General features: G+C 37.7%; 187 protein-coding genes, 2 pseudogenes and 1 riboswitch (2 of these 190 running past the window's edge). Of the genes and pseudogenes, 25 read left to right on the plus strand and 164 right to left on the minus strand.

All coding sequences use genetic code 11. The features are described from left to right. The 12 genes from R6U77_RS01540 to hag form a co-directional block, all read right to left on the minus strand. Positions 1-67: the 5' portion of a nucleotidyltransferase family protein gene (locus tag R6U77_RS01540; RefSeq protein WP_319837149.1), read on the minus strand. 974 nt of this gene lie to the left of the window's left edge; 67 of the gene's 1,041 nt are visible here — the first part of the coding sequence; it begins with the start codon at positions 65-67; its stop codon lies off the left edge, out of view. 493 nt (positions 68-560) lie between these two features. Beyond that, positions 561-1,715: an N-acetyl sugar amidotransferase gene (locus tag R6U77_RS01545; RefSeq protein WP_319837150.1), complete on the minus strand. Its 1,155-nt coding sequence runs from the start codon at positions 1,713-1,715 to the stop codon at positions 561-563. Between the two features lie 162 nt (positions 1,716-1,877). Then, the gene (locus R6U77_RS01550) at positions 1,878-2,501 is read right to left on the minus strand and encodes an acetyltransferase (RefSeq protein WP_319837151.1); all 624 of its coding nucleotides are present in this window, start codon (positions 2,499-2,501) and stop codon (positions 1,878-1,880) included. Next, a complete protein-coding gene (neuB, locus tag R6U77_RS01555; RefSeq protein ID WP_319837152.1) occupies positions 2,494-3,570 on the minus strand; it encodes an N-acetylneuraminate synthase in 1,077 nt (358 codons plus the stop codon). The genes R6U77_RS01550 and neuB overlap by 8 nt, the downstream gene beginning before the upstream one ends. After that, positions 3,567-4,694 (minus strand): UDP-N-acetylglucosamine 2-epimerase, encoded by a 1,128-nt coding sequence (gene neuC, locus R6U77_RS01560; protein ID WP_319837153.1) that lies wholly within the window; start codon positions 4,692-4,694, stop codon positions 3,567-3,569. Before neuC ends, neuB begins: the two co-directional genes overlap by 4 nt. Before the next feature lie 3 nt (positions 4,695-4,697). Further along, positions 4,698-5,852 carry a LegC family aminotransferase gene (locus R6U77_RS01565; protein ID WP_319837154.1) on the minus strand — a complete coding sequence of 385 codons (1,155 nt, stop codon included), beginning with the start codon at positions 5,850-5,852 and terminating at the stop codon, positions 4,698-4,700. Continuing rightward, on the minus strand, positions 5,849-6,850 hold the full coding sequence (locus R6U77_RS01570; protein ID WP_319837155.1) for an NAD-dependent 4,6-dehydratase LegB: 1,002 nt from the start codon (positions 6,848-6,850) through the stop codon (positions 5,849-5,851). The genes R6U77_RS01565 and R6U77_RS01570 overlap by 4 nt, the downstream gene beginning before the upstream one ends. A gap of 3 nt (positions 6,851-6,853) precedes the next feature. Beyond that, positions 6,854-8,092, minus strand: a complete 1,239-nt coding sequence (locus R6U77_RS01575) for a motility associated factor glycosyltransferase family protein (RefSeq protein ID WP_319837156.1) — start codon at positions 8,090-8,092, stop codon at positions 6,854-6,856. Positions 8,093-8,106: 14 nt separating this feature from the next. Further along, positions 8,107-8,457: a hypothetical protein gene (locus tag R6U77_RS01580; protein WP_319837157.1), complete on the minus strand. Its 351-nt coding sequence runs from the start codon at positions 8,455-8,457 to the stop codon at positions 8,107-8,109. After that, on the minus strand, positions 8,454-10,175 hold the full coding sequence (locus tag R6U77_RS01585; RefSeq protein ID WP_319837158.1) for a motility associated factor glycosyltransferase family protein: 1,722 nt from the start codon (positions 10,173-10,175) through the stop codon (positions 8,454-8,456). The genes R6U77_RS01580 and R6U77_RS01585 overlap by 4 nt, the downstream gene beginning before the upstream one ends. Before the next feature lie 100 nt (positions 10,176-10,275). Beyond that, positions 10,276-11,088 carry a flagellin N-terminal helical domain-containing protein gene (locus tag R6U77_RS01590; RefSeq protein WP_319837159.1) on the minus strand — a complete coding sequence of 271 codons (813 nt, stop codon included), beginning with the start codon at positions 11,086-11,088 and terminating at the stop codon, positions 10,276-10,278. A 75-nt stretch (positions 11,089-11,163) separates the two neighbouring features. Further along, positions 11,164-11,976, minus strand: a complete 813-nt coding sequence (gene hag, locus R6U77_RS01595) for a flagellin Hag (RefSeq protein WP_319837160.1) — start codon at positions 11,974-11,976, stop codon at positions 11,164-11,166. A 906-nt stretch (positions 11,977-12,882) separates the two neighbouring features. Between hag and R6U77_RS19820 the strand changes: the two are divergent. Further along, positions 12,883-13,403, plus strand: a pseudogene (locus tag R6U77_RS19820) (ISL3 family transposase). A gap of 177 nt (positions 13,404-13,580) precedes the next feature. On the opposite strand, the gene csrA reads toward R6U77_RS19820, so the two are convergent. From csrA to R6U77_RS01665, 14 genes are all read right to left on the minus strand, one after another. Further along, on the minus strand, positions 13,581-13,802 hold the full coding sequence (csrA, locus tag R6U77_RS01600; RefSeq protein WP_319837161.1) for a carbon storage regulator CsrA: 222 nt from the start codon (positions 13,800-13,802) through the stop codon (positions 13,581-13,583). Further along, positions 13,803-14,246 carry a flagellar assembly protein FliW gene (fliW, locus tag R6U77_RS01605; protein ID WP_319837162.1) on the minus strand — a complete coding sequence of 148 codons (444 nt, stop codon included), beginning with the start codon at positions 14,244-14,246 and terminating at the stop codon, positions 13,803-13,805. 17 nt (positions 14,247-14,263) lie between these two features. After that, entirely contained in the window at positions 14,264-14,830 is a 567-nt protein-coding gene (locus tag R6U77_RS01610; RefSeq protein WP_319837163.1) for a DUF6470 family protein, read from the minus strand. A gap of 57 nt (positions 14,831-14,887) precedes the next feature. Continuing rightward, entirely contained in the window at positions 14,888-15,808 is a 921-nt protein-coding gene (flgL, locus tag R6U77_RS01615; RefSeq protein ID WP_319837164.1) for a flagellar hook-associated protein FlgL, read from the minus strand. 39 nt (positions 15,809-15,847) lie between these two features. Then, positions 15,848-17,428, minus strand: coding sequence for a flagellar hook-associated protein FlgK (gene flgK, locus R6U77_RS01620; RefSeq protein ID WP_319837165.1), 1,581 nt, complete (start codon positions 17,426-17,428; stop codon positions 15,848-15,850). Between the two features lie 56 nt (positions 17,429-17,484). Then, entirely contained in the window at positions 17,485-17,979 is a 495-nt protein-coding gene (locus tag R6U77_RS01625; protein WP_293926872.1) for a flagellar protein FlgN, read from the minus strand. Positions 17,980-18,006: 27 nt separating this feature from the next. Further along, positions 18,007-18,267, minus strand: coding sequence for a flagellar biosynthesis anti-sigma factor FlgM (gene flgM, locus R6U77_RS01630; protein ID WP_293926875.1), 261 nt, complete (start codon positions 18,265-18,267; stop codon positions 18,007-18,009). Between the two features lie 193 nt (positions 18,268-18,460). Continuing rightward, on the minus strand, positions 18,461-18,874 hold the full coding sequence (locus tag R6U77_RS01635; RefSeq protein WP_319837166.1) for a TIGR03826 family flagellar region protein: 414 nt from the start codon (positions 18,872-18,874) through the stop codon (positions 18,461-18,463). A 64-nt stretch (positions 18,875-18,938) separates the two neighbouring features. After that, positions 18,939-19,535 carry a ComF family protein gene (locus tag R6U77_RS01640; protein WP_319837167.1) on the minus strand — a complete coding sequence of 199 codons (597 nt, stop codon included), beginning with the start codon at positions 19,533-19,535 and terminating at the stop codon, positions 18,939-18,941. Then, positions 19,501-20,910, minus strand: a complete 1,410-nt coding sequence (locus R6U77_RS01645) for an ATP-dependent helicase ComFA (protein WP_319837168.1) — start codon at positions 20,908-20,910, stop codon at positions 19,501-19,503. The genes R6U77_RS01640 and R6U77_RS01645 overlap by 35 nt, the downstream gene beginning before the upstream one ends. 146 nt (positions 20,911-21,056) lie before the next feature. Beyond that, a complete protein-coding gene (locus tag R6U77_RS01650) occupies positions 21,057-21,899 on the minus strand; it encodes a DegV family protein (RefSeq protein ID WP_319837169.1) in 843 nt (280 codons plus the stop codon). 194 nt (positions 21,900-22,093) lie between these two features. Next, positions 22,094-22,615 carry a DUF4440 domain-containing protein gene (locus R6U77_RS01655; protein ID WP_319837170.1) on the minus strand — a complete coding sequence of 174 codons (522 nt, stop codon included), beginning with the start codon at positions 22,613-22,615 and terminating at the stop codon, positions 22,094-22,096. Between the two features lie 358 nt (positions 22,616-22,973). After that, positions 22,974-23,648, minus strand: coding sequence for a response regulator transcription factor (locus R6U77_RS01660; protein ID WP_293926892.1), 675 nt, complete (start codon positions 23,646-23,648; stop codon positions 22,974-22,976). Positions 23,649-23,679: 31 nt separating this feature from the next. Further along, positions 23,680-24,834: a sensor histidine kinase gene (locus tag R6U77_RS01665; protein WP_319837171.1), complete on the minus strand. Its 1,155-nt coding sequence runs from the start codon at positions 24,832-24,834 to the stop codon at positions 23,680-23,682. Positions 24,835-25,139: 305 nt separating this feature from the next. Between R6U77_RS01665 and R6U77_RS01670 the strand changes: the two genes are divergently transcribed. After that, positions 25,140-25,775, plus strand: coding sequence for a YigZ family protein (locus R6U77_RS01670; protein ID WP_319837172.1), 636 nt, complete (start codon positions 25,140-25,142; stop codon positions 25,773-25,775). A 199-nt stretch (positions 25,776-25,974) separates the two neighbouring features. Next, a complete protein-coding gene (locus tag R6U77_RS01675; RefSeq protein WP_319837173.1) occupies positions 25,975-27,051 on the plus strand; it encodes an LCP family protein in 1,077 nt (358 codons plus the stop codon). 200 nt (positions 27,052-27,251) lie between these two features. Here R6U77_RS01675 and R6U77_RS01680 read toward each other — a convergent pair whose 3' ends face one another. Then, on the minus strand, positions 27,252-28,295 hold the full coding sequence (locus tag R6U77_RS01680) for a glycosyltransferase family 4 protein (RefSeq protein ID WP_293926900.1): 1,044 nt from the start codon (positions 28,293-28,295) through the stop codon (positions 27,252-27,254). Between the two features lie 286 nt (positions 28,296-28,581). On the opposite strand from R6U77_RS01680, the gene secA2 reads away from it, so the two are divergent. Beyond that, a complete protein-coding gene (secA2, locus tag R6U77_RS01685; protein WP_319837174.1) occupies positions 28,582-30,951 on the plus strand; it encodes an accessory Sec system translocase SecA2 in 2,370 nt (789 codons plus the stop codon). Between the two features lies 1 nt (position 30,952). Continuing rightward, entirely contained in the window at positions 30,953-31,861 is a 909-nt protein-coding gene (locus tag R6U77_RS01690) for an accessory Sec system S-layer assembly protein (protein WP_293926906.1), read from the plus strand. Between the two features lie 207 nt (positions 31,862-32,068). Here R6U77_RS01690 and R6U77_RS01695 read toward each other — a convergent pair whose 3' ends face one another. Continuing rightward, the gene (locus R6U77_RS01695) at positions 32,069-32,554 is read right to left on the minus strand and encodes a C40 family peptidase (protein ID WP_293926912.1); all 486 of its coding nucleotides are present in this window, start codon (positions 32,552-32,554) and stop codon (positions 32,069-32,071) included. A gap of 376 nt (positions 32,555-32,930) precedes the next feature. Next, positions 32,931-33,773: a LysM peptidoglycan-binding domain-containing protein gene (locus tag R6U77_RS01700; RefSeq protein ID WP_319837175.1), complete on the minus strand. Its 843-nt coding sequence runs from the start codon at positions 33,771-33,773 to the stop codon at positions 32,931-32,933. A gap of 237 nt (positions 33,774-34,010) precedes the next feature. Here R6U77_RS01700 and brnQ point away from each other — a divergent pair, with 237 nt between their 5' ends. After that, positions 34,011-35,333, plus strand: a complete 1,323-nt coding sequence (gene brnQ / locus R6U77_RS01705) for a branched-chain amino acid transport system II carrier protein (RefSeq protein WP_319837176.1) — start codon at positions 34,011-34,013, stop codon at positions 35,331-35,333. Positions 35,334-35,357: 24 nt separating this feature from the next. Next, a complete protein-coding gene (locus R6U77_RS01710) occupies positions 35,358-36,680 on the plus strand; it encodes a S41 family peptidase (protein ID WP_319837177.1) in 1,323 nt (440 codons plus the stop codon). A 180-nt stretch (positions 36,681-36,860) separates the two neighbouring features. Here R6U77_RS01710 and murJ read toward each other — a convergent pair whose 3' ends face one another. The 9 genes from murJ to R6U77_RS01755 form a co-directional block, all read right to left on the minus strand. Continuing rightward, positions 36,861-38,366: a murein biosynthesis integral membrane protein MurJ gene (gene murJ / locus R6U77_RS01715; protein WP_319837178.1), complete on the minus strand. Its 1,506-nt coding sequence runs from the start codon at positions 38,364-38,366 to the stop codon at positions 36,861-36,863. A gap of 133 nt (positions 38,367-38,499) precedes the next feature. Continuing rightward, positions 38,500-39,567: a glycosyltransferase gene (locus R6U77_RS01720; RefSeq protein ID WP_319837179.1), complete on the minus strand. Its 1,068-nt coding sequence runs from the start codon at positions 39,565-39,567 to the stop codon at positions 38,500-38,502. Then, positions 39,564-40,706 carry a polysaccharide pyruvyl transferase family protein gene (locus R6U77_RS01725; protein ID WP_293926930.1) on the minus strand — a complete coding sequence of 381 codons (1,143 nt, stop codon included), beginning with the start codon at positions 40,704-40,706 and terminating at the stop codon, positions 39,564-39,566. Before R6U77_RS01725 ends, R6U77_RS01720 begins: the two co-directional genes overlap by 4 nt. 171 nt (positions 40,707-40,877) lie before the next feature. After that, a complete protein-coding gene (locus R6U77_RS01730; RefSeq protein WP_319837180.1) occupies positions 40,878-42,983 on the minus strand; it encodes a methyl-accepting chemotaxis protein in 2,106 nt (701 codons plus the stop codon). 352 nt (positions 42,984-43,335) lie between these two features. Continuing rightward, the gene (locus R6U77_RS01735; RefSeq protein ID WP_319837181.1) at positions 43,336-46,086 is read right to left on the minus strand and encodes an S-layer homology domain-containing protein; all 2,751 of its coding nucleotides are present in this window, start codon (positions 46,084-46,086) and stop codon (positions 43,336-43,338) included. A gap of 198 nt (positions 46,087-46,284) precedes the next feature. Continuing rightward, entirely contained in the window at positions 46,285-47,763 is a 1,479-nt protein-coding gene (locus tag R6U77_RS01740; RefSeq protein ID WP_319837182.1) for an O-antigen ligase family protein, read from the minus strand. Between the two features lie 411 nt (positions 47,764-48,174). Further along, positions 48,175-49,074 carry a transglutaminase family protein gene (locus R6U77_RS01745; RefSeq protein WP_319837183.1) on the minus strand — a complete coding sequence of 300 codons (900 nt, stop codon included), beginning with the start codon at positions 49,072-49,074 and terminating at the stop codon, positions 48,175-48,177. A 25-nt stretch (positions 49,075-49,099) separates the two neighbouring features. Continuing rightward, positions 49,100-50,047 (minus strand): alpha-E domain-containing protein, encoded by a 948-nt coding sequence (locus R6U77_RS01750; RefSeq protein ID WP_319837184.1) that lies wholly within the window; start codon positions 50,045-50,047, stop codon positions 49,100-49,102. Next, complete coding sequence (locus R6U77_RS01755) at positions 50,040-51,491, minus strand: circularly permuted type 2 ATP-grasp protein (protein WP_319837185.1); 1,452 nt, start codon at positions 51,489-51,491, stop codon at positions 50,040-50,042. Before R6U77_RS01755 ends, R6U77_RS01750 begins: the two co-directional genes overlap by 8 nt. Before the next feature lie 187 nt (positions 51,492-51,678). On the opposite strand from R6U77_RS01755, the gene R6U77_RS01760 reads away from it, so the two are divergent. Continuing rightward, positions 51,679-53,682 (plus strand): S-layer homology domain-containing protein, encoded by a 2,004-nt coding sequence (locus R6U77_RS01760; protein WP_319837186.1) that lies wholly within the window; start codon positions 51,679-51,681, stop codon positions 53,680-53,682. Between the two features lie 714 nt (positions 53,683-54,396). Here R6U77_RS01760 and R6U77_RS01765 read toward each other — a convergent pair. The 14 genes from R6U77_RS01765 to R6U77_RS01830 form a co-directional block, all read right to left on the minus strand. Further along, on the minus strand, positions 54,397-56,385 hold the full coding sequence (locus R6U77_RS01765) for an N-acetylmuramoyl-L-alanine amidase (protein WP_319837187.1): 1,989 nt from the start codon (positions 56,383-56,385) through the stop codon (positions 54,397-54,399). Between the two features lie 229 nt (positions 56,386-56,614). Then, complete coding sequence (locus R6U77_RS01770; protein WP_319837188.1) at positions 56,615-57,532, minus strand: C40 family peptidase; 918 nt, start codon at positions 57,530-57,532, stop codon at positions 56,615-56,617. Between the two features lie 253 nt (positions 57,533-57,785). Next, complete coding sequence (locus tag R6U77_RS01775) at positions 57,786-58,835, minus strand: CAP and S-layer homology domain-containing protein (RefSeq protein WP_319837189.1); 1,050 nt, start codon at positions 58,833-58,835, stop codon at positions 57,786-57,788. Between the two features lie 101 nt (positions 58,836-58,936). Then, complete coding sequence (locus R6U77_RS01780) at positions 58,937-62,953, minus strand: hypothetical protein (protein ID WP_319837190.1); 4,017 nt, start codon at positions 62,951-62,953, stop codon at positions 58,937-58,939. A 290-nt stretch (positions 62,954-63,243) separates the two neighbouring features. Continuing rightward, positions 63,244-65,340, minus strand: coding sequence for an S-layer homology domain-containing protein (locus R6U77_RS01785; protein ID WP_319837191.1), 2,097 nt, complete (start codon positions 65,338-65,340; stop codon positions 63,244-63,246). Continuing rightward, positions 65,340-65,654: a hypothetical protein gene (locus R6U77_RS01790; protein ID WP_319837192.1), complete on the minus strand. Its 315-nt coding sequence runs from the start codon at positions 65,652-65,654 to the stop codon at positions 65,340-65,342. Before R6U77_RS01790 ends, R6U77_RS01785 begins: the two co-directional genes overlap by 1 nt. Before the next feature lie 194 nt (positions 65,655-65,848). Continuing rightward, positions 65,849-68,662, minus strand: coding sequence for an S-layer homology domain-containing protein (locus R6U77_RS01795; RefSeq protein ID WP_319837193.1), 2,814 nt, complete (start codon positions 68,660-68,662; stop codon positions 65,849-65,851). A 1,161-nt stretch (positions 68,663-69,823) separates the two neighbouring features. Continuing rightward, the gene (locus tag R6U77_RS01800) at positions 69,824-70,762 is read right to left on the minus strand and encodes a nuclease-related domain-containing protein (protein WP_319837194.1); all 939 of its coding nucleotides are present in this window, start codon (positions 70,760-70,762) and stop codon (positions 69,824-69,826) included. Positions 70,763-71,026: 264 nt separating this feature from the next. Then, the gene (locus R6U77_RS01805; protein WP_319837195.1) at positions 71,027-75,334 is read right to left on the minus strand and encodes a S8 family serine peptidase; all 4,308 of its coding nucleotides are present in this window, start codon (positions 75,332-75,334) and stop codon (positions 71,027-71,029) included. A gap of 242 nt (positions 75,335-75,576) precedes the next feature. Then, on the minus strand, positions 75,577-79,329 hold the full coding sequence (locus R6U77_RS01810) for an S-layer homology domain-containing protein (RefSeq protein ID WP_319837196.1): 3,753 nt from the start codon (positions 79,327-79,329) through the stop codon (positions 75,577-75,579). A 251-nt stretch (positions 79,330-79,580) separates the two neighbouring features. Next, entirely contained in the window at positions 79,581-83,933 is a 4,353-nt protein-coding gene (locus R6U77_RS01815) for a S8 family serine peptidase (RefSeq protein ID WP_319837197.1), read from the minus strand. Positions 83,934-84,248: 315 nt separating this feature from the next. Beyond that, on the minus strand, positions 84,249-88,595 hold the full coding sequence (locus R6U77_RS01820) for an endonuclease (protein WP_319837198.1): 4,347 nt from the start codon (positions 88,593-88,595) through the stop codon (positions 84,249-84,251). Positions 88,596-88,992: 397 nt separating this feature from the next. After that, positions 88,993-89,973, minus strand: a complete 981-nt coding sequence (locus tag R6U77_RS01825) for a hypothetical protein (protein ID WP_319837199.1) — start codon at positions 89,971-89,973, stop codon at positions 88,993-88,995. Between the two features lie 64 nt (positions 89,974-90,037). Next, the gene (locus tag R6U77_RS01830; protein WP_319837200.1) at positions 90,038-90,949 is read right to left on the minus strand and encodes a hypothetical protein; all 912 of its coding nucleotides are present in this window, start codon (positions 90,947-90,949) and stop codon (positions 90,038-90,040) included. Between the two features lie 303 nt (positions 90,950-91,252). Between R6U77_RS01830 and R6U77_RS01835 the strand changes: the two genes are divergently transcribed. Then, positions 91,253-92,098, plus strand: coding sequence for a helix-turn-helix domain-containing protein (locus R6U77_RS01835; RefSeq protein WP_319837201.1), 846 nt, complete (start codon positions 91,253-91,255; stop codon positions 92,096-92,098). Between the two features lie 126 nt (positions 92,099-92,224). On the opposite strand, the gene R6U77_RS01840 is transcribed toward R6U77_RS01835, so the two are convergent. The 32 genes and pseudogenes from R6U77_RS01840 to R6U77_RS19825 all read right to left on the minus strand — a co-directional run bounded on the left by R6U77_RS01840 (position 92,225) and on the right by R6U77_RS19825 (position 131,243). Next, the gene (locus tag R6U77_RS01840) at positions 92,225-93,901 is read right to left on the minus strand and encodes a phospho-sugar mutase (protein ID WP_406601091.1); all 1,677 of its coding nucleotides are present in this window, start codon (positions 93,899-93,901) and stop codon (positions 92,225-92,227) included. A 26-nt stretch (positions 93,902-93,927) separates the two neighbouring features. Beyond that, positions 93,928-95,217: a glucose-6-phosphate isomerase gene (locus R6U77_RS01845; RefSeq protein ID WP_319837203.1), complete on the minus strand. Its 1,290-nt coding sequence runs from the start codon at positions 95,215-95,217 to the stop codon at positions 93,928-93,930. Positions 95,218-95,355: 138 nt separating this feature from the next. Beyond that, a complete protein-coding gene (gene galE, locus R6U77_RS01850; RefSeq protein WP_319837204.1) occupies positions 95,356-96,324 on the minus strand; it encodes a UDP-glucose 4-epimerase GalE in 969 nt (322 codons plus the stop codon). Between the two features lie 2 nt (positions 96,325-96,326). Beyond that, entirely contained in the window at positions 96,327-97,205 is an 879-nt protein-coding gene (gene galU / locus R6U77_RS01855) for a UTP--glucose-1-phosphate uridylyltransferase GalU (protein ID WP_319837205.1), read from the minus strand. Between the two features lie 23 nt (positions 97,206-97,228). Next, positions 97,229-98,620 (minus strand): undecaprenyl-phosphate glucose phosphotransferase, encoded by a 1,392-nt coding sequence (locus R6U77_RS01860; protein WP_319837206.1) that lies wholly within the window; start codon positions 98,618-98,620, stop codon positions 97,229-97,231. Between the two features lie 23 nt (positions 98,621-98,643). Then, positions 98,644-99,513: a glycosyltransferase family 2 protein gene (locus R6U77_RS01865; protein ID WP_319837207.1), complete on the minus strand. Its 870-nt coding sequence runs from the start codon at positions 99,511-99,513 to the stop codon at positions 98,644-98,646. Between the two features lie 6 nt (positions 99,514-99,519). Then, positions 99,520-100,491, minus strand: coding sequence for a glycosyltransferase family 2 protein (locus R6U77_RS01870; RefSeq protein WP_406601071.1), 972 nt, complete (start codon positions 100,489-100,491; stop codon positions 99,520-99,522). 55 nt (positions 100,492-100,546) lie between these two features. Then, entirely contained in the window at positions 100,547-101,395 is an 849-nt protein-coding gene (rfbD, locus tag R6U77_RS01875) for a dTDP-4-dehydrorhamnose reductase (RefSeq protein ID WP_319837209.1), read from the minus strand. Continuing rightward, the gene (gene rfbB / locus R6U77_RS01880; RefSeq protein ID WP_319837210.1) at positions 101,395-102,405 is read right to left on the minus strand and encodes a dTDP-glucose 4,6-dehydratase; all 1,011 of its coding nucleotides are present in this window, start codon (positions 102,403-102,405) and stop codon (positions 101,395-101,397) included. The genes rfbD and rfbB overlap by 1 nt, the downstream gene beginning before the upstream one ends. Positions 102,406-102,410: 5 nt before the next feature. Then, positions 102,411-102,974: a dTDP-4-dehydrorhamnose 3,5-epimerase gene (rfbC, locus tag R6U77_RS01885; protein WP_319837211.1), complete on the minus strand. Its 564-nt coding sequence runs from the start codon at positions 102,972-102,974 to the stop codon at positions 102,411-102,413. Between the two features lie 13 nt (positions 102,975-102,987). Further along, entirely contained in the window at positions 102,988-103,860 is an 873-nt protein-coding gene (gene rfbA / locus R6U77_RS01890; RefSeq protein ID WP_319837212.1) for a glucose-1-phosphate thymidylyltransferase RfbA, read from the minus strand. 12 nt (positions 103,861-103,872) lie between these two features. Then, positions 103,873-104,241 carry a GtrA family protein gene (locus R6U77_RS01895; RefSeq protein ID WP_319837213.1) on the minus strand — a complete coding sequence of 123 codons (369 nt, stop codon included), beginning with the start codon at positions 104,239-104,241 and terminating at the stop codon, positions 103,873-103,875. Beyond that, a complete protein-coding gene (locus R6U77_RS01900) occupies positions 104,234-105,163 on the minus strand; it encodes a glycosyltransferase family 2 protein (RefSeq protein ID WP_319837214.1) in 930 nt (309 codons plus the stop codon). The genes R6U77_RS01895 and R6U77_RS01900 overlap by 8 nt, the downstream gene beginning before the upstream one ends. Continuing rightward, positions 105,156-106,244, minus strand: coding sequence for a DegT/DnrJ/EryC1/StrS family aminotransferase (locus R6U77_RS01905; protein ID WP_319837215.1), 1,089 nt, complete (start codon positions 106,242-106,244; stop codon positions 105,156-105,158). Before R6U77_RS01905 ends, R6U77_RS01900 begins: the two co-directional genes overlap by 8 nt. Positions 106,245-106,254: 10 nt before the next feature. Then, the gene (locus R6U77_RS01910) at positions 106,255-106,821 is read right to left on the minus strand and encodes an acyltransferase (RefSeq protein ID WP_319837216.1); all 567 of its coding nucleotides are present in this window, start codon (positions 106,819-106,821) and stop codon (positions 106,255-106,257) included. A gap of 1 nt (position 106,822) precedes the next feature. Beyond that, entirely contained in the window at positions 106,823-107,239 is a 417-nt protein-coding gene (locus R6U77_RS01915; protein WP_319837217.1) for a sugar 3,4-ketoisomerase, read from the minus strand. Between the two features lie 53 nt (positions 107,240-107,292). Further along, positions 107,293-108,633: a hypothetical protein gene (locus R6U77_RS01920; RefSeq protein ID WP_319837218.1), complete on the minus strand. Its 1,341-nt coding sequence runs from the start codon at positions 108,631-108,633 to the stop codon at positions 107,293-107,295. Positions 108,634-108,761: 128 nt separating this feature from the next. Beyond that, complete coding sequence (locus R6U77_RS01925) at positions 108,762-110,294, minus strand: glucosyltransferase domain-containing protein (protein ID WP_319837219.1); 1,533 nt, start codon at positions 110,292-110,294, stop codon at positions 108,762-108,764. Between the two features lie 41 nt (positions 110,295-110,335). Then, a complete protein-coding gene (locus R6U77_RS01930) occupies positions 110,336-112,573 on the minus strand; it encodes a hypothetical protein (RefSeq protein WP_319837220.1) in 2,238 nt (745 codons plus the stop codon). Between the two features lie 50 nt (positions 112,574-112,623). Further along, complete coding sequence (locus tag R6U77_RS01935; protein ID WP_319837221.1) at positions 112,624-114,345, minus strand: glycosyltransferase family 2 protein; 1,722 nt, start codon at positions 114,343-114,345, stop codon at positions 112,624-112,626. A 21-nt stretch (positions 114,346-114,366) separates the two neighbouring features. Next, positions 114,367-117,591, minus strand: a complete 3,225-nt coding sequence (locus tag R6U77_RS01940) for a glycosyltransferase (RefSeq protein ID WP_319837222.1) — start codon at positions 117,589-117,591, stop codon at positions 114,367-114,369. A gap of 11 nt (positions 117,592-117,602) precedes the next feature. After that, the gene (locus R6U77_RS01945; protein WP_319837223.1) at positions 117,603-118,511 is read right to left on the minus strand and encodes a class I SAM-dependent methyltransferase; all 909 of its coding nucleotides are present in this window, start codon (positions 118,509-118,511) and stop codon (positions 117,603-117,605) included. A 9-nt stretch (positions 118,512-118,520) separates the two neighbouring features. Then, entirely contained in the window at positions 118,521-119,792 is a 1,272-nt protein-coding gene (locus R6U77_RS01950; protein ID WP_319837224.1) for an ABC transporter ATP-binding protein, read from the minus strand. Continuing rightward, a complete protein-coding gene (locus R6U77_RS01955; protein ID WP_319837225.1) occupies positions 119,782-120,594 on the minus strand; it encodes an ABC transporter permease in 813 nt (270 codons plus the stop codon). The genes R6U77_RS01950 and R6U77_RS01955 overlap by 11 nt, the downstream gene beginning before the upstream one ends. Before the next feature lie 80 nt (positions 120,595-120,674). After that, positions 120,675-122,222 (minus strand): O-antigen ligase family protein, encoded by a 1,548-nt coding sequence (locus R6U77_RS01960; RefSeq protein ID WP_319837226.1) that lies wholly within the window; start codon positions 122,220-122,222, stop codon positions 120,675-120,677. Positions 122,223-122,236: 14 nt separating this feature from the next. Further along, positions 122,237-122,734, minus strand: coding sequence for a tetratricopeptide repeat protein (locus tag R6U77_RS01965; RefSeq protein WP_319837227.1), 498 nt, complete (start codon positions 122,732-122,734; stop codon positions 122,237-122,239). A gap of 261 nt (positions 122,735-122,995) precedes the next feature. Beyond that, on the minus strand, positions 122,996-125,494 hold the full coding sequence (locus tag R6U77_RS01970; RefSeq protein ID WP_319837228.1) for an S-layer homology domain-containing protein: 2,499 nt from the start codon (positions 125,492-125,494) through the stop codon (positions 122,996-122,998). Between the two features lie 651 nt (positions 125,495-126,145). Beyond that, positions 126,146-126,865: a WecB/TagA/CpsF family glycosyltransferase gene (locus tag R6U77_RS01975; RefSeq protein WP_319837229.1), complete on the minus strand. Its 720-nt coding sequence runs from the start codon at positions 126,863-126,865 to the stop codon at positions 126,146-126,148. A 52-nt stretch (positions 126,866-126,917) separates the two neighbouring features. Continuing rightward, the gene (locus tag R6U77_RS01980) at positions 126,918-128,186 is read right to left on the minus strand and encodes a nucleotide sugar dehydrogenase (protein ID WP_319837230.1); all 1,269 of its coding nucleotides are present in this window, start codon (positions 128,184-128,186) and stop codon (positions 126,918-126,920) included. 298 nt (positions 128,187-128,484) lie between these two features. Continuing rightward, positions 128,485-129,315, minus strand: coding sequence for a flagellin N-terminal helical domain-containing protein (locus R6U77_RS01985; protein WP_319838332.1), 831 nt, complete (start codon positions 129,313-129,315; stop codon positions 128,485-128,487). A 290-nt stretch (positions 129,316-129,605) separates the two neighbouring features. Continuing rightward, positions 129,606-130,067 carry a transcriptional regulator gene (locus R6U77_RS01990; RefSeq protein ID WP_293921551.1) on the minus strand — a complete coding sequence of 154 codons (462 nt, stop codon included), beginning with the start codon at positions 130,065-130,067 and terminating at the stop codon, positions 129,606-129,608. Positions 130,068-130,136: 69 nt separating this feature from the next. After that, positions 130,137-131,243 (minus strand): annotated as a pseudogene (locus tag R6U77_RS19825) (Rpn family recombination-promoting nuclease/putative transposase). Positions 131,244-131,352: 109 nt separating this feature from the next. On the opposite strand from R6U77_RS19825, the gene R6U77_RS02005 reads away from it, so the two are divergent. After that, entirely contained in the window at positions 131,353-132,918 is a 1,566-nt protein-coding gene (locus tag R6U77_RS02005; protein ID WP_319837233.1) for a hypothetical protein, read from the plus strand. Positions 132,919-132,929: 11 nt separating this feature from the next. Continuing rightward, positions 132,930-135,680 carry a DEAD/DEAH box helicase gene (locus R6U77_RS02010; protein WP_319837234.1) on the plus strand — a complete coding sequence of 917 codons (2,751 nt, stop codon included), beginning with the start codon at positions 132,930-132,932 and terminating at the stop codon, positions 135,678-135,680. A gap of 191 nt (positions 135,681-135,871) precedes the next feature. Here the strand turns inward: R6U77_RS02010 and R6U77_RS02015 are convergent, their stop codons facing one another. Next, positions 135,872-136,291 (minus strand): single-stranded DNA-binding protein, encoded by a 420-nt coding sequence (locus R6U77_RS02015; protein WP_319837235.1) that lies wholly within the window; start codon positions 136,289-136,291, stop codon positions 135,872-135,874. Positions 136,292-136,573: 282 nt separating this feature from the next. Between R6U77_RS02015 and R6U77_RS02020 the strand changes: the two genes are divergently transcribed. Continuing rightward, positions 136,574-137,002, plus strand: coding sequence for a YwpF family protein (locus R6U77_RS02020; protein WP_293921542.1), 429 nt, complete (start codon positions 136,574-136,576; stop codon positions 137,000-137,002). Between the two features lie 1,024 nt (positions 137,003-138,026). Here R6U77_RS02020 and R6U77_RS02025 read toward each other — a convergent pair. From R6U77_RS02025 to R6U77_RS02225, 41 genes are all read right to left on the minus strand, one after another. Then, on the minus strand, positions 138,027-138,383 hold the full coding sequence (locus tag R6U77_RS02025; RefSeq protein ID WP_293921541.1) for a hypothetical protein: 357 nt from the start codon (positions 138,381-138,383) through the stop codon (positions 138,027-138,029). Positions 138,384-138,480: 97 nt separating this feature from the next. Then, entirely contained in the window at positions 138,481-138,864 is a 384-nt protein-coding gene (locus R6U77_RS02030) for a hypothetical protein (RefSeq protein WP_293921540.1), read from the minus strand. Positions 138,865-139,007: 143 nt separating this feature from the next. Continuing rightward, entirely contained in the window at positions 139,008-139,445 is a 438-nt protein-coding gene (gene fabZ, locus R6U77_RS02035; protein WP_319837236.1) for a 3-hydroxyacyl-ACP dehydratase FabZ, read from the minus strand. 91 nt (positions 139,446-139,536) lie between these two features. Beyond that, entirely contained in the window at positions 139,537-139,815 is a 279-nt protein-coding gene (locus R6U77_RS02040) for a DNA-directed RNA polymerase subunit beta (protein WP_319837237.1), read from the minus strand. A gap of 18 nt (positions 139,816-139,833) precedes the next feature. Then, complete coding sequence (locus R6U77_RS02045; protein ID WP_319837238.1) at positions 139,834-140,670, minus strand: flagellar hook-basal body protein; 837 nt, start codon at positions 140,668-140,670, stop codon at positions 139,834-139,836. 15 nt (positions 140,671-140,685) lie between these two features. After that, complete coding sequence (locus R6U77_RS02050) at positions 140,686-141,525, minus strand: flagellar hook-basal body protein (RefSeq protein WP_293921536.1); 840 nt, start codon at positions 141,523-141,525, stop codon at positions 140,686-140,688. Between the two features lie 69 nt (positions 141,526-141,594). Next, positions 141,595-142,596, minus strand: a complete 1,002-nt coding sequence (gene mreB, locus R6U77_RS02055; protein ID WP_293921535.1) for a rod shape-determining protein — start codon at positions 142,594-142,596, stop codon at positions 141,595-141,597. Positions 142,597-142,897: 301 nt separating this feature from the next. Beyond that, positions 142,898-143,164 (minus strand): sporulation transcriptional regulator SpoIIID, encoded by a 267-nt coding sequence (locus tag R6U77_RS02060; protein ID WP_293921534.1) that lies wholly within the window; start codon positions 143,162-143,164, stop codon positions 142,898-142,900. A gap of 91 nt (positions 143,165-143,255) precedes the next feature. Further along, positions 143,256-143,921 carry a M23 family metallopeptidase gene (locus R6U77_RS02065; RefSeq protein WP_293921533.1) on the minus strand — a complete coding sequence of 222 codons (666 nt, stop codon included), beginning with the start codon at positions 143,919-143,921 and terminating at the stop codon, positions 143,256-143,258. A gap of 56 nt (positions 143,922-143,977) precedes the next feature. Continuing rightward, entirely contained in the window at positions 143,978-144,862 is an 885-nt protein-coding gene (gene spoIID, locus R6U77_RS02070) for a stage II sporulation protein D (RefSeq protein WP_319837239.1), read from the minus strand. Between the two features lie 95 nt (positions 144,863-144,957). After that, positions 144,958-146,268 carry a UDP-N-acetylglucosamine 1-carboxyvinyltransferase gene (gene murA, locus R6U77_RS02075; RefSeq protein ID WP_319837240.1) on the minus strand — a complete coding sequence of 437 codons (1,311 nt, stop codon included), beginning with the start codon at positions 146,266-146,268 and terminating at the stop codon, positions 144,958-144,960. A gap of 400 nt (positions 146,269-146,668) precedes the next feature. After that, on the minus strand, positions 146,669-146,911 hold the full coding sequence (locus R6U77_RS02080) for a DUF1146 family protein (protein ID WP_319837241.1): 243 nt from the start codon (positions 146,909-146,911) through the stop codon (positions 146,669-146,671). Positions 146,912-147,053: 142 nt separating this feature from the next. Then, positions 147,054-147,461 carry a F0F1 ATP synthase subunit epsilon gene (locus tag R6U77_RS02085; RefSeq protein ID WP_293921528.1) on the minus strand — a complete coding sequence of 136 codons (408 nt, stop codon included), beginning with the start codon at positions 147,459-147,461 and terminating at the stop codon, positions 147,054-147,056. Positions 147,462-147,486: 25 nt separating this feature from the next. Beyond that, a complete protein-coding gene (gene atpD, locus R6U77_RS02090) occupies positions 147,487-148,902 on the minus strand; it encodes a F0F1 ATP synthase subunit beta (RefSeq protein WP_293921527.1) in 1,416 nt (471 codons plus the stop codon). Positions 148,903-148,952: 50 nt separating this feature from the next. Continuing rightward, on the minus strand, positions 148,953-149,810 hold the full coding sequence (gene atpG, locus R6U77_RS02095; protein WP_319837242.1) for an ATP synthase F1 subunit gamma: 858 nt from the start codon (positions 149,808-149,810) through the stop codon (positions 148,953-148,955). 100 nt (positions 149,811-149,910) lie between these two features. Continuing rightward, the gene (gene atpA / locus R6U77_RS02100) at positions 149,911-151,419 is read right to left on the minus strand and encodes a F0F1 ATP synthase subunit alpha (protein WP_293921525.1); all 1,509 of its coding nucleotides are present in this window, start codon (positions 151,417-151,419) and stop codon (positions 149,911-149,913) included. A gap of 28 nt (positions 151,420-151,447) precedes the next feature. Continuing rightward, complete coding sequence (locus R6U77_RS02105; RefSeq protein ID WP_293921524.1) at positions 151,448-151,978, minus strand: F0F1 ATP synthase subunit delta; 531 nt, start codon at positions 151,976-151,978, stop codon at positions 151,448-151,450. Continuing rightward, entirely contained in the window at positions 151,975-152,493 is a 519-nt protein-coding gene (gene atpF / locus R6U77_RS02110; protein ID WP_293921523.1) for a F0F1 ATP synthase subunit B, read from the minus strand. The genes R6U77_RS02105 and atpF overlap by 4 nt, the downstream gene beginning before the upstream one ends. 179 nt (positions 152,494-152,672) lie before the next feature. Next, entirely contained in the window at positions 152,673-152,897 is a 225-nt protein-coding gene (gene atpE / locus R6U77_RS02115) for a F0F1 ATP synthase subunit C (protein WP_042470896.1), read from the minus strand. 73 nt (positions 152,898-152,970) lie between these two features. Further along, on the minus strand, positions 152,971-153,699 hold the full coding sequence (gene atpB, locus R6U77_RS02120; RefSeq protein ID WP_293921519.1) for a F0F1 ATP synthase subunit A: 729 nt from the start codon (positions 153,697-153,699) through the stop codon (positions 152,971-152,973). Between the two features lie 24 nt (positions 153,700-153,723). Beyond that, complete coding sequence (locus tag R6U77_RS02125) at positions 153,724-154,095, minus strand: ATP synthase subunit I (protein ID WP_293921518.1); 372 nt, start codon at positions 154,093-154,095, stop codon at positions 153,724-153,726. Positions 154,096-154,529: 434 nt separating this feature from the next. Next, on the minus strand, positions 154,530-155,642 hold the full coding sequence (gene wecB / locus R6U77_RS02130; RefSeq protein WP_319837243.1) for a non-hydrolyzing UDP-N-acetylglucosamine 2-epimerase: 1,113 nt from the start codon (positions 155,640-155,642) through the stop codon (positions 154,530-154,532). A 71-nt stretch (positions 155,643-155,713) separates the two neighbouring features. Further along, on the minus strand, positions 155,714-156,343 hold the full coding sequence (upp, locus tag R6U77_RS02135; RefSeq protein ID WP_293921514.1) for a uracil phosphoribosyltransferase: 630 nt from the start codon (positions 156,341-156,343) through the stop codon (positions 155,714-155,716). Positions 156,344-156,570: 227 nt separating this feature from the next. Next, a complete protein-coding gene (gene glyA / locus R6U77_RS02140) occupies positions 156,571-157,812 on the minus strand; it encodes a serine hydroxymethyltransferase (protein ID WP_293921512.1) in 1,242 nt (413 codons plus the stop codon). Positions 157,813-157,835: 23 nt separating this feature from the next. Beyond that, positions 157,836-158,381 carry a TIGR01440 family protein gene (locus tag R6U77_RS02145; protein ID WP_319837244.1) on the minus strand — a complete coding sequence of 182 codons (546 nt, stop codon included), beginning with the start codon at positions 158,379-158,381 and terminating at the stop codon, positions 157,836-157,838. A gap of 3 nt (positions 158,382-158,384) precedes the next feature. Beyond that, positions 158,385-158,822, minus strand: coding sequence for a ribose 5-phosphate isomerase B (rpiB, locus tag R6U77_RS02150; RefSeq protein ID WP_293921508.1), 438 nt, complete (start codon positions 158,820-158,822; stop codon positions 158,385-158,387). 346 nt (positions 158,823-159,168) lie between these two features. Further along, the gene (locus R6U77_RS02155; protein ID WP_293921506.1) at positions 159,169-160,467 is read right to left on the minus strand and encodes a methyl-accepting chemotaxis protein; all 1,299 of its coding nucleotides are present in this window, start codon (positions 160,465-160,467) and stop codon (positions 159,169-159,171) included. Then, the gene (locus R6U77_RS02160; RefSeq protein WP_319837245.1) at positions 160,460-160,912 is read right to left on the minus strand and encodes a low molecular weight protein arginine phosphatase; all 453 of its coding nucleotides are present in this window, start codon (positions 160,910-160,912) and stop codon (positions 160,460-160,462) included. The genes R6U77_RS02155 and R6U77_RS02160 overlap by 8 nt, the downstream gene beginning before the upstream one ends. A 25-nt stretch (positions 160,913-160,937) precedes the next feature. Continuing rightward, positions 160,938-161,432, minus strand: a complete 495-nt coding sequence (locus R6U77_RS02165; protein ID WP_293921503.1) for a manganese efflux pump — start codon at positions 161,430-161,432, stop codon at positions 160,938-160,940. Positions 161,433-161,566: 134 nt separating this feature from the next. Then, the gene (locus R6U77_RS02170) at positions 161,567-162,613 is read right to left on the minus strand and encodes an L-threonylcarbamoyladenylate synthase (protein ID WP_319837246.1); all 1,047 of its coding nucleotides are present in this window, start codon (positions 162,611-162,613) and stop codon (positions 161,567-161,569) included. Between the two features lie 102 nt (positions 162,614-162,715). Next, positions 162,716-163,264, minus strand: a complete 549-nt coding sequence (locus R6U77_RS02175) for a stage II sporulation protein R (protein WP_319837247.1) — start codon at positions 163,262-163,264, stop codon at positions 162,716-162,718. A 44-nt stretch (positions 163,265-163,308) separates the two neighbouring features. Further along, positions 163,309-164,172 carry a peptide chain release factor N(5)-glutamine methyltransferase gene (gene prmC / locus R6U77_RS02180; RefSeq protein ID WP_319837248.1) on the minus strand — a complete coding sequence of 288 codons (864 nt, stop codon included), beginning with the start codon at positions 164,170-164,172 and terminating at the stop codon, positions 163,309-163,311. Further along, complete coding sequence (gene prfA / locus R6U77_RS02185) at positions 164,159-165,235, minus strand: peptide chain release factor 1 (RefSeq protein WP_293921497.1); 1,077 nt, start codon at positions 165,233-165,235, stop codon at positions 164,159-164,161. The genes prmC and prfA overlap by 14 nt, the downstream gene beginning before the upstream one ends. Before the next feature lie 230 nt (positions 165,236-165,465). Beyond that, on the minus strand, positions 165,466-166,038 hold the full coding sequence (locus tag R6U77_RS02190; RefSeq protein WP_293921495.1) for a thymidine kinase: 573 nt from the start codon (positions 166,036-166,038) through the stop codon (positions 165,466-165,468). A gap of 78 nt (positions 166,039-166,116) precedes the next feature. Beyond that, positions 166,117-166,320, minus strand: coding sequence for a 50S ribosomal protein L31 (rpmE, locus tag R6U77_RS02195; protein WP_042470850.1), 204 nt, complete (start codon positions 166,318-166,320; stop codon positions 166,117-166,119). A gap of 148 nt (positions 166,321-166,468) precedes the next feature. Next, positions 166,469-167,515, minus strand: coding sequence for an NAD(P)/FAD-dependent oxidoreductase (locus R6U77_RS02200; RefSeq protein WP_319837249.1), 1,047 nt, complete (start codon positions 167,513-167,515; stop codon positions 166,469-166,471). Between the two features lie 27 nt (positions 167,516-167,542). Then, positions 167,543-168,577: a FecCD family ABC transporter permease gene (locus R6U77_RS02205; RefSeq protein ID WP_319837250.1), complete on the minus strand. Its 1,035-nt coding sequence runs from the start codon at positions 168,575-168,577 to the stop codon at positions 167,543-167,545. Beyond that, entirely contained in the window at positions 168,574-169,620 is a 1,047-nt protein-coding gene (locus tag R6U77_RS02210) for a FecCD family ABC transporter permease (protein ID WP_319837251.1), read from the minus strand. The genes R6U77_RS02205 and R6U77_RS02210 overlap by 4 nt, the downstream gene beginning before the upstream one ends. A gap of 49 nt (positions 169,621-169,669) precedes the next feature. Continuing rightward, on the minus strand, positions 169,670-170,461 hold the full coding sequence (locus R6U77_RS02215; RefSeq protein WP_319837252.1) for an ABC transporter ATP-binding protein: 792 nt from the start codon (positions 170,459-170,461) through the stop codon (positions 169,670-169,672). 87 nt (positions 170,462-170,548) lie between these two features. Beyond that, on the minus strand, positions 170,549-172,273 hold the full coding sequence (locus tag R6U77_RS02220) for an ABC transporter ATP-binding protein (protein WP_319837253.1): 1,725 nt from the start codon (positions 172,271-172,273) through the stop codon (positions 170,549-170,551). Positions 172,274-172,417: 144 nt separating this feature from the next. Beyond that, positions 172,418-174,298, minus strand: a complete 1,881-nt coding sequence (locus R6U77_RS02225) for an AraC family transcriptional regulator (protein WP_319837254.1) — start codon at positions 174,296-174,298, stop codon at positions 172,418-172,420. A gap of 122 nt (positions 174,299-174,420) precedes the next feature. Between R6U77_RS02225 and R6U77_RS02230 the strand changes: the two genes are divergently transcribed. From R6U77_RS02230 to R6U77_RS02240, 3 genes are read left to right on the plus strand one after another with little or no spacing between them, the layout of a single operon-like run. Then, positions 174,421-175,581, plus strand: coding sequence for an AraC family transcriptional regulator (locus tag R6U77_RS02230; protein WP_319837255.1), 1,161 nt, complete (start codon positions 174,421-174,423; stop codon positions 175,579-175,581). Between the two features lie 44 nt (positions 175,582-175,625). Beyond that, positions 175,626-176,573, plus strand: a complete 948-nt coding sequence (locus R6U77_RS02235) for an ABC transporter substrate-binding protein (RefSeq protein ID WP_319837256.1) — start codon at positions 175,626-175,628, stop codon at positions 176,571-176,573. After that, the gene (locus R6U77_RS02240) at positions 176,570-177,370 is read left to right on the plus strand and encodes an alpha/beta hydrolase (protein ID WP_319837257.1); all 801 of its coding nucleotides are present in this window, start codon (positions 176,570-176,572) and stop codon (positions 177,368-177,370) included. Before R6U77_RS02235 ends, R6U77_RS02240 begins: the two co-directional genes overlap by 4 nt. A 198-nt stretch (positions 177,371-177,568) precedes the next feature. Here R6U77_RS02240 and rho read toward each other — a convergent pair whose 3' ends face one another. The 8 genes from rho to R6U77_RS02280 form a co-directional block, all read right to left on the minus strand. Then, the gene (rho, locus tag R6U77_RS02245; RefSeq protein WP_293921481.1) at positions 177,569-178,852 is read right to left on the minus strand and encodes a transcription termination factor Rho; all 1,284 of its coding nucleotides are present in this window, start codon (positions 178,850-178,852) and stop codon (positions 177,569-177,571) included. Positions 178,853-178,974: 122 nt separating this feature from the next. Continuing rightward, entirely contained in the window at positions 178,975-179,931 is a 957-nt protein-coding gene (gene glpX / locus R6U77_RS02250; protein WP_293921479.1) for a class II fructose-bisphosphatase, read from the minus strand. 53 nt (positions 179,932-179,984) lie between these two features. Beyond that, positions 179,985-181,256 carry a UDP-N-acetylglucosamine 1-carboxyvinyltransferase gene (locus R6U77_RS02255; protein WP_293921477.1) on the minus strand — a complete coding sequence of 424 codons (1,272 nt, stop codon included), beginning with the start codon at positions 181,254-181,256 and terminating at the stop codon, positions 179,985-179,987. A gap of 29 nt (positions 181,257-181,285) precedes the next feature. Beyond that, entirely contained in the window at positions 181,286-181,936 is a 651-nt protein-coding gene (gene fsa, locus R6U77_RS02260; protein ID WP_319837258.1) for a fructose-6-phosphate aldolase, read from the minus strand. Positions 181,937-182,093: 157 nt separating this feature from the next. Then, a complete protein-coding gene (locus R6U77_RS02265; protein ID WP_319837259.1) occupies positions 182,094-182,948 on the minus strand; it encodes a class II fructose-bisphosphate aldolase in 855 nt (284 codons plus the stop codon). A 162-nt stretch (positions 182,949-183,110) separates the two neighbouring features. Continuing rightward, positions 183,111-183,488 carry a response regulator gene (locus R6U77_RS02270; protein ID WP_319837260.1) on the minus strand — a complete coding sequence of 126 codons (378 nt, stop codon included), beginning with the start codon at positions 183,486-183,488 and terminating at the stop codon, positions 183,111-183,113. Between the two features lie 261 nt (positions 183,489-183,749). Then, a complete protein-coding gene (locus R6U77_RS02275; protein WP_319837261.1) occupies positions 183,750-183,914 on the minus strand; it encodes a hypothetical protein in 165 nt (54 codons plus the stop codon). Between the two features lie 89 nt (positions 183,915-184,003). Then, entirely contained in the window at positions 184,004-184,855 is an 852-nt protein-coding gene (locus tag R6U77_RS02280) for a helix-turn-helix domain-containing protein (protein WP_319837262.1), read from the minus strand. Between the two features lie 86 nt (positions 184,856-184,941). Here R6U77_RS02280 and R6U77_RS02285 point away from each other — a divergent pair, with 86 nt between their 5' ends. Further along, entirely contained in the window at positions 184,942-185,502 is a 561-nt protein-coding gene (locus R6U77_RS02285; protein ID WP_293921463.1) for a DUF2529 family protein, read from the plus strand. 46 nt (positions 185,503-185,548) lie between these two features. Here R6U77_RS02285 and R6U77_RS02290 read toward each other — a convergent pair whose 3' ends face one another. The 18 genes from R6U77_RS02290 to R6U77_RS02375 all read right to left on the minus strand — a co-directional run bounded on the left by R6U77_RS02290 (position 185,549) and on the right by R6U77_RS02375 (position 208,078). Then, positions 185,549-187,147, minus strand: a complete 1,599-nt coding sequence (locus R6U77_RS02290; protein WP_319837263.1) for a CTP synthase — start codon at positions 187,145-187,147, stop codon at positions 185,549-185,551. Between the two features lie 225 nt (positions 187,148-187,372). Beyond that, positions 187,373-187,921: a DNA-directed RNA polymerase subunit delta gene (gene rpoE, locus R6U77_RS02295; RefSeq protein ID WP_293921459.1), complete on the minus strand. Its 549-nt coding sequence runs from the start codon at positions 187,919-187,921 to the stop codon at positions 187,373-187,375. A gap of 82 nt (positions 187,922-188,003) precedes the next feature. Continuing rightward, positions 188,004-188,162 carry a hypothetical protein gene (locus R6U77_RS02300; protein WP_293921457.1) on the minus strand — a complete coding sequence of 53 codons (159 nt, stop codon included), beginning with the start codon at positions 188,160-188,162 and terminating at the stop codon, positions 188,004-188,006. A 149-nt stretch (positions 188,163-188,311) separates the two neighbouring features. Beyond that, on the minus strand, positions 188,312-191,551 hold the full coding sequence (icmF, locus tag R6U77_RS02305; protein ID WP_319837264.1) for a fused isobutyryl-CoA mutase/GTPase IcmF: 3,240 nt from the start codon (positions 191,549-191,551) through the stop codon (positions 188,312-188,314). An 87-nt stretch (positions 191,552-191,638) separates the two neighbouring features. Continuing rightward, a complete protein-coding gene (locus R6U77_RS02310; protein WP_319837265.1) occupies positions 191,639-192,274 on the minus strand; it encodes a TetR/AcrR family transcriptional regulator in 636 nt (211 codons plus the stop codon). 3 nt (positions 192,275-192,277) lie between these two features. Further along, positions 192,278-193,414 carry an acyl-CoA dehydrogenase gene (locus R6U77_RS02315; protein WP_293921452.1) on the minus strand — a complete coding sequence of 379 codons (1,137 nt, stop codon included), beginning with the start codon at positions 193,412-193,414 and terminating at the stop codon, positions 192,278-192,280. Between the two features lie 13 nt (positions 193,415-193,427). Beyond that, on the minus strand, positions 193,428-194,564 hold the full coding sequence (locus R6U77_RS02320) for an acyl-CoA dehydrogenase (protein WP_293921450.1): 1,137 nt from the start codon (positions 194,562-194,564) through the stop codon (positions 193,428-193,430). Positions 194,565-194,576: 12 nt separating this feature from the next. Then, positions 194,577-195,425, minus strand: a complete 849-nt coding sequence (locus R6U77_RS02325) for a 3-hydroxybutyryl-CoA dehydrogenase (protein ID WP_293921448.1) — start codon at positions 195,423-195,425, stop codon at positions 194,577-194,579. Then, positions 195,422-196,618 carry an acetyl-CoA C-acetyltransferase gene (locus tag R6U77_RS02330; protein ID WP_319837266.1) on the minus strand — a complete coding sequence of 399 codons (1,197 nt, stop codon included), beginning with the start codon at positions 196,616-196,618 and terminating at the stop codon, positions 195,422-195,424. The genes R6U77_RS02325 and R6U77_RS02330 overlap by 4 nt, the downstream gene beginning before the upstream one ends. Before the next feature lie 231 nt (positions 196,619-196,849). Continuing rightward, on the minus strand, positions 196,850-199,108 hold the full coding sequence (locus R6U77_RS02335; RefSeq protein ID WP_319837267.1) for a (Fe-S)-binding protein: 2,259 nt from the start codon (positions 199,106-199,108) through the stop codon (positions 196,850-196,852). A gap of 363 nt (positions 199,109-199,471) precedes the next feature. Then, the gene (locus R6U77_RS02340; RefSeq protein WP_319837268.1) at positions 199,472-200,032 is read right to left on the minus strand and encodes a cob(I)yrinic acid a,c-diamide adenosyltransferase; all 561 of its coding nucleotides are present in this window, start codon (positions 200,030-200,032) and stop codon (positions 199,472-199,474) included. Between the two features lie 5 nt (positions 200,033-200,037). Next, a complete protein-coding gene (locus R6U77_RS02345; protein ID WP_319837269.1) occupies positions 200,038-201,492 on the minus strand; it encodes an adenosylcobinamide amidohydrolase in 1,455 nt (484 codons plus the stop codon). Beyond that, entirely contained in the window at positions 201,492-202,472 is a 981-nt protein-coding gene (locus R6U77_RS02350) for a FecCD family ABC transporter permease (RefSeq protein WP_406601092.1), read from the minus strand. Before R6U77_RS02350 ends, R6U77_RS02345 begins: the two co-directional genes overlap by 1 nt. Positions 202,473-202,533: 61 nt before the next feature. Beyond that, positions 202,534-203,475 (minus strand): ABC transporter substrate-binding protein, encoded by a 942-nt coding sequence (locus tag R6U77_RS02355; RefSeq protein WP_319837270.1) that lies wholly within the window; start codon positions 203,473-203,475, stop codon positions 202,534-202,536. A 182-nt stretch (positions 203,476-203,657) separates the two neighbouring features. Continuing rightward, a riboswitch (cobalamin riboswitch) is annotated at positions 203,658-203,840 on the minus strand. Positions 203,841-203,950: 110 nt separating this feature from the next. Next, entirely contained in the window at positions 203,951-205,105 is a 1,155-nt protein-coding gene (locus R6U77_RS02360; protein WP_319837271.1) for an acyl-CoA dehydrogenase family protein, read from the minus strand. Between the two features lie 194 nt (positions 205,106-205,299). Next, positions 205,300-206,967 carry an arginine--tRNA ligase gene (gene argS / locus R6U77_RS02365; RefSeq protein ID WP_319837272.1) on the minus strand — a complete coding sequence of 556 codons (1,668 nt, stop codon included), beginning with the start codon at positions 206,965-206,967 and terminating at the stop codon, positions 205,300-205,302. Next, positions 206,967-207,401 (minus strand): YwiB family protein, encoded by a 435-nt coding sequence (locus R6U77_RS02370; protein WP_293921432.1) that lies wholly within the window; start codon positions 207,399-207,401, stop codon positions 206,967-206,969. Before R6U77_RS02370 ends, argS begins: the two co-directional genes overlap by 1 nt. Positions 207,402-207,526: 125 nt before the next feature. Further along, a complete protein-coding gene (locus tag R6U77_RS02375) occupies positions 207,527-208,078 on the minus strand; it encodes a cupin domain-containing protein (protein ID WP_319837273.1) in 552 nt (183 codons plus the stop codon). A 212-nt stretch (positions 208,079-208,290) separates the two neighbouring features. Between R6U77_RS02375 and R6U77_RS02380 the strand changes: the two genes are divergently transcribed. After that, positions 208,291-208,680, plus strand: coding sequence for a topoisomerase (locus R6U77_RS02380; RefSeq protein WP_319837274.1), 390 nt, complete (start codon positions 208,291-208,293; stop codon positions 208,678-208,680). 114 nt (positions 208,681-208,794) lie between these two features. On the opposite strand, the gene speB is transcribed toward R6U77_RS02380, so the two are convergent. After that, positions 208,795-209,667, minus strand: a complete 873-nt coding sequence (gene speB, locus R6U77_RS02385; protein ID WP_319837275.1) for an agmatinase — start codon at positions 209,665-209,667, stop codon at positions 208,795-208,797. A 261-nt stretch (positions 209,668-209,928) separates the two neighbouring features. Between speB and R6U77_RS02390 the strand changes: the two genes are divergently transcribed. After that, complete coding sequence (locus tag R6U77_RS02390; protein WP_319837276.1) at positions 209,929-211,980, plus strand: transglycosylase domain-containing protein; 2,052 nt, start codon at positions 209,929-209,931, stop codon at positions 211,978-211,980. A gap of 436 nt (positions 211,981-212,416) precedes the next feature. Here the strand turns inward: R6U77_RS02390 and R6U77_RS02395 are convergent, their stop codons facing one another. Continuing rightward, the gene (locus R6U77_RS02395) at positions 212,417-212,929 is read right to left on the minus strand and encodes a YwhD family protein (RefSeq protein WP_319837277.1); all 513 of its coding nucleotides are present in this window, start codon (positions 212,927-212,929) and stop codon (positions 212,417-212,419) included. 63 nt (positions 212,930-212,992) lie between these two features. On the opposite strand from R6U77_RS02395, the gene R6U77_RS02400 reads away from it, so the two are divergent. Continuing rightward, complete coding sequence (locus R6U77_RS02400) at positions 212,993-213,181, plus strand: 2-hydroxymuconate tautomerase (protein WP_319838333.1); 189 nt, start codon at positions 212,993-212,995, stop codon at positions 213,179-213,181. A 53-nt stretch (positions 213,182-213,234) separates the two neighbouring features. After that, entirely contained in the window at positions 213,235-213,912 is a 678-nt protein-coding gene (locus R6U77_RS02405) for a class A sortase (RefSeq protein WP_319837278.1), read from the plus strand. A 37-nt stretch (positions 213,913-213,949) separates the two neighbouring features. On the opposite strand, the gene R6U77_RS02410 is transcribed toward R6U77_RS02405, so the two are convergent. From R6U77_RS02410 to R6U77_RS02425, 4 genes are all read right to left on the minus strand, one after another. Continuing rightward, positions 213,950-219,664, minus strand: coding sequence for a collagen binding domain-containing protein (locus R6U77_RS02410; protein ID WP_319837279.1), 5,715 nt, complete (start codon positions 219,662-219,664; stop codon positions 213,950-213,952). Positions 219,665-220,287: 623 nt separating this feature from the next. Further along, positions 220,288-221,586: an HD domain-containing protein gene (locus R6U77_RS02415; RefSeq protein ID WP_319837280.1), complete on the minus strand. Its 1,299-nt coding sequence runs from the start codon at positions 221,584-221,586 to the stop codon at positions 220,288-220,290. 162 nt (positions 221,587-221,748) lie between these two features. After that, positions 221,749-222,765 carry an Rpn family recombination-promoting nuclease/putative transposase gene (locus R6U77_RS02420; RefSeq protein ID WP_319837281.1) on the minus strand — a complete coding sequence of 339 codons (1,017 nt, stop codon included), beginning with the start codon at positions 222,763-222,765 and terminating at the stop codon, positions 221,749-221,751. Between the two features lie 118 nt (positions 222,766-222,883). Beyond that, positions 222,884-223,108, minus strand: a complete 225-nt coding sequence (locus R6U77_RS02425) for a YuzB family protein (protein ID WP_293921409.1) — start codon at positions 223,106-223,108, stop codon at positions 222,884-222,886. A 197-nt stretch (positions 223,109-223,305) separates the two neighbouring features. Here R6U77_RS02425 and R6U77_RS02430 point away from each other — a divergent pair, with 197 nt between their 5' ends. After that, positions 223,306-223,935, plus strand: coding sequence for an RsfA family transcriptional regulator (locus R6U77_RS02430; RefSeq protein ID WP_319837282.1), 630 nt, complete (start codon positions 223,306-223,308; stop codon positions 223,933-223,935). Positions 223,936-224,030: 95 nt separating this feature from the next. Here the strand turns inward: R6U77_RS02430 and R6U77_RS02435 are convergent, their stop codons facing one another. Then, positions 224,031-224,846, minus strand: a complete 816-nt coding sequence (locus tag R6U77_RS02435) for a lipoate--protein ligase family protein (protein ID WP_319837283.1) — start codon at positions 224,844-224,846, stop codon at positions 224,031-224,033. Positions 224,847-225,005: 159 nt separating this feature from the next. On the opposite strand from R6U77_RS02435, the gene hemQ reads away from it, so the two are divergent. The 3 genes from hemQ to gerQ all read left to right on the plus strand — a co-directional run bounded on the left by hemQ (position 225,006) and on the right by gerQ (position 226,854). Continuing rightward, entirely contained in the window at positions 225,006-225,755 is a 750-nt protein-coding gene (gene hemQ, locus R6U77_RS02440) for a hydrogen peroxide-dependent heme synthase (RefSeq protein ID WP_319837284.1), read from the plus strand. Between the two features lie 359 nt (positions 225,756-226,114). Further along, entirely contained in the window at positions 226,115-226,534 is a 420-nt protein-coding gene (locus tag R6U77_RS02445) for a cell wall hydrolase (RefSeq protein ID WP_293921617.1), read from the plus strand. 41 nt (positions 226,535-226,575) lie between these two features. After that, positions 226,576-226,854, plus strand: coding sequence for a spore coat protein GerQ (gene gerQ, locus R6U77_RS02450; protein ID WP_319838334.1), 279 nt, complete (start codon positions 226,576-226,578; stop codon positions 226,852-226,854). A gap of 76 nt (positions 226,855-226,930) precedes the next feature. On the opposite strand, the gene R6U77_RS02455 is transcribed toward gerQ, so the two are convergent. The 5 genes from R6U77_RS02455 to R6U77_RS02475 all read right to left on the minus strand — a co-directional run bounded on the left by R6U77_RS02455 (position 226,931) and on the right by R6U77_RS02475 (position 230,477). After that, positions 226,931-228,616: a methyl-accepting chemotaxis protein gene (locus R6U77_RS02455; protein WP_319837285.1), complete on the minus strand. Its 1,686-nt coding sequence runs from the start codon at positions 228,614-228,616 to the stop codon at positions 226,931-226,933. 173 nt (positions 228,617-228,789) lie between these two features. Further along, positions 228,790-229,167: a DUF423 domain-containing protein gene (locus tag R6U77_RS02460; RefSeq protein ID WP_319837286.1), complete on the minus strand. Its 378-nt coding sequence runs from the start codon at positions 229,165-229,167 to the stop codon at positions 228,790-228,792. An 18-nt stretch (positions 229,168-229,185) separates the two neighbouring features. Next, on the minus strand, positions 229,186-229,443 hold the full coding sequence (locus R6U77_RS02465; protein ID WP_319837287.1) for a YwdI family protein: 258 nt from the start codon (positions 229,441-229,443) through the stop codon (positions 229,186-229,188). Beyond that, on the minus strand, positions 229,443-229,613 hold the full coding sequence (locus tag R6U77_RS02470; RefSeq protein ID WP_319837288.1) for a uracil-DNA glycosylase: 171 nt from the start codon (positions 229,611-229,613) through the stop codon (positions 229,443-229,445). Before R6U77_RS02470 ends, R6U77_RS02465 begins: the two co-directional genes overlap by 1 nt. Positions 229,614-229,796: 183 nt before the next feature. Beyond that, positions 229,797-230,477 carry a uracil-DNA glycosylase gene (locus R6U77_RS02475; protein ID WP_319837289.1) on the minus strand — a complete coding sequence of 227 codons (681 nt, stop codon included), beginning with the start codon at positions 230,475-230,477 and terminating at the stop codon, positions 229,797-229,799. 176 nt (positions 230,478-230,653) lie between these two features. On the opposite strand from R6U77_RS02475, the gene thiD reads away from it, so the two are divergent. Next, on the plus strand, positions 230,654-230,686 hold the beginning of the coding sequence (gene thiD / locus R6U77_RS02480; RefSeq protein ID WP_319837290.1) for a bifunctional hydroxymethylpyrimidine kinase/phosphomethylpyrimidine kinase. The gene runs 798 nt beyond the window's last position; only the first 33 of its 831 coding nucleotides appear in the window; it begins with the start codon at positions 230,654-230,656; its stop codon lies beyond the right edge, outside the window.

Here is a 230,686-nt window from a genome sequence, read left to right on the forward strand (position 1 = left end):
CAATAATTTTCATTGTTTCTAATAATGTAGCATTTTCTTTAACTAGACACTCTACCCAATTTTCCATGTATCTCACTTCCATCTTTAATAATATAAAGTGAACCTTCAATCAGTAGGAACCTCTTCTTCACTGATTGTTACATTTCACTAGTCAGACGTTTAAAGGTAGTTTCGTCCTCGCTTAATTCAACTAAAGATTTGCAGTAGGTATTTTTATCTGTCATTTCATTTTCACTACAAATAAATTACTACTTGCCAATGTAAACCTGACTTTTATGTATTTTAGAAACTTTAGTGTACTCATAAAAATTAATTAGTACATACCATGACTACAATTATATTCCGGGTAGTGTTTGTTCGAATAGTGACATCTGTACTTTATCTAAATTTAGCGGGCAGCTTTTTCTCGTTGCCCGCTTTATATAGTAGGAAAATAAGTGAATTCTCACCATTTCTGAGAACAATACAATTCTTATCCTATTTCCGATGTGGAATTCTTCCCCAAAGTGTTACATTGTAGAAATAGGATAAAACATGAATATACATGTATAAATATTATTTTATTTATTAATATGTTTTTTCAATATCCATTTTCCATCAACTTTATCCCATATATGTTCAGATCTCCAGCTATCAATTGCCTCCCAAAACTGTTCTTCTGTAATATCACAATACTCTAAGAATTCTTTGTAATATTTTTCTGGGAACTCCCCATCATATTTTTTAACTAAATCAATTCCTTCTTCTCTAGTTAATTTACCTTCTCGTATTTCATGAGCACTATCTGAAGTTGTTCTGCCAATTCCAAATTTAATATAAGATAGATAGTAATGGAACCCATCAATCTTATCATCTAAACTTGCATATTTAGAATACGTTCCCTCTGACCTTTCCTCCGCAGAGGAAAATCCTGTATTCTCTTTACTATAGTGATAATTTGCTTGTGGATCCCAAAACTTATAATAACCAAAGAAGTGTATCTCTGTTTTATTTTTTACGATATCTTCATATTTTGGTGCTTTATATGGGAAAATATCTGCTTCTGAAACACCATGATTCATCCAAAACTCTGGTGGTAACCCTGAAAAATAATGTTCATCATGATCTGCAATTTCACGAGTTGGCTTGAAGGCATTTTTCATACTTCCGCCATATTCAACTTCACCATTTTCACCATACATTATTAATGAGACATTATTTTGTACAGCCACTTTTAATGGAAAATTTGTTTGTCCATAAATAAATGGCTGGAAAGGATCCCCTAAATGCAAAAATGCTAGCTTAGTCATTAATCTATGAACCTTTCCATTTGGTCTTCCTAACACATTATCAAACCCGGAATCTACAAATTTATCCAAATTTATCCTACCTAGTTCTGTTGGAAGATGTGGTGCCCAGGTCACCGTTAATGGATTCATTCCATATTTATATTTCAATTGGTGGGCTACAAAAGAGCCATCTTTTCCACCACTACAGGGAACTATTACATCATAAGAACCATCATTTTTTCGATGCTTATCTAGTAATTCAACTAATTCCTTTTCTCTTAAATCCCAATCTATTTTACTTCTTTTATATTCAGTGAAATTACAGGCACTACATACTCCATTTTCATCAAATGTAATTCGAGGTCTTTGATTAGATATTGTACATTTCTTACAAAAAATCACTTCATCAGGTAAATTGTATAATTCAATTAAATTTTTCTTTTCCATCATTACACCTCGTAAAATTAATATTTTTTACTAACACCTAATATTTTATCGATTTTTTTAACAAATAGATATTAGCATTGTGCGTTTATTACGTTTAAAATTAAAATATCTTTAATAACTGCAATTTTTGCATCTAATTTATATTAAAATCAATATATCAAATTACACTTCCCTTGCAGGTACTCCCAATGCTGTCACCCCATCAGAAACGTTTTTCACCACCACCGATCCCGCACCTATTAAACAATTTGCTCCAATTGTTATACTTTGTATAATGGTTACACCTACTCCTATGTGCGTTCCTTTTTTCACATGAACTGAGCCAGATAGCTTTGTTCCTGGTGCTATATGTACATGTTGCTCAATGTGACAGTCATGATCTATTAATGCACCAGTGTTTATAATAGTATTATCGGCAATTTTTGTATTTGTTTGAATAATAGCTCCAGCCATTATTTGCATACCATATCCTAACTTTACGGAAGGTGCAATAATAGCTGTAGGATGTATTACAGATTTAAAAACATAGCCTTTCTCATGAAAATAATCGAATTTCTTTGCCCGCAATGGTGTTGGTTGTACCATTCCTATCCCTAAAACTAACTCAACATCTGTTATTGGGTAACTTAATATTATTTCATCATTCCCTAAGTAAGGAATTGTAAATTGATTTTCTTCTACTGTCGGTGCAGTAAATCCTATTATTTCCTCTTTTTGGGCTAATAAAATTTCTGTTAATACAGAAGCATGTCCACCGTTTCCAATGATTATGACTGCTTTACTCATCTATTAATTCATCCTCATCATATGGTTTTGAAGCCATTTTCCCAATATAAGACCAGTATTTTGAGGGTGAAATACCACTACCAGGTCTCTTTACAGTCATATTGTTGACTGTAAAGACTTCACCTATGTTAATTGGCTTTTTTGCCACTAAGCTTTTTCTTACAGGAATAAGATTTTGAAGTTCCGTTGTAGTTGGCTGTTTTATACCATCACCTAATGCCTGCTCAACTTCTCGAATCCCCTCAATCATCTGCTTTAATTCCTCAGGATTTAATGAAGCTATATGATCTGGACCCTCTAATGTTTTATCCAAAGTGAAATGTTTTTCTATAACCATTGCACCCATGCTAACAGCAGCAAGTGGTATATGGATGCCTTTAGAGTGATCTGATAAACCTACTGCTAATTGAAAGACACGCTTTATTTCATTCATTGCATTTAAATTAATTGAAGTAGGTGGTGTTGGGTATTGCGTTGTGCAATGAAGCAGTGTCACGTATTGTTGTAACACGTTTTTTGCTTGCTCTGTCTTATAAAATTGCTGCACAAACTCTACTGTTACTACTTCAGAAGGCTTTGCTAAACCATAAGCGATAAATGCCAATGCATCATGAATTTCTTCAATTGTTGCCATACCAGTTGATAAAATAATAGGTTTGCGTCTTGTTGCCATATAGTGAATAAATGGTGCATTCGTTAATTCCCCAGAGGGGATTTTTACAATTTCTACTCCTAGCTTGTTTAGCAAAAAATCGACACTTTCGAAGTCAAAAGGTGTCGATAAAAATTCGATATTCTCTGCTTGGCAAAAAGCTTGTAGGTTTTCAAATTCCTCATAGCTTAGCTCTAATTTTTTTAGCATCTCAAATTGGGACGTAGCCTCACCTAAATTTTTCACTTGATAGTCTGCTTGCTTTGCTTGTTTGGTTACTAAATTTTCTGCTTTAAATGTTTGAAACTTTACCGCGTCTGCTCCAGCCTCTTTCGCAACCTTTACAAGCTCTTTAGCCATTTCTAATGAACCATTATGGTTCACTCCTGCTTCTGCAATGATATAAGTTTTATTCATAAATCGTAAAACTCCTTTTTTATTGAGAATGATGGTAATTCCTTTAAAACAGCTATAATTTTTTCTGATACATGACCATCACCAAAAATTTGGTCATATTCGCTATTAAACTTTCGTGCTTTCTCAATAGTACAATAAATCTCTTCTGTTTGAAGCGGTGTAGTGAAAACTGAGTTGGGCTGTTCTCGTCCCTTCTGCCTATTACCACAATTGACTGTCGGTGTTGCTAAATAAGGTACTTCGATTAATCCACTTGATGAATTACCTATCACTGCTTCAGCATACTTCACTGCACTTAAATACCTAAGTTGCCCTAATGAATCAAATAATTTGGCATTATGATGGGTTAGTGTGAACTCATGAATCGCCTCATTAATCCTGCGCCCACCGTTGTCTGCATTAGATTTTGTAAAAAGCAAATTAACATTCAGATAATTCTCTAATGCTTTAAGTAATTTGAAAATACCGTCTATTTCACCAGTTGTTTCAGGGTGATAAGTAATTAAAAACATCGGTAACCCTTTATCTAGTTGCAACTGCTCAAATAATTCACTCTTTTTCAGCAGTTGTAAATTTATAATATTCTCTATACCGATTGCTCCTACATTAAACACACGCTTTGGCGATTCTCCAAGCTGAATCACCCGTTTACGATGCGATTCTGTACTCGTAAAATGCCAAGTAGCCATTTTGGTAACCGCATGTCGGATTGCATCATCATATGCACCAAAAGTACATTCACCACCATGAAGATGTGCAATTGGAATTTGCAGAATTAAAGCAGATTGAGCAACAGCTAGCATTTCATAACGATCCCCTAAAATAATTATTAAATCAGGCTGCAAACGAGTAAGAGCATCTGCAAAGCCAATCGTAGCTAACCCCATTGACTTTACTACACCTGTATCCGTATCAGCTGATAGTAGCATTTCTACTCTCTCATTAATTGTGAATCCATCAAGCTCAATTTGTTTGTAAGTATCTCCAAATTCAGGTGATAAATGCGTTCCCGTCACAAGTAATTGTAAATGAAATGCAGAATCTTGTTGGAGCTTTTTTATTAAAGGAAATAGCAGACCATATTCTGCTCGAGTCCCAGTCACAACACAAATCTTTCTTTTCATTTTCTATACCTCATTCGTAGGTGTACTTGGAATATTAATCACGTTTTGTTTTAATTGCTCTGTTATTGACAGATCCATCTTTGGACATTGCTTAAACATTTCAAGTTCATGTAAAGGCATCCAAATAGGTCTACTCATTACACCTTGCTCATTCAAAAAACTCAGTATTTTATCACGATTATATTGCTCATCTAACAAAATTACTTGGAGCCAATAATTACTTTTTGTATCAATAGGCTCTTTAAATAATCGTATCCCTTCAATATCTGTTACTAAATTTTCGTAGAATCGCGTTAAGTCTCGCTTATGCTCAATAAATTGCTCCAGTTTTTCGAGCTGAGCACACCCTAAAGCAGCATTAATGTTTGGCATGCGATAATTATAACCGATTTCATCATGTACAAACTCCCAGCGATGAGAAACCTTCGCAGTTGTCGTTAAATGCTTAGCATAATTAGCAAGCTCCTCGTCATCTGTTAAAATTGCACCACCACCACCTGTAGTAATAATTTTATTGCCATTAAAGCTCATGGCACTCACTTTACCAAATGTTCCAGTATGCTTTCCTTTATAATAACTACCTAAAGACTCTGCTGCATCTTCCACAAGAACAAGCTTATATTTCTCACATAAAGCAACAAGCTCATCTAACATACATGGATGACCAAATGTATGCATTGGTACAAGTGCTTTAATTCGACGATTTGTTTGCTTATTATATAATTCTCCTTGTCGCAATTCTGCAATTCCATTAAGATACTGTTCTAGCTTAAATGGGTCCACCCCCAATGTATCTTCATTTATATCAATAAAATGAGGGACAGCCTGTAAATAGGATACTGCATTAGCTGTTGCTATAAATGTCAAAGAGGGTATTAATACTTCATCATTGTTCTCTACACCAACAATTTTCAAAGCAATATGCAGAGCAGCAGTGCCGTTCACTACTGCTATGGCACGCTTCACACCAACGAATTTCGCCAAATCCTCCTCAAATCGTGTAACATAGGAACCAACTGAAGATACCCAGCCTGTTTCCACGCAATCCGTTACATATTCCACTTCTTTTTCATTAAATGTCGGTTCATGTAGTGCTATGAAAGCTTTTTTATATAATTGTTTAATGCTTAACGTAAATTCCATCCATTGTTTATTCATATATTATAAACATCCACCTTATATTGGGATAGATTTTTATCATTTGTAAACCATTCAATCGTCTCTTCTAAACCTTTACGGAAACCTTCTTTTCCTCCGTACTGTGGCTCCCAACCAAGAAGTTCCTTTGCTTTTTTATTTTCTGCCCAGAGACGTTCAACTTCACTTTTTTCAGGTCGTAAACGTTGTTCTTCTGTTTCAATTGTTAAATGAACACCCATAATATCCGCAATCATTTCTGCTGTTTCACCAATTGATACTTCATAGTTAGAGCCAATATTGATGACTTCACCAATAGATTTCTCTGAATTCATTACAGAAATAAAGCCTTGTACAGTATCTTTCACATAATTAAAATCACGTGTTGGGCTAATAGCACCTAGCTTAATCGTTGTTTGCCCGCTTGCTAACTGACTAATAATCGTTGGAATAACTGCACGCGCTGACTGACGTGGACCATAGGTGTTGAATGGGCGTATAATGGATACTGGTGTATCGAAAGAACGATAAAATGATAAAGCCATTTGGTCAGCACCAATTTTGGATGCTGAATACGGTGATTGCCCTTGTAATGGATGTTCTTCATCAATCGGTACATATAATGCTGTACCATATACCTCACTTGTTGATGTGTGTACTACTTTTTCTATATCCAACTCTTTCGCGGCTTGTACAATATTTAATGTACCTGTCAGATTCGTATCAACATAAGTAGCAGGTGAATGATATGAGTAAGGTATTGCAATAAGTGCGGCTAAATTTAATACATATGTGCAGCCTTTCATCGCTTCCTTTACACCATATGGGTCACGAATATCACCAGCGAATACGTCTAACTGTGATTTAATTTCTGACGTAGATTGGTCAAGCCAGCCCCATGAATTAAATGAATTATAATAAACAAAAGCCCGTACATCATAACCTTGATGTACTAATTGTTCTGTTAAATGAGAGCCGATGAAACCATCAGCCCCTGTAACTAACACTTTTCCTTTCAAAAGCTATTTCACCTCTTTTAATGCACTTTTAAAATCATTTTCCAGTGCTATTGAATCATACATTGCATATATTTCATCATTGCTAATATACGGTATATTAGCAATTTTGGTCCCATGCCATGCTGTGTTATAGATATTCACATTAGACTGCATTGCCTCTCTCTCAAACCATCTTCTAAAAATATTCCAATCAGCTCTTGTGTTTATTAGTTCTCCGCTATTTGCTAATATTTTATTATATTTATTTTGAATAGTAATAGCAGTATTTGAAGGGGAAAATTTAGAATGAGTGTCATTATCTTTAAATCCTAAATCTTGGCCAAATAATAATATCGTTGAGAATTTCATATACTTAAGCAATGATAGCCCTACTGTCGATACAGAACCACCTACTTCAAATAAATCTAAGTCATTTTGCTTTGCATATGTTTCTGACAATGTATAACCCCTTTGTAACAAGATGCACTTTTTGCCTTTATAACTTTCTATCAAATCACTATTGGTAGTTGAAAGATAAAACAACAAGCCATCATACTCAGTATCCTCTATTTGCTCTATAATAAGCTGTGTTGCATCCGAAAGTACAATAGCATCTGGCTTAATTTGTCTTGCCAACAATGGTTTCAACGCTGCACCTACACAAAGAATAAAAAACTTATCTTTAATTTTTTCTAAAGTTGCAATAGTTTCATCAAGCGACGGCCCTGCTGAGATTAAACATGCGAATTTACTTTGAAATCTGCTTTTAAAATAGGTAGATTGGATGTTATCACGTACTATATTTTGTCTAAAATTTTTCTCCATTAGAAATGAAGAAAACTGATAGCTCATTTGCCTTTCCTTTATATCTTCCAAAAAATCATATAATGGATGTGAAACACCTATAGCTTTCATCCAAGATAAAGGAATAATAACTTGATAATTGCTCAATATCTTATTATTAATCATATTCGTTCTAACAATTTCAACATTTGGCAAATTAATTATCTTATTGTCTATAGCATATTTTCCAAATATAGTTAACTCTTGCTCAGCTAGCGGTAAAACAATAATTTTTTTGTTTCCTGCAAGCTTTAATAATTCTGCTAAATGATAACCTAATCCTAATCCTACTAATAAGAATCCGCTTGCATCCTTATCAAATTCATTTTGTATGAACATTTCCGCATCACTCATAGGTCTATATTTACTATAAACATTAATACTGTTTAATATAAGTGTATATTCTCCATTTTTAGCCAAATCCACCTTGTAGTTCACTGTATATTACTTACCTTATTCAACATACACTCTTCAAAAAAAGGCGCAATTTCATATTCAAACATATCTGCAACTAGTATATAGTCCTGCATTTCAAGCCCTGTATTTATCTCTATTAAAAACTCCTGTATCTTTTCTATAGATAACTCTACATTCACTTGATTTTTTTTAAGTAAGCCCTTAACATCTATTAACCATATAACTCCTTCTGAAAATGCTTTAATACCAGAAAGTGCTTCTGTGATATTATCAGTTCGTAAACAATTTGCAATATAGAATGCACCTGAAGGGATTTTTTCCACGTATTGATTATAACTTTCTATCGTTTCACTTAATAAATTATTCATATATTTTCTTTCCTTTCCATTTGCGCTTTAGCCATCTCTAATATTTCTTCAATATAAGCCTCAGTTTGGTGTATAACATATAGTAACCCTGTATAAATTGCTAAATTTTGTTTATATACTCTCTCATATGCTTCTAGCTTTGTTTCATTTTCACTAGGCATAAAATTCCTCATTACATCTATAATAAGTGGATCGGCAATTCTTTCTAAAATAACCTTTTCAAAATTCCTTTTAAGTTTTTTATCAACTTTTTCCAAAGTATTTAAGTTTTTAGGAGAAAATGCAGCAGTCTTTTTGGTAGATTCTACTTCTTTTATTGCAATTTTAATGTCTGCCTTCATTTCTTTATACATTCGTAATTCTTTTCCCATAACGTTAATAAGCATTGATAAACCTATCAGATTGTTTTTATTGATTATGATATTTTTTTCGCTTTTATCTAAGGTGCGACTATTATTTAAGCAAAATTCATCAAACGGGATTTGATTCATCCCACTAATTTTCACTCCACCCTCAGTACAATTATAAATTTCATTGTTAGAGATTCGTGCTCTTATAAAAGCTTCGAAGCTTTCCTTCATAGGTAGATACTCGTACGTTGTGAATACTTTTTCTCCATAATAACCTTCTGTTTCTATAAACTCACGTTTATTCAGTACATCTTCTTTTATAATTTGAAGATTTTTGTTGTTTTTAGCATAAAACTCATTATTTGTATAAGCCAAATCTTGCCCTATAAAAGCAATTGGTCCGCTGGTTATCAGAGTAGCAATATGTAAAGCGAAATTGGCAACAGAACCTCCACCAAAAATAATTGGAATTTCTGTTGAAAACTTATTTTTAATATATTTTTGTAGCCTTTCTTCTTTCATAGGAACAAATGCTACCCGTTCTCCCTTAAAATTTTCTTGAATTTTATAATAACTACCAACAGAATAAATTAATTTAGCCGATTTTATGTGTAAATCTTTAAAGTGTACATAATTTTCATCAGAACCATCAATTGTCACTATAAAATCTGGTTCTATATCTGCGGCTAGTAATGAATTGATAGTGGAGCCTGCTGCAATAATGATACATTTAGATGAGAATGCTTTTAATTTCGGCAATTGTTTCGTTAAAGAGGGACCACCAGAAGCTATAACAATTGGTAATGTATATGCATTCTGTAATGCTTTTAAGGAAGCATCTTCACTCATAAACAATAAATTTTTGATATAATTTTCTTGCCAAAAGTTACTAAATAGCCTGATTGTATTTTCATTAACAATATTTGTATTTTGGATATCTTTAATAATTTTCAATAATACCAAATATTCACTTTGTAATATTTTATCATAGTTTGGAGAGCAGATTACTTTAATTTTTCGCTCATAATTCTCCAATGTAGCTAATAAATATTTTTTTATTTCCAATTCATCTATCGAATTTATAACAATAAATTCTGCTGAATCGACAGTAGGATTATCTAAAATATCAAATAATGGGTCAATAATTATCAATTTTTCTTTTCCATCAAGCAATTTAATCAGCTCATTCGCTATATAGCCTAATCCATATCCAAAGAGAATATGCACATATCCTTGATTTATTTCTCGTTCAGCAAACATTTTTGCTTCTTGTAATGGATTATACTTACTATGTAGTAAATATCCATCTACCATAACCGTATCAATATTTGCTTTAGCTTGTATATATTCTATTTTATATTCTGACAAGTATCTCACCTCCATTTCTATATCGGTAAATAATAAAGAAAATAAAGAATCCATTCAAATATTGAATGGATTCTTTTTAAAAATTTTATTGTGCAAATTATTATTGTAATAATTGAAGTACGCCTTGTGGCTGTTGGTTAGCTTGCGCAAGCATTGATTGTGCAGCTTGCATTAGGATGTTGTTCTTCGTGAAGCCCATCATCTCTTTTGCCATGTCTGTATCACGAATACGTGATTCTGCTGCTGTTAAGTTTTCTGATGTTGCACCTAAGTTGTTGATTGTGTGCTCTAATCGGTTTTGTACAGCACCTAATTTTGAACGCGCATCTGATACTTTTGTAATTGCATTATTGATTGTTGTAATTGCACTATTTGCAGAACCTTGTGTTGTAATTGCAACAGTATCAACACTTAGTGCAGTTGCTCCCATATCAGCAATTGATAAGGTAATAGATTGACTTGCATTCGCACCAATGTGGAATACTTTACTATCAAAAGAACCATTCAATAATTTTTGAGTATTGAACTCTGTGTCTGTTGAAATACGTGTAATTTCTGAAACTAATGCATCAACCTCTTTTTGTAAATCACCACGGTCCGATGATACGTTTGTATCGTTCGCAGATTGCACTGCTAACTCACGCATACGTTGTAAAATCGCATGTGTTTCGTTTAATGCACCCTCAGCTGTTTGGATTAAAGAAATTGAATCTTGCGCATTTTTCGTTGCCATATCAAGACCACGAATTTGTCCACGCATTTTTTCAGAAATTGCTAAACCTGCTGCGTCATCGCCTGCTCGGTTAATTTTGTAACCTGAAGATAATTTCTCAAGGTTTTTAGAAGCTTGAGTATTGTTAAATGTCAAGTTACGGTGTGTGTTTAATGCTGAAATGTTGTGTTGAATTCTCATGATAGAATTCCTCCTTGAATTTTTATGATTTGTATAATCCACTTCCATGTGGATTAGTTTGGATTCACTACTCTATTATTGTAATAATTGAAGTACGCCTTGTGGCTGTTGGTTAGCTTGCGCAAGCATTGATTGTGCAGCTTGCATTAGGATGTTGTTCTTCGTGAAGCCCATCATCTCTTTTGCCATGTCTGTATCACGAATACGTGATTCTGCTGCTGTTAAGTTTTCTGATGTTGCACCTAAGTTGTTGATTGTGTGCTCTAATCGGTTTTGTACAGCACCTAATTTTGAACGCGCATCTGATACTGTAGTAATTGCAGTATTAATAGTTGTAATTGCTGTGTTTGCATTAGTTTGTGTTGAGATTGAAACACCAGATACACTTAATGCACCTGCTGACATACTTGCAATAGAAAGAGAAATTGATTGGCTAGCGTTAGCGCCGATATGGAATACTTTACCATTGAAAGAACCGTCTAATAATTTTTGAGTATTGAACTCTGTATCTGATGCAATACGCGTGATTTCTGAAACTAATGCATCAACCTCTTTTTGTAAATCACCACGGTCCGATGATACGTTTGTATCGTTCGCAGATTGCACTGCTAACTCACGCATACGTTGTAAAATCGCATGTGTTTCGTTTAATGCACCCTCAGCTGTTTGGATTAAAGAAATTGAATCTTGCGCATTTTTCGTTGCCATATCAAGACCACGAATTTGTCCACGCATTTTTTCAGAAATTGCTAAACCTGCTGCGTCATCACCTGCTCGGTTAATTTTGTAACCTGAAGATAATTTCTCAAGGTTTTTAGAAGCTTGAGTATTGTTAAATGTCAAGTTACGGTGTGTGTTTAATGCTGAAATGTTGTGTTGAATTCTCATGATAGAATTCCTCCTTGAATTTTTATGATTTGTATAACCCACATCCGTGTGGGAGAGTTTGGTTTAAGTAGTTTGTACTACCTCTGCCATACAATATATATATCGTAAAAGATTTTAAATGTTTAATAGTTTTTCAGAAATTTTATTATTTTTTTTGGCTCAACGCCAAAATATGTTCTTGCTTAAAAATAAATACAAAAAACACCTGTATCCGCTAAAGTTGAGCGTACCACCAAACAACACAGCGAGGTATACAGATGTACCCTCATTCTTTCAAGGATTTATGGGATTTACCACAATTAAAAATTACTGCAACCGAAAAAATAGACCAACAGATTTTCATCAACATGATGCCAATCGAATTGAAACAAGCATGTCTCGTTTGCAAGTCCAATCAAACGATTCATCGAGGGATTAAGTTATAGACGTACAGTCCGTCACTTTGATACTTTTGGGTGTCGAGTTTATTTAAAGTTGCCTACTATTCGTCTATCTTGTAAAGCGTGCACAGCTTCTTTCGTCTGGCATTGCGCATTTGTAGCACCTAAAAAGCGCTATACAAAGGCATTTGAAGCGACTTGACCAAAACAAGCAATTGGTGCAACCATCACACATACAGCGCGTGTAACAGGAACCCTGCAACAACGGTAGCTCATATCATGAAAACTTGGAAAAAGAAAGAAGCATCACGTGTTCAACAAGCCTGTCAGCACAAGGCCTCTTATTGTCAAAATCTCGTGCTTGTACTTGATGATTTCGCCATTTGCAAGGGGCATACCCACAATACTGGTTTGCACGAAAAAATGGATCATTTTATATATCACTCCATAATTAACCACATTTGAATTAGAGGCATATTTCAGTTAACAGGTGACCCTTTGCGCATTAAAACCGATTACCATCGTAATGGATTTAGCAAAGGCTTATCATACATTCGCTAAAAAGAGGTTTCCAGTAGCAATCCGTATTGCCGATCGGTATCATGTGAATCGATACGTGACAGAAGCACTCCAAGCTGTCCGAAAGTCTGTTCAAAAGAGGCTGAATGCCCTTGCGAAAAAGGCTTTAAAACAATATTTTTGTATTTTAGGAAAACGAAATGACCAGCTATCAATAGAAGAACGGATGATTTTAAAACGACTTTTACAATACGACAAGTTTACAGTTGGAAAGAGGCTTTTATCGACGGGTATGATTGTAGTTCATCGTATAAACAAGCAAAAAAGGCTTTCAACACTGGCTTTCGCAAGGTCGGAGAAATTCTGCACCCTAAAGAGCAAGACTGTTTACAAACCATGCGTAATTGGCAAGATGAAATCTGTAATTACCATCAATTACGTTTCAACAATGCGGCAGTGGAAGGGAAAAATAACCTCATTAAAGCCCTACAACGTCGTCACTTTTTCACGCGTCACCTACAACACTAGAAAGAAACGATTTTACTAGAGTGCAATGTAGAATGGATTGAATACGGCTCTTAGTCAAGCACATGTTTTGGTGAAGAGCCGAATTTTTAAATTTTAATTTCATAAAGCTTACCAGTTATATATTTTCATTAATGAATAGATAGAAGCACACTCGAAAATATTTCAAGTGTGCTTCTATTATTTATTCCGTTTAAGTTTATTCAACAGTTCATTTGAGAATGTTAATGCCTCTCTATTTTGTTCCTGTATTGCTTCAAATACTTCAGCACGGTGAACTTTTACTGCTTTTGGAGCCACAATGCCTATCTTTACTTGATCTCCTTCAACAGCTAGAACCTTCACTTCGATTTGATCACCAATCATAATCGATTCACCTGTTTTTCTCGATAGTACAAGCATTTATTTAGCACTTCCTTCCATCGATCCAATGGGATAACGCAAAGGATAACGCTTACTATCCTGCAAAACAATTTGTTTTCCTAATTTTTTCTTTGTATTAATGATGATTGGGGCTAATAAATTCATTGTTGATTCTGAGAATGTTTCTTTTAATGTAACGATTGTATAAGCAATAACATCCTCTTCTTCTTCAACTTGCAAATCTATTTTTTCTTCTTCGCTAATTTCAAATATATAGTCCTTTTTAAAAGCGAATGGGTACGCAAGCACAAAGCCCAATTGTTGCTGTTCCACTGATTGTAGTACAACTAATGGTAAATCTGCATCTAACGGTAGGAGAACAAATTTATGCACATCTAAAAAACCTGGTAATCCTGTTTCAAATGTTAAAATATTTTGTTCATCAATTTCCACTTGCCCTAAAAATTTTGTTTCAATATTCATTTTGATGCCCTCTCCTTTTAACCAATAACGTCAATATCTACACGTGGTCTTTGTATCATTGTACCCGTTACTTTACCAGGTGTATAGTCGTGAATTGGCTTGTTCACCTTTACGTCAATGTTTGGTTGATTGCGTTGGATATTTACATCTACTGTCGCAGGTTTATATTTTATTTTTACTGAGCCAATTGAAGGTACAAATTTAATATTGTACGGCCCTGGGCGCTTTGGACCTGTATTTTGTACTGCAATTTGTTGAATAACAGCCCCCTCTTGCCCTTTACCTGCACTCAGCATCATCTGTCGTCCTTCACGTACACGCCTTGAAATTCCTTTCATCATTTCTTGATGACCTTCCTGTGCATAACGCTTAATCATCTCACCTGTTGGATAATAGCCTAAATCTCTTCGGGCATCTGATGAATCGATTGATAGCTCACCTTTTCTCGTATGAATTTCTAACGTTGCCGCAGGTTGTGCAATAGATTGCTGTGCTCTAGGTTGCTCAATATGCTGTACAGGCTTATGAATTTGTAAATCTATTTGAATATCTGTTGTTTGAATTTGAATTTGTGGTAATCGCATTTATTTCCCACCTTTCAACAAAAGCGTTTGAACAAATTGTTCAAACGCTTTGTATTTTTATCGCATGAAATCTACTAATGTTTGCTGGATAATTCTTGCACCAACTGACAATGCTGCTTGATGAATTGATTCTTGTGTAACAAGCTCTGTAATTGTTCCAGCATATTCTGTGTCTTCATTCATAGACATTTGCTTTGTTGTTGAGATTTCATGCATATCTAAACGCTGTTCCATTAATTCTACTCGATTTTGGCGCGCACCTACATCTGCACGTTTTTCAAGGACTACATTTTGCGCATTTGCTAAAGTTCCATTGGAGCCCGAAGCTAAATCTCCAAGTAAACCACCTATATACGTACCATTATTATTAACAGAGCCTGTTTCAAGAGCATCTGCTATATCCCCCATTAAATCATCTATATCTCGAAATAACTGTTGACCTGGTGTATTAACATTAATTCGTACTGCTTCGAAAACATCAATTTCAATATCTTCATCAAGCCCTGTTGCACCTATCAATGCCGGATTTTCGACACCATTTTCATACAATGGCATATCTGTGTGTGTACCAGAAAAAACGTATTTATTACCAATTTGTGTATTTGCTATATCCTTTAAGTGATTACGAATTTGTTCAATTTCCTGTTTCATTTTATTGCGATCATCTTCTGTATTCGTGTCATTAGCCGCTTGTACAACAAGCTCTTTCACACGATTCAAAGCTTCTCCAACTTGTCCAAGTGCATCATCTGTCGCATCCAGCCAGCTATTTGCCTCACCAATATTTCTCTTATACTGATCTGTTCGATCAAGTTCTGTACGGTAAGCCATTCCCTTGATTGCAACAACCGGGTCATCAGATGGGCGGTTTACTTTTTTACCAGTGTATAGCTGTTCTTGTAGCTTGCCCATTTTGCCATAGCTTGTATTTAAATTGCGAAGCATATTGCTTGAAAGCATTGATTGTGTAACGCGCATTTTGTTGCTCCTCTCCTTCAGTTACTTATTTGTATTGTTCTATAGACCTACTCGTCCCATACCGTTGATAATTTTGTCTAATGTTTCATCAACGACTGTAATCATACGTGCGTTTGCGTTGTAGGCTTGTTGGAATGTAATCATATTTGTCATTTCTTCATCAAGCGATACAGAGCTTTCAGAAGCACGTTTATTTTCAATTGTTAAACGTAGTGTAGCTGAGTTGAATTCTTGACGAGTTGCCTCTTGTCCAATAACACCTAAATCACCGATTAAGGATTTGAAGAAGCCTTGGAATGTTGCGCCACCTAAGTTATAGCTTGCTGGGTCTGTTTGCATTTTCGCGATAGCTAAAATGTTTTTGTTATTCCCTAATTCTCCTGCTATGTCAGCTGCTGCAACTTCTTCTGGCAGGATACCATCTCGTACACGGATAGTTTCTGCTGTTGTGCCATCGAAGAAATCGAGACCAGCGTTTCCATTCATATCAAAGCCTGCTCGATGTGCTGTATTAAAAGCAGTTACAAATTCTGCTACCAATTGATCAAGCTTCGCTAAATTTTCTGGATATAGCCCCTTTACTTGATTTGTCACAGGGTCTGTATAACCATATGAGTTAATTAAGGATAGTAGCTTCCCTTTTCCCTTTTCAAAAGTGTCATAGCCATATGATGCCCCTGTTGGCAACGTAGCACCCGATAAAAGCTTGTCTGGATCACTTTGTGTAACTGCATCTGCTGGCCAGTCAATACGCATCGCTTCAAATGGGTCAAGTGGCGTATCTCCATTTAGTGGAACTCCACCATTTTTGACTACACTAATTTCTGCTGCATCTCGACCATGTACTAAAATAATTGGTGTAGAACTACCAACTGGTGTGTATGTAACTGTTAAGCTACCTTCTGCTACCGCGCTTGCATTGCCTCCAGAATGAACACGCTCAACTGATACTGGGATATATTCATTTAATTTATCTAATAACACATCACGTGCATCATATAAATCGTTCGTTACATAGCCGCTTGGTTCCACTTCCATGATTTGCTTGTTAATTGCTGCAATTTGTCTTAATAGTGAATTGACTGTACTAACAGATGAATTAATTTCAGAGCCAATATTGCTTTGAACTGTTTTTAATTGTTTATCCGAGTAGTTAAATGCCTCTGCAAGTGCACGGCCTTTAGCAATCATTACTTGACGCGCGGCAGAATCTTTTGGATCTGTTACGACATCCTCCATCGACTTCCAGAAGCTATCGAAGGCTTTATTAATTCCGAACTCTGATGGCTCAGCTAAAATATCTTCCATTTGAGAAATTGCTTTTGTTTGCTCTTCCCAATAGCCAAGCTTATTTGTTTCTTGACGGTATTTAATGTTTGTGAATTCGTCACGTATACGTTGAATTGAGTGTGCTTCAGCTCCCGTACCTAAGTGCCCTGGATATTTAGGTGAGTTTAAACCGGGATGTGGATATCCTGGCATTGCCTGCATGTTGACACGTTGACGTGAGTAACCAAGTGTATTTGCGTTGGAAATATTGTGTCCCGTTGTGTAAAGCGCTGTTTGCTGTAGGAATAGTCCTGATTTACTTGCTTCTAGCCCCATGAATGTTGAACGCATAGTGTTCCTCCTATCAATTCAAGCAAAAACGCTTGTAATAAAATATTACAAGCGTTTTATGCTTGCGAGTCGTAGTATGTTACTTTTCTTTGATTTGCTTGGCCGCGCACTTCGTCACCTGAGTAGTTGAATGAATCGGAGCGCTGTGGTCGGAATGGTTCTAATTGGATATTAATAATTTGTAGCGATTGATAGACCAGTTTTTGGTTTAAATCGTTTCGTGCTTTTAGCTCTGTTAATAATGTTAGCAGACGGTCTCTTGTGGCGATTAGCTGCTGTTTTTCCTCGTCGCTATCGATAGCATCAATTAGCTCTGCTACAGTTGGTGTGTCAGTGTAAGCAATTCCTTTTGCTCGTAGGTAATCCGTTACCATCAACTGACGCTGTTGTTCAAGCGTGTTAATTGCTGCTACATGTGCCTGCTCTGTTTTAATGAGTTCGTCTAGCGCTGCTATATCATTTATTTTTATAATGTCTGTTTTTTTTAGCGCAAGCTCCAATAAGCTTTTGTGCATACGCTCTAGTTTTTCCAGTATTGTTAGCACTGACATATGTTATATGCTCCTTTAGTGCAAATTTTAGAAACGGTAATATTTCAGCATATCCTCGGCCACTTGTCGGGCATTCACTTTATATTCACCAGACTGAATATCGGCTTTTAGCTGCTGTACACGTACTGCGCGTTCTGTATTGTAATCAGCTGTGACTTGCATTTCTTTTGCGGCTGAAGAAATTTCAATTTTGTCTGCAAAAGATGCGCCTTGTTCTGTTTGTTTGACAGGTCGTAGCTGTGGTTTATATGAATTGATTGCTTTTAAATTAATTGGATTGATTTTCATACATCATCCTCCTCTCAAAGTTCTTCTACATTATATTTCGGTAATGTTTAAATATTGTTTAGCCTATAATTGTAATAAAGTGAAAGCTAACAATCGAGTTTTTACGGACAGTTACCACCCGCCTTTTTCCAAGGCTTAACGTGGGATAAAAATAACACAGGCAAAATCGCAGTTGATTTCGCCTGTGTCGTTTTTATTTCTTTTTGTCAGCTAAATATGTGCCTCGCTCAGCTTGGGCAATATTATCTCGGAATTCCTTTGCAGCATCGAATGTACGTAAATCAGATTTTAAGTCATTTTGGCAATTATCACAAAGCTTGCCTGTTGTCGTAAGACGTCCACAATTGTCACACGGATAGCCTAAATTCGGGAATGTTGCTGGATGTAACCGCCCTTTACGCACCCATTTGTATAGTAAATCTTTGCTTACACCTGTTGCTTCCTCAATGCGCTCCACATTGGCTGCGCGGTTTTCACGTTTACGTAAAAAGCGATAGACGATTTGATATAAATCCTCTTCTTTTTGTGCACATTTATGGCACACGTCACGCAAGCCTGTATAATTGAAAAACTCATTGCATTCTGGACAGTTTCTAATCTCCGCCATAATATTTCCCTCCTAAATGCCTCGCTTCATTTCTTTCATTATACAATAAATAATTAATATTTTGTCATCCTTTTATTAAGACAATAGCACTTACACTTTGTGCTCCTGCATCAAGCAGTGCTTTTTTAGCATGCGCAATCGTTGTTCCTGTCGTCAAAATGTCATCTATTAATATATAGTGATTCATCTCTAGCTCCTTATTACAAGTAAAAAGTGGTGCTACTTGCTGGCGTTGTTGTTTGCTTTTTCCTACCTGTGTTTCTATCGTTGTTTTTTCTAATAAATGTTGAAAAGGGATTTCCGCTGCGTGCAGTAATTCATCAATATGTGCAAATGTGCGCTCTTTCTTTTTTAATGGATGCATCGGAATTGGCACAATTGTTTCTTGACGATGGCTTAAACATTCATACAGCTTCTGACGAAAAACCTTCGCTAAAACAATATCTTGTGAAAATTTATACTGGTGGAGAAATTGTTTCATCATATCATTGTACTGATAGAGTGCTATGATGCCATCTTTTTCATAATGAGCTCTTTCAAATTTCTCCTCACATCTTTCGCAAATGACAGGTGGCCAGCTACGTTCAAATAGTGTTTTCCATGTTATCACATGCTGTAGCTCTCGTTCACATAGTAAGCAATTGTGTACTTCCTTGTCCATATGCCACCTCATTTAGTCGTTCAATTTCTGATTTAGCTTCATCCATTTCTAACGAGATTCCGTGATGAAAAAAGACGATATCACTAGTCGGATATTCACGGCTACGCCCAACACGCCCCGCAATTTGAATCAGTGCACTTGCAGTAAAAATGGCACTTTCTGCCCCAACAACTGCTACTTGCAAATTTGCAATTGTAATGCCTCTTTCTAAAATAGTCGTCGTAAGTAAGCCATGGATTTCTCCATTGCGTAGCTGCAACACTTTTTCTTTACGCAGTGGATCCTCTGCATGGACGCCTAAAATATTTTCACAAAACAATGGCAATGCTTGCTCTATCATGTTAATAGTCGGGAAAAAGATAAGAAAGGGCTGTTTTCTAGTGATACATCGCTCTACCCATTGCTGTAGTTTTTTAGGGAGCTTGCCCTTTTGAATTTGCTGTCTGTAGCGAAATAATGTTTGCAAGCGTGGGACAGGTAATGGATGGTTATGATAGCGCTTTGGGATAAAGGAGTACCCTTGTCGCTGTTTTAAAAGCTGCGGTGAAGGTGTTGCTGTCACATAAACAATTGGAGCGTCTGCTTTTTTTGCCTTTAAGACAGCTTTTTGCAATGACTGATCAAATGTATATGGAAAGGCATCTGCCTCATCTACTAGCATGACATCAAAGGCTTCGTGAAAACGGTAGAGCTGATGTGTTGTTGCAATAATGAGCTGTGCATAGCCTTGTTGTGCTGGGGCATCTCCATATAGTTCATGGATTGTTGTCGATGGTAGTACTTTTCGTAGTCTTGGAGCTAATTCTAATACTACGTCTGTGCGTGGTGTGGCGATACAGACACGTAAATTTTGTTGTAGCGCCTCGTATATAGGAAGAAAAAGAATTTCTGTTTTTCCAGATCCGCAAACTGCATGCAGGAGATGCGAACGTTTTTGTGCAACGCTTTCGATAAGCTGCTCGGATGCCTTTGCCTGCAATTCTGTCAGTGTGCTTGTCCAATGAAGTTGATGCTTTTTGATATTGCGTTTGTGAGATCCATTCCATGTGAAGAGCTGTGTACAACTCGCTACACGCCCCATTGTGATACAGTGGCGACAGTATGTGCAAATTCGCTCACATTTAGCACAATGATAATGAATAAATTTTGCTTGTTCTGTGTTGAGACAACGATTGCAGCGATAATGATTTTTCAGTAGTTTTTTTGTCATTGAAATGGCTTCATGCTTGATAAATAAGCCTCTTTTTATATAGTTATCAATTAAGTCTGGGGAGTAAGGTAAGTCTTCATGACGCATGATACGTCCTTCCATAAAGTTAGCAATTTGAAAATTGAGAAGAAAGCCTTTGTAATGCGCTTTTTTTGTTCTTTTCAATAGATGGATCATCTCCTTTATGGGTTTATTGGCGCTTTTGTAAGTTTTATTGGCGGATTTGTGGATTCTATTGGCGCTTTTACACGTTTTATTGGCGAATGCTAAAAAATGCCCGGAAAAATAGCTTCCAGGCACTCAATTCATCATTATTTTTTCAGCCAGCCTACCGCTAATGCACCTTCACCTAAGTGTGTGCCGATTACTGGACCGAAGTAGCTTAGTTTAAAGCTAACGTTTGGATGCGTTGCCTGTAATTGTTTCATCCATTCAGCTGCTTCTTCCTCACAGTTGCTATGGATAACAGTTGCTTGCAAATCACCATGCTGCTCTATCGCTTGAGCTAATAGCTCTTCAACACGACGTAGCGCTTTTTTGCGCGTGCGAATTTTTTCAAATGGCACGATAACTTTATCAACGAAGTGGAGCACAGGCTTCACTTGAAGCAAGCCACCAATTAATGCTGCAGCAGCTGATAAACGACCACCGCGCTGTAAATGTGCTAAATCATCAACAACAAAATAAGCTCCTAATGTCGGTCTTATGCTTTCTAAATGTGCGATAATTTCTTCTACAGTGGCACCTTGTTCCACCATTTTCGCTGCCTCTAATACGTACATTCCTTGTGGTGAACAAGCAATTTCACTGTCAAAAGCTGTGACATTAATGCCCTCAACCATATTACCAGCCTGTACTGCACCGCTGAATGTGCCACTAATACCGCTTGATAAATGAATGGAAATGACTTCATCATAGTCTTTAGCAAGCTGTTCAAATAGCTCGACAAATTTGCCAACTGGGGGCTGTGTTGTTTTTGGAAAAACTTTAGAGTTTCGCACTTTATCATAAAATTCAGAGGCTGTAATTTCGACCTCTTCCTCATAGACTCCATCTTCTAAATTAACGCTTAGAGGAATCATATGAATATTATAGCGACTGCGTTCCTCTTCTGTTAAATAGGCTGTACTATCCGTTACAATTGCAATTTTCATTAATACTTCCACTCCTCTACTATCATCAATTACGCCTTAGCGCAATTGCGCCCAGATTTTTTCAAGCATGCTTGAAATCTGTGACATCCGCCAGAGGCTTATGTTGATTCAATAAATATGGGGACATTTTACACTGAATCAACATAATTCTACCTTATGTAGCTAAAAAGTGGAACATAAAATTAAACTTTCGCTTATTCATTACCAATATAAAACACGCTTGTTACTTTCCATGCTCCATCTTCATTTACTAGGACGGTAACTTGGCGACCTTTGCTTGAAAGCTCTGTATCCGTTTCATCCTCTATCATATTGATGTCTAAGTTCGCATACACTTGCGCTTCATGATCATCATATTTCACAATCGTAATATCGCTTGCCTGACGATTGATTGTATATGCATCAAAGGCTTTTTGCGCCTCAACTAAATCCTTTTCATAATCAAAGCCTGTGGCATTTTGAGAAAGTGTCGCACTATAGCGCTCCATATCCTCATCATTAAATGATGCAATATATTCATTGAAAACAGCGATAATTTTATCGCGCTCTTCTGCCGGTACATTCGCAGCTTCTTCAATTTTGTCACCCATCATTTCAAAGCCAACCGTACCCTCTTCAATTATTTCAGCCGTTTGTTCTGCGCTTAACGGTTCTTCTTTGTTTCCGCATGCTGCTAATGTTAATACAGCCATTAGCATAATCAACCATTTTTTCATTTCTTCAAAACCTCCTGCGCACATATTGTAGCATATCTTATGCATATCTGCTTATTTGATATTTCGTCTCATATAGACGTACTAGTTCATTGGAGGTTTCATCTTGATTTCAAAATAATTATGGCTTAACATAGTGGCATTCAGTTTTTTGAACTGACAAGGGTGATTTCTATAAAATCTTTGTCGTTTTATTTATAGGATTCTCTGATTTATTTGCGACTTCTCGAATTTATTTGCGCTTTTTCCGATTTATTTGCGGCTTCTCAAATTTTATTTGCATTTTCCCTAATTCAGTCACAAATCTTCCTAAAAAAAATACTAGTTGCTTCATTCAAAACGAAGCAACTAGTTAAAATTTTTAACGTACCTCTACCCAGCCGCTTTTAATGGCTGTCACAACTGCTTGTGTACGGTCGTTTACATTCATTTTTTGCAGAATGCTTGATACGTGGTTTTTTACTGTTTTCTCAGAAATATAAAGCGTTTCGCCGATTGTGCGGTTGCTTTGCCCGTCCGTTAAAAGCTGTAATACTTCACATTCACGTTTTGTTAGTAAATGGAATGGACGGCGAATTTCTGTTTGGTGGAAGTTACCGTTGTTTTCATGCTCAGATAAACGGCGGAATTCTGCAACTAAATTTTTCGTTACCTTCGGGTGTAAGTATGAACCACCGTTTGCTACTACCTTAATTGCCTCCACAATTTCATCTGCATCCATTTCTTTCAGCATATAGCCTAGCGCACCTGATTTTAAAGCATGCGTTACATATGATTCATCATCATGAATCGATAACATAATCACTTTTGCCTCTGGGAATTCCTCAAGTAGCTCGCTTGTCGCCTCTACGCCATTTTTTCCCGGCATATTAATATCCATTAATACAACATCTGGTGCACTTGTGCGGTATAAGTTTACTGCATCTGCGCCATCGTCACCTTCAGCAATTACATCAAAGGTATCCTCAAAATCTAAAATTCGCTTTACACCTTCACGGAAAAGTTGATGGTCATCTATAATTACAATCTTCGTCATAAATATGTCCCCCTAATTCATCGCCTATATACTATATTTCATTAGTCGGAAAAGGTATCTTAAATGTTACAAGTGTGCCTTTTCCCATTTCACTGCGAATATTCATTTCTCCATTTAAAATATCAATACGTTCCTTCATTCCGATAATACCGAATGATTGCTCCTTTATCAGCTCTTGGTCAAAACCTACACCATTATCTTTGACGCTAACGTTGATAGAACGTTTCAGCCATTCTAGCTTTACAGATATTTCCGTACAGCGTCCATGCTTAACTGCATTCGTCGTACATTCTTGTATTAAACGGAATATTGCTACTTCATAATTTGAATCCAATCTTTTTTCTTGATTAAAATTTTGAAAATGAATATAAACACCTTCATTATACTCCATAACCGTTGATAAATACTTTTTCAACGTTGGCACAATACCTAAATCATCCAATGCCATTGGACGTAAATCGTAAATAATACGACGTACCTCTGATAATGCCTCACGCACATTTAATTTTAAATGTGCTATTTCTTGTATAGCAGCGTCCATACCTTTTTCTCGATAAATTCGCTCGATTAAATCGGAGCGCATTAATACATTTGCCATCATTTGTGCAGGACCGTCATGGATTTCACGCGATAAACGCTTGCGCTCCTCTTCCTGTGCCGCTATGATTTTAATGCCAAAATCCTGCTTAATTTTGGCTTGTTCTAGCGCCTGCCCCACATCCTTTAAATCGGATGTCAAATAATTAACTACAACATTTACTTGATTGACAATTTGATCAGCTCGTTTTATCGTATCATAGAGTATTTTCATTCGTCGTTCCAAATCATCACGGCGTTCACGTAATTGTTTTTCTTTTTCTTGAACGAGCAAATATTTAATTTGGAAGCTGTTCGCTGTTTCGTATGCTTCACGCACTTGCTCTTCGGTAAACGTATTGAATGATTTACTCACTACGACAAGACGCTGTTTTGCTTGTTGCGTAGCTTTTTCCAAATAATCTGCTTCATCGATTATAATTGCTATTTCTTCTCGAATAGCAGCTAACTCTTTTTGCATTTCTTCGAAGTTACGTTGACTTTGTTCACTTATAATAAATATATCGTTTTTAGAGCTCATAATTGTTTCAAGCATGCGATTAAAAATAACATCGAGTGAGGCGATATCAAATTTCTCATTTAAAAACACAAAATCTCCCCATTCTCACTAGACATCTATATGTACTGACTCAAACTTTACATATAGTCAATGAACATTGTCAAACAATAACGCTTTACTCGGTTAAATTAGAAATTTCCGCCTTTACATGTAAATAATACTTACATAGTAGCTTTCCGCACTAACTACTATGAAAATTATTTTATACTTAAAGGCATTTTATAGGAAGAGTTAAAAAAATAAATCTTACTTTTTATTTATCGTACTGTTTTATATTTTATTTAAATGCTTACTCAGAAATTTATTATTTTCTAGCACTACAAGGAGGAAAAGGAATGCGCAAAGATTATACAACTGTAAAAGGCTATGGAGAAAGAGAAATGGTCATTTCAAAGTCGCGCTTTATCGCTTATGTTGAGCGCGCTGAAACTGAGCAAGAGGCAATCGATTTTATTGATAAAATAAAAAAAATGCACCCTTCTGCTACGCATAATTGCTCTTGTTATTTAATCGGGGAGCACGATAATATTCAAAAAGCGAATGATGATGGGGAACCAAGTGGTACAGCAGGCGTTCCTATGTTAGAAGTATTAAAAAAACAAGGCTTAAAAGATACGGTTGTTGTTGTCACACGTTATTTCGGTGGAATTAAGCTTGGCGGTGGCGGATTAATTCGCGCCTACGGAAAAGCTACAACAGAAGGCATTGATGCTGCACAAGTTGTAGAGCGCAAATTACACCATTTAATGCGAGTGTCAATTGACTATACATGGCTAGGTAAAGTAGAGAATGAAGTACGCAATTCACATTATACGTTAAAGGAAATCCAATATGCAGATGCCGTTGAAGTATTTGTCCATGTTTTAAAGGATGAGGAAGCTACGTTTATCGAGTGGATAACTGAATTAACAAATGGACAAGCAACGATCGATTGTACTGATAAGGAATTTGTCGAATTTATCCAAGCTTAAACTTTTCCGTTTACTGTTATCTCGTAACATAGTATAATTAATAGTATTGTAAATTCACATATCAATTACGCTTTACTGTAATTGTATCTAGATTTCGCTTCACCGATACTCGTTGAACAAAGTATTTATCTACTAAAAGATAAGCATTTTCTACTGTATCAAAATAGGCAAATGATATATTCCTAATTAGAGGAGAATGATGATGAAACGCTCAAATAAAAAAGAGAAAAAGTCTTCCAAGCTTTCTCTCGCACTTAAAATAACTTTAATTTTAGCCGCCTCTCTCTTAATCTGTGTAACAACATATGGTATGTACTTAACAAAAAAAGTAGAGCATGCAGCTGACCAAGCATACGAGCCAATTGAAAAACGTGGCGAAACTTCGACAAAGCGACCTACAGAAGTGAAGGTTGAGCCGATACAAGATAATGTATCCGTCTTATTTATCGGAATTGACGATAGCGACAAGCGTGGACAAGGGGCAGAAGGCTCGCGTTCAGATGCGCTATTACTCGCTACATTAAATAGAACGACAAAAACAGTAAAGCTTTTAAGCATCCCTCGTGATTCTTATGTTTATATCCCTCATGTTGGCTATAAAGATAAAATTACACATGCGCATGCATTTGGTGGCACACTTGCAACAATTGAAACAGTAGAAGAATTATTTGATATCCCTGTTGATTATTATGTTCGTATGAACTTTAACGCATTTATCGATGTTGTGGATGCACTTGGTGGTATCGAGGCAGAGGTCCCATACGCAATGCTTGAAAAGGATGAATTTGATCGCAATACAGTTAATTTACAGCCTGGTTTACAGCATTTAAATGGGCGCGAAGCTTTAGCTTTAGCTCGTACGCGTAAGCTTGATAGCGATATGGAACGAGGTAAACGCCAGCAAGAAATTTTAAAGGCAATTGCACAGCAAGCTGCTTCTGTATCCTCAATTACAAAATATGATGAGCTGATTGATGCTGTTGGCGCAAACATGAAAACAAATATGACATTTAAAGAAATGAAGGGCTTCTTTAGTTATTTAACACAAGGTGTTCCTCGCATCGACTCAATCACAGTAGAAGGCTATGATGATATGTCGACAGGTATTTATTACTATCAATTAGATGAACAATCTTTAAGCGAAACACAAGAGATTTTAAAAAGCCATCTTGGTTTAACTGAAGCAGGAATTAATGCTTCAAATGGCTCATCATTAGCTGGTAGCGGCTCAGAGCAAACACAATCAGAAACGACAACAACGTCAGGTCAACAATAAAACATAAGGCTGTAAAGCACATTAACGTGCCTTACAGCCTTTTTTATGCCTCTGTCCAGAAGATTGGCTGAATATCTTCATCTAGAAAGGCGAGAGTTTTGATACAAAAAGAGTTACTATAAATCGGCTAACATTTCAGCAAAATATAGAAGGTGTCCAAAAAGCGGTTTAATACACCGCTTTTCGGACACCTTTTTAAATTATTTATTAAAAATACGTACTAAATTCAACAATGGTTTGTAGTTCTTCCCTGCTAATCCGATAATTTCGACAAACAGCTCAATTGCCACTAAAATAACGGTTACTAATAAAATCGCTCCCCATACCGTGGACATTGAGAAAATAACTGCTGCTAGGCCGAACATACTTGCAATACCGTAAATAATTAATACTGTTTGGCGATGCGAGAAGCCCATATCGATTAAGCGATGGTGTAAATGTGATTTGTCTGGATCAGACCACTTTTTCTTCATACGCGCGCGACGTACAATGGCGAAAAATGTATCAGAAATCGGTACACCTAACATAATAACAGGAATAATAAATGAAATTACTGTTACATTTTTAAATCCTAATAGTGAGAAAACAGCAATCATAAAGCCTAAAAATAATGCGCCTGTGTCACCCATAAAAATTTTCGCTGGGTGGAAATTGTAAAATAAAAAACCAATTGTGCTTGCTGCTAAAATAGCTGCCATCACAAGTACAAACATATTTCCCATATTGAAGGCCATTCCTGCAAGCGTAATTAAAGCAATTGTCGAAACACCTGCCGCTAAGCCATCAAGTCCATCAATTAAGTTAATGGCATTCGTAATACCCACAATCCAAATAATTGTAAGAGGAATACTTAAAAAGCCAAAATCTAAAATACCACCGAATGGTAAATTGATGAAATCAATATCAATACCGCCAACAAATACGATAACTGCTGCTGCTGCAATTTGCCCAAGCATTTTAGCTTTGGCAGAGATTTGATACATATCGTCTACAACACCTGTTGCAACAATAATAACTGCCCCTAAAATGATCGCTAGCGTATACTCACTTTCTGGTCTCAGCACAGCTACGCCGATTAAAAAAGCACCAAAAATGGCTAGTCCACCTAATCGTGGCATAATTTTCGCATGCACTTTACGGTAGTTTGGTGCATCGACAGCACCAATTCGAAAGGCTAAACGCTTCACAAGTGGAGTTAGTACAATAGCCGCAATAAATGCGACAATTAAAGACACGTAAATCATGTCTCTCCTCCTTAAATTTAATCGTCATCATTTGTTCAATTGCTCAGTTAATTTTAACTGAAACACGATAAACCACGATAATTATAACACGTTTAACAGACAAAATATAGCTTTTCTCTCTCAAATTACTGTATATTATCTGCAATTTGGTGAAAACTATACCTTTTCCTTCGCTTCGTAGTGATTGTTCATACAGCCATAAGTAGTAATATAGCTGAATTTCTGATAGAATAGTCTAGTGTCTACTAGCTATTTTAAGGAGACAACTTTAAAGGAGCGTAATAAAATGTTCTCAATTTTTAAACGAACGAAAGAGCAAACAAGTGCTCGCGAATTAAAAAGATACTATAAAATTGTAGATCAAATTAATGCACTTGAAGCAACATATGCTGCAATGTCAAATGAAGAACTACAAAGTATGACTTTCAAATTTAAAGAACGCTTAGAAAATGGCGAAGAAATTACAGCAATTATCCCTGACGCATTTGCTGTTGTTCGTGAAGCGTCTAAACGTATTTTAAATATGCGCCACTTCGATGTGCAATTAATCGGTGGCTTAGTATTAACTGAAGGTAATATCGCAGAAATGCCTACAGGTGAAGGGAAAACGTTAGTTGCCTCTCTTCCCTCTTATGTAAGGGCACTAGAAGGAAAAGGCGTGCATGTTATTACAGTCAACGATTATTTAGCAAAGCGCGACTTTGAATTAATCGGACAAATTCACCGCTTCCTTGGTCTAACAGTTGGCTTAAATGTACCGATGATGGAGCAAGGTGCAAAGCAGGATGCCTACAATGCTGATATCACATACGGTGTTGGTACAGAGTTTGGCTTCGACTATTTACGTGATAATATGGCACATTCGATTGCCGCTAAAGTGCAACGTCCATATCATTTCGCAATTATTGATGAAGTGGACTCCGTATTAATTGATGAGGCAAAAACACCTTTAATTATTGCGGGTAAAATGTCTGCAAACGAAGAATTGCACCGTATCGCTGCGATGCTAGCAAAACGCTTTGTGAAAGATGAGGACTATGATTTCGATGATGAGACAAAGGCGACATCTTTAACAGAGCAAGGAATCGAAAAGGTCGAGGCAGCATTCGCTATCGACAACCTTTATGATTTAGAGCATCAAACACTTTACCACTATGTGATTCAAGCAGTGCGTGCACATGTGATGTTTGAGCGCGATGTTGATTACATCGTACGCGACAACAAAATTGAGCTTGTTGACATGTTTACTGGCCGCATTATGGAAGGTCGCACATTATCTGATGGTTTGCATCAAGCAATTGAGGCAAAAGAAGGCGTAGAAGTCACAGAAGAAAATAAAGCGCAGGCACAAATTACAATTCAAAACTATTTCCGTATGTATCCGAAGTTGTCAGGAATGACGGGTACAGCAAAAACACAGGAAAAAGAAATTTTAGAAGTATATGATATGCGTGTCATTCAAATTCCGACAAATCGACCACGTCAACGAGTTGACCAAACGGATATTGTCTTTGAAACAGCTGATGCAAAATATGAATACGTTGCACAGGAAACGTTGCGCCGTCATGAAAAAGGACAGCCTGTTTTAATCGGTACAACTTCTATTTTACAATCTGAAAAAGTATCTCAGTACTTAAAGAAATATAGCCTACCACATCAAGTGTTAAATGCCAAAACAGTGGAACAAGAGGTAGAGCTTATTTCACAGGCTGGTCAAAAAGGACGCATTACCGTTGCAACAAATATGGCGGGGCGCGGAACTGACATCGTTTTAGGTGAAGGTGTCGAGGAGCTTGGCGGACTCTGTGTGATTGGTACAGAAAAGCATGAAAGCCGCCGTGTCGATAATCAATTGCGCGGACGCTCTGGTCGTCAAGGTGACCCAGGTGAAAGCCAATTTATTTTATCTATTGAAGATGATATGTTTAAACGTTTCGCTAAAGAAGACGTGGAAAAATTCCGCAAAAAAATGGTAACAAACGAAATTCAACGTATCGAAAATAAAGACATAATTGAGCTAATCAATCGTACACAGCGCATCGTAGAAGGTGCTCATTTCTCCATGCGTGAATATAACTTAAAGCTGGATGATGTCATCAACGACCAGCGTAAAATTATTTATGATTTACGCAATCGTGTGTTAGCTGGTGAGGATTTACTGTCGATGATTACACGTATGATGTATGAAACAGTCGACTTTGCCGTTCGTGATAATGCGCCAGAGGAAGTTGATCCAATCGAATGGGACTTCGATAAAATGGAGCAAACAGTCAATTCTCTATTATTAACACCTGCTACACTTGACCGTACAGAAACAAAAGTAACAAAAATTTTAGATTCATTGAATACAAATGTATTTGAATTACGTGACTTTATCGAAAGCTTCCAAAGCAATGAGCAAGTGATGAACGTTATACCACAAGTCGTTTTAAGCTATATTGATGCAACATGGGTAAAACATTTAGAGCAAATGACGCATTTAAAAGAAGGTATTGGCTTACGCCACTATCAACAGGAAGACCCAATGCGTATTTATCAACGCGAAGGCTTAGAGCTATTCGGTAAAAATTATCAAGAATTGCGCCGCAGTATTGTAGAAGAGCTTGTAGCATTTATGAAAAACATTTCAGCAATTGAAGAGCAGGAGGAACTATAAAATGGGCTTATTCGATTTTTTTAAAAAAGGCGATAAAGTAGGCGCAGACAGCGCTGTTGATTCAAAAGAATTGTTAACTGATACGAAGCAAACTGGCGAGGACCGAGATGTTGTGACAAAATTATCATTTCATCCACAATGGAATGTACCGTTAGAGCAACAATATATTTTTAATTTCTTAGCAAATGAATTGCAGCCATTAAAGCCAAATCAATTATCACTATCAGCGATCAACATTGAAGAAAATCCACGCAATGGTGCATGGAATGTCAAAGTATTTTTCCGTTCTTCATTGCCAGAGCCAATTGAGCTTGGTGAAATCGAATTGCTTATTTTAGATAAAGATGACAAGCGTCTTGCATCTCAAACATTCCATTTCCAAGACTTAGGTGTGATACCAGCTGAGAGTGCTCGCCCTTGGGTATTTGAATTTGATAAATCGTCAATTGAAGCTGGCGTTGAAGAAGTACCAAAAGAGGATGGCTGGAAAATCGCCTTCAATTTAATTTCTTTACGTGGTCATCAGCTTGACCTAGATGAAACGTGGAAACAACAACTACCACAGGATCAACAAGAGGCTTTAGAAAAAATTGTGAAAGACTTACCGAAGCTTGGCAAAACAGAAGTCAACTTCACAGGCTTACAGGCGAAGCTACAAAATGATAAAAGCTTACATGTATCTATCTTTATTCGTAACGGAAACGACAAAGCGATTAATTTAGAACAACTACCACTTGAAATTATTGACGCACGTGGCAAGCAAGTAGCGAAGGGATCATTCAAGCTAGAGCCTGTATTAACAGTACAACCTAATACAACAAAGCCATGGACATTCATTTTCCCCGCCCAGCTAGTAGATGTTAAAGGCATCGACCTCTCTCGCTGGACAGCGCGTGTACCACAGGAATAATTAATGAAAAGCCTTGAACTGTAACTGTTCAGGGCTTTTTTTCGGATAAAATATTTAAACAACTAGCATTGTATATTTTTAGCATACGCCACATACATTGGATAATGTGTTGTTCAGTAAAGAAAAATAAAAAAAGACCGACACGTGAGCCATTTCTCACGTATCAATCTTTGTTAACTGTGTATTTTAGTATGTATAGAGTACGTATTATTCAAATGAAACATTAGCAACACGTTTAGCACCTACATAACGGCTTCCCCAATACCATTTATCGTTAATATCTGTAACACTTACACCGATATTTGTTTGAGAGTGGATGAACTTGCCGCCACCTAAGTAGATACCTACGTGAGAAATACCGCTTCCTGAAGTATTAAAGAATACTAAATCACCTGGGATTAAGTCATTTTGGCTAACTGCTGTCCCTACACCATACATAGATGATGAAGTGCGAGGTAATGATACACCAAGATCGCTAAATACAGTACGAACATAACCAGAGCAGTCAAATCCTCTTGTTGAAGTACCACCGTATGAATAAGGTACACCTAAATATTTTTGAGCTGTTGATTTAAAATTACTTGAAGTAAAGTCTGCAGCCGCGGCTTTCTCTTCTCCGATTGGTGATAAGAAAATAGCTAATGCCGCTAAAAATGTTAATAATGTATTGCGTAAAATTTTGTTATAACTCATTAATGATAATCCTCCACACAGGCAATAATTTTCTGTTAATTTAACTGTTATTAGAGTATCATGAGTTACCACGCTGTAACATTACAGTTCTGTAACAATACAGTTACACTTACAAAACACTGTATTAAATAACGACTTTCACTTATACCCTATTATATCAACGTTTAAACATCTTTTTCATCAGCATTTCGCATTTTAATGTATCACATTCGAGACATTTCACTCTATTCCTCTTACACTTTTGTAACATTTGTAATATAAACTAGTCAAAATGAACTCATTTGCTATGGTATTTTTAAGGTAATGAGTCTTTTCGTCTATGTCTATATAAAAATAACTGTTCGAAATTTTGGCTTTTCGAACAGTTATCACCTTACTATTCAATTCCATTAAAACGCTTATACCCAACGAGGCGTTCCGCCCAATAGCTATGTGTTACTTTCGATATTTCCACACCTGTTGTACCAGCGTGAATAAATTGATCCTCTCCTATATAAATACCCATATGCGAAATATTAGGTATGTACGTATTTTTGAAAAATACCACATCTCCTGGCATCGGTTGCTCTACAGCTGTCGTATCTTGCAAGTAGTAATCAAGGCTGCTCTTACGTGAAATATTTAAGCCTGCATTGCTGTAAACATATTTCACAAAGCCACTGCAATCAAAGCCTTCTATCGTATTACCCGCAAATACATAAGGTGTGCCAATTAATTCATGTGCAAGCGCTATTACTTGATTATAAACAGCTTGTCCATCTGCTTTCGGTGAAGTAGTAATTACTGGCGCTTCCACAGTTGCTTCCTGTGGCTTCGATGGAGAAACTTTATTTATTTGTAGCTTCTGATTAATATAAATGACATCTGATTGTAGCTTATTTAATTCTTTTAGCTGCGCTACTGTCATATTATTTTTTTGTGCGATTGATGCCAATGTATCGCCTTTTTTCACTGTATGCGTTGCCATTTTTTCGACGACAGCTACTTTATTTGCTTTCACTGCTCCGTCTGTGACAACTAGCTTTTGATTGATAAAGATAGCATCTGCCTTTAAATTGTTCCATTGCTTTAATTGCTCCACTGTTACTTCATGTTCCTTTGCAATTTTTGTCAATGTATCGCCCTTTTGTACGGTATAAGATGCTGCCTCTGCTGCTGGTACTACAAGTGCTGACAATATGAGTGCACTTGCCACCGCAGCCTGCCATTTACTTGCCATTATCAAAACCCCGTCCCTTCTCTATTACTCTAGTTATTTTTATTGTAACGAATCTATTAAGTAATTCACAATAGCCTATTTTCCTCTATCTATAAACTTTTATCATATTGTGATGAATTTTTCTCCGTCAAAAGACATGCTAATTATGAAAGTACTGTAATAACATTTCCAATCCTTAAAAAAAAGTGTATGCTAAGAGTAATATACGTTAGGCACTAGTTTAAGGAGAGAATTACCATGAAGTTTTTTCGTGAAAACCTCGTTGTAGGTTTCATGCTATTCGCATTATTTTTAGGGGCAGGAAATATTATTTTCCCTCCATTATTAGGGCAGCAAGCTGGAGAGCACATTATCATCGCAATGATTGGCTTCTTAATAACAGGCGTTGGATTGCCACTTATCGGTGTTATCACCGTGGCAAAAAGCGGAGGAGATTTGCATGAGCTATCGAGTAAAGTAAACCCGCTTTTCGGGCTTATTTTCACATCTATTATTTATTTATCAATTGGACCATTTTTTGCGATTCCTCGAACAGCAGCTGTCTCCTATGAAATCGGCATTAAAGCACCGTTTTTATCACAGCAAATGGCAGGAAACCCACTTGCTCTATTCATCACAACATTCATATTTTTCGCAATCACGTTATATTTAGCATTTAATCCAACAAAAATAGTAGATCGTGTCGGGAAAATTTTAACACCCGCTCTACTTTTGATTATTTTAGCACTTGCTTTAAAAAGTGTGATTACGCCGCTTGGTCCGATTGGGGAAGCACAAGGACACTATCAAACTTCACCGTTTTTTGAAAGCTTTATCCAAGGCTACTTAACAATGGATGTCCTTGCTGCACTTGTATTTGGCATCGTTATTGTCCAAGCATTAAATGGTCGCGGTTTAACGGATAGAGCGGCACAAATTAAAATCGTTATATTCTCTGGCATCGTCGCAGCGCTTGGCTTAGCATTTGTTTACATCTCACTTGCTTATATTGGTGTGACAAGCACAAGTGTCATCGGCTTCCACAAAGATGGCGGTGTCATCATTGCTGAAGCAACGAAGGCCCTTTTTGGCAAGGCAGGTAGTGTCATTTTAGCTGCAACAATCATTTTAGCTTGCTTAACAACAGCTGTCGGGCTGCTATCAGCGAACGCGTCATTTTTCAACAAGCTATTCCCACGCGTTTCCTATCAAGTTTTTTTAATTGTATTTACATTACTCGGCTTAGGAATTGCTAATTTTGGCTTAGAATCAATTATTTCATACTCATTACCAGTTTTACTTGCTATTTATCCAATTGCCATCGTGCTGATGCTATTAGCATTATTCGCAAATCGCTTTGAGCATAGCTCACTCGTTTACGGATTGCCTTTAGTTGTAACGGCTGCCATTAGTATTTATGATGGTTTAAAGACGATGGGCATTCAAATAAATATGTATGAGAGTATAATAAGTAAGCTTCCATTGTATGAGCAAAGCATCGGTTGGATTATTCCTGCCTGCATCGCAACATTGCTTGGCTTAATGATTTACAGTGTTCAAAAGAAATATCGCAATGCTTAATCTACTTATAAGGGTGTGAAGCGCATGAGAAATTTATTAAAGGCAATGCTTTTTAGCTTCTTTTTATTACTACCAATCACAGCAAATGCAAATACGTTAGATGAAGTGAAGCACATTATTAACAAAGAATATGTTGGCAATATCAATGGTAATTTAAACAAAGCTACAACAATTGAAGAAGTAATGGATATGCTTGATGCATATTCAACTTTCTTCACTGCAAAAGAATTCGAACAATATATTAATTCCATTGAAATGACTTCTGTTGGTATCGGTGTTGTTGTGGAAAAGCATGATAAAGGTATTTTAATTCAAGAAGTGATTAAGGGAGGTAGCGCATATAAAGCTGGTGTGAAAAGTGGGCAAATTATCGTAAGCATCAATGGGCAGTCTACTGTTTCCATGTCGGTTCAAGAAGCGACATCACTGATTATGGGTGAACAAAATACATCCATACGCCTTGGTATACTGAGTAATGGGCAAACAAAAAATATAACGCTTGTGCGTCAGCCATTTAGCATACCGAATATAACAACAAAGCTGCTTTATGGAAATGTAGGCTTTATTCATTTAAGCTCTTTTTCAGAGGATGCAGCACAGCTTGTCAAAAAAGCATTTAATGAGCTAAAATCACAGGGCGCAACGACATTTATTATAGATGTCCAAGATAATGGCGGTGGCTACGTCACAGCTGCCGAGGAATTAATCGGCATGTTCCCAAAGTCGCCCTATGCTTATAAGCTCCAAACGACAGCTGGCACAATGACGTATAATTCCATTTATCAGCCAATCAAATTTCCAAAGGATACGCGTGTACTTGTCAATCGCTTTAGCGCAAGTGCCTCTGAAATGCTCGCTGCAGCATTAGTGGATCAAAAGTCCGCTGTTGTCTATGGTGAAAAAACATATGGTAAAGGCACAATGCAAGGATTTTTCGAGCTTTCCGATGGCAGCTACTTAAAGCTAACAATTGGGAAGTTTTCTGGTCCAACTGGCAGTAAAATTAATGAAGTAGGTGTAAGTCCACATATTGCAACGACTACACCCATTATGACGGCACATTTCGACGCACTTGTTAACAACAAATTCAAAAACTATGAGGCTTTAAAGGCTACAAAAGTAAAGGAAGGCAACTCCTTCACTTTAACTTACAGCAAGGCTGTGACAACAAACAAAGTGGAGCTTATTGCGCTTGGCGACAACACTGTGCCAATTAAAGTAACACAAAAAAACAAGCAGCTCATTATCACACCTACAAAGCCACTTGTTAAAAATACGCAATATATGCTCCTTATCCCGCCAACAGCTAAGGCAAAAGGGCAGTATATGCATATTACAGTCAATTAAAGAGGGCAGTAGAGAAAATCGGTGTTTTCTCTACTGCCTTTCGAATTTATTTGCAAGTTCTCTGATACATTTGCGCTTTTTCCATTTTATTCATGAATCTGTCTAAAAAATACTGATTGTCACATAAATGAGACAATCAGTTAAATTTGATAGCTATGAGATACTTTCTTCAGCTATTTTTTACTTTTTTAATACTTTCTTTTTCACTTTAACGATCATTTGTTGTAGCTCTGAGAAACGCAAGGCTATTAATAATAACGCATAGCCTAACATTGTGACAATAAATGTCACAATCGCATGTGCCCAAATAAAATCAATTTGGATATATGCTGTCACAAGCCATGTAATCGCAATATAGCCAACTGTTAAGCAAACCATTTTCATAAATTGTAGTAGATTGCCATCCACAAGCTTCAGCTTATATTTCCACTGTAGCCATGCAACAAGCAATATGAAGTTTACTGCCGCACTAACAACTGTTCCCCATGCAATTGCATCTGCCCCATATTCCCCAATCATTAGCTGAATCACTGCAATATTTACACCAAACACGGTAATAAAGCTAAAAATAACAGGTGTCATGGAATTGCCTTTAGCATAGTAGAAGCGTGTCACATACATATTCGCTGCAAGGAAAAACATTGTTATACTAAAAATTACAAGCAGCTGTGATGTAATTGCTGTCGATGCCGCATCCCATTTGTCACCACGCTCAAAGACAATACGCACAATCGGCTCCGCTTGGAAATAAAAATAAACGGAAATCGGCATGACTAATATGTAAAGCAGGCGCAATCCACGTAAATATAGTCCTTTAACAGCCGCCATATCTCCCTCGCCTTCTTTTTTACTAAGCAATGGGAAAATAACCGTCGTTACAGCTGTCATTAAAATTGCCTGTGGAAACTGTGACATTTTTGTCGCATAGTTCACCGCAGATACTGCACTTACATCTAACATATTTGTGAAGAAGCGTTGAATTAAAATATACATTTGTGCCGTTGCGCCACCAAGCATAATCGGTAAGGCAACCTTCCAAAGCTCCTTCTGGTCTTCTGTATTAGGTAGCATTGGTCTGAATGACATATGCTCCGCTTTACGCACTCCAAATACGAGGAAAAAGAACATACAGGCTGCTCCAAGCAATGCCCCGACGCCATACCCAATTGGTCCGATAATAAATGATAGCCCGACTGAAATAATTAAAAAGGATAAATTGTAAATGAGCACAGAAAAGCTCGACAAATGGAACTTGCCTTGCACATTTAAAACACCACTTAGCCATGTCGACAATACAAGCATAATTGTTGATGGCATCATCCAATAATAAAGCGACTTCAAGCGTTCATATTCTTCACCTGCTGACACTTGGAAATACCGCTGTAAAATTGGTTCTGTAAAGACGATAAATAATAATGAAATAATTGCAATCGACACGAAAATGGTTGTAAATGTTCGTCTAATATATTCCGTCCGCGCTGCTGTTGTTTTATGATAAATCGAAATAAAGGCGGTCGTAAACGCTCCACCAATAACTAAATATAAAAAGTTTGGGATTGTGTAGGCATTAATAATGCTTGCAGCAAGCTCTGTCGTTCCATACTGCGTACCGATAATGACCTCACGCAAAAAACCAAACAGCCGAGCAAGTATATTAACAACCGCTACTGCTCCGACAATTTTCAAAATGCGGTTCACCCTTCATCAATCCTTATCTTTGGCATGTTTTTTGAATTTATTCTACGTTTTCGTGGGTTTATTCCACGTTTTTTATGATTTATTCCACGTTTTCAGGATTTTATTCCACGTTTTTCGAAGTTTATTCCACGTTCGCGTAAATTTCCTTTAATCGCTTCACAATATTTTGTGCATCATGCGTTATTAGTAGTTCCTGCACTTTTTGCTCGTTAATATCTAAGCCATTTAACGCTTGCTCCATCGCCTGCTGTAATGCAGCAGCATCTTTCGGTGGCACAAGCACACCCGCACCATCTGCTAGCATATACTTCAAGCCCCCGACGCTTGATGCAATGACAGGTGTGCCACAGCTCATCGCCTCCAATGCAACTAGTCCCAGCCCTTCAATATAGGATGGCAGCACAAATACATCTGCAGCTTGAAAATAACGTGCTAGCTCCGCTTGTGGCATCGGCTCAATAAAATGAATATGCTCGCTCTTTACTAAGGCTTTCACCTTTGCCGTAAAGCTTGCATCCTTTGTCGAGCCAATGCAATAAAGCGTAGCTGTGCCCTCTTCCAACTGCTGAAACGCTGTAATCAGCTCTGACACTCCTTTTTCTTCAATAATATTGCCAACAAATAAGAAGTTTGTACGCTCACAATCCACACCAAGCTCTTGTTGCATTTGCTGCTTGTCCCCAAGCTTAAATATATTGCGGTCAATGCCCATGCTCATGACAGAAAGGCGTGTAGGCTCAATGCCATAATCTTGCTGTATTGTTTGTGCTAGCTCCTCACCTACTGCAATGACGTGGTCTGCATGCTGCAATATTTTTGTCGTATAGCCTTGAATGCGGGCGCTTTTCTTCGCCATTTTATTAATATCGCCACCGTGTGCTGTCACAACATAGGGCACATTATAGCGTTTTTTTAAATAATAGCTAAACATGCCACTTGGAAAAACGTAATGTGCATGCGTTAGGCTAATATCACGTTTATTTTTACGAAATGTAGCTAGCACATTCAACGCCCATTTCGCATATTTTTTCAGCACATTTTTTTTACCTGTTGCAGGGTTATCATTTACTGCAAGCAATGTTTCAATGCCAGCCTCATTTAATTGCTGCACTTGATTTTTGACGAAAACACCATAAGCTAAATGCTCCTTTGTTGGGTACATATTGCTAATGATTAACGCTTTTTTCATCGCTTTGCACCTGCCTGTAAAAGCTTCAGACCAAGAGCAGATTTTTCCTTGAAGGCATCATTTGTTGCCTTTGCTAGCGCCTGTGCGCCTGACCAATCTTCCTGCAATTGATTGAATAATGTGCTAAAATAATCATCGCGCTCATGCAATGTATCAATTGCTAATGAATAATCACCCAGCCCTGCCATTTGTAAAAAATCATTGACCTTGACATGGTATGATACGCCAATAATCGGTGTTTTCGTATCCGTTGCTAAAATAAGCGAGTGAAGGCGTGTCCCAATTAACACATCAAATGAAGCTGTTAGCTCTAAAATACGCTGCGGCGGACAGTTTTCGTCAATGATTACAGTACGCTCACCATGCTTCATTAGCTTTTGAATATCCTTCGTTACATCGGCATCCTGTGGATATTTCGTTGCGAAAAATGTAATTTCAGCATTCTGCTCTTTAATGACACGGTCTAAGTTTTTTGCCATACCTGCAATGTAATGATGGTATTTTTCCTCATCCCCTGTTGGCCAGTATGATGCATTATAATATGGAACAGCTGTCACACCAATTTTTTTAGGCGCCTCACTATAATGTTCACGCTCTACCTCTAAGCTAAAGGCAGGGTCTCCAATAATATGAACATCGCTCTTTACACCGATAGATGCCAGCAATGATTTTGACTGTGGGTCACGCACTGAAATATTTTGTGCATGCTTTGCCATATAACGAATAAACCATTTGCCAAGCCCTGTATTCAACGGTCCTGCACCACAGCCATAAACAACATATGGCACGCCTGCATTTTTAGCCATCATCGCATAAGAGCCATAAAGAGGTGCCTCACGTTTATATAAATCCATTAAAATACCGCCACCACCAATGACAACAAAATCCAACGTTTTGACGATTTTCGAGTTTTCGCGATATGTTTTAAAAAACGTTTTTGGTGCGTTACCATTTTTATGATAAAGCGGATAGCTTTGCACATTGTAGCGCTGTGCTGTTTGCTTTGGATTATTGCTAAATACAACAATATTTTCAGTGGCTATTTGAAAGGCCTTTTCAAGCTGGCGAATAATGCTTAATAAAATCGCTTCATCCCCATTATTATCATTTCCGTAGTTACCGACAATTCCTATTTTCACGTGTACATTCATCCTTTTTATTTCAATCTATCTACATATCATGACGCTTTTTTCTTCAATTTGTTCTATCGTTTAGTATAGCATAAATGTCGTTTTGAATTGTGTGGAAATTGTGTGTGTGCCTGGCACCTAAAAAAGTGTTGGGAAAACTTTCATTTTCCCAACACTTTTTTATTTGTTCAATGTAAATCGTTGAATCGCCTCGCGTAGTTCCTTCGTTGTTCTTTCTACATCCATAACTGCTTGAGAAACATTAAATAGCTCATTTTGCTGTGATTGTGCAGTTGCACTTACCTCTTCAGCAGATGCTGCTGTTTGCTCAGAAATAGCTGAAATGCTTTGAATCGCCATTGTTGCTTGGTTTTTATGCTCTAGCATATTTTCAAGCTGCTCCTTTAATTTAGCGATAGCAGTCGTAATTGCTAGTGTGAGCTCGCTATTATTTTTAAATGCTTGCTCTGTGCTTTGAACAGATTCATTTTGCATTTCTAACAATTGTGCATTGGAATCAATCACTTCAACAGTTTGTCTTGAGTTTTCTAAAATGCCTGCAACTGTTTGACGAATAATTTCCGTTTCCTTCTTTGATTGCTCTGCTAGATTGCGTACTTCCTCAGCTACGACAGCAAAGCCTTTGCCGTGCTCTCCTGCCCGTGCAGCCTCAATGCTGGCATTCAATGCAAGTAAGTTCGTTTGCTCTGTAATGCCTTGAATCGATGCGATAATATTATTAATATTTGAAATGTCAGCTGCTAAAGCATGCATTTGCTGCTGAATACGCTTGTTCATTTCATTCGTTTTTGTATTATGCTCACGTAAGCTCACTACTTCATTCATACCATTTGAAATAGTCTCTTGCGTTTGCTGTGACAGCTCGTCCATATTATTAGAAATACCTGATAGCGAATCAATTTCATCTGATAAATCCATCATACGATAGTTCGTTTCTTCTGTATCCTCGGATTGCTTCGATGTCCCTTGAGCAATTTCATCAATTGCTGTTGCTACCTCAACACTAGAGGCAGTAATTTCATTAAATGAATTCATCACATGCTCAGTTGCATTATTTAATGTCTGTGTTGAATTTTGCACCGTTTGAATAATTCCACTTGTTTGCTCAATCATATTGTTATAAGCCATCGTCACGGTACCAATTTCATCGTATTTAATATATTTCGGATCGATTGTTTGTGTTAAATCACCAGATGCAGCCGCCTCAATAGATGCTCGTAAATACTTCAATGGACGAAGCTGCTTATAAATATACCAAATGCTAATTAGTGCCATGACCATAATAATCACGATAGCAGAAATAATTGCTATCATTAATATTTGGTTATACTGTTCTAAAACTACAGACTTTGGCAATATTAATTGCACAGCCCATTTTTCATCAATGCCTTCTAATACCATCGGCTTATAAATTGTATAAGCATCATCCTCAAAGTATTCAGAGTATGTGTATAGACTCGCAGTATCACCATTTACAATTTGTTGCTTAATCGTATCCCATACGACATTGCTATACTCCTCGATATTGCCGCCACTGTCTCCAAAGCTATTTGTCACAAGCTCACCAGCATCTGAAATAATTGCTGCATAGCCGCCTTTTGGTGTCTCCGCTACGATTAATTCATTTAAATATTCGATTGAAATATCAGCAGTTAATGCGCCAAATACATTGCCTCTTGCATCAATTAAAGGTACAGCAATCGTTGTCATAGCTATCGTTTGCCCGTTCACTTCATATGGATATGGCTCAACTAATGTCATGCGCTTTTGCTCTTTTGGTATCCAATACCATGCAGAGGCTACTTTATCATCTAAATCGTTTAGCATTGTCGTTGTGATAGATTGGCCTTCGTTTGCTAAATATGGGATAAAGCGCCCTTGTGAATCGACATAGCGCTGCTCTACCGATGAATCTACTTCAAACGCCCCACGCTCCAGCACAGCTCCAGCACCTATAATATCCACGTTATTTTGTAAATTAGAAGTAACCATCTCTAACACATCATCTGTGTAAAGGTCATTATTATTTTTTAAGTTTTCTATCATTGACTTTGTTGTTGCTAACACTGTATTGGTCTTTTTAAAACGTTCACCCATTTTTAACGTAGCTTGCTCTGCTGTAATTAATGTTAAATTTTCAGCATCGCTCGCATTTTGACCTTTAATAATTATTCCTGTGATTAATAAATAAGTAATAAACAATAAAATAAATACACCTATAATTAAAGAAGATAACTTTAATGGAATACTTTGCTTTCTTTTCATTATGTCCCTCCCTAGATTCATTATAAAAATATATATTATTTTGACTATGTGCTCCTTTCAGTTTATCAAATCTGTGAGATATCCCGCAGAAGCTTAACTTGAATCAGCGGGAAGTTTGGCCCTCCCTCTTAATTAAAGTAGTCTTTTGAACACCTAACAGCCCACCTTATCAAAGTGAGGGATTTCCTCTGAATCAAATTAAAATATACTACTATTATACTAAACATAGTAAGGTAAATTAATGGCTTTTTCAATTGGCTATCAATTATTTTTATTTTTGCATGCTTCAATTAAGCAAGAAAGGCTACCCGCAAAGCAGCAATAGCCTGCTTTGCGAGTAACCTTCAATTTTTTATTTTGTTATTGTTCGATATAGGAACAAGCTAAAATGAACGCGTGACACTTCCACGCCTGGCTTAAATGTATTATCCTCATAGCCTGTTGTAATCTTATTCGATGCCAATGTATGCACATAGTCATAAGACCAATGCTGAGGATTTACATCTTTGAATTTTGTTGCTGTTGTCCCTTTTAAATTATAAGCAACAACTAAAATTTTAGCCATTTGCGCACGTGTTAGCTTGGCATTTGGATCGAATGTAGTTTGACCCGTTCCATTCATTATACCGGCATTGACAATTGCTGCAATTTCCTTATAGTAAGGGTGGCTTGTCGCTACATCTTTAAAGCCGGGATTTGATACCGACTTCGTATCTAAGCCTAATGCACGTGTCAATAACACAGCAGCATGTGCACGTGTTAATGCTTGCTCTGGCTTAAATGAGCCATCACCATAGCCGTTAATTAAGCCGTTTTCCACTAAATATTGAATCTCTTTTTTATAGTTATGCTTCACACTAATATCTGTGAACGGTGCTTCTTCATAGTTTGATGAATAAATCGCTTGTAGCTTATCAAAGTATAATGTACCTGCTTTTTGCTTCGCTACAGTTGGCTGTGCAATATAAATCGATTCTAATGAAATTGGCTTCGGTACATCTTTCGGGATGCTTGCCTCAACGTATTTCCAGCCTGTCCATGTTTGGCCATTTTCCTCTGTGAAGTCAATCGTATGCTTACCACCTGCGATGTCACGAATTTGACCGCGTAGCCATGTGCCATTGCCATCACCATATACCCAGACACCAAGCTTGATTGGCTCTGCTGGTAATTGAATTAATGAATTTAAACGTAAATAAGCTGCTGCTGTTCCTTCTTGGTTACCAGTCATATCGTACGTTAATTTCATTGAATAGCTGCCTTGCTTACCGATTGTTTTTGCGTTTTCTAAAGTCGCCTTCGCTGTTGTTAACGCTGTTTCTACACGCCATTCACCAGACTTCTCAAAGTTTGAAATCGCAAATACTTGTTGGTTAAATGATTGTTTTACATCAATTTCTTGCGTCACTGTTTTTGTGCCAAGCTTCGCATTAATCGTTACTTTGCCAAGCTTACCATTCGATTGGAATAAGCCTGTTGGTGAAATTGTGCCATATGCACTATCAACAGACCACTCGATTTGCGATGGAGAATAAATTAAATTCTCATTGTTTTGTCCTGTTGCTGTCGCTTTTAATTGCAAGGATGCGCCAGGATCAATCGTTGTTGCAGGCGCAGAGATTTTTAAGCTTGTTGGTGCATCTAAAACATTAAATGTCATTGTTTGTGTTGCGCCACCATTTGTTACTGTTACACGCTCACTGCCTGCACTCACACCTGTAAAGCTAAGACCATTTACTGAAACATGACCATTTTGTGCTGTCACCGTAAAATTGCTTGCATTCACTGGTAGTGGATTGTAGTGCTCATCTAACACATATTCAGGTGTTAGCTTAACGCTTGCCCCTACTAATAAAGAGCCTACTTGGTCACGTGTTACCTTCATCGTTGCAGCAGTACCAGTTGTGCCAGTGCTAACTGCCTGTAAAATGCCTGATACGCGACGCTGTGAGCCGCCAGATGGAGCGTTTGCTAATACAACTGTGTTGCTACCATATTTACGAATACCCATCGCTGTCGAACCACCACCATCAAGATTAATGGCACGGTCCACCCCTAGCTGTACTAAATAATTGGCAAACTGCGTTAGCGTCATCCCTTTACTAGAGCCTTGGCGCCCATCTACTGTAATTAAATGAACGGTCTTTTTATCTTTACTAATCGCGACCGCTGTACGTGGTGCTATTTCTTTTGCACGCGAGCTATTCGCATCCATCGTTAAATTGACTTTGCCATCCATGACAAGTAATGGACCACTTGCCATCATAAATTGGGCATCCATCCAACGATCATCAATCGTGAAGGATACAGAAATATCATCGCCCACTTTAATGTCTCGGAATTTATCGCCCCATTTTGAACCGTTAAATGATAAAACGAAGCCGTTACGTGGAATTTTTGCCTTCTTTTCATCGCCATAGCCACGAATTGCAGTTACTTTTCCTGTCATTGTTTGACCAAAGCGAGTAGCACCAATTGTATTGCCTGTTTCCACGATAAACTCCATACCTTTACTACCATTTGGCGTTTGTGAGCTATGATGCTGTGGTGTATAAACGACCGCTTGATCTGTACCACGATTAACGTTTAAGCCGCTTACTTTAATATTTTCACCTTTATAGTTTACAACGATATTGCTATTGTAATAAGCGATTTCACCATTGCCATCTGCTGTAATACCGAATGCAATTGGCTGATTTACATAATTTGAGCTTGATGAAGAAATAACACTCGGTGTAATAATCGCATTATTTTGCGATAATAAATAAAGAGGGTACCCGTCCCCCATATTGAAGAAGTTTGAGTTAATCGCACCAACTACGCGATTTCCTTCCTTAGAATTACGATTTGCTTGATCTGTTGTCGTCATTACCGAGTTAATCGGTGATGGTAAACCGACCGTTAATTTTGTATACGGATTTGATAAATCAACTTGCAAATGATTTACTTTTGACTGCGTATATGTATAATTCGAATATTTCACTCCTTGTGACACAGGATAAGAATCATTTGTCGTTTGGAATGCGTATCCGCTCGTTGCTCCCCCTAATACAATTGAAAACATCAACATTGCACTTAGTAGCCCTAAATATATGCGTTTCATTTTTCTGCTTCAATGAAAATCGAAGCACGTCACTTCCTCTCTTTTTATAAGTTTTCTACTCTATTACATTAACAAATTTTTCAATAATATTCTATTACAAACATATGACAGTATGATGACCAACGTTTTGCTTGCATAAAATAAAAGTAGCTGTCCTCAAAGTGATACACTAGGTCACTTTAAGAACAGCCCCTATTGTTATTCTTCGTCCTCGTTTAACTCAAGCATTGGATATAAATGACGGTTGCTTGCGAAAATGGCAAAGATCATAAAGAAGAACATCGTGTACACTTTCAGCTCCCAAATATTATAGAAGAAGCCACAAACACCTGTTGCAAACCATAGCGCAAACATATACTGTCCGAATGCCGCGCTACGCTCCTTCCAGAACATCCAAACCATTAGCAATAGGAAGCCTGCAAATAATAGCACACCAACTGCTCCTGTTTCAGCAATGACTTGAATGTATTGATTATCTGAATAGAAGTTTTTACCACCATAAATATCTGAACGAATATTATATTTCTCATATATTGGTGAATCATAGCTTAATGTTGCGGAACCACCGAACGTACCGAAGCCTGCTCCAGCAATTGGATAGTCCTTCAACACTTCAAAGCCTTTTTTAATATAGAACACACGACCACTTTCGTTCATTAATGCTAAGTTATCTTCATTAATTGTTTCAGCAAAGCGGTTGCTAATCCCACCGCCGATATCATCGGGAGCAACACTATTCTCTACACCAATGCTTTGTAAATATTGCACACCGAAGTTTGTCGGTAAATAAACAACTATAATTGCTAACACAGTTGTGATGACAATGTTTTTCAGCATTTTCCAATTGCGTGCCAGTAACATAAAGAATATAACAAATGTAATAGAAGCAATCCATGCACCACGCGATAATGTCAGTAATAACATACCCGTAAATGCTACCTGCGATAGGAAGAATACATATTTATATTGTCCATCCTTGTAGACAAAGCGTAAAAAGACAGTCGCACAAATCGCAAAGAACATGACTAATGCCAGCGAGTTTGGATTATTTAATAAACCATAAATACGCACAAAATTTGTCGATGACAATACTTTTTGTGTCCATACTTCAGGCATCCATAGCATACGCATTGATAGCTTTTCCACAATTCCTTGGACAAATAGAATAATTCCTGAGAACAAAGTAATCCATGCTAATTTTACAAAGAAGTTGGCTGGTAATTTACTGCGGCTCAATACATAATACAGTAAATACATAATTAAAAATGTGCGCACTTGGAATACGATAGCACCTAAGCTAACACCATTAATATAGCCAATGATGGCACCTAAAATTAAAAATAGGAAAAATGCTATTTCAAACTTCTTAAAATAGAAAAATGCTTTGAAGTTTTTAATATTCACTAGTAGCAACCGAGCAAGTACAACAAATGTAATTAAATCTCCAATTAATTTCATTCCTGGGTTCAATTCAATAAAGAATGACCTAAAAATAACATATGGGATTAAAATAACTAAGCTTTGAAATGGCTTGAAGAAAGCAAATAACGCAAAAAATACTGCTGTACTAATTAATGCAATTTTGGAAGGGATAATCGTCGCTGCAATTAACACGGCAATTGCCAACGCTATTTCAAGCCACTCCTGCTTCCCAATCTTCACTGATACATCTTTCATTATAGATATGAACCCTCTCTTTCATTTTCTTTCCTGATTAATAAAACGTGCCTTCTATGTATATAGTTGCAATAACTAGCGATTATAATATAAGACGTTTTTAAGTATAATATGGTTACATGTCTATTACAACTGCTGATAGTGTTTTTTGAGGGAATTATCCATTACACCTCGGCGTAATTACGTCCAGATTTTTTTCGAACTTGTTCGCAGTAGAAGTTAACCTGGAACCGTCACATCTGCTGGGGCATTTGGGCCAGCATGATGCTCACAAGGTTGTGGCGCATTTAGACTGAATCAGAGAAGACAAAATATAGCATTCCTCTCACCACCTATAGAGGTGGAATTTTCTGCTGAATCAAGATAAAAGGACTGTCCGAAAAGTATAAACTTTCTCAAACAGCCCCATTTTTATAAATGCTCTATTTTTTTAACGTCTACCTTTACTTCAAGCGTATGTGTACCGCCTTGATAAACACCTTCAACAGGGCTGACATCACGGTAATCACGACCAACTGAAAGAATGACATGGTTATCCAAGACCTCTACATTATTTGTTGGATCTAACCCAATCCAGCCAATGCCAGGCACCATAATCTCTACCCATGCATGTGTTGCTGTATCACCAATCAGATCGTCCCCTTCTCCTACATATAAATAGCCACTAATATAGCGTGCAGGAACGCCACATTGACGTAAAAAGCCTAGCATAATATGCGTATAATCCTGACAAACACCTGCCTTTAGCTCAAATGCCTCTTTTGCTGTTGTACTCACGATTGTTGCTGCTGGATCATAGCGAATAACGCTGTGCAAATAGGTCATAACATGACAGGCAAGCTCTAATGGATTGTCATTTTTGCCATCAATCGCTAGCATAATTTCCTGTACTTGTGCAGGTGTTAATGTCGTGAGCTCTGCTGTTGTTAAAAAAGGCAAATAGTGATTTCTAAAAAGCTGTGAAGTAAAAATGTTGCGCATTTCATTTGAATAGTTAATTTGGTAAATATAAGGCGCTTTTTGCACACTCACTGTAGAAGTAGCTGTAATAATAAGCTCCTTATGCGGTCCAGCAATATAAAAGCTGCCAACATTATTTTGCCAAATATCAATATATTCCTTTATCATCGATTGTGGTGACATATTTAAATCGTATGATAAAACGCGTTGACATTCACCAGATCTCGGCTTTAAACGAATTGTATTTAGCGATTGCTCGACTTCACTATCATAGCGAAAAATATTTGTGTGTGTAATCTGGTATTTCATTGGTTTGCTCCCTTTTGCATCGCTCGCTAGTTGACCTCTCATTTGGAAGAACTTCTACTAAGGCAAGTTAAACAACTAAAATAGGTGGTGTTAAATAATAAGCCTGTGCCATGATTGGACCAAAGTTCGTACAGCTTTGGCGAATATTGTTTACCCACTGCTTCTTCTCTTCAATTGTGAGCGTTGTCGCATCTACATTTGTTAAAGCAATTAGCTCGTCTAACGTACGATACATATTTTCTACATTGTGATTTGTTAATCCTTGCTCTATATCATACACTGTATGTTTAATTTTATGTAGTCCATATGCAACAGAGCGTGAGCATTTCGCATCGCTAATTAAAAAATGCAGAATGCTATCTATCGTTAAAACACTCGAACGATATGCATATTCATCTACTGTATTCGTATAACGAAGGCTTAGACGTAGAGCACGGTCCACCTCTAAATGATCCGCAATTTCTAATAAACGATGTAAAATTAGCGCTGTTTTTTCTGAGCGCTCTAGCCATTTACCGATTTTCAAAAATTGATAGCCGACATCTCGCGTCATTAAGGAATCAATCGCTCCTGTTGACGTTAACGCAGTTTTGCGAATATGTGTTAAAAAATCTGTTGTATTTAATACAGAAATTTCATTTGAATATGCGCCATCTTGAATATCTAAATATAGGCTATTCCATTCCTCCCATAGCTCGTTCGGAATGCGATCACGCGTATGCCGTGCATTTGTCCGTATACTGTTAACCGTTGACATAAGCGAGTTTAAGTTGTTAGCATCATATACTAAATAACGCACCATTTCCTCCAATACACCGACCTTATAATGTGTCTCATATTCCTCAATATATCCACAAATCGTTAATACGGCTCGCCACTCTTTTTCATATGCTGCATCTTTATGACTGAGCTCAAGCATTTGCTCCAGTTGTGAAAATAAAATATGCGCATTTGTTTGCGTACGCTCTGCGTAGCGCCCAATCCAATATAATGAATCTGCTACACGACTAAGCATGTGCATTCCCTCCTTTTACAATCCATGTGTCCTTACCACCGCCGCCTTGCGAGGAATTGACAACTAATGAGCCCTCCTTCAAGGCAACACGTGATAAGCCGCCAGGTAATACATATGTTTCATCACCGCTCATCACAAAAACACGTAAATCAACATGACATGGATAAAAGCGGCCTTCTTGAAATGCTGGTACACGTGATAGCTTAATCGTTGGTTGTGCAATATATTGATGCGGTGCTTCGAGAATTTTTTCACGGAAAACCTGGCGTTCCTCCTCTGTAGCATGCGGTCCAATTAGCATATCGTAGCCACCAGATGCTCCTACATTTTTTACTACGAGCTCATCCAAACGCTCTAGTACCCACGCTCTTGTCTCTTCCTCCTCTAATAAATACGTATGCACATTATTAATGATTGGCTCCTCCTGTAAATAAAAGCGAATCATCTCTGGCACGTATTGATACATCGCCTTATCATCTGCCACACCATTGCCTACAGCATTTAAAATGGCGACATTGCCTTTTTTATAAGCATCTAAAAGATTCGCAACACCAAGCATTGAATCCTCTCTAAAATGCACAGGGTCCAAGAAATCATCATCGATACGACGATAAATAATATCTACACGTTTTAAGCCCAAAATCGTTTTTAAATAGACGGTATCATCTTTAACAACAAGGTCACGTCCCTCAACAAGCGGAATATTTAAGCTTTTCGCTAAAAAGACATGGTCATAATAAGCAGAATTATAAATACCTGCTGTCAAGAGCACTGCATGCACCTCTTGATCGATAGGCAAATTTGCCGGGCGATGTGCTAACAAAGCCTTTCGCATATAAACGAGCTGCCCCTCTAGCTGCTCAATTGAGTAATCACCAAAAAATTCAGGATAAATATTGCGCATCACATAGCGATTTTGGTAAACATAGCTCATGCCAGAAGGGTTGCGTAAATTATCTTCCAACACGCAATAATTGCCATGCTCATCACGAATTAAATCAATGCCTGCCAGAAAAATATGATTTTGTAATGGCACTGTCGTACCGATTACTTGTTTATAGTAATATGGATTATTATCAATTAATGCTTTCGGCACAATACCTGCCCTCACAATTTTCTGCTCATGATAAACATCATGCAAAAAAAGATTCAGTGCCTTCACCCGTTGCTTCATGCCTCTTTCAATCATCTTCCATGTTTCCTCAGGTATGATAATTGGTACAAAATCAAAGGGCATCGTGCGCTCTGTACCTCCTTCTGCTCCATAAACCGTAAAGGTGATTCCTTTTCTTAAAAAGCTAGACTGTGCAGCTTGATGCTTATCTTGAAGCTGTTGCATAGAAAACGCTTGCAATTGCTCATAAAATGTTTGATAGTGCACTTTTGGCTTACTTCCCTCTAGCATCTCATCGTAAAACATACTAGAATCATATAATTTCACCATTCAGATCGCCTCCTAATTAAATCAATAAAGTATAGATATATTCCACATTTTCTTAAAAAAACCTCCTAAATATCTAAATTTTCAGACTATTATTTTTGAGGTTACAATATCATTACAAACCTAGTATCTTCTATTCATCTCTTAAAAATACTGTTAAACTATTATAGATTGAAAGGAGGATCTTTTTATGATCAAAAAAATAACAACCTTTGTCATCACCATAATTTTAATGCTTACGGTGGTCATGCCATCTTCATCTTATGCGAACGATATTCAAGGACATCAGATGGTAAATGAGCTGACACATTGGGCAAATTTAGGTGTCATTCTGCCTGATAGTAAAGGTAACTATCAGCCTAATCGCGCTGTAACACGCGGCGAATTTGCTGCCTATATTACACGTGCTTTTAACTTACCTGCATCGGACAAGTATCAATTTTCAGATTTAAAAGTCGGTGATCCTTTAACATTTGAAATTCAAGCAGCTGCGGGCTCAGGTATTTTAGGGGGCTATCCTGACGGAACATTCCGACCGAATGAAAAAATTACGCGCCAGCATATGGCGGCCATGCTTTATAAAGCTTTACGTTATTTAAATGTTCCAGCACAATCTGCGCCATTAACATTTGCGGATAATAAAAAGATTAGTAAACAATTCCATGAAGCTGTCTCTACGTCTGTTTATTACAATATTATTCGTGGCTCTCATGAGAAAAAAGGCGTGTTCTTTAACCCACAAGGCTCTGCAACAATCGCACATGCTGCAGCATTTTTATATCGTACAAACGTTGTCGCACAGCAATATGCGCAACAAGAGCCAGAAAACAATACACCACAGCCTACGCCACCACCTGTGGAAACGAACAACAACTATTATGTAGGTACAGTTTCTGGTATAACGGTAACAAAGCAGCCAACTGTTTATACTACATATGAACAAGCAGAAGCCGCTTACCAATCAACGAACGGTGTTAATGTACTGTTCCAAGGTAATAAAATCATTAAAATGAACTCAGGTATCGCCTCAGCTGCTGATGTTGCAGCAAATACAGTAACGATTTATGGCAATCAGGATTTCACTAATGCCTTAACATATGTTGTTGAAGGCTCTGAGCTAAAATATTACGGTAGCAACAATAAGTATGCGATTGTACAAGCTGGTGATACAAAAGGCTATGCAAAAATGAATGAAATTACGCTAACACCTACTTCCCTTATTAAAGGGCGCGACTATTACTATGTTGCAAACGGCATGCTTTCTCATAAGCTCTATAACCATATTACACAAGCCTTCATTGGCGAATATGTAATGGGCGAGGCGCCAAGCTTTATGGCAGCAGGCGTTCATTATTATGGAACAGATGGTGTACATTTCTACAATGCGAATAATCAGCTTGTAGGCAAGCATTATCAATATTTCCAATTTGCCTCATTACGCCAACCGACAAATTATACAGCAGAAGAGCTTGATTATATGATTCAAAAAATTCTTGAGGAACGTCGCCCAATAGCATCACGCTATGCTAATATTTTAACGGAATCTCGTTTACTCGGATTAGGTCAATTTTTAAAAACAGTAGAACAAGAGCATCATGTCAATGCATTGTTTATTTTAGCAACAGCTATCCATGAAAGTGATTATGGTATAAGTACCAATGCGCTTCAAAAAAATAATATTTTCGGCATCCGCGTTTTCGATGCTAATGAAGCTGCTGGTTCAACTTATGCATCTGCAAATGACAGCATTCTTGCTTTCATTAATCAATATGTCAATAAAAACTATGCACCTCAAGCAGGTGGCTATGCAAAAGGCGCTGTACCTGGCAATAAAACGACAGGGATGAACGTCCATTACGCATCAGATCCATACTGGGGTAGCAAAATTGCAGGCCATATGTATCGTCTAGACAACCGCTTCGGTCGCAAAGACTTTAAGCAAGGTCGCCTAGCTATGGTGCTAAATAATGGCGAGTCAGTAAACGCACGTATGGAACCGTCCACTTCCTCACCAATCGCTTTCATCTACAAAGCGAAAACAACAGGTGAAACAGGCTTATTCGGTTACCCTGTAGCAATTGTAGAAGAAACAATGGGTAGCGATGGCTACATCTGGTACAAAGTGTACTCAGACAACAACCCACCCGCTGACTTTGCTTGGATTCGCTCAGACTTAGTAAAGCCATTACAATAAGTTAAAAACAGGCTGTCGAGAAAAGATATTATCTTTCCCGTCAGCCTGTTTTTTGATTTATTTGTGGGGCTATTGGCGCTCTTCTCTGATTTATTTGCGCTTTCTCTGATTTATTTGCGTTTTTCCCATTTTATTTGCGACTTCGCCAGATATATTTGCGCTTTTCTCATTTTATTTGCGACTTCTCGGATATATTTGCGCTTTTCCCATTTTATTTGCGGCTTCTCAGATATATTTGCGTTTTTCCCATTTTATTTGCGACTTCTCAGATATATTTGCGCTTTTCCCATTTTATTTGCGACTTCTCGGATATATTTGCGCTTTTCCCATTTTATTTGCGACTTCTCGGATATATTTGTGCTTTTCCCATTTTATTTGCGACTTCTCAGATATATTTGCGCTTTTCTCATTTTATTTGCGACTTCTCGGATATATTTGCGCTTTTCCCATTTTATTTGCGACTTCTCGGATATATTTGCGCTTTTCTCATTTTATTTGCGACTTCTCAGATATATTTGCGCTTTTCCCATTTTATTTGCGATTTCTCTGATATATTTGCGTTTTTCCCATTTTACTTGCAGCTTCTCTGATATATTTGCGCTTTTCTCATTTTATTTGCGACTTCGCCAGATATATTTTCGACTTGCTCAATTTATTGACGTTGCGCCTTCTCAAAAAAAGAAAAGACTACTAGAAATCTAGTAGCCTCTCCGTTTATTTACTATAGTACTCTACAATTCCATCGTAGATTGCTTGAGCGAAAATTTCTGCGTATTTGTCGCTTGTTAGCTTGTTGCGGTCTTCTTCATTTGATAGGAAGCCTAGCTCTACTAATATAGCAGGCACAACAAGACCTTTTACTACATAGTAATCGACACGTTTTACACCACGATTATTCATATTTGCTTGCTTAACAATTTGACTATTGATTGCTGTCGCTAAAGCGAAGTCTTCTTTTTCATTATCATTCGATGTTACACTGTAGTATGTTTCTGTACCTTTAGCAGATGAACTAGCAGAGTTTACATGGATGCTGACGAAGATTTCTCCATAGTTATTTTTCGTGAAATCTACGCGATCCTGTAATGATGGATACGTATCGCCTGTGCGTGTCATTTTTACGATAGCACCACTTGCCTCAAGCTTTTTCTTCACTAAGTTTGATACTTTCAGTGTGATTTCTTTTTCTTGCGCTGCTTTACCGTGTGTTGTGCCAGGATCTTTACCACCATGCCCTGGATCAATCACGATAATGCGACCAGCTATTTTGGAGCCTGTTTGATTAATAAGACGTAAGTAAGTTTTATGCACATAGCCTGTTACACCATTATGTGTAACATTTGCCCAGTTGCCTGAGATGGAATGCACTTCTACAAGTGTCCCACGATTCATTTTCCCTAATGAAGCAGAAGAGCCTGATGCCGATTGACGAATATGCAAGCCATCCACTGTTACGCTACCAATCGTTTTCGTATTCAATGTTGGTGGCGTCTCGGGTTGTATAGGCTGTTCTGGTTCCGGCTCCGGTTCTACAACTACTGGTGGTTGTTCTTCTCCCGAACCATTATCAGAGCCTTCTTGCCCACCGTTGTTATCCTTTGGTGGCTCCACAACAATATCCTTTGTTTGTGAAATACGGACATAGCCTGGAATACCATTTTGCTCTGTTAAATACCAGTTGCCTGTCGTTCCATATACTTTAATTGTTGCGTCATCTGTGAATTTTGCCATTGATTGACTATTCACATCACGCGTTTTATAAAGAGCGACTTCCCCAACTGCCTTCACTTCTTTGTTTACTTTACTTAATGCTTGACCATCTGCTGCTATAAGCTGCGCATAATCTTTATAAACATAAGCATAGCGCCCCTCATAGGCAACTTTAAGCCATCCATTTGCACTCACTTCATACAAATAAAGCGTTGTACCTGTGTTTACTTTACCTAAAACATTTGAATTGTTTGCTGAGCTAGCAGAAGAACGTATATTTAAATTATCTGTCGTTGCACGTACTTGTCCAATTGCATCTTCAGCACTTGGCATCGTAACTCCTTTGACAGGTAAATCTAAACGATATTTTTCGTTTTTAGCACGAGCAATAAATGAGGCGAACTGTGAACGCTTCACAACCTCTGTTGCATTATACTTTGTACCTGTTGTATCACCTTTTGTGATTCCACTATAATAAATTGCTGCAATATATTTATAATAAGCATGTGTTGGCTTAATATCTGTAAATGGCACTGTTAGCTTGCCAAATTCCTCTGCATCTAATTTGAAAGCACTAACAAGTACTTTACTCATTTCATCACGTGTTAGTGGTACGTTTGGGCCAAACTTCCCTTGAGAGTATGCTGAGAAGTAGCCTAATTCGATGGCACGCTCAACATAGCCAGATAGCTCCGTTCCTACTTGAACGTCAGAAAAAGATGATTTTTGAACAACTAGCGGCTTATTTCCTGTAGCCTCTACCACCATTTTCGCAACTTGTCCACGCGTTACTGGTGCGTTTGGCTTAAAGATAGTTTTGCCATTCTCCGTGTATCCTTTAATTACCCCTAAGTCTACTAAGTAATTAATTTCTTCATACGATCCATGTGAAGTAGAAACATCGGCGAATCGCGCATTGGCATATACATTATGTATATTAAACATTGACATTATAACGACAATTAACATCAGGCTGACTTTTTTGAAAGACAATGCCTCTTTTCCTCCCTTCTACTTTACCAAGTTTAATTGTAACAAAAATTTTCCTTTTGCGAAATCTAGTTTTCGACTTTCTTCCATCTTTTTTGTGAAAACCTCGTATCGCTATCTCATTTGACTTAGGAACATCGCAAAAAGTTACAAACTTTATTAGGGCTCCTTCTAAATCATGAAAAAATGAGCCGTCTAACAAATTATCGAAGACGGCCCAGTGTATCCTATTTTATTGCTGCTGTGCTCTGTTAATAAATGCCTCAAGATGTGTTAATGTAACATAATCATTCACAGCAAATGTGCCGTCACCTTTACCAACAGTAATACCTGTTGAAGCCAATGTTGCGATATATTCACTTGACCAGTGTGATGCAGGTACGTCTTTAAAGTGTGGTGCATCGCCTTCTTGCTGTAAATCAAATGCAACAACTAAAATTTTAGCTAGCTGTGCACGCGTGATAGGTGATGCAGGATTAAATTTTCCATGTTCATCTCCAGAGAAAACGCCAATTTTATTCAATGCTGTCGCAGCACCAGCATATTTTGCTGATGGCTTCACATCTGCAAATGGTGAGCTTGTATCAGATGTATCAAGATTTAATGCCTTTGCTAATTGAATGGCTACTTCACCGCGTGAAGCATATACTGAAAAATCAATTTGTGCATTTTTTACTTCTGCTTTTGCTAGTTCAGCAGTTGAAAAGCTTTTGACACGCTTTGCACCGATATAACGACTTGCCCAGTATGATGCATGAATGCTTGTCACGCTCACACCTTGATTCGTTTGTGAATGGATGAATTTTTGATCACCGATGTAAATCCCTACATGTGATACACCTGCGCCAGATGTATTGAAAAATAATAAGTCGCCTGCTTGTAAATTACTTTTGGCAACTGCTTGACCTTGGCCATATTGTGCACCAGATGTACGCGGTAGTGAAATACCTAAATCGCTAAATACTTGGCGTGTAAAGCCTGAGCAATCGAAGCCGCGTGTTGTTGTACCTCCGTATATGTATGGTGTTCCGATATATTTATAAGCCGATGACGTTAACTGATCTACTGATGCTGCTTCTGCCTCATGTGAATTTGCTCCTGCAAAAATCATAAATGCAGCAAATACAGGTAATAAAACTCGTTTCTTCAAAATGTTTTGTTCTCCTCTCAAATTTCCCTTGGCTGTAGGCCCAATTAAAAGACTACCATAGAAAAGCCCGCTATAACTTTTCACTTGTGTAACAGTTTAGAAAATAGCAAAAAAGCGCGAAATGACAGCGTTGAAGCTGTATTTCTGCGCTTTTTATCTAATTTTATCGTAATATACGTGGCAACTCCGTAACTACATTGTAATATTACACACCACTTTTTTACATACCCGCTTTTTATAAAAGCAAAACATTTTATTTACTGGAAAAAAGCTGTACCCAATAATATTGTCCATCTTTTGTATATTTAATGCCAATTCCAATATGTGTATAGCTCGCTTTTAAAATGTTTTCACGATGCTTAGTAGAGGCCATCCATGCATCTGTCACTGCTTGTGCGCTATTAAAGTTTCGAGCAATATTTTCACCAAAGCTTGTATATGAATAGTCAAATAACTCTGCCATATCCCATGGTGCGCCATAACGTGGCGATTGATGCTCAAAATAATTGTGCTGAATCATATCTTGTGCTTTAATAACTGCTAATTGTGTTAATTGCGGATCATATGTTAAAGGCTTCAAGCCATGTTGTTGACGTTGCTGATTTGTCATCGCAATCGCTTCTTTGGCAAAATCACCTTTATCACTTATTGTCGGTATATAGCCTTTGCCAAGATAATCATAGACGACTTCATGACGTGCTACCTTCTGTTGAAAGGCCATTCCCCTTGCTATAAATGCTGCTAAATGAGCACGTGTTACATAGGCTGTTGGCTCAAATTTACTTGCCGTTTTTCCTGTAACAATTTCAATATCTGCTAATGATTCAATATAGTTTTTTGCCCAATAGTTTTTAGGCAAATCTTTAAATGCTGCTTTATTGTACGCATCTGTTGTAATATGAAAGGCAAGCGCAATCATTTTGGCAAGATGTGCTCGCTGAAGTGGCTCATCTGGCTGAAAAAGCTCATTGTTTTGAATAATTCCTAGTTGTGCAAGCTTGCGAATTTCTGCATAGTGCGTATGTGTTGGTGGTACATCAGTTGCTTGTAAAAGAAAATCTTTGGCAGGCGCACCACCTATTGCCCGCGCAATAACTACAGCAGCTTCTTCCCTCGTAACTAACTCGTTTGGTCGAAATGTATTATCTTCAAAGCCTTCCATATATCCCACATCTACTAATTGCATAATGGCAGGTGTCGCCCAATAAGCATTTGGTAAATCTTTAAAATGCACAGCTGCGTATGCAGGTGTTTGCCAAATACACGCAAGTGCTAACATCACGACAATCAATTTTTCTTTCATTAATGACACCCCAATACTAGGAATGAAGCCGTCTGCAAAGACAATTTCGTATAAAGGCTGTCTGAAAAGATATTACCTTTTCAAGACAGCCTCATTCCATTTTATAAACCTAATTCTAATTCATAACGTGTTAAAAATGTATAGTTTGTTACTAACATTTTTTCCTCTGGTGCTAATTTATCATAAGCCTTGCGTGCCGATTTCACTTTCGACTCGAAGCTGCGTACCGTTGGATCAATTTGATCAATCGTATTCATTACTTTTTGTGCATTTTTAATGCTTTTCTCAGCATTTTTTAAAATATCATAGTTATGCACTTGTTTTTTCAATGCAGAAGGTAACGCTTTATATAAATCTAGCGCTTTTTCAACATCTGCAAAATATGTGCTGGAGCTTGAAGATAGTCCTGCGATTGTATTAATAACGTTTTCTACACCTTCGACATTTGTAATTGCTTCTTGTAGTTTGTAGTAATTCGTTACACGCATTTTCTCTTCTGCCGATAGTTTACCATATGCTGTTTGGGCTGCTTGTAAATTTCCGAAATAATATTTATCCGATGGATTTAGCTTTTGAATTAATTCATATACATGAATAATGCTCGCTAAATCTGTGTAATCAGACATATTGGCAACGAATGACTGCTGCTCGCTATTCAATTTTGCTAACGCTTTTTGAATGCTTGTTACTTGCTTTGCCATATCATTGCGTGGGTTCGATAAGCCATCGATTAATTGCATGACAACCTCAACCGGCTTAATATATTTTTCTTCTTCTTTTAAATCATTAATTAAAGTAACACCCTTTTTATTTGCAGAGCTTAATGCATTATAGGCTTCTCGTGCTGCTTTGACATTGGCAACATATTCTTTCGGATTGCTGCCTTTAATTGCACGAATCATCTCATCAACGCGCGCACCACCTTGCACATTCAGCTCCTGCTCTAATAAACGGGCATAATTCGAAATTTGTGCTTGCTGACCAGCTGATAATGCATTGTAAGCAGCACGTGTTTTCGTTACATCTTCAACAAATGTTTTGCTTGATTCTTTAATAAGTGAAATTTGCTCCATCACTTTGAAGATTGGTGCTAATTCTGTCACTAAGCGTTGCTCATTTGTCACAAGTGCACGATCTGCAAAGCTTAATTTCTCATGTGCTTTCAAGGCTGATTTATACTGTGAAATAAATTTTGTTGCATTTGATGGATCAAGTACTGCAATATCTTCCGTTAGCTTTAATACAGGCTTAACCGCTTTTTCACGCGTTGTTAAGTCTTTAATATTGCTTACCATGCGCTGTTCGTCTTTTGATAGTCCATCATACGCTTGACGCGCATCGATTAGCTTTTGGATATAATCTGTCGCTGTTGGTATTGCGGCACGAATTAACGCCTCTACATCTTCAACAGATGCCTTCATTGCGTCACCATCTGTTAGTAAGCTAGCATTGACAACTTTCTTTTGATTATCCTCAGATAGTTCTGCATATTTCTTTTTTGCCTCGTCTAGCTTTGCTAAATAATCCTTGCTTGATGTTTTTAATTCAGCTATCAGTCCGATGACCTGTGCGGATGGAATTACCTCTTTCAGTGCATTTTCATTGTGCACATATTTCTTTTGCTCTGTTGTTAATTTCTCATATGCTTTTTGAGCTGCCGCTACTTTCTTCGCATAGTTTTTCGCATCAGCGAGTGTAGCTGTTGGTAAATCAGTAATCAATTTGATGACTTTGCTTGCTTTTTTATAATCTTTCTCAATTGCCTGGAAATCCTTATAGTTTGTTACAAGATTTTTTTGTTTTACTTTTTTATATTCTATTTTAATATTGTTAATTTTTTCGGCAACCGTAGCATCCTTGAGCAATTTTAATTCTTCAATGTTTTGAACAACATTGCTTGCAATTGAAATGTTGCTATCAGCTAGCGTTAGCTTTGCCTCATAATTTTTATTCAACATAGCAATTAATGGCTTATACTGATCATCTGCAAAGCTTGCCTTGATTACTACATAATCATCCTGTAACGCTTTCACCTTTGCCTCATAGTCGCTATCCTTCGGCTTTAATGCATTAACACCTACCATAAATTGCGCAACTGGATCAAGCTGCTGTAATGCTGTTTGGTTATAAACTGCATCCTTCATTGTGCCTAAGCTATCATAAGCCTTTTGAATAGATTGAATGCGACCAAGCAATGATGTTTTATTATAGTAAGTTGGTAGTGTATCAATCTCTTTCGTAATCTTTAATACAGCAGCATATTTCTTTTCTAAAGCAACTAATGCACTGTAATTATAAACGAGCTTTTTCGCATTAGCTGATGTGGCTGGCTCCACTTTCTCATCATATAGCGCTCTTGCCTCACTTATTTTTACTAATAATGAAGCTGTATCTGCAGTTGTTAGCCCGTCAATTGCTGTTACAATCATTTGTGCTCGCGCAATATCAGTAGCAGCTACTTTCAATTTTTCATCCGCTGTATCCAATGTGTTGTTCAACGCTGTTTGCAGGGTATTGGACAATGTGCTAATGTCAATGCTTTTAGCTGACGTAAAGGCTGCTCTTGCTTCTGTTACCGTTGTTTCATATTGCGTAACTTCCTCTTTTGTTGATTTAGGCAACTTCAATGTAACCACTTTTTCGATAACATCTTTAAATTGCTCAAGCTGTGTTAAAGTTGCAGCATTTGACACATGCTTTTGTTCCTTTTCACTTAACTTTTTATAAGATGCACTCGCTGCATTTAGTTTTGATAAGAAACTAGTGTCTAAAGATGGTTTTAGCACATCGATTGCTTTGACAACTGCTGATGCACTTTTATTATCTTGCTGGAAAGTTTTTAAATCATCGCTAAATCCTGTTGGAACTAACTTTTTCTGATCTGATGTTAGTTTATTGTACGCTTCTGTTGCTGTTTGCAATGTTGTTGGATTATCGATATCCAATTGACGAATTAAATCAATCACATGATCTGCTGCAACGACATCTTTCGTAGCAGTGTCAAGCTTGTTATAATTGAAAACACGTATTTTGTGCTCAGGAGCAATATCATTGTATTCATTATTCAGCTTCTGTAATGTCGTTACACCATTTTCCTCGGTACGATAATCTTCCACTTTTAATTTGTCGATTGCTTCAACTAAATTGTAGACCTTGTCCAACTGTGCAATAACAGCTGGATTCGCCTCAAGTAAATGCTCATATTCTGTGCCAATTACCTTTAAAGCATTTGTTAAATCATTCATTTTCGAACGAAGTGAGCTAACAGAGGTATAATTTGCAGTTAAAATAGTTGTATAAAGCTGATCTGCTTTTCCTACAGCGATTAGTACATCCTCAGCTTTTTTAAATAGTTGAGCTGCCGTTAATTCTGGCCCAATAGAGTAAGCAGCCAGAATTTTTTTCTGGTTATCATTTAGGGCTTTATAGCCAGTTTGGGCCTCTGCAATCACCGTTTTATACGTAGGCTTTGAAAGACTTTGTAAATTAATAATGTGTGTATCAATGAAATCCTGCGCTTGAACAATGTCTTTTTCAAGCGTCTCTAACGTTTTATAGTTTTTTACAACATTGCTTACAATAACGCTATTTTGCGCTTCATTATTATCAACATATTTTAGTTGACCTTTAATTTCAGCATTGGGATTGGCATTAAAAGCTGTTCTAAATTCCTCTTGTATGTCCTCTAAATCCTCTACCGCTTGATCATAATCCACTCTTATCTCCTCTACGGAGGTCATTAGAGTAGGCGATGTCACAGCTAATTGATCAATCGCTAATTTCACGGCATTCAAGTCTTTCACTACCTGTGCATGGGCCTTAACGTAGTCCACCTTCGCCTCAAGTAAAACAGCATCTGCCTCGCCTATAACAGCTCGTTGCTCAGGCGTATAGCTTTCAATGGCGTCACTCGCTTGAGCTATCGCACTGCTACTAGATTCCTCATATAATGTTTTAAATGGGGCTAATAAAATATCTCGCTCTGATACATTCGCTACCACATTAAATGGCACTTGTTCATTTTGCTGAGTGATAGGTGTTTGTTCGTTTGCATTTGCAAGTGTAGCTGGCGCAAGTAACAGGCTCGCTAGTATTCCTACACGCACTTTATTGTTCATTTAGTTCATCCTTTCGTGCATCAATCGACTTACGTTATTTATCGGCAAAATGTGCAGTTTTTGAAGAAAAAAATGGTGATTTTACCGTTGCTTGATAGTTATTCTGCGTTTTCAAGGATTTATTCTTCGTTCCAAAGAAAAAGGAGCCGTCCAGAAAGTGAACTTTCTGGACGGCTCCGCTTTTTTACATAGTCAATTTTTGTTTAAAATTGTGCTCCTGCGGTGGTCACAATCAATTGTCACCATCCTCGTCGCAAAGGGAGCGCCCCTTTGCAACGCCCCCTTCTATTTTATAATGCGTCTGTGTGCAATGGACCTTCTGGTAAATAGTGCAGCATGCCAATTGCTTCAAGACCGTTTTTAATTTTCATTGTGTAGCCTAGCTGATTAGCTGATAAATACCCCGCTTTTGAGGCAATCATTTCCTCAAGAACAGGCAATTTTGACGTATCGATATCTTTCCATAGACGATATGATTGGATTAAATCCTCTAATGTCAAATGCTGATAGTCTGTACCTGCAAACTGACCTTCCTTATTCATACGATACCAAATATCTCCATTCGGACGAATCCATTTATCTTTTTCGATTGCTAATGCCGCTTGAATTGCTGTTGCTGTTTCAAGGTATTTAGCATCACCAAATTCATTATAAGCCATCAATAAAATGTTCATACCACCAAGCAAATGGTTCATCGACGTATGTGTTGTAACATTTTGCTTAAGTGGGAAGTAGTCTGGAATGTAATAGGCATCTTTAGTGACACGAATAACATTATTATTTGTTCTTTGTGAAACGATTAAATCTGCATAATTTTTTAATGGTGTACGATAGTTTGGAATTTCAAATTCCGCACCTGAATTGTAGTAGAACAATGCGATTTGCTCATTAAAGCGCGTATCAATAAATGGTGCATGAATACCATATAGCCCTTTTAAATACGTACTCGTTACTTCCGTTTCCCAATATGTCTTATTGCCTTTAAATTTTTGTAGGCTGACAAAGGAATTTTTCACTAAGTTAGCAAAGTAACGGTCACCTTGCTCTTTAAATAGAACAAGTGCGCGGTCTTCCTTTACTAACAGTAAATTGCGTCCAAAGCCTTGATAGTTTTTCGGCATTGGCTCTGTCGTTGTAGCCATTTTGTTAAATGGACCTTCCGCAGTATACCAATTGTTACGCTTTTTATAGTTCGCAGCCGTTTCCACCATCCAGCTATTCATATTCTCATCGTTGTTAAATAAACGTTCATTTGAATCCATATACCATGTATCTACAATATCCTGACCAGTTGACGCTAGTGTGTAAAATGACAATAAATCTGTTCCTAACCATGTGTATGACAACGCTTCGTACTCTGCACGTAAATCACGCATATAGCTCGTACCGCCATTATCATATTTTTGCGTTAGCTGCTTAGAACGATAGGCTTGTCCTACCATGCGATCACCAGCAAGCTTTTCAGTCGACATAAAACGCATTAGCCCTGTCGGATAGCTTGATGAATCGTAGCCAAACACATCATTGACATTTTTAGAAATCGGGAAACGATCATAGCGGTAAAGGCGGAAATTTGTCACATTCGCTTGCTTTTGGAATAAATCCACACTTACCTTTGCATCGCTTGTGTTTGTTAATGTAGAAAAGACAAATTCATCGCCATTTGTTAGGCGACGCACTGTCACTTTTAGTGTCGCATGTGAGCCAATTTTATATGTGTAAATTGTATCTGTTGCTACACCGAAGTTTTCTGTTTTCGTTCCTGCTAATTTAATCGCTGATTCTGAGCGTACAAATAGCGGTGTATCGCCTTTTGTTACTTGTGCAAAATTCGCCTCTTTGCGGAACAATGTAAATTTTGATTGCTGTGCTGTCTCAATCGTGTAGTCCTTTGGTGTAATTTCATTATTCATCACAAGCGCACGATGAATCATCACCGCAAATGTCACACGGTTAACGACTGCCTGCGGATCATAGCTACCATCCTCACGTCCCGTTGTAATGCCATGCTGTGCTAAAATTTTAACATTTTCTTGATGCTCTGGACTAATTTTATCCCAATCCTTGAATGTAATCGCTTCGCCTGTGTCCTTTAAATGAAAGGCATTTACTAAGGCTGAAGCCATCATTTCACGTGTCAATGGGTCAGCAACTCCGAAAGTGCCATCTTTCTTCCCTTTAAAAATTCCTGCTTTATATGTAGAAAATACACCTGCTGCAAAGCTCGACTTTTGACTTACATCTTTAAAAATCGGCTGATACGGTGCCTCTGGTAACTGTAGCGCACCTTTCAAAAGACTTGTCGATTGCCCAACTGAAATCGTTAAGGCTGGACGAAACTCACCATCTGGATAACCGTTAATTGCGCCAATTTCCACGAGCTGCATTACTTCATTTTCGCCCAAAAGCTGTTTGGTACATCTGCTAATTTTTGAGGAACAGTTACATATTCTGTTTCTGCTGTAGGTTGCTCATTTTTAACGGGCACCACTTCTTCAGCTGGCTGTGCCTCTTCCTCAGTTTGCGCCTCTGTGTCCTCTTGCTTTTCTTCCGTTACTTGTTCAGCTGTTGGTACTTGTTCTTCTACTGTTCCTACAACTGGCTCATTACTTTCCTGCTCCTCTGCTGCATAAATAGCTGCTGGCGTCAGCGATGAGCTAACGAGCAATAGCACAAGTAATGCTGTTAGTAATTTCTTCATGTTGCGATAACTCCTTCTCTGACATGCTTAACTTATTTTTCACCTCAACTTTTTTATTATACATGAATTGCATCATGAAAATTAGAAAAGATGGTGTAGCAAGCTACACCATCTTTTATTTTATATGAAAATCTGCTGAGTTTTTATTACAGTTTGGTTACTTTCTAGTAATAGTAGTTTACAAGGCTAGTGTTTTATTGTAGTACTCCATATGTGTAGCTTTGTGAGCCATTAAAACTAAATTTTGTTGTATTAAAATTAAAAACATTACCTGCTGCATCTGTAATTATGACATTTTGCTTTAATGCAATTGTCACTACGTCATTTTGCTGAATATCATTTTTGAGGCTAATATTCACAACTCGGTTATCACCACTATAAGAAACTTGTTGTACTATATCTACATTATTAACCATAACAGAGAATGGGTTAGGAATTGTTGTTTGTATTGGTTCAGAAACTGTGAAAGAAATTGTTTTCCCTACTTTTAGCCCATTTGCAATATCCTCAGTCGATACCGCAACATTATTCCCAACTACATAGGGCTTATTGTTTTCACGTAATCTTAATGGTGCTGAATAAGCATCTACCATCACATTGCGTCCAGCTGCATATACATTATTAATTGTCACCGTTGTAAAGAATTCGTTTAACTGCGTTGTGTCATTTACTGATAAGCGCAAGTCAACTTGACGATTTGCAATACCACCTTGAGTCGGTAAAGCACTAATAACTTGTGTACCATCTACAATATAGTTTTGATTATTTGTTGCAGATGCAAAATCGATTGGGTGTGAGTAAGTCACACGAATATTTTGATATCTGTTATTCTCATTTGAAGGAACCGATTCCACACGTTCTACAATTACTCTATCCGCAATACTACCTAAATCGCCAGAGCGATCAAATTGAATTTGCTGTGGAGTTGTTGCTACTGGTAGGTTATATTCACTTACGACACCTGATAAATGTATCTGCCCTGCATATTTAGCACCCACAAAATCATAACCAACACCTAATAAATCACGCAATTTTACACGTAACGCTTTATCGTTTGTTGCTACTTTTTTCGGAATTGCTGAAACATTCAATTGCCCTTGTTGATTGTTAGCTTGTGCATACCAACCATTAAATGCAATATTAGCGTTTGGTAATACGTTGATATTGCGATCAAATAAAATTTCTAAATACTCTTCATTATTGTCTTTCACAACCGTTGTTGATACATAGCTTGGTACTGTCGTATCTCGGACAAAGTTATAGTACATGTAGAATGTATTAGACTCACCTGATAAGTCTGTAATATAACGACCAGAAGCATTCGCTACTGTTGCATAGCCATTTAGCTCTTGTGCTGTTTCAATAATATAAGCAACTGGATTTTTCTTATCTTTTTCTACTCCAATTACACCTAAAGTTTGTGAGTTTTGGACTACACTAATGTCTGTACGTGTTAAATCACGAATTTCCTCAGAGAAAATTAGTTTAAATTTGCGTGCACCTACTTGTTCAATATTTAATAATGTTGGTGCTACACCATCACGCACACCAATTGTAGCTGTCGTTTTAACAGTATTTGCTGGTGCTACATTATTTGAAATATCTACTAATGCACCAAATGTAATATTCACAGAAGTACCTGGAGATAAAGCAACGCCATTTACTGTTGCTTTAGTAAAGTCATATGTAACCTCTGTTGCATTTCGCTCTAAAGTACCTGTTACATTGGAAATAACTGAGCCATTTGCTAATGTAAATTGCGTTGTACCTGTTGTATTTGTCACTGGTTCAGTAAACTTCACCTTCACGCGTGTTGCTCCAGCGTTTTCAGCAGAAGCGATTGCTGGTGCTACTTTGTCAGCTGTAAATGTTGGTACTTCATCATATTTAATAAGTGTTAAGCCTTTTTCTGTTTTCACGCCATCCACAACAACATTGTAGCGACCTTCAGTTAACGGTTTTACACCTTTAATTGTAACAGTTAAAGATTTTTTATCCGCGCTTAGCTCACCTTTTAATAAATCAATTTTACCTGGTGTTGCAATGCCTGCTACTTTTACAATTTTGTTGATATCTGCTTCATTTAATACGTTTGCAAGTGCTACTGGTTGGTTAAAGTCAATTTTAACTTGCCCACCATTTGGATTTGTAACTGCCGTTACTTTTAAATCTGGCACTTCGTATTTTACTTTTGCAGCATATTCTACTTCATCGATTTTGAATTTTACATCTGTCTCCACATTTTCAACAAGTGGCGTTGGTAATGTTACTGTATACGTTTTGTCATCAGATAGTGTAACAGAAAGCTTATCAGCTGCTGTTACCTCGATTTTTTTCACTGTTAGTACAGGCTTTGTTTCAATTTGCAGCATATGGTATAGGAAGTAAGCGAATTGACCGCGCTTCGTCATATCTTTCGGGTTAAAGGAAGCACCTTTTACCATATCATAGTAATCTAATACAGCAATATTTGTTTGATGCTCTACTGTCGTTCTATTTAAATCTGAAATTGTGCTTGTGAAGCCTTGTTCCTTCACATGTGCTGCGTAATCAAAGTCATTGATTACATTGAATGCACGCACAAGCACTGTCGCCATTTGGTCGCGACGCATTTCATCACGGTGCATCAGCTGACCAGCGCTACCTTGGAATACCCCTACATCTTTAACAAGCGCAGCATATTGTAATAGCTCATCCTGAGACTTTGCTGTTAAATCTGTAAAGCGCATTTTTGTTTTATAATCAGCTGGAACTTCATGACCTAACGACACTAAATATTTTCCTAAAAGCTTAACAACATCCGAGCGTGTTAATGAATTATTTGGAAGGAATGTGCCATCTGGATATCCATTAATAACGCCCGCATCGACTAATGCTAAAATTTCATTTTGATACATATGACCATTTAAATCTTTAAAGGATGCTGCACTCGCAACAGGAACAATTGCAGAAGCTACTACCGCTACTGCTGCCGTAGAGGCTAACATTTTTTTATATGATTTTTTCATTTACTATTCTTCCTCCTCTAATGCTAAAATCACTATCTACTACTATTTTAACATTTTTTTTGCTGTTTTGGTGCCTAGCTTAGTTTTTACATAAATTTAGACGTAGGTTTTTGGAAGAAGTTACAGTAATTAATTGATTTATTTGTGAGTTTCTCAGTTTATTTGTGGCTTTTCAGGGGTTATTTGCGAGTTTCTCAGTTTATTTGCGACTTCTCGGATTTATTTGCGAGTTTCCCATTTTATTTGCGGCTTCTCGGATTTATTTGCGGGTTTCCCATTTTATTTGCGACTTCTCGGATTTATTTGCGAGTTTCTCATTTTATTTGCGAGTTTCTCGAATTTATTTGCGAGTTTCCCATTTTATTTGCGATTTCTCGGATTTATTTGCGGGTTTCCCATTTTATTTGCGATTTCTCGGATTTATTTGCGAGTTTCTCATTTTATTTGCGACTTCTCAGATTTATTTGCGAGTTTCCCATTTTATTTGCGACTTCTCGGATTTATTTGCGAGTTTCCCATTTTATTTGCGGCTTCTCGGATTTATTTGCGGGTTTCCCATTTTATTTGCGACTTCTCGGATTTATTTGCGAGTTTCTCATTTTATTTGCGACTTCTCAGATTTATTTGCGGGTTCTCTAATTTATTTGTGACTTCTCAGATTTATTTGTGAGTTTCTCATTTTATTTGTGGCTTTTCAGAGGTTATTTGCGAGTTTCCCATTTTATTTGCGGCTTCTCGGATTTATTTGCGGGTTTCCCATTTTATTTGCGGCTTCTCGGATTTATTTGCGGGTTTCCCATTTTATTTGCGGCTTCTCGGATTTATTTGCGAGTTTCCCATTTTATTTGCGGCTTCTCGGATTTATTTGCGAGTTTTCCGTTTTATTTGCGGCTTCTCAGATTTATTTGCGAGTTTCCCATTTTATTTGTGACTTCTCGGATTTATTTGCGAGTTTCCCATTTTATTTGTGACTTCTCGGATTTATTTGCGAGTTTCCCATTTTAATTGCGACTTCTCAGATTTATTTGCGAGTTTCCCATTTTATTTGCGACTTCTCAGATTTATTTGCGAGTTTCCCATTTTATTTGTGACTTCTCAGATTTATTTGCGAGTTTCCCATTTTATTTGTGACTTCTCGGATTTATTTGCGGGTTCTCTAATTTATTTGTGATTTCTCGGATTTATTTGCGAGTTTCTTTTAAAAGAAATAAAATATTTTCTGCCTTTTTTATCTCCCTTGTGTGAAAGGTTTAATTTTTTTAATAGGCGATTTGCTGCATAGATGGAGTTCACCCTCATAAACTTACGAAATTGTATATTTGTAATCCATTCATTAATTAACAGACTATAGTCTTCGATTGCTCGCTGTAGCATTGTGCCATCATCTTTTATTTGGCATTTAGGACATATGAATCGACCATACTGAAATAGCATTTGTGTAGTATAATCACATTGTTTGCAAAGCACACCTGTACGAACTTTGTCTTTATCAATATTTAATTTAGGGTTAGAAATTGTATGCATTTGAAGTAATTCATTTTGAAGTCGTTGAAGTTGCTCTGTTGATAATCGTGCCTTATGCATTGTAAGAAGCTTGCGAATATAAAACTCTAAACCACTACAATGGATAATCGGCTCATTTTGAGGTATTTGACCAATAATTGTTTTGGGATGTGCTAGCACTATTACATAAATGACAGGTAAATCGGGGAATAGTTGCCGTAGAAAACGTTGATGACGACGTACTTGGTCGAGTGGATTTCTGAAGCCTTGAACATTTCCATTTTCAAGAGTTCGAGTGAACTGGTGACATCTCTCATCAAAATCAATGCGTCCTGCAATGTTTTTTATTTCTACTATAAGAATAAATTTTTCGCAAACAAACAACGTATCTATTTGATGTGTATCTGTACTAAAGTCGTGGAGTAAATAAAATTCCTCATCTAACTGCATGTCTTGCCAGCTACGATCTACATATTGTTCTCCTGCCAACCCTTGTTGTATCCTTACCAATTCATCTTTCATTTCAGGAAATCCTCGGCGAATAGCCGCTTGTAATAAATATTCCTTTATAGGTCTTTCACGTGGTAAAATAACCATTTAATCCCTCCTTCTTTTTAAAAATATTCTACTTCACCTATAATAAACAGTAAATAAAAAATTCACTCACTCTAGATTGCCAGCAAACTAATCTCGTAACAACAAGTTATTATATGTCGGCATTTAATTTTAGTTTTCTATGTTCTAATATTTTTTTGAACCCTTTAGTTCAGAAAATCTAAAAAAATGATACTTATAGCTGTTACTTAAAAAATAATAGACAAAGTCGAAAAATCGACTTTGTCTATAGGCAGTTCTCTTAACCTATTGAGCCTCAATCACTTCCAAGAAATTAATAACCATTTTTGCCGTATGTGCGCGTGTCGCAGGGGCAGATGGTTTAAATTTGCCGTTGTCTCCTGTTGCAATGCTTAACTCCTCAAGCATCGCAATCGCCGACACGGTTTCTGCATTATACTTACCTAAATCAGTAAATGATGGCTTACCTTTTGCTACATATTTTTCTCCTGTTGCATACTCATATGCACGGTATAGCATTAATGCTAGCTGTGCACGTGTTACTTCGCCAGATGGATTATATTTACCATCAACACCTTTTGCAATACCTGCCTCGAAGATCGCAGCAATTTCAGCTTGTGTTGCTGGTGCATATTTACCGATATCGCTAAATGGTGCTTTACCACCTGCTGTTAAGCCAAGCGCTCGTGTTAAAATGGAAGCAAATTGTGCGCGTGTAACATTCGCATCTGGCTTCACTTCACCTTTTTCATTGCCTTTCAACAAACCTTTTGCAATCATTTTGTGGATATAGCTTGTTGCCCAATGATCCGCTGGCAGGTCGATTGGCATGAATGGTGTTTGTGGTTCTTCCGGCTCTGTTGTTTCTGGTTTTTCAGGCTCAGGCTTTGCTTCTGGCTTTGTCTCAGGTGTTGTTGTGCCACCGCCTCCACCAGAGCCTCCACCACCACCTGGATTTGGATTACCTGGGTTCGGATTTGGTTTAGACTCTGAAGTTACCGTTACTGGAATAACGACATTGTTATTTCCATAGTTCACAGTAATCGCCGTTGTACCCGCAGCCTTCGCTGTCACTAAGCCTTCTGTTATCTCAACAATTCCCTCATCTGCAACTGTATATGTCGCCTGCTTCGTTACATCAGCAACTGTATTTGATGTAAACGTTGTTGGACGTGTTGGACCATCAGTCATGGCTGACACATGGTTTGATCCATACGGATTATCAAGCGTCACCGGAGCAATAAAGGATAATTTATTTGGAGCCGTTTCCGTTAAATCTACCTCGCTCGAAATATCCCATTCGCTTGCCAATTCTTTTGTTGCCAACTTATCGATTACACTTTGTGATGTGATGATTGAAATTGGTTCGCCATAAACCGTCTGCTCACTTAAATTGCCAGCAGCATCTAAAATAACCATCGTAACAGAATCTGTAGCTTCATTTAACGCCGCTTCTACATTAAATGTAAATGTACCATCCTGCTGTAAAGTAACAAGGTCATCTTCAATAATTTCTCCGTTACGTGTTACCGCATACAATGTAGTTAATTTGCTGTTGACATCATAATTTAAACCGTAAGATGCTAATAGCGCTTTGTAGTCAATATATTTGTCTACTACTTTACCTTCTACGGCAATATTTGCAGTATCCCCAGATGTAATTGTCACCGTATCACCCGACGTTACTGAAGTAGAGGTAATACTTACATCTTGTAATGATGCTTTTGTTGATTTCATAAATACAGGACCAACATAATCAGAAATAACACCTGTCTTTGTTTCAGCTGTAAAATCAATTGTATAAACACCATCAGGAATCGGTACCATCCCACCACCGCTCCAAGGCGTATATCTTCCATTCACAGCTAAACGCCATGAGCCAGCACCTAAAGTTGTGCCTGCATGTAAATAGCCAATATAGCCATCACCAAATTCGCCACCTTCAGGATCTGCTAAATCCCATAGCTCAATATAATTCATCCCTACATCGCCTGTTAATGTAAATGTTAACTCGGCACTATCTTTAATACCATCATCATTAAATGATAAGTCTGTCGCAGAAATTGCCATATTTTCAATTGAAGTTGGTGCTTCCCCACCAAAATCTGCTGCAAAAGGCAATGAAATCATCGTATGCTTGTCAGGTGTTGTCGTTGTTGTTTCAACGGCATTTAGTTGAACCGATTCGCCTACCTTCATATTTAATTCAGCTGGATTCACTGATAACGCCGTTTCTGTCGTTACAGATTGCGTCGGTATAAGATGAATATAGCCGAAAATTTCATCGCCTAATTTTGCTGCTGTATTTTGCGATGCTGTTAATGTCACAGTTAAGTGCTCCTCACCATTTAAAGTAAATGATGATTTATCAACTGTTACTTGTGCATCGCCAAAGTTTTTTAACATATCAACAGCTACCGTATAGTTACTACCTGTACCATTGATATTTTTCACAACAATTTCTTTTGTTACTTGAATATTTTGCGCTTTAATTGGTTGTGGACCAAATGTCACAGCACCTTTTTCATGCTCAACAATTTCACCACTTGCATCACGCTTTGCCGAATCCTGTACATAGGCAAGCGCACTTGGGAATGCTGCCTCATACGCATTGACACGTCCAGCACCTTGATCAAATACATCGTACTTCGCTGTATTTAAAACATCGGCTGTATTCGCTAATGCAACCTTCACATCAAATGGCGTCCAGCTTGGATTTGCTTGTTTAATTAATGCCGCAATTCCTGCAATATGTGGTGTTGCCATTGACGTACCTGTTTTACGATCATATGCCTTTGTTGGATCAATCGCATTTCCTTCAGTAGTGCCAGTTTCATAAGTAGGCACTGTTGACATAATGTTTGTTCCTGGTGCTACGACATCCGGCTTAATATCAAAGTTTGGTGTCGATGGACCACGAGAGCTTGAATCGTTAATCTCATCGCCAATTGATGTCATTTGTCCATATTCATTAAAGCTAATTGTGCCAACAGATGTAGCTAGTGCATTGCGAATAGCTTGTCCATCCGTTACAGACATATCAAATGTCGGAATAAAATCAAAGGAATCGCCTAAAAACGTTTCAGATGGACCTGGTGCATTTGTACCTCCTGAGAAGTTGTGAATAATAGCACCGACTGCACCTGCATTTTTCGCATGCTCGATTTTTTCTACAAAGGCGATATCACCACGCGAAATAAGTGCGATTTTGCCATTCACATTAATGTTTGTATAATCCGTTGCCGCTCCTATTCCTGGTACAGCAACTAATTCAAACTCACCACTTAATTGCTGTGTTAAATTCCCACCAAACGTTGTCGCCATTAAATTCAATTGCTGCGACCATTCAAAATTACCAGCTGATATCGTAGCAACTGCATGATAAGCTGTTTCAGGGTTCGTTGAGTTCCCAACCGCAATACCTAATGGCGCTGTTGAAGGTGTACCCAATGTTCCACGGTTTGGACCCGAATTTCCTGTAGCAATTACTGGAATAACCCCTGCCAATGCTGCATTGTTAATCGCAAATGAGCTCGCATCATTTTCAGAATTTGAGCCACCACCTAAAGATAAGTTAATAACATCTATTTCTTGCTCAACAGCGTATTCAATTGCTGCGATAATACCCGATGTCGCACCGCTTCCATATGCCCCCAATACACGGTAAGCATATAAATCTACTTTTGGCGCAATCCCTTTAATACCATATGGATTTGCCCCGATTGCAGCAATCGTACCTGCTACATGTGTGCCGTGCGAAGTAGCGTAAGAGCTACCACGTGCATTGATAAGTGGCTGATTGGAAGGACGCTCTGCTGGTTTTGTTTCCGTTGCATCATTATCTGCACGCGGTGATTTGTACATGTTTGAATCGTGTACAATAAAGTTTTTCCCGCCTTTATAAATGCCTGCAAACTCGGGATGTGTTGTATCAATCCCTGTATCTAAAACAGCCATTTTAATGCCTTGACCTTCTAAGCCCTTTGCCCATAGCTGTTCAATACCTAAAAACGAATTACTTGTGTTCATATATGCATCCACTTGATTCGTAGCTGAAACTTCTTCATTCGCATATACTTCAGCATCCGGCTCAATAAGTGTAACGCCTTCGATTTCTAGCAATTTTTCTAAATCATCCGCTTTGATTTGTGCTGCAAAGCCATTTAATACAGTATTAAATGTATAGCCTTGCTTAAAGGAGATTTGTTCTCCTGTCATTTCTTTTAGCACTTCTGCTTGCTGTGCTTGTACAGCCTGTTTAATTATTTTTGCGTCTGTTGCGCTAAAGCTTTTTCCTTCTAAATCTCTAATCCCTTTTTCTAGTGCAACAGGCTTCTCAGATAGATGTACGATAACGGCAACTGGGCTGCTACCAGATACATCCTGTAAAGCTGGATGCAGCACTGCTGGTCCATTAGCTATGTTTAGTTGTTCGACTATTGCTGCTTTTGTTAATAGCGTGGCTTCATCATTTGCTGGTTTTGATAAACTAAATTCGCTATCCGCCGATACTTGCAATGGCGAAAGCATGCTGAGGATCATCATCAATGCTACAAAAATAGCAAAAAGTCTAGTAATCCCTTTGTTTTTCAAAAACAATTCCTCCCTCAAATAATTTAATAGGCACCTCATACTACATAAAGCGAACTAATATTTATTAGCTCTCACCCTATCCCAGAGAAACGCTTGTCTACTTCGATAGGATACTTTAACAATATATGCGTGAAAATATCATTCTATGTAAATAATATTGCAAACAAGTTTAAAATATAGTAGAAAAAGAAAAACGTATGGAATCAAGCTTAAATTCTTGATTTCATACGCTTTATCTATTATTAACGGCTTTCAATAACCTCTAAGAAGTTAATCACCATTTTTGCTGTATGTGCACGCGTTGCTGGTGCTGTTGGTTTAAATTTACCATTATCACCTGTCGCAATACCTAATTCTTGAATCATTGCAATCGCTGCACGTGTTTCTTCATTATATTGACCTAAATCGCTGAATGTTGCATCACCTTTTGGTGTATATTTTTCACCTGTTACATGCTCATATGCACGATATAGCATCAATGCAAATTGGGCACGTGTTGTTTCACCTGATGGGTTAAATTGACCGTCTACACCTTTTGCAATACCTGCCTCAAAGATTGCTGCAATTTCAGCCTGTGTTGCTGGCGCATATTTACTTACATCACTAAATGGTGCTTGACCATCTGCCTTTAAGCTTAATGCTCTTGCCAAAATGGATGCAAGCTGGGCACGTGTTACATTAGCATCTGGCTTCACTTCACCTTTTTCATTTCCTTTTAGCAAGCCTTTTTCAATCATTTTTTCAATATAGCCTGCTGCCCAATGATTAGCTGGTACGTCTGTTGGCGTAAATGGTGCTGGTTTTTCTTGCTCCTCAGGCTGTGGAGTTTCAGGCTTCTCTGTTTCTGGTTTTTCTTCAGGCTTTGTTTCAGGTGCTGTCGTTCCACCGCCTGCATTACCGCCACCAGAGTTATTGCCACCACCATTACCTGGGTTACTACCTCCGTTGCCTGGATTGTTACCTCCATCTGGCTTTGGCTCTGTATTAGCAGCCTTCACATCGATTTGCGCTAAAATTGGATCATGGTCACTCGCACGACCTGCCATATCTGTGAAATCTGCATTAATATGAATCGCATCAATTTCTGTAGCTTTCGCTAAATTATTTGATACTAAAATATGGTCAAGCACCTGTGAATTACCTTGGAACACATAAGAATAACGATCTTCCTCTGGTAAATGGTTAATCATATTTGTCATATGACGATTTTCTAAAATTTTCACAGAATCTGCGAATTGGAAATCATTAAAATCTCCTACTGCCACAATATTCGCTTTCGGGTTTTTCGTTTTCACATCATTGATAAAGCCCTCTACAATTGTTGCAATATTTTTACGCTGTACTTCACTTTTGTTCACTACCGGCTGTTTAGAGCCATATAGTGCGTCGTCACCATTTTTTGAATTCCAGTGGTTGACAATAATAATAACTTGCTCACCATTAAAATTAAATTGTGCTGCTAACGGTTTACGGCTGCTTTTGAAAGCATCGTTTTGTGGATCAATACGTCCTGGGTTAACAGTTAAATTGCCATTTTCATAGCCAACTGCTGTTGTTGCATCGCCAGCCGCAATGTCTGATAGCTGTACACGCTCTGGATTATAAAGCACACCAACGCGAATATTTGCTCCTGGTGCACCACCATCAGTGTTGTTGATAGGGTCGATATTGGCATATTTATACTCTACGCCACCAGCTTTTACAATTTCATTAATTAAACGCTCATAGCTTTCATTTGCTGCTGCGTTGCCTTTATCTGTATCGCCATCATTATCTTGTACTTCTGTTACCCCTACAATATCAGGGCTGTTTAAATCCTTCACGAAGGCACGTGCTAATTTTTGTGCTTTGTCATCAGATGTTTTACTCTTATTATTTGAGAAGTTTTCAAGATTGTATGAGCCAACTGTTAATTTAGTTGGATCTTTGACAATATGCGTTTTCTCAAGCTCCACTGAACCTTTCATAAAAGCAGCTTTCATATCATCAAGCGGTGCATAAATTTTATAGTTTTGATAAGAATAACCCACAACCCCTACAATATCTCCTACAAATTTATCGCCTGTTGCTACCTCAAACTTGCGTGCATCACCATTTGGCTCTAAGCGAAATTGAATAATGTCTGGATTTTTATTATCTTTTTGTAAAAGCACACCACCATTTTTTGTATTCGTCGCTTTGCTTTCAAATACGGTTGTCAAGTCACCATTCGCCTGTGGTCCAACAGCTTTCACGTTTGATACTTGTACACGCATGCCTTCTAAGCTTTCCCAGAAATCAATTGCATCCGTTTCTGGATTGAATACTGCTAAGTTATCGCTATCAATAGCACCTGTTGGTAGATTATTTTCATCGATGATAATTGGTGTTGGTAATGGTACATTTTTTTCTACTACAGTAACCTTACCACCTTGATCATCGCGCACACTAATTTGCGTTGTTAATAAGTCTGTTGTTTGACGCTCTGTATAGCCTTCAATTGCATATTCAGATACTTTCCCTGTTACAGAAACTAAATCCCCTACTTCAATTGGCCAATTTGTTTTACCAGCATATAGAACAATACCTTCAGATGTATATGGATTATTATCGATTTCTGCATCTGGTGTTTGGATTGTATAATACTTCGCTCCTGAAACTTCATAACTTGATGTTATAATGCCTTTTACACCTTCTACCATCTGATTATTAAACTTAGTTGTGTGAGCTGCACCTTGAATATCGTGAATGCGTAAAGCCTCAACGATTTTGTAATCTATTGTAATAACATCGCTGTACTCAGGTGATGATATATCGCCTCGCTTTACAACAGCTTTTAATGTTGTATCTTCTGTAATATTAATTGGACTTGCATACGTTGCGCCACCTATTTTAGGATCTACATCATCCAATGTATATAAAATTTCTGCATTTGCAGTTGTTGCTGTTAACTTAACTGTTGTTCCTCCAATAAATGTCCCACCTGCTGGAGTTGCTACTGGTGGTAATAAAACTGTAGGATCTACTGTAACATCCGCAACAGAACGAGGGATAATTTGATAGTCATTATTATATTGCTGAACGATTCCTACAATTGATGCATAATTAACATTCTCTAATAAACTTAATGAATTATTTTCATCACGCACAATAAAAGTATTACTGCCATCTGTTGCGGTGTAGTTACCATTTGCGCCACCACTCAACTTGATGTTTTGTACTTCAACTAGTTGCGACTCATAATCTTCACCTACTTCATTAGCTGCAATCACTTTAGGTGACAAGTTAATTTGCGCTGTATCTTTAGAAACTACTGAGGCTGAATCTAATTGACGTAATCCTAGATAAGTATTTAATTTCCCTGTGATTGTGACCAATTCACCCTCTTGCACATTAAGTGAAGTAGGTCGAACAGAAATGCCCGCTGTCACATCTTGCATAACGATTGTATTTTTTAATTTTGCTGTTACTCTACCTTGAACCGTTACTGTTGCTCCATCTGGTGATGTAAGTGCATTATTAATTGGGACAATTGTTGGTGTATCTGGTGGTGTAACTGTGGCACCAGTGAATGCGATAGCAGTTAATGATTTTATGCCTGCATGTGAACCAAAATACTTCTCTAAGCTACCTGTTAGTACAATTTCCTTACCTAATGCTGACGGATTTTGTAATATACTAAATGTTGGGCGATCACCTGTCGCTAATTGAATATACAGCATTTTTTGGGTATCTGTTTCATTTGGATCTGCTGCAATCGCAACATTTGTATCTTTTACATTTGGACCTGTTGTAATAACGTCCGTTTCCGAATTAACATAACCTACAATATAGCCACGGACAGTTGTATTACTAATTTTCTTCGTCGAATCATAGTTAGCAAGTACCTCTGTAACTGTCAACGCCTGCTGTGTATCCGCTTTCACATTTACCGGCATTGCTGGTGCTACTGCACTAATTACAAGTGCTGAGGCTGCTAACATACTAAATGACTTGCGTAGTTTTCCTCTTTTCATTCCCTTTGTTCTCCTTTTTCTCCCGAATAGTATTCCCCTTTTTATTAATAAAAAGGAAGGATGTCATACTTCCTTCATTGTAGCAAATTTGCTATCTATTAAGATATAAGTTTTTGTAAATTTTGTTTAAAGGCAAAATTAATCATGAGACTTCAAAAGATTTTCTATTACCTATTTTTAAAGAAAATTAAAACGCACAGACATAAGTGAAAAATACTTAATTCTGTGCGCCTTATTTATTTCAGTAACAATTAACGATTTTCAATAACCTCTAAGAAGTTAATCACCATTTTTGATGCATGTGCGCGAGTTGCTGGGTTTGTTGGGTTAAATTTGCCATTGTCTCCTGCTGCAATACCTAACTCTTGAACCATCGCAATTGCTGCTCGCGTTTCTGCATTATAGTTGCCTAAATCCTTAAACGTTGCGTCACCTTTTGGTGCATATTTTTCACCTGTCGCAACTTCATATGCACGGTATAGCATTAATGCAAGCTGTGCACGTGAAATTTCGTTAGATGGCATATACTTACCATCAGTTCCTTTCGCAATACCCGCTTCGAAAATAGCTGCAATTTCAGCTTGTGTTTCTGATGCGTATTTGCTTACATCGCTAAATGGTGCATTGCTATTCGCCGTTAGACCTAGTGCTCGCGCTAAAATGGATGCAAACTGTGCACGTGTTACATTGGCATTTGGCTTTACTTCACCTTTTTCATTTCCTTTTAATAGACCTTTTTCAATCATTTTGCCAATATAGCTTGCTGCCCAGTGATTAGCTGGTAAGTCTGTTGGCACGAATGGTGCTGGTTTCTCCTGCTCTTCTGGCTTCGTTGTTTCTTCCTCAGGCTTTTCAGCTTCTGGCTTTTCTGCTGGTTGAGCCTCAGGTGCTGTTGCTCCACCTCCGCCGCCAGCGCCACCTGATCCACCGCCAGAATTGTTAGCACGTACTGTTACAGGAATTTCAACTGTATTTACCCCGTACTTAACTGTAATTGTTGTTGTGCCTGACGCTTTAGCTTTTACTAAACCTTTTGATATCTCAACAACATTGTTATTTGCAACTGTATATGTTGCTTTTTGAGTTACATCTACAACTTTATCTGATACAAATGTTGTTGGGCGAGCTGGACCATCTGATGATGATGCATTATTTGATTTATATTGTACATATGAATGATTAGTATTAGTTGGTGCATCAAATGATGCTTTTTCTATAATACTTGTTTTCACTACATTGTTCTTCATTATTGAAGTAAGATTTGGGCGTAATGAGGATTGAAGTAGGTCCCTCACATTCTTCACATTATTAAACTCCACATCAATATCATACTCATTATAATTTCCAGCAGCATCTTCTGCTCCCAAAACCAAAACATCTGTTGATGGATTGAACTCTGCTATATCAAAATTGAAAGTACCATCCTCATTTAATTCGATAAGGTCAAGAGCAACAATATCATCGTTGCGTAATACTGCATAGAACGCTATTAGTTTATCCTCTAATTTAATATCTAAACCGAAGGAATTAGCTGTAGCAATTTGCTCAATATAATCGTCAACTACTGTCCCTTCCACTGTAAGACTTGCGCTATCGCCTGTAACGATAGTGCCTGTATCACCACTAGTTACAAAGCTAGAAACACTACCAATATTTAATTCATGCGCTGTCACATTTACATCGAATTCTGTTGGCGTTGATTTAATAAATATTGGACCTACATCCTTAAAGACTTCTCCTGTTTCTGCTAATCCAGTGAAATCAATTGTATAAACGCCATCGGGGATACGTTCTTCCCCAGTTGCTCCATGTGGATAGTAGCCACCTGTAATTGGTAATCTCCATGCGCCTGCTGGAATGGCACCTCCATCTAAGTAACCAATGTAGCCATCTTCATACAGACCACCATCTGGATTACTTAAATCCCATAGCTCAATAATACTATTTTGGACATCTCCAGTTAACTTAAAGAATAATCCAGCATATGGGTCATTATTTTTAATGCCTTCTGCCAAGGATAAATCTTCAATAAGTACTTCTCCTGCTGTATCAGCTAGTAATAGGTATTCAAGTGCCACTGGTGCAACGCCACCTAAATCAGCTGAGAATGGTAATGAGATAACTGAATATGTTCCAGCTGGTACAGTTGTTTTCTCTACAACATTTAATTGAACAGAGCTACCTGCTGTCATGTTTAGAGAAGTTTGATCAACCGTTAATGATACTCCATCTGGGCCAATTGTAGTTGGCGTAATATGAATATAACCAAATAACTCATCACCGAACTTAGCAGCTACATTTTGAGAAGCAGTAAGTTTAACAGTTATGCGCTCTTCTCCATTTAAAGTAAATGATGTTTTATCAACAGTTACTTGAGCATCACCAAGACTTTTCAATGTATCAACAGTTACTAAGTAACTACCGCCTATACCGTTTATATCTTTCACAACAATTTCTTTTGTTACTTCAATATTTTGGTCTTTAATTGGCTGTGGACCGAATGTTACTGAGCCTTTTTCATGTGCTACGATTGCGCCACTAGCATCACGTTTCGCCGTATCTTGTACATACGCAAGTAAGCTTGGGAATGCTGCCTCATATGCATTAACACGTCCAGCACCTTGATCATATACATCATAGTTATCTGTATTTAAAACTGTTGCTGTATTAGCTAATGCAACTTTCACATCAAATGGCGTCCAATTTGGATTAGCTTGTTTAATTAATGCTGCAATTCCAGCAACATGAGGTGTCGCCATTGATGTTCCTGTTTTACGATCATATGCCTTGCTAGTTTCAACTGGTACTCTTTGTTCAACACTCGTTTTATATGTTGGAATTGTTGACATAATATTTGTACCAGGTGCTACTATATCAGGCTTAATATCATAGTTTGGTACAGACGGACCACGTGAGCTTGATTCGTTCATTTCGTCTCCAATAGATGTCATTGAACCATGAATATCAAAGCTTACTGTTCCATCAGTTGTAACTAATGCCTCACGAATAGCTAGTCCATCTGTAACAGACATATCGTATGTTGGAATAAAATCAAAAGAATCTCCTAAAAATGTTCCTGAAGGTCCTGGTGCATTTGTTCCTCCTACAAAATTGTGGATAATAGCACCGACTGCACCATTCTGTTTCGCATATGCCATCTTATCTACAAATGCAATATCCCCACGTGAGATAAGCGCAATTTTACCATCTACATCAACATCTGCTGTATAATCCTCTGCTTTCCCTAGCCCTGGTACTGCAACTAATTCAAATTCCCCTGCTAGTTGTGTTGATAAATTTTTACCAAATGTTGTTGCCATTAAATTTAATTGATCAGACCATTCAAAGTCACCTGCTTTTACAGACACTGTTGAATAATATGCTGCTTCTGGATTTGTTGAGTTACCTACAGCAATACCTAATGGCGCTGTTGAAGGTGTACCCATTGTTCCACGATTTGGACCCGAGTTCCCTGTTGCAACAACTGGGATAACACCGGCTAATGCTGCGTTATTAATTGCAAATGAGCTTGCATCATTTTCAGAGTTAGAGCCACCACCTAATGAAAGGTTAATAACATCCATCTGTTGCTCCACAGCATATTCAATTGCTTTAATAATATCAGTTGTTGAACCACTTCCATATGCTCCCAATACACGATAAGAGTATAAGTCCACTTTTGGCGCAATTCCTTTAATACCATATGGATTATTTCCAAGTGCTGCAATTGTCCCAGCGACATGGGTACCATGAGAAGTCGAGTATTCACTTCCCTTAGCATTTACAAGCGGTTGGTTCGCTGGCTTCTCTAAAGGCTTTGTTTCCGTTGCATCATTCTCAGCGCGTTGGAAATTATAAAGTTTTGGATCATGTGTAACAAAGTTTCTTTCACCTACAACATTTAAATCTGGGTGAGTTTTATCAATCCCTGTATCTAATACCGCAACTTTAATTCCTTGCCCTTCAAATCCTTTATTCCAAAGCTTTTCAATACCTAAAAATGAATTGCTTGTATTCATATATGCGTCAAACTGTTGCTCATCTGGTTGAAGTTTAGATGCTATCATATCTTCTTCGAACGCGTACATTTCAGCATCAGGTTCGATTAATGTAATGCCATCAATCTCTAGTAGCTTCTCTAAATCATCAGCCTTTACTTCTGCCGCAAAGCCATTTAATACAGTATTGTATGTATAGCCTTGCTCAAATGAAATATTTTCTTCAATCATTTCTTCAGCAACTTGCTCTTGCTGTGAAATAACACGTTGTTCTACTTTTTTCGCCTCATTAGCTGTAAAAGATTTCCCAGCTAATTCTTTAATTCCTTTTTCAAGTGCTACAGGTTTTTCTGATAAATGTACAATAACCTTTACACTTTGATTACCAGACACTCCTTGTAAGTCTGGATGTAGTCTAGCTGCACCATTTAATACTTCCAATTGCTCAGCAATCGCTGATTTCGCTTGTAGTGTAGCTGCATCAAATGGTGATTTTAGCTTGCTAAAATCACTGTTCGCCGATGCCTGCATTGGCGAAAGCATGCTGAGAATCATAATGAATGCTATAAAAATAGCAAAAAATCGATTACTCCCCTTGTTTCTCAAAACTATTCCTCCCCTTAATAAGTTACTATCATCCCCATATTGCAAACTACTAGGTTCCTCTTAGTAAAAAGGAACCTAGTAGTTTATATTTCGTCTTAAATTGACAAAATACTTTTACAATATATTCATAAAGATACAATTCTACGAAATAAACGTCAACTAGATTTCTGATAAAATAGATTTTTTAATTAATTCAAACTATTCTTATTTGTTATATGATAGTTCTAAAGGACTAAAATCACCTTTTGATTATCTAAAAAATAACAGCCTTTCTTTGCTATTATTCTCACAAAGAAAGGCTGTTTATTTATATGATTATGATGCTTTTGGTAATGCTTTTTCTGTTTGCCAAATCAATTGTACCCATTGTGGGTTGTCAATGAATGGGTTGCGGTTGCCTTGAATTTCATAGATTTTTTCGTTGCGTGCACGCTCGATTTCATCTACTGGATCTTGTAAATGCCATTGCAATAATACAGACAGCTTACCATGATATGGAGCTGTGCCATTGTTCAATTTTTCATTTAGCTCAAGGTCAACACGATCGCCTTGCTCATAGCGAGTTGCCATGTAAAATAGCATACGGGCTACGTCGCCTTTGACGCGATTTGGTGGCTCAAATGATGTGCTCGTTTTAAAACAGCCATCACAGCCTTTCACACCGCTTCCACCATTATCGAAATCTAAATTGCCACGCGAGCTGTTCACTTGCACATCCGTTGCACGTAAATGATGAATATCTGTTCCCGGCCCTACAGACGTGCCAAAATTACCATGTGATTTTGCCCACACATGCTCACGATTCCAGTTCCCAACATTTCCACCATTTAAGCTTTTAGCGCGCGATTCGCCTGAATATAACAAAATTACATTGTTTGGGTTGTTTGGATCTTCATCTGTTTGCTTTAATGCATCCCATACTTGGTCGTATGTTAGCTTTTTATGATCTGAAATAATTGTGTGTAGAGCTGCTTTTAAAGCAGCTCCCTCCTTGCCATAAGCAGCAGCATAATAGTCATTTTGCTCTGGCTTACTTTCAACAATAGCCGTAAAGCGTGCAGTTGTTGTCAGCTTGCCATCATTTGCTGTTACAGCTACAAGATGCGTACCTTCCGCTAATTGAAGCGTTAGTATGCCATTTTTGATTTCACCTAAAGTTGATGTAAATGTTAATGCATCATTTTCTGCATCTGTAAAATGCTTTGTTACATCAATTGTTACAGCTTCGCCAGCTGTCACTGTTACATTATCAAAAGGCTTTGCTACGATAGGTGCTGTATTTTTCTTGCCTACATAAGAAAACTTAATATTGCTTTCTTTTGCACCGTTTTTATAAACGATTTCTTGAATGTTATCAGCACCACGTACTTCAGATGCTTTCGTGCCCTCGATAATTAGTTGCTTCACTTCCGCACCTTCGAAGTCGATAACCGCATTTTTATGAACGGATGCAAAACGTACAACATTATTTTTTAACGCGTCACCTGTGAATTCACCGTAAGCACCTTTAAACTCGATACCCTCTTTAATAAATGTCGTACCAGTTACTTTCACTGCTACATTTGGACCATTAATTTTTAACTTTTTATCGTTCACATTATGATACGTAAAATGCTTAATTGGTGCATTTGGCTTCGTATCTTTATCTTTGCCTGGCTGCTCAGGCTCTACAGCTGTAGGCTTAATATCTACTTGCACTAAAACTGGGTCATGGTCACTTGCGCGTCCTGCCATATCTGTGAAGTCTGCATTAATATGAATTGCATCAACCTCTGTTTTTGCTGCTAAATTATTCGATACTAAAATATGATCAAGCACTTGAGAATTTCCTTGGAACACATATGTGTAACGGTCGTTCTCAGGTAGCTTATTGATCATATTTGTCATATGACGGCTTTCTAAAATACTCATCGCCTCTGAAAATTGGAAGTCATTAAAATCACCAACAGCTACAATATTAGCATCAGGATTTTTCGTTTTCACATCATGAATAAAGCCTTCTACAATTGTTGCGATTTTTTTGCGCTGTACTTCGCTACCATAATAAGGGGGCTGCTTAGAACCGAATACTGGTGTATCCCCATTTTTCGAATTCCAATGATTAACAACAACGATAACTTGCTCACCATTAAAATCAAATTGTGCCACTAATGGCTTACGACTGCTCTTAAATGCTTCATTTTGTGGGTCAATACGCCCTGGATTTAATGTTAAACTACCATTTTCATAGCCAACTGCTGTCGTTGCATCACCTGCTGGTAAATCAGCTAATGTTACGCGCGCTGGATTGTATAAGAAACCTACACGAATATTCGCATTTGGTGCGCCTCCATCTTCATTGTTGATAGGGTCAATATTGGCATATGCATACTTCACGCCACCAGCTTTAACAATTTCATTAATTAAACGCTCATAGCTTTCATTTGCTGCAGCATCTCCTGCGCTTGCACCATTATTATCTTGCACTTCCGTTACCCCAACGATATCAGGGCTTTGTAAATCTTTAACAAATGCGCGTGCTAGCTTTGCTGCCTTATCTGCAGACGTTTCCTTCGTATTATTAGAGAAGTTTTCTAAGTTATATGAACCAATTGTTAGCTTCTTGTCATCTTTTACAATATGCGTTTGCTCTGGTGTTACTGAACTCTTTACATGAGCATTTTGCATTGCTGCAAGATTCGCATAAATTTTATAGTTTTGATAAGAGTAGCCAACAACGCCAACGATATCGCCTACAAATTTATCACCTGTCGACACTTCAAATTCACGCGCTGCCCCATTTGGCTCTAAACGGAATTGGATGCGATCTGCATTTTGATTATCCTTCTCTAAAAGAATACCGCCATGCTTCGTGTTCGTCGCTTTCCCCTCTAACACTGTTACTAAATCACCATTTGCCTGTGGGCCAACTGCTTTGACATTCGATACTTGTACACGCATACCTTCTAGGCTTTCCCAGAAATCAATTGCATCTGTTTCTGGGTTAAATACTGTTAAATTATCACTATCAATCGCATTCGATGGCAAATTGCTTGCATCAATTACAACTGGTGTTGGTAGTTTAACATTTTTCTGCAATACCGTTACTTTGCCACCTTGGTCGTCCCGCACATTAATTTGTGTCGTTAATAAATCCGTCGTTTGGCGATCTGCATAGCCTTCGATTGCATATTCAGACACTTTCCCTGTTACCGAAACTAAGTCCCCAACTTCGATTGGCCATTTATTGCGACCTGAGTACAATAAAATGCCTTCTGATGTGTGAGGGTCATTGTCCATCAGCTCATCAGGTGTTTGAATTGTGTAATATGTTGAACCAGTCACCTCATAGCTTGATGTCACGATGCCTTCCACACCTTCTACAACTTTATTGTTGTAAGTCGACGTATGGCTCGCACCTTGAATATCGTGAATACGCAGTGCATCAACAATTGTATAATCCATTGTGATAACATCGCTGTACACTTGATCTGCTGTTTTGACAACTGCTTTTAACGTTGTATTTTGGTTAATTTGAATCGGCTCTGCATATGTTGCGCCGCCAACTTTAGGGTCTACACCATCCAAAGTATATAAAATTTCCGCATTCGCTGTCGTCGAAGTTAAAGTCACCGTCGTACCGCCAATAAATGTGCCTCCCGCCGGTGTAGCAACTGGTGGCAACACTAACGAAGAATCAATGACAACATCCGCACTTGAACGTGGAATAATTTGATAGTCATTATCAAATTGCTGTACAATCCCTGCAATTGACGCATACGGATTTTCAGTTAAGCCTAAATCGCCCTTTTCATCGCGCACGATAAATGTATTGCCCTCTGTGTCAGTTGCTTTATAATTTGCCCAGCCAGTACCTTCACTGTCTTTTGTTAATATCACGTTTTGAATTTTTACTAATTGCGATTCATTACGCTCATCAACCTCTGCACCTGCAATGACTTTTGGCTGAGCAGCTTGTCCACTTTCCTTTGTTACAACTGCTGCTTTATCTAGCTGCAATAAGCCGCGATAATCTGCAAGTGTGCCTTTTAATGTGACAACATCCCCTTCAGCCACATTTAGCGAAGTAGGTCGAACAGCAATACCGCCTGTTGCATCCTGTACAGCTAACGTATTTTTCAGCTTAGCCGTAACTGTACCTTTAATTGTCACTTCAGTTCCTGGCGCAGCTGCACGAGCCTCTGCCATTGTCATTGCTTCTGGCTCTGTTGGTAACTCCGGCTCTGTCACGTCACCTGTAAATTGAATTGCACTCGGTGACTTTAACCCCGCCTTTGTAAAGTAGGCTTCTAGATTACCTGTAACATCAATCTGCTTCCCTAGCGCAGCTGGATTCGATTTCAAGCCAAATTCAGAACGATAGCTAGAAGTTAACTGCACGAATAGCATTTTCGAAACATCCGTCTCATTCGGATTATCCGCAATCGCAATATTCGTATCCTCTACACCCGTTGTCACAACGCTCGTCGCTGACTTGACATAGCCAACGATATAACCGCGAACTGTAGCAATACCACTATTATTGGCAATTGCCTCCCCTACAGACAGTGCTTGTCCAGTCTCCGCATGTACTGCCATTGGCATAGCAGGTGCTACTGCACTCACAACAAGCGCCGACGCCGCTAACACATTAAATGAAGTACGCCATTTTCCTTTTTTCATAAAAGGTCCCCTTTTCAATTTAATACTTTCATAGTTTTCTTTATATGTCTGTTTTCTATTAAACAGACGTCTTACTTTTACCATTATAGCAAGCGCTTTCTTAAGTTTTTTTAATTTATTGTAAATTTGAGCGGGTTTTGGGGAAAATCGTTCGGAGGGCCTATGGGGGGTGTTAGTTTTGGAGGGAGTTGTTGAAGGAATGCATGGGAAATAGGGTTTAGACTTAGTAAATCAAGAGTAATGACAATCAAACACTTAACGTCACATTTCTTTTTGTCGAAAGAAATGTGACGTTTAAATTACAGACAATTAATATATTGTTATATGTATCGAAACTCTATGTCTCATCTATCTTTAACAATAAAAGAATTTCTCGAATATCGGGCTTTTCTTGCTATTAAATAACTTCTTCTACTTTTACAGTCCCTAATTTCTCTAAAAATTGAATGATATCTTGTTTTGCAGTTTTTTTGCTTTTATGCGTTTCTAAAAAATATGGACCAATTTCAAGCGGCGCATTAAAGTCAGCCCCATTCTGATGCACAGCTTTATCGCTAATCAAATACCTGATTTTCCCTGTTTTATATGGCACAATATCTTCGAGCTTCACTTCTTGCTCAATCAAATATTCCATTACATTTTTATAAAATTCTCTTACGGTGTTTCCTCCTATAACTTCATTATTTATTTTTATTTGTAATTCATAATCTGGCCTTTTATTTGCTGCCCTAATCTTATCTATCAAATTTTCAAACTTAATAATTTCACTTTGAAAAGCCTCTTTTGTCGCATCATCTGAGGTATTATTATATGCCTCTAACAAAGAATCTACCATCCGTATATAATATTCAAGGAGTAGATCTTGTTTAGCTTTAGAATAGTTTATTTTCAACTCTTCAACATTGTCCATCAAACTTTCCATCTTATTCCCTAATTCACTATTTATTTTTTCATTTTCATTATTTTTTTCTTTCACTTCTTCAATAGATTCTTTAATTTCCTTTCTTAATTCATTATTCATATTTTCAGATTTGCTATAGCTTTCTTTAACCAATTTAATTTGCTCTTCATAATACTTTTTTAATTCTTTATTTTGTTCTTTCGCATCCTTCAAATCATTCATAGCAGCTTGAAGTTTCTGCCTTCTAAAATACTCAATTGACAGAGGTAAAACCCCTGCTACTAATGAAATCAGAATAGTAATTACAATAAGTAATTTATTCCAAGCATTATTATAAAATTGGTCTAAAAGATATAGAAGATCTATCTGCTCTTGTAGATTCAACTCTATATCACCATTTGTTGCTAATGTATGTATAGGTGTACATAGAATAACCAACATTATGATGCCTATAATTAATATAAAATTTTTTTGCATGTTACAATCACCTTCCTGTGAGTTAATTTTAGCTTTTAAATCAAAATAATTAAATTTCCCAAAATCACATTTTATTCAAATCAAAAGAACTCGATTCCTGTTGCTTCTTTTCTTCAATTATTAAATCCAGTATTGATAGAAAATACTTTAAAGTGCGTTTTTCAATGGTAAAGAAGTTTATTGAGAATTTAGCAATAATCCAAATCACTAAAACTATTGCCAATACCATAGCAAACAGTGGGATGTTCTCTATTTTTAAAACAGCATTTACAAAATCCATAATTTTATTGAACTGTTCGTTATTACCAGGGTTTGCTCCCGAAAAATAATTTCCAATACTTTCAATTCTATTATTTAAAATTTTTATTACAAATGGCGTTATCGATAATGTCACAATTGGAAAAAGTAGAACCTTCAGTTTATTAGAGGGATTATTTTTTATTTTGAATTTTAAATGATTTCTTAATAGCTCATAGTAAAATAAATTATCTTCACATAATTCTTGAATTTTATGTTTTACTTTTTTTAGATTTTTTATATCATTAACTTCTGCTAACTCACTAAAATGAGCGAAAAAGAAATCATAGGTTATGCTAGGCTTACTAAGCCATATTGCTAATTCTTTATCATAAATTGCAGGCCGTTTGTACATCATTCTTAGGAGAAAATTATATATGATTGTAACTACAGAGAGTGCAAAAATTATAGATATCGTAATAAAGAAATATATTAAGATTGCCCAGATTAAGTAATTGATTTCTCCAAAAGAAGACATTTTTTCAAGCTTTGTTGGATAAATACGCACTAAAACAGATAATATAATCATCCAAATAAAATATTTAAGCATACTTTTAAAATCTTGACTGATTTTAAATTTTTGAAAACCTCCTACAGAATTTTTACCTATGTAAATTAATGTTTGAACAATAAAGTTGCAAATAAGCATTACGAGTAATAAGACTAGTAAATACTCCATCATATCACCTTCTCACAAAATAAGTTATATTCATGTCAATAAAAGGAGCATTTAATCAATTATATAGCACTATAAGAAAAGAGCGTCCAATGCAAAAGGACGCCTAATTAGTTAGAATATAAATAGCAATTTAATAGAGATGTTTATTTACTTACCCACGCCACTAAACCAAATATGTAAAGTTTCAATAACTACATCTAGCATAAATTTTCACCCCTTCGATATAATTTTCAAATTTCATGATAATATAGAATTAGAAAAAATGTAAAAGTAGTCATAAAAGACTAGAATTGAGGGTTAGAGTTGTTAGGTAAAAATATTAAGGAAATTAGAATGAACAAGGGACTTTCTCAAGAATATGTTATTGAATCATTAATGACTCAAAGTGCTTATTCTAAATTTGAGTTAGGCAAATCAGAAATAAGAGCTTCTGTGCTTATTAATATTTTGTCAAAGTTAGATATGAGTTTAGAAGAATTACTCTATATTACAAATGACTATAAATTCATGGCAAAAGAAGAGCTTGTGCGTAGCTTTTTTGAAATTCCTTCAATTGGTTTAACTAATTTAGAGAAAATACTAAATAAAGTAGAATTATATTTAAATTCACATAGTGATGATACAATTCAAAATATCTATTACCTTTGTAAATCATATATAATACTGATTAAAACGAATGATTTTGAACAAGCTAGCTTATTTGCGTCAAAAATATGGAAAAAACTATCTAAGCGAAACCAATTTTATGTGATTGATTTATATTTTTTAAATGCTATTCTTTTTATGTTTCCGCTAGATGTAATATTTAATTTAAGAGACTTGATGGAAAAGTCAATTGCTCAATATAATGGTCTATTTAAACTACAAAAAATTCAAATTAATATTAACTTGAATATTGCACTTTTATTGATGGAAAAACATCGTTTTGAGGAAGCTTTAAATGAATTGGAAACTATAAGAGATGTTTTGAAAGAGGAAAAAGCCTATGAACAGCTTGGAATTTACTATATAAGAAAAGCCTTATGTTTAAATAAATTAAATCAAGAATGGATTCCTTTAGCTGAAAAAGGGAAGTTATTATTATCTGCAATCGAAGAGTTTGATTTATTAAAAAGAGCTGAGCAAGAAATTGAAAGATGGGGGAATTAGTTTAAAAAATATAAAAGTTGCAACATCGGAAAATATACTATTTAATTTTAAAATAAAAAACACTCTCATTTGACCTAGTAACATGCCTAAGTCAAATGAGAGGTGTCTCTTCTAATCAATATTCCACTATTTCACCAACGCCACAACCGCCCTCTTCACAGCCTCCAACTTCTGCTGTGCTGCTTCCATCGTCTCATCCACAACGCCAATATAAAACTTACATTTCGGTTCTGTGCCTGATGGACGAACAGCAATCCATGTGCCATCAGCCAAAATAAATTTCAAGACATTTTCCTTTGGTAATGTAAGTGACTCTGTCTGACCATCTGCTAACGTTGCTTGTCCTGCTAAATAATCTTCTACACGTTGTACAGCGAATCCCGCAATTTCCATTGGCAGTTGGTCACGTAAGCGTTGTAAAATCGCCTGCATTTCTGCTTGCCCATCTTTACCTTCGAATACTTGTGAAACAAGTGCTTCTTGGTAATAGCCAAATGTTTCATAAAGATGCTCCAGCTGATCTAATAAGGTATGCCCTTGTAGTGCATAGAACGCAGCCATTTCGGCTACTTTCAATGCGACTTGTACCGCATCTTTGTCCCGCACAAAGGTTTCGATTAAATAGCCATAGCTTTCCTCATAACCGAACAGATAGGTGTGCTCACCTGTTGCTTCATAGTGCGCAATCTTCTCCGCAATATATTTAAAGCCTGTCAGTGTATTTTCTGTGACCACGCCAAAGCTCTCTGCAATTTTTGCTCCAAGCTCCGCTGTCACAATCGTCTTGACCATGACACCGTTGTTTGGTAGTGTGTCATTTTGTTGTTTGGTTTCCAATAAATAATATAACAATAATGCGCCAAGTTGATTGCCTGTTAACAGCTCATAGCGCACTCCATTCCATACCGCCACACCTAAGCGATCTGCATCTGGATCTGTCGCTAACAATAGCTCGGCACCCACTTGTTGCCCTTTGGCCATCACCAGTGTAAAGGCTGCTGCCTCCTCTGGGTTAGGATAAGTCACAGTTGGGAATGAACCGTCCTGCACGGCTTGCTCCTCCACAATCGTTACATCTGTAAAGTCAAATGCCCGTAAGCCTTCGCGTACAGGGACTAAGCCTGCACCATGTAACGGTGTATACACAAGCTTCATATCGAGTGCAACTTTACGCGTATCCTTCAATGTTAGTAATTGTTGCAAATAAGCTGCATCAAGCGCCTCTAATAACCATGTAAGCAGTCCTTGTGCTTCCAATGTCTCAAGCTCTACTACATCAATGGAGAAAATATCCTCGATGTCCTGCATATGCTGGATAATGGCATTTGCCCCATCTGGCACAAGCTGCGCTCCATCTTCCCCATATACTTTAAAGCCGTTATATTGTTTCGGATTATGACTCGCTGTAATGACCACACCTGCATAGGCATTCAACTCTCGCACTGTAAACGATAGCTGCGGCGTTGGGCGAGCCTCTTTGTAAACATAAGCACGAATGCCATGTGCCCCTAAAACACGTGCTGTTTCACAGGCGAATTCATAAGAGAAATGACGCGTATCATAGGCAAGCACAACACCACGTGCCTTTGCACTTTCTCCATTCGCTGCTACATAACGCGCCAGTCCCTCTGCTACACGGCGAATTGTATAGAGATTCATACGATTTGTGCCTACACCAAGCACACCACGCATACCACCTGTGCCAAATGAGAGATCTTGATAAAATCGATCCTCTATCGCTTGTTCCTCTCCAGCAATCGCTGTTAATTCTTCCTTTAAATGATCTGGTAAGGACTGCTGCATCCATTGTTCATATCGCTCTTGTACACTCACTCTGTTACCGCCTTTTCTTCTTTCAATAATTCAAGCATTTTACGTTTATATGCCTCTACCCCTGGTTGGTCAAATGGATTGACCTCTAATAAGCAGGCACTCATCGCACAAGCCTTCATAAAGAAATAAATTAAATACCCAAGATGGTACGCATCCAGCTTCGGTAGTTCAATTTGAATAACTGGGACATCGCCCTCTGCATGAGCTAATGCCGTTCCTTGCTTCGAAATCGCATTAATTTCATTAAAGGTGCGATTCGTTAAATAATTTAAGCCATCCTCGTCACGCACATCATATGGTACTGCCATATCCCCTTCAATTTCATGGAAATGGAGCAATGTTTCAAATAAAATACGACGACCATCTTGAATATATTGCCCAATCGCATGTAAATCAGTAGAGAACGTCACCGTTGAAGGATACAGCCCTTTATGGTCCTTCCCTTCACTCTCCCCAAATAGCTGCTTCCACCATTCATGGAATTTGCTTAAGCCTGGCTCAAACGAGGCAAGTAACTCATTTGTATAGCCTTGCTCATACAGCATGTGACGCATCACGGCATACTTATAAGCATCATTAAAGGCTAATTCCGGCTGTGCCAGTTCAGTCGCTGCATGACGTGCGCCATCCATTAGCTCCTGAATATCGATACCAGCAACCGCCACAGGCAATAGACCAACAGCTGTTAACACGGAATAACGCCCACCCACATCATCTGGAATCACAAACTGACGATAGCCCGCTTTATCTGCAATATTCTTTAAAATGCCCTTCTCTTCATCTGTTGTGACAATAATACGCTCTACTGCTTTATCCCCGTAGCGCTCTTCCATATACAAACGCAACACACGGAAAGCTAGAGCTGGCTCCATCGTGCCACCAGACTTTGAAATAACATTGACATAGACCTGTTTGCCATCTAAATAAGCAAGCAACTCCTTGATATAGGCACCGCTCATATTTAATCCAGCATACACTACCTCAATGCCGCCTTTTGGCAAGCCGAAATAAGGTGCTAGTGCCTCTTGAATGGCACGTGCACCTAAAAAGGAGCCTCCGACACCGATTACGACTAAAACATCTGCACATGCTTTGATTTCGCTAGCGACATAGTTAATTGATGTCACTAATTTCTCATAATCATGTAAAGGAGCATCCATCCAACCTGTTGCGTAATGGTTAGGTAGGTTCTCATGAATTTGCTTTACTTGATCTTTATATGTTAATATGTCCTGTTCATCTAGTGAACAATTAAGTAATGTTGTTTGTAGAATTTCCTTTTTCACAATTAAAAATCCTCGTTTCTTCTAAAAAATATAATAGCCTTATTATGACATAGAATAGTTGGAAAAACCATTTATAATACAATTGCTTTATATAAAAGGAAAAAAGTATGTCCTAATTATGTAGAACATACCTTCAAATTAAATTTGCTGTTGATGCCAACTCCAGGCACTTTCAATAATAGCCTGCAAATCAAATCGTGCTTTCCAGCCAAGCTCTCGATATACCTTTTCAGCATTCGCAACAAGTATTGCTGGATCACCTTCTCGTCTATCAACATACTGTATATTTGCTTGCTTCCCAGTAACTTGTTCGCACATTGCAATAACTTCTTTTACTGAATAGCCTCTACTATTTCCTAAATTGTAAATAGCAGAAGTAAGCCTATCATTTAATAAGCTTTCAAGACTTAGTAAATGAGCTTTTACTAAATCCGTTACATGAATATAATCACGAATACATGTACCATCTGGTGTAGGATAATCTGTACCATAAACTGAAATCGCATCTTGCTGTCCTAATAAATGCTGTAAAACAAGTGGAATTAAATGAGTTTCAGGTGAATGACTTTCTCCAATTTCGGCTGTCTCATATGCTCCTGCCGCATTAAAATAACGTAATATAACATATTTTAAACCATAGCTATGAGCAAAATCTTTAATCATTTGTTCTACCATTAGCTTTGAATGTCCATATGGGTTAATAGGTGCAGTAACTGTATGCTCATCTATTAGTTCCACATCTGGTACACCATATGTTGCTGCGGTTGAGGAAAAAATGAATTTATCAACAGGATTCGCCTTCATTAACTTCAACAAATTAAAAGTTGCCACTACGTTATTCTCATAATATTTCATAGGATCTACTACAGATTCACCAACTAAGCTAAATGCTGCAAAATGTAATACAGCTTTAATCTCATATGTATCAAATAGGCGCTGTACTGTGTCAACATCTCCTAAATCGCCCTCAATAAAAATGGCTTTTTGGTCAACTGCCCAACGATGCCCTGTACTTAAATTATCTAGTACAACAACCTCATGTGTTTTCACTAATTCTTTTACAAAGTGGCTACCAATATAGCCAGCTCCACCTACAACTAAAATCATTCTTATTCACCACTCAATTCTTTTGCTTTTTGCAAAATAAAGGCTTTTACACCATCACTTAAGTCTTTGCGGGCCAAAGCAAAATCAATGGTCGTCTCAATAAAACCTAGCTGTTCTCCAACATCATAACGATGTCCTTCGAAAGCATAGGCAAATACTCGTTGTATCTCATTTAATGATTCAATTGCATCTGTTAATTGAATTTCATCATTTTTCCCTTTTTTCTTTTCATTTAAAAAGCGAAAAATCTCAGGGGTGAGTATATAACGACCAATAATTGCATAATTTGATGGTGCTTCCTCTAATGCAGGCTTTTCCATAAACGTTCTCACTTGCATTAATTTGTCATCGGTACTAATAGGATCAATAATTCCATAGCGATGCACGTCCTCAGATGCTACTTCTTGAACACCGATTACACTAGAAAATGTTTTTTCATATTGATCCATTAATTGTTTCAAACAAGGTTCATCACTTTTCACAATATCATCTCCAAGTAACACAGCAAACGGCTCTTCTCCAATAAATTTGCGAGCACACCAAATCGCATGCCCTAAGCCTAGTGCTTCCTTTTGACGAATATAATGAATTTCAACATTGGCTGACTCTTGTACTTTTTCAAGCATATCGAGCTTACCTTTTTCCATTAAATTTGTTTCAAGCTCCCATGCATTGTCAAAATGGTCTTCAATCGCTCGTTTATTTTTACCTGTAACAATGATGATATCTTCAATACCAGAAGCAATTGCTTCTTCTACAATATATTGAATCGTAGGTTTATCTACAATAGGTAGCATTTCCTTTGGCATTGCCTTTGTAGCAGGTAAGAAACGAGTTCCTAAACCAGCCGCTGGGATAATTGCTTTTCGGATTTTTTTCAAACCTCTCACCTTATTCTACTAATTTAATAAGCATTTTTATTTACAAAACCATTCACAATCGTTTTAAAAATAATACGGATATCAAATAGCAACGTCCAGTTCTCAATATACTGAATATCATGTTCAATGCGATCCTCAATAGACGTATCTCCACGCAAACCACAAACTTGGGCCCAGCCTGTAATTCCTGGACGTACATGATGTTTAATCATGTATTTAGGGATCTCCTCTTTAAACTGATCAACAAAGTATGGACGCTCTGGTCTTGGGCCTACAATGCTCATGTCACCTTTTAATACATTAAAAAATTGTGGAAACTCATCCAAGCTTGTTTTGCGAAGGAATGTACCAAATTTCGTTCTTCTCGGATCATTTTCAACAGTCCATTGTGTGTCTGAAGCTACAGTTGGCATATCTTTCATGGATCTAAATTTATACATATTAAAAGTTCTACGATTTAATCCAACACGTTCTTGTTTAAATAAAACTGGACCTGGTGATGTTAATTTTACACCTATTGCAATTGCTATTAACAATGGTGATGTAATAATAATTGCACATAATGAAAACACAATATCGAATAAACGCTTCAACACTCTATTCACGTATTCATCTAATGGAATATCACGCACATTAATAACTGGTAAATCACCAAAGCGCTCAAAGTGAGGCGTCGCTGGTAAAACATCATAAAAATCTGGCACAATCGCTACACGCACACCAGCCTTTTCACATATAGAAATTATCTTATCGTATTTAGAAAATACCGTTAGAGGTAATGCAATTACTACTTCATCAATAATTTTATTTTCTAAAATTGTTGGTAAATCTGCAATTTTCCCTAATATTTTTTGCTTTCCATTCTCTTGCTTATAATCATCTAAAAATCCAACAGCTCGCAATCCATATTCTGGGTGATTCTCGAGGTTCTCAATATATCTCTTTCCAATAGAGCCAGCACCTAATATTAAAACAAATTGTTGGTTAAAGCCCTTTTTACGCATACCTCGCAAAAATTGTTTTACAAAAAAGCGATATGTCACAATAATAAAGAAGCCTGTAAGTAGGTAAAGAAATAAAAACATACGTGAAATATCAACAGTTTTCACAACAAATAAAACACTTAATAATACAAACATGCTATATATTTGTACTTGAATAATTTTTGAAACTTCCTTTGCAAATTTCATCTTCCGTTTTGGAATGTACAGGTGAATTAAAAACCCTATTGCTAAAAAGGAAACAGCATAAATAATATGCCATGTAAAATAATCAGACATTGGTAAATAGGATCCTTGTTCTTCTTGATTCACAACAAATCGTAAATACCATGCCATAATAAACGCCAACTGTAAAAAAAGGAAATCCGTTGTCATATACAGCTGTGTAATAAAGCGTTCCTTTCCTCTTATCACTATAATCACCTATTTTTCATATTTTATCGTCCTTGCTTCAACAGATTTGTGATTGTTGCAAGTGCTAATTTTAATGTAATCCCTATATAGACAACACCATTAACTAAAAAGTTATAGCTTTTAGCAAAATGCTTTTTATGAAATAAATACATCGCCCGATGGAATTCATAAACAATTTTAAAGGGTTTTTTTCTGCTACTTGCTCCCTTATAATGAATAATCGACACAGTTGGATTATATACAATGCGCCAACCGGCCTCCTTTATTCGGTAACACCAGTCAATATCTTCTCCGTACATAAAGAACTCTTCATCTAAAAGCCCTACCTGTTCAAATGCTTCCCTACGAACAATCATAAATGCCCCTACTAAACAATCAATATCATGTATTTCCTGCATATTCATATAGCTTTTATGATAACTATTAAATTTTGGACTATTAGGGTATTTTCGAGACAAGCCTGTCATATAATAAAGAGAAGCATCTGGTGTTGGAAACCCTCTATGACATGCTTTATCCAACGAACCATCTGTCAAATTTACCTCACATCCTGCTGCCCCTACATCAAGATGAGCATCCATAAACTGCACCATCGTATCTAACGTATCACTATGAACAATTGTATCTGAATTGAGTAGCAACACATAACGACCTTTACAAGCTTTAATTGCTTGATTATTGGCCTTAGAGAATCCTACATTTTGCTTATTAGCTATAATAGCTATTTGTTGTGGAAAAGCTTCTTTCAATTGTTCAATAGAATCATCTGACGAAGCATTATCAACTACATAAATTTCATATTGAATATTCAACTTTGCATCAAGAATAGATCGAATACAATCTATCGTCAGCTTTGGTGTATTATAATTAACAATTACAATGCTTAAATCCATTTTATTTTACCATATTCCTTTAAAATACTCATATATTTGTTTAGAGGGTACTTTACTATTCGTTTGTATCCACCTTCTTTTCATTTTTAAAGCTTTATATTCTTTAAAAAATAATTGATACGCACTAATTAGTCTAGGCTCCTTTATTACCATATATAATAAACAAGCTAGCTCATATGTACAAATGATTGGTAAATGTAATAAAAAATATGAAAGTTTATCATTCTTCAAAATGTAAAAATGTCTATTAATATAGGAATGCTTTCTTGTCTTAAGAGAAATATTTTTTCTAGAGTTGTTATCCTTCCAGCCTCTTTCATGCTGCGCAATTGCTTCTGGTACAAAGCAAATTTCCCACCCTGCTAAACGAGCACGCCAGCTAACATCAACATCCTCTTTATAAGCAAAAAAACTCTCATCAAAAAATTGCCCTTCATTAGATATGCTATCAATCATTGCTCTTTTATAAATAGCTGCAGCTCCAGACACACCAAAAACACTCATATCCTTGTCATATTGTCCGTGGTCTATCTCTCCAGCCCCACGGTCTACTGCACGTCGATTTTTATTGATATTAATTCCTGTGCTATCCATAATACGTGACTCCATATCTCGATACAATTTTCCTGTTGCTGCACCAACATTCATCTTTTGTATTATACATTCCATAATACGCTCTACATAGGTTGGTTCCAAAACAACATCTGGATTTAATACTAAAACATAATCTGTATTTGCATAACTTATAGCTTGATTATGTCCACCTACAAAGCCATTATTTACACTATTTTTTATAAAATAAACCTGGGGATATAATGTAACAATTTCTTCAGTATTATCTTTTGAATTATTATCTATCACTATGATTTGTTGAATCGGATAAGTTTGGGCAAAAACCGAATCTAAACAAGTACCTATATCTGCCGCACTGTTATATGTCACGATTTGTACTACTATACTAGTCAAATTACCCCTCAATTCTATATTCTACTTCTCTTTTTATTATAGCTATATAAACAAAAATAACAATCTGCTAGAGATTGTTATTTTTGTTTATATAATCATTCAAAGCATCTTTCCAATGTCTTCTAGCACCAAATCCATTAATTCGCAACGATAAATCTCCTAATACTGAATACGCAGGTCGTTTTGCAGGTCTTGGGAATTGGTCTGAAGTCAATGGATTTACCTTTATATCTTTATTAGCTAATTTAAAAATTTCCTGAGCAAATTCATACCATGAGCATGTCCCACTATTTGTACAATGATAAATACCATACTTTTTAGTTTGTACTAGCTCTATTAAAAATTGTGCTAAATCTACTGTATAGGTTGGGGAACCGACTTGGTCATGAACAACGCCTAGTTCAGATTTTTCTTCAGCTAGTTTGAGCATTGTTTTAACAAAGTTTGGTCCATACTCACCATAAACCCATGCTGTACGCACAATAAAGTATTTAGTATTAAGCGTTTGTGTTAAAAACTCTCCTGCATACTTTGATTGACCATACACACCTAGAGGGTCTACATTCATATATTCAGAATATGGTGTTGTCGCTTGTCCATTAAACACATAGTCTGTGCTAATATAACAAATTTTTGCCCCAACTTTTTCCGCCGCCACAGCTAAATTACGTTGTCCTGTTGCATTTACTTGAAAAGCTAGCTCTTCATTCGTTTCTGCTCCGTCCACATTCGTATAAGCTGCTGCATTAATAATAATATGTGGTTGAATTTCCTCACATATAGCATTTACTTGGTCCATGTTCGTAATATCTAATTCAGTTTTCGTATATGCAAATAACTCATGCTCACTAACAGTTAATTGTTTTACCAATTCTTGCCCCAGTTGTCCATTCGCACCCGTTACCATAATTTTCATTATAGTTTGCCACCATACTGTTCTGTATAATAATTTTGGTAATCACCTGAAATGATGTTTTCCCACCATTCTTTATTATCTAAATACCATTGTACAGTTTCTTTTAACCCTGTTTCAAATGTATATTTCGGCTCCCAGCCTAATTCCTGTTGTAGTTTTGTTGGATCAATCGCATAACGTCGGTCATGTCCTAAACGATCTTCTACATATTTAATTAATGTCTCTGGTTTACCAAGTTGCTTTAAAATTTCCTTTACAACTTCAACATTTGTCTTTTCATTGTGCCCACCAACATTATATACTTCGCCATTTACACCTTTGTGTAAAACTAAATCGATTGCGCTACAATGATCCAGTACATGTAACCAATCACGTACATTTTTTCCATCACCATAAACAGGCAATTGTTTATCATTCAATGCATTAATAATCATTAACGGAATTAATTTTTCTGGGAAATGGAATGGACCATAGTTATTAGAACAGCGTGTGATATTAACTGGTAATCCAAACGTTTCATGATAGGCAAGAACTAATAAATCTGCCCCAGCCTTACTTGCGCTATATGGGCTATTTGGAGCTAATGGTGTTTGTTCAGTGAAGTAACCTTCTTCACCTAATGAACCATATACTTCATCTGTTGATACTTGTAAATATTTTTTCACGTTGTACTTCTTTGCAGCATCTAACAGTACTTGTGTTCCTTGAATATTCGTTTGCACAAAGATTCCTGGGTTCGTAATACTACGATCCACATGTGATTCCGCAGCAAAATTAATAACAGCATCCACCTTATCACCAATCAGCTGGTCCATCATTGCTACATCTGTAACATCAGCTTTAACAAATTGATAATTTGATTTTCCTTCAGATTGTTTTAGATTTTCTAAATTCCCTGCATATGTTAAAGCATCTACATTAACAATTTTGTATGCAGGGTACTTCTCTACCATATAATTAACGAAATTACTACCAATAAAACCAGCGCCACCTGTTACTAGAATTTTCATATTTATCATTCCTTATCTTTGTAAATAAATTGTGTTTCTAAATCCTTTAACTTTGGTTGTTCCTTATCTTTATCAGATAGAATCGGATTAGAAATTGGCCATTCTATATTTAAATCCAAATCATTCCATGCAATGCCGCAATCATGTTTTGGCGAGTAGTAATTATCTACTTTATATAAGAACTCAGTGTTTTCAACTAATGTACAGTAACCGTGCGCAAAGCCTTTTGGTACGAGTAATTGTCTTTTATTATCCTCACTCAAAATAAACCCTTCCCACTGACCATAAGTAGGAGAGCCTTCTCTAATATCAACAATTACGTCATATACTGCTCCTCTTGTCACGCGTACTAACTTCGTTTGGGCAAATGGTTCTAGTTGGTAATGTAAGCCTCTTAGAACCCCACTTTCTTTTGACAGAGCATGATTATCTTGTACAAAATTAAAAGAAAACCCTTGTGCTTCTAAAAATTGAGTATTATAAGTTTCCATAAAGAAGCCGCGATGATCTCCAAATACCTTTGGCTCAAAAATAAAAGCATCCTTTAGTTTTGTTTTAATAATATTCACTATACAGAACCCCTTATAGTTTTTTATTTGCCAATTTAATTAAATATTGACCATAACCATTTTTCTTTAATGGCTCTGCTAACTCTAATAATTGTTCCTTTGAAATATACCCTTTACGGAATGCTATTTCCTCTAAACACGCTACTTTTAAGCTTTGTCGTCTTTCAATTGTTTCAATGAATGCAGATGCCTCTAAAAGTGACTCATGTGTCCCAGTATCAAGCCAAGCAAATCCACGTCCTAATAACTCTACATGCAGATTCCCTGCTTCTAAATAAGCCTTATTCACATCAGTAATTTCAAGCTCTCCACGTGGAGAAGGCTTAATGGATTTTGCAACTTCTACAACGCTATTATCATAGAAATATAAACCTGTTACAGCATAAGTTGATTTAGGATCTTGTGGCTTCTCTTCAATTGAAATAGCTTTCCCATTTTCATCAAATTCAACTACTCCAAAACGTTCAGGATCATTTACATTATAACCAAAAACAGTTGCTCCGTTTTCTCTTGAAGCAGCTCTTTCTAGCATCGAAGTAAATTTATGACCATAGAAAATATTATCCCCTAAAATCAATGCTACTGAATCATTACCAATAAACTCTTCACCAATAATAAATGCTTGTGCTAAACCGTCTGGTGAAGGTTGTACTGCATATTCTAAATGAACCCCTAAATCCTCACCATTGCCTAGTAATTGTTCAAAACGTGGTGTATCTTCTGGTGTTGAAATAATTAAAATTTCCTTGATTCCCGCTAACATTAATACGGATAGTGGATAATATATCATCGGTTTATCATAAATCGGTAACAATTGTTTAGATACCGAGCGCGTTAACGGATATAAGCGTGTGCCACTACCACCAGCTAAAATTATTCCTTTCATAAAAACCCACTCCTAAGCTGATTTATTTTTTAAAATATATTTGGACAAGATATATGTCACTGGTAGTGAAATTATTATAACTAAAATAGGTGCAATAATTTCATTCACAATATTATTTTTTACTAACAAATTAAGAACAATCACATTGATGACATATTGTACTACATACACAATAGGATACTTTATTGCCTTGCTTAAAGTTAATTCAACTTTAAATACGTATTTGCTATTAAGTAAAAAAGAAATAATAATCCCACTCACATAAGAAATAGAATAGGAAATATTATAAGTGGAAAACAAAAGCAATAATAAATAGATACCATATGTAACTACTGTATTAAATCCACCAACAAATAAGAAACGAATGACCTCTTTATTCATATACTTCATCTACAATATAACCAGGTTTTTTACGTGTTTCATCGAGAATACGCCACAAATATTCTCCGATTATTCCCAACATCATCATAATAATACCTTGTAATAGTGTTACTAAAGCTATAATTGTTGTCCATCCTTGTACTACGACATAACCAGCTAAATAAGCTCCTATTGTGAAAAAAGCGTATATAAAACTTAATGCTGCTACGATAAATCCTAACATTGTCATGAAACGAATTGGGGCATACGAAAAACTTACAAATGAATCTACAAATAACTTTATTTTTTTCGAAAGTGTCCAGCGTGACTTTCCATGTTCTCTTTCTTGCCGAACATAAGGAATAAACTCTTGATTATAGCCAAGTGAGAAAATCAAACTCATAATATTTGTATTCTTTTCACTAATCTCAACTAATTCCTTTACTACTTGCTTATCTATTAATACAAAGTCAAATCCACCTTTTGGATATCCCTTGATAGCAAATTTATCCATTAAATAGTAATAAGTATTAGAGAACAATTTTTGAGAGAAACTTTCTTCTCTATCTGACCTTGTAGCCATGACTACTTTTTTGCCATTTTCCCAGCTATTAACCATTTGTACAAATAGCTCTGGTGGATCTTGCAAATCAGCCGAAATAATCCCCACACAATCTCCTGAAACATAATTCAAACCCGCTTGAATAGCTTGCATTGATCCATAATTCTTACTTAATTTTATTACTTTGATTCGATTATCTTTCTGTTTCTCTTCAAGTAGTAACTTTAAAGAGTTATCCTGAGAACCATCATCTACAAAAACAAATTCAAGGTCATAGTTTGGAAATAACTCTTCCAATGACTGTAATTTGGGAATTGTATGTGGAATATTTAATTCGTTAAAATAGATAGGAACTAATATTGAAAAGGTTTTTTTACTCATACTTATTAATAACCTCTACAACCTTTTTAGCTTCTTCCAAAGTCATAACAGGACTAATTGGTATGCTTAATATTTCCTGATGAATTTTCTCAGATACTTCGTAATTTAAATGATTCCACTCTGCATACGCTTTCTGTTTATGTGGGGGAATTGGATAATGTATAATTGTTTGAATTCCACTATCTAATAAATATTTCTGAAGTTTATCTCGATCATTAGTTCGTACTACAAATACATGCCAAACATGCTGGTTATCCACTTCTGCTTTAGGCAATACAATCTTTTCATTTTTTATATTTTCTAAATAGTATTTCGCTATTTCACGTCTGTGATTGTTTTCACCATCTAAAAAATCTAATTTAACAGATAAAATTGCAGCTTGCATCTCATCAAGTCTGCTATTAACACCTTTATAGATGTTTTCATATTTTTTATGTGAGCCATAATTTCTGTGAGCTTTTAGGCTCATATATAGCTCTTCATCATTTGTTGTTATTGCTCCTGCGTCACCTAGTGCACCTAAATTTTTTCCTGGATAAAAACTAAACGCTGCCGCATCACCTAAATTACCAATCTTTTTCCCTTTATAAATTGCACCATGAGCCTGTGCACAATCTTCAATTACCTTTAAATTATACTTTCTAGCAATCTCATTAATTGGCTCCATATCGCAACTTTGCCCGTATAAATGAACAACCATAATCGCTTTTGTTTTATCAGTAATAAGAGCCTCAATATTGAGCGGATCAATATTATATGTGTTTAAATCGGGCTCAACTAAAATTGGTGTAGCTCCATTTGAAGATATAGCCAACATCGAAGCAATATAAGTATTAGAAGGTACTAAAACCTCGTCACCTTCGCCAATTCCATATGCTTTAATGATTAAAGATAATGCATCTAGTCCATTCGCTACACCTACACAATATTTTGTACCACAGTATGTTGCAAACTTGTCTTCAAATTCATTTACAGACTCTCCAAGTATATACCATCCTGATTTTACTACCTTATCAATAGCTTGAGTAATTAAATCATGATGTTGTTCGTTAATTTTCTTTAAATCTAAAAATGGAATCATGGTACCCTCCTTAAATTTTCCGTGACACTTCTCCAGTAGAAGCCTTACTATATTTTTTACCACATTGACATGTGGCTTCATCAGATACAAAATGTAGTTTTTCTGTACATTCACAAATATAATATTTCAATTTTGCAGGATTCCCAAAAACAACAGAATATGCTGGGACATCTTTCGTAACAACAGATCCTGCCCCAACAAGGGAGTATTCACCAACAACTGTACCTGCAATAATTACACTATTAGCGCCTATGCTTGCACCTTCTTTAACTAATGTTTTTAAAAAAGCTTCAGGATACTGCTTACTTCTTGGCATTAAATCATTAGTAAATACAACATTCGGTCCTAAAAAGGCGTTATTTTCAACCTTCACACCATTCCATATATATATTCCAGACTTTATCGTAACATTATCACCAATTTCTACATCATTTTCTATAAAGCAGTGATCACAAACATTACAGTTTGAACCTATTTTAGCCCCCTCCAAGATATGTACAAAAGCCCATATACGTGTATCTTCACCTATATCATTTGTTTCAACGAGAGCATGTGAGTGTTTAAAATAATTTCCCATTTCAGACCTCCTGAACTTTTTGTGAATATACTTCTAAAAATTTATCATAATCTCGAATATAGTCACTGCTATTATATAGCTCTGACGCCAATACTAACAACACACAATCCTCTGAAAAATCATACATCTCATGCCAATCATTAGGTTCTAAAATCAACATTTTATTAGGTGAATCTAGTATAACATCTTCTTTTCTTTTCGTATTATCTAAATATACTTTACAAGAGCCCGATACACTAATCAAAGCTTGCCTAGTTTGGTAATGTCCATGGAAACCTCTTCTTACCCCCTCTTTTGTCCCATAAATATAAAACACTCTCCTGATTTCAAATGGAATGTTTTTCATTTCTTCAATTACTGATAGATTACCTCGTTCATCACCAAGTGTAGATATTTCTGTTATTACACTGTTTCTCACATTAATTCCTCCAAATCTACTATTTATTTATATATTGCAATACTTAATTTTTCTCAGATTTCAGTTTTAAATAAAAACTCAAACCAATTTATTCTACCTGTTTGCAAATCTAAAACAAACGAAATTAAGAACATCACTATCACCAAAGAAATTATCCCAAATAGGCTTCTTTTAGATAACCTACTCTCAGTTGAAAACCATCCGATAAAAGGTAATAATAAGAAGAACATCGGATATCCGAATCGTGATTCTATTGCTGTAGTTGCTATAAATAATGTATAGCAAATTGCAGAAATAAGAAGGCCCATAAATCGGAAATTAATTTCTTTTTTTCTGATTACTTTAAATATTCCCGAAAATATCAATATCCATGTAACATATAAAAAAACTGATCCTACTAACCTACTTATCGGGTAAAAATTATTGATATATGTATCAATATATCCCCAATCTAAAACTCCAAAAATATGTGCTATATACACAAAAATAAAAGCAAAGAAATCCTTGTATATCAGCTCATAAATTCCTATATCTTTTTCCGTCTGAATAGGATTAGTCCAATAAAGTTGTGGTTGTTCATCTGGAATAACAACTGTACCATATTTCAACATTTCCACTGCCCATTTACTTTGACTGTCATATAGATTTTCATGTATTAATGGTGTAAAATTGTTAAATTTCGTTACATTCATATATAACTGTGGTAAAAAAACAAATGTGGATATCATAGCAGCAACTGCATATCCTACAAATACCTGTTTTGTTTTCCCCTCACTATATTTCATAATTTTATATGTTAGTAACATTAACATAATAAGTAAAAAAATAAGAGAGGATGGCCTTATCATAATCGCCGAATAAATCAGAATAAATGTAATGAATTTGTACCTAAATTTTGTACAATCGCAAAATTGAACAATGGTAATTGCCAATACTGAAAAACAAGTAGCTAATATATCTGTTAAGAAAAGTGTAGTTGATTGAATTAAATAAGGATTCAACAACCCAAATCCAGTTATATATAAAAAAGCTTTTTTTTGGTCCTTAACTTTAAAACTTTCAATGGACTTTACAGCCAAGAAAAAGATTGTACATAGATATACCCCATATTGAAAAATACTCATCAATATTTTACTAATAAACACATTCTCGCTTGAGGAAACAACTAAAAAAATTGAAATTATTAATGAATATAAATATGTTCTTAGTCCATTTGCAACTTCAAACAAACCTAAGTTTTGTATATCTTTCGCAAAATTAAAATACCCTACTTCATCATGATAACTAACCTTATTGTTTAAAGACAAGTAATATACAAATATAGTTAATGATAGTACGCTTATCATTATGTATACCAATTGTTCTTTCAAACTCAAAGTTTTTAAAATCTTCACACCAAATCCCCTCTCGGACATTATTCCATAAACCAAATAACCCCAAATTGCATCATTTATTACTTTCAACTCTTGATGAGTTTTGGATTTTAATTCATAAAGCTCTATTGCTCACCTTTATTTATTGACTAATGAGGCAAATTCACATAATACCAAGACCCTGATGGGTTTGATAACTTAACTATAATATAGTTCGGATTTACAATAATACTTCCTTCTACAGGCCAATTAGGTATTTCATCAATCTTTATTCCATTAATACTTTCCTCAATCATTTCTGCAGAAGGTTCTAAAAATTTATATCCCAATATCCGCAAAAAATTATGAATTCTCACATTATTTCCATTATCCCATTCAAAAAATGATGCTCCTAATGTATCAAATTTAATAATTCTTGGATTTAATTGATGACTATATTCCCCAATAAACACTACTGGTTTAGATAAATCTCCCTTTGAATTAGTTAAAATATCTTCCGAAATAGAATTACCAATATTTTCATCCATCTTGTACCTTACGTTATCTCCATAAAAAATCATATTTAAGGATTGAATTTGAACAAATAATAAAAGAAATACTATTATTATAAATATGTGCTTAACCCACACTATTTTTTCTAGTAAATGAATTAAAAAAAACATTACAAAACCAACAAATAAAGGTAAAGCTAATAGAGTTCTATATGGCATCATATTGCCAGTTACTATACATAAAGAAAATGGAAGTATCGGTAAAGTTAAAAATATTATTAATAAAAAACACTTCTCATTGATACTTCGCTGATGAATCAGTATTAATATAAGTATCATAACAATAGTTACTAGTGAGAAAAGTAAAATATTATCTAATATATTTAAATTACAAAACTTTTGATACATTTCTCTATATAAATCACTGATTATTACCTTTAATGGAGCATTTCCCCATCTAATAAAATTATCGACATAACCGCTACTCGGCCAAAAAAATTGAAATAATTTTTCGGTTAGATAAAAAAATGTTAAACCCAAACTGAAAGTAACAATAGCATTGAAGATAAATTTTTTGATATTTTCTTTCTGTTCGAAATATAATAACAAAGACAGACAAATTATTATTCCTAATATAAAAACTGTTATAAATGCTTGATACAAGCATAACGATACTGCCAAAAATGCACTTGCCCAAAATATATTTATTTGCTTGTTTCCAGTAGATTTGATGATATAAAAAATACTGATTGGAACGATTAACATCCCTAAAGCAATTTCTAAATTATAAGTGCTGAAGGAAAAGAAAGATGCATTCACACTTGGTAATGCTAAATACATCCCTATAAAAATAACCATCGATACACTAGACAGTTTATCTAATGCTAGTTTGTTAATTATAAAAACCCAAATTAATGCTGAAATAGCCATAAGTACGGCTGCCAACACTGTAGTTAAATATGGTATATAAGTAGCGTTTAATATAGCCCATTTGATTATACCTATACCTATTCTTCCTTGTACAAACCAGGGAGAATAGTCGTCCCCTCTATAATTGACTTTCTCTTCATCAATCGATAATGTAAAATTAATTATTTCATATCCATAACACAATACTAACAAAAAAATAGTAGGATATATTAAGTTTTTTTGTTTGTAAAAAGAATTAAATTCCCCCAGAAACTTCGCCACTCCTATCTCATCCTCCTATCCAAGCCACAGCATTCATATGTTCATTTTTTCACAAAAGATATATCTAGTAAATAAAAATCCCTAGATTCAATCTCTTCCCCGCCCATTTCCTTTAATTGGTTATAGACTGTAAACACAGGTTCATATCCTTCTATTTTTTCTTTAGGAATTATTACATAATCAATTTCAGCCCATTCCAAATACCTTAAAAATTCATCTTCAGATGAAACGATTTCAGGATTTCCATACCATGCTGAACCTAATCCGCCATTTATGTTTTCAAAGCGACAAGAAAGACGATTCAACACTTGTTCTGAAACATTATTTGTACCAAATCCTACTGCTCTAGCTTTATTAGTTTTAGAAATAATATATGTTTCTATTTCAGTTAATCCAGACTCTTGAAATATTTTTTTATTTCTTATTTCAGTATCTAATTCTTTTTCTACAAGTGAATAATTAACCACATCTGTTCCCCATTGCCAAGACCAATGCGAAACAAATGTTATCATAGTTTGAGTTGGAATAAATAAGGCTAAAGAAAGGTAAATCATGATTTTAACAAAATTTCGCTTCAATCTAGTGAACCCTACATAAAAAATCATAGCTGTGGCAATCAAGGGGATAATGTAATAATTACCATCTCCACCTTTATTAAAGATCGAAGCAGAAACCACTCCTGACACTAACCAAGGTAGAAAAATAATAAATTCAGTTAAAATCAAATTTCTTACTTTTACTTGACGAAAAATTAGCAAACATATAAAAACAATAAACATATAAAATATCAAATTTCCTGTCCATGTGTTTATAATATGAGGGAAATCCTTTGGATCAAATAACAAATTATACCATCTACTTATGTATGTAAATTTTTCATCAGACAAACCAGGTAACTGAGGAATTTGGGTAAATGGATATTTCAATTCAAAGCCTAAATTATGCCACACATCCGATAATAGAGGGAAAAGAGGATAACCCGTCAAACTATAAGTTCTGTAAAATATCCCTCCTAAAACAAATAAACTGCTAAAAAGAATAACCATCTCAAATTTCATAAATTTTAAAACTCTATTCTTTATTACACCAAAAAGCTTTAATGTTTTTTCTTTATCTCTTCCTAAGTGATACAATATCATCAAAATTATCCCCAAGACTAGTAAAGGAGCATATAAAAAACTCGTTATTTTTCCTCCTAATGATAAAATAAGAGGACAAATAATCATAAAGAAGTACTTATAATAAATAGGTTTTCTCAATAAAAGTAAAAAATAATATACACTTAACAACAAGAAAAAGGAAGTAAACAAATCTGTTTTAGCTGTAGAAGCCATATTTGCAATGGTTGGTGTACTAGATATTAAACATGAAAGAAAAAGTGCTTCAAGGTCACTTGTCCCCATTAATTTTGCTAACGAGAAAACTAATATGATTAGCAATAAGAAAATTACAGTATTAGCTGCATAAATAAAACTATAATCCCCAAGTCCACTTATCGGTATAAAAAAAAGCTCCATCAACTTAGGGTAATAATGAACAAACTGCACTAAACCTAAATTATCAAAAAATGAATTAGGACCTATTAACACATACTCTGGTCTCAATCCATACCAGATCGAGTCATAATCTATTGCTCTATTTGATTTAGCAAACTCAACCAAAACTAAACTCAACAGAAAGGAAGTTAAAATTTGTTCCCCACGATTGAATCTTTGCACTGATTGAATTATCTTCCATATTAAAAAGGGTGTTTTCTTCTTTTTTACAAAATACAACAAACTAAAGATCGAAAGAATTGCTGTAAGAATTCTTAAATCATCAAATGTCCCTTTTCCTAGTAAAGAAAGAATTATTGCAAACATACTCCAGAAAGATAATCCTACTGTAAAATAAGCAAGATAATTTGAAATGTTTTTTCCTCTTGATATTCTAAAAATGGAAAGAATACAACCTCCAAAAACGATAATACACTCTATATAAGTATAAGATACGATTGTACTCACTAAAACTTGATTAAATTTCAAATAAAATAATGATAATAAGAATACCAAAAATAAAGATAGTTGTGGTTTAAAAAACCATATAACCAAGGTGAAAACTAGCATTAATATGAGTAATTCTATCCCGCCCTGTATTGACTCAGGTTGTGATAAATGCCACCCATAAACGTCTAGTAAAATGTTCTTTATTACCATAAATTGAAAGAAACAAGCGATCACTATAACAACAAACAAGAGTATAGCTAAATTAATTCTTTTTTGTTGATTAAAAACAAACATTATTCTTGCCTCCTTAGCAATACTCACCAAATGAAATCTTCACAGCCATATCAATATTTTTGCTTAATTTTGAATTTCAAAATCTTACTCACTTCACACTGATTAATTTTAAAATTAGATATTACCTTCTTTTTAAAATTGCTTTGCCTCGAAGGTATATTTATATTATTCGTTGCATATTTTTCACGTATATATTCTGTTTGCTCTATTAGCTCTTGCTTTCTTGTTAAAGCATCCGTTTTTTGAAAAGGAACTTTGTAAATAGATGTGATTTTTTCAATATATAAAAAATCATACTGGGTAGAGAGTTTAAGCCAATAATCCCAATCCTCTAAAACCTCCATAGACTCATCCATTCCACCTAATTTATCATATACCTCTCTCGCAAATAACACAGTTTGAATAGGGAAATAATTTTGTGTTAATAATAATTGTCTATCAAACTTAGAATTAAATTCTATGCTATAATGTATTTCTTCATAGATATACGGGTTCATAGAAACTAACTTTGTCGGTGTCTCAAATGCAATACTATATGCTATTTTGTAACTAGGATTATTTATTAAAGAAGTAACTAATACTTCTATATGGTCTGCATATAATAAATCATCATCATCTAAAAAATTAAAATATTCTCCTGTAGCAAGCGCTAAACCTATATTAGCTAGTTTTGTTCTACCAACCTTTTCAATTGTAGCATGATACTTAATATTCAAATTTTTAAAGCTCTTCTCCACAAGTTTTTTAGATTTTGGAAAACCATCTTCTACAACAATTATTTCGATATTTTGATATGTTTGATTCTTTATTGTAGTCAACGCTTCTCTTAGCATTTCTGGTCTTTGATTCGTTCTTACAATTATAGACACAAGAGGGGTTTCAAGCAGTAGGGAATTATGAAATTCATGACCTAGTCTATGAATTTCATAATTCCAACCACAAAAATTTGCTACCAGATTATTGGGTTTACGTTTAAACATCTTCGAAAAAGATTTTATGAGTATCTGACTCAATTTTAAGTGAAATTTAAAATTTCTATGCTTTATTGCCCATAGTAAGCACATTACATAACCTAAAATAATATCTTTAAAACTTCCATATCTATATCTTAAAAATAAATTACTACCTATTATATTTAATAATTCATTATCTTTGTTAACCTTACTCTTTTCAAAAGTATAGTGGTAGATAATACTTTGGGGAACATAGTGAATTCGATATCCAGCAGCTCTAATTCTCCAACTTAAATCCACATCTTCCCCATACATAAATATTTCTTCATCAAAGCCACCTATCTTTTGAAAGCATTCTCTTCTTACTAATAAAGCAGCTGCGCTACTCCAAGAAACCTCAAGTGTTACGGGATTATAATGCTTTGGATGTTCATAAGGAAATTGACGAGACTCCCAGGCTCCAACTATTCCCTCATCAATCAAAGCTTGGTTTACTATGTTTATTAATGTATCTTGATGTAGCTCTGTATCAATATTTAAAAAGTATATATGTGATTGATTAGTTTTGGAAGCTGCAATATTATTAGCAGCCCCAAATCCGATATTTTTTTCTTGCTTTAAAATCGTGTAGTCTCCAAATTTCTCCTTAAAAATACAACTATTCAATAAATCATATGACTTGTCCTTTGAATTATTATCAACAAATGTTATATGAATTTTCTCTAAAGGATAATGTTGTTTTTTTAAAGAATTCAAAAAATCCCCAATCCATCTTTCAGAATTATAGATTACAACAATTATATCTATAGAAATCTGCATTATATAGTTATCCTTTTTAGTTTATTTAGAAATTTCTTCTTTTATACTATTTTGAAATACTTCTTTGATTTCTTCGTTATTCATTTTTCTGTTATTTAAACCATTTGTAGAGAATATATAATCATCATTAATAATTAATTTATTATCCTCATAAAATTGGGATATCGATTTTAACATTAACTTTGGATGATATCTAAAATTCAAATAATCTTGCTCTTTTTCTTTTCTCTGTTCGTCAAACATAATATGGTGGTGAATTAATAATGAATTAGGTGAATTCACTAAAAGCTTACCTTCTTTACGTAATTTATACGAAATGGCTGCATCTTCATAAACATTTGGATAACCTTCAACTATTGGAAACCACCCTTTAAACAAAGTAGCCCCTACTGGATTCCAATCAGTAATATACCTTTCTAGTGTACTTAAATCATGTACATTTTTATTAATATTATAAAGTTTAAATTCCACTCTTCCATCGCTTATTTCCTCAAATCCACCTGTAAACTGTAATGTCTGGTTCGGAAACATTACTCTACAAGTGACTGAACCAATCTTGTCATTTTCTTCTGCTCTAACAAGTAATTCTTCAATCCAGCCTTCCGTTACCTCAATATCATTATCTAATGAGATATAATAGCTATCTTTTCTTGCATATTTAAGAGCTTCTTTACGTCCTAATGACGGTCCAATATTTTTATCTGCATATATAACTTTTACATTTGGAATTGGCTCAATATACTTTTGAATAAATTCTACACAAGCTGCTGAAGAGCCATTCTCATATAAAATAATTTCATGTGGAATATTTACAGTGTTTTTAATAGATTGTATAGACATTAAGGTTTGATCTTCTTTACCATACGAAACCATGATAAAAGAAATAAATTTATGAAATGTCCCATTTCTTATATCTCTACGCATTTTAGCTTGATCGCTAATTCGAATTGACATTGCATATTGCTTTTCCTTAACAGTTTCTGAAGTTTGCTTATCATGGATTCTGTGTTTATATAAAAATTTAGGAATGTGAACAAAAGCACTGTTTGGATAATGGAACGCTACCCTAAGTACCATATCATAATCTTGCGCTCCATCGTATTCTGAATTAAATATACCAACCTTTTCAAATACATCTCTGCTAATTAATTTAAAATGAGAAGCATACATTCTTACGTCTAAATGATCTTCAAAAATATTATCCTTTGGAAGATGGTCACAACCAAATCTACCAATCTCCTGTGAGTCATCATTTATATGGATTCTATTTGAAAATGAGTATTTAGTATCCATTCTCCAATATTTAACTGATTCTTCTACAGCATTTAACATTAAAATATCATCGCAGTCTAAGAAAGCAATTATATCTCCAGTTGCTTTGGCTAAACAAACATTTTGAGTAGCAGATATCCCCATATTTTTTTCATTTTTATAAATGCGAACAAAATCATAATGTCTAAATTTATTCAAAATTGTTTCAACTTCTGGCATTGGTGAACAATCATCAACAAGAATAACCTCTTTATTTTCATATGTTTGATTGACTGCAGACAGTATACAACTTTCTAAATAGTCTATATTATTATAAACAGGAATAATTATAGAAACCTTTCTTGTTCCTTCTTTTTCTTGCACCACATCTTCTTTTTTTAGCATATCTTTAGAATTGACTGTTTTTAAATATACCTTTTTTGCAATACCTCTTAATGGAGAAGGTAACTTTTTAGCAGAATTGAATGTAAATTTTTTCAAATCTCGATTTACTACTCTCAGTCGATTTTTACCTTTTCTAGCTGTTCTACCAATCATCCTAAGTGACCCTGTCAATTTCCACGATCGTGAGTTTATTATAGATTCTATTTCTTTATTTGCTAGTTGATTTTCAAATTTCATTTTATTAATTTCATTTTTCATAGATAAAATCTCATTTTCTAAATAAGTTACTTTGAGCCTTTTATCTGTCAAACCCTGATTCATTTCTGCAATCTTTTCATTTAACTTGGCTATCTCCTGTTTCAAGAATATCTTCTCATTTTCACTATTTGACACTACTTCCTTCAAGTTTTCTCCGGAAACACCTTGAATAACTTTCAATCTCACTTTTACATATAAATCTTGGTTTATATTTGGGGTGAGATTATCTATATATATAATAGGTTTTTCTCCTAAACTTACTAGTTTCAAAGAATTTGTAGAGGTTAATTTAATTAAATCGCCTGCTATCCTCAAATCTTTATAACCATCTTCAGAAGATATAGTTTTAATTAAATTTCTCTTCTCCTTGATATCATTGTTGGAATAAATCTCTATTTTGTCTAAGTTGATCACTGATTGTTGGTAACACGGTTCTAACCTGAGTGTATTGCTTGATAAATTCTTTAATTTCAAACAATATTCTTCATATTCATTATTTAATGCAATAGGTAGCATGTCATAATTTAGTTCCTCAGAATTATCCTCTACAAAAATATGCATAAAATCAGATGGAAATTGTTCATTATATATGTTATCTATCGTTGCAATATTCTTTAAATAATTGGACTTATACTCTCCGAAATCTTTTCCAACATACTTTAAAAAATTCTTCTCCATCTCCTCATAATAAGGAATATCAGTTACTTCCATTTCCAACACTGCAAATATATCTTCTATCAGAAGTTCATCACCAAAATGACCAAAATATTTTGTCTTAAAGACCAATAATGCCCTATAAATTATATAATTAACAGGTACAGGAAACCTAAATATCCATTCATAATCTATTGTTGTAAATTTTGTATTATTTTCTATCAAAATTATATTATCAAAATTAAAATCAACATTTGCTAAATTTAAAGCTTTATGACCTTCTAGCCTTGAAACATCACCAAATATATTAATAAATTCTGTCGTTTGATAAAATTCACATTGTTCTTCTTTAAAAAATAAAGATTTATACCATTTAAGTTGCTCTATAAATCCATTTTTATTATTATCAAAAAGCTTTTGAGCTAAAACTTCATCGAAGCTATTTCCTATTACAAAAGGAAATACAATTCCTTTATCTTGCATGTCTATTTCAACTGGATTAAAAGAAGTTTTCTTGTATTCTTCATAATTAGCATATATACTTTCTAGATGCCTCTTCGATTTTTCAGAGTAGGCTTCTTTTATTACATATTTTGAATTTCCTTCTTCGTATATTATAGTCTTTAGTTGAAATTCTTCTTTACGATTAACACTATATTTCACACTATTAATTTCCAAAATAATCCTCCTTAATCAATACTAGCAACAACAAGAAAAGAGTTTGAGAAAAAAGAAAAATTATCATTCATGTTTAATGAGTCATATACAACATCTTCATTAAATAACGTAAATCTATTGTTATCATAATTATGGATTAAATCTCTAAGTTCGCCTATTTTAGGTTTTCTTTTATCTGAAAAGATTTGGAAGGGTAATTTATAATCCGGAAATGGATAATAAAAGTCAATATTCCTTATACCACACTCCTCTAGTAGTACTTGTAATTCATACTTAGAGAAAGTACGAACCTTATTTGACTCTCTGTAGCCCTCAATTGAATCGAAAAATTTCCCAGTGTGATCTTCCCTTGCGCCAGCCCAATACTTCAAGCCATATCTATTTTCAATTGCAATAAATAATTTCCCATTAGGTTTTAGAAGGCTTTTTACATATTTCAAAAAGTCTTGAAATGGCTTATCTGAATTTGAAAAAGATGGTGCATATTCTAGGACTCCTATTAATGTTATATAATCAAATTGATATTCAAATTCCATTTCATTAAAGTTACCAACAAATATTTCAATATTTTTTGAATTTTGATGCCGATAAGCATTAATAAGTGAGCGTCTTTTTGATAATTCTACACATGTTACACTATTGACTTTTCTGCTTATTGCTCCAGTAATTGCCCCACAACCTGCTCCAATTTCTAAAGCCCTATAATTATTATCAAATGGATACCATTCAATAATATGCTCTCTATATTTTGATAAATGATAAAGAATTGGCCATCTTGTATCATTTTTTATAATCTCATCAAATGTATTATAATTTTGTACAATCTCTAACAATTCATTTTCTATCTCACCATCACTATATTGGTCTTCGCCAGTATAGTAAGTTAAATTTAATTTTACGTTCCCAATTTGTTCAATCATGTTTTTCACCTATTGTATAGTAGATACTTCAATTTTAGAATTCAAATCAAAGTACCCTACAGTATTTTTGGAAGATATTACTTGAAACGAAATAATATCATATAAGCGATGATATACTACAAACTCTTCATCCTGAAAGCCAGTACACCCCAAGGATAAGAGATAATCTCCTGCTCGAAGGCTCATTTTTTGGCTAAATGAAGCCTCCAATATTATACCTTCTTCTATTGCATCAATTGTAATATTTTCTATCATTGTATTAGTACCAGTAATTTCAGTGCCTTTCAAATCTTTAATTGTAAATGCAAAAATAGGGAAGTCTAACATCTCATTAAATTGGACTCTTATTTTAATTTGACAGTCTTTGTCTTTCTCAATAGTTGAAGTCAATTCACCAAGTTCATCAAAAAGCCCGAAATCAACTATACTTGCTTTACTATTTCCATAGTTTAAATGCTCAGGGTTAATTTGATAAAATTTTTTCCATTTTTGAAGTGAATCTTCCTTTTTAATTTGCTCTTTTGTGATTTTAGGCTTATGTAAATTAACAACAAGCTTTTTAAACAAATCCACGCCTTCTTTTGCATTATGCACACCTAAAGACTCACCATTATTTAATATCAAAACATTATCACAATATTTAATTACGCTACTTAAATCATGTGTTACTAAAAGAATAGTTTTTCCTTGTCTTTTAAATTCTTCAAATTTCTTATAACATTTAACTTGGAAAAACATGTCTCCAACTGCTAGTGCTTCATCCACTATTAAAATGTCTGCATCAACATTGATTGCTACAGCAAAAGCTAAACGAACATACATACCACTCGAATAAGTTTTTACAGGTTGATCAATAAAATCACCAATATCTGCAAATTTTTCGATTTCTGCAAATCTCATTTTCATTTCTTCTTCAGAAACTCCTAGTATAGAACCATTCAAAAAAACATTTTCTCTACCTGTATATTCTGGATTAAATCCACTTCCTAACTCTAAAAGTGCTGCTACTCGTCCATTGATATGAACTTCTCCTTCTGTAGCTGTTAAAGTACTTGCTAATATTTGTAGCAATGTACTCTTCCCTGAACCATTTTGACCCACAATACCAAATGTTTGTCCCTGCTGCACCTCAAAATCAACTTTATTCAAAGCACTAAATTCACGATAATATTTCTTTTGTCCAAATGAAAAAGATTGCTTTAATCGATCTATCGGCTTTTCATATATTTGATATTTTTTTGATAGATTTTTTACACTAATCGAAATAGTATTAGAGGACATCTGCAAAACCCTTCCTTGTTTTTTTAAACCATACATATCCTAGTATGGAAACCATCGCCCCTATAGCTGTAACTGTAATCAATGATTCCCAATGTGGAAACTCTCCCCAAATAATTGCTCCTCTCATATCTTCAACCACATAAGTAATTGGGTTTAAAGAATAGAAAAATTGAAATTCTTCTGGAATTGAAGTTCTAGGGTAGAATATTGGGCTCACAAACATCAATGCGGGAATTACTACTGCAACAATTTGCCCAATATCTCTAATATATACAGCCAGAGAAGCTAAAAACCATGTAATGCCTAATGAAAAAAGTATTAATGGAAAGATAATTATTGGAAATAACAATGCAGTCCAATGAAAAGTCCCCATTAACATCAACATTGCTAACAAAAGTATTAAATAGCTAATAAATGCTTGAAAAAGAGCTGATCCTAAAGTTACAATAGGCAGAATCTCTAAAGGAAATACTACTTTTTTTACATAGTTACTATTAGAAATAATTAGACTGGGTGCTCTAGAAATAACATCAGAAAACACATTAAAAACAAATAATCCTGTAAATAAAAGTAAGGCAAACTCTGCTTTATTTGTTTCCCCTGTTGTTCCCCACCTTGCCTGAAATATAACACTAAATACAAAAGTATATATTGTTAACATCATTAAAGGAGTTATAAATGACCAAACTATCCCTAAATAAGAACCTTTATATCGATTAGAGATCTCTCTTCTTGTAAATTGATTAATTAACGATTTTTGAGCAAATAAGTACTTTATTTCTCCTATTATTGAATTTATCATTTGAAATACTCCTTAATAAATTACCGTATCATCAAGTCTATAAAACAAGAATAGGGAATAATAAAATTCCCAATTCTTATTTAACTTATTTTATTATCTATCTTTTTGACATTCACTAATATCATACCTATAAGTATCATCATAGGCGCAGCTACTCCAGCCAATGTATCATTAAACATCGCTTGACACAAAAATGCCAGTATAGCTACCACTAGTACAGTATCACTATTTCTTCCATCAAATACTTTCTTTAAGCTTTGTATCACTACAAATACTATTAATACAAGAAATGTTGCAAATCCAATAATTCCAGTACCATATAAAACACCTAAATACATATTATGTGGTTTATCCACAATTACTGACTCTGTTTCAAGGTTTGCTCTCGCATCCTCATTATAGTGTGGGAAATTATACATTAACGTATCTAAGCCATAGCCAAAAATAGGACGATCCTTTACTAAATCTAAAATATACGTCCAAATATAAATACGTCCAGATCCAGCGCCTACACCACTCCCTGCTGGAGCAGGAAGTTCAAATGTCGCATCAGCTGCGTATACTCGTTTACTCAAGCTAAACAGTTCGTTATTAAAAGATACCGCTTCTTCTTTATATGGATTATTTGATACAAAGAAACCTACCGACTCATCCCATACCTTTGAATTTTGTTCAGCTAATACATGAATACTTACAGATGCAATGATGATAAATCCTATTACTTGCACTAAAGCTCCCACTCGTTTTTCATTTTTAAAAGCAATCCATAAAATGAAAGGTAGCATCACAACAATTGTTAAGAAACCACTTGTTGATAGTGACATCAGTACAATTAATATTGATATAACAGCCATTACAAAGTTAAGAATCTTAATAGATACCTTTTGATCAATTAGACCTTTTGTTAAAAACATTGCTGCCATAATAGCAAACATACCACTCATATAGTTGCCATGATTTAATGTACCTAACAAATAGGAACCCTCTGAAATGCCAGATCCACTTGGTAGGAACATAGAAACCATTTTTTTAGCCCAGTTATGCTGCAAAAGATCATTATTTGTAAAATTCAATACAACAATTACAAAGTTAATAATAGTAAACGGAATAAAGGCATATGTAATGTATGTCACAGCATTTTTAGGATATTTAATATTTAATGCAATAAATATCAGTGCTACATAACATAACCAACTAATGGCGCCATCTGAACGATTGTATAAACCATTTAGTGCAATATTTATTGTAGGTGAAGTAATTGTAGAAATAACAATAGTTACTACTAATATGCCTAAAACATAGTTTAATTTTGTTTTATAAATTGTTCCTCCCATAAAGAAGATTTTCGATAGTAGTAATACCCCACTGACAATCGTAATCACTAATACAAATAAAGATTTAAAATGAGTAAACAATTCACCTTTTGTACCTGACCCCAATACTCCCACATTAGAAATGAGGGGGCTTGTTACTTGTTCGATATGAGCCATTACAATTAATGGTGCTACTCCAATTATTAAAAGTAATAATCTAAATATCCATTTATCAATATTCATACGTGATTGAATATTTTCTTTTTCATCACTCAATGAATTCTTTTTATTAAGCTCTTCGTAAAACGACGCCATTTGTAATACCTTCCTTATTGCATATTTTCCATTTGTAATAACATTCCTTGAACTTGCTCTTGATACTCAGGGTAATCTTCTGGAGCCCAACCAGCATCTATACAACGTTGTAAAACTATTTTAGCTTCTTCATATTTTTCAGCAGAAAATAGCATTTCTCCAAACTGTAACATGAATATAGGTCGCTCAACATTGTATGGGTTGATATCTAATGCTTTTTGCATAAATACTACTGCTGCGGGAAAATCCCCATTTTGCCCAGCTATTAGTGCAGCTAAGTAGTTGACCATTTCCGAATCAGCTTTTTCAGTAATTAAGTCTGAAATCAATGCTTGTGCATCACTGTAATTACCCTCTTCATATAATTGAATCGCTTGCTGATACAAAATATCTTCAGTGCTAAATACTTCGTCTTGTTTTTTTGCTAAAACATTAGCGACTATTAAACCGCCTACTACAAACATTACAAAACTAGCTAATATGTATTTCCTAGTACTTTCTTTTATATTCATTTTCTCATTCCTCTTACTCTACTTTTAAATAACACTTCTATTATACACTATCTAGGACTATTTTTCTTCTATATTCTAATAGGAACACTTTATTTGTATTTTTAAAATTATTTAACAGTAGTGATTTGATAATCAAATATTTTTGAGTTCACCTATTACTTTATATGTAAATTAATCATATCTTTTATTAACACTTTTAGACATAAAATAAATCAGAGTCTGAGAAAAATCTCAGACTCTGATTTCATACAACTAGTAAAATTAGTTATCTCTTGAAGAAATTTTACCTGTCGCTGGGTCATATTTAAATTTATAAGTTTTACCTTTATAAGAAATGCTGAAGTTTTCGCTACCAGCTGTTAGTTTAGGGTCATTGAAGTATACATATACAACTTTGTTATCTGTAGAATCAGATGCTTTAGTAGCATTAGCAATTTCAGATACTACAACATCATTAGCAGAAACAGCCTCTGTAAATGTTAATGTGATAGAATCAGCAGTTGTTTTAGTTGTATCAGCAATTGAGAAGTAAGAAGTGCTAGCACCTGCTAAGAAAGTTACAGCTTTAGTAACTGACGTTAAACCAGATAAACCAGAATTAGTTGGTGTTGCAGTTACACGCACATTTGTTGCATCACCTTTAACTTTAATTGTAGCTTCAGTACCAGTAGTTGCAATATTTCTTACAAAACTTTGTGTGCTATATGCAGATACTTTACCTAATTCTGTTACACCATCTACATCATAAACTGTTACTTCTGATGCATCAGTTCTTACAGTAAATTGAACTGATGTTGAAGCGTTAGTTACCTCAGCAGCTGAACGTGGTTTACCATTTTGGTCAGATAATTGGTAAGTAAATGTAGCTAACTTAGCTGAACCGAAAGTAGTAACTTCTTTCTTTTCCTCATTTGTAACTTTTAATTCACTTGTGTATTCACCTGCTTTAACAGCACGGAAGTAAGTAATCTCAGAAGTTACTTGAAGATCTTTAGAATCTAGACCTACTTTAGAGCCTGTTTCCAAGAATACGATTGGTGTTGCAAATGAATCAACAACAGATTGAGTTACAGTAAATAGAGCTTTACCGTCTTTATCAGTAGTTAAAACGAAAGTATCATTTGTAGTACGTGGAACTTCTACACCGTCTGCATCGTATACTTTTAATGTGCCAAGATTATTTGTTGTTGCTTCTTCAAATGTAACTTTAACTGGTGAATTCGGAACCACTTTACCCGCTTTAGTTTTTAAAGTAACAACATAATCACGTCCACCGATTTCATCAGTTGGAGCTGCTTTGTGTACTGCAGCAGTTTGTTTCCCTTCAGCAGTAACAGTTAAATCAAATACAGATTCTTTTTCGAACTTAACTGTAGAACCAGTTGCTTGTAATGCTGTTGCATCATATTTAGCGTTTGTTCCTGGATTGTTAACGAATACGATTGGTGTTACTGATGCATCAGAACCAGTTAAAACTAAATTAGCTTTACCTGTAGCATCTAATTTAACAACACCTACTTTATATCCACCAGTAGTGTACTCATAAGCAAAGTTTCCAGTAGAAGCTGTATCACCAGTAGTAGCTAAACCTAAAAATTCAACATCACGAACAGCTTTTTCAGGAGCAACGTTTAAATTCTCTTTGAATGCTACGTAAACTACTTCGTTATCATCACCAGTAATTTGGTAAACTTTTTGCTCACCATTAGCTAAAGTAGTTTCTTTAGTAACATCTGCAATAGTTAATGATGTATTCCAGTATACTTTTGCTGCTGCTTTTGAACCTGGTTTGTTTACAGCGTAAGCATTTACTGTATCAACTTCACCTTGAGAACGAGTGTAAGTATAAGTAGCTACGCCTTCTGCATTTGTTTTAACTGTTTCAGTGATTTGTGGCACGATAGTAGTATCGTTAGCTAATTTCTCATGGAAAATATCGAATTTCACCGCGATGTTTTCAGCAGATTCGCCTTCTTTAACAGTTACTTTTGCAGTTAAAGTTACTTTCTCACCAAATTTACCTTGGATTGAAGTTTCAGCTAATTCGATTTTCTCTGGTACTACTTTTGAACCTTCTACTTCAGCGCCTGAGATTTCAGCGTTGATTGTTTTGTATAAGAAAGTAGCGAATTGACCGCGAGTTGTGTCACCTTTTGGATTGAAGTTAGCAACTGTTGGGTTTGTGATATCGTAGTAATCTAATACAGAGATTGCGGAACGAGCTTCAGCTTTAGCTTGAGCTAAGTCTTTAACGTCGCCTTTGAAATCTTGTTCAGCTACGAATTCTTCTAAGCTAACACCTTTAACAGTGTTAACCATACGTACTAATACGATAGCCATGTTTTCGCGAGTGATTGAATCGCTAGCTAAAAGGTTACCGTTAGAACCTACGAATACGCCTGCTTCTTTAACTACAGAAGCGTATTTTAATAATTCTTCGTTAGAAGCTGTTGTTAAATCGTTGAAAGCTGGGCTAGTTTTCCAGTTTGAAGCTGGAGCATAACCTTCAGTTTCTAAGTATTTACCTAATAATTTAACTACATCAGAACGTGATAAAGTTTTATTAGGTTTGAAAGTGCCATCTGGGTAGCCGTTGATTACGCCAGCATCAACTAATGCGTTGATTGCTTCTTCGTGTGTGTTACCTGAGATGTCGCTTAAGTTTGCTGCTGAAGCAACTGGTACGATTGCTGATGCTACTAAAGTAGCTGTCGCAGCTGTTGCTACGAATTTTTTGTATTTCTTTGGTTGGTTAGCCATTGAAAAATTTCCTCCTCATATTTCAAATAATCTCTTAGTCTCTCACTACAAAAATAGTGTAGATAAACTAACTACACATAAATTCTAGTAGTATACAATTACAATGTCAATCCTTTTTTTAAACAAAAACATTATTGACATGTTTTGCTACATTTAAAAAATATAACAAACCTGTACTTGGAGTGACTTCGAATTTCTTATATTATGACATAAAACTACTTGATAAAACAACATTTTATTCTAAATTATATAAAGCACGTTATAAAAATATAGTAGAAAATCGCTTTTTATAGTATTTTTATGATTAATATTTCACTTTTCTATAGTTTATATCATATAAATACAACGAATAAATAATGTAGTAATTTTGAACTTTTACATTTTTTCTATTTTTAACGTACAGTGGCATTATATTTTTAGTGTTGTTGGATTATGCATTTATTTTTTATTTAATTTATAGACAAAGAAGAAGGTTTAAGCATTTGCTGCTTAAACCTTCTTCTTGGGCTACCAACCGTTTTTTTCCTTGCAGGGAAAATTTTAAACTCTTTATCATAAGAGGAAATCTTACTATGGATACAGTGTAACACTAACATTACAATTTAACAATCTATTATTACAAAGATTACACAATATTTTTTTCGGCAGTGTTTATTTTTTCTTTCTATCCCTTGCTACTTCAAGCAAAAACAGTGGTAGCGAAATTTGTCGTTTTATGCGATGTGGCTCTTTCATTAGACGATAAAACCACTCCATTCCCACCTTTTGGAATGCTTCTGGGGCACGTTTTACATTTCCTGCAAGTACATCGAAGGAGCCGCCTACCCCTTGATAAATTGTCGGGTGAAGCTGATCACGATTAGCATTAATCCAATTTTCCTGCTTTGGTGAGCCCATTGCGACAAATAACAAATCAGGCTTTGCTTCATTAATTTTTGCTACTACCTTGTCATTATCCTTTTCATAACCGTCCTGTGTTCCTGCAATAAGGATGTTTGGGTATAGTTCTTGAAGCTTTTCAGCAGCTTTGTCCGCAACACCTGGCTTACCACCGTATAAGAAAATCGGCTTGCTGCGCTTTGCTGCTTCTTCGCATAGGCGCATCATCATATCGACGCCTGTTACGCGTGATGTAATTTGCCCTTTTTGAATTTTTGAGGCTAGAATGACGCCAATGCCATCCGGGATTTGGAATTCTGCATTATTCAGTAATGTCTTTAATGCAGGGTCTTCCTTTGCCTTAATAATTTTCTCTGGATTAATCGCTACGATTAATGATTTTTTCTTGTGTTCGATTTGTTCAAATACGATAGGTAACAGCTCATCGTAGCTTTCTGTATTGACTTGAATGCCTAGTACGGTTTCTTTCATCATATTTCATCCTTTCTTCTTATTGAAAAAACAGTGTGCTAGGTGCACACTGTTAGTTTTTTGCATCGCCAAGTAAATGGAATTGATAGCCTGCTCGCTCCCAGCTTGTGCGGTCTAAGCAATTTTTCGTATCGAATACGATTTTATTACGTGATGCAAAGGCTTGTGGGTCTAATGCTTTAAATTCTTTATGGTCCGTTAAGCATAATAAAATATCTGCAGCCGCAACAACTTCATCAAAATTTTGCGTCTGTGTCGCATGCTTGTTTTCTTTAATATGTGGGTCAAATGATATAACGTTTAAGCCAAGCTTTTGTAATTCATCAATAACGATTGTTGATGGGCTTTCGCGCATATCGTCTACGTTTCCTTTAAATGCTAAGCCTAGTACGCCGACAGTAGCGCCTGCAATTTTATTTTGATTTAAAATTGTTTGTGTTTTTTGCGCAGTGTAGCTTGGCATGCTGTCATTCGTATTGCGTGCTAAGTGGATGATTTCTGCCTGTCCACCACCGATTTCTACTAAAAACCATGGGTCTACTGCGATACAATGACCACCAACACCTGGTCCTGGGAAATGGACGTTTACACGTGGATGATAGTTCGCAAATTGAATGGCTTCCCAAATGTTTACATCTAGCTTGTCCGCCATTTTTGCCAGCTCGTTGGCAAATGCAATATTCACATCACGGTAGGTATTTTCCATCACTTTCACAAGCTCTGCTGTTGTCGCATCCGTTAAATGGATTGTGCCTCCAACAAATGTTTCATATAGTTCCTTCGTTAGCTCTGCCGATTTTTTGTTGATTCCGCCAACGATGCGATCGTTTTTCACGAGCTCCTCAAAAATACGCCCTGGGATAACGCGTTCTGGTGAGTGTGCAACATAAATTTGTGTGCCGATTTCTAGCCCTGATTTCACTAGCTCTGGTAACATAATATGCTCTACCGTTTTAGGTGGCACTGTTGATTCTAAAATAACTAAATTTCCTTCTTTAATATACGGTACAATTGAAGCTGTTGCTTGACGTACATATTCTAAGTTAGCTGTATTGTCCGGGTTAATTGGTGACGGTACAGCAACGATGAAAACATCTGCCTCCTGTGGCGTTGTTGATGCTGTTAAAAACCCTTCATCTACCGCTTTATTTAGGCGTTCCTGTAGACCATCCTCTTCAATATGTAGTTTCTTTTCCTGAATACTTTTAACAGCAGCAGGATTTAAATCTACTCCGTGTACCTTTACACCATGATTTGCAAACATTACGGCTGTTGGTAAACCGATATATCCTAAGCCAACAACACAAATTGATTTTGTCATGCTCGTTACTTCCTTTCATTTATCAAGAGCGAATGTATATTATAATAAACGCTTTTCTGGCAAAATGGTTCGAAAACCTACTGTTTAACAGTATACAACTTTTTAGCGTATCATGTGAAATAATATTTATGGAAAAATGTCAAAAAAGAAAAAGCTCAGTCTGAAAAGACATTTTGAGACCGAGCCTTTGCGACGAGGACGGTGATTGTCACCGCAGGAGCACACTTTTTAGCGAATATTCGATACAAAAGCAAAGGCTGTTTGAAAAGATGACATCTTTTCAAACAGCCTTCTCCTACTATCTACGTCCAGCATCTAGCAATGTTAGTACAGAATAAGCTTGCTGCATATGCAAGCGCATAATATACTGACTTGCTTGGAGCAAAATATTAGCCTTTACAAAGTTCATCATTTCCTTGGCAATGTCGGCATCGCGAATACGTGACTCAGCAGCCGTTAAGTTTTCTGCCGTATTCATCACATTATTGTAGGCATGCTCCATGCGGTTTTGATAAGCGCCCATACGTGAGCGCTCTTTTGATACCTTATTTAGCGCATCATCAAGCTCTCCAATTGCTTTATCTGCATTTTCACGTGTTAAAATGTCTGAGTTATCAAGACCAAGACTTGTCGAATTCATCCCACCAATATATAAATCAATGGTTTGCCCTGCATTGGCACCTGCCTGTATTTTTATTGGTGTATTTTCGTGGTCGCCGTTTAACAGCTTTTTCGTATTGAATTCCGTTTGTTGTGCAGAACGAGTAATTTCTTCCTTAAGCTGCTGGTACTCCTGATTAATAAGTTCTCTATCTTTATCTGTCAAAGTATCACTTGCTGCTTGCACAGCTAACTCGCGCATTCTTTGAATCATCGCATGTGTTTCATTCAATGTTCCTTCTGCTGTTTGCACAAGTCCAATACCATCTTGAATGTTTTTCCCTGCCATATTTAAGCCGCGAATTTGGGCACGCATTTTTTCAGAAATGGCTAGCCCTGCTGGATCATCCGCTGCGCTATTAATCCGATAACCTGATGAAATGCGTAGTAAAGCTTTATTCGATGCCGCATAATGGCGATTCATATTGTTGAGTATAGAATAACCGAGCGAACTCCATTGACCTAGCATCATTTGTGCGTATCCCTCCCTCACCTCATTTTTTATTTATATCGGCGCTTTTAGTGGGGAGTTTATCCTATTTTATTTGAATTACAGTATATCAGAGATCATAATAAAGTGAACCTTCAATCAGTGGGGGTTTTCCTCATCCCCCACTGATTGGTAGTTTCACCAATCGGGTTTTTACAGGCTGTTTGATCTCCCACTTCAACACCTTGATTTTATCTGTTGTTTTGAAGGGGGGTCTTACAGCCTGTTAATACGGGATAAAAACACCTTTCAAACTTTCCCGAAAGGTGCTACAGCATATCACGTTGCTCTAAATGCCAAACTAAATTGTAAAACATGGCTTCATTGCGCTCTGTTAAGGCATAGTCGATTAGACGCTCAACATTTTTTCCTTCTAGCTCACGAATTATGGAAGAAGTCTCTGGCTCTGCTTCAAATGTATCTCCTACCGTTGTATTCGCTAATTTTTCCTCAATGATTGGCAATAAATAATCATAGACATTTGAAATTAGCAGGAGCTGGTAGAGAGGGATTCGTATAAATCGACTACCATTTTGGAATACGAATACATCTGATACATTTTCAATTTTATACGTTTTTAAATTAACAACCATTTCCTTTCCATCTAAAGGAATAAAATGAAACAGCTCATCCTCCTTTATAATTGAAAGATGCTGATAAGCAAAAACAAGGCATAGCTTTGCCCCAGCCATTTTCGTATACAATGGCTTCATAAACTGGATGCGAATCACCTTCACCCTCCTCAAACCTTTTCGCTTTTATTACAGCTTATTTTCTCCATTAGACAGCGATTTCAAACATTATTTATTGGATGTTTTGAAATCGGATATTTTAGGTTGTTGATGTTGCTTGCGTAACTGTTGAACCTTTTCTAAAGATAAACCTGTCACTTTTGTAATGAATTCATCACTTGCGCCTTCTTTTATCATATTGATAGCTGTCTGTTCTAATCCCTGTTCTATTCCTTCTTTAACTCCTGCTGCATGTGCGTCTTTTTTACCAGCTTCTTCATCCAAAATATATTTCAAACGAGATTCATAGGCGATGCGGGATTCAGGGGTTTGGCTTAACTCCTCCCATGCTCCAAAAGCTTGGCGTAAGTTTTCATCTTTCATAGCTAGCTCCTCCAATTCTTTATATATTTGATCATAGACATGGTGCTTACGAGCATCAATCGTCCCTAACAGCATAAGCCACCTAACAAGAAGGTCATCGAGTGGGGTCACTTTTTCTGTAAACCATGCTTCTAGAAATTTGTTCATTTCAATCAATTACGCCTTGGCGTAATTGCGTCCAGATTTTTTCGAACTTGTTCGAAAAGCTCCTCTTCAAAATCTGTGACATCCGCCGGAGGCTTTATCGTGATTCAGTAGGGGTTTGGACACCCACTGAATCACGATAAAGTGGATTTCTAGTACATCATCTTCCTTCATCATGCGTCCACCTGTGCTGTCTTCACACAAATGATAAATGTTGTGGTAATATGAGCTGTCCTTAATTAATGTATAATTGCAAATATTAATTGTAATAGTTGGATGTAATGTATTATAGCCATCGCCTTTATTGAATGGTGCACAGTATAATCTTGCCCAATAATAGAGTGTACGTTTGAGCATGCTTTCTTTTTGATGTAGCTGCATTTCGATATTTATATAATCCTCGCTTTGTGTTTTGACACCGATGTCTAATATCGATTTTTTATCCTCTTCATACTCCCCACTGAGCTCATTTTTTTTGAAGAAAACTTCCTTTATATTATCGCGTCCTGTTTTTTGCAAAATGGCATTTAAAAAGACAATTGTTATATGTTTATTGCGTTCGCTACCGAATAATTGCTTGAAGGCAAAATCGATTTTGAGATCAAGCAGCTTATTTAATAGCAAGCGGCGTAACAGTTTTTTGTTCATTTATATTCTCCCTTCTATTTTATCACAATTACAATTATGCATTCGGCTTACGTTTACTGCGGTTTCGGGGTATAATGGAAGGAACGACTTTTTTAGGGGAGAGACTATTATGGCTTTATCAATATCTGATGTAGCACGTCGCTATTCGGCGTTTATTCGTCAGCAACTTGAAGAAATGGAGCGCTTGTTGCAGCCATCATCCATAGAGGATGAGGAGCTTGTGCGTCGTGCTGTATTTTCCGTGCGAAATAAATCCGTGCTGTTTGAACGCTTTCTTCCACAAAAGGATGTGCTATTTACTGTTGTTCAAGATGTGCGCCCTGCTGAAGTAACTGTAGATTTTGGACAACAGCTTATTATATGTACATGTCCCCAGCAAAATTGCTGCCGTCATAAGCTCGGCGTTATTTTAGGACTTTATCAATATTTAGGTTCTGTGCAGGAATGGACGAGCAAGTGGCGTGCACAAAAAAATGTTCATTTAAAATCTTTAGCGACAGAGCGAAGTCCCGAGAGCTGGCAGCGCATGGTTGACGAAGTGATGCAGCACTCACTGCATGGTGCAAAGGCAATCGAAAGCTATTCTATTTCTGCCTTATTAACAACTACACATACAAAGCTGCAACGCTATACACCACTTGAACGTGAATGGCAACCACTATTTAAATTATTTATGGAGCTCTCTGTATTGAATAAGCTTTGGATTCATTTAAATCACACTAATTCACCTATTGATAATTATTATTTTGAAGCAGCAATGAATCATCGTTTAGACATCGTGCATACAATTGTTTCTGAGCTAGGCTCAAAATCGCGCTTATTTGCAACAGACCCATTTTACGATGCGATACAGGACCTTGTACGTGAGCTTCTTTTTGAGCGTAGTGGAAGACCACAAATACGCTTTCAATTTTATTTAACGATTTGGACAGAAGTCTTTACTGAAAAAGCTCGCTATGAAAAAGAGTTATTTCTATTAGAGAAGTTGCATACAACAAGTGATTTCCCAATGACTGTTAACAGAACTCTTTTCTACGTTTTATTAAAAGATTGTGAAAAGCTTGATGAGCAACTATCTTATTTAGAGCAATCACAGCTCGCATTTTATTTGCCGATTGCTAAATTAGCATTGAAGCATTATATGGAAGGTCTCCAATTATTATTAAAGGTCATCCTACCATTTTTAGAAAACTTTATTCATACGACTCTTGCGCCACAGCAGCGCCCATTATTTATTAAAGACATTAATGCACTTTATTCCGCTATTGAGCTATCTGAGCAAGAAGCAGTAATACTTTATCAAGCTTTCGGTCGTTATGGCATTCAGCCTTATGCTGATTTTTTATTGCAGAAGGCACGTTATGAGGAGTGGGTAGCTCTTCAACAGTTATATCCTTCTTCTATTAGCCATTTGGAAGCGCGCGGTTTGAAAACTGTTATTCAAGAGGCACCTGCAGCTGTCTTACCGCTTTATCATTATTATGCGTTAGAGGAGCTGCGCCAAAAATCACGCATGAATTATAAGCAGGCGATTCGCATTTGGAAATCAATGAAAAGCGCTGCAAAAAAAGCTGGCAAAATGACCTATTGGACAAATTACATGCAAACGATGCAACAAAAATATAAACGATTGCGCGCATTGCAAGAAGAACTGGATAAAAGCAATCTCATTTAAGGAGTTTTTATATGACTGACATACTGATATCACCTTTTGTAAAGTCACTGCGCTTAAAAATTACAGCTCTTCAAAATGGCTTTTTCTCCATCATGGCATTACATGAGGATGGTTTAATCGTGCCTCCAGAGAGCTGGATAGCACAGCTTTTTTATAAATATGAAGCAAATTTTTATGGGCTTACTGTATCTTTAGACGAACGCGATATTACCTTATCTACAGCTGAGCTATTAGATGTGCTCTCACCTGCTTTTAAACATCCTTTATTGCATATCATTGGCGCAGATGCTAGCTCAAATACTTTGCTGGAAAAATTCCAACAGCTTATTCCTCAGTGGACGAATAGTACGCTTTGGCAAAGCGCTTCCTTTCATGAGCAAATACTACAATTTGCTCATGATGAAGAGCGTATTTTAGCTACTGCTGCTACACAAAAGCTTGTAAGCAATGGCGTACAGCTTGATCAATTAGAGGAGCTTGTACCTTTTTTCATTAATGGCGGTTGGCCATTGCAAACTGAGCACAATGCTGATGGCTTAAAGGTGGCACTACGTTTAAGTGAACCGGATGAAACAAGCCAGCAGTGGCTTTTAGAAACGATTTTAATTACCTCAACAGAAAGGCATTGGACACCCGCTATACGCAAACGTGAACTGGCAATTGAAGAAGCATTGCCTGATAAGTGGAAAGCTGCCGCTGCTGATATCGCTGCTATCCAACAACAAATGGCATCATTACTAACTGTAGATGATATAAATGGTGAAAGCTTTATTTATCATCCGCTCACAGATGAGCAAGTAAAGGGCTTTTTGCGTAATGATATTGCCGTTTTACAGGCGCTCAGCTACGAAATTGTTTTACCTGCTTGGTTAAAGGAGCTGAAGCAATCGAAAATGCGAGTGCAAGTAAGTGCAGGTCAAGCATCTACTCGCTCTGTAGCAAGTCTTGATGATGTGTTAACATTCAAATGGCAATTTTCAATGAATGGTGAAAATATTTCTGCTGAACAGTTCCAAAAGCTTGTCGATGAAAAGCGCGAATTTATGCGAATTGGTACGGAATGGTTCCGCATTGATGCAGCTTGGATGCAAGAAATGCGTGAGCTTATGGATAAGGCGACTAATGAGCAATGGACAGTTAAAGAGTTGTTATTTAGAGAACTACCTGAAACGTTAACTGCACCCGCTGAGGAATTGGATGAAGACGATGCAGAACGTGATGACCCTATACTAGCGTTCCAAATCCAACAATCTTTGCAAAACTATTTACAGCAGCTACAGGAGAAACAAGGCTTACCTACTATTCCTGTACCTAGCCAGCTAGAAGCTGAGCTGCGACCATATCAGCAGCAAGGTTTTGAGTGGCTCGTCTTTATGCGTGAGCAAAAATTCGGGGCTTGCTTAGCAGATGATATGGGGCTAGGAAAAACGATTCAAACGATTAGCTATCTTTTATATACAGTAAATATGCTCAATGTCACAGAGCCTGCGATTATCATTTGCCCGACCTCAGTTTTAGGCAATTGGCAAAAAGAGCTAGCACGCTTTGCACCTTCTTTAAATGTTTATACACATTATGGAGCAAATCGCTTAAAGGATGAAACGCTGCGCGATGAAATCCAGCGTGAGAAGCCTCATATTATCGTATCAACATATGGCACAGTTTCACAGGATGTGGAGTTTTTACAGTATTTCAATTGGTCGAGCATTATTTTAGATGAGGCACAAAATATTAAAAACATGCAAACCATCCAATCACGTGCAATTCGTAAGCTGCGTGGTGAGCATCATATCGCATTAACAGGTACACCTGTGGAAAACCGCTTGTCAGAGCTTTGGGCAATTTTTGATTTTATTCATAAAGGTTATCTCGGTAGCTTTAGCAAGTTTCAAGAGCAGTTTATTTTACCGATTGAACGCGATGATTCCGAGCAGCATAAGGAGCAGCTGCGTGCAAAAATTCAGCCATTTTTACTCCGTCGGACAAAGCGCGATTCAGACTTAATGCTCAATTTACCTGAAAAACAAGAAATGCCAGAATTTTGCCCATTAACTGCTGAGCAAGCTGCCTTATATGAAAGCTATATTGAGGATACGGCAGCACAGCTTGAGCAGTTAACAGGCTTTGAAAAAAGAGGGCGCATTTTAAAAATGCTTAATAAATTAAAGCAGCTATGTAATCACCCTGCACTTTATTTAAAGGAGCCTTTTGATGATGCGGAGACGATGTTAAGCCGTTCTGTGAAGCTAAGACGTATTGTCGATTTAACGGCTGAAATCGTTCATAACGGAGAGCAATGTTTAATTTTCACGCAATATATTGGCATGGGCAATATTTTACAGCATTGCTTTGCTGAGCTGTACGATATTGATGTACCGTTTTTAACAGGTAGCATGCCAAAGCAACAGCGCGATCGCTTAGTAGAGGCATTTCAAGCTGGGGCATTTCCAATTTTTATTTTGTCCTTAAAAGCTGGGGGAACAGGGTTAAATTTAACAGCTGCAAACCATGTATTGCATGCGGATCGCTGGTGGAATCCTGCAGTGGAAAACCAAGCAACAGATCGCGCATATCGAATCGGACAAACACAATTTGTACAGGTCCATAAATTTATAACAATTGGTACAATTGAAGAAAAAATTGATAAAATGCTCACGATAAAATCAGCTTTGTCAGAGGAGCTTATCCAATCAAGTAAATGGATTACTGAGCTGCAAGATGATGAGCTACGCGAGCTTTTTGCGCTTGATTTAGTAAAATAAAACGAAAGCGTCCTATCTTTGCGCCAAAAGATAGGACGCTTTTAGGTTCTCTGTTATTCAGTTGTATTTTTTAATTGTGCTCCTGCGGTTACTCGTCGCAGAAAAGATTATTATGCGATTAAGAGGTAGGTTTTCGCACTCCTTTCTAATTGTTTTAAGATAGAGGTTAGTTAGTTTTGTGGAAGTTCTTTTTACAGATTAGTTGACAGTGTATCTTCAGGTAAAACAAAGTGTTCCATGACGTGCTGCATTTCATCGCTGGACTCCTCAGGTGGATTGTTTGCAGGCACGCTCTGTTTCAGTGCATAAAATCGGACGCTTTCTGCTAAAACATCCATCGCAAAAACACGGTTATTTTCTTTGTTCACATAGGAGCGTGTATGTAAGCGCCCGTTTATCCCAATTAAAGAACCTTTCCCGCAATATTTCGCAATATGTTCTGCTAGCCTTCCCCATGCGACACACAAAACATAATCTGCATCTACACTGCCCTCGCTATTGCGGTAATTGCGATTAATGGCTAATACGAAGCTCGTTTGTACTTTCGTATCAGATAATTGCCTTAGCTGTGGATTTTTTGTTAAACGTCCAACAAGTCCGATTTGATTCATTTATTCACCTCCTTCGTTAGCACTACTATACATGATGATGATTTTATTTGGCAAAATCTGAAAAATCATATTTGCTAACATTTTAGGGGGTTAAATTTTAAATTTCGACATTGCAAAAATTTATTTTGATCTATTTTAGCTTGCTAATACATTGCTCTGACAAGCGATAGCCGCAATATATCGAAAAATTAAGTTTCGCATTTTTTGTATGCTATACTAAAAGTAGATTCATTTCCAGAACAAATATTGAGGCTTTAACTATTATGAAGGGAGGCTGCTCGTTTGAAGACATTTAAACTAATGGCATTTCATTTATTAAATGAAGAGGCTATTCAGCCCATTCACATTATTGATGGCTTGACAATTAACTTAGAGGATAGCCATCAAACTTGGGTGCTTGAGCTGTTTATTCCAAATGAGTACTATTCAATTTTTAAAACGTTAGAGGACAATCAAACTGTATTTGACGCACATGCTGTTATTTCCTTTCCAGATAATGAACCCGCACCATTTTCTTTAATAGTTAGTGCCATTACCGAAATCGGTGATCGCTTATCCGTATTATTAAAAGGCTCGATTAAAGCCCGACGCCAAAAATATGCAGAGCAATTATTGCAGCAGCTATTAGAGGAAGGTTTATCGAATGATGAGCTATTGCAGCGTTTCCAGCATGATATGAAGGAGCGCCCAAAGTTAAATAAACAGCAATAGTCACAATTGACACTTTGATTAATTGAAAGAGTTGTCTGAAAGGCGTGTAGCTAATGCACATTTTTCAGGCAACGATATGCTTTCAGACAAAATAATTTTTTGTTCTAGAAATCGGGGCATTTGTTTGTGATTTCTCGGGTTATTTGCGACTTCTCCGATTTATTGGCGGCTTCCCAGATTTATTTGCGACTTCTCGAATTTATTTGCGACTTCCCAGACTTATTTGCGACTTCTCGGATTTATTTGTGATTTCTCGAATTTATTTGCGACTTCTCGAATTTATTTGCGACTTCCCGGATTTATTTGCGGATTCCACGATTTATTTGCGACTTCTCAAATTTATTGGCGGCTTCTCGGATTTATTTGCGACTTCCCGGATTTATTTGCGGCTTCTCAAACTTATTTGCGACTTCTCAAATTTATTGGCGGCTTCTCGGATTTATTTGTGACTTCTCGAATTTATTTGCGACTTCCCAGATTTATTTGCGGATTCTCCGATTTATTTGTGACTTCTCGAATTTATTTGCGGATTCTCCGATTTATTTGCGACTTCTAGGATTTATTTGCGACTCCCCAGACTTATTTGCGATTTCTCAAATTTATTTGCGACTCCCCAGACTTATTTGCGATTTCTCAAATTTATTTGCGACTTCCCGGATTTATTTGCGGATTCTCCGATTTATTTGTGACTTCTCGAATTTATTTGCGGATTCTCCGATTTATTTGCGACTTCTAGGATTTATTTGCGACTCCCCAGACTTATTTGCGATTTCTCAAATTTATTTGCGACTCCCCAGACTTATTTGCGATTTCTCAAATTTATTTGCGACTTCCCAGATTTATTTGCGGATTCTCCGATTTATTTGTGACTTCTCGGATTTATTTGCGACTTCCCAGACTTATTTGCGATTTCTCAGGTTTATTTGCGACTTCCCACATTTATTTGCGACTTTCCCCGCTTTATTAACTTAATAATACCCATTAGAAAAAACCAAAAGCGCTGTGAAGCACTTTTGGTTTTTCTTTAGCGGTTATCTACATTGTTGCGATCACGCATATCTGCTGGGTCCTCGATAATGTCTTCTTCGTTGACACGACGTTCAATTACGCGGCCATCGTTATCGACACCATCGTTAGGGGCAACGCGATCCACCTCGGCACCATTTCGTTCATCACGTAGGGCTGGAGGCACTGTGCTGTTAGGGGCACTATTGATTTCGTTATTGTAGCGTGGTGTATAGTTATCATCGATAACATCATCCACCCCTCGACGAATTTCCTTTGCTGGGGTATCGTCATTCATCGCATTACGGTCCCCTGCGTTACAGCCAGCTAAAAAAGATGTAGCAAGTAATGCTGCTGCTAAAAAGCCTTTCCACATAAAAATTCCCTCCTTTCCATGGACTCAATATGATCAATACTTGATCATTCATTAGAGTGCCCTGGAACGAAGGGAACTATCCGAACATTTTATAGATCTATTTCAATTTTTCTTTTAACAATTGCTCAACATATGCGGCTTCTGCCTTACAGCCATATTTGTAATTTGTGCCTAATTTTTTTTGCAGTTTTTCAATGGAGTCAATTTGCTTCTTTGTCGGCGCTTCATCTAAAATTTTCGCCATCACTTCATCCACTTTTTTTGCTATTTCATTATGAAATTCTTCACTCACTAATACTTCGTGAGGTACTTTATCAAACCAAGCTGCATTTTCTGTGAAGTATTGTTGCCAGCTTGCCATAAAGTCTTCCATTGAAAATTTATCTTCATCCCAACCAATACTCGCTAAATAAAGCTCAAATGATGTGGAAATTGATCGTGTAATACTTATCTTTACACCTGAAGACAGTTCTTTATACATAAAAATTTAAACCTCCTACGTTTAAAAAGCCAACCCCTCAAAACTCAACTTATATATCTTATAATTTTTTCTTCATAAATGCAAATAGCACTAAAATATGTGAAAAAATTGTCTATACAACCATTGTTACTTAGACAAAGCCATCATTTTGGTTGCTCTGGACCAATTGCAAATAAAATATCCGTTTCACATACTAGCTCGCCATCGACAGTTGCAACAGCGTGTCCTTTACCCATTTGACCGCGTAGCTTGACAAACTCTACTTCCATTTTCAATTGATCACCTGGCACTACTTGACGTTTGAAGCGACAATTATCAACGCCTGTTAAAAAGACAATGCGGCCTTTAAAATCATCTGAGCTTAGCAGCGCTACGCCACCTACTTGTGCGAGAGCCTCAACAATAAGAACGCCTGGCATTACTGGATAGCCCGGAAAATGACCATTAAAGAAATCCTCATTAATCGTTACATTTTTAATGCCTACTGCGCGTTTGCCTACTTCAATTTCTAAAACGCGATCAACTAATAAAAATGGGTAACGATGTGGTAAAATCGCTTGAATTTGTTCTGCATTTAACATAAAAATTCCTCCACTCATGTTCACTATTATGTATATTGTGCTCATTTAGTGAGATGGAGCTGTCTTTTAAGACAACTCCAAACTAGAGCATTTATTCTTTTCCTTCAATAATATCAAATATATGTTGCCAAGTGCTCCATTTTAATGCATCGCTCGGTTCTCCGCTTCCAAGAAAGCCGTAGCCAAACATCACGCCACCTGCTGCTGCACAAAGCAATAAAGCTAAGACAAGTACAATTCGCAACCAAATAGGAATTAAGCGTATTTGTACCCAGCGCGCTCTTCTCGCTCTTTCACTTGGCTCTGTTTCCTCGTTACGTCTGCTTCTCTTTTTAGGAGCTACATCTTGTTCATTGAATTCGTTCGTCATTTCTTATACTCCTCATGCTTATCGAATACCATTAATGAGCCCCAGCATTTGATCTGCAAGTGTTACTGCACGTGAATTAAATTGATATGAGCGCTGTGTCGCAATTAAATCTGTCATTTCTTTTGACATATCTACATTCGACATTTCTAATTTTTGATTGCTCAAGCCAATGTCTCCACGATTTGCTCCTTGTAAATCAGTCAAAATATCCGCTTGTGTATAACCGAGCCCTGCTAAATCTGTAGGTAGACCAATATATGTGCCACTTACATGCTCCATCACCTGAGGCTTTTGTAATTCTGATACAGCTAAATCTACTGCTATTACATCACCATCTGGATATTCTATATTTAAACGACCATTCGGTGATAGCGTAAAGCCTGTTGCGAAATCAGGGAAATAAATCGCCTCACCGTCACTATCTGCTACAGGATGTCCATCGCCATTGACAAGCATCATTTGTCCATTGCCCATCGGTGATACGTAAAAATCACCTTGACGTGTATATACTGTACGCTGCCCGTCACCATCAGGCATTAAAATGTTAAAATATTGGTTTTCTTTCGTAAACGCAAAATCAAGGTCGCGGTCTGTTTGCTGCAATGAGCCTTGCTTTTGATTTGCTTGAATTAATGATACATGTGCCCCAACACCATATCGAATGCCTACAGGTGATTGGCGCAATGTTTTATCTAATTTATCGTTATTATACTGCTGGTAAAGTAGCTCTGAAAATTGTGCATCCTTTGTTTTATAGCCATGCGTATTACTGTTTGCAAGGTTATCGCTAATTGTATCTAGCTTTGTTTGTAGCTGTGTTAATGTATTTGTTGCTGTCACCATTGTACGTAGCATACAATCACCCCTCCGTTACACTTTTCCAATTTCATTTACTGCTTTTTCCATACTGCGATCATATGCCTGTAAAACCTTTTGGTTTGCCTCGAACGCACGATATGCTGTTAATAAATCTGTCATTGAACGTGCTGAATCGACGTTAGATGCTTCTAAATTTTTGTGACTTGTTGTAAAAGTAACGCCTGCTTGTCCGTATGCTGACGGTAATATACCTTCATCAAGCATGCGATATAAGCCGTTATCCTGCTTCATTAAAACATCTGGATTTGCTGAGAACGCCACACCAATTGTTGCAACCTGTGCACCATTTTCATCTATAATTGCACCATTGCTTGTAATCGTTATATTATCATTTGCTAGCTGAATAGGTTGACCTGCTTCAGATAATACATAAAGACCTTGCCCATTCACTAGATTACCTTGTCCATCTAAAGTGAAGTTCCCGTTACGTGTGTAAGCTTCTCCGCCTTCTGGATGCTGTAATCGGAAATAAATTGCTCCTTGATTGCCAGATGCTTCATCGATTGGCAACGTAACATCTACTAATGCTACATCTGTTGGCATACCTGTTTGCAATAATGAGCCTTGTGCATTGTTCGCAATTGTTTCTTGTAAGTATACTCCTGTTGTCAGTGCACCGATTGGCTTCAGCTGCTTTAAAGCTAACCCTTTTTCCGTTGGTATGTTTGTTGCGCCTTTTGCTGAAAGCAACATATCTGGAAATGAGCGAATTGTTGATTGATCTGCTTTGAAGCCTGGCGTATTTGCATTTGCCATATTGTTTGTCAATATTTCTGTGCGGCGTTGCTGTGCAAGCATGCCTGAAGCTACTGTGTAAAAACCTTTAAACATAAAGCATACCTCATTTGCTAGTTATTTTCATTGCGTAAAACATGCTCCCTCTCACTTACGAAGGTCGAATTAGTCTGCTGAAGTTCCTGCCGAACGGTCAATATTATTTAACATAATACCTGTACCGATTGCTACACAATCCATCGGGTTTTCCGCTATAAATACAGGTACTTTTAATTCTTCAATTAACAATTGGTCAATCCCATGTAAAAGCGCGCCTCCGCCCGTTAAAATAACACCGCGATCAATAATATCTGCTGATAGCTCTGGTGGCGTTTTTTCTAATACATTTTTCGCTGATTGTACAATCATTGATACAGATTCATGCAGCGCTCTTTCTATTTCAGACGAATGAATTGTAATTGTTTGCGGCAAACCTGTTACCATATCGCGTCCGCGAATTTCCATTGATTCGTTGCGATTGTTCGGAAATACTGTGCCGATTGTCATTTTGACAGCCTCTGCTGTACGTTCTCCAATTAATAGCTTATATTCCTTTTTTATGTATTGCAAAATATCATTATCAAATACATCGCCTGCTACTTTAATCGATTCGCTTGTTACGATGTCTCCCATTGATAATACAGCAATATCTGTCGTACCACCACCGATGTCAACGACCATGTTGCCGCTTGGTTGGAAAATATCCATACCTGCGCCGATTGCTGCCACTTTTGGCTCTTCTTCTAAATATACTTTTTTGCCACCTGATTTTTCAGCTGCCTCACGAATTGCTTTTTGCTCTACACTTGTAATATTTGTAGGACAGCAAATTAAAATACGTGGCTTCGATAAAAACCCTCGTACATTTAATTTATTAATGAAATGTCGTAGCATTGCCTCTGTCACGTCAAAATCTGCAATTACCCCGTCCTTTAAAGGGCGAATTGCTACAATATTACCTGGCGTTCGTCCAACCATTTGTCTCGCCTCTTCACCGACTGCTAAAACTTTTCCCGTTTTTTTATCCATCGCTACAACAGAAGGCTCATTTAACACAATTCCTTTGCCTTTTACATGGATTAAAACATTTGCCGTCCCTAAATCAATCCCAATATCCTTTGAAAACATTCCTGTAGTTTCTCCTTCCACCACTTCAAGTCTTGACGTACATTTTTAGTTTAAAAGGCTGTGAATATCCGCTTTTTCACAAGTCCTTATTATACATTTAGTTATCTAGATTATTTTATCACAATGAACAATGAATTACACCCTCTTTTATAGTAAGATATTCCCTAAATATGTAATATCAATTACACCTCGGCTAACTCTCATCCAGATTTTTTTGAGCTCGCTTTTAGTAGAAGTTAACCTAAAAATCCGCTGATTCAAGAGAAATAGAGAAAAGCACCTAGATGTACATTCGTATCATCTAGGTGCTTTGTTCGTGTTGCTTCGATTGCCATTTTTTCTTTGTTGCCTCTCCGCCCCGCAAATGCCGGACGGATTTATGATAGGCTAAAACTTTCTTGACTTCCTGTGCAAGTGGCTCATTGATTAGAATAAGCCTTTCCGTTAAATCTTTGTGCACAGTACTTTTAGAATAGCCTGTCATTTTAGCTAAAGTGCGGACTGTTTCTTTAGTTTCGATAAGCAACTCCCCTAGCTGAACACAACGACGCCGAATATGTTCGTGCACGTTCCCTTCCTTTCTACTTAGGATGTAAGAATGTGCCGTAGCTTAGTAGTATGTTTCTTCACCTTATGAGTCGTCCGCACCTATTTAGAACTTAGAATGCAAGCAATTTTCTTGGATTTATTGCTTCACCATTTTCCAACACTTCAAAATGCAAATGAATTCCCGCTGTCGGGTTCCAATCATTTTCAGTTGTTGTCGCTAACGGTTGCCCTTGAACAACCTCATCGCCCTCTTTAACAACGATGTCTGTAACAGAGCTATAGCGCGTTTCTAAACCGTTTGCATGCTCCACTGTAATCATATTACCTGTGAACGCATCCATTTTGACCTTTGTTACGACACCGCTCATTGCAGCAAGCACTTCAAATGGCTCACTGTTAATAGCAAGCGACATGCCAGACGATGTCGAAAATGTTTGCTTAAAGACAAGCAGTGCATTTTCACGCGTTTTTGCATCCGCAGAGAAATCATAGAAATCTTGTAAAATTGTCAATTCCTCTAAGTATGCTTCATCGAATGGATATTTCAAATTTTCTTGCGTTGCATTTGTTTCAATAATCGGTTGTTGCTGCTCTGGAATCTCTTCCTTTGCCACTGTTTCTGTTAGAAGATTCTCTTCCTTTTTCGTAACTAGCACATTGTAACTAAACATAAGTGCAATTATCGCGAGTGCAATACCCGCATAAATAGCTGGCCAAAACCATGGCTTTTGTTGTAAATTTTTCGGAGAAGGTTTTAAATTTTTTTCCTCTCGCATGTTCATCACCTCTGAAGCTAGTGTGAACAATCTACACAATTTTTAAACACGCTTGCTTATTTTTTTGTACAAACATTGCCAATTGTCGTTTGTGGGTAGTAGTGCGTAAGTATTTGTTGTGCTGTAGCATCATTGTTAGCTAATTCATTTGCACCGTATTGACTCATTCCAACTCCGTGCCCATAGCCTTTCGTTGCAATGACAATGTCATTGCCTTCCTCCATCATCATAAAATCGGTTGAACGCAATTGTAAAAGCTCTCTAAATTCACGTCCACTAAAATTTTTTTTACCTTTTACTGTTTGCACACGACCTGAGCTATTTCGCTCAAGCTGTAAATTTAAAAAATCCTCCTGTGTCCAATTTGTTTGCAGCTTGGCATTTAATTCATTTACCGTCATTTTAACTGTTTCGCTGTTTTCTTCAGGTGATGCTACAGATTGTAAATAAGGTATATCCTGTCCACCATAATTTTCTGCTGATTCTGTTACTCCATTTGATGAGGCATGAAACATTGCTGAAATTGGTTCTTCTTTATATAGTATAATTTGTCCTGTTGTCGTTTTTACAGCCTCTGTTATTTTACTTTCGTACTGCGCAAAGGCAGTTAACCACTTTTGCTGCCGCGCTTTTTCATCGATAAATACTTGATGTGCTGTTGTTGGCTTAATTGCTTTTTTTCCGTAGTCTGTATTACGTATTACATATGTGCGTGCGGCAATTGCTTGTGCTTGTAATGCGGCTGGATGAAAGCTAGCGGGCATTTCCGCAGCAACAACACCGATTAAATAGTGCTCTAGCGGTATGCTCTTAGCTACGCCTTCAATGGTAATTAAAATTTCGCATGGCTCCGCTACTGGCTTTGGCTTTTTGTAATAAAGAAGCGGCACAGTAAACAACATACATATCACAATAATGATGAGTAGTAGGTTTTTTTTCATACGCCATCTTATGTAGCTATTGACAATTTTATTTGCAAAAATAAAGGAGCAGTCTGAAAAGATATACTCTTTTCGGACAGCCCCTATTTCTATTATTATGCAGTTACTTGTTCAGCATTGTCTTCTTTGGCAATCTTTACTTCGCCCTCAGTTACACGTTCGATGTTTGCACCTAATGCTGCTAATTTTTCGTGGAATTTTACGTAGCCACGATCTAAATGGTGTAGCGCTGTTACGCGTGTAACACCTTCAGATACTAAGCCTGCTAAAATAAGCGATGCTGCTGCACGTAAATCTGTTGCAGCTACCTCCGCACCTTGTAATGCATTATTGCCTTCAATAAAGACAGAACGCCCCTCAATTTTAGCAATTGCATTCATTCGACGGAATTCCTCAACATGCATGAAGCGATTTTCAAATACCGTTTCAGTAATAATGCTTGTTCCTTCAGCAGATAGCATTAATGCCATCATTTGTGACTGCATATCTGTTGGGAAGCCTGGATGTGGCATTGTTTTAATGTCTACAGCCTTTAATCCACCTGTCGCACGTACACGCAGCCCATTATCCTGCTCTGTAATTTCTACGCCCATTTCACGCATTTTGGCAATCAGCGCTGTCATATGCTCTGGAATGGCATTTTCAATCACAACATCGCCACGTGTAATTGCTGCCGCAACCATAAATGTGCCTGCTTCAATGCGATCTGGAATAACATAATGTGTAATACCTTTTAGCTTCTCTACACCTTCAATGCGAATTGTCGCTGTTCCAGCACCTGTTACACGACCGCCCATCGCATTAATAAAGTTCGCTAAATCGACAATTTCCGGCTCCTTTGCCGCATTTTCGATAATTGTCGTACCTTCTGCTAATGCTGCTGCTGTCATAATATTTTCTGTCGCACCAACGCTTGGGAAATCTAAATAAATTTCAGCACCTTTTAATTTTTCAGCACGTGCCTCTACATAGCCATGTCCAAAAGAAATTTCAGCCCCCATCGCTTCAAAGCCTTTTAAATGCAGTTCAATCGGACGAGAGCCAATTGCACAGCCACCTGGTAAGGCAACACGCGCAAAGCGATTGCGTGCCAGCAACGATCCCATCACTAAAATCGATGCACGCATTTTACTAACAAATTCAAATTGCGCTTCACTTGATAAATCCTGAGACGCATCAATAACAATTTCATTCCCGTCTACATAATATTGTACATCTGCATTTAAGCTTTTTAATACTTCACCAATTGTATATACATCAGCTAATGCTGGAACATCTTTAATAACATTTTTTCCTTCAGAAGCTAATAAAGCTGCTGCTAAAATAGGTAATACAGCGTTCTTTGCGCCTTCAACTTTCACGTTACCTCGTAAAGTCTGACCACCCATAACGATAATTTTCTCCACAATTCGTCCCTCCGAATCTCATTCTCGTAAACTTGCTATTTTATTTAAAAGTTCATTGATATTTTTTATCCAAACACTGCTAATAATACAGCTATAACCCAACTTTATCAAGCATCTAATTCACTATTTTGTGTCGAATTTTGGCTTTATTTTTCATACTATATATTACGCACGGTATGTATAGTTGGTGAATCTGATATTGAATACTTTTCATGCGAGGTCAAGTTGGGCATGTTCTGTATTTCCCATGACATTTCGACACAATATAACGATTGTATACACTGTTCTTTTATACACCAAAATTCGATATGTTAAACATTTTTAGTCGATTACCCAGGAAATATATACTTTGTAGCGAAAAGCAAATAATTGTTCTCCCCTACAACCTATATAATGCATTTTATTGGAAAATATAAACTAAGCTTCTTGACCACTGCGAAAAGTTAATAAAAAAGTTAGAAACTGTCGAACCGATAACGATGCTAAATAAAATGTAAACGAGCTGAATTTGAAATGTTTTGCCTTTTTTAAACAATTGCTCAAAACGAAATGCTTGTAATGCATAGAATGCCACAGCAATGAAGAAAATATGCGAGGCAAGACCGAAAAGTGCCTGTTGACCTATTTCCGTATAAAAGTTCATTTTTACGTACACTCCTTGTATGAAAAAAGTTGTTTTTTTGAAGGTAAACTTTTTGTTTATTGGCAGTTTTGCTCACTTTATTAGCGTTTTCATTTAAAAGAGCTGTTTGAAAAGCTAAGCTTTCCAAACAGCCCCATTTGAATTAGATGTTACCCTCATGAACGTTGATACGATTCAACGCACGTTTTAGCGCTAACTCAGCACGTTTGAAATCAATGTCATCTTTTTTGCCTTCTAAACGACCTTCTGCTCGTTTTAATGCTTCTTTAGCACGAGCAACATCAATTGAAGCTGCATCTTCTGCTGAAGGAGCTAAAATTGATACTTTTTCAGGGCGAATTTCGATGAAGCCGCCGCTAACAGCTACATAATCAGTTGAACCATCTTCTTTTTTTAGCTTTACAGCACCAATTGTAAGAGGCGCAACCATAGGAATATGGCCTGGAAGTACACCCATTTCCCCTGAAACTGTTTTAGCGACTACCATTGTTACTTCAGAATCGTATACTGGGCCGTCGGGAGTGACAATACTGACTGTTACTGTCTTCATATTATTTTCCTCCTCGCCGTTAGAATTAAACCTCTACGCCCATGCCTTTTGCTTTTTCTACTACTTCATCAATGCTACCAACTAAACGGAAAGCATCCTCTGGTAAGTGATCCCATTTACCTTCAAGAATTTCCTTGAATGAGCGAACAGTTTCTTTAACAGGCACGTAAGAACCTTTTTGACCAGTGAATTGCTCCGCTACGTGGAAGTTTTGAGATAAGAAGAATTGAATGCGACGAGCGCGTTCTACTGTTTGCTTATCTTCATCAGATAACTCATCCATACCTAAGATGGCGATGATATCTTGTAACTCACGGTAACGTTGAATTGTACGTTGTACGCCAGTAGCAATTCCATAGTGCTCTTCTCCTACGATTTCTGGTGATAATGCACGAGAAGTTGATGCTAATGGGTCAACCGCTGGATAAATACCCATTTCAGATAATTTACGCTCTAAGTTTGTTGTTGCATCTAAGTGAGCGAAAGTTGTTGCTGGAGCTGGGTCAGTATAGTCATCGGCTGGTACGTAAATCGCTTGAATCGATGTTACAGAACCTTTTGTAGTCGATGTAATACGCTCTTGTAATTTACCCATTTCAGTAGCAAGTGTTGGTTGGTAACCTACCGCAGAAGGCATACGACCTAATAGGGCAGAAACCTCAGAACCTGCTTGTGTGAAACGGAAGATATTGTCGATGAATAAAAGTACGTCTTGACCTTGCTCATCACGGAAATATTCAGCCATTGTTAAACCAGTTAAAGCTACACGCATACGTGCACCAGGTGGCTCGTTCATTTGACCGAATACCATCGCTGTTTGATTAATAACGCCAGAGTCTGTCATTTCGTGGAATAAGTCGTTACCTTCACGTGTACGCTCACCTACACCTGCGAATACAGAAATACCGCTATGTTCTTGTGCGATGTTGTTGATTAGTTCTTGGATTAATACAGTTTTACCTACGCCGGCACCACCGAATAGACCGATTTTACCACCTTTAATATATGGTGCTAATAAGTCTACTACTTTGATACCTGTTTCTAGGATTTCAACTGAAGTAGATAATTCATCGAATTTTGGTGCTTCGCGGTGAATTGAGTCACGACGAGCTGATTCTGGAATTTCTTCACCTAAGTCGATTACTTCACCAAGTACGTTGAATACACGCCCTAGTGTTACTTCACCAACTGGTACTGAGATAGCTTTTCCTGAGTCAGTTACTTCTGCTCCGCGTTGTAAACCGTCAGTAGATGACATCGCAATTGTACGAACAACATCGTCACCTAAGTGGATTGCAACTTCAAGAGCTAAAGTAGTTGGCTCTTCATTTGGACGTTCAATCTTAACAGTTAAGTTGTTATAGATTGCTGGTAAATGGCCGTTTTCGAATTTAACGTCTACTACCGGACCCATTACTTGTAGAACTTGTCCTTTGTTCATGTTGTGTACCCTCCTATCGTATTCTTATACGAAGTCAGTGAAAGTGCAGCCTATTCTAGGGCTGCAGCTCCACCAACGATTTCTGTAATTTCTTGTGTAATAGCTGCTTGACGCGCACGGTTGTATTGCAAAGATAAGTTGTCGATTAAATCAGAAGCATTATCTGTTGCATTACGCATTGCCGTCATACGTGAAGCATGTTCACTTGCTTTTCCGTCTAATAAAGCACCATAAATTAAGCTTTCTGCATATTGTGGAAGTAATACTTCTAGAATTGCTTCACCAGATGGCTCGAATTCATATGCAGCGCTTGTTGTAGTAGTAGCAATATCAGTTAACGGAAGAACCTTTTTCTCCGTTACTACTTGAGAAATAGCACTTTCGAAGTGGTTATAGTACATATAAAGTTCATCATATGCGCCATCAATGAACATACCAACAGCATTACGAGCGATTTCTTTAATATCAGCAAATGTCGGTTGGTCTGGAAGAGCCACAACACTACTAATAACATTGTGATTACGTTTAATAAAGTAATCACGTGCAACACGACCTAATGCAAAAACAACGTATTCGTCTTGAGATTGATGACGCTCGTTAATTGTGCGTTGAACTTGACGTAAAATGCTTGAGTTATAAGCACCTGCCAAACCACGATCAGAACCAATTACTAAGTAAGCTGTTTTCTTCACAGGACGAGCAGTTAACATCGGATGTCCACTGTCTTTTGTACCTGCTGCGATAGCGCCTACTACGTCTTGAATCTTTTCCATATAAGGAACGTATGCTTTAGCGTTTTGCTCTGCACGGCGTAGTTTCGAAGAAGAAACCATTTGCATCGCCTTTGTTATTTTCTGTGTGCTCTTTGTAGAGTTAATACGACCTTTAATTTCGCGTAAGTTTACCACTGGTATTTCACCACCCTCTGTTATTTAATCACAATCCATTATTCTCACAGCATCCGCAAGCAGCTAGCTTGCGGATTTGCAAAGAACGATTTAACTAAGATTATTCTGATTTAGCAAAAGTCTTTTTGAAAGCATTGATTGCTTCAGCAAGATCTGCATCAGCTGGAATATCTTTTGTTGTACGGATATGATCTAATACGCTTGTGTGGTTTGTATCTAACCAGCTTAAGAACTCACCCTCGAAACGAGTGATATCAGCTACTGGAATATCATCTAAGAAGCCACGAGTTAATGCATATAAAATGACAACTTGTTTTTCAACTTTTAACGGTTTGTTTAAGTCTTGTTTTAATACTTCAACAGTACGTTTACCGCGCTCTAATTTAGCTAAAGTTGCTTTATCTAAGTCAGAACCGAACTGAGCGAAAGATTCTAACTCACGGAAAGCAGCTAAGTCAAGACGTAATGTACCAGCTACTTTTTTCATCGCTTTAATTTGTGCTGAACCACCTACACGTGATACAGATAAACCGGCGTTGATTGCTGGACGTACACCTGAGTTGAATAAGTCAGATTGTAAGAAAATTTGACCATCAGTAATCGAAATTACGTTTGTAGGAATGTAAGCTGAGATATCCCCTGCTTGTGTTTCTACGAATGGTAATGCAGTGATTGAACCATTTTGGTAAGTTTCGTTTAATTTTGCAGCACGCTCTAATAAACGGCTGTGTAAGTAGAACACGTCACCAGGGTAAGCTTCACGACCTGGAGGACGACGTAATAATAATGACAGCTCACGGTAAGCAGATGCTTGTTTTGATAGGTCATCATATACTACTAATACGTGTTTACCTTGTAACATGAATTCTTCAGCCATCGATACACCAGCAAATGGTGCTAAGTATAATAATGGTGATGGTTGAGAAGAAGAAGCTGTTACAACGATTGTGTAATCTAAAGCACCGTTTTTACGTAATGTTTCAACTACGCCACGTACTGTAGATTCTTTTTGACCGATTGCAACATAGATACAAATCATGTTTTCACCGTTTTGGTTTAAGATTGTATCGATTGCTACAGATGTTTTACCTGTTTGACGGTCACCGATGATTAACTCACGTTGACCACGGCCGATTGGTACTAATGCGTCAATCGCTTTAATACCAGTTTGTAATGGCTCATGTACTGATTTACGTGCCATTACACCGAAAGCTGGGCTTTCGATTGGACGAGTTTTTGTTGTGTTGATTGGACCTAAGCCATCCACTGGTTGACCTAATGGGTTTACAACACGACCAATTAGTTCTTCACCAACTGGAACGCTCATAATACGACCTGTACGACGAACTTCATCGCCTTCTTTAATGTCAAGGTACTCACCTAGAATAATAATACCAACGTTACCTTCTTCTAAGTTTTGAGCCATACCCATAACACCGTTAGAGAACTCTAAAAGCTCTCCAGCCATGACGTTGTCGAGGCCATGAGCAAGTGCGATACCGTCACCAACGCGGATAACTGTACCTACTTCGCTTACTTGTAATTCAGATTGATAATTTTCAATCTGTTGTTTAATCAGACTGCTGATTTCTTCAGCTTTGATGCCCATGTATGTTCACCTCTCACATTTCTTAAAGTTAAACAACTAATGTACGCTTTAAACCTTCTAGTTTAGAAGCAATTGTGCTGTCATAAATATAGTTGCCAATTTGTACACGAATACCACCAAGAATTGATGGCTCGATAATATTGTTAATTTCTAGTTTGCTTTTCCCTACTAGCTGTGCAAAGGCTACTGAAATCTCTGCACTTTCAGCCTCGGTTAAAGCGCGTGTTGAGTAAACTGTTGCTTTTGCGGCACCGCTCGCTGCAGTTGCAAGAGCTTGGAACTCTTCTGCTACAGCAACGACTTCGCTAATGCGTTGTTTATCAACTAATAATTGAACTGTGTTCACTACTGCTGAATTAGCATTTGCTAAAATTTCAGATAGCATTGCTTTTTTCTTTGCAGAAGAAATTTTAGGTGCTTTTAATAGCTCTAATAAAGCTGGTGTTGCTTCGATTGCGGCTGTTAATTCTTTTAAATCAGCACTTACTTCTACAAGATTTTGATTTTTGCTAGCTAATTGAAACAATGCTTCAGCGTAACGCTTCGCTACTTGACTCATTTCGCTTCGCCTGCCTTCGCAATCGTTTCTTTAATTAATGCGCTATTGTCCGCTTCAGAAATTTCTTTGCCAAGTACTTTAGATGCTGCAAGAACTGATAATGATACAACTTCTTCACGTACTGCTGCAATTGCTTTTTCTTTTTCGTTTTCAATTTCACGCACAGCTGCATCTTTTAAACGAGCTGCTTCTGCACGAGCCGCAGAAATAATTTCTTCACGCTGTGCATCGCCTTGTTTTTTAGCACCTTCTACGATCGCTTGTGCTTCTGTACGAGCTTCTTTTAGAAGGCTTTTTTGTTCTTCTAATAATTGGTGCGTTTCTTTGCGCGCTTTTTCAGCTGCATCGATTTCGCTTGCAACTAATTCTTCACGTTGTTGCATAATGCCCATTAATGGACCCCATGCGAACACTTTAAGAAGAATCATTAAAATAATGAACGTTAATAATGTTGCAATGATATCTCCACCATTAAAACCGCCACCTGCACCTAATACAAGATCATTTAATAACACGATTGGTTCACTCCCTTCAAGAGCTTGTTCAAAATCTATAACACATAAATCTTTAATTTCAAATTCATTGTTGCTTTCTTCACATAGTTGATATGTGAATTTCATGTATTACATAAAAGGAATGGCGAAGTAGTAAGTCTGGTGAACTTTTTCTTCGCCATTGACGTCGTAAGTAGTAATTATTGATTCATTACGATGAATGCTACTACTACACCGATGATTGGAAGGGCCTCAACTAATGCAACCCCGATGAACATTGTTGTTTGAAGAGCACCACGTAATTCTGGTTGACGAGCGATACCTTCTACTGTTTTTGATACGATAAGACCGTTACCGATACCTGCACCTAGTGCACCTAAACCGATTGCGATTGCTGCTGCTAATAAACCAATTGAACCTGTCATTGTTAAATTTCCTCCTTGGAATATGTGTTTTTTTATTGTGGTTCAAATACCGCAAAATTTGCGGAATTTATAATTAATGGTCGTGACTCACTTTGTGTGCCAAATAAACCATCGTTAACATTGTAAAAATGAAAGCTTGGATAAAGCCGATGAAGATCGAGAATCCTTGCCATGCGATAGCTGGAATAACCATTCCGAACCATCCTAAATAGCTTGCCCCTGCGACACCTGCGATTAAGCCAATTAAAATCTCACCTGCGAAAATGTTACCGTAAAGACGTAGACCAAGCGTTAACGTATTGGCAAACTCTTCAATAACTTTCAGCGGGAACATCCACCACATTGGCTTTAAGTACGTGTTCTTCGCATAACCGCCAGAACCATGTGCTTTAATACCGTAGTAGTGCGCTAATAGCGTTACCATAACAGCTAATGTTAATGTTACTGTCGGGTCAGCTGTTGGCGATTTCCACCATAGGTAGTGATCATGGCTAATAGAGAATGGTAAACCTAGTAAGTTCGCTACAGCGATAAACATAATTAATGTAATCCCTAATACGTGGAACTGACCACCTGTTTTCCAGTCCATATTGCTTTTAATGATCCCTTTCACGAAGTCCATAATCCACTCCATGAAGTTTTGCATACCTGTTGGCTTAAGCTTTAGGTTGCGTGTGGAAATAAATGCGATTAAAAATACGATAACCGCCGTAACAATTAACATCAACACAGTTGATTTGTTAAATATTAACGTGAAATCTCCAAATAGCTTTAGATGAAACTCTGGATTTTTATGATCCATTTTTGCATTCACCTCTCTTTCATTTTAGTGATGTTTGACAAGATGTACAATTCGCTCAACTACGAGAAAAATGTACGGAATCATTAGCCCAATAACGGTACTAACTAAATGAAATTTCTCTGGCAACGACATGGCGATTGCAACTGCGGCAACACCTGAGCCAAAGCGTAAGGCTGTACCTATTGATGATGCCTTTCTTCCTTCACTAATCGAACGGTCGAAGTTGTCCATTCGTCGAACTAAAATCCAAAAGTTGTATGTACCGAAGAATGCACCTAAACCTAGTCCTGCGAAGATGCTAGCATATGGCGTAAAAGCCCATCCTAGTACACAGAGGGCGAGCAAAAAAAATAACACTTTCTTTTGCTTAGCGAAAATGTAGTGCAAATCTTCCATTGGCAATAAGTCTCCTGAATTTTTTTCGAGTAAAGAATTGATGCTGACCAGTCAGTAAATTCAAAAACTATTGAATATACTGAAGTATGAGGTTAAATAAATATGTAGCAAGGTTTGTCTTGGAGTAAATTTCTACATACGAAAGCTTTAACCTTTATGGATGTGAATCCAGACGCATCAAACTGTTGTAAATTAACAATTGGAATCCAACTGTTAATTCAGTAGAAACTTGATATAATAAGTGATTCAAACTTTGAAACCCTTATCATTCTTACCCTTTGTTAGCATACAATAGGCGATATTTGATGTCAATTAGTAATGGTGAAAAACTTCACAATCCCTCTAATGTTGTCAAATTGTCGACAAATTTGTGAAGAGTGATTTTGGACGTGAAGTTTGTCCCATTTCCTTATATTGAAAAAGTTATTTTAGCATTACTGCTTCGCTAAAAACTCAATAAGCGCTTGCACAATTCGCTCCGATGCATGGCCATCACCATACGGATTAGATGCATGTGCCATCGCATGATATGCTTCCTTGTCAACAAGCAATTCATTTGCTAAACGATAAATCGTGTCCTCATCTGTACCAGCAAGCTTTAATGTACCTGCTGCAATCCCTTCAGGTCGCTCTGTTGTATCACGCAGCACAAGCACGGGCTTGCCTAATGAAGGTGCCTCCTCCTGCACACCACCAGAATCCGTCAAAATCATATATGAACGCGCTGCGATATTATGGAAATCAAATACTTCTAATGGTTCAATTAAATGAATGCGCTCATCATTACCTAGCACATCATTCGCAATTTCACGTACAACTGGATTCATATGAACAGGATAGACAACTTGAATATCATTATGCTCCGCTAATAAACGTTTAATGGCATGGAACATATTGCGCATTGGCTCACCTAAATTTTCACGGCGATGCGCTGTTAATAAAATCATTCGATCTGCGCCAATTTTTTCGAGCACCGGGTGGCTGTATGTTTCGCTAACAGTCGTTTTTAATGCATCAATCGCTGTATTACCTGTTACGAAAATAGCCTCAGCAGGCTTGTTTTCACGCAGTAAATTTTCCTCTGACTGCTTTGTTGGGGCAAAATGTAAATCTGCCATAACCCCCGTTAGCTGACGGTTCATTTCCTCAGGATATGGCGAATACTTTTGTCCTGTTCGAAGACCTGCCTCCACATGTCCAATCGCAATTTGATTGTAAAATGCAGCTAAGCTCCCGATAAATGTAGTTGCGGTATCACCATGCACCAACACGATATCAGGCTTTGCTTCTTTCATGACCGCGTCTAACCCTTGCAAAGCATTTGTCGCTACATCTACAAGCGTTTGGCGGTCCTTCATAATGTTTAAATCGTAATCTGGCTTAATTTTAAATGTTTCCAACACTTGATCAAGCATTTGACGATGCTGTGCTGTCACGGTCACAATTGACTCAACTTGCTCATGCTTTTCTAGCTCTAATACAAGCGGTGCCATTTTAATTGCCTCCGGACGCGTACCGAAAATCGTCATTACTTTAAATTTCGTCATTCCGAATTCTCCAGTCTATAAAAATTAATTTAGGGTGTCTCAAAATTTCTTTTCAGACAACCCCTTCAATTTTATTTTGTACCGAATAAACGGTCTCCCGCATCACCTAATCCAGGTACAATATAGCCATGATCATTTAATTTTTCATCCAATGCTGCAATATAAATATCTACATCGCCATGTACTTTTTGAATTGCCTCTACCCCTTCTGGAGCCGCAATTAAGCACATAAATTTAATATTTTTCGCACCGCGCTTTTTCAAAGAATTAATGGCTTCTACTGCAGAGCCACCAGTTGCTAGCATCGGGTCAACAATAATGAAATCGCGCTCCTCAACATCTGCTGGTAGCTTCGCATAATATTCAATCGGCTTTAATGTTTCAGGGTCACGATATAATCCAATATGCCCTACTTTTGCAGCTGGGATTAAATTTAAAACGCCATCTACCATGCCGATTCCTGCACGCAAAATTGGCACAATAGCTAGCTTTTTACCTGATAAAACTTTTGATTTTGCTGTTGTAACAGGCGTTTCTACTTCAATTTCTTCTAGTGGCATTTCACGCGTAATTTCAAATGCCATTAATGTTGCTACTTCGTCAACAAGCTCACGAAATTCCTTCGTTCCTGTGTTTTTGTCACGAATATACGTTAATTTGTGTTGAATTAATGGATGATCGAATACATATACTTTGCTCATGGCGGCTCTCTCCTAACTATTGTTTATCCTTCATTAGCTTATAATTAATGAAGTTTCACTTTTTCTAAATAAGTATAACAAAAAAAGCCTATGCTGTGTTGTAGAACATGATATCGGCGGGTTTGGATTGTTTATCGGCGATTTTTATAACATATCGGCGTTTCTTTTAAATATATCAGCGACTACCAAAAAGAGCAGCGACAATGATTGTCGTTGCTCTTCTTTCATTAAGCATATAATGGGAATTTATCTGTTAACGCTTTTACACGTGCTTTAGCTTCCTCTTGTACAGCTGCATCTTCAACATTTTTTAAGACAGATGCAATGATTAGGCCTACCTCTTTCACGTCTTCCTCTTTGAAGCCACGTGATGTAACAGCAGGTGTACCGATACGAATACCTGATGTCACAAATGGTGATTCAGTGTCATAAGGAATTGTATTTTTATTTGTTGTGATACCGACTGCATCTAATGCATGCTCTGCTACTTTACCTGTTAAACCAAGAGATTTTACATTTAATAGTACGATATGGTTGTCCGTACCGTTAGAAACGATTTCTACACCTTCAGCGATTAATGTTTCTGCTAATACGCGTGCGTTTGCTTTAACTTGCTTTGCATATTCCTTGAATTCTGGTTGTAATGCTTCGCCGAATGCTACTGCTTTCGCTGCGATAACATGCATTAATGGACCACCTTGAATTCCTGGGAATACCGACTTATTTAATTTTTGCTCCCATTCCTTTGAAGCTAAAATTAAACCACCGCGTGGACCACGTAATGTTTTGTGCGTTGTAGATGTTACGAAGTCAGCATATGGTACTGGTGATTGGTGCTCACCTGCTGCAACTAAGCCTGCAATATGCGCCATATCTACCATGAAGTATGCACCGATTTCGTCTGCGATTTCACGGAATTTTTTGAAGTCAATTTCGCGTGGATATGCAGATGCACCTGCAACGATTAATTTCGGTTTATGCTCTAAAGCCTTTTGACGAACATCTTCGTAATCGATTACGTGTGTATCTTTCGTTACACCGTACTCTACGAAATTATATAAAATACCAGAGAAGTTTACTGGTGAGCCATGCGTTAAGTGACCGCCATGTGAAAGATTCATACCAAGCACTGTATCGCCTGGCTCTAAAATTGTATGATACACAGCCATATTTGCTTGCGCACCAGAGTGTGGCTGTACGTTTGCGTATTCAGCACCGAATAGCTCTTTAATGCGATCGCGTGCGATATCTTCTACTACATCGACATGCTCACAGCCACCATAGTAGCGTTTGCCTGGGTAGCCTTCTGCATATTTATTCGTTAATACAGAGCCTTGAGCTTCCATTACAGCTTCTGATACGAAATTTTCAGATGCGATTAGTTCGATGTTCGCTTGCTGACGCTTTTTCTCTGCTAAAATACCATCTAGTACTGCCTTGTCCTGTGCTGCTAACTTTTCAAATGCCATGTAAAATTCCTCCCAAAAGTAAATTATTCATATTGTGCACGCACGCCGCCAATTAGTTTCGGGCGTGTCGTTGCTACTGTTACGACTGCTTCACCTAGTGTTTTCACTGATGTGCGGATTGGAACTGCTACTGCTTTTAAGTGCATGCCTATTAATGTTTGACCAATATCAATACCTGCATGTGCTTGTACATTTTCCACGACAACTGGCTTGTGCATTTGCGTGTAAGCGTAAGCTGACATCGAGCCACCTGCTGTTTTTACTGGAACAACGTGTACAGGCTCTAGCTGATATTTTTGTGCGGCTGCATATTCAAGTGTTAAAGCACGATTAATATGCTCACAGCCTTGGAAAGCTAAATATAATTGATGGCGTTCAGCAAACTTTTGTAGCTCCGTATAAATTGCTGTCGCTACATCCATCGCCCCTGCTGTTCCGATGGTCTCACCGATTACCTCAGATGTCGAGCAACCAACAACAAATAATTGCTCTGGCTGGAACACTACTTGCTGCTCTAAGTCACTTAACAATGTTGATAGCGTTGTCTGTAAATTACTCACATTTGTCATTTATTACACTTCCAGCTCTGAAAGCTTTTCTACGCGGCGTGTATGACGTCCACCTTCAAATTCAGTGCTTAGCCAAGTTGCTACGATTTCACGCGCTAGACCTGGTCCAATAACGCGTTCGCCCATTGCTAATACATTGGAATCATTATGACAGCGTGTCGCTTTTGCAGAAAATACGTCATGCACTAAAGCGCAACGAATTCCTTTTACTTTGTTTGCTGCGATTGACATGCCAATCCCTGTACCGCAAATTAAAATGCCTCGTTCAAATTTTCCAGACGCAACACCTTCAGAAACAGGCTTTGCATAGTCTGGATAATCAACAGATTCATCAGATTGTGGACCGAAATCTTCATAGCTAATGCCTAAGTCATCTAACAGAGACATAATTTCACGGCGTAAATTATTACCGCCATGGTCAGAAGAAATTGCAATTTTCAACGAAGCTCCCTCTTTTCACGATATATTCACCAATAGTGTACCATTTATTCCAGCAGAAAAACATTCTTTTCAACTAGAATAATGAAAGTTTTTTAACAAAACACGAACATTGTATAATTATTATGCTTAAAAGTTCATTTTTTATTCTTTTTCTATACTGATTATCTTCTTGATATTCGTATTTGGAAAATTTACAGAAATTTCTTATGATTAAGCATATGCTTATATTTATTAGAAATCTCTCTCAATTACGCCCTACAAAGAAAGGGCTCTTCTAAAAAAATATTAAAAAGAAAACTCGAACAACTTAGTTAGGCTGTTTGAGTTTCCTCTCTGTAATGCTTTTTTATTGTGCGTTGTTTGAGCGATCAAATCGAGCAATTACTTTATATAATTCATTTGATTGCAGCTGAAGATTTTCACATAAGCTTTGCGTCTGTTCAATTTCCATTGCTTGCTCCTCTGTAATCACGCGAACTTCCTGTGCCCCAGCAGATGTTTCCTCTGCAATTGCGGCAACCTCTTGCGACTGCTGTGCCGTTAACTCAATGCTGCCTAGCTGCTGCTGTGTTAATGAAGAAATATCTACTACGGCATGTGCAACTTCCTCCACATTTTGTACCATACTATCAACTGTTGCTGTCGTTTCAGATACACGTGCTGATTCTTGTGTAGCGAATGCAACTTGCCCATTCATCTGCTTCACAACAAGCTCTACATTTTGCTGCATTGCTTGAATAATGCCTGTAATTCCTTGTACTGCCTTCGCACTTTCGTCTGCTAAAATACGAACTTCCTCTGCAACAACAGCAAAGCCTTTCCCATGCTCTCCAGCTCTCGCTGCTTCAATTGACGCATTTAATGCAAGTAAATTCGTTTGTGCTGCAATATCGCCAACTAGTCCGATTATTTGCTCAATTTGCTCCGCATTTTTTTCTAGCTCTTGAATATTACCTAGCGCTTCCTTATTTCCTTGTGCAATTTGTTGAATACTTGTTACAAGACTTTGAATGGCTCCTTTTGTTGCTTCTAAATTATTTAGCATTTGCTTGGAGCCATCTGCAGAATTTGTTGCATGTATATTCACATCAAGTGCCAATTGACGAACATCGACAAGTGCCTCTGCCATTTCCTGAACAGATACAGCTGAAGTTTGTGCACCCTCTGAAATATGTCCCACTGTTTGTGTTACATCATTCGCTTTGCGTGAGGATGCAGTTGTCAGCTCAGATAGCTCGTTAATTGTGGAATTCGTAATATTGTAGTTATTTTCAATTCCATCTACCATGCCACGTAAATTAACTAGCATATGCTGAAACGCCTCTGCTACTGCACGAATCTCATCATTTGTTTTTGGCATTGTAACATCTTGCCCTATTTTCCCTTCAGCTACCCTTGATGCAGCCTGCTCCAATGATTGTAGCGGACGGACTAAAATAATGCTAAAAATTGCCGCTAAAATACAAGACCAAACGATCCCCGCTATGTATGTACTTATTTGGAAAATTTTACTATTAATCGATTCGAAAAACATCGGATGGATAAACTCAATAAATACAAAACTAGTAGAATATGTAACAAAGGCCAAAATCCCTACAAATAACACTAACTTTTTGCGTAAATTAAAACGTTTTTCATTATTCACTATTTGTGCCCCCTTCTTGTTTTTGCACTAATTCTTCAATTAAATGCTGTAACTCATAAAATGTTTGCTTATACGTATGCAAGTCTCCGCCAAATGGGTCAGACACGTCTAGTGCTGTATATGGCGTAACATATTCCTTCAACGTATACGTTTTTTGTGCAGCAGCTTCAAAGCTATGAAGTAATAGCTCCTTATGCGCTGTGGTCATCGTTAAAATTACGTCTGCCCATTCAATATCCTCACCTGTTACTTGACGAGAAGTATGGCTATGAGGAATATTTTCATCATTTAAAACACGCTGTGCATTTACCGACATTTCGCCCCCTTCAAGCGCATAAATACCTGCTGAACGGATCGAAACATTCGGGAGTTGCTTCGCCTTCAAAATTGCTTCCGCCATCGGACTTCTGCAAGTATTCCCTGTACAAACAAAATAAATATTCATCTTTCTCCCACTCTTCCAAAAATACTTAATTCAAAAGTATCACAACACTAATGATTAACAATAATATACCTGCTATCATTTTAAAAATTTGACTGTTGAAAATTGACGTCTTTGCAACAATTAGCGCTATATAGGATAGCAAAAAAGTACCAACTCCAGCACTCAATATAAATAAATACTTTTCTAAATTTAGCATACCAAAAGAAACGCTTGCTGAAAAGCTATCAATGCTCGCCATAATCGCTAAAATTGGCAAGGCAAGTTGCGGGACATGTTGATTTTTAGATGATAAAAGTAATTGAAGTGCTATGCAAAATAATAAAATTGCAGAAAGGTAGGATGCCCATTCTGCCATAAAAATACTAACCCAACTCCCTAATTTAAACCCTAAAAGCGGAAAAAGCATATGCCAAAAAGCCGTCCAAACAGATAGTAAAAAGCGTTGTGAAACAGCTGGCAATAAAATATACAATGCCACAACGTCTAGCGCTAAAATAATGCCGACAATTATTTCCTGCAACGCCATGCCTCCATCATTCATTAATCTTGAAAGCTACACACGTTGCTTTCACTCTATTTGTATGTGGACAAATTGGTAGCAAGAACTTAATTAAAAGAAAAACCCAAGCCACCTCGATAGCTTGGGAATTGTCTTTAATTTTCAGAATTGTTTGTGTGCCAGGCACCGCCCGCTGCTTTTTCTAAGCGGTTCATGATCGCCACACCTACACCAACATGTGCAGTTGTTGTTGCCAAAATAATCGTTGCATCCGTTTTATCACATGCACGTAACGCATCATAAAGCGCTACGCTCATTTCCTTAACGTTGCCGTCCTTACCGTATGTAAAGAAATAATTTGCCTTGCTCTCTGCAAAGCTTTCTGATGCTAGTAATGCAACACGATGGCCCTCTGCCTGTAGCTGCTCAATTGCTTGTTGCACTTTTTCAATTGTAGGCTCGATTAGTACAACAGGTGCTTCAGGTGCATAGTGTGTGTACTTCATACCAGGTGCTTTCGGTGCCTCTGCACTTTCCTGCTCATTGTTTGTCGGTTGAATAACTGTTCCGATTACTTTTTCTAGCATTTCCTTCGTTACTCCACCTGGACGTAGTATGACAGGTGGTGTGACAGTGACATCTAGCACTGTTGATTCTAAGCCAACGCCTGTTATTCCACCATCTAAAATACAGGCAATGCGATTTGTCATATCTTCTGCTACGTGCTCTGCCTTTGTCGGTGACGGTTTACCACTTCGATTCGCACTTGGTGCTGCTAACGGCTTTTTGATTTCTTCCAATAAACGTAATGCAACAGGATGGTTAGGTACGCGTAAACCAACTGTAGATAAGCCCGCTTGTACATTTGCGGCAAAAACATTTGGCTTCGCTTCTATAATAAGTGTTAGTGGACCTGGCCAAAATGCATCCATACATTTTTGTGCTACTTCAGATATAGCTGTTACATATTCCTTCGCTTGCTCCTTATTATGAAGATGGACTATTAACGGATTATCGGATGGTCGCCCTTTCGCAGTGAATATTTTTTGTACCGCTTCCTCATCTGTTGCAACAGCACCTAGCCCGTATACCGTTTCTGTTGGAAATGCTACAACTTCACCACTATTTAAAAAATCCACAGCTTGTGTATAAACGCTCGAACTATCCACATTTTTATCCACAATTAAATATTTCGTCTCCATATTGTCACCGCCTTTTATTTCGCTATTTTTATCATAGTTATACACATATTGTTGATAACTTATCGTTAATTGTGTATAAGTTATGCCGACCTGTGAGTAAATTTAGGATAACTTTCGTTTTAACCATTCATAAATGACAAATTTGCGCTTCTCTTCTTTTCGTTCCTCTGGTTTTTCACATGTTTTTGGAAAAGCTGAGCAAAACCAGTTATCTCCTCGTGCCTTCCCTATTGTTAACACAACAGATTGATAGAAATTTTGTGGATAAAAGCTAGCAAATTCATATTTAGGTGGAATTAAGTTATCCCCAATTGAGATATGCACACCGTATTGTGCATAGTTTTTCTCTAATACTTTCTGTAAATCTGCTACTATCAATTCTGTTTGCTGTGTCTCAGCCATTTGCTCAAAAATCGGCTGTACTGCTTGCACAATTTCTTGCTTCAATTGCTGATCCTCTTGTAAATTACTATTTGCCACAACTCTAAATAGCAATGGGCTCGCTTCTTTTTGCTCATGCCAGCCTTCACCAAAATCTACGAAATGCGGTACGGCTACAAATAGTATATAACTAATTAATGCATAGCAAACATAACGGAAAATCATAAAAACACGTGATGGCTTTCTAGCAATATTATAATCTTCTAACATATAAATCCCTCCTTGCCTGTTAGCATAGACAAGGAAAATTCATTTTATTCATCAATTACACAAAAAACCATTCGATCTTTTCCATTAATATCTTTAACGATTTCTACCATCGCCTGTGGAAAATGTTGCTGGAAGAAGCTAGCTACTGCTTGTCCTTGTGTATAACCGATTTCCACACCAATTAAAGCTTTCGTGTTCATTAATTCTGGCAATTGCTCCGCTAGTTTACGATACAAAATAAGTCCATCCTCTTCTGCAAAAAGCGCTGTGTGGGGCTCATGCTCAAGCACAACATCCGACATTTGCTCCGCTTCTTGAAAGGCGATATATGGCGGATTGCTTAATACGACATCCCATTTCTCACATGCGATTGGCTCAGTTAAATCCCCTAAGCGAAAATCAATTTCAGCATGTAATTGTGCTGCATTTTTCCTCGCTGTAGCTAGTGCCTCTGCTGAAATATCTGTTGCTGTTACAGCAAGCTTTGGACATTCAAGCTTCATCGTGACAGCAATTGCTCCGCTACCTGTGCCGATATCTGCTAGTTTAATAGATGCCTCCTTGCCAAACAGCTTATGAATATGCGCCATTGCACCGACAATTAATTCCTCTGTCTCTGGGCGTGGAATTAACACGGACTCATCCACTTGAAAGGTACGTCCATAAAATTCCTCGATACCTGTAATATATTGAATCGGCTTGCCTTCTACGTGCATTTGCAGCATTTCCTCAAATAGAGCTAGCTGCTCCTCCGTCATCTGCTCTTGCATTTGCAGCATTAGCCCCGAATAATTTGTTTGCAGTACATGCTGTAATAATAAGCGTGCTGCTGTTTCCTCTCGACCGTTAGCACTTAAAAAAGAAGAAGCCCGTTGCAGGACTTCAAATACTTTATTATGCATCTTCATTTAATCGAGCTAATTTCGATGCCTGCTCTTCTAAAATAAGCGCATCAATCACTTCATCTAATTTGCCTTCAATAATTTGGTCGAGTTTTTGAATTGTTAAGCCAATGCGATGATCTGTTACACGATTTTGTGGATAGTTATATGTGCGAATACGCTCTGAACGGTCACCTGTACCTACAGCAGATTTACGTGTTGCATCTACTTCTGCCTGCGCTTCTTGCATATACATATCCGCTACACGTGCACGTAAAATTTTCATTGCCTTTTCACGGTTTTTAATTTGTGAACGCTCATCCTGCATCGATACAACAACACCTGTTGGAATATGTGTCATACGCACAGCAGACATCGTCGTATTAACGGACTGACCACCAGCACCAGACGATGCGAATGTATCCACACGAATATCTTTTTCATGAATTTCTACGTCTACTTCTTCTACCTCTGGTAAACACGCAACTGTTGCTGTTGATGTGTGAATTCGTCCTTGTGATTCTGTGGCAGGAACACGTTGAACACGATGTGCACCATTTTCAAATTTAAATTTAGAATAGGCACCTTGACCGTTAATCATAAAGATAACCTCTTTATAACCACCCATCGCATTTGGTGTTGCTTCCATAATATCAATTTTCCAGCCTTGTGTTTCTGCATAGCGAGAATACATGCGGAATAAATCACCCGCAAAAATATTCGCTTCGTCTCCACCAGCGGCACCACGAATTTCCATAATAACGTTTTTAGAATCATTCGGATCTTTCGGAATTAATAAAATGCGAAGACGTTCTTCTAAATCAGGAATTTGATCGTTTAATTCATGGAATTCTTCCTTAACCATTTCTAGCATATCTGGGTCTTTTTCAATTTCTAACATTTCACGTGCATCTGCAAGCTGCTCTTTGACAGCTTTATATTCACGATAAACATCGACCATTTCTTGAATGTCCGATTGTTCCTTTGAGTAATCACGTAGCTTTTTACTATCACTTACTACGTCTGGATCACTTAATAGCTCATTTAATCTTTCATAACGATCTTCAACTGCTTGTAGACGATCAAACATGATATTTTTCACCTCTGTAATTTTAGTCCTATTATTTATCCCGCATTAACGGACAGTAAGACGCCCACCTCAAGACTAGAGAAAAACAAAAAGGATAGGTGGGCGATAACTGTCCGTAAAAGCCCGATTGGTTCAACTAACAATCAGTGGGGAATGAGGAAAACCCACTGATTGAAGTTTCACTTTATCTTTACTAAGTATAAAGAAATTATGTTGCTCTTGCTACATTTTTAAAGTGGTGGGTTGCTGTGGCATTTTCTGCATACTGGATAGTAGGAGTCATTGCCGCCAATTTGAATTTGGTCGCCTGTGTAAACAGGTTTGCCATTATCATCCACGCGCAAATTCATTGTCGCTTTTTTATGGCAGAACCAGCAAATTGTTTTCATCTCTTCAATTTTATCTGCATAAATCAGCATGTAGCGGCTGCCTTCAAATAATTCGTTTTGAAAATCATTTTTTAAGCCAAAGCCCATAACAGGGATATTTAATTCATCAACAATTTGCGTTAGCTGTAACACATGTTCCTTCGTTAAAAATTGCACTTCGTCAATTAATATACAATATGGCTTTACGTCCTGTTTTTTTACGTGTTCATAAATGTTTGTGTCATTAAAAACAGCAATGGCAGGGCTTCGTAAACCGATACGGCTTGATACAACACCTACTTCGTCACGCGTATCAAGACCAGACGTAAAAATAAGCACCGGCTTATTTTGCTCCTCATAATTATGAGCCACTTTTAAAATCTCAATCGATTTTCCGCTGTTCATCGCACCATGTTTAAAAAATAATTGCGCCATTTTCTCCTCCACCTAATAATCATTTTATCTCTCAAAAAATGCCTGCCAGACAAAAACCTGGCAGGCATCTTCAAAATATTATTTGTTAAGACCGTATTTTTTGTTGAAACGATCAACACGTCCGTCAGCAGACGCGAATTTTTGACGACCTGTGTAGAATGGGTGACATTCGTTACAGAACTCGACAACGATTGATTCTTTTACAGAACCAGTTTGGAATGAGTTACCGCAAGAGCAAGTTACTGTTGCAGTTTTGTAATCTGGGTGAATTCCTTGTTTCATATTCGTTTTCTCCTCTCGCCCTGAACCATCTGGAACAGAGTATTATCGAACTGCACCTTACATAGCCCGAATATGTCGGCTACATATGTGCACGTTGCATACCTATGGATTATAGCATAGATTTTTGAGTAATTTCAAGTAAAAAATTTTAACTGCGCACCTCACGGTAGTCGTTATCCTCTAAGCCAATGCTTTTATTAAGCTCCTTAAAACGGATATTATGTGATGAAACATAGGCTGCTTTCGGCGCATCTGGCTCTATATATAGCTTCGCACTATTTAATGCTAAAATCGCATCAGCAAATGCGCCTGCTATATAGTGTACCTTGCTTGGATGACTAACAAAATCACCTGCTCCATATATACCTTCAATATTTGTTGCACGTTTCTCATCGACAATGGCATTGCTATCCTCAATATGTAAGCCCCATTTTTCAAGCGCTCCATAATCACATTTCAAGCCGTGGCTAACAACAACAGCATCGATCTCAAGTCGCTCAATTTCTCCTGTTTCCTTATGTGCAATCGAAACAGCTTGAATTAAATCGCCATCTCCATGAAGCTGCACAACTTCATATGGCGTTTTTACATTTGCTGTTTCACGCATCATCACAACATTTCGTTCATGCCCACCGAACTCATCTCGTCGATGTACAACGGTCACACTTGAAGCAATCGGTGCTAATTCATTGGCCCAATCGACAGCCGAATTCCCTCCACCTGAAATGAGCACATGTTTATTTCGAAACACTTCCAGCTCCTGCACGGTATAATGTAAATTTGTTACCTCGTATTTATCTGCCCCTTCTATTTCAAGCTTTTGCAATGACAGTACACCATAGCCAACAGCTAAAATAACTGTCTTTGAGTAATGCTTTTCACCTGTGGCAGAAGTTAAAATAAATGTACCATCCGCTTGCCTTTGTAAATGCTCTACTTTTTGATTAAGCACAATTGTTGGGTCAAATGTCTTGGCCTGCTCAATTAATTGTTTAATTAACTGTCCACCTAAAATCGGTGGCATGCCGCCAATGTCCCAAATCATTTTTTCAGGGAAAATTAATACACGCCCACCTAATTGGTCACTGCACTCAATAATTTTTGTTTTTAAATCGCGCATTCCACTATAAAATGCGGTAAACAGCCCTGCTGGTCCACCGCCAACAATCGTTACATCATACATTTCTTGCGTCATATACTAAACTCCCCATTTCTTGTAGTTTTATTCCTTTAAACGAGCCAATAAATACAGAAAATATGGTGCACCTAAAACAGCGACAACAATGCCCGCTGGAATTTCAGATGGCTCTAAAATTGAACGACCAATCGTATCCGCAAGTAACACTAATAACCCACCTAAGAGTGCCGAAGCAGGCAGTAAAAATTGATGCTTTGCTCCAACAAGCTGTCGCGCTAAATGCGGTGCAACTAACCCAACAAATCCGATACCCCCGCTTACCGAAACACTTGCACCCGCTAGTCCAACAGATGCTGCTAGTAGCCATCGACGCTCTTTTTCAATGGAAGCACCTAAACCTACTGCCGTTATTTCACCTAAATTTAAAATATTTAATACGCGAGATTTGGCATAGACAAATGGTAGCAAGACGATGAGCCAAGGCAGTAAAGATAGAACAAAGCGCCAATTTGAGCCCCAAATGCTCCCCGCCAGCCATGTTGCAACAAATTGATAATTTTCCGGCGTTAATCGCAGTGTTAAAACAATCATTGCTGAGCTAATTCCCGCTGCTACTGCAACCCCTGTTAAAATAAGGCGCATCGGTGTAATCCCCTCATGACGTTTATAGGACAACGTATAAATAATAATCGCCGTTAAGCCAGAGCCTATAAAAGCTAATACTGGTAGCAAGTATACTGGTGCAGCCTTTGTTGATGGAAAAAAGGAAATAAACAGCATAACTGCTAGTCCTGCACCTGCATTAATCCCTAAAATACCCGGGTCTGCTAAGGCATTTCTTGAAATGCCTTGTAAAACAGCTCCTGAAACGGCTAAGCCCATTCCTACTAAAACTGCTATCACAATGCGCGGTAGTCTGAATTCAAATAAAATTAATTGCTGTTGAGCATCACCTTGCCCAAACAATGTGCGAATTACTTCCAGTGGTGTCAGCTTAATAACACCTGTGTTCATGCTAATGACAAAAGTAATTAAAATAAGTACAACTAACGTTCCTAAAATGATAAAGTTTTTTCTTTTCATCTTTTGTTGATTTGCTGTTAAGAAGCGATTATTCACAGCTCTTTTCCTCCTTTACGAGCTAAATATAGGAAGAATGGAACTCCGATAAAGGCAATCAACGCTCCAATTGGCGCTTCGTATGGAGCATTGATATTGCGTGCAATAAAGTCCGCTAACACGACAAGCAATGCGCCATACACTAAAGAACAGGAAATAATCCAGCGATAATCATGTCCAACTATGTATCTTGTTAAATGTGGTACAATCAACCCGACAAAGCCTACCGCTCCCACTACCGAAACAGCAGCTCCTGCTAAAATTAAAACAATAATCATTCCCCATATTTTAATGACACCTGTACGTTGCCCAAGTCCAATCGCTATCTCCTCACCTAAGCTAAGCAGTGTAATCGAACGCGATAGAATCAGTGCACCTATCATCGCAGCAAGCAGCCATGGAGATAAAATTTGCAAGTGGCTCCATTTCGTACCCGAAACGCCGCCAGCATACCAAAATGCTAAATCTTGCCCTATTCGATAATGTAATGCAATCCCTTCTCCTAATGCGCCTAAGAGTGCGCTAACTGCCGCTCCTGCTAACACTAAACGCATTGGCGTTAAGCCACCTTTAGATAGTGAGCCGATGCCATAGACAATGACCACGCCAAGTCCTGCTCCTGCAAATGACCACATAATTAAATACATGTAAGGTAAGCCTGGGAAAAAGGCAAAGCAGATAGCTAGCATAAATGCGGCTCCTGCATTTAAGCCTAATAATCCCGAATCAGCTAAAGGGTTGCGTGTCATCCCTTGCATAATAGCTCCTGCTACCGCAAAAGCGGACCCTACTAACGCTGCTCCTAGCACACGTGGCAAGCGAATTTCACGAATAATTTGATGCTCTGTTAATTCAGAGGAAAAATTAAAAACAGCCTGCCAAACCATACCTAATGAAATATCTGCGGCACCAAAAGATATAGATAAACCAATTGCAAACATTAAACCTATAATCCCTATAATGAGTGCTACAATTGCACGAATTGGATAGGAACGTCTTTGTAGCTCCTGTAATTTTTCAAGCCCTTCGGCTGACATAGCCATGTGCTTCCTCCTTAAAACAATCCATTGTGAGAACAACGGAATTTCATTTCTACTGTTTTTTATACAATTGATAGGACAGACAAATTGGATTATAGCTATAAGGGCATACGGTCATTTCTGCATCAATTTGAAAAACCTTTTGTAGATTTTCCCTTGTCATCACTTCATTTGGGTGACCATTGACAATTAAATCACCGTCCCTCATTGCCACCATAAAATGAGAAAAGCGCGAGGCATGGTTTAAGTCATGTAAAACCATGACAATGGTACGCCCTTCCTCTTCATTAAGCTTTTGCAATAACAAAAGAATATCGAGCTGATGCGCTAAATCTAAATAGGTTGTTGGCTCATCTAACACAAGAATATCTGTCCCTTGTGCCAATGCCATTGCAATCCACACGCGCTGACGTTGCCCACCCGATAAAGCTTCAATCGGTCGATCACAAAATTCACGTAAACCTGTGACATCAATTGCCCAATGAATATATTCATAGTCTTCTTTCTGGAGTGTCCCGAAGCCTGTTTGATGCGGGAAGCGACCATAGGATACGAGTTCAAAAACGGTTAAGCCGTTTGGAGCTGTTGCGGTTTGAGGCAAAATAGCCATTCTTTTCGCAACCTCTTTCGTTTTTAATTGGTATATCGCTTTGCCATCCAAATAAATTGCGCCATCCTGTGCTCTAAGTATGCGTGCTACAGCCTTCAGTAACGTTGACTTGCCACAGCCATTTGGACCGATAATTGTAGAAATTTTTCCTTTCGGTATTTTGACACTTAAATCATTTACAATGCGCGTTGAAGAGTAACCGACTGCAACATGCTCTATTTCAATGACTGTCATCGTTATTAACTCCTTTACTATTTGTTCTACATTGAGGGATTATCTGACAGGCGATTTAATACACCATTTGTCAGACAATCCTATGCTTTATAGCTGTAAACCAAATTGTGCCGTATACAAACCATAATAGACTTTTTGACTATTCATTAACTCCTCATGTGTGCCTTCTTCCACAATACCTTTTTTCGATACGACGACAATGCGGTCTGCATCTTTAATCGTAGCTAGTCGGTGTGCAATAACTAATGTTGTGCGCCCTACCGCTAGCTCATTTAATGCTTCCTGAATTGCTTTTTCTGTTTCTGTATCTAGGGCAGATGTTGCTTCATCTAAAATAAGAATTTTAGGGTTTTTCAAGAAAATACGCGCAATCGATAAGCGCTGCTTTTGACCACCAGAGAGCTTGACACCACGCTCCCCAATAAGCGTGTCCATCCCTTCTGGCAGTGCACGAATAACTTCTTCAAGCTGTGCACGCTTTGCCGCATGCCATATGTCTTCCTCGCTTGCATTTAAATTTCCATAGGCAATATTTTCACGAATGGTACCATCAAATAAGAAAACATCCTGCTGTACAATGCCAATATGTGAACGTAAGGAATGCAGCTTAATATCACGAATATCGATACCATCGATTTTAATTGAGCCCTCATTCACCTCATAAAAGCGTGGCAATAAACTACAAATTGTCGACTTCCCTGCTCCTGATGGTCCGACAAGTGCAACTGTTTCACCAGGTCGAACCGTCAAATTAATATTGTGTAATGCTCGCTTATCCTCTGTATAGCCAAACGAAACATTATCAAAAATAACTTCACCTTCTACATGATTAACCTCTTTCGCATTTACACGATCTGCAATTTCAGGCTCTGTTTCAATAAAATCAATATAACGTTTAAAGCCTGCCATCCCTTTTGGATAGCTTTCAATAAACATATTAATTTTATGAATTGGGTTTAATAGAATGCCTGACAGTAAAATAAATGCGACAAACTCACCGCTCGTTAAATGACCATTTAAAACGTAATATGCACCTAAAAACAGTGTGAACAGTGATAATACTTTTGTTAAAATACCTGAAATCGCCTCATTCCAAGCCATTACCTTATAAGAAAATAGCTTCGTCATGCGGAATCGCTCATTATTTACTTTAAAGCGTTGAATTTCATGTGCTTCATTTGTGAAAGCTTGTACGACACGAATACCGCTTACGTTATTCTCTACACGTGCATTAAAATCTGCGATATCCCCGAACATTCTGGTAAAGGCTTTTGACATTAGCTTTCCGAAAATAATTGTCAAAACTAAAATAATTGGTACAAGGACGAATATTAAAATCGTGAAGGTAGGATCAATATAAAACATGACACTAAATGCTCCAATAATCGTCATGACTGCAATGAACAAATCCTCTGGTCCATGATGTGCAAGCTCTCCAATATCCATTAAGTCATTTGTTAAGCGCGACACAAGATGCCCTGTTTTATTATTATCAAAATAGCGGAACGATAGCTTTTGTACATGGCTAAACGCTTCTTTACGCATATCTGTTTCAATATTAATTCCAAGCATATGTCCCCAATAAGAAACGATGAAATGGAAAATTGAATTTAAAATATATAAGCCAAATAACAATAGACTGACCATTAAAATCCATTTCAATTCACCATCAGGTAAAATATCATCAATGACCTTGTTTAAAACTAACGGAAAAGCTAACTCAATAAGTGCAACTAAAATAGCACATGAAAAATCAAGTATAAATAGCCCTTTATAAGGCTTGTAGTAAGAGAAAAATCGCTTTAATAGCACTGATGCAACCTCCTTGTTGTAAAATACATTTTATTGATAATGATTATCGTTATCAAATATACTATATTTCTCTTATTTTATGCAATGTTATTTTCATCAAGCTAAAGGGCTGTCCTAATACAGAACAGCCCTACTACATTCACTTTATTGCGCTGATTTTGCTGCTTGCACAATCGTTTCTGCCATTTCCTCTGCTTGATGCAATGCAGAAAGCGGGTCAGAAGCAAAATAATATTCTGGCGCTAGATTAAGCGTTTCATTATTTTTCACTACATCTAAATTCGTCCAAGTTGCAGGAAAATTCTCCTCTGGATTGAAGAAATTAATGACAAAGACGTAATCTCCTACATAGTCACCCACTACCTCGTAGGAAATATCATAACGACCATTATTTGATTCCTTCGTATCAAATAACTCCTGTACTTTTTCCTGTGGCTTCATGCCCAATACTTGATACAATGCACGTCCACCCGATACGCTATTATTCGCTACAACTGTGGCATTTTTCTCAAATACATCAAAAATCGTAAATGTTGCATCTTCAGGAATAGCCGCATAAATTTTTTCACGAGCAGCTGCTATACGCTTTTCAAAGTCCTGCGCAAACTTTTCTGCTTCAGCTTGGCGACCTAAATATTCCCCCATTGCCTTCACTTCATCTACCGCCGACTGATGGGCTGATTCAGAAAAGACAATTGTCGGTGCAATTTTTTCAAACTTTTCTACATCCTCTGCATTCCATGTAATAATTAAATCTGGCTTTAGCTCTAATATTTTTTCTAATGAAGCACTGCCATCTGTCCCGATATTCGTAATTTCTCCCTCTTTATAATATTGCTTTAAAAAAGCGGCATAATCTAAATTCGCTACAACGGCACCAACTGGCACAACATCCAACGCAAGCATTTGCCCTAAATACCAATCTGTCACAACTCGCTCTGGCTTAATTGGTATTTCTACTTCACGCCCTGCATCATCTGTAATTACTCTTGTTGTCGCTTCTTCCTTCGCTGTATCTTCTGATTTTTCTGTTGCATCTGCTCCGCAGGCAGCTAACAGTAAAATTAAGCTGAATAAAAATGGTGTTGCTAATTTTTTTAACATGAACGTATTGCTCCCATTCTCAAATAATTTAGCTTGCATAAGCTGATTATCATTATATTGAAAATGATTCTCATTATTAATAGACTTATCGGACATATTAACTGGATATTTCAGTCTGTATTCACTCGGTGTTATATGTAGCTGTTTTTTAAACATTCGGCTAAAGTAATATTCATCCTCATAGCCAATTGCCAATGAAATTTCTTTAATGCTTAAAGAGGTACCTTGCAAATACTTCTGTGCTAGCATCAAACGATATTGCTGTAAGTAATTTTGCGGTCCCTCTCCATAACGCTCTTTAAAAATACGCAGCAAATGACGCGTACTAATATTTAAAAAATCAGCTAGCTTTTGTACTGTTATTTGCTGATTTATATTTTTTTCTATATATATTTTAGCGCTCTCGGCTAAATCCACCTCATGCACTATAGCTTTTCCTGTTGCTAGCTCCTGAAAAATTTGCGCAACTAATTCATAAAAGCTTCCTTTGGCAAATAAATGATTTGGAGAGGAATCCTCCTGCCATTTGCTATACATATTTTGTACTAAAGATTCAATTGCCACTGGATTATTTGGTATACATGAAAAGGTTGTATGAAAAGGCCTACATTTTATATATAAATGCTGAAGTAAGGCATCCACATACATCACATCACCTTGATAATAAATCATGTAATAGCTTACAGTGCTTGCTGCTTTATATTGCAGTTGCTCTGATTTCCCTATGTGAAATATACTAAAACGCGTTATATGATACGGAATTTGACCAATACAAAGCTCCATCTCCCCTTTCACAATGATGAGAAAGGCACTATGTGGCATAATGCGCTTACTAGCTTTTACTGAATTGCTGACATACTCCATCTTCTTTATTTTTACATAGGCATTCTCCCATAACAGCATATGCGTTTTATAATCCATGACGTTGCCCCCTTGTATTGCTATCTAGCATTGAAATACTTCATTAATTTTTATACAATACGATTAATTGAGAATAATTTTCATTTAAATTCATTTTCCCAAATAAGAGGTGATTCTGCAATATGGCAACGCCAATATCATTAAAAGATGTTCGACAATATATGATTCAGCACCACCATCAGCCCTTATCCATTGAATATTTAGCGGAAATTGCTGGCTTAAGTGCTAGTTATTTTAGTGAGGCATTTAAAAAGGCTTATGGGCAAAGCGCTATGGACTATTTGACAGAGCTACGTATTGGACATGCAAAACAGCTATTACGAGATGGCGATTTATTACTGCGAGACATTGCTAAAAAGGTTGGCTATAATGACGAATTTTATTTTAGTCGCAAGTTTAAAAAAGAGGTTGGTGTTTCCCCCTCTGCTTATAGCAAAATAGCTCGTCAACGTGTTTCCACATTTTCTGTCGCTATTACAGGAGATTTATTAGCGCTCGGTATTACACCTGTTGCTGCACCGTTAAATGCAAAGTGGAGCCCTTATTATTACAATCATTATCAAGAGAAAGTGCCTGTGCATTTAACGATTTTTGATGAGGAGTCAGAGGGCAACTTTAGAAAGCTTGCAGAAGCTAAGCCAGATATCCATCTTTTTCAGAAGGAGCTGGCCCCTGCAATGATCAATTGGCTAGAGGAAATTGGTGTGCAAAATATGCAGATTCAAGCTAACAATTGGCAGGAACAGCTATTAGAAATTGCTCATATTGTGAATCGACAAAAGGAATATATGTGCATTATTCACAGCTACGAGCAAAAAGTAGTGCAAGCGAGACAAGCTATACAACAGGCAGTAGGTAATGATGTTTTTGCAGTTCTTCGATTATGTGAGGATCATTTATACTGCTATTGCAATCAAGGGATACAGGATGTTCTTTTTACTGATTTACAGCTTCAGCCAATTGATGCACAAAAGAAAACATGTAATGAGCAAATAACGCTTGAGCAGCTACTCGCTATCAACCCCGACCGTTTATTGTTTATTATTTGCCCTGATGCAGCTACACGGCATTATTGGCTTACATTACAATACAATGATAGCTGGAAAAAATTAAAGGCTGTGCACAATGGACATGTTGATGTATTACCATCCAATCCTTGGTTTGAGTATTCAGCAATTGCTATTCATCGAATGCTTGATGAAGCATTATTAATACTAACAGGGAAAAATCCAAATCCTTTCCCTGATTTTGTCCATGGTATCCTATCCAATGCTGAATTATAATTCCATTTGAGAATGATTATCAGTAAAAGGAGAATTGGAATAACATGAACAAACGAATGTATATATTCACACTTTTGTTGCTAACGATTAGTGTGTTAGCAGCCTGTAACGCACAATCAGAAAAAACAGAAGCAGCACCACCAACATCAGCAGAAGGCGCTGTTTATCCGTTAACAGTACAGGATGAGCTTGGGCATGATGTCACACTGCCAGCAAAGCCTACAAGAATATTTGCACCTATTTTAGAGGATTCTTTGCTCGCTGTAGGTGTCAAACCTGTTGTGCAATGGTCAAATGGAGTAAACCCACCGCTTTATTTACAGGATGAACTGGACGGTGTACCTGAAATTAGCTTTGCGAATGGAGCACCGTCTCCTGAAGCACTTATGTCTTATAAACCAGATTTAATTATTTTAAACAACTCATTTTATGTGGAAAATGGCACATATGAGCAATATGCTAAAATTGCCCCTACCTATGTATTTAACAATGCTTCTAGCGACATAGCTGGGACGATTCAAGTAATGGGGCAGCTGTTAGATAAGCAAGATACAGCGAAGCAAGCTGTGCAGGACTATCAACAAAAAGTCGATGCAGCAAAGGAGCAGCTAACTGCTGTAACTGCGAATAAAAAAGTAGCATTAATTCGCTTTAACGCAAAAGGAATGTTTTTTATGACAGATGAATATTTTAGCGGCTATGTGTTAACACATGAACTAGGCTTTACTTTAAGCGATTTCGTAAAAAATGGAGCTTTCGAGGTTTCATTAGAAATTTTACCTGAGCTAGATGCTGACTATATTTTCTTAATTAACGATGGCAATTTAGGGGATGAATTTTTAAAAGAGCTCAAGGACAGCCCTATTTGGCAAAGTACAGCGGCATTCAAAAATGGACAAGTGTATGAAACTTGGGATGACCATTGGCTCAACGGTGGGCTTCATGCACATGAAAAGGTAATTGACGATGTATTGGAGTATTTAGTGCCATGACAAAAATGATGACAACCGCTTATATGTCTAATAATTACTTTGAATATGCGATGACCTCTGAAAAACAATTAGACTATCGTATTTTAATTGCTTCTCCAACCGATGAGCCACCAGCAGAGGGCTACGCAGTTATCTATGTATTAGATGGGGATGCACTTTTTGCAACGCTGGCAGAAGCCGTCAAATTGCAAACACGAAAGCCAAAGGGCTATGAGCCTATTATCGTTATTGGTATTGGCTATCCCTCCAGAGAGCCTTTTGATTTCGAACGTCGATTTTATGATTTCACACCACAGGTTCATGAAAGTCAGCTAAACCCTCGTCCAGATGGCTCAGCATGGCCAGCAAATGGGCATGCTGACGATTTTCTGGATTTTCTTGAGCAGGAGCTGATGCCTGCTGTAGCAGAGGAATGGCCTATTAATCTGAACAAACAGGCTATTGTAGGTCATTCATTAGGTGGGCTATTTACACTTTATACTTTATGTGCAAGGCCACATTTATTTAGCCATATTGTCGCTGGTAGCCCTTCTGTTTGGTGGGGGGACAATGATTTATTGAACAAGCTAGCTTCCTTTGCTGGAACATCGCAAGGTAGTCAGTCCATTCAGCTACTGCTTACAATTGGTGCGAATGAATTACCTGATATGCTGGAAGGTGCTAATCAAGTTGCTGAATATATGAAGCAGCTTACTAAACAAATCAACACACAGTATGTCATATTTTCTGAAGAAGACCATGTCAGTGTGCTACCATGTATGCTTAGTAGAATTCCTCGCTTTTTACATGGCGAATAAAAAAACGGGGCCGTCCAGAAAGTGAACTTTCTGAACAGCTCCGCTTTTTTACATAGTCAATTTTTGATTAAAATTGTGCTCCTGCGGTGGTCACAATAGAGCTTTTCTGCGACGAGTAACCGCAGGAGCAAATTGTCACCATCCTCATCGCAAAGGGGGCGTCCCAAAATGACTTTTCGGACGCCTCCTTTTATTTGATTAGAGCAACCCTTTACCGTTCGTTGCTTTTTTCATATCTTGGTTGAGCTTCTCGAAAAATTCCTCATTGGATTCCGTTGTGCGGAGCTTGCGTAAAAACTTTTCAGCAAAGTCTGGTGCATCGCTAAACGTTTTGCGAATTGCCCATAATTTTTCAAGCTGCTCTTTCGGGATAAGCAATTCTTCCTTACGCGTACCTGAACGACGAATATCAAGTGCAGGGAAAATACGGCGCTCTGCTAAGCTACGATCTAAATGTAGCTCCAAGTTCCCTGTTCCTTTAAATTCCTCATAAATTACTTCATCCATACGGCTTCCTGTATCAACTAAGGCTGTCGCTAAAATGGTTAAGCTACCACCTTCTTCAATATTACGTGCCGAACCAAAAAAGCGCTTTGGACGGTGGAATGCCGCTGGGTCAATACCACCAGATAACGTACGGCCGCTTGGTGGGATAACTAAGTTATAGGCACGTGCTAAACGAGTAATAGAATCCATTAAAATAATGACATCACGCTTATGCTCTACTAGGCGACGTGCGCGTTCCAATACGATTTCTGCTACTTTGACATGATTTTCAGGTACTTCATCAAATGTAGAAGAAACAACATCTGCTTTGACAGAGCGCTCAATATCCGTTACTTCCTCTGGACGCTCATCAATTAATAGAACGATAAGTTCTGCCTCTGGATAATTTGTTGTAATGGCATTGGCGATTTCTTTAAGTAAAGATGTTTTCCCTGCTTTTGGTGGTGCAACGATTAAACCACGTTGACCAAAGCCAACAGGTGCAATTAAATCCATGATACGTGTAGAGAGCTTTTTAGAAGTTGTTTCAAGCTTAATATGGCGATCTGGATAGAGCGGTGTTAATGCCGGGAAATGCACACGCTCCTTTGCCACTTCAGGGTCTTCCCCATTCACTGCGTCTACTTGCAATAAGCCATAATAGCGTTCATTTTCTTTTGGTGGACGCACCTTACCTGAAACTTTGTCTCCATTTCGTAAATCAAAGCGACGAATTTGAGAGGCAGAAATATAAATATCTTCTTTAGAAGGAGAATAGTTGATTGGACGTAAAAATCCAAAGCCTTCCTGTGAAACGATTTCAAGTACGCCTTCCATAAAGAAGAAGCCTTCTTGTTCAGAGCGTGTTTTTAAAATCGCAAAAATTAATTCTTTTTTTGTTAATTTGCTATAATAAGAAATTTTGTAATCTCGCGCAAGAGCATAAAGCTCTTTTAAAGTCATATTTTCTAATTGCGCAATTGTAAGTGATGCCATATGATGACCCCAGTCTTTTTAAATTTTACTTATTGGAGAATCGTTGAAGCTAATCATCATTGATTAGTCGACTTTCTTAAGAAGAGTAGGGCCGATTCGCTTCAGCCCTACTTTATAGAAGCTTAATACGTTGGTTTTTTTTCGATGCTGTGACGACCTTCAATGAATCGTACAGTACCTGATTTTGCACGCATTACAACGGAATGTGTTAATGCATACGCACCTTTATATTGAACGCCTCGTAAAAGCTCACAATCTGTTACAGCTGTTGCTGCAAAAATTGCATCATCACCTTTTACTAAGTCATCCATATATAATACTTTATTCACGTCAATCCCCATTTTATTACAACGTTCTAGCTGCTCCTCATCTTCAGGTACGAGCTTCGCTTGGAAGTCACCGCCTAGGCATTTTAAAGCAACCGCTGAAATAACACCCTCTGGAGCGCCACCGATACCGAACATTATATCGATACCTGTTTCATCAAACGCTGTATTAATTGCTGCACCGACATCTCCATCTTGAATGAATTTAATGCGTGCACCTGCTTCGCGAATTTCATCAACAATCGCTTGGTGACGTGGACGATCTAGCAATGTCGCTACAACGTCTGAAATATCTTTATTTTTTGCCTTGGCAACTTGTAGCAAGTTGTATGTGACAGAGGCATTAATATCAACTTTGCCTGCCGCTTCTGGACCGACAGCAATTTTATCCATATACATGTCTGGTGCATTTAATAAGTTGCCACGGTCTGCAATGGCTAATACAGTCATTGCACCATTAGCACCCTTTGCAACGATGTTTGTACCTTCTAATGGGTCTACAGCGATATCTACTTCTGGACCACCGTTACGCAAGCCTAGCTCTTCACCAATATAAAGCATCGGCGCTTCGTCCATCTCGCCTTCCCCGATTACAACAGTCGCATGCATTGGAATTGTGTCAAACATTGTACGCATCGCTGTTGTAGCTGCATCATCGGCAGCGACCTTTTCGCCTCGCCCCATCCATTTTGCAGATGCAATCGCTGCTGTTTCTGTTACTCGTACTACTTCCATTGATAAACTGCGTTCCATGTTTCCTTATCCTCCTGCTATCATACTTGCATATTTTTCTAAATCATTGATTGCTATTTGCTTGTATGTACAATGGTTTCACGGCGAATTTCCGCTCCAAGTGCACAAAGTTTTTCAATCAAGCCACCGTAGCCTCGCTCGATATGGTAAATGTCGTGAATTTCTGTTTCACCTTCTGCAATTAAGCCTGCTAATACTAATGCTGCACCTGCGCGCAAATCTGTCGCAGTTACCGTTGAGCCTTGCAGTTGTGTAGGTCCTTGAATAATTGCTGTATTTCCTTCTACCTTTGCGTTGGCATTCATTCTACGTAGCTCATCAATATGCTTGAATCTTGCAGAGTATATTGTATCCGTTACTTTCGACGAGCCAACTGCTTGCGTTAGCAAAACTGATAGCGGCTGTTGAATGTCTGTAGCAATACCAGGATAAACAAGTGTTTTTATATCGACTGCTGTTAAATCTGTCGTTTGCTTCGGTATAAAAATACTTTCCTCCCCAGTCTCTATTTTAACGCCCATTTCTCGCAATTTCGCTACTAATGACTCTACATGGAGTGGAATCACATTGTCGATTGTGACACCATCGCCAATAGCAGAGGCCATAATCATAAACGTTGAGGCTTCAATACGATCAGGAATAATGGTGTGCTTCGTCCCGTGTAATTCCTCTACACCGTCAATGCGAATAACGCTCGTACCGGCACCTTTAATTTTTGCCCCCATATTCGTCAATAATGTCGCAACATCGATAATTTCGGGTTCTTTTGCCGCATTTTCAATCACCGTGCGCCCTTTTGCACGCACAGCAGCAAGCATAATATTAATTGTTGCACCTACGCTTGCAACATCTAAATAAATTTTCGCACCGATTAGCTCATCCGCACGCAAATAAATTGCACCATGCTCATTCGTCACAGTCGCCCCCAATGCTTCAAAGCCTTTAATATGCTGGTCGATTGGACGCGGACCTAAAAAACAGCCCCCTGGTAAACCGATAACAGCTTTTTTAAAGCGACCTAGCATTGCGCCCATCATGTAATAAGAGGCACGTAGCTTTTTGACATTGCCATTTGGCATAGGCATTGCCGTCATTTTACTTGGATCAATCGTCATTTGCCCGTCTTCAAATGACACTTCTCCACCAATTTCCTCTAGTAAAGCTTTTAATGTCCATGCGTCAGAAATCGCTGGGATTCCTTCAATTGTTACGGAAGAATTCGCTAGGATTGATGCTGGAATTAAAGCAACCGCACTATTTTTGGCTCCACTAACTTTCACTGTACCTTTTAAACGTCGTTGTCCTGTAATTTTATAAACATCCATAACGATTCTCCCTTAAAAAGAATGGCTCATTATTGTCCTTGGCGCTTTGACCAGTCCGCTAAAAAACCTTCGATTCCTTTTGCTGTTAATGGATGGTTAAATAATTGCTGTAATACGTTAAATGGTGTTGTTGAAATATGAGCACCAGCTAGAGCTGCGTCTGTAATATGTTGTGGGTGACGGATTGATGCAGCAATGATTTCTGTTTTAATATCGTGAATTGTGAAAATATCTGCAATTGTAGAAATTAACTCTACGCCATTATGACCGATATCATCTAAACGTCCAAGGAATGGAGAAACGTAAGTAGCGCCTGCGCGAGCTGCCATTAAAGCTTGGTTCGCACTGAAAATTAATGTAACGTTTGTTTTAATCCCTTTTTCTGAGAAATGCTTACATGCCTTTAAGCCTTCTGGTGTCATAGGTAGCTTCACTGTAATATTCGGATGAATTGCAGCTAGCTCTTCCCCTTCTTTAATCATGCCTTCAGCATCTAAAGAAATAACCTCACCTGAAACCGAGCCCTCAACAAGCTCTGCAATTTCCTTTAAGCGATCATGGAAGTTTACACCTGGCTCTTTTGCTACAAGCGATGGGTTCGTTGTTACGCCAGATAAAATCCCCCAAGAGTACGCTTCTTTAATTTCATCAAAGTTTGCTGTATCAATAAAAAATTTCATGCTAAAAAATCCTCCTAAAATTGCGATTTCATATTAATTCAAAAATGAAGAGAAGGCCGTTGTGACACTTCTCCTTCACATACACTGACCTTCAATAAGGGATGAAAGCTAACAATCAGTGGGAGGTGAACCCCCACCCACTGATTGAACTGTGATTTTATGCTTTTTGATTGCTACCAAATTCACGAATTTTCCCAATAACTGTTGCTTTAATCGCCTCACGTGCAGGTGTTAAATATTTACGTGGGTCATATACTTTCGTATCATTTGCTAGCACTTCACGAATTGCTTTTGTTGCCGAAATTTGGTTTTCTGTATTTACGTTAATTTTCGCTGTACCTAATGAGATAGAGCGTTGAATATCTTTTGTTGGGATACCTGTTCCACCATGTAATACTAACGGAAGGTCTGCTAATTTAGAAATTTCTTCCATTTCAGCAAATCCTAAGTTTGGCTCACCTTGGTATGGACCATGCACTGAACCTAATGCTGGCGCTAAGCAATCAATATTTGTTGCTTCTACAAGACGCTTACATTCTGCTGGATCTGCGTACATAATACCACCGATTACGCCATCCTCTTCTCCACCAACTGTACCAAGTTCTGCTTCTACAGACACACCATTTGCATGTGCGTATTCTACAACTTGCTTCGTAATGCTAACATTCTCGTCAAATGGGTGGTGAGAAGCATCAATCATAACAGAAGTAAAGCCTGCATCGATTGCTTCTTTACATTTTTCAAAGCTTGAGCCGTGGTCTAAGTGAATCGCTACAGGTACTGTAATTTTATATGATTCGATTAAACCTTTTACCATATGAACAACTGCAATGAAGCCACCCATATATTTACCAGCGCCTTCAGATACACCTAAAATAACTGGTGAATTTTCCTCTTGTGCTGCTTGTAAAATCGCTTGTGTGAACTCTAAGTTATTAATATTGAATTGCCCTACTGCGTAACCTTCTGCTTTTGCTTTAATTAACATCTCTTTCATTGAAACTAATGCCATGATTTAAATCCTCCTCGGACAGTTGTTGGTTATTGCTTATTTATGGCTCTGCTAGACATCTAGCAGGGAAAAGCCTTTAATTTCATTTTAGACAAGCTTTCACTTCGTCCAAATATTGCACGTCTCTATCATAACAAAAATGAAGGTGTCTGAAAAGTTATTTCAAACACCTTCGCTTTTACCACCACTTAGTATTTCATTCACTGCATCTCGCACTTCAAAAATATTAAACGGTTTTGTAAAATATTTTGTTGCACCTAGCGCAAATGCTTCATCAATGAGCGTTTGCTCGCCATATGCTGTCATCATCACAACATTTATTTCGTCGCTTAGTGTTCGCAGCTCTCGCAATATTTCAATGCCGTTCATCCCTGGAATTTTCATATCAAGCAAGATGCAATCAATTTTTTCCTTTTTGAATATGTCTAATGCTTCCATGCCATTTGATGCTAAATATGTTTCATACCCTTCTTTTTTAAAAACCTCGTTCAGCAATAATCGAATGCCATGTTGATCGTCTACTATTAATATGTTTGTCATTTCGGATATCTCCTATTTGCGTGCTTCAAATGGGTAAAATTGTATGTAAATAAAAAACTCATCTAATCATAAGTGATAAAGTTTTTTTGGATGCTACTGGTCACCTTATCGTAATATTAATTTCACCTTCCACAGCAATTAATATATTTATAACACACTTCTTTATTTTTTATGAATGAGTAAACATTCAGTGCATTCCTCTCAAAGATTGCCGAATAAAGATAGGTGTGTTGCCAGTAGCATCAAACCAATAATTTCGTATCAATGTCTGCTTGGTAAATCTGGAAGTGACTCTGAGAAGACTTGTCCTCCTCCGTTTAGTGATATATTACTAACAGATGAGTCTGTTTCTGCTTGTACTTGATAACCACCAACAGACAATAAAATGACACAACCTACAAATAAATTAGCTAAAAACTTTTTCATAGTAGCACCTCCTTTAATTAGTAATTTATTACAAAAAGAACAATAAATCAATATTTTTTTAAAATTCATAATATATTTTATGGTTTTTCCTATAATTTTTTCTTTAGTTGCTCTGTAATTCTAATAAAATCAATTTCACCTTGAAGCTCAAATATGCTTGTTGCTTGTCGAATATAAACTTCCGCATTGACAAATGCCTTTTCTAAAATAGATAGACGAGCTGCTTGGAATAATAGCTCTCCTAAAAAATATAATGTTTCATTTTCTAAGCAAAGCTTAATTGCTTGTTGGCAATAAAGTAACGCATCTTTGTAATCTTCTTTATACCCTAATGTTCTTGATTTACCATATAAAATCTTAATTTTCAAACGGTCATCTACATGATTTTGCTCAAAATTATCTATACACAAATTATAGTAATGAAGCGATGTATCATAATCTTTTATTTCAAAATAAACGACAGCTAAACTGCTCATAATTTCGATATCTAGAATGTCCTTCACAGCATCCTCTAACGGTAAACTTTCTTGCAGAATTCGGATAGATTTTTCTTTATTTCGTTCTAGATGGTATATGCAAATCCCCTCATTCCACTTTAAAAACCTTCGCTCTGTTGGTGAAAGGGTGTTTTTGTTATTCAATTCATTCGCAATAATATAAGAGACAGATTCATAGTCTCGTTGATGTATTAATTTCCGCACAAGCTTTTCAATTTCTGAATTTGACTGAACTGGTGTAGAATGTACATCATGAAAGAAGTTTTCGATTGGCACGCCTAATTTTTCAGCAATTTGGTGCATCACAACGCTCGATGGTGAGCTGCCGCCTTTTTCAAAGTTGCTAATCATAGCTTGTGTGCATATTCCTTTTGCTAATTGAGCTTGTGTATAACCCATTTTCTTTCTATAATATTTAATGTTTTTTGCAATTGTTTGTAACATCTTATTCTCCTAACGTATACTTTTTCATTCAATATAATGAATATATTTATATTATATTTTATTTTAATATCAATGAGGTGTTTTTTATGTCAAAAATATTAACAACACAATTAACAGGTGTCCTGCAAAAGATTCAACAAAATGAAGAGGATGCGATTGAGGAAACTGCGCGTCTATTAGCACAGGCTGCTATTGGGCAAGGTACAGTGTATTTTGCATGCTTTGATGAAATGCAAGGCATTGCTCAAAATGCGCTGTTGTCAGCAGAGCCAATGGCAAAGGTAGCACTATGGACAGCAGATACACTTCTGACAGAAACGGATCGCGTCTGCATTTTTACACGTCATGCTAATAATTCAGATGCCCTTGAATTAGCACAACAGCTTTATGATGCATTTATTCCTTTTGCAGCAATTGCTTGCGAGCAAGCTAGCAATGACAACCAGCTGAGTGAGCTTGCTTACACCTATGTTTCTCTAAACTTACGCAATCCCATTTTGCCACATCCTACAAAGCTTGGTACCCGTATTGTGATGCCATCTTTATTAGCTGCTCTTTATGTCTATGAAGCAATTAAGCTGTCCTACGATGAAATGCTCGTTTTAGACGAGGATGACGATGAGGAAATTCAATCACCTTTTGGGTAATCAAAAACGGCAGTTTGGAGAGCTTACCAAACTGCCGTTTTCCTATTTATTTATTGAATGCGGCACCAACAAACTCACGGAATAATGGTTGTGGACGTTGTGGGCGTGAAATTAGCTCTGGGTGGAACTGTGCAGCTACGAAGAATTTCTTCTCTGGTAGCTCGATAACTTCCACTAGTTTATTGTCAGGTGAAACGCCTGAGAATACTAAGCCTTCTGCCTCCATTGCTTCACGGAACTCATTATTAAATTCATAGCGGTGGCGGTGACGCTCGTACACTAACTCTTCACCGCTGTATGCCGAACGTGCTACTGAGCCCTCTTTTAGCTTACATGGATATAAGCCTAAACGTAGTGTACCACCTAAATCTGTATCCTCTGATTGATCTGGTAAGAAGTCAATAATCGGATATTTTGTGCTATTATCTAGTTCTGTTGAGTGGGCACCTTCTAACCCCATCACATTGCGAGCAAATTCAATTGTCGCAAGCTGCATACCTAAGCAAATACCTAAGAATGGTACATTATTTTCACGCGCATAGCGAATTGCTTCAATTTTCCCTTCAATACCACGATCACCAAAGCCACCTGGTACTAAAATGCCATCTGCTTGGTTTAATAGCTCTTCCACATTTTCAGCTGTTACATTTTCAGCGTTTACCCAATCAATTTCGATATCTGAATTATAAACATAGCCTGCATGCTTCAATGCCTCTACAACAGAAATATAAGCGTCCTGTAACTCTACATATTTCCCTACTAGAGCAATGCGTGTTTTGTTTTCTAAGTTTTTCACTTTATGAACAAGCTCTTTCCAATCTTCCATATCCGCTTTTGGTGCTTTAATGCCAAAATGATCTAAAACGATTTGGTCAAAGCCTTGTGCAAGTAAGTTTAGTGGCACTTCATATAAATGCTCTGCATCGCGTGATTCAATAATATCCGTTGAGCGAACATCGCAGAATAGCGCAATTTTATCCTTCATTTCCTGTGGTACAGGCTGCTCTGTACGCAATACGATAATGTTCGGTTGAATACCTAATGAACGCAATTCTTTTACAGAGTGTTGAGTTGGCTTTGTTTTCATTTCCCCAGCTGCTTTAATATAAGGCATTAATGTACAATGGATATACATCACATTTTCATGCCCTAAATCACGACGCATTTGGCGAATCGCTTCTAAAAATGATAGTGATTCGAAATCTCCTACTGTACCGCCAATTTCAGTAATAACAACATCCGCAGACGTTTCGCGACCAGCACGTTGAATGCGGTCTTTAATTTCATTTGTTACATGAGGAATTACTTGAACTGTTCCACCGTTATAATCGCCACGACGTTCTTTGTTTAAAACAGATTGATATACTTTACCTGAAGTAACTGTTGAGTGTTTGCCAAGGTTTATATCAATAAAACGCTCATAGTGACCTAAGTCTAAATCTGCCTCTGCGCCATCATCTGTTACGAAAACCTCACCATGCTGGTATGGGCTCATCGTACCTGGATCGATATTTAAATATGGATCAAACTTTTGAATTGTTACTTCTAATCCACGATTTTTTAATATGCGACCTAGTGATGCAGCAACAATCCCCTTACCTAGTGAAGATACAACGCCACCTGTTACGAAAATATACTTTGTCATCCTGTATTCCTCCTTCAAAATATAAAAAACTTGGTTCACACTACAAGTTTTGCTGGGTAAATCAACAACAAAAAACGCTCCACCTGCAGTATAGTTTGCAGGGGGAGCGTGTTACGTATACGGTCAATCTCCTTTTTTAAGGAGCCCAATTAAAAGATTAAACGGAAGCGGAAAAGAAGTCAAGAGTTTTTGCTTATGTTCATTCAATTAATGTCGAAGGCGATATTACTCCTCGATTTCTTCCTCTTCTTCTTCTAGCTCTTCTTCTTCATCGATAAGGAATTCATCATCTTCCTCTATTAAATCCTCATCAATCTCTTCGTCGATATCTTCAATTTCTTCTGTATCAAAATCGATTAGTTCTTCTTCAATTTCTTCGTCATCTTCTACGAATTCCTCGAAGTCTTCTTCAAAGCCGATATCATCTTCATCAAGATCTTCTAGCTCTTCTTCATCTTCAACTAGTTTCGATTTTTTCTTGCGTACTTTAACTGTTGGTGCAGTTTCTTCTTCAATTGTTTCAATTTTATACCAAATGCGTAGACCCCAGCCATTTTCATGGTTCAATAGAAAGCGACCATCTATGTTCATATCTGTATAAAATTGTACTAAATAGCCTTGTAATGCTTCATCAGATAAGCCATTGAAAGATTGAATTTCTTTTAATAAGTCGGCGAATAAAAGCGGTGATTTTCTTTCCTCTAAAATTGCGTATGCTAAGTCGATTAACGACTCTTCTGCTAGTTGTTCCTTTGTCATTTCACGAAGGTTCAAAATTGCGCACGTCCTTTCTTTTTACGTGTAAAGTTAAATCATGATAACCATTATATACAAACATAGCCCTACTATGCTAGCATCATTTCCTGTTTTTTATTTTTGCAACCTCTTTTGCACCGATATAAAAGAGAAATGCTGATAGTAGAAGTAAAGGAATCGAAGCCATTTGTCTATTATACAGCATAAAAGTGGCGAATAAGCCTGTTAAAATAACCATCAATGTTAGAAAGCTTTTCATTTTGCCACCTCACCTTGTTGTATAATACGCACTATTAAGTATACTGCAATTTTTGCATTGGTATATATTATTTCGCTTCTATTTTGCAAAAATTTTTCACGAAAGAAACTGCTTGAAAAGTCTATATCTTTCCAAGCAGCCTATCTATCTTACATATTACGACGGTATTGCCCGCCTACTTCATATAATGCCTTGGTAATTTGCCCTAAGCTTGCTACCTTCACTGTTTCCATTAATTCTGCAAAAATATTGCCGCCTGTTACAGCTGCTTGCTTTAAGCGTTGAATTGCTGCCTCAGCTTGCGTTGCATGACGTGTTTGGAATGCTTGTAAGTTGGCAATTTGTAAATCCTTTTCTTCCTTCGTTGCACGTGCAATTTCCATACTGTCAATTTGCTCTGCTGATGGCGGATTTGGATTTAAATATGTGTTCACACCGATAATCGGTAGCTCACCTGAATGCTTCAAATGCTCATAATACATCGATTCCTCTTGGATTTTACCGCGCTGATATTGCGTTTCCATTGCACCTAGCACACCGCCACGGTCATTCATACGATCAAACTCCTCTAGAACAGCCTGCTCCACTAAGTCCGTTAATTCCTCAATAATAAAGGCACCTTGCAGCGGATTTTCATTTTTTGACAAGCCATGCTCCTTCGTAATAATCATTTGAATCGCCATCGCACGGCGCACAGATTCCTCTGTTGGCGTTGTAATTGCTTCATCATAGGCATTTGTATGCAATGAGTTACAATTATCCTGCAATGCCATTAAAGCCTGTAATGTTGTACGAATATCATTAAAATCAATTTCCTGTGCATGCAAGCTACGCCCAGATGTTTGAATATGATATTTCAGCTTTTGCGAGCGATCATTCGCACCGTATTTATCACGCATAACGATTGCCCAAATACGGCGTGCTACACGTCCGATTACCGTATATTCAGGGTCTAAGCCATTCGAGAAGAAGAAGCTTAAATTCGGCGCAAAATCATCGATATGCATACCACGGCTTAAATAATATTCCACATAGGTAAAGCCGTTTGCTAATGTAAAGGCAAGCTGCGAAATCGGGTTAGCTCCAGCCTCCGCAATATGATAGCCTGAAATGGATACAGAATAGTAGTTACGCACTTTATGGTCAATGAAATATTGTTGAATATCGCCCATCATGCGCAGCGCAAATTCCGTTGAGAAAATACAAGTATTTTGCCCTTGGTCTTCTTTTAAAATATCTGCCTGCACTGTGCCACGTACGACTTGCAGCGTTTTTGCACGCACTTCGGTAAATTCCTCTACGCTTAATGTGCGCCCTAGCTCCTCTTCACGAGCTTTTACTTGCTGGTCAATTGCTGTGTTCATAAACATTGCTAAAATGATTGGTGCTGGCCCGTTAATTGTCATCGATACAGAGGTAGAAGGTGCACATAAATCAAAGCCAGCATACAGCTTTTTCATATCGTCTAACGTACAAATGCTGACACCCGACTCCCCAACTTTTCCATAAATATCCGGACGAGTATGTGGGTCTTCTCCGTATAATGTCACTGAGTCAAACGCTGTAGATAAACGCTTTGCATCATCGTCCTTCGATAGGTAGTGGAAGCGTTTATTCGTGCGCTCTGGCGTTCCTTCACCCGCAAATTGGCGCTTCGGGTCCTCGCCTTCCCGTTTGAATGGGAATACCCCTGCTGTATATGGGAATTCCCCGGGTACATTTTCTGCATAAACCCAGCGTAAAATTTCACCGTAATCCACAAAGCGTGGCAATGCCACCTTCGGAATTTTTGTACCTGCTAACGATGTCGTACGCAAAATTGTGCGAATTTCCTTATCGCGCACTTTCGTCACAAGCTCCTCGCCCGCATACGCTTCTTTTAAGGCTGCCCAGTTAGCTAAAATGCGCTTTGATTCAGCTGATAACTCATTTTTAACGCTTTCTATTAGCGTATCAATCGAAGCAAGCAAAGCCTCTTCTGTTGCAGGCAATTGCTGCTTCGTGCCTTCAAGCTGATATAATTTGCGCGCGAAGTCGACTTGCTGCTGCGCCTTTTTATGATAGCCACGCACCGTATCTGTAATTTCACGTAAGTAATAGCGGCGGTCATTCGGAATAATAACATCCTGCTTTTGCGTTTTAATGGATTGCTCATACGATGTTGCCCAGTCTAGCTCAAACTTCTCGTTAATTGTTTTAACAAGAGCTGCAAATAAAGAGTTTGTCCCTTTATCATTGAATTGGCTCGCAATCGTGCCATAAACAGGCATATCATCTAAATTGGCTGTCCACAATTCGCGTGAGCGCTGGTATTGCTTTTGCACTTGACGTAATGCATCCTCAGAGCCTTTACGCTCGAATTTATTAATCGCAATAATATCCGCATAATCAATCATATCAATTTTTTCTAGCTGCGTTGGTGCGCCGAATTCACTTGTCATTACATACATCGAGAAATCCGTATGCTTCGTAATTTCCGCATCCCCTTGACCGATACCGCTCGTCTCAACAACGATTAAGTCATAACCAGCCACCTTTACTACATCAAGCACATCACCAATCGACGCAGATAGCTCTGTATGCGAACCACGTGTTGCTAAGCTGCGCATGTAGACGCGATTATTGAAAATGGCATTCATACGAATACGGTCACCTAATAATGCACCACCTGTTTTTTGCTTCGTTGGGTCAACTGAAATAATCGCGACTTTTTTGTCAGGAAACTCCTGTAAGAAACGGCGAATTAGCTCATCTGTTAAGGAAGATTTCCCGGCACCACCTGTTCCTGTAATACCAAGCACAGGTGTATTCTTCGATTTTGCCCGCGCTTCTTCTAACAAAGGTTGAACATCATCCCCACCAATTTCCGCTGCTGTAATTAAATTCGCCAAGATTTCAGGTGTATTTGTAGACAGCTGCTCTAGCTTTGCTAAAAAGTCGCCTTGTACTGTTGAAAAATCCGTTCCCTCAATTTGACGATTAATCATCCCCTGTAAACCGAGCTGTCGCCCATCTTCTGGTGAGAAAATACCTGCGATACCGTATTCATGTAGCTCTTTAATTTCACGTGGCAAAATAACACCACCACCACCGCCATAAATTTTAATATGGGGTGCACCTTTTTCACGTAAAAGATCATACATATATTTAAAATACTCCATATGACCGCCTTGATAGCTGGAAATGGCGATGCCTTGTGCATCCTCTTGAATTGCGGCATTGACAACCTCTTCAACGGAGCGATTATGCCCTAAATGAATAACCTCTACTCCGCTTGCTTGTAAAATGCGGCGCATAATATTAATTGATGCATCATGACCATCAAATAAGCTGGATGCTGTTACAAATCGGACATGGTGCTTTGGACGGTACACTTCTACTTTTTCCATTGCTCTTTCCCCCTTCAATTGCTCGTAAACATTACGCAAAGGGGCGTCTGAAAGGATATGCTCCTTCCAGACAGCCCCAATATCCCTTTACTCTTTACGTAAAATACCATTCAACAACGTATTCGTTTGGTATGCAATAAATTCATCTATCGTGCAATGCTTATGTAGCGCCCATCTTCGAAACGCCCAGCTTTGCCCTTGAATAACAATATGATTTGCTGCCAAAAATAGCTCTTGCTCAGACAGCTTCAAAATGCCTAGCTCTGTGCAATTTTTCAATAACTTTTCAAAGAGCGCAACCATTTCCAACTCTTTATTCAATACATAATGCAATGCTTCAGTCGATAGCGATTTTGATTCTTGATACATAATGGTAAATGCATCTGACATGCTATCAATGACGAAAAAGTATTGTTTAATTGCTTCCTTTAGCTCATCGACAGTGCCTGAATGCTGTGGAAAGCTGTCGAGACGTTGCCTTACTTCGTGATAGATGCTATCACATAGCAGGTACAGCACATCCTCCTTCGTGCGCACATATTCGTATAATGTGCCGATACTAAAGCCTGCCACCTTCGCTATTTCACGCGTTGTCGCTCGATGAAAGCCTTTTTCTTTAAACAGCACGATAGCTGCATTAATAATTTGCTGGCGGCGAAACTCAATAAGCTGTGCATCTTTTACAGTCGTTTCAACTTGCAGTTTTTCTTTGCTTTCTGTCATAGATTACTTCGTTAAATTACGCGAAATTACGAGGCGCTGAATTTCCTGTGTACCTTCGTAAATTTGTGTAATTTTTGCGTCGCGCATAAAGCGTTCTACAGGATAGTCTTTCGTGTAGCCATAGCCACCAAAAATTTGCACTGCTTCCGTTGTCACATTCATCGCTGTGTCGCCTGCCATTAATTTTGCCATTGCTGACGCTTGCCCATATGGCAAATCATTCGATTCTAACCATGCTGCTTGGTATGTTAATAAGCGCGATGCCTCTACCGCTGTTGCCATATCTGCTATTTTAAATGACACGCCTTGATTTGCCGCAATCGGCTTACCGAATTGCACGCGCTCCTTCGCATATTCCACCGCTGCATCTAATGCACCTTGTGCGATACCAACCGCTTGTGCTGCAATTCCATTACGTCCACCATCTAACGTTTTCATCGCAATCACAAAGCCTTGCCCAAGCTCGCCTAAAATATTTTCTTTTGGTACGCGGCAATTTTCGAAAATAATTTCTGTCGTTGGTGATGAACGAATACCTAGTTTTTTCTCTTTCTTCCCTACAGAGAAGCCCGGCATATCTGCTTCTACGATAAATGCTGTTGTACCATGCTTTGCTTCAGGATCTGTTACAGCAAAGACCACATAAATGTCAGCTACGCCACCATTTGTGATAAAAATTTTAGAACCATTTAACACATAGTCATCGCCATCTAATTTTGCATATGTTTTCATGCCACCCGCATCAGAGCCTGAGCCCGGCTCTGTTAAGCCATATGCACCGATTTTCTTGCCCTCTGCCATTGGACGAAGGTATTTTTGCTTTTGCTCCTCTGAGCCGAATTTATAAATTGGCCAGCCTGCTAATGATGTATGTGCTGATAATGTTACCCCTGTTGATGCACATACGCGTGACAGCTCCTCTACTGCGATACAGTACGCAAGATAGTCAAAGCCTGCACCACCATATTCTTCAGGCCATGGAATACCTGTTAAGCCTAGCTCCGCCATTTTATCGAAAATCTCACGGCTAAACTCTTCATTTTCATCGCGCTCCGCCGCTGTTGGTGCTACCTCATTGATCGCAAAATCGCGAATCATTTCACGTAATTGCTCATGCTCTTCTGATAGTTGAAAGTTCATTTCGTTAATCCCCTTACTTTAGTAAATTTTTTCCGATAACGATACGTTGGATTTCACTTGTACCTTCATAAATTTCCGTTACCTTTGCATCACGGAAATAACGTTCTACTGGATAGTCCTCTGTGTAGCCATAGCCACCAAATACTTGCACCGCATCAATTGCAACTTGCACTGCCGTTTTAGAGGCAAATAGCTTTGCCATTGAAGCCTCCTTACCACATGGTAAGCCTTTTGAGCGTAAATCTGCCGCACGATAAACGAGTAGCTTCGCCGCCTCTACTGCTGTTGCCATATCTGCAAGCTTGAAGCCAATACCTTGCTGTGCCGCAATCGGTTTACCGAATTGTACGCGTTCCTTCGCATAAGCCGCTGCTGCTTCTAATGCCGCCTCTGCAATGCCTAATGCTTGTGCTGCGATACCAATACGTCCAACATCCAAGTTAGCCATCGCAATTTTAAAGCCTTCCCCTTCGTTGCCTAGCAGATTCTCTGCTGGCACCAGCATATTATCAAATGTTAGCTGTACTGTGCGTGAGCCATGCAAGCCCATTTTATGCTCATCTTTCCCGATAATTAACCCCGGCGTATCCTTTTCTACGATAAATGCTGAAATGCCTCGTGAGCCTAATTCTGGATTTGTGCTTGCAAAAACGATGTAAACATCCGCTTCTCCACCGTTTGTAATAAACACTTTCGAGCCATTAATTTTATAATGGTCGCCCTCTTTTACAGCACGTGATTTTAACGAGCCCGCATCGCTACCTGAATTTGGCTCTGTTAAACAAAATGCCCCTAAATATTCGCCAGTCGCTAGCCTTGAAACATATTTCTCTTTTTGTGCTTCATTGCCGAAATAAAGAATTGGATTCGTACCGACAGATGTATGAACAGACAAGATGACACCAACAACTGCGCTCACTTTAGACAATTCATTAATCGCTAAAATATACGATGTAAAGTCCATCTCTGAGCCACCATATTGCTCAGGTGTTGTAATGCCCATTAAGCCAAGCTCGCCCATTTTCTTTAAAATTTCGCGCGGAAACTCGCCCGCTTCCATGCGGTCAATAAATGGTGCAATCTCGCTCTCAGCAAAATCCTTGACCATATTGCGCATCATTTGCTGTTCTTCTGTAAAACGTAATTCCATCGTGTCTTCCTCCTAGTTGTATACGTAAAAGCCTCGCCCTGATTTTTTACCTAACCAGCCTGCTGCCACGTATTTGCGTAACAGTGGGCAAGGGCGATATTTACTGTCACCAAAGCCTTCATGTAAAATTTCCATAATGTATAAGCATGTGTCTAAGCCGATAAAGTCTGCTAATGTTAATGGCCCCATCGGATGATTCATCCCCATTTTCATGACATCATCAATCGCTTCTTTTGAGGCTACACCTTCATATAGCGCATAAATCGCCTCATTAATCATTGGCATTAAAATACGATTCGAAATAAAGCCTGGGAAATCATTTACTTCAACAGGTGTTTTTGATAGCTTCAACGTCATTTCTTCTACCGCTTTATACACCTCATCCGCTGTCGCAAGCCCACGAATAATTTCAACAAGCTTCATCACAGGCACTGGATTCATAAAGTGCATGCCGATTACTTGCTCTGGTCGTGTTGTTACCGCCGCAATTTCCGTAATCGGTAAGCTCGATGTATTTGTTGCCAAAATAGCATGCTTTGGTGCAATCGTGTCGAGTTGTTTGAAAATCGATTGCTTCACTTCCATATTCTCCACAGCTGCTTCAATGACAATGTCTACATCCTTTGCGTCCTGCAAATCAAGCGACATCGTAATACGCTCTAAAATCGCTTGTTTTTCTTCCTCTGTTTTCCGTCCCTTTTCTACATCACGTGTTAAGTTTTTTGTAATAACCCCTATGCCGCGCTGAAAAAATTCCTCTTTCATATCGTTCAGTACAACTGTATAGCCTGCTTGTGCACAAACTTGCGCAATGCCTGAGCCCATTTGTCCTGCACCGATGACCATTACCTTTTGAATCATCCTTTTGCCCCCACTTCGATCATAATTGCATCCCCTTGGCCGCCACCTGAACAAATTGCAGCAATGCCAATACCGCCACCGCGACGACGTAATTCATATGCTAACGTTAAAATAATGCGTGCACCGCTTGCTCCAATTGGATGACCTAACGCAACCGCTCCACCATTAACGTTTACTTTGCTATCATCAAGTCCTGCAATTTTACTGCTCGCTAATGCAACTGCTGCGAATGCCTCATTGATTTCAAATAAATCAATATCCGCTAATGTTTTCCCTGTTTTTTCAAGCAATTTTTGAATAACAAGACCTGGTGTTTGTGGGAAGTTTTGTGGCTCCACACCAACTTCCGCATGCCCGATAATCGTTGCAAGCGGCTTGCGATTTTCTTGCTTCGCTCGCTCTTCACTCATACAAACAAGTGCACATGCCCCATCATTCACGCCTGGCGCATTCCCTGCTGTAATTGTGCCATCCTTGCTAAATGCTGACTTTAACGTTGATAGCGCTTCCAAAGTTGTGCTAGCTCGTGGCGCTTCGTCTTTGTTAATCACAATCGGCTCACCTTTACGCTGTGGAATTTCAACTGCGATAATTTCCTCTGCTAGCTTACCTTCTTCCATTGCCTTCAATGCTAGCTGATGGCTACGTAACGCCCATTCATCCTGCTTTTCACGTGTCAAATCAAAGCTTTCAGCCGTTTGATTACCATATGTCCCCATATGTACACGCTGTGGATCAAAGGCACAAGACAAGCCGTCGTAAATCATGCCATCAACAAGCTGTGCATCGCCCATTCGTAAACCAAAGCGTCCCTTTGGTAAATAGTACGGTGCATTGGACATCGACTCCATACCACCTGCCACAATCACCTCTTCGTCCCCTAATCGAATTAGCTGATCAGCCAAGGTTACACTGCGCATGCCTGATGCACATACTTTATTAATTGTTTCTGTTTTAACATTCCATGGAATACCAGCCTTCGTTGCAGCTTGGCGTGAAGGAATTTGCCCTTGCCCTGCTTGTAGCACCGTTCCCATAATGACTTCCCCAACATTTGCTGGCTCGATATTTGCTCTTTCCAATGCCGCTTTAATCGCCGCGCCACCTAAATCGCTCGCCTGCAAGCTTGCTAAGCCTCCCCCAAACTTACCAAATGCCGTACGTGCACCATCTAAAATTACTGTTCTATTCAAAATAAACACCCCTTGTTTAGTTTTGACTGAACGCTCGCTCAGTTGTATTGTAAAAAAATATTGATTTGTACTATTAGTTCAAAGTTTACTAGAAAGCATGTTGATTTTCAATTATTGTTTTCTAAATTTTTGAGCGAGGCTCCTAGAATAAAGGTTACAATCCGCCCGTTAAAATAAGAAAACGCAAGAAATCTATTTTCAAAATGTTGATTTCTTGCGCTTCATTAATTTTTATTCTTTCTTTTCTGTTTGTTCAGTAACTGTGTCTTCTGTTGCAACCACTTGTTCAATGACTGTTTCCTCTGTTGCTACTTCTTGAGAAGTGATGTCCTCTGTTACAGCTTCAGTTTGTTCTGTTGCTTCTTCCTCAGGCACTTCAACTACTTTGTCGCCGAAGACAGCACGCTCTAAAATCTCTGCAATGTCAAATGTGCCAACTGTGTCTTCAACTTCCTTCGCCTTTGTACCGTCTGATAGCATTGTTAAGCAGTAAGGACAGCCTGATGAAATAACGGATGCCTCTGTAGCCAATGCTTGCTCTGTACGTGCAACATTGATGCGGTTCCCAACATGCTCTTCCATCCACATTAGACCGCCACCAGCACCACAGCACATACCTGTTTCGCGGTTACGTTCCATTTCAACAAGCTTGACACCTGCGATGCCTTTTAAAATTTCACGTGGTGGGTCGTAAACATCATTGTAACGACCTAAGTAACAAGAATCATGGAAGACGATTGTTTCCTCAACACGGTGATTCATAATTAGGCGACCTTGCTGAACTAAATCATATAGCAGCTCAGTATGGTGCAATACTTCACCATTCCAGCCAAAATCCTTATATTCATTTTTGAAAATATTGTATGCGTGTGGGTCGATTGTGACAATTTTCTTCACATCGTTTTTCTCAAACTCATCAATATTGGCTGTTGCAAGCTCTTGGAATAAAAATTCATTTCCTAGACGACGTGGTGTGTCACCAGAATTCTTCTCTTTATTTCCTAAAATCGCAAACTTCACACCTGCCTCATTCATTAAGCGTGCAAATGCTAGTGCAATTTTTTGTGAACGATTGTCGAATGAGCCCATTGAGCCTACCCAGAATAAATATTCCATTTCCTCACCTGATTTTTTCAATTCCTTTACAGTTGGAATTGCAACCGATGAATCAAGCTCACGCCAATTTTCTTTTTCTTTACGGTTTAAGCCCCATGGATTACCTTGACGTTCGATATTTGTCATCGCGCGCTGTGCATCTGGATTCACTTTTCCTTCTGTCATCGTTAAATAACGGCGTAAATCAATAATTTTATCAACATGCTCGTTCATTACCGGACATTGATCCTCACAGTTACGACAAGTTGTACAAGCCCAAATTTCTTCCTCTGTAATAACATCACCGATTAATGATGGGCTATAAATATCTTCAATTACAGCTCCCTCTGCACCAGCAGCCATCGCTAATTGATTCCCCTGTGTATTTTTAAACATTTGGTATGGCACCCAAGGCTTTTGCTTCGTAACAACCGCACCTGTAAATGTTAAATGATCACGCAATTTGACGATTAAGTCCATCGGCGACAGCATTTTCCCTGTACCTGTGGCTGGACACATATTCGTACAACGCCCACATTCTACACATGCATAAAGGTCGATTAATTGCTTCTGTGTAAAGTCTTGAATTTTCCCTACCCCAAGCGTTGGCATTTCATCTTCATCCTCTGCTTCCTCAAGTGCTGAGAAGTCGATTGGACGAAGTGTCCCCATGCGCTCTTGTCGGTTTAAGAAAACATTGAAAATACTTGTAATCAAGTGGAAATGCTTTGATTGTGGTACATATACTAAGAACGTTAATAAAATTAATAAATGCACCCACCATGCTACATAAAAAATAGCTGCTGCAATTTTTGGTGACAAGAAGCCAAAAACAAAGGCGATGCTTGATGCTACTGGCTCTGCACCTGTTAAGCCATGCTCATGCCAAATTAAGCCCATTCCATTGGCAATGAGTGTCGAGATCATTAAGCCACCAATGAAAATTAATACAAGACCGTTTTTTAAGCCACGCTTTAAACGGACAAGCTTTTCAACATAGCGGCGATAGAATGCGATAACAACCGCCACTAAAATCGTTAATGCAACGATTTCTTGGAAAAATGTAAAGAACGGATAAAGCGGACCAAACGGCAAATGTGAGCCTGGCTTTAATCCTTTCCAAATTAAATCGATTGCACCAAGCTGAACGAGTAAAAAACCGTAGAAAAACATAACGTGCACAATACCCATTTTTTTATCTTTTAACAGCTTGGATTGTCCAAACACTTTTTCAACAATGTCGCTAATTCGATCAGATAGCTTTTGGTTAAACTCTTCTTTCTTCCCTAGTCTGATGAATTCATAGCGCGTTTTTAATAAATACACAAATAGCCCTGCCCCATACAGCACTACTGCGATAAACGCGACCCAATTCACAATTAACAATGTGCTCATTGTTTCTCCCCCTCATGAATACCTATATTCGTAAACCCCTTTGTAAGCTTTCTCCCATTATAAAATGTAATTGTTTATATGTCACATTGTAAATTATGAATGAACATTCAGTCAACACAATTTCGAATTATTTCTTTTAGAGTTGATTTGAGAAGGAGAGCCTAATAGATTTGCGGAGCTCTGATATATTTGTGGATTTCTCATTTTATTTGCGAGTTTTCCGATATATTTGCGAGTTGCTCATTTTATTTGCGGCTTCTCTGATATATTTGCGCTTTCCCGATTTTATTTGCGACTTCCTTGCATATAAAAAAGAGCCATTTGAAAAGATAAAATATCCTTTCAAATGGCTTGTTCTGCACTTTATTTAAATACATCCGCACTACGCACATATTCGATATCTGCAACATTTACTCTTGCATTCGCTACACGTGCTGCTGCAAATAAATAGTCTGATAGACGATTTAAATATTTTTGTACAACTGGTGAAACATCATCGTCCGCCTTCATTAAGGTAACCGTTTGACGCTCTGCTCGGCGAGCTACTGTACGTGCAATATGCAATGTCGCTGCCGCTGGTGTGCCACCAGGTAAAATAAAACGCTTCAATGGTGGCGCTTCGTCTGCTAATGCATCAATGCGTGCCTCCATCGCTTCGATTGGTGCTTCTGTTAACTTATAAACGCGCTCTTTCATAACATTCGCTAAATCGCCACCGCCATCAAACAGCTCATGTTGAATGCTTTCTAAATCCGCTAAAATATCTTGGAATAGCCCTTTATCTAGCTCTGTCCTCGCTTTGCCGATTACTGAATTTAGCTCATCCATTGTGCCGTATGCTTCTACGCGCAAATCGTCCTTATCAACGCGACGTCCGATAATGCTCGTTTTCCCTGTATCACCTTTTTTTGTGTAAAGCTTCATTTCCCTCATCCTCTCTTTTTATATTCGGCAATTGCCTTTGCAGTTGCTTCAAAAACGCCTCGACCAATCCATTTGCCTACTGTAGTAATTGGACCAGCATAAGGCATTTCTTCCCCTATTTGTGTTGCCGCAATCAATAAACTATCCGTACTTGTACCTGTTGCAATCGTACCCGTCCTTGCATCGCGTACATTTTCCTCTGCAAGCGCCTTTGTTTTAGCCTCTGTTGCTGTAATCATCGCTTGATAAAAGGCTTCATCTGACAGCTTGCCATTAATAATAACCCATGTATTAATCGTGCCAATATGTGGTGATTGCTCTTCCTCATATGTGCGCGTGACATCAACAGCATGGTGAACACCAGCAGTTACTGCTACAATAACGAGCCCATCAGCGTATGATTCAATAATAGCATTTTGTGCTGCAATCGCTGTCATCATGATCACGGTATTTGTTGGTACAAAGCCACTTGCCGCTAAAAATGCTTGTGTTTCCTCTTTGACATTTTCAATTGGATAAGTAGGCTCCACCGTTCGATTAAGGAATGTTGTATACCAGCCCATTCCTGCATTATAAACAGCTGATGAAACTACCTTTAACGGTGCATCTGCTTGAAATTGTACGTAGTTATCTGTAAGCGTAAAATGCTTTTTTGTAACAGGTGCAAATAAATTCTCACGGGTCATCCTTGGTAGCTGTGTTACTTGTGGCTTTGGTAACTCTGGATGAGCATATGTCGCTACCTTTGCTCCATAGACATCCGCGATTTGCGCTTCGAGCAGCACTTCATGCGGTTTACCGAAAGCCTTCACTTGCCCCTTTTCCATTAACAAAAGCTCATCGCAATATAAGGAGGCTAAGTTCATATCATGAAAAACAGAGACCACTGTTAATTCACATTCTAATGCTTCCTTACGAATCATATCTAGTATTTGCTGTTGATGTGCAATATCTAGATGATTTGTCGGCTCATCTAATAGTAATAGTCCTGCACATTGTGCCAAAGCCTGTGCGATAAATGTACGTTGCTGCTCGCCACCCGATAGATATTCTAAATAAGCATGCTCATAGTGTTGGACACCTGTTTGCTGCATCGCCGTTTGTACAGCGTGTTCATCCTGCTCTGACCAGCTAGAAAAAAAGCTAGATTGATGTGGATAACGTCCAAGTGACACCGCATCACGTACAGAGTTTGAAAAAGCATTCGCATGTAGCTGTGGCAGCACTGCCATCTTTTTGGCTAGCTCCTTCGTGGAATATGTACCAACTTCCTTGTCATCAATTAACACGCGACCACCTGTTGCAGGAAGAACACCACTAATAACTTTTAGTAATGTAGATTTCCCACTACCATTCGGCCCAAGAATGCCAACAATTTTCCCTTTTGGCACTGTAAATGACACATCCTGAATAACCGGTGTAGTGCCGTAGCCGCCAGAAATATGCTCCACTTTTAGCATTATGCTCCCCCTTTTCTACGTTGTTTGTAAAAAATATAAGCAAAAATGGGTGCACCGATAAATGCTGTGATGACACCTATTGGCAGCTCTGTTGGTGCAATAATTGTACGTGCAACTAAATCGCAAATAATGAGCAGGCTAGCGCCATTAATAAATGATAAAATTAACAGCACTCGATGGTCTGCCCCAACAATCAATCTCACCATATGTGGTACGACAAGCCCGACGAAGCCGATTGTGCCTGAAACAGCAACAGCTGCACCTGCTAGGATAGAGCCACCTGCTAAAATTACATATTTACTGCGTTTCACATCGACACCTAAATGCTTGGCACGCTCTTCACCATAAATCATCGCATTTAGCTCACGACGATTCAGCCAAATCAATAGCACACCAATAAGGACAAATGGCAAAACCATTTGTACATATGGCCAACCACGCATCGATACACTGCCTAGCAACCAGCCCATAATCATACGCAGCTGCTCTCCTGTTAAGGCAATCATTAATGAAATACAGGAGCCTAAAAAGGAGCTGAAAATAACGCCTGTTAAAATAAGCGTTTCCATTTTCATCGTTTTATCCACAAAGCGTGCAAAGGTCATGACAATAATCATTGTAATTGCTGCACCAATCATGCTAAAGATTGGCAATGTAAAAATCCCAAGCATCGGTAGCGAAATTGAAAAATAAATGGTAGCGACCGCACCAACTGATGCACCGGACGAAATACCGAGCGTATACGGATCTGCCAACGGATTTTTCAATAAACCTTGGAACGCCGCACCAGCAATAGCTAGAGATGCGCCAACAAGCGCCGCAAGCACGACACGCGGCATGCGGATATTCCATAAAATGCTGTACGCTGTAGGATCAGCCTCTTTATTCCATAAAGTAGATAGCGGTATGTTCACTGAACCTACCGCTATCCCTAACCATATACTAATCAGCAGTAATGCAATCGATATACTATATGCTATTACGCTTTTTTTATTTTGGCTCAGTGGAAACGCCCCCTTTGTTAATGAGCGCTACAAATTTTTATTTAAACAAATCTGGATAAATAGCTTTTGCAATTGACTCAACGCCATCTGCAATACGTGGGCCTTGACGATTTGTTGTAGCATCATCGATTGCATAAACTGCACCATTTTTCACAGCGTCCATTTCAGCAAATGCTGGATTATTTAAAATTGTATTCACATCATCAGCATATGTTACAAGAATTGTGCTAGGGTTGCTTGCAACAAAATCCTCTGCACTGTACATTGGCCAGCCATCTGCTTCAACAGCATTTTTCACATTGATTGTCTGTAGCATTTCATTCATAAATGTATTTTGACCAACTGCATAAATATCAGGTGTTGCTCCAACGACAACAAAAGCTGATTTTTCTTCTTGTCCTTCTACTTTTGCTTGAAGCTCAGCTAATTTCGTTTGTATAGCCTCTTCAATCTTTTGCGCCTCTTCTACTTTGCCTGTTAGCTTGCCGATTTCCTGTATTGTTGTATAAGTCTCTTCAAATGTTGAAGCATTTTTCACAACGAACACTGTCACTCCAGCTGCCTCTAATTGCTCTACCGCTGCTTGCTCTGTATTCATGCCATGTGCAAAAACGATATCAGGCTGTAATGAAATAACTTTTTCAATATCTAATTCATAGCCGCCAACCTTTTCTTTGTCTGCTACTTCTGGTGGATAATCATCGTTATCTGTCACAGCAACTACTTCATTTCCTAAACCTAAAGCAAATAAAATCTCCGTATTTGATGGAATTAACGAGACGATTTTCTCAGGGGTCTTCTCTAATGTAATTTCTCTCCCTAAAGAATCGGCTACCGTTACAGGAAATGCCGCTACTTCCTCTTGGCTCTCTACCTTTGTCTCATCCTGTGTTTGTGGCTCCTTATCATCTTGTCCACATGCCGCAAGCAAGCCTGTTGCCAACAGCATTGCCATAAAAATTGACCAAAACTTCTTCATTTGAACTTCCTCCTAAAATATACTCTGAAGTATCATTGTCTCCAGTTCAAAACTTGTACTATTTACCAAAGGTTTATTTCAATTCAACATATAAAAAATGCAAATAAAAAATCCCTCGACATAGACGAGAGATAATAAATGGACGCTCAAAAAAGCGTTGCCATCCTATCCTCGTAGGCTGTCATTGGCGTTATACGAAGGCAGGTCTCCTGGCTTATGCATCAAACGTTTCTAGCGCCTTCCCAAAAAATCAGTGGCATATTGCTAGAAACTAGCATTTACAGTGGCGGGACCGCGTCAGATTTTCACTAACTTCCCTTTTACTCCTTGCTCGCTGCAAGGAACCTTACGTACTACATTATGAACTTATTGACAATGAAAAAATCTCAATGTCTCCATTACAATTATAACGGAAATATTGAGATTGTGTATAGGTTAAATATGATAGTTATACTCAAGGTAAATTCTTTCTTCTCTATATTTGATCAATCGCTGCTTCTGCTAATTTTTTTATTGTCATATCGTCCATCGGTGGATTGTGCAAGCCTGCCCTTACATCGCGATAATAACGCTGAAGTGGATTATTGCGCTGTAAGCTTTTTGCACCAACTAATCTCATTGCCTTGTCAACAATTTGTAGTGCATTGTTTGTTACTACATGTTTAGCAATATTGAGCTCATGCTGTACAAGCTTTTTACGTGCTGGATCTGCATAAGCCTGTGCTGCACCATATAATGTAAACCTTGCTGTCGCAAGGGCTAAATCCATTTCTCCAATGAGTGCTTGCACATTGGGCAAATCGCTTATTGGTCCTTTTAAGCTATTTGGTTTATGTGTTGTAGCAAAGTGCACTGCGTAATCACGTGCAGCTTGTGCGATCCCTAAATATGTAGCAGGAACAAGCAAGCTCCATCCATTCACTCTAAAGCCTGTAGAATAGCTTGGAATTTCAACCAAATCAGTTGGATTAAGCTCAACATTTTGTAATACTAAATCATGGCTACCTGTACCACGCATCGCAATGACATCCCATGTTTCATCTATAGAAACACCTTTCGCATCATGTGGAATAAGGAAAAACCCAACTTTCTCCTCACCCTCTATCCAAGCAGATGTTAAAAAATAATCAAGCTCTGGTGCCCCAGTTGTATAATTTTTACGACCATTAATTAACCAGCCTGATGCTGTTTTTTTCGCCGTTGTTAGCGGCTTACCGCCGCGCGTTGGGCTACCCATTGCAAACTCACTCACTGCCCGATTAATAATTGCTCCCTTTGCCACTTCCTGTGCAAAGCTTTGTAGCTTCGCTGGCTCCCATCCTTCTTGCTCAAACAAATCGCCTACCGTTAATAAGGTCCACCCGATTGTTAGAGCTGTACTTGCATCATAGCTTGCCAGCGTTTCATGTAATAAAATGGCATCGTAAATATTGAAGCCTTCCCCACCTAACTGCTTTGGTAAAGTAATTTTCGTATAACCTATCTCCCTCAATGCATGAATATTTTCATGTGGAAAACTTGCTAGCTCATCAATTTGCTGTGACCGACTTTTAAATGACTCCTTAAGCGTAGCGATTTTCTGTAACCACTCTCGCTGTGCTGCTGTTTTAATGAAAAGCTGTTTATTCAAAATAGCGGCCCCCTCTGAATTTCCAATGATATTGAAATTGATTGTACGTTGTGTAGAAATGGAAGTCAATCTTTCATTCCTAGTTTTTTAATAGGCTTTATGCATTTTATTCAGCATCGCTAAAGTGTGATACGGCTTTGAAACATTAAAAAACTGAGGATGCCTATGTTAGACATCCTCAGCTTCTATTTTCGTTACATTCTTTCTGGTGCGCTTACGCCGATTAGCTTTAAAGCATTCGCTAATGTTGTGCGTACAGCTGTAATTAAAGCAAGGCGCGCCTCTGTTAATTGCTTGTCCTCTGCATTGATTACTTTTTCTGCATTGTAGAAGCTGTGGAATGCGGCTGCTAGCTCCTGAATATAGTTTGCAATACGGTGCGGTGTACGATGCTGTGCTGCATCTGCTACAACTTGTGGGAAGGCACCAATTTTTTTCAATACATCCACTTCTTTTTCAGCTGTTAATAGCTGTAGATTTTCCATGCTTGCGCGGAAGCCTTGCTCCTCTGCTTGACGGACGATTGAGCAAATACGTGCATGTGCATATTGTGCATAATACACTGGGTTTTCATTTGATTGCGATACCGCTAAATCAAGGTCAAAGTCCATATGTGAATCGCCTGCCGTTTTCACAAAGAAGTAACGCACTGCATCTAAGCCAACTTCTTCTACAAGCTCACGCATTGTTACTGCATTACCTGTACGCTTTGACATTTTAAATTTCTCGCCATTTTTATAAAGCTGTACCATTTGAATGATTTCTACTTCTAATGTATCACGCGCATAGCCAAGTGCCTCAATTGCTGCCTTCATACGAGGAATATAGCCGTGGTGGTCAGCGCCCCAAATATTGATAAGCTTATCAAAGCCTCGTACAATTTTATCCTCATGGTAGGCAATATCTGGTGTTAAATATGTGAATGAGCCATCGTTTTTGATTAATACGCGGTCTTTGTCATCACCAAATGTTGTCGAGCGGAACCAAGTTGCTCCTTCTTCTTCAAAAACGTGACCATTCGCTCGTAATTTATCTAATGCCACTTCGATTTTACCGTTTTCATATAGCGATGTTTCTGAATACCATACATCAAACTCAACGCGGAAGTTTTTCAAATCGTTTTGTAATTTTTCAAGCTCTAGCTGTAAGCCATGCTGACGGAAAAATTTGAAGCGTTCTTCATCGGATTTATCTAAAATGCTTGCACCATACTCTTCAGCCAATTTACCTGCAATGGCAATAATATCAGGACCATGGTAGCCATCCTCAGGCATTTCTGCCTCCATACCTAATGCTTGCTTGTAACGAGCCTCTAATGAATAAGCTAAGTTATTAATTTGATTGCCCGCATCGTTTATATAATATTCACGTGACACTGCATAGCCTGCGAAATCTAATACGTTACATAATGAATCACCAACAGATGCACCACGCGCATGTCCTAAATGCAGGTCACCTGTTGGATTGGCTGATACGAACTCCACTTGCACTTTTTCACCCGCACCAGTCGTTGAGCGACCATATGCGTCTCCCTGTTCAAGCACTGCTTTGACAACACCTGTTAAAAGGTCTTTGCGCACTGTAATATTAATGAAGCCTGGTCCCGCGATATCGATTTTCTCAATATTGGCCGCAGCTAAATCAATATTTTCAATAATTGCTTCTGCAATTGCGCGCGGTGGTTTTTTCGCAAGCTTCGTCAGCTGCATGGCAATATTTGTTGCAAAATCCCCATTAGCTTTATCCTTTGGTGTTTCTAAATGAATTTTTAATTCCGTGCCTTCTTCGATTAGCTGGGCTTTCGTCACCGCATGTGCTAATGCCTCTTTAATCGTTTGTTGTAATTGCTCAACCGCGTTCATTATTGTACCTCCGTATAATAAATTTCTAATTTATAATTGCCTGCCACTGCACCGCTGACGATTAAATCATAATGTGCAATAAACTGACCTTGAATACATTCCTCATTTGGTTCAAATGCTAAAGCATATGTTTTTGTAACGAGCGGCAGTGTACCATAGATGCTTTCATAATGCCCATTTTCTTTTTGCTCCATATTGAGCGGCAAACGCATATTGACATCGCCTCCACGCAAAATAAAAGCCTGTCCATTTGCTAGCTTCACCGTTGTTCGAATATGTGCTTCTTCCTGTACTTCTTCATAGCGTAAATAGTAGCTTCCTGCCTTTTCCACATAGGAGCCTTGCAGCCACATTTCATACGTTTCGAGCTCCCCATCTGTTGGGATAATGGATGACACAAGCTTAATTTTTACTTTTGTTCCTACATCCTGCATGGGCGGTACACTCCTTTTTTATAAATGACTATAACCTTATTATTATAGGATGTTTTTTAGTGTTTAGGCAAGGAAATAACAAAAAGGGTGTTGAGAAAGATTGTACTCTCCCAACACCCTAAAGTTTATATTTTTTGTCCTATGTATTTCTCTAAATTGCGATATTTATTCAATAACCTTCCTATACCTACTAGTGTGCTAAACAACCCTCTTTGTACACGCAATGATTTGCCAGCTATCAATGTATTTTGCAATTTTAAAATTAAAGCTAGATGGAAAAGGCTTTTCGGTACACCTTGCTCATTCGTTAGCCCATCATCCATTAATCCATAATGAATGCGGACAGACTCCTCGAATTGCGATGGCGGTGTTAATTTTACTTGAAAGCGTACATCTTCATGATGGCGATTATTAAATGTATGCGCTATGCCTTTGTCAGCAGTAATGGATTGTCCCTTTCCTAAAATATAATTTCGCTCTCCCACTGTAACAGTTAATATACCTTCCAAAACGATAAACTTTTCCACAAACTCATCATGACAATGTAGCGGAGGTCCCTCTCCCAATGGAGGCAATGTCACCTCAATTAGTAAATGCTCTCCATTTGTAGCCGCGGCTGTCTCAATAAACGTAATTTGCTCACCTGTATACTTATGCTGTACTGTTGCTGCTAGCATTACTTCACCCTCCTCAACATTAGTGGGCTCATTATAAAATACAGAGGTTAAAATTTAGTTAAAAAAACGAGAATAGCTAAAATTTTTTATATTTTCCCTAGCCTAATATAGTAGGTGAGGTGCACAAGATTATGCTTTAAATTGAAACCTTTACCAATCAACACCGTCGAAATTACAGAATGTACAATTTATTTTTAAAAGGAGAAGTAGAGATGCTAAAAAAAGCTATAATTCCAGGAATTTTATTGCTTTCAGCTTTATTAGTTGGATGTAATAACAAGAACGAAGAGCAGGTTCAAGTAATAGAAAATGAACAAAATGTAGCAGAAAGTGAGCATGGAGAATTATTATCAGAATTAAATAACGAAATAATAGCATCAATTATAGAAAAAACGAAAGTTGATCGGGAGTCTATAGCCATCATGCTAGGTCATGGCACTAGCCAAGGAAATATTGATGTATCCGTCGGTTTTCCAAAGGATGCAAAAGTTGATGATACGCTAATTCAACAAATAGTTGAAGATGCTGTAAAGAAAGTTTCTGAAACAGAGAACGTAACAATTAGCGAAGAAAATATAGCAATAAAAATCGAGAGATACTAACGAGGAGCAATTATCTTTAAAAGTAAAGTGGCTTTATAAGATTGCGAAAAATGCAAGTAAAACAGGGTTGATTCTTCATGTATTAGGAATCATGCCCTGTTTTTGTTTTAAACCTTATTTCACCCAGCCTAAAATCATCTCACGAATCAGCTTAGCTGCTGTGTTCGCTGTCATTTCAGATACATCATAAATTGGTGCGACTTCTACTAAATCGAAGCCAACTACGTTTACATTGCTACCTGCAATCGCATGGATGGAAGCAAGCAATTCTTTTGGTGTGATACCACCACAATCTACAGTGCCTGTGCCTGGTGCATGTCCTGGGTCAAGGACATCGATGTCGATTGTCACGTAAACATTGCGCCCAGCTAATGTTGGTAGGACTTCTTTTAATGGCTCCAGCACTTCAAATTTTGCAATGTGCATGCCGTTTTCCTTCGCCCAAATAAATTCTTCCTTTAGACCAGAGCGAATGCCGAATGAGTACACATTATGTGGACCAATATGCTCTGCAATTTTACGAATTGGTGTTGCATGTGAGTATGGCTCACCTTCGTAGTCTGTGCGTAAATCTGTGTGTGCATCAAAATGGATAATCGCTAAATCATTATATTTTTCGTATACAGCTTCCATAACAGGTAGCGATACTAAGTGCTCACCGCCCATACCAATTGGCACTTTGCCATCTGCTAATAGCTTGCGTACAAAGTCTTTAATTTCCTCTAATGATTTTTTCGGATTGCCAAATGGTAACGGAATATCGCCTGCATCAAAAAACTTCACTTCTTCTAGCTCACGGTCTAAATATGGGCTGTACTCCTCTAAACCGATGGATACTTCGCGAATACGCGTTGGACCGAAGCGAGAGCCTGGACGATAGCTCACTGTCCAATCCATTGGCATACCATATAAAACGGCTTTTGACTCTTCGTAATTTGGATGGCTTTTAATAAATACATTGCCTGAATATGTTTCATCGAATCTCATGAATCGTTCACCTGCTTATGATTATTCGGTCATTAATGATCTAGTCTCATTAAAATTCCCATGTTTATTGTATTTTATTGTGACTATGACACGCAATATAATACGAAACCTTTTTTCGACATTTTTCGTATACATATACGCAAGCCAAAAGTTTTTTTGTTGCTTGTATGAAAAATAACTGTCTAGACACATACTATGCATAACACAAATTGTGTGAAAATTGTATGTGTGCCTGGCACCTAAACAACGAGGTGATTGTTAATGAAAAGAAAACATTATATTCGCCAACGAAAACGCAAACGCTTCAGCAAGCGACTTGCCTTATTAACAATTACTATGGTTAGTGCTGTTATTGTTGGGCTCATATCGCTTCGCATTTATGCGCAAATTGCTGGAGCACCGACATTGACTGTACCAAAAGCGACCATTTTTTTAGACCAGCATGACCATCAAATTGGCGACTACTTTCAATCAGAGCGTCGCTATTGGCTTGAGCTAGATAAAATGTCACCATACTTAACAGAGGCAACCGTTGCCATTGAGGATAAAGATTTTTACAAGCATGGTGGATTTGATTATTCACGTATTGCTGGGGCTCTATTAGCTGATATTAAAGCAGGTCGCAAAGTACAAGGAGCGAGTACGTTAACACAGCAATATGCTCGAAATTTATATTTATCGCATGAGAAAACATGGACACGTAAAATAAATGAAGCACTTTATGCGTATCGTTTGGAGATTTTCTACTCAAAGGATGAAATTTTAGAAGGCTATTTAAATACTGTTTATTACGGGCATGGCATGTACGGTGCTGAGGCTGCGAGTCGCTATTATTTTGGTAAATCGGCAAGTGAGCTGACTTTAGCTGAGGCTGCGATGCTTGCAGGCATTCCAAAAGGCCCAACATATTATTCACCGATTGCTAATATAGAAAAAGCAACGAATCGACAAAAGCTGATTTTAACGTTAATGGAGCAGCAAGGGAAAATTACGACAGAGGAAAAGGCGCATGCCGAAAAGGAGCAGCTCGTTTATAAAAATAGTGAATGGGTTGCGAGCAAGTCGATTGCCCCTTATTTTTTAGATGTAGTATGGACAGAGGCGAGTGAAATATTAGAGTCTAAAAACATGAACATTAGCGAGGGCGGCTGGACGATTAAAACGACATTAAATCAGGCGCACCAAAAGGCAGCTGAAGCAGCGATTGAAAAAAATATGCCAAAGACTGATTTACAGGTTGGTCTTGTCAGCATGGATGTCAATACAGGCTTTGTCACAGCGCTTGTTGGTGGACGCGATTATAGTACAAGCTCCTTTAATCGCGTAACTCTTTCAGAAAGACAGCCTGGCTCATCAATTAAACCGATTTTATATGCTGCTGCATTAGAAAAGGGCTTCACACCGCTAACGTTTTTGAATGTAGGTGAAACAATTTTCACTTATGATAACGGACGTGCAACATATAAGCCTCAAAATGTGAATGGACAATTCGCATCACAGGAAATGTCACTTGCACAGGCAATGGCGATTTCCGATAATATTTATGCAGTAAAGACGTTAGAGCAAGTAGGCTATAAAGCATTTCGTGAAATGCTACAGCGCTTTGATTTAAATTACACAGAAAAGGATAACCCTTCCATTGCGCTTGGCACAATTGAGACATCTTTATATGATTTAACAAATGCCTATAATACGATTGCTGCGGAAGGAGAAAAGCGCAGCGCAACAACGATTTTATCCATTACAAACGCCAATGGTGATGTTGTTTATCAGCATGCTAATCCTGAAGAAAAGCGGGTATTATCCGCACAGGATGCTTATTTACTAACAGATATGATGACAGGTATATTTGACCCTGTTTATAGCGATTATTCACCTGCTACAGGAGTATCAATTCGTGGTCGCATGACACATACTTATGCTGCGAAATCTGGTACAACGATTAGTGACCAATGGTTAATTGGTTATACACCAAGCATTACAACAGGGGTTTGGAACGGCTATGACCAAGGGAAAACATTATCTGTTCAAGAGGATATGGCTGCCACAAAGCAAGTATGGATTGATTTCATGGAAACAGTGCATAACGGTAAGGCAAATGAAGAATTCCGTGTACCTGATGGCATTGAAGGTGTGGTCGTTGATATCGAAACAGGTAAGCTCGCAATGGATGCCTGCCCAAAACAGCGACTTGTTCATGTGAAAGCAACTGATATACCAACTGAGAAATGCCGTACCTTTGAATTTTTCGAGCCAGATACTTGGGGCAACCTGCTTGACTTTGAGGTATTTAGCGATTTTTGGTGGAACTAAAAAAAGCTCTTTCTTCCCCGGAATAACGGTTTCCGTGGGAAGAAAGAGCTTTCTTTCATGGTAAATGAAAGCATGAGAATCATGGGGCATTCGGCTTGGGTTGGTTCAAATGCCGCATAGCTCTCATAGCTTGCCTATTTACCATTCATTGTCCTAGCTCACTAACTGCAAGCCTTATATACAAGTGTACTTTTTTTCATGTGCACTTTCAACTACCTTATGTCGAATGAAGGAAATTGTCACATTTTGTTCATCTATTTTTCAACAATGAGGCCAAAAAAGATTGACGCATATTTTACAATCGTTTTAGAGTTCATAAATGTATTGGCGCTTTTCTTTATTATATCTGCGCTTATCCATAATATATCTGCGAATTCTTCACGGTTATCTGCGCTTTCCTCTCATATATCTGCGAATCTCCACAAGTTAGCGCTTTTTAAGCCAAATCATTTCGTAGCTTTTCCTCACTACGCTGCCATAGCTCGCTGTTATGCTGCTGTAGAAAGTCTGCTAGCACCTTTTTCGATACATCATCCATATGGTCTACAATAATTTGACGCTTCATGGATTTATCCATTTTGTTAACATGGTCAGCTAAAATTTTATAGCCGCGACGCTTTTCACGGTTCACAACCATTTCACATGCTGTCACACCTGCATAATATGGTCCATCCTCTTTATGATCAATTGTTACCCATACAAGCCAGTAGTTTTTCCCACCTGCTGAATCCTCCCGATTGACTGTAAACTTAATACCACGCTCCACAGCACTTTTTGCATGCATTGCACCAATATCGACAATGGCTGTTTGCTCTTCCACATCTATAATAACAGGAGACACATTTTCCAATGTCAAAGAGCCGATACCGAATCCTTTATGTCCATCTGTTGGGTCATTTTTTATAATTGTAAAGCCCATTTTTTGCTTTGGTTTTTCTTCATTAAACATCTTTTATACCTCCAATTGTGCTATTATTAATAATATACACTAAACTACATAGAGGAGGACAATATTATGCCAATCATCACAATTAAAATGATTGAAGGTCGTACAGATGAACAAAAACGTGCACTTGTACAGGAAGTAACAGAGGCAGTTTCTAAAACAGTCAATGCACCAAAAGAAAATATTTCAATTATTATTGAAGAAATGTCTAAAAATCATTATGCTACTGCAGGCGTACTGCACATGGATAAATAAAAACGAGGGTGCGCTGCTGAGACGCACCTTTTTCTATAAGGTCGGTGTTTTTAATGAAAAAACTGCGGGCTACTTTAAATTTAATTGCTATTATCGCCCTGTTTGCTATAGGGCTAACACTTATTTTCATTAAGCCCATCCAAGCATTGCTCGTGCAACATTTAAGCGAGGAGCTTGTGACTACCTCACCAGCAATACTCGAATTTAACAATGCATTAGAAGAAGCAGACTTCGATTTTGAAGAGGTACAATCACTATCGATTTGGGAGGTATTGCAGGCACAAGCAAACCGCAAAGACTTGCCAGTAATCGGAAGTATTGGCATTCCAAGCGTTGACATGCAACTGCCCATTTTAAAGGGCGTTGGCAAAAATGCATTGGCAGTCGGTGCAGGCACAATGAAGCCTGAGCAAGTGATGGGGCAAGGTAACTATGCACTTGCCGCACACTATTTTGAAAATCGCGATATTTTATTTGGTCCTTTATATCACAGTGAAATTGGCGATGCCATTTATTTAACAGATACTACCGCCATTTACGAATATCATATTACAAAAATTGAGGTCGTTGAGGCAACGGCAGTTCATGTTATCGAAGATGTGCCAAACGAAACCCTATTAACGTTAATTACATGCGCTGACGAAGGTGTGCGACGACTTCTCGTGCAAGCAAGCTTTGTCCAGCAGTACGACATCGAATCACCGCCAACGGCATTACAGCAAGCAAATTAAAAACCCTTCAAGCAAATGCTTGAAGGGCTTTTTGTGCTTACTTTTCAGTTGTTGTGAAGCGACGACGTAATAACACAAAGCCTAGTGCTACTAGCACAATACCTGCAAAGATAGCAGCTGTTTGGTCTGCATCATTTGTTTGCGGTAATTTGTTTTGGTTATTATTCGCTGCCCCAAGCACGTTTGCTGCTTGTTGTAATTCATGTAGAAGACTTCTCACTAAGTCCATATTTACAAGCTCATCAACATATGCCTGCTCCTCTGGAGATAGTGCTTCGTATTGCTTAACGAACGCTTCTAGTTCTTGAATTGTTTGTTGAAGCTTCGCTGGATTTTTCGATAGCTCCTCAACAATTTGTGGAATGTTTGGTACTTCATAACGTACTGGATCCTCTGAACCTGGCGTTGGTGGTACCGGTACAATACCTGGGATTTCAGGTATTTTCTTAATTACTTCCTCAACTGCTGGAGGTGTTGTCGGTTTCTCCTGTGTTGTTGGTGGAGTTGTTGGCTCCTCCGGTACTGTCGGTTCCTCTGGTGTCGGTGGAGTTGTTGGCTCCTCTGGCACTGTTGGTTTTTCTGGTGTTGGTGGCGTTATTGGTACTTCTGGTGTTGGTGGTGTACCACCGCCACCTCCGCCTCCACCACCTGGTGGTGCTGGTACTGGCTTAGCTAATGCTGCACAATCTTGTACTGTAATCGCAAGTGGTGACTCTGTACCTACTACTACATAGTTACCTGGCTCTACAGTATAAGGAACTGTCGCCTTACCTTCTGTATCCGTTGTACCTGTTGCAATTGTATTGCCAGCATTGTCTTTAATAACGAACGCTACCTCTTTACGAGGGTTACCATTCACATCTTGAATTGTTAGTGTGAATAATGGGCATGCGTTTTCTGGGACTTTTACTTCTGCTCCACATACTTCGTCTGTGTAGCTTACGTCAATTGTTCCTATTACTTTACCAGCTTCGTTGATAACTGTGTATGTCTCACCCTGCTTTAACGGTCCATTGCCGCCATCGCGCTCATAAATGATTTGCCCATCATTATTTGTTTCACGATTTGCGACTACTACATTACCATTTTCATCAACAATGCTTACTTTCACACCAGCTTGAACGGATGTTCCATCTGCTGTTTTCACTGTTAATGTAAACTGTGGACATGCATTTCTAGGAAGTTCAACTACTGTACAATTATCCGCATATGTTACCTTTACGGGCTCTGTACCAATTTGGCTACCCTTCGAACCATCTTCATTCACCTCATAAACAGTGTAATTCCCTGGTTCTTGGTTTGCTGGGAACTCTACTTTACCATCTTCGCCAACTTCAAGTGGGTCAGATGTAATAGGGTTACCATTTGCATCTTCAATAATAACTTTTGTACCTTGGTCTTCATTGCTACCATCTGGCTTTTTCACGGTAATCGTGAACACTGTACATGCACGTGTTTTTTCTACTGCATCGGCACAATCACTAGCATAAGAAACTTGGAATGCACCATCAATACTATCAAATGTTCTAACTTTACCATGTGCATCTGTATAAGATACTACTGTATAGTTACCCGGCTCTAATGAATAGATTCCATCAGTTACTGGGAAAATCACTTGACCATTATCACCTACTGTATAGTCAGTTGTAACGGTTTCACCATCTTTTAAAATCGTTACGATTGTACCTTCTGGTAATAAGCCATCTTCATTGCTTACAGTTAGTGTGAATTGTGAACATCCTGATACTAGTGGTTGAACTGTAGCTTCACAATTTATATTTGTTGTGAATTTGCCAATTTCTATACCACCTACTTCAACAGTATATTCATCTGGCTCTAAACCATCAGTTGTACTTCCACCACCAAGTGTAATTTGACCATTTGTTGCTGGTCCCGTAAATACGGTACTACCATTAGAGTCTTTTATTATTACTTGCGTGCCATCAGCTACCGCATTTCCATCAACATCATTCACAGTTAGTACAAATGTTGGACACGTTGGTGCTAATGCAACCTCAAATTCATGACCACAATTTTCAGTATATGTTAATGTTACAGTACCTAAATATTGCTTACCTTCGTAAACATGATAAGTATCTGGTTTAACTCCATCAACAGGATCCTTACCATTTGAATCAAATATGAATTGGCCGTTCGCATTTGGCTCTTGTTTCATCACTTCAATAGATCCTTGTTTTAAGGTTAACTCTGTGATATCTGTACGAACTTGCCCATTAGCATCTTTAACAACTATTGTAAAAATATCACATGCTGGTGCTGGTTGAGCAATTGCTTCACAAGGCGTGTTGTTATACTGCACTACAATCGTATCTAGTTCTTCTCCATTATAGACAATAGTATACTCGCCCGCTTTAACTTCAGTAGAAGTAAATGTAACTTGACCATCTGAATCCAGCGCTTGGTTTGTTGATAAACCTGTTGCTGTACTCACTAATGATACTGTTTCATTGCTAAGTGCTCTACCATCAATATCAAATACTGTTAATTCAAACTGAGGGCAACCTAAACCGCCTTCTGGTTCATTTGTAATCTCGATAACTTGGAAACCTTGATACTTACCTGAAGTTTCAATTCTATCTGGGTCTAATATAAACTCATAATCGCCCAAGTCTTCATAACCATCTTGCTTTTCTTCCACTACCTTGTAAGGCGTTGAGTTGTTTCTGCTTTGCGCTAGTTTTAAACCATAATTTAAATAACCGTCTTCATTTGTTGAACCTGAAGCTAACATTGTACTTCCTGTATAAGGTCCATACAATTCAAACTTAACGTTCTCCATAGGTAGACCTGTCGCTGCATCTGTTTTCAAGATGACAAATGGAACTGTACCAACTGTACCTCCAGCATTATATTCAAAACTAAGGTTATTAACTACATCTGAGCCACTACTTCCATCTGCACTTGTATAGTCAACTCTTACCTCATTATCTACATTACTACCACTTGGCCCCATATAAACAGTTGCATACTCAACATAGTAAGCTTTATCGCCATCTGGTAAATTTAATACAAATGTTCCTGCTGCAATATTAACATCTAAAGCAACACCTGTAGCTGTAGGGCTAACTTGACCATTTGTAATTACTTGACTACCTCTTGTTGGTGTGGAGTTAGTACCAGTAAAATCCATTTCCCACACATTAAATGAGTTTTGCAAAATCAATTGACCTGGATCACCATTAATTTTACCAACCTCATCAGTAATCACAATATTATTTAATTGTGATTGTGCGTAGTTAAATTTAAAGTTCCAAGTGACTTCTGGTGTTGCATTTGTTGATGTACCCGTTTTATCTAAAATCTGTTCTGTATATTCAACTGGTACATCCTCGTTCCATTCTCCTCTTGGTTGATCTTCATTACCTTGAGCGTATAATTTTGCAGTATTGCTAATAGTAATAGCTGAACCATGAGGATACACAGCATCTGCATCTTTTGTCTCATATGTTACTTTATATGGTGTTGTAATTGTACCTAATGCAATTTCAATTTCAATAGTAGCTCCATTTTCTGATACTACGTTCTCAATCTCTGCTGCACTATAAACTTTGGTATCATTTGGGTCTGTACTTGCCACAAAATTACCTGCTGGATTTAATGTACCTTTTTCTACTTTAAGAGCTGTTACTTCTTGACTTGAAGGTAATACATCTTTAAATATCGCATCTGTAATTGAGTTATAATTGAAATTTAACTCTACGTCCCAATGGAATGTTTTTGTTTCATAGTTGTAGTAGCCTGTTTTATTACCATTTCGTGATTGTTCACCTCTAATAGCTTGGGACGCTGAATCTGTAGATGTACCAAAATTAGGTATACCTGTATCACTTAGTACTACTCGATTGTTATAAACACGATCATTTTGGCCGACATCTTTAATTTCATACGTTGTTGTATACTCAATTTCAATTTGTTGGCCATTAATAGGTTTTAGTAATTCAATGATAAAGCCAGTTTCCCTATTTTCTCCGTCAACTGCTCCGTGAGTAAGAGTTAAGCTGTAATCAGTATCCCTTTCTAAAGTTCCTCCTGCAGCCGTTGTAATTACTAGGCTACCTTCTTGCAAGTTTAAATATGAGCCTTCATATGTGTCTGTAAACTTTGTACCGACTGCTAAGTTATATTGTGCTTGGTTCGCAACGATTTTCCAGTACATTTCTTTAACATCTGTATAGTTCACACCTTCAGCAGTTTTATTTAACACCCAAGATGTTTTATTATAAGTAGCAGTGCTACTATTCTGTAAGCCTGTATGACTCGTAAAGTCCTCACGTGTTACAGTATTTGTAATAGTACGATTTGATGTTGGATATACCTCGCCTACTTTGAGTTGCGTTTTATATTTAATTACATAAGCATCCTCTGTACCATTTGGGAATGCTAAGTCAAAACCTAGACCATCTGCTGCAAGTGTAAGATTATAATTAGCAGTAGGTTCAGCAGTTGATGAACCATTTTTATAAACTTCTACATCTCCATACAATTCGTGTCCTGTTGTCCATACATCAGTTAACTTCGCAACACCAGTTGGAATGTTACGTTTATTTTGATTGTATTCAATTTGCCACTCAGTAGTTATTACACCAGGGCTTTCCAATCTTGGTTGAGTAACAACTGATTTTCTCAAAGGTGTGTCAAATTGAACTTCCACTGTTCTATCAACTACTGGTGAAGTATTATAACTGGCAGCATTAGAAAATCTCGCTGGTGGGATATTGCCCAATTCATCTACTTTCGTTCGATAAACAATTTCGTAACCGATATGCTCTTGATTTGGTAGGTTAAGAGTCATTGATTTTCCACTAATAGCAGGTAACGGTGTTGGGGCATCTCTATTTGTCAGTGTTACCGTACCATTTGGAGAAATATCTAACTCTTTAATTGAAACAATAGAATCAAATGTGTGATTACCTGTTAGCGTGTCTGTAAATGGTGTTGTCCCAACATTTGTATTGACAGCTAAATTTGTATTTACCCTTACAGTCCAGTCAATGTACTCACTGTTACGACCTGAATTATCTGGTGTACCTGTTTTAGTAATTGTAGCACCTGTACCACTTCTAGGCTGGAAATCCAGTGTGATATTGTTATAGCCAGGCACTTGGATTGTTTGTGTCCAATCATTTCCTACAGACTGCAATGTTCCCCGAATTTCAAAGAATACTCCAGAAACTATTCCACCTGTTAGACCTGTATCATCAAGAATATCATTAAATGTGAGTATCGCTTGTTGACCTGAAATACTTACTGTACCAATGTGCTTGCCATTATCATATATCGTTGCGGCACCTTGTACAGTTAAATTTGCAAATTGATCTGGTAGATCATAAATAAGTTTAGATTCTGGACCATAACCATGCCCTGGTGCTAGCCCTAAATCTACTCTAAACACCACTGTATCACCAACTCGGCCTTCTGCTGTTGTCCCACTAACCAAATCCCCATTAAATGTAAGGTTGATTACTTCATCAAAATCCGCATCATCTCTATCAACATCTGGATAAACCCCTAATGGATTATTTAGTGGCATGATCACATTGGCTGAATCAGGTGTTGTTGTAGCTTCATCTCCTGTCTCACCCGCAGTTTCTCCAGTATCATCCGTTCCTTCAGTTACTGGCGGTGTTAGTTCAGGTATGGTTGTTTCTTCTGCAAACACCGACAACGGTCCAATGAATGTTTGGAACACTAATAGTATTGTCAGCATTGCAATATTAATCTTTTTCCTCATGTCTCTCTCCTTTTCTTAGGTTTCAGAGAGTGCCCTTGTTGTTTGCTGACGACATGTAGCCTGCTGTTAGGAAGGTTACTGCAAACAGTTGGCTAAGCTCTCTTGCCTAGTGTTAATTAGTCGTCATTTTTGAACACACTTTCAGTCTTCGAAGTGATGTGGAGACAAGATATTTATGTTGTCCGCTACTCCAATTGTGTGTATTCATTTTTTGTAACGAGCCGATAGAAATTTGTCTCACCTCCTTCAAAGCATCGACTCATGTACGGGCTTATTGGAATTAGATCTTTAATTGGAAATTTTACTTTTACTTTACTAAAGGAGACTAAACAGATTCTATACAACCTTTCGTCATGCGCAGCTGACAGTTTTTGTGTAAACTTTGTATTCTTTCAGCAAATGAAACATACAATTTATACCTACTAAAGAATCACTCAATGATATTTAGTATGTCATTACTCATTGTTATTTTCAGATAAATAGTCCATAACACCTAAAATAGCCGTTAAAGGATAATTCATGTTGAATTATCCTTTAACGGCTTCAATTAATGACTGCGGGATACTCCTCTTTTATCCACCCAAAAAATGAAGGCAAAGCTCCTTCTCACTTTGCCTTCATTTTTAATTATGGAGTAACTCGTATAATTCTTGTTTCACTGCTTCATCTAAAGTTTCATCTATTAATATTTCCTCAGGATAGTACACTTTATGATCGGTTTTTAATCTGCCTGCAATGGCGTCAACGAGTGAGCTTTCTTGCGATAGCTCCCGTATTTCACCATTTGCCATTTGTAGCATAATTGGTAGTTTTCCTGTTGCTACACCTGGCTGATATAAATCATAAGGTAAGTCTGAGGTTGAATCGTGGACTAGATAGTAGGCTGGATCAATGCCTATTTGCTTAAATAATTGTTGTAAGCGTGCAAAGCGCTGTGGTTCTTTTTGTGGATCCATATTCATATAGCCAAATAATTTGCGATTAATAAAGCGACTGCTTAAATCACGTAAAATAGCATCTTCTTCCTGCATCCAAAATTGAATGTATGTCAGCATAATACTTTCATCTAGTGCGATATAGTCTTCTAATGTAATTTCATTTTTGAAAAATGGTTTGAAGTGGCTTGGTGCATGCTTAAATGAATAACCTCGCTCACTTAACGTTTTTACGCGCTTTAATATATGATTTAAAATGACCTCCGCACTGCGTGACACAGGGTGAAAATAGATTTGCAAATACATTTGATAGCGCGACATAATATAGTCCTCTACCGCATGCATGCCACTTTCTTTGATAACAACTTGACCTTCACGTGGTCGCATAACACGCAATATGCGCTCCATATCAAAATGACCATAGCTAACGCCCGTATAGTAAGCATCACGCTGTAAATAATCCATACGATCTGCGTCAATCTGGCTTGAAATTAAGCTAATAACGAGCTGATTTGGATATGTTTTTTCAATGACCTGTGAAACCTTTTCAGGAAAATCTGCTGCAACTCGGCGTAGCACAGCGTTGACTTCTGTGTCTCCAAGCAAAATAGCACGTGTATATTCCTCATGATCTGTGCCAAAAACGTTTTCAAAGGCGTGTGAAAATGGGCCATGCCCTAAATCATGGAGTAGTGCTGCACATAGCACAAGCAAGCGCTCTGACGCATCCCATTCAGGTCGACCTGCAAAAATATCATCAACGATACGTCGCACAATTTCATAGACGCCAAGCGAATGATTAAAGCGACTATGCTCTGCACCGTGAAATACTAAATAAGTTGTGCCGAGCTGGCGAATACGTCGCAAACGCTGAAATTCTCTTGTTCCAACTAAATCCCAAATCACTTGGTCACGCACATGAACATAGCGATGTACAGGATCTTTGAATACTTTTTCCTCTATTAATTTTGCGGTTGCATAGCTCATTTCTCTTCCCCCTTTGCTTTAGTTAGTCCTATTTTACCATTTTCTAATTGCCAAAAGCGAGGGTGCTAAAAAACCCTCGCCTATCTCTTATAAATAATGTTTATTCGGTTCAGCTGCTTCATTTCACACAAAGCTTAAGAGTTACATCCTGTTTTCTTATTTTTATAACAGATAGCGTTTTACTTGGTCCAGATGTTCCACTGTAAAAATATTTGCCAGAATGAGCTGAAGAGCTGGCTGGTCCGCCTTTGTCAATGCTTCTTTAATTTCATCAGGCAGCTTGCCGAACTTACTTGTGAGCTGTAAAAGCGCTACATCTACTAATGCTTCACTTCTTCCTTTTTCCAGTCCTTTTTCCAGTCCTTTTTGCTCACCTTGTCTTTCCCCTATTTCCTTCCACATTTCTGCCAGTGTCATCGTAAATTCCTCTCCCTTCATTTCATTTGTTTCTAATTGTTTGATGATGCTCTTCATATCAGCTTGTGTTAATTTTCTACCTGCTTCAAAAACGTAGCGTAGCAATGTTTCCACATAACCCACTACCGAGGTTTTATTGTTTAACTCTTGCAAATGGTGGAATGCATTTGCTATGGAGTTAATTAGCTCTGTACCTTCCTTTGTCTGAACATCGCGTAATAACATTATTACAATGCGAGTAATGACAGAGCCTTGAATATCTCCATCTTGATAGCGGGATAAATCGCACAAGACGTATTCAAAACTCGGTACATATATTTGGATAGCTGATGGCAAATTATCATATCCGTTCAACTGTGCACTTAGATTGGTTGGCAATGTCCATTCCTTTTTGCCATGATATATGACTAAGGGAATAACAATTGGAAGCTCTTGCACACGCTCTTTATTACGTTTTGCTTCCCAAATCTCTACCATATATTTTAGCAATTGTACTGCTGTGTCTTTATCAAGATAACTTTTATGTTCAAATAATATATACAAATAGCCTTCTTGCTGATTGATTGCTACTTTGAAGAGAAGGTCGGAGAAGTTTTCCTCTAGCTTCGGATTTAAAAAACTATCCTTCTGTGGCTCCAATGTATTCATATCAATCACTTGTCGTATCGCTTCTGGAAGATAATATTGGATAAAATCTTTTGTCACCTCTACATTACCAAAAGTTTCTTTAAAAAACTTATCGTGCGGATTTTGCAGCTTCATTTCCTTTCCCCTCCTCACAGCCCTATGCTTTTATTATAGCAAATATATACTTATTAATTATAAAAAAAGAGCCTGTACAACAGGGAGCGATTTGGTCTTCTCCCTGTGACAGCACTCTTTATTTTTTTAATTTTGCCAGCACTTTTTCCATTAACTCATCCTCTGTTAATGCAGCAACTGGTCTGCTATTTACAAAGGTAAATGTTTTTTTACGGCCAGGACCGCAGTATGAATGACAGCCAATTTCAATCGTTGCATCTGGATCAATTGCTTTTAATTTCGGAATTAACGTTTTTAAATTAACGGCCTGACATTCATCGCAAACTCGGAATTCGTTTGCCACTATCGTCAACACCTTTCTATTTTCGCTTTTAGTCTACTAGCTATTTTAGCTTATGACGACACTTTCATTCAAGTGGAATTGTATTTTCTCCAGCAAAGGTCTGAAAATTTATAGATACCTTGCATAAATCATTTCAATATTGGTCATGCTTAGTAATGAACAATCAAACTATCAACATGCTAGGAGGAAAATAAATAATGAAAGTAAGACAGGATGCTTGGTTAAAAGAAAATGATGAGCTGTTAGCAGAGGCGGTGCTACGACATGTAAAAGAAGGGAGCACACAATTAAATGCATTTGATGAAGTTGGTGATGCATTAAATCGTACTGCAGCTGCATGTGGTTTTCGCTGGAATGCAGTTGTTCGTAAAATGTACGAGGACCAGCTAGCAGAGGCGAAAAAAGAACGGAAAGAGAGATTGCGAGCATTGGGCAATCCATCTCGTCGTCGTGTACAGCAAATCGTCGTAACAGCAGAAGGACATGAGGCGAAATCTATTCCCTTATCAGCACTTTCTTTAGATGTCGTGATTGCCTATTTAATGCGTTTACAGCACAGCTCGGGCGATATTGAGAGCTCTAAATGGCGCTACTTAGCAAATACAGCGACGGAAAAAAATCACGAATTAGAGCAGGAGCTTGAGCAATTGCGTAAGGAAAATATCGCAATTCGCGAAGATTACGAGCAATTCGTGCAAATTATGAACCGTGCACGTCGCTTCGTTGCATTAGACGAGGAAGAGGAACGTATTGCGCCGGTCTTTAAAATGGAACGCAATGGAAATCTTATTTCTGCTCCTATGGAAAACAATGAAATACAAATGTAATGGAGAGGAGCGAAATTGCTCCTCTCTTTCAGGTTTATTCCACGTTTTTTAAAGTTTATTCCACATTTTCATGAATTTATTCCACGTTCTCCATCTCACTTAGCAAGCATACTTTGGTTGCGCTGCAAAACGCGCTGTAAATAATGCATGTATAATTCATTTTCAGATGCTTGCAGCGGCAAAAGCGTCCAGCCTTGTAGCATTTGCTGAATGCGTAAATTTAGCTCAACAACTGTTATATTTTCCCCTGTTAACTCTCGTAATGATGCCATAACACTGGGCTCAATGCGTGGGTACTGAAACTTTGTTTCCTCGTTTCGCAAGCTTTTTTCATAGAACTGCTTAATTAGCTCTGCGCGTTCGCTACCACTGCCTTCAACACATAAATAAATTTGCACAGCAACACCACCCTGCATGCGCCTTTGCGAAATGCCTGCAAACTTTTTACCAGCAATGCTTAAATCATATGAACCTGGGCAATAGGAGCCAACAATCTCATATGCTTCGATGCGTTCTGCTATTTCGGGAAGTAGCCATTTAATTAGTTCCACCATCATTTCAAATGCTGCATTAATTGATAGCGGCTGCTCCTTTTCACTGACAACGAGCGATATATTAAGTACACCAGGATCTAATACGACAGCTAAGCCACCTGAATTGCGCACAATCGGTGTGTAGCCTTGTTGATTAAGAAACTTCATTCCATCTTCAATAAATGGTAGGCGATGGTCTTGGATGCCGAGCACAACAGATTCCTTATGTACCCATGTGCGGATCGTTGATGTAGACAGACGATGTCCAACTAAATGGCACAGTGTATCGTCCATAGCGAATGATGCTAATGGGGAACGTGTCTGCAAATTCGATTCATCTACTAGCCGCCATTCACTATTTTGTAAAAAATATTCCATGCTTAATCTCTCCAATATTACGAATTGAACTATTCTCTAGCATACACGAATAGGCGAATGCTGAAAAGTCATGACGAAATCGTGACAGCATGTGTAGGATAGAGAAAGTTGTGCTAAACTAATAGAGAATGATTTTCACTTAAAAGGAGTGTTTCATAAATGAACGAAGCAGCAATTACATTAGATGGTTGGTATACGTTACATGAATTCCGTTCAATCGACTGGGCTTCTTGGAAGCTTGTTTCAGTAGAGGAGCGCACAGCGGCGGTAGAGGAATTTGTCGCTTACCTAGAAAAATTAAATGAGGCAGATATTGCGAAAACAGGCGCACATGCATTTTATGCAATCGTTGGGCAAAAGGCAGACTTCATGTTAATGACATTGCGCGAAACGATGGACGAATTACAGGAATTAGAGGCTGAATTTAATAAATTAGCAATTGCTGATTTTACAATTCCTAGCTATTCATATGTATCTGTTGTGGAATTATCAAACTATTTAGCAGGCGAATCAAACGAGGACCCTTACCAAAATCCACATGTGCGTGCACGCCTTTACCCTGAGCTACCACGTGCTCAATACGTGTGCTTCTATCCAATGGATAAACGTCGTCAAAATGATGACAACTGGTACATGCTATCAATGGACGAGCGCAAAAGCTTAATGCGTTCACACGGCATGATTGGTCGTGGCTATGCGGGCAAAGTAAAGCAAATTATTACAGGCTCTGTCGGCTTTGATGATCATGAGTGGGGCGTAACATTATTTGCAGATGATGTCCTACAATTTAAAAAGCTTGTATATGAAATGCGCTTTGACGAAGTATCAGCACGTTACGGCGAATTCGGCTCATTCTTTGTCGGCAACATTTTAGACAATGAAAAATTAGCGAAGTTTTTAACTGTATAAGTAAGATGGAAAGGCAAACGGTGGAAGTATCTCTGACCGTTTGCCTTTTTTCCTGTTTAAATTGTGTGAGAATTGTATGTGTGCCTGGCACTCCTATTCGGGTGCGCGCAAAATCACAATAACTAGCTGAATAAAAAAGCCGATACATACAATTAAAATAAACAAATACCAATGGAGCGGTTGTTCAAAGTAGGCAGCGATTAAAAAAGCGAGGACTGCGCTGAACAGGATGCTGAATAGTTGACCTATGTCGATCACCTCGTCTAATAGCATGCACACTTTTCTCTTTCATATACAGGCGATTCTACATATTTTTCACTAGTTGCTGCATACATTAGTTTCAAAAGGGGGTTTGTTGTATCGCTGTTGTTCCAACGACTACGGCACAAACAGCTTTGCTTGCTCGCTTAATGCGCGCAGAGGCTGAAGGAGATGGTGAATTAGGGATGCTGATGGTTGGCAATGTCGGTGTCAATCGAGTACTTGCAGATTGCCTTGATTTCCCTGATGTGCGAACGATAGAGGATATGGTTTTTCAACGACCTGGGGGGTTCGAGGCGACAACTAAAAGCTATTTTTATCAACGAGCAAGGCCACAGGATATTCGCTTAGCGGAACGTGTCATTAGAGGGGAGCGTTTCCATCCTGCATCGCGTGCATTATGGTTTTTCATGCCGAGTGGAGACTGTCCTGCGCAATGGTATGGTCAATGGAATACGGGACGCTTTAAATCACATTGCTTTTTTGCACCGACAGAAAGTGAATGTCAAACTATTTAAAATGAAAGGATGTTCTTTTGACTTATTATTGGACACCACCTATGCAACAAATGCCATCAGCAGCACCTAGACGAGAGGAATCTTATATTGAAAATATTTTAAGATTGAATCGTGGGAAGCCAGGTGTGTTCTACTTTTCATTTGATAATGCTGTAAATGGGCAAAACACAAAAGCGGTTCGCGGGGTTGTGGAGGCAGCAGGGCGCGATCATGCCATTATACGCGAGTTGAAAACAGACCACCGCTTCCTTTTCCCAATGATTTATTTTGATTATGCAGAATTTGATGAAGAATTAGCTTATTTTACGCAAACACCATGAAATGAAGCTTCATTTTTGTAAAAGAAAATAGCTATTGGAAAAGCAAGTATACTCTTGCTGTTTCCAATAGCTACCTTTATACACGGAATTTTTGTATTTCTAGTTGTAATCCTTGTGCATTTTCACTTAAGCTGACTGCAACTTCGCTCACCTGCTCCATCGTTGCAGATTGCTCCTCCATTGCAGCAGCAATCATTTCGATATCAGTAGCTGTTTCAGTCGTGCCTGATGCAATACCATTAACAGAGGCTGACACTTGCTCGGCACTTGCAGATAGCTGCTGTGACGTTGCAGAAATTTCCTCAATTTGTGTCGTCATCTCTTCAATAGCGCCTTCAATTGCTTGGAATGCCTCTCCAGCTTCTCCCATAATCCGTACGCCATCTTTTACTGAGATTAAAGAATTGTTAACTGCTTTTTCTACACTTTCCGTATCGACTTGAATTTCTGATGTTAATAAAACAATTTTATGCGCTGAGCTTTTCGATTGCTCTGCCAGCTTGCGCACTTCATCCGCTACGACAGCAAAGCCTTTGCCATGCTCCCCTGCGCGTGCTGCTTCAATTGCTGCATTTAATGCTAATAAATTAGTTTGCTCTGTAATCTCTGTGATTGCCTTTGTCATCTCACTAATTTCTTCCGTTTGCTGTGATAGCTTTTGAACAAGCTCATTTACTTGAACAGTGGAATGATTAATCGTTTCTATTTGCTCTCTTGCATGCTGAATAATTGTCTCTCCATTATTCGCTCTCTGACGTGCAGTTTCTGAGCTTGAATGCAATGTTTGTGAAAACTCGGCAATCCTCTGTACCCCAACTGCCGTTTCCTCCATCGCATGTGCACTTTCATTTGCTGATAATGCTGCCTCCTGTGTATTTTCAGAAGTGTTTGCTACTCGACGGGTTACATCCACTGAAGTAGCCGTTACTTGCTCGGTGCTTGCTGATAATTCCTCTGCCGCTGCGCTTAATTGCTCTGTATTTGATTGCACATTACTAATTAAACTTTTTAAGTTATCTTTCATCGTATTGAAGGCTACAGCAAGCTGACCGATTTCATCCTTACTCTCAACTGGTAAATCAGGCTCTGTTAAATCACCTGTTGCAATAGTATTTGTCGATTTCGCAATACGCACTAATGGTAACGTAATCGAACGTCGCGCATAAAAAATCGCCATAACACTAACGATAATAACAATGACTAATGCTGCAATCGAGATAATTTTTGACATGCTAATTGTTGCATCCGATGCCTTCATCGCTTCTTCTAACTGCTCCTCTTGGAACGTTAAAATTTCGCTAGAAAATGCTGTAATGTCTTTGTTTGCCTGCTGTAAATCGTTGATAACAAAATCTAAGGCACGGTCTGTATCCCCTTTTCGAATAGCATCTAAATACTGCTCTGCTACTTGATTGAACATATCGACTGCCCCCGCTAAACCCGTATAATAACCACGCATTTGCTCCGTCATAATAAGCCCATCTAACCGCTTCATTTCTTCATTTAAAAGCGTATTAAATTGTACAAAATTATCGTCATTGGTCTGCGTATATTCAATAACAAGCGCTCTTGCAAACAAGCCTTGCGATGCTCCCGCTAGCTTGATTTGATCGACGGAACGCACTGTTGCTACGCGCACATCTAATGCTTCATCTACTTTTTGCTCAATGTTTCTTAAATTAAAAAAGCTAAGCGTTGTGGAAGCTATTAGTAATACGATAATTGCTAGAAATACTAAATTCAATTTTTTTCCTATACTCATAATCATTCCTCCATATATGTTTATTATAAAATGCATTTTTTTCCATTTATATTTAAAAAATAAAACGGCTTACGCCTTTAACACTTTAAATATACCACTGTTTTTCGAAAATTTTAATATATTAAAAGACAAAAACTGTTCAAAAAATGAATGTTTTTTGAACAGTTTGTTGTTTATGCTTTTTTTAAAGTTGTTACAATAATTAGCACCCATGATGTTAAAAATAAAACGCCACCAATCGGTGTAATTGCGCCTAAAATACCTATGCCTGTTATTGCTAAAATAAATAAACTACCAGAGAAAAAGACAATGCCTAAATTTAAGCAAATTGCAGCGATTTTTAATTGCCTTACTTCGCCAAATATTTTCGTGCTCATTAAAATACCAACTAAAATTAATGCGCTCGCATGAAACATTTGATACTGCACTGCTGTATCCCAAATGCCCGTACTATAATCATCTAAAATACCTTTTAAAGCATGCGCACCAAATGCGCCTAAGGCAACAGCTAAAAAGCCGTGAATTGCCCCCGAAATAATAGAACCTTTCATTGCTAAATCCTCCGTATATCAAAAATCGAAAAGCGAATCGCCATTTGCGCCATTTTCCTGTAATGGTGTTGCCTGCGCTGTTGCCTGCGCTGTTGTTTGCGGTGTTATAACTTGTGGTAATGCTGCTATTTGTGGCTTGCTCTGTGCTGTTAATACAACATCACAGAGCGCACGTACTGCTGACAAGTGCTCGCGCATTTCCTGCTCATTCACAGCATTTTTTGCTTGTAGCACATGCTGCTCTAGTTGCTTCAATAATACATCATATGAAATCATCATTTTCCCTCCTGCTTTGGTGCAAATTTCAAACATTCCATGCCAGAGGATTGTCTCACAACAGCTGAAGGGATTTGCTTCGTTTTAAAGCCATATGCCGTACAAGCTCTCGGATTTGCAGGCTCCCACGTAACACGAAAATAACGACATTTAAAACAGTTAACTGCCATGATTTCCTCCTCTTATCAATTACGCCTTGCGAACTTTTTTCGAACTTGCTCTTAGTAAAAGTTAACCTAAAAGCGTCACATCATGTGACATCCGCCAGGGCGTTTTCCGTACCTGTCGCGTTGCTTACGATTCAAAAAGACATTTGCCCCTGCGATTACTCGTCGCAGAAAAGAGTTACTGAATCAAGATAAGCACCAATCAATTGGCTCTTTGCCCCAAGCCTCTAACTGAGCATTGACCTGAGAATATGGTTTGCTGCCAAAAAAGCCTCGATGTGCACTTAATGGACTTGGATGTGGGGCTTGTAAAATAACATGTGCTGTTCCACTTTTCTTAATAATTGGTACCTTTGATTGTGCAGGTCTTCCCCATAAAATAAAAATAATTGGCTCCTCACGCGCTGCTAGCTTTTCAATGACAGCATCTGTAAACTGCTCCCAGCCCTTACCTTTATGTGAATGGGCTTGTCCTGCTCTTACTGTTAATACCGTATTCAATAATAGCACACCTTGCTGTGCCCATTTCATTAAATAGCCGTGATTAGGAATCGGACAACCTAAATCCTCACGAAGCTCCTGTAGCATATTGCGCAAGCTCGGTGGCTGCGGGATACCAGGCTGCACCGAAAAGCTCATGCCATGCGCCTGATTTGGCCCATGATATGGGTCTTGTCCTAAAATAACAACTTTTACATCTTGATAGCTCGTCGCATGGAAGGCATTCATTACATCCTCCTGCTTCGGATAAATTGTCTCAGTGCTATATTCTTTTGCAATAAATGAGCGCAGCTCGTTGAAATACGGCTTGCTTAGCTCCTCGCCAATAACTTGCTGCCAATCGTTATTAAATGCTTGTTTTCCCATTAAACTCACCTCTTAATTCAATAGTATACTATAAGTTTACCTTTATTCAGCAACATTTTCCGCTGTCAAAACAACCATCTACTCTGACATTAAAAAAAAAATAATTTCTGACTATTTTTATAAAGTCACAACAATTGTATAGTTGTATGTAAATAATTTTAAAGGAGCTTTTCATGATGACATTAAAAAAAACATTAACAATTGCTGGC

It is taken from the genome of Lysinibacillus louembei, assembly GCF_033880585.1.
Classification (GTDB): Bacteria; Bacillota; Bacilli; order Bacillales_A; family Planococcaceae; genus Metasolibacillus; species Metasolibacillus louembei.

Bases quoted from the DNA above. Each gene is read 5' to 3' on its own strand.
- R6U77_RS01545 (WP_319837150.1), bottom strand. From the start codon at position 1,715: ATGGAAAAGAAAAATTTAATTGAATTATACAATTTACCTGATGAAGTG.
- R6U77_RS01550 (WP_319837151.1), bottom strand. From the start codon at position 2,501: ATGAGTAAAGCAGTCATAATCATTGGAAACGGTGGACATGCTTCTGTA.
- neuB (WP_319837152.1), bottom strand. From the start codon at position 3,570: ATGAATAAAACTTATATCATTGCAGAAGCAGGAGTGAACCATAATGGT.
- neuC (WP_319837153.1), bottom strand. From the start codon at position 4,694: ATGAAAAGAAAGATTTGTGTTGTGACTGGGACTCGAGCAGAATATGGT.
- R6U77_RS01565 (WP_319837154.1), bottom strand. From the start codon at position 5,852: ATGAATAAACAATGGATGGAATTTACGTTAAGCATTAAACAATTATAT.
- R6U77_RS01580 (WP_319837157.1), bottom strand. From the start codon at position 8,457: ATGAATAATTTATTAAGTGAAACGATAGAAAGTTATAATCAATACGTG.
- R6U77_RS01590 (WP_319837159.1), bottom strand. From the start codon at position 11,088: ATGAGAATTCAACACAACATTTCAGCATTAAACACACACCGTAACTTG.
- hag (WP_319837160.1), bottom strand. From the start codon at position 11,976: ATGAGAATTCAACACAACATTTCAGCATTAAACACACACCGTAACTTG.
- csrA (WP_319837161.1), bottom strand. From the start codon at position 13,802: ATGCTTGTACTATCGAGAAAAACAGGTGAATCGATTATGATTGGTGAT.
- fliW (WP_319837162.1), bottom strand. From the start codon at position 14,246: ATGAATATTGAAACAAAATTTTTAGGGCAAGTGGAAATTGATGAACAA.
- R6U77_RS01610 (WP_319837163.1), bottom strand. From the start codon at position 14,830: ATGCGATTACCACAAATTCAAATTCAAACAACAGATATTCAAATAGAT.
- flgL (WP_319837164.1), bottom strand. From the start codon at position 15,808: ATGCGCGTTACACAATCAATGCTTTCAAGCAATATGCTTCGCAATTTA.
- flgK (WP_319837165.1), bottom strand. From the start codon at position 17,428: ATGCGTTCAACATTCATGGGGCTAGAAGCAAGTAAATCAGGACTATTC.
- R6U77_RS01625 (WP_293926872.1), bottom strand. From the start codon at position 17,979: ATGTCAGTGCTAACAATACTGGAAAAACTAGAGCGTATGCACAAAAGC.
- flgM (WP_293926875.1), bottom strand. From the start codon at position 18,267: ATGAAAATCAATCCAATTAATTTAAAAGCAATCAATTCATATAAACCA.
- R6U77_RS01635 (WP_319837166.1), bottom strand. From the start codon at position 18,874: ATGGCGGAGATTAGAAACTGTCCAGAATGCAATGAGTTTTTCAATTAT.
- R6U77_RS01640 (WP_319837167.1), bottom strand. From the start codon at position 19,535: ATGGACAAGGAAGTACACAATTGCTTACTATGTGAACGAGAGCTACAG.
- R6U77_RS01650 (WP_319837169.1), bottom strand. From the start codon at position 21,899: ATGAAAATTGCAATTGTAACGGATAGTACAGCCTATTTAACAGAAGAG.
- R6U77_RS01655 (WP_319837170.1), bottom strand. From the start codon at position 22,615: ATGAAAAAATGGTTGATTATGCTAATGGCTGTATTAACATTAGCAGCA.
- R6U77_RS01660 (WP_293926892.1), bottom strand. From the start codon at position 23,648: ATGACGAAGATTGTAATTATAGATGACCATCAACTTTTCCGTGAAGGT.
- R6U77_RS01670 (WP_319837172.1), top strand. From the start codon at position 25,140: ATGCGCAAAGATTATACAACTGTAAAAGGCTATGGAGAAAGAGAAATG.
- R6U77_RS01675 (WP_319837173.1), top strand. From the start codon at position 25,975: ATGATGAAACGCTCAAATAAAAAAGAGAAAAAGTCTTCCAAGCTTTCT.
- R6U77_RS01680 (WP_293926900.1), bottom strand. From the start codon at position 28,295: ATGATTTACGTGTCTTTAATTGTCGCATTTATTGCGGCTATTGTACTA.
- secA2 (WP_319837174.1), top strand. From the start codon at position 28,582: ATGTTCTCAATTTTTAAACGAACGAAAGAGCAAACAAGTGCTCGCGAA.
- R6U77_RS01690 (WP_293926906.1), top strand. From the start codon at position 30,953: ATGGGCTTATTCGATTTTTTTAAAAAAGGCGATAAAGTAGGCGCAGAC.
- R6U77_RS01695 (WP_293926912.1), bottom strand. From the start codon at position 32,554: ATGAGTTATAACAAAATTTTACGCAATACATTATTAACATTTTTAGCG.
- R6U77_RS01700 (WP_319837175.1), bottom strand. From the start codon at position 33,773: ATGGCAAGTAAATGGCAGGCTGCGGTGGCAAGTGCACTCATATTGTCA.
- brnQ (WP_319837176.1), top strand. From the start codon at position 34,011: ATGAAGTTTTTTCGTGAAAACCTCGTTGTAGGTTTCATGCTATTCGCA.
- R6U77_RS01710 (WP_319837177.1), top strand. From the start codon at position 35,358: ATGAGAAATTTATTAAAGGCAATGCTTTTTAGCTTCTTTTTATTACTA.
- R6U77_RS01720 (WP_319837179.1), bottom strand. From the start codon at position 39,567: ATGAAAAAAGCGTTAATCATTAGCAATATGTACCCAACAAAGGAGCAT.
- R6U77_RS01730 (WP_319837180.1), bottom strand. From the start codon at position 42,983: ATGAAAAGAAAGCAAAGTATTCCATTAAAGTTATCTTCTTTAATTATA.
- R6U77_RS01735 (WP_319837181.1), bottom strand. From the start codon at position 46,086: ATGAAACGCATATATTTAGGGCTACTAAGTGCAATGTTGATGTTTTCA.
- R6U77_RS01740 (WP_319837182.1), bottom strand. From the start codon at position 47,763: ATGAAAGATGTATCAGTGAAGATTGGGAAGCAGGAGTGGCTTGAAATA.
- R6U77_RS01745 (WP_319837183.1), bottom strand. From the start codon at position 49,074: ATGAGAGGTCAACTAGCGAGCGATGCAAAAGGGAGCAAACCAATGAAA.
- R6U77_RS01750 (WP_319837184.1), bottom strand. From the start codon at position 50,047: ATGCTTAGTCGTGTAGCAGATTCATTATATTGGATTGGGCGCTACGCA.
- R6U77_RS01755 (WP_319837185.1), bottom strand. From the start codon at position 51,491: ATGGTGAAATTATATGATTCTAGTATGTTTTACGATGAGATGCTAGAG.
- R6U77_RS01760 (WP_319837186.1), top strand. From the start codon at position 51,679: ATGATCAAAAAAATAACAACCTTTGTCATCACCATAATTTTAATGCTT.
- R6U77_RS01775 (WP_319837189.1), bottom strand. From the start codon at position 58,835: ATGAAAGAAAAATTGATTGTCGTGATGTTAGCACTTGCGTGTATTTGG.
- R6U77_RS01780 (WP_319837190.1), bottom strand. From the start codon at position 62,953: ATGAACAATAAAGTGCGTGTAGGAATACTAGCGAGCCTGTTACTTGCG.
- R6U77_RS01785 (WP_319837191.1), bottom strand. From the start codon at position 65,340: ATGCAGCTCGTGGAAATTGGCGCAATTAACGGTTATCCAGATGGTGAG.
- R6U77_RS01790 (WP_319837192.1), bottom strand. From the start codon at position 65,654: ATGAAGAAATTACTAACAGCATTACTTGTGCTATTGCTCGTTAGCTCA.
- R6U77_RS01795 (WP_319837193.1), bottom strand. From the start codon at position 68,662: ATGAAAAAATCATATAAAAAAATGTTAGCCTCTACGGCAGCAGTAGCG.
- R6U77_RS01800 (WP_319837194.1), bottom strand. From the start codon at position 70,762: ATGGTTATTTTACCACGTGAAAGACCTATAAAGGAATATTTATTACAA.
- R6U77_RS01810 (WP_319837196.1), bottom strand. From the start codon at position 79,329: ATGAAAAGAGGAAAACTACGCAAGTCATTTAGTATGTTAGCAGCCTCA.
- R6U77_RS01820 (WP_319837198.1), bottom strand. From the start codon at position 88,595: ATGAAAAAAGGAAAATGGCGTACTTCATTTAATGTGTTAGCGGCGTCG.
- R6U77_RS01825 (WP_319837199.1), bottom strand. From the start codon at position 89,973: ATGCAAAAAAATTTTATATTAATTATAGGCATCATAATGTTGGTTATT.
- R6U77_RS01830 (WP_319837200.1), bottom strand. From the start codon at position 90,949: ATGGAGTATTTACTAGTCTTATTACTCGTAATGCTTATTTGCAACTTT.
- R6U77_RS01840 (WP_406601091.1), bottom strand. From the start codon at position 93,901: ATGCAGCAGTCCTTACCAGATCATTTAAAGGAAGAATTAACAGCGATT.
- galE (WP_319837204.1), bottom strand. From the start codon at position 96,324: ATGATTTTAGTTGTAGGTGGAGCTGGCTATATTGGTAGCCACTTTGTA.
- R6U77_RS01865 (WP_319837207.1), bottom strand. From the start codon at position 99,513: ATGGATTTAAGCATTGTAATTGTTAATTATAATACACCAAAGCTGACG.
- rfbD (WP_319837209.1), bottom strand. From the start codon at position 101,395: ATGAAAATTATGGTAACGGGTGCGAATGGACAACTGGGGCAAGAATTG.
- rfbB (WP_319837210.1), bottom strand. From the start codon at position 102,405: ATGAAAATTCTAGTAACAGGTGGCGCTGGTTTTATTGGTAGTAATTTC.
- rfbA (WP_319837212.1), bottom strand. From the start codon at position 103,860: ATGAAAGGAATAATTTTAGCTGGTGGTAGTGGCACACGCTTATATCCG.
- R6U77_RS01895 (WP_319837213.1), bottom strand. From the start codon at position 104,241: ATGAATAAAGAGGTCATTCGTTTCTTATTTGTTGGTGGATTTAATACA.
- R6U77_RS01900 (WP_319837214.1), bottom strand. From the start codon at position 105,163: ATGAGTAAAAAAACCTTTTCAATATTAGTTCCTATCTATTTTAACGAA.
- R6U77_RS01905 (WP_319837215.1), bottom strand. From the start codon at position 106,244: ATGATTCCATTTTTAGATTTAAAGAAAATTAACGAACAACATCATGAT.
- R6U77_RS01910 (WP_319837216.1), bottom strand. From the start codon at position 106,821: ATGGGAAATTATTTTAAACACTCACATGCTCTCGTTGAAACAAATGAT.
- R6U77_RS01930 (WP_319837220.1), bottom strand. From the start codon at position 112,573: ATGTTTGTTTTTAATCAACAAAAAAGAATTAATTTAGCTATACTCTTG.
- R6U77_RS01935 (WP_319837221.1), bottom strand. From the start codon at position 114,345: ATGCAGATTTCTATAGATATAATTGTTGTAATCTATAATTCTGAAAGA.
- R6U77_RS01945 (WP_319837223.1), bottom strand. From the start codon at position 118,511: ATGATTGAACAAATTGGGAACGTAAAATTAAATTTAACTTACTATACT.
- R6U77_RS01950 (WP_319837224.1), bottom strand. From the start codon at position 119,792: ATGTCCTCTAATACTATTTCGATTAGTGTAAAAAATCTATCAAAAAAA.
- R6U77_RS01955 (WP_319837225.1), bottom strand. From the start codon at position 120,594: ATGATAAATTCAATAATAGGAGAAATAAAGTACTTATTTGCTCAAAAA.
- R6U77_RS01960 (WP_319837226.1), bottom strand. From the start codon at position 122,222: ATGGCGTCGTTTTACGAAGAGCTTAATAAAAAGAATTCATTGAGTGAT.
- R6U77_RS01965 (WP_319837227.1), bottom strand. From the start codon at position 122,734: ATGAATATAAAAGAAAGTACTAGGAAATACATATTAGCTAGTTTTGTA.
- R6U77_RS01970 (WP_319837228.1), bottom strand. From the start codon at position 125,494: ATGGCTAACCAACCAAAGAAATACAAAAAATTCGTAGCAACAGCTGCG.
- R6U77_RS01975 (WP_319837229.1), bottom strand. From the start codon at position 126,865: ATGAAAGAAACCGTACTAGGCATTCAAGTCAATACAGAAAGCTACGAT.
- R6U77_RS01980 (WP_319837230.1), bottom strand. From the start codon at position 128,186: ATGACAAAATCAATTTGTGTTGTTGGCTTAGGATATATCGGTTTACCA.
- R6U77_RS01985 (WP_319838332.1), bottom strand. From the start codon at position 129,315: ATGCTAGGTCAATGGAGTTCGCTCGGTTATTCTATACTCAACAATATG.
- R6U77_RS02005 (WP_319837233.1), top strand. From the start codon at position 131,353: ATGGCTTTATCAATATCTGATGTAGCACGTCGCTATTCGGCGTTTATT.
- R6U77_RS02010 (WP_319837234.1), top strand. From the start codon at position 132,930: ATGACTGACATACTGATATCACCTTTTGTAAAGTCACTGCGCTTAAAA.
- R6U77_RS02015 (WP_319837235.1), bottom strand. From the start codon at position 136,291: ATGAATCAAATCGGACTTGTTGGACGTTTAACAAAAAATCCACAGCTA.
- R6U77_RS02025 (WP_293921541.1), bottom strand. From the start codon at position 138,383: ATGTGGAAAGGCTTTTTAGCAGCAGCATTACTTGCTACATCTTTTTTA.
- R6U77_RS02030 (WP_293921540.1), bottom strand. From the start codon at position 138,864: ATGTATAAAGAACTGTCTTCAGGTGTAAAGATAAGTATTACACGATCA.
- fabZ (WP_319837236.1), bottom strand. From the start codon at position 139,445: ATGTTAAATGCAGAACAAATTCAAGCGATTTTACCACATCGTTACCCA.
- R6U77_RS02040 (WP_319837237.1), bottom strand. From the start codon at position 139,815: ATGACGAACGAATTCAATGAACAAGATGTAGCTCCTAAAAAGAGAAGC.
- R6U77_RS02045 (WP_319837238.1), bottom strand. From the start codon at position 140,670: ATGCTACGTACAATGGTGACAGCAACAAATACATTAACACAGCTACAA.
- R6U77_RS02050 (WP_293921536.1), bottom strand. From the start codon at position 141,525: ATGTTTAAAGGTTTTTACACAGTAGCTTCAGGCATGCTTGCACAGCAA.
- mreB (WP_293921535.1), bottom strand. From the start codon at position 142,596: ATGTTTTCAAAGGATATTGGGATTGATTTAGGGACGGCAAATGTTTTA.
- R6U77_RS02065 (WP_293921533.1), bottom strand. From the start codon at position 143,921: ATGCGAGAGGAAAAAAATTTAAAACCTTCTCCGAAAAATTTACAACAA.
- spoIID (WP_319837239.1), bottom strand. From the start codon at position 144,862: ATGAAAAAAAACCTACTACTCATCATTATTGTGATATGTATGTTGTTT.
- R6U77_RS02080 (WP_319837241.1), bottom strand. From the start codon at position 146,911: ATGAACTTTTATACGGAAATAGGTCAACAGGCACTTTTCGGTCTTGCC.
- R6U77_RS02085 (WP_293921528.1), bottom strand. From the start codon at position 147,461: ATGAAGACAGTAACAGTCAGTATTGTCACTCCCGACGGCCCAGTATAC.
- atpD (WP_293921527.1), bottom strand. From the start codon at position 148,902: ATGAACAAAGGACAAGTTCTACAAGTAATGGGTCCGGTAGTAGACGTT.
- atpA (WP_293921525.1), bottom strand. From the start codon at position 151,419: ATGGGCATCAAAGCTGAAGAAATCAGCAGTCTGATTAAACAACAGATT.
- R6U77_RS02105 (WP_293921524.1), bottom strand. From the start codon at position 151,978: ATGAGTCAAGTAGCGAAGCGTTACGCTGAAGCATTGTTTCAATTAGCT.
- atpE (WP_042470896.1), bottom strand. From the start codon at position 152,897: ATGACAGGTTCAATTGGTTTATTAGCAGCAGCAATCGCAATCGGTTTA.
- atpB (WP_293921519.1), bottom strand. From the start codon at position 153,699: ATGGATCATAAAAATCCAGAGTTTCATCTAAAGCTATTTGGAGATTTC.
- R6U77_RS02125 (WP_293921518.1), bottom strand. From the start codon at position 154,095: ATGGAAGATTTGCACTACATTTTCGCTAAGCAAAAGAAAGTGTTATTT.
- wecB (WP_319837243.1), bottom strand. From the start codon at position 155,642: ATGACGAAATTTAAAGTAATGACGATTTTCGGTACGCGTCCGGAGGCA.
- upp (WP_293921514.1), bottom strand. From the start codon at position 156,343: ATGAGCAAAGTATATGTATTCGATCATCCATTAATTCAACACAAATTA.
- glyA (WP_293921512.1), bottom strand. From the start codon at position 157,812: ATGGCATTTGAAAAGTTAGCAGCACAGGACAAGGCAGTACTAGATGGT.
- R6U77_RS02145 (WP_319837244.1), bottom strand. From the start codon at position 158,381: ATGACAAATGTGAGTAATTTACAGACAACGCTATCAACATTGTTAAGT.
- R6U77_RS02160 (WP_319837245.1), bottom strand. From the start codon at position 160,912: ATGAATATTTATTTTGTTTGTACAGGGAATACTTGCAGAAGTCCGATG.
- R6U77_RS02170 (WP_319837246.1), bottom strand. From the start codon at position 162,613: ATGGAGACGAAATATTTAATTGTGGATAAAAATGTGGATAGTTCGAGC.
- R6U77_RS02175 (WP_319837247.1), bottom strand. From the start codon at position 163,264: ATGTTAGAAGATTATAATATTGCTAGAAAGCCATCACGTGTTTTTATG.
- prmC (WP_319837248.1), bottom strand. From the start codon at position 164,172: ATGAAGATGCATAATAAAGTATTTGAAGTCCTGCAACGGGCTTCTTCT.
- prfA (WP_293921497.1), bottom strand. From the start codon at position 165,235: ATGTTTGATCGTCTACAAGCAGTTGAAGATCGTTATGAAAGATTAAAT.
- R6U77_RS02190 (WP_293921495.1), bottom strand. From the start codon at position 166,038: ATGGCGCAATTATTTTTTAAACATGGTGCGATGAACAGCGGAAAATCG.
- rpmE (WP_042470850.1), bottom strand. From the start codon at position 166,320: ATGAAACAAGGAATTCACCCAGATTACAAAACTGCAACAGTAACTTGC.
- R6U77_RS02200 (WP_319837249.1), bottom strand. From the start codon at position 167,515: ATGACGCAAGAAATGTATGATGTAACGATTGTTGGCGGTGGACCAGCA.
- R6U77_RS02210 (WP_319837251.1), bottom strand. From the start codon at position 169,620: ATGGCTATGTCAGCCGAAGGGCTTGAAAAATTACAGGAGCTACAAAGA.
- R6U77_RS02215 (WP_319837252.1), bottom strand. From the start codon at position 170,461: ATGACAGTCATTGAAATAGAGCATGTTGCAGTCGGTTACTCTTCAACG.
- R6U77_RS02225 (WP_319837254.1), bottom strand. From the start codon at position 174,298: ATGGATTATAAAACGCATATGCTGTTATGGGAGAATGCCTATGTAAAA.
- R6U77_RS02230 (WP_319837255.1), top strand. From the start codon at position 174,421: ATGGCAACGCCAATATCATTAAAAGATGTTCGACAATATATGATTCAG.
- R6U77_RS02235 (WP_319837256.1), top strand. From the start codon at position 175,626: ATGAACAAACGAATGTATATATTCACACTTTTGTTGCTAACGATTAGT.
- R6U77_RS02240 (WP_319837257.1), top strand. From the start codon at position 176,570: ATGACAAAAATGATGACAACCGCTTATATGTCTAATAATTACTTTGAA.
- rho (WP_293921481.1), bottom strand. From the start codon at position 178,852: ATGGCATCACTTACAATTGCGCAATTAGAAAATATGACTTTAAAAGAG.
- glpX (WP_293921479.1), bottom strand. From the start codon at position 179,931: ATGGAACGCAGTTTATCAATGGAAGTAGTACGAGTAACAGAAACAGCA.
- R6U77_RS02255 (WP_293921477.1), bottom strand. From the start codon at position 181,256: ATGGATGTTTATAAAATTACAGGACAACGACGTTTAAAAGGTACAGTG.
- fsa (WP_319837258.1), bottom strand. From the start codon at position 181,936: ATGAAATTTTTTATTGATACAGCAAACTTTGATGAAATTAAAGAAGCG.
- R6U77_RS02265 (WP_319837259.1), bottom strand. From the start codon at position 182,948: ATGGCATTAGTTTCAATGAAAGAGATGTTAATTAAAGCAAAAGCAGAA.
- R6U77_RS02270 (WP_319837260.1), bottom strand. From the start codon at position 183,488: ATGACAAACATATTAATAGTAGACGATCAACATGGCATTCGATTATTG.
- R6U77_RS02275 (WP_319837261.1), bottom strand. From the start codon at position 183,914: ATGAAAAAGTTTTTAGCTAATTTATTTGTAGGTTGTGTCATTTTATTG.
- R6U77_RS02280 (WP_319837262.1), bottom strand. From the start codon at position 184,855: ATGTTACAAACAATTGCAAAAAACATTAAATATTATAGAAAGAAAATG.
- R6U77_RS02285 (WP_293921463.1), top strand. From the start codon at position 184,942: ATGTCAAAAATATTAACAACACAATTAACAGGTGTCCTGCAAAAGATT.
- R6U77_RS02290 (WP_319837263.1), bottom strand. From the start codon at position 187,147: ATGACAAAGTATATTTTCGTAACAGGTGGCGTTGTATCTTCACTAGGT.
- R6U77_RS02300 (WP_293921457.1), bottom strand. From the start codon at position 188,162: ATGAAAAGCTTTCTAACATTGATGGTTATTTTAACAGGCTTATTCGCC.
- icmF (WP_319837264.1), bottom strand. From the start codon at position 191,551: ATGGAAAAAGTAGAAGTGTACCGTCCAAAGCACCATGTCCGATTTGTA.
- R6U77_RS02310 (WP_319837265.1), bottom strand. From the start codon at position 192,274: ATGACAGAAAGCAAAGAAAAACTGCAAGTTGAAACGACTGTAAAAGAT.
- R6U77_RS02315 (WP_293921452.1), bottom strand. From the start codon at position 193,414: ATGAACTTTCAACTATCAGAAGAGCATGAGCAATTACGTGAAATGATT.
- R6U77_RS02320 (WP_293921450.1), bottom strand. From the start codon at position 194,564: ATGGAATTACGTTTTACAGAAGAACAGCAAATGATGCGCAATATGGTC.
- R6U77_RS02325 (WP_293921448.1), bottom strand. From the start codon at position 195,425: ATGATTCAAAAGGTAATGGTCATCGGTGCAGGACAAATGGGCTCAGGC.
- R6U77_RS02335 (WP_319837267.1), bottom strand. From the start codon at position 199,108: ATGAGCACATTGTTAATTGTGAATTGGGTCGCGTTTATCGCAGTAGTG.
- R6U77_RS02340 (WP_319837268.1), bottom strand. From the start codon at position 200,032: ATGAAGCTTTACACAAAAAAAGGTGATACAGGGAAAACGAGCATTATC.
- R6U77_RS02345 (WP_319837269.1), bottom strand. From the start codon at position 201,492: ATGCTAAAAGTGGAGCATATTTCTGGCGGCTACGGCACTACACCGGTT.
- R6U77_RS02355 (WP_319837270.1), bottom strand. From the start codon at position 203,475: ATGAAGAAGTTTTGGTCAATTTTTATGGCAATGCTGTTGGCAACAGGC.
- argS (WP_319837272.1), bottom strand. From the start codon at position 206,967: ATGAACGCGGTTGAGCAATTACAACAAACGATTAAAGAGGCATTAGCA.
- R6U77_RS02370 (WP_293921432.1), bottom strand. From the start codon at position 207,401: ATGCAGGATGTAGGAACAAAAGTAAAAATTAAGCTTGTGTCATCCATT.
- R6U77_RS02375 (WP_319837273.1), bottom strand. From the start codon at position 208,078: ATGCTAGCAGCAACAGTACAGCATAAGTATACAGGTGAGCAAATTACG.
- R6U77_RS02380 (WP_319837274.1), top strand. From the start codon at position 208,291: ATGCTAAAAAAAGCTATAATTCCAGGAATTTTATTGCTTTCAGCTTTA.
- speB (WP_319837275.1), bottom strand. From the start codon at position 209,667: ATGAGATTCGATGAAACATATTCAGGCAATGTATTTATTAAAAGCCAT.
- R6U77_RS02390 (WP_319837276.1), top strand. From the start codon at position 209,929: ATGAAAAGAAAACATTATATTCGCCAACGAAAACGCAAACGCTTCAGC.
- R6U77_RS02395 (WP_319837277.1), bottom strand. From the start codon at position 212,929: ATGTTTAATGAAGAAAAACCAAAGCAAAAAATGGGCTTTACAATTATA.
- R6U77_RS02405 (WP_319837278.1), top strand. From the start codon at position 213,235: ATGAAAAAACTGCGGGCTACTTTAAATTTAATTGCTATTATCGCCCTG.
- R6U77_RS02410 (WP_319837279.1), bottom strand. From the start codon at position 219,664: ATGAGGAAAAAGATTAATATTGCAATGCTGACAATACTATTAGTGTTC.
- R6U77_RS02415 (WP_319837280.1), bottom strand. From the start codon at position 221,586: ATGAGCTATGCAACCGCAAAATTAATAGAGGAAAAAGTATTCAAAGAT.
- R6U77_RS02420 (WP_319837281.1), bottom strand. From the start codon at position 222,765: ATGAAGCTGCAAAATCCGCACGATAAGTTTTTTAAAGAAACTTTTGGT.
- R6U77_RS02430 (WP_319837282.1), top strand. From the start codon at position 223,306: ATGAAAGTAAGACAGGATGCTTGGTTAAAAGAAAATGATGAGCTGTTA.
- R6U77_RS02435 (WP_319837283.1), bottom strand. From the start codon at position 224,846: ATGGAATATTTTTTACAAAATAGTGAATGGCGGCTAGTAGATGAATCG.
- hemQ (WP_319837284.1), top strand. From the start codon at position 225,006: ATGAACGAAGCAGCAATTACATTAGATGGTTGGTATACGTTACATGAA.
- gerQ (WP_319838334.1), top strand. From the start codon at position 226,576: ATGCAACAAATGCCATCAGCAGCACCTAGACGAGAGGAATCTTATATT.
- R6U77_RS02455 (WP_319837285.1), bottom strand. From the start codon at position 228,616: ATGAGTATAGGAAAAAAATTGAATTTAGTATTTCTAGCAATTATCGTA.
- R6U77_RS02460 (WP_319837286.1), bottom strand. From the start codon at position 229,167: ATGAAAGGTTCTATTATTTCGGGGGCAATTCACGGCTTTTTAGCTGTT.
- R6U77_RS02465 (WP_319837287.1), bottom strand. From the start codon at position 229,443: ATGATTTCATATGATGTATTATTGAAGCAACTAGAGCAGCATGTGCTA.
- R6U77_RS02470 (WP_319837288.1), bottom strand. From the start codon at position 229,613: ATGGCAGTTAACTGTTTTAAATGTCGTTATTTTCGTGTTACGTGGGAG.
- R6U77_RS02475 (WP_319837289.1), bottom strand. From the start codon at position 230,477: ATGGGAAAACAAGCATTTAATAACGATTGGCAGCAAGTTATTGGCGAG.